Here is a 229,179-nt window from a genome sequence, read left to right on the forward strand (position 1 = left end):
CATCAAGGGCCTGGCGGTCAGCCGCCAGGGCGGTCAGACGCAGGGTAAAACCGTTAGCCGAATGGGCACCGCGCTGCAGCTTACGCTGGTGACGCACCTGCTTGAGTACGCGCAGGGTGTCGTCTTCGGCACGGGACAGGTCCGGGTCGGCCTTGCCCGGCAGGTGCAGGCTGAACCACTGGCGGGTCAGGGCCTGGCGGTCCTTGAGGCCGGCATAGCTGATGGCGCGCACCGGTACACCGGCGGCGCGGGCCAGGCGGCGGGCAGCTTCTTCGGTGTTGAGGTCGCGCTTCTCGACCCACAGCCACAGGTGCTCGCCCTGGCCGGACAACGGGATATCCAGCACCTCGTCGACCTGGAAATCTTCAGCCACGGCCTTGAGTACTGCGCTACCCAACGATTCGCCCGACGCGCGCGGGCCCAGCAGGTCCAGTTCGGTCATGCTGACAGCAGCAGGGCAACCGCATGCACGGCAATGCCCTCCTCGCGGCCGGTGAAACCGAGCTTCTCGGTGGTGGTGGCCTTGACGTTGACCTGGTCGAGTTCGACCTGCAGGTCTTCGGCAATCAGCTGGCGCATGGTTTCGATGTGCGGGGCCATTTTCGGGGCCTGGGCGACAATGGTGGCGTCGACATTGCCGACCTGCCAGCCCTTGGCCTTGACGATAGCGACCACGTGACGCAGCAGCACGCGGCTGTCGGCGCCCTTGAACTGCGGGTCGGTGTCGGGGAAATGCTTGCCGATGTCGCCCAACGCGGCAGCGCCAAGCAAGGCATCGCTCAGGGCGTGCAGCAGCACGTCACCGTCGGAGTGGGCCAGGAGGCCGTATTTGTGGGGGATACGCACCCCACCCAGGGTAATGAAATCACCGTCGCAGAAACGGTGCACATCGTAGCCGTGGCCAATACGCATAGAAAAACGCCCTGATTGAGTCAGGGCGTGATTCTACCTGCTTTAGCCGCTATTGGGGCTGCCACGTAGGAGCGGCCTTGCCGGGGCGCCGGACCGGTCGGAAAGGGCTGCGCAGCAGCCCTGGCGACAGAGGCGATGGCGCCGAAATCCTGGAGCCGCTCCTACAGGCGCCCCAGTGCCTTCGCATGATGCCGCAGGTGCTCGTCGATGAAGCTGGCGATGAAGTAGTAGCTGTGGTCATAGCCGGGCTGCAAGCGCAGGGTCAGTTCATGCCCGCCTTTGCGTGCGGCCTGCTCCAGCGCTTCAGGCTTGAGTTGCTTCTCGAGGAAGTCATCACGGTCGCCCTGGTCCACCAGTAGCGGCGGGCACTCGCCTGCAGGCGCTTCCGCCAGCAGCACACTGGCATCCCATTCACGCCAGCGCGCACGGTCTTCACCCAGGTAGCGGCTGAAGGCTTTCTCACCCCACGGGCAATCCATAGGGTTGCTGATCGGCGAGAACGCCGACACCGAACGATAGCGCCCCGGGTTGCGCAAGGCGCACACCAGCGCGCCATGGCCCCCCATGGAATGGCCGCTGATGCTGCGCTGCTCGGACGCCGGGAAGTGCGCCTCGATCAGGGCCGGCAGTTCCTGCACCACATAGTCGTGCATGCGATAGTGCTGGGCCCAGGGCTGCTGGGTGGCGTTGAGGTAGAACCCGGCGCCGAGGCCAAAGTCCCAGGCGCCGTCAGGGTCGCCCGCCACCTGCTCGCCACGCGGGCTGGTGTCGGGGGCGACGATGATCAAGCCGAGCTCTGCTGCCAGGCGCTGGGCACCCGCCTTCTGCATGAAGTTCTCGTCGGTGCAGGTGAGGCCGCTGAGCCAGTACAGCACTGGCAGCTTCTCACCCTGCTCTGCCTGTGGCGGCAGGTAGACGGCGAACACCATGTCGCAACCCAGCACCTTGGAGTGATGCCGGTAACGCTTGTGCCAGCCGCCGAAGCTCTTCTGGCAGGAGATGTTATCCAGGCTCATGGCTGACCTCAGAAGTGGATCACGCTGCGGATGCTCTTGCCTTCGTGCATCAGGTCGAAGGCCTTGTTGATGTCCTCAAGGCCCATGGTGTGGGTGATGAAGGTATCCAGCGGGATCTCGCCCTTCTCGGCCATGTCCACGTAGCTTGGCAGCTCGCTGCGGCCACGTACGCCGCCGAATGCCGAACCACGCCAGACGCGGCCGGTCACCAGCTGGAACGGACGGGTGGCGATTTCCTGGCCAGCACCGGCGACACCGATGATCACCGACTCGCCCCAGCCCTTGTGGCAGCACTCCAGGGCCGCGCGCATCAGCTGCACGTTGCCGATGCACTCGAAGGAGAAGTCCACGCCACCGTCGGTGAGGTCGACGATCACTTCCTGGATCGGGCGGTCGTAGTCTTTCGGGTTGATGCAGTCGGTAGCGCCCAGCTGGCGGGCGATTTCGAACTTGGCCGGGTTGATGTCGATGGCGATGATGCGCGAGGCCTTGGCCTTGACCGCACCAATCACTGCCGACAGGCCGATGCCGCCGAGGCCGAAGATGGCCACGGTATCACCCGGCTTGACCTTGGCGGTGTTGAGCACCGCGCCGATACCGGTGGTGACGCCGCAACCCAGCAGGCAGACCTTCTCCAGAGGTGCTTCTTTCTGGATCTTGGCCACGGAAATTTCCGGCAGCACGGTGTACTCGGAGAAGGTCGAGGTGCCCATGTAATGGAACAGCTGCTGGCCCTTGTACGAGAAGCGGGTGGTGCCGTCCGGCATCAGGCCCTTGCCCTGGGTGGCGCGGATGGCCTGGCACAGGTTGGTCTTGCCCGAGAGGCAGAACTTGCACTTGCCGCATTCCGGGGTGTACAGCGGGATCACATGATCGCCCACCGCCACCGAGGTAACGCCCTCGCCCACGGCTTCGACGATCGCACCGCCTTCATGGCCGAGGATCGACGGGAAGATGCCTTCCGGGTCGGCGCCGGACAGGGTGTAGGCGTCGGTGTGGCAGACACCGCTGGCGACCACGCGCAGCAGCACCTCGCCGGCCTTGGGCATGGCCACGTCGACTTCGACGATTTCCAGGGGTTTCTTGGCCTCGAAGGCAACGGCAGCACGGGACTTGATCATCACAGGGTCTCCAGACAATGGATCGATTCAGTCCAGCAGTGTAATCCACGCGCTTTTGATGAATAATCCAGGCAAAGCCAAAACATTATTGCCACACAGGGATAATCCATGAGCAGCCGCTGGGAAGGCATCGACGAATTCGTCGCCGTGGCCGAGTCGGGTCAGTTCACGGCTGCAGCCGAGCGCCTGGGCGTGTCGTCATCCCACATCAGCCGGCAGATCGCCCGCCTTGAAGAACGCCTGCAAACCCGTTTGCTGTACCGCAGTACCCGCCGGGTGGCCTTGAGTGAAGCCGGGCAGACCTTTCTGCAGCACTGTCAGCGCCTTCAGGACGGTCGCGAGGAAGCGCTGCGCGCCATGGGTGACCTGGCCAGCGAGCCCAAGGGCCTGCTGCGCATGACCTGTGCGGTGGCCTATGGTGAGCGCTTCATCGTGCCGCTGGTAACGCGGTTCATGGCGCTGTATCCGCAATTGCGGGTCGAAGTGGAGCTGAGCAACCGCACTCTCGACCTGCTGCACGAAGGCATGGACCTGGCGATCCGCCTGGGCCGGCTGGCCGACTCGCGGCTGGTGGCCACGCGCCTTGCGCCGCGGCGCATGTACCTGTGTGCCTCGCCGGCGTACCTGGAGCGCTACGGGCGACCGCACAGCCTGTCAGAACTGGCTCGGCACAATTGCCTGATCGGCAGTTCCGACCTGTGGGCGCTGCTGCAGGATGGCCGCGAGATCAGCCAGCGGGTGCAGGGCAACTGGCGCTGCAACAGTGGCCAGGCCGTGCTGGATGCGGCGCTGCTGGGGATGGGGTTGTGCCAGCTGCCGGACTATTACGTGCTCGAGCACTTGAACAGTGGCGCACTGGTTTCGTTGCTGGAGGGGCATCAGCCGCCGAATACGGCGGTTTGGGCGCTGTATCCGCAGCAAAGGCACTTATCGCCGAAGGTAAGGCGGTTGGTGGATTATCTGAAGGAAGGGTTGGCGGAGTTGCCAGAGTATCGGGTGACCTGATCGAATGCCGGGACCGCTGCGCGGTCCTTTCGCGACACAAGGCCGCTCCTACAGGGAAATGCGATCTCCTGTAGGAGCGGCCTTGTGTCGCGGAAGGGCCGCAAAGCGGCCCCTGCAATCTCAGCGCCTGCCCGCCCAGCGCTGGCGCAACCACTCCAGATCTTCCGGCCGGGTGACCTTGATGTTGTCGCTGCGCCCTTCGACCAGCCGCGGCGCCTGCCCCGACCACTCGATAGCCGACGCCTCGTCGGTCACCACCACATCGGAAACCAGACTCTCGGCCAAAGCCCGATGCAGCGCGCCCAGGCGGAACATCTGCGGTGTATAGGCCTGCCAGATGGTGCTGCGGTCCACCGTAGCGGCCACCCGCCCATTGGCATCGGCGCGCTTGAGGGTATCGCGCGCCGGCACCGCCAGCAGCCCGCCTACCGGGTCATCGGCCAACTCCGACAACAGCTTGTCCAGGTCACTACGCGCCAGGTTCGGCCGCGCCGCATCGTGCACCAGCACCCAGTCGTTGTCCGACGCCCCCTGGGCATGCAGCAGCAACAAGGCATTGAGCACCGAGTCGGCACGTTCGTCACCACCCGCTGCACGCTGGATGCGCGGGTCGCTGGCACAACGCAGGCCAGGCCAGTACGGGTCATCTTCGGCAATGCTGACCACCACGCCCTTGAGCGAGGGGTGGCCAAGAAAACAGTCGAGGCTGTGCTCGAGGATGGTCTGCCCGGCCAACTCCAGGTATTGCTTGGGGCGGTCGGCAGCCATGCGGGCACCGACGCCCGCAGCAGGAATTACGGCCCAGAAGGCCGGCAAAGATTCATTCATTTTTGCGGCAGCTGGAAGAGGGTTTCGCCCTCTTTGACCATTCCCAGTTCATGACGAGCCCGTTCTTCGACGGTCTCCATACCCTTCTTCAACTCCAGCACCTCGGCATCGAGCACGCGGTTACGCTCCAGCAGCCGCTCGTTCTCGGCGTGCTGTTCGTCGATCTGCTGCTTGAGCTCGGCCACTTGCGCCAGGCTGCCGTTACCCACCCAAAGGCGGTACTGCAGGCCACCGAGCAGCAGGAGCAGGACAAGGAACAACCAATAGGGACTGCGCATCAAGGTATCCAGGTTAAAGACCGCCGCACACGGGCGTCATATAGCACGAAGCCTGGCCGAGGCCAGGCTTCGTTGACAGAAACCCGCATGAAGCGTCAGAAATTTCAGATCGAAAGTTCCGACAGCCTCGGCTGCTGTCTTTTTACCATCTCTTGCTTAGCCGCGAAACTCGGCACGACCACGGTAAACCGCTTTGGCGCCCAGTTGCTCTTCGATGCGCAGCAGCTGGTTGTACTTCGAGACGCGGTCGGAGCGGCACAGCGAGCCAGTCTTGATCTGGCCGGCAGCGGTACCCACAGCCAGGTCGGCGATGGTCGAGTCTTCGGTTTCACCGGAACGGTGCGAGATCACCGCAGTGTAGCCGGCAGCCTTGGCCATCTGGATGGCTTCCAGGGTTTCGGTCAGCGAGCCGATCTGGTTGAACTTGATCAGGATCGAGTTACCGATGCCCTTCTCGATGCCTTCCTTGAGGATCTTGGTGTTGGTCACGAACAGGTCGTCGCCGACCAGCTGCACCTTTTCACCGATCTTGTCGGTCAGGATCTTCCAGCCAGCCCAGTCGGACTCGTCCAGGCCGTCTTCGATCGAGATGATCGGGAAACGCTCGGTCAGGCCTTTCAGGTACTCGGCGAAGCCTTCGGCGTCGAACGACTTGCCTTCACCGGACAGGTTGTACTTGCCGTCTTCGTAGAACTCGGAAGCCGCGCAGTCCAGGGCCAGGGTCACGTCGGTGCCCAGCTTGTAGCCGGCTTTTTCCACGGCTTCGGCGATGGCGCCCAGGGCGTCTTCGTTGGAAGCCAGGTTCGGGGCGAAACCACCCTCGTCACCCACGGCGGTGTTCAGGCCACGGGCCTTCAGCACAGCTTTGAGGTGGTGGAAGATTTCGGTGCCCATGCGCAGGCCATCGGAGAAGGTCTTGGCGCCAACCGGCTGAACCATGAACTCCTGGATGTCGACGTTGTTGTCGGCGTGCTCGCCACCGTTGATGATGTTCATCATCGGAACCGGCATCGAGTACTGGCCCGGGGTGCCGTTCAGGTTGGCGATGTGCGCGTACAGCGGCAGGTCCTGATCCTGTGCAGCAGCCTTGGCGGCAGCCAGGGACACAGCCAGGATGGCGTTGGCGCCCAGCTTGGCCTTGTTCTCGGTACCGTCCAGTTCGATCATGGCGCGGTCCAGAGCCTTCTGGTCGGAAGGATCCTTGCCCAGCAGCAGCTCACGGATCGGGCCGTTGATGTTGGCGACGGCCTTCAGCACGCCCTTGCCCAGGTAACGGCTCTTGTCGCCATCACGCAGCTCCAGCGCTTCGCGCGAGCCGGTGGAAGCACCGGACGGCGCGCAAGCGCTGCCGATGATGCCGTTGTCGAGCAGTACATCGGCTTCCACAGTGGGGTTGCCACGCGAATCGAGAACTTCACGACCTTTGATGTCGACGATTTTTGCCATTGTTGTAAGCACTCCAGAATTGACGAAAACAACGCAGCTTAGGGAATTCTTGCCTTGCACCAGGCGGGGACGCAGCAGGCAGGCCTGGCAGAAGCAACCCCTGACCGAGCGGTCAGGGGTAGATCGGGGCGTACTTTACCCGAGAAATGAGCCTTGCGCGGCTTTAACCGTCGGAAAACTCATCAAAGACCTGAAAAAATCAGGCCTTGTTCTTCTGGGCCAGGGCCGCCTTGACGAAGCCGCTGAACAGCGGGTGACCGTCACGCGGGGTGGAGGTGAACTCCGGGTGGAACTGGCAGGCAACGAACCACGGGTGATCCTTGGCCTCGACCACTTCGACCAGCGCGCCGTCTTCGGAACGACCGGAAACCACCAGGCCGCCATCGACCAGTTGTGGCAGCAGGTTGTTGTTGACTTCGTAACGGTGGCGGTGACGCTCGGTGATGATGTCCTTGCCGTAGCAGTCGTGCACCTTGGAACCGGCAGCCAGTTGGCAGTCCTGTGCGCCCAGGCGCATGGTGCCGCCCAGGTCGGAAGCTTCGGTACGGGTCTCGACGGCACCGGTGGCATCGGCCCACTCGGTGATCAGGCCGACCACCGGGTGGCCGCTGTTGCGGTCGAACTCGGTGGAGTTGGCGTCTTTCCAGCCCATCACGTTACGGGCGAACTCGATCACGGCCACCTGCATGCCCAGGCAGATGCCCAGGTACGGGACCTTGTTCTCACGGGCGTACTGCACCGCAGTGATCTTGCCTTCCACGCCACGCAGGCCGAAACCGCCCGGAACCAGAATGGCGTCGGCACCTTCGAGCAGGCTGGTGCCCTGGTTCTCGATGTCTTCGGAATCGATGTAACGCAGGTTGACCTTGGTACGGTTGGTGATGCCGGCGTGGCTCATCGCTTCGATCAGCGACTTGTACGCATCCAGCAGTTCCATGTACTTGCCGACCATGGCGATGGTCACTTCCTGCTCAGGGTTGAGCTTGGCATCGACCACCTTGTCCCACTCGGACAGGTCGGCGCTGTTGCACTGCAGGCCGAAGCGCTCGACGACGAAGTCGTCCAGGCCCTGGGCGTGCAGAACACCTGGGATCTTGTAGATGGTGTCGACGTCTTCCAGCGAAATCACCGCACGCTCTTCAACGTTGGTGAACAGCGCGATCTTGCGGCGCGACGAGGCGTCGACCGGGTGGTCGGAACGGCAGATCAGCACGTCAGGCTGCAGGCCGATGGAGCGCAGCTCCTTGACCGAGTGCTGGGTCGGCTTGGTCTTGGTCTCACCGGCGGTGGCGATGTACGGGACCAGGGTCAGGTGCATCAGCATGGCGCGCTTGGAGCCCACTTCGACACGCAGCTGGCGGATCGCTTCGAGGAACGGCTGCGACTCGATGTCACCCACGGTACCGCCGATTTCCACCAGGGCCACGTCGGCATCGCCGGCACCCTTGATGATGCGACGCTTGATCTCGTCGGTGATGTGCGGGATGACCTGGATGGTCGCGCCCAGGTAGTCACCACGACGCTCTTTACGCAGCACGTGCTCGTAGATGCGGCCGGTGGTGAAGTTGTTGTTCTGGGTCATGGTGGTGCGGATGAACCGCTCGTAGTGGCCCAGGTCGAGGTCGGTCTCGGCGCCATCGTGGGTGACGAACACTTCACCATGCTGGAACGGGCTCATGGTGCCCGGATCGACGTTGATGTACGGATCCAGCTTGAGCATGGTGACCTTCAGGCCCCGCGCTTCCAGGATGGCCGCCAGGGAAGCCGAGGCAATGCCTTTCCCCAATGAAGAAACAACACCGCCCGTGACGAATATGTAGCGCGTCATGAAAAACCCTAGAAGTCTGCGTTAAGGCGGCCAGCGCCGCCGGAGAAAGCGAAGGAAGGCCGAAGCCCCCGATCACCCGCGTCAATCACAGTGCATCTCGAAAAACTGCCGCGTCTGTACAGACCAGGGGTATCCCCGGCATGGAGCTCGCTCGTCATTTCCAGAATCAGCCCAGCAAAAAACTGCTTGGTAATCGGCAACTGCTGTGTTTCCGGGGAAGCCACAGAAGTTGTATCAAGAAGGGAGGGTAGTCTACCGGAATGTACCCTTCAGCTCAAACCTTGCGCGTTCGTCGGCGGCTGCCAGTGAAGCTGGCAATCGGCCTGCGCCAGCGAAGGCAGATTGGCCACCGCCAGCAGGCGCTCGCCGCAATATAGCAGTGGCAGGCGCGGACGCACGAAGTGCGGGACCTGCAGCTCGTTGAGCAGGCGCTTGAGGTCGCGTCGGCCGCGGCCGGGGATATCCAGCACCTCGCCGCCCTGGCGATAGGCGATACGCAGTTCGCCCGGCGGCTGGGCGACATCAAGACGCACACTGCCGTTGCTCGGCAGCGCCAGCGCCTCGCCAGGATCGCGCCAGGGCACCTCGCCCACCGGCAGCTTCAACCAGTCACCACTCAGCCACCAGATGCGACCGTGACTGCGTACTAACCGACCATCGGCAAGCCGCCAGATCGGTTGTGCATCTGCCGCCGCATCGCGCAGGTCCACCCAGCCTGCCCAATGACGGGTATCGGGCAGGCGGGTTCGCTGGCTCAGCCAGTGCTGCAGGGCATTGCGCTGCCGTGCAGGTGACAAACGGGTGAGCACCGCCAGATCGAGCGACTGCAAGGCAGCCCAGGCCGGCGCGGCGCCCTCCCCGGCCTTGGCCAGATCGCCCAGTGCCAGTTCATCGAGCAAGCCCAGGGCCTCGCCCAGGTGCTCGGCACAACGGGCGAAGTTCTGGCTGGCCTGCGGCCAACGCTGTTGCAAGTGCGGGAACACCTGCGCGCGCAGATAGTTGCGGTCGAAGGCGCAATCTGCGTTCGTCGGATCTTCGATCCACACCAGCCCTTGGGCCTGGGCGTAGTCATGCAGCTGCTGGCGCGAGGTGGCCAGCAACGGCCGGACCAGGCTGCCCTGCCCAAGGGGGCGCTGTTCGGGCATCGCCGCAAGGCCACGCAGGCCGGCACCTCGCAGCAGGCGAAAAAGCATGGTTTCGGCCTGGTCGTCGCGGTGCTGGGCAGTGAACAGGATGTCTCCGGGACCGAGCACGCTCATGAAGGCAGCATAGCGAGCGTCGCGTGCAGCCTGTTCGAGGCTAGCGCCGGGGGGGACCTGGACGTGGATGACCTGGAGTTCGATACCGAGCTTGTCGCAGATGGCTTGACAGTGAGCGGGCCAGGCGTCGGCAGCAGGTTGTAGGCCGTGATGGATATGGAGGGCGCGTAGCGGCGGGGTTACGGGGATGCGGGCGTGCCCGGCCAGCAGGTGCAGGAGGACAGTGGAGTCGAGGCCGCCGGAGAAGGCGATGTACCAGGTGGGGGCATTGAGCCAGGGGGTGAGGTTGATCATGTGCGCCTCACTCGGCTTGATAACCAAATCCCCGTGGGAGCGAGTTTACCCGCGAACACCGGCGAAGCCGGTGCCGTGCACCGCGTCGCCTTCTTCGCGGGTAAACCCGCTCCCACAGGGGCCGCGAAGCGGCCCGGGATCTATCAGAGGCCGTAGCTCATCAGGCGATCGTAACGACGGGCCAGCAGCGCGTCGTTATCGAGCTTGCCGAGCATGTCCAGTTGCTGCACCAGATCGGCACGGATGCTTTCGGACATCTTGGCCGGGTCACGGTGGGCGCCGCCCAGCGGCTCCTGGATGACCTTGTCGACGATGTTCAGGCTCTTCAGGCGCTCGGCGGTGATACCCATGGCTTCGGCGGCGTCGGCAGCCTTGTCGGCCGTCTTCCACAGAATCGAGGCGCAGCCTTCTGGCGAGATCACCGAGTAGGTGGAGTACTGCAGCATGTTCAGTTGGTCGCACACACCGATGGCCAGCGCACCCCCGGAACCGCCCTCACCGATCACGGTGGCGATGATCGGGGTCTTCAGACGGGCCATGACGCGCAGGTTCCAGGCGATCGCCTCGCTCTGGTTGCGCTCTTCGGCGTCGATGCCCGGGTAAGCGCCCGGGGTGTCGATGAAGGTCAGGATCGGCATCTTGAAGCGCTCGGCCATTTCCATCAGGCGGCAAGCCTTGCGGTAGCCTTCAGGGCGCGGCATGCCGAAGTTGCGGCGAACCTTCTCACGGACTTCGCGGCCCTTCTGGTGGCCGATGACCATCACTGGCTTGCCGTCCAGACGTGCGGTACCACCGACGATGGCAGCATCATCGGAGAAGTGGCGGTCGCCGTGCAGTTCTTCGAACTCGGTGAAGATGTGCTCCAGGTAGTCCAAGGTGTACGGACGACGTGGGTGACGGGCCAGGCGAGCGATCTGCCAGCTGGTCAGGTTGCCGAAGATGCTTTCGGTCAGGGTGTTGCTCTTGTCTTGCAGACGGGCAATTTCATCGCTGATGTTCAGCGAGTTGTCGTTACCCACCAGGCGCAGGCCTTCGATCTTGGCTTGCAGGTCGGCAATCGGCTGTTCGAAATCGAGAAAATTCGGGTTCATAGTCATCCGTCTTGGGTCTACGGCCAGGCGGCCGGCCGGTTGATCCGTTTGGCGCCCTACCTTAAGGGATCAGGCGCATATAGGTCGAGATTAAATTTCGTCGATTCAACGATATTGCAGGAAGACGTTCTCACGCCCGAACTGGTCACGCAGAGCCTGAATCAGGCCATCGGCCGGGTCGATCGACCATTGCTCGCCAAACTGCAACATGGCCTTGGCATCGCTGCCGGTGTACTCCAGCGTGATCGGGCAAGCACCACGGTGGCGGGTGATCAATTCGCCCAGCCACTTCAGGCGGTCGCCCTTGAGCGCCTCGTGTGCCACCTTCAGGCGCAGGCTCTCGGCCAGCTTGGTGCGCGCGTCTTCCATGGTCATCACCTGCTTCACCCGCAGGCGCAACCCACCGGAGAAGTCATCGTTGCTGACCTCGCCTTCAACCACCACCATCGCGTCGGTCTGCAGCAAGGACTGTGCCGCCATGAAGGCATCGGCAAACAGCGACGCCTCGATGCGCCCGGAGCGGTCATCCAGGGTGACGAAGCCCATCTTGTCGCCCTTCTTGTTCTTCATTACCCGCAGGGCAATGATCATCCCGGCAATGGTCTGGGTCTCGCGCGACGGTTTGAGGTCGACGATGCGCTGGCGAGCGAAACGGCGAATCTCGGTCTCGTATTCATCGATCGGGTGACCGGTGAGGTACAGGCCCAAGGTGTCCTTCTCGCCTTTCAAACGCTCCTTGAGGGTCAGCTCGCGCACCTTGCGGTGGTTGGCGTAGACGTCGACATCGACCTCGTCGAACATGCCGCCGAACAGGTCGACGTGACCACTGTCAGCGGTATGAGCCGCCTGCTCGGCTGCCTTGATGGCTTCGCCCAGGGCCGAGAGCAAGGTCGCACGGTTGAGGTCGATGTTGGCGTGGTAGGCCTTGATCTCGTCATGGAAGTGCGGGCCCAGACGGTCCAGCGCACCGCTGCGCACCAGCGCATCGAGGGTACGTTTGTTGACTCGCTTGAGGTCGATGCGCTCGCAGAAGTCGAACAGGTCCTTGAACGGGCCACCTTGGGCTCGCGCCTCGACGATGGCTTCCACCGGGCCTTCGCCGACACCTTTGATCGCACCCAGGCCATAGACGATACGGCCGTCGTTGTTCACGGTGAACTTGAAATCGGAGAAGTTCACGTCCGGCGCATCGAGGCGCAGCTTCATGCTGCGCACTTCCTCGACCAGCACCACCACCTTGTCGGTGTTGTGCATGTCCGCCGAGAGTACTGCGGCCATGAACGGTGCCGGGTGGTGGGTCTTGAGCCAGGCAGTCTGGTACGACACCAGGCCATAGGCGGCGGAGTGGGACTTGTTGAAGCCGTAGCCGGCGAACTTTTCTACCAGGTCGAAGATGTTACCTGCGAGATCCGCATCGATATTGTTGGCAACACAACCTTCGATGAAACCGCCGCGCTGCTTGGCCATTTCTTCAGGCTTTTTCTTACCCATCGCCCGGCGCAGCATGTCGGCGCCGCCGAGGGTATAACCCGCCATTACCTGGGCAATCTGCATCACCTGTTCCTGATACAGGATGATGCCGTAGGTCGGGGCCAGCACGGGTTTGAGGCCTTCGTACTGGTAGTCCGAGTGCGGGTAGGCCAGCTCGGCGCGGCCGTGCTTGCGGTTGATGAAGTCGTCCACCATGCCCGACTGCAACGGGCCCGGGCGGAACAGTGCCACCAGTGCGATGAGGTCTTCCAGGCAGTCAGGCTTGAGCTTCTTGATCAGCTCCTTCATGCCTCGGGATTCGAGCTGGAACACTGCCGTGGTCTCGGCTTTTTGCAGCAGCTCGTAGGTCTTGCGGTCGTCCAGCGGGATGAAGTCGATGTTGAGATCGGGCAGGTTCTGCTTGGCCTGCTCGCGGTTGATGATCTCCATCGCCCACTTGATGATGGTCAGGGTGCGCAGGCCGAGGAAGTCGAACTTCACCAGGCCCGCTGCCTCGACGTCATCCTTGTCGAACTGGGTCACCAGGCCGCCGCCCTCTTCGTCACAGGCGATCGGCGAAAAGTCGGTGAGCTTGGTCGGGGCGATCACCACGCCACCGGCGTGCTTGCCGGTACCACGGGTGACACCTTCGAGCTTGAGCGCCATGTCCCAGATTTCGCGGGCATCCTCGTCACCCTTGAGGAAGTCGCGCAGGATCTCTTCCTGCTCGTAGGCTTTCTCCAGGGTCATGCCCACTTCGAACGGGATCATCTTCGACAGGCGGTCGGCCAGGCCGTAGGACTTGCCCTGCACCCGCGCCACGTCGCGCACCACCGCCTTGGCGGCCATGGTGCCGAAGGTGATGATCTGGCTCACGGCGTTGCGGCCATAGGCTTCGGCCACGTAATCGATCACCCGGTCACGGCCATCCATGCAGAAGTCGACGTCGAAGTCGGGCATGGAAATACGTTCAGGGTTGAGGAAGCGCTCGAACAGCAGGTCGTAGGCCAACGGGTCGAGGTCGGTGATCTTCAGCACGTAGGCCACCAGCGAACCGGCACCCGACCCCCGGCCTGGGCCAACCGGCACGTCGTTGTTCTTGGCCCACTTGATGAAGTCCATAACGATCAGGAAGTAACCGGGGAAGCCCATCTGGATGATGATGTCCAGTTCGAACTTCAGGCGGTCCAGGTAGACCTGGCGCTTCTCTTCGTAATTGGGCGTGGTCTCCTTCGGCCAAAGCACTGCCAGGCGTTCTTCCAGGCCCTCATGGGACACATGGCGCAGGTAGTCGTCGATGCCCATGCCGTTGGGCGTCGGGAAATCGGGCAGGAAGTACTTGCCCAACTGCACCTGGATGTTGCAACGCTTGGCGATCTCGACGGTGTTGGCAATGGCATCGGGCAGGTCGCTGAACAGCTCGGCCATTTCCTCGGCCGACTTCAGGTACTGCTGGTCGCTGTAGCCACGCGGGCGGCGAGGATCATCGAGGGTCCAGCCTTCGCCGATACAGACGCGGGTTTCGTGGGCATCGAAGTCGGATTGCTTGATGAAACGGACATCGTTAGTAGCTACCAGCGGCGCGCCAAGCTGGTCGGCCAGGGCCACGGCGGCGTGCACGTACTCTTCGTCGCCGGCGCGGTTGGTGCGCTGCACTTCGACGTAGAAGCGCTCCGGGAACATGCCCATCCAGTCGCGCAGCAGGGCCTGGGCTTCATCCTGGCGGCCATTCATCAGGGCCATGCCGATATCGCCTTCCTTGCCCGCGGACAGGGCAATCAGCCCTTCGCTGGCGGGGGCGATCCACTCACGCTGAAGGATCACCAGGCCGTTGCGCTGGCCGTCGGTCCAGCCGCGCGAAATCAGCTCGGTGAGGTTGCGGTAGCCTTTTGGGTCCATGGCCAGGAAGCAGATGCGCGACAGCGGCGCCTCCGGATCGGCTCCGGCCAGCCACAGGTCGGCACCGCAGATCGGCTTGATCCCGGCGCCCATGGCAGTCTTGTAGAACTTGACCAGCGAGCACATGTTGCTCTGGTCGGTGATCGCCACCGCCGGCATGTTCATCCCCGCCAGTGCCTTGGCCAGCGGCTTGATCCGCACCAGGCCGTCTACCAGCGAGAATTCGGAATGGACGCGCAGGTGAACGAAGGGAACCGACATGGAAAGTCCTGTAGCAATGCTTAACGACAAGGGCGGGATTGTAGCGTAATTGAGTGGTGGAATTGGGGCTGCTTCGCAGCCCTTCGCGGGCAAGCCCGCTCCCACAGGGACCCCACAGGATTCAGACCTTGTGCTGAACCTGTGGGAGCGGGCTCGCCCGCGAAGGGCCGCAAAGCGGCCCCATACGTCAGATCAGGGAATCGGTGATGCCTTCGCGGGCTTCCCAGGCTGCCCGCACCGGGGCGAAGGAGCGCCGATGAATGGGGGTAGGCCCAAGGCGCGCCAGGGCTTCGAGGTGCACCGGCGTAGGGTAGCCCTTGTGCCCTCCTATCCCATACCCCGGATAGATCAGCTCGAACGCGCTCATCTCCCGGTCGCGGGTAACCTTGGCCAGGATCGATGCTGCGGCAATTGCCGGCACCTGGCTATCACCCTTGACCACCGGCGCAGCCGGCACCGACAGTTTCGGGCAACGGTTGCCGTCGATCAGTGCCAGCTTCGGGGTAACGTGCAGCCCTTCCACCGCTCGCTGCATGGCCAGCATGGTGGCCTGCAGGATGTTCAGCCGGTCGATTTCCTCGACTTCGGCGCGGGCGATGCAGAAGCTCAGGGCTTTTTCGCAGATCTCGTCGAACAGCGCCTCGCGCTTGGCTTCAGTGAGTTTCTTCGAATCGTTCAAGCCCAGAATCGGCCGCGCCGGGTCGAGAATCACCGCAGCCGTGACCACCGCACCGCACAGGGGGCCGCGGCCTACTTCGTCTACGCCGGCAACCAGGTCTTCGACCAGGTTGAAGTCCAGTCCAATCTGCATGTCAGCGGTCCTTGAGCAGGGCCAGCACCGCGTCGGCCGCCTGGTTGGAGGCGTCGCGGCGCAGGGTACGGTGAATCTCGTCGAAGCGTTCGGTCTGCTGAGCGCCGTCGGTGACCAGCGGCGCCAAGGTCTGTGCCAAGGCTTCGCTGGTCGCGGCTTCCTGCAGCAGCTCAGGCACCAGCTCGCGCTGGGCGAGCAGGTTGGGCAGCGATACGTAAGGGCTTTTCACCAGACGCTTGAGAATCCAGTAGGTCAGCGGGGCCAGGCGATAGGCCACGACCATCGGGCGCTTGTACAGCAGCGCCTCCAGCGTGGCGGTGCCAGAGGCGATCAGCACCGCGTCACAGGCAGCCAACGCTCGGTGCGACTGGCCATCGAGCAAGGTCAACGGCAGATCGCGGCCTTCGAGCATCTGCTCGACCTGGGCACGACGCGCCGCGTTGGCACACGGCAACACAAAACGCACGCCAGGCACCAGCTCGCGCAGGCGCTGGGCGGCGTCGAGGAACAGTGCCCCCAGGCGCCCGACCTCACCACCACGGCTACCCGGCATCAACGCGACCACCGGCCCATCAGCCAGGCCCAACTCGCTACGCGCTGCCTGACGGTCTGCCGCCAACGGAATGGTATCGGCCAGCGGGTGGCCGACGAACCGCACCGGTACGCCCTGCTCCTCATAGAAGCGTGCTTCGAACGGCAGCAGCGTGAGCATCAGGTCGCAACCTTCGCGAATCTTCAGCACGCGCTTCTGCCGCCACGCCCAGACCGACGGGCTGACGTAATGGACGGTCTTGATCCCCGCCTGGCGCAGTTTCAGTTCGATATTGAGGGTGAAATCGGGGGCGTCGATACCAATGAACACATCGGGCTTTTCGCCGATCAGGGTCTGGATCAATGCCTTGCGGCGCTTTAGCAGCTCACGCAGGCGCCCCAGCACCTCGACCAGCCCCATGACCGCGAGGCGCTCCATGGGGAAGTATGACTGAAGACCTTCGGCCTCCATCAACGGGCCACCCACACCGATAAAACGGACGTCGGGATGGCGCGCCTTGAGGGCGCGCATCAGCCCGGAACCAAGAATATCGCCGCTGGCCTCACCTGCGACCAGGGCTACGCAAAGCTGCGCCATGTCAGCGGGTAATGCCGCGGGCGGAGTTCACGATCGACTGGCGGAACAGCTCGACCTGCTCGTACTTGGCAGCCAGCTCGTCCAGTTCCTTGATTGCCTCTTCCACGGTCAAGCCCTGGCGATAGACGATCTTGTAGGACCGGCGCAGGGCATGGATGACCTCATCGCTGAAGCCACGGCGGCGCATGCCTTCGAAGTTCATGCTGCGGGCCTCGGCAGGGCTGCCGAACACCGTGACGAAAGCAGGTACATCCTTGCCAATCGCCGTGCCCATCCCGGAGAACGCATGGGCGCCAATATGGCAGTACTGGTGCACCAGGGTGAAACCGGACAGGATCGCCCAATCGCCCACGTGCACATGCCCGGCCAGCGCCGTGTTGTTGACCAGGATGCAGTGGTTGCCAATGACGCTGTCGTGACCAATGTGGGCATAGGCCATGATCAGGTTGTGATCACCCAGGGTGGTTTCCGCACGATCCTGGACCGTACCACGGTGAATGGTCACGCCTTCTCGGATCACGTTGTGGTCGCCGATCACCAGACGCGTCGGCTCACCCTTGTACTTGAGGTCAGGGGTGTCTTCGCCAATCGAGGAAAACTGGTAGATGCGGTTGTGCTTGCCAATCCGGGTCGGCCCTTTGAGCACCACGTGCGGGCCAATGACCGTACCCTCGCCGATTTCGACATCCGGGCCGACGATCGACCACGGGCCAACCTCGACGCCGTCGGCCAACTTGGCCGACGGATCGATGATCGCCCGCGGATCAATCGAACTCATAGGGAGCGTTCCGCACAGGTGATCTCGGCCGAGCATACCGGCTTGCCGTCGACCAGGGCACGGCACTCGAACTTCCAGATCATGCTTTTGCGGCTGAGGAACTTGGCTTCCAGTACCAACTGGTCACCTGGCAGAACCGGTTGGCGGAAACGCAGCTTGTCGGAACCGACGAAGTAGTACAGGGTGCCATCGGCCGGCTTGGCATCGAGCATCTTGAAACCAAGGATGCCGGCCGCCTGGGCCATGGCTTCGATGATCAGGACGCCCGGCATGATCGGGTGCGCCGGGAAATGGCCATTGAAGAACGGCTCGTTGATGCTGACATTCTTGTAGGCACGAATGCTCTGGGCCTCGAAGTCCAGATCCGTCACGCGATCTACCAGCAGAAACGGGTAGCGGTGAGGCAGGTATTCGCGAATCTCGTTGATGTCCATCATTTCGGGGGGAAGCCTGTAATAAGAATAGGGAGCGCAGGTGCTGACCACACGCTCCTTTTGCAGTCCAAAGAGGAGCCAGCTAGCGACTGTTCACTCTTGCTCAGGAAATGGTATCAGCCTTCTGATGTCGGCTGGCCACCTGAGGTCACGGTATCGACACGTTTTTCCAGCTGCTGGAGACGCTTGGCCATGTCGTCGAGCTGGCGGATACGCGCCGCGCTCTTGCGCCAGTCAGCCAAAGGCTGCATGGCCGTGCCGGATGAATAGGAGCCTGGTTCGGTGATCGAACGGGTCACCATGGTCATCCCGGAGATAAATACGTTATCGCAGATATCGATATGCCCCACCAGGCCAACGCCACCGGCCAGCATGCAATGCTTGCCGATGCGCGTGCTGCCGGAGATACCGACACAAGCGGCCATCGCTGTGTGATCACCGATCTGCACGTTGTGGGCAATCTGGATCTGGTTGTCGAGTTTGACCCCGTCGCCAATCCGAGTGTCGGACAGCGCGCCACGGTCAACCGCTGTATTGACACCAATTTCCACGTCATCACCAATGGTGACGCCGCCGATCTGAGCAATCTTGCGCCAGATACCCTTCTCATTGGCAAAGCCGAAGCCCTCGCCACCGATCACGGCACCCGACTGAATGACCACACGCTTGCCGATGGTCACGTCGTGATACAGCGTGACCCGCGGGGCCAGCCAGCCGCCTTCGCCAACCACGCAACGGGCACCAATGAAGCAATGTGCGCCGATGCTGACATTGGCGCCGATGCGCGCACCGCTTTCGATGACCGCAAACGGCCCGACACTGGCACTGGCATCCACCTGGGCATCATCCGCCACCACGGCGCTGGGATGTATACCCGCCACAGCCTTGGGTTTGGGGTCGAACAGGTGGGAAATGCGCGCATACGCCAGATACGGGTCGGCCACGATCAGGGCGTTGCCGGCAAAGCCTTCGGCGTCCCCAGCCTTGAGCAGCACCGCAGCGGCCTGGCAGTTGTCCAGATATTTGCGGTACTGCGGGTTGGCGAGAAAGCTCAATTGACCGGGGCCGGCCTCCTGCAAGGTGGCCAGCCCGGTAATCTGCAGCGCCTCAGGGCCTTTGAGTGTGGCCCCGAGGGCCTCGGCCAGCTGGCCGAGCGTCATGGTCACGGTCATATCAACGCGCTTGGTTCATGCGCTCGATGACTTGGCGGGTGATGTCGTACTGAGGTTTGACATCAATGACCGCGCCGCGCTCGAGAACCAGGTCGTAACCGCCCTTCTTGATCACTTCCTCGACAGCACCGTCCAGCTTAGGCTTAAGCTGCTTGAGCATGTCGCGGTCGGCAACGGCCTTGGCCTCGTTCAGTTCCTTGGACTGGAACTGGAAGTCACGGGCTTTCTGCTTGAATTCGAGCTCCAGGCGCTCGCGCTCCTGCTGCTGCATCTTGTCGCCGCCCTTGATCAGACGGTCCTGAATGCCCTTGGCGCTGCTTTCCAGGCTTTTCAGCTTGGTCAGTTGCGGGCCGAACTTCTTCTCGGCATCGACCGCGTACTTCTTGGCGGCATCGGATTCGAGCAGGGCCATCTGATAGTTCAGCACGGCGACTTTCATTTCAGCGAAAGCCGGGGTGGCGACCAGCGCCGCGGCCACTACGGCCAGTTGAGCCAATTTACGCACGATGCACTCCTGGAAAAACCGTTGTCGTTAAGCGAGGGCCGACCTTAGAAGGTCTGGCCCAGAGAGAATTGGAACACCTGGGTATCAGCATCGCTCGGCTTCTTCACCGGCATTGCCAGGCTGAAGCTCAACGGGCCCAGAGCAGTAATCCAGGTCACACCCAGACCGACCGAACTGGCCATGCCCGAGAAACCGACCTTTTCGCAATCCGGTTTGCTGCCGCAATTGGTGTCGAACACGTTACCCACATCCCAGAACACGGAGGTGCGCAGGGAACGCTGGTCCTTGACGAACGGCAGCGGGAACAGCAGCTCGACACCACCTTGCACCAGCACGTTACCACCGAACGGCAGCGGATCCTGATCCGGGTCGGCAATGGTGCCTGGGTTCTTGCCGGTACTAGGCGTACTGCGTGGGCCCAGGCTGCTGTCCTTGAAGCCGCGAACGGAGTTGAAACCACCCGCGTAGTAGTTCTCGTAGAACGGCAGGCCCGAAGTGCTACCGAAACCATCACCATAGCCCAGTTCGGTGTGCAGGCGCAGGGTGTAGTCGTTGGTGATCGGCTTGAACAGCTGGCCGCGGTAGTCGAGCTTGTAGAACGACAGGTCGCTGCCCGGGATGGTGCTCTCGAGCGTCAGGCTCTGGGAGTGACCGCGGGTCGCCAGCACACCTTTGTTCAGGGTCGACTCGGACCAGCCGATCGAAGCCTTGAAGTTGGTGAAGCTGTCACCTTCCTGCTTGAGGAAGTCGAAGATCTCGTCAACGGTGTATTTACCGGTCTTGATCTTGTCCTGCTGAACGCTCAGGCCATAGGTCAGACGCGAGGTTTCGCTGATCGGGTAGCCAAGGCTCACACCGGCACCCAGGCTGTCTACGGCATAGCTGGCCACGTCGACATCAAGGTCGCTGTAGTCGGTGCTGCGGTAGAAGGCGTTGTAACCCAGGCTCACGCCGTCGGCAGTGAAGTAGGGGTCAACGAAACCGAAGTTGTAGCGGGTCTGGTATTCCGAACGGGTCAGGCCGATGGACACCTTGTTACCGGTACCGAGGAAGTTGGTCTGGCTGATCGAACCACCCAGGATCAGGCCGGCGCTCTGGGCGAAGCCGACGCTGGCGGTGATCGAGCCGGAGGCCTGCTCTTCGACGCTGTAGTTGACGTCGACCTGGTCGTCGGTGCCTGGCACCGCCGGGGTCTCGACGTTGACTTCCTTGAAGAAGCCCAGGCGCTCGAGGCGGGTCTTGGACTGGTCGATCAGGTAGGTCGAAGCCCAGCCGCCTTCCATCTGGCGCATTTCGCGGCGCAGCACTTCGTCTTCGGTCTTGGTGTTGCCGCGGTAGTTGATGCGGTTGACGTAGGCACGCTTGCCCGGGTCGACCACGAACATGATGTCGACGGTGTGGTCCTGGTCATTCGGCTGTGGCACGCCGTTGACGTTGGCGAAGGTGTAGCCCTCGTTGCCCAGGCGGCGGGTGATCAGCTCGGAGGTGGTAGTCATCACCTTGCGCGAGAACACCTGGCCCGGCTGCACCAGCAGCAGCGACTTGACCTGGTCTTCCGGCACCTTCAGGTCACCCGACAGCTTGACGTCGCGAACCGTGTACTTCTCGCCTTCGTTGACGTTGACGGTGATGTAGACGTGCTTCTTGTCCGGGGTGATCGACACCTGGGTGGAGGCGATGTCCATGTTGATGTAGCCGCGGTCCAGGTAGTAGGAACGCAGACGCTCCAGGTCACCGGAGAGTTTTTCGCGGGCGTACTTGTCGTCGTTCTTGAAGAACGACAGCCAGTTGGTGGTCTTCAGCTCGAACAGCTGCTGCAGCTCGTCATCGCTGAACACGGTGTTGCCAACGATGTTGATGTGCTGGATGGCAGCGACGGTGCCTTCGTTGATCTTGATCTTCAAGGCCACACGGTTGCGCGGCTGCGGCACCACCTCGGCGTCGACCTCGGCCGAGTAGCGGCCCTGGGCTACGTACTGGCGCTGCAGCTCGTTGCGCACGCCTTCGAGGGTGGCACGCTGGAAGATCTCGCCTTCGGCCAGGCCCGACTGCTTCAGGCCTTTCATCAGGTCTTCGGTGCTGATCGCCTTGTTGCCCTCGATCTCGATGCTCGACACCGATGGGCGCTCGACCACGTTGATGATCAGGACGTTGCCATCGCGGTTGAGCTGGATGTCCTGGAAGAAGCCGGTCTTGAACAGCGAACGGGTGGAGTCGACCAGGCGGCGGTCGTCAGCCTGGTCGCCGACGTTGAGCGGCAAGGCGCCGAACACGCTGCCAGCGGATACCCGCTGCAGGCCGTTGACACGAATATCGGAGATGGTGAAGGACTCGGCGTGAACTTCAGCGATCATCAGTGCGGACATGACCGCAGTTAGCAGCAGACGTTTCATGAAGTCCTTTTATTCCAACTGGCAATAAACAACCCGCCGCATGGAGGCGGCAGGTTCGCAATTGAGCGAATCTTTTAAAGTCGACCCAGATCGTTGATCAGGGCGAGCAACATCACCCCTACGACCAAACTGATACCGATCTGGACCCCCCAACCTTGCACCCGTTCCGACAGCGGACGACCGCGCGCCCACTCGACGAGGTAAAACAGCAAATGCCCCCCATCCAGTACCGGAATGGGCAGCAGGTTAAGAACCCCCAGGCTTATGCTCAGGTAGGCCAGGAAATTCAGGAAATCCCCCACGCCGGACTGGGCTGAAGCGCCCGCCACTTTAGCAATGGTTATCGGTCCGCTCAAGTTTTTTACCGAGAGCTCCCCGAACAGCATTTTCTTCAGCGACTCGAGGGTCAGAACGCTCATGTTCCAAGTACGCGAGAGGCCCTCACCAACGGCATCCAGCGGCCCATAGCTGACTTCGCGAAGCATGCTCGCGGGCCATTCGGCGCCCTTCACACCCGCCCCGAGATAGCCACCGGCAGCCTTGCCTTCGCCTTTATGAGCCAGCGTGACCGGCACATCCAGGGCCGCGCCATCGCGCTCGACGCGCAGCACCACCGGGGCGTCCGGGCGGGCGCGAACACTGTCCACCACCTGCTGCCAATCACTCAATGCCGCGCCGTCGAGCGCAAGCAACTTGTCGCCAGCCTTCAGACCAGCGGCAGCGGCCGGGCCTTTCGGATCGATCTCGGCCAGTACCGGCGCAACCGCCGGCCGCCATGGGCGCAGGCCCAGGGACTGGATTGGGTCCGGCTCGTCGGCCCCCTTGAGCCAATGGTCCAGTTTCACCTGCAGCTGGCGCTCGGCACTGGCGCCTTCGTCGCGCACCCCTACCTGCAGCGTGCCACTCTCACCCAGGCGTCGAACCAGCTGCAGATTGACGGCCGACCAACCATTGGTCGCCTTGCCATCAATAGATACAATTTCCTGACCAGCGGCCAGGCCTGCCGACGCAGCCAGGCTCCCGGATTCGACCGCGCCGATTACCGGGCGGATCTGCTGGGTGCCGAGCATGGCCAACAGCCAGAAGAAGACGATGGCCAGGAGGAAGTTGGCAATGGGGCCTGCAGCCACGATCGCGATGCGCTGACGCACTGACTTGCGATTGAAAGACTGGTGGGCGAGCGCAGGCGGAACATCGCCTTCACGCTCGTCGAGCATCTTGACGTAGCCGCCCAGCGGGATCGCCGCCACCACGAACTCGGTGCCTTGGCGGTCATGCCAGCGCAGCAGCGGCGTGCCGAAGCCGACGGAGAAGCGCAGCACCTTGACTCCGCAACGCCGGGCAACCCAGAAGTGGCCGAATTCGTGGAACGTGACCAACACACCCAGGGCCACCAGGGTGCCGACAATCATGTAGAGCGCAGTCATATCTATCTCCGAATGACGTTCAGCAGAACCCTGGAAGAGCGACCAGCCTCAACGGCCGTGACGCCTCAGCCACTCACGAGCCAGCTCGCGAGCGCGCTGGTCGGCAGCGAACACGGCTTCCAGCGACAGCAGCGGCACCACAGGTTCCTGATCAAGCACCTGTTCGATCATACCCGCGATCTCCGGGAAGCGGATACGCCGCTGGAGAAATGCCTCGACCGCGACCTCGTTGGCCGCATTGAGCACCGCAGGTGCACTGTTCCCGGCCTCGGCCGCCGCGCGCGCAAGGCGCAGGCAGGGGAAGCGCTGTTCGTCTGGCGCCTGGAAGTCCAGGCGTGCGATGGCGAACAGGTCCAGCGGGGCAACCCCGGAATCGATGCGCTCTGGCCAGGCCAGGGCGTTGGCGATCGGAGTGCGCATGTCCGGGTTGCCCAGCTGGGCCAACACCGAACCATCGACGTAGTCGACCAACGAATGGATCACGCTTTGCGGATGCACCACCACTTCGACCTTGGCCGGTGCTGCGTCGAACAGCCAGCAGGCCTCGATCAGCTCCAGGCCCTTGTTCATCATGCTGGCCGAGTCCACCGAAATCTTCCGGCCCATGGACCAGTTGGGGTGAGCACAAGCCTGTTCCGGCGTGACATCGACCAAGGCTGCCTGGGGCGTTTCGCGGAACGGCCCACCCGAGGCAGTCAGCAGGATGCGGCGCACGCCAACCTGGCTCAGACCACGGGCATAATCGCCAGGCAGGCACTGGAAGATCGCATTATGCTCGCTGTCGATCGGCAGCAGCACGGCGCCACTGCGACGCACAGCTTCCATGAACAGCGCGCCGGACATCACCAGCGCTTCCTTGTTGGCCAACAATACTTTCTTGCCCGCCTCGACCGCAGCCAAGGTAGGGCGCAGACCGGCAGCGCCGACAATGGCCGCCATCACCGCATCCACTTCAGGGGCTGCCGCCACCTCACAGAGGCCCGCCTCCCCTTCCAGTACCTGGGTAGCGCAGCCAGCGCCAGCCAGGCCATCACGCAGGCGCGCAGCGGCTTCAGCATTGGGCACCACGGCATAGACCGGGCTGTGCTTAACGCACAGGGCCAACAGCTCGTCGATGCGCGAATAGCCGCTCAGGGCGAAAACCTGGTAGCGCTCAGGGTGTCGTGCAATCACATCAAGGGTGCTAAGGCCGATCGAGCCAGTAGCACCCAGGACGGTAATGCGCTGCACAATGCTCACATCGCACCCCATTCTGCAGCCCACAGCAGCACGGCAAAGATCGGGATCGCTGCCGTCAGGCTGTCGATGCGGTCAAGCACACCACCATGGCCAGGCAGCAGATTGCTGCTGTCCTTGATGCCGGCACGTCGCTTGAACATGCTTTCGGTCAGATCACCGATCACCGACGACATGACCACCAACGCGGCGCCCATCAGCCCCAGCAGAAGCTGACCGAACCCCCAGTCACGGCTAATGCCGACCACCAGGGTGATCACCAGGCTGACCGCCAGGCCGCCGTACACGCCTTCCCAACTCTTGCCCGGGCTTACCTGCGGCGCCAGCTTGCGCTTGCCAAAGGCACGACCGGAGAAATAAGCACCGATATCGGCCGCCCAGACCAGCACCATGACCGACAGGATCAGCCAGTTACCCAGCTGCCAGTGCTTGAGCAGTATCAGCCCCTGCCAGGCCGGCAACAGGATCAGCAGGCCGATTAGCAGTTTGCAGGCTGCGCTGGCCCACAGCTCGCTGCTGCGTGGATAGGTCAGCACCAGCCAGGTGGCCAGCCCCCACCAGATGACCGAAGCCCCGAGCACCCAGGGTGCCAAGTCCGGCATGAGGTGGAGCAGCATCAGCGCCCCGGCGACTACAGCGGCGTAGGCGATGCGCAGAGGCTGGGCCACAAGCCCGGCCAGACGCGCCCACTCCCAGGCACCGAGGGTCACCACGAAGCCGATGAACAGGGCGAAGTCCCCGCCGTTGAGCAGGAAAAAACCACCCAGCGCGACCGGCAACAGGATCAGCGCAGTAATGATGCGTTGTTTAAGCATTAAGCACGAGCTCCAGCCTCGACCTGCTCGCTGGTCTTACCGAAGCGGCGCTGGCGCGAAGCGAAATCGGCCAGGGCTTTGCGCATGGCCTCGTGTTTGAAATCCGGCCAGTAGAGGTCGGAGAAGTACAGTTCGGCGTAGGCCAGCTGCCACAGCAGGAAGTTGCTGATGCGATGCTCGCCACCGGTGCGGATACACAGGTCGGGCAACGGCAGCTCGCCTGTGGCCAGACAGGTCTGCAACAAGCCTGGGGTGATGTCGTCCGGACGCAGATGGCCGGCCTGCACCTCACGCGCCAGACGCTGGGCAGCCTGGGCGATATCCCACTGGCCACCATAGTTGGCGGCGATCTGCAGGATAAAGCGATTGCTGCCCGCGGTCAGCGCTTCGGCCTCGCGCATGGCAGCCTGCAGCTCTGGGTGGAAACGCGAACGGTCACCGATGATGCGCAGGCTGATGTTGTTCTCGTTGAGACGCCGAGCCTCACGGCGCAAGGCCGAGAAGAACAACTCCATCAACGCACCGACCTCTTCGGCCGGGCGCTGCCAGTTCTCGCTGGAGAACGCGAACAGGGTCAGCACTTCGACCCCGGACTCGGCACACACCTCAATGACTGCGCGCACCGCATCGACGCCAGCCTTGTGCCCGGCGACGCCGGGCAACAAGCGCTTCTTCGCCCAGCGGTTGTTGCCATCCATGATGATCGCGACATGACGCGGCACCGAGGACGGTGCCGCCAACTTGGACTTTTCCATTAAAAAACCTCGGCCTTAAACGGCCATCAGGTCCTTTTCCTTGGCTTTGAAAGCAGCATCGACTTCAGCAATGTACTTGTCGGTCAGCTTCTGGATTTCATCAGCGGCGCGACGTTCTTCGTCTTCGCTGATTTCCTTGTCCTTGGTCAGCTTCTTCAGGTCACCCAGGGCATCACGGCGCACGTTGCGCACGGCCACCTTGGCATCCTCGGCAACGCTGCTGGCCTGCTTGGTGTAGCCCTTGCGGGTCTCTTCGGTCAGGGCAGGCATCGGTACACGGATGGTGGTACCGGCGCTGGACGGGTTCAGGCCCAGGTCGGAGGTCAGGATGGCCTTCTCGATGGCAGCGCTGAGGTTCTTGTCGTGAGCGACGATCTTCAGGGTACGGGCATCTTCGACGGTGATCGCGGCCACCTGGTTCAGCGGCATCTCGCTGCCCCAGGCAGTGACCTTGACGGTATCCAGGATACTAGGGTGAGCGCGACCGGTGCGGATGGCAGCCAGGTTGCGACCCAGCGCCTCGATGGACTTGCCCATGCGATCCTGGGCGTCTTTCTTGATGTCGTTGATCATTTTTGAACTTCCTCGATCAGGGTTCCTTCCGCGCCGCCATGCACGATGTTCAGCAGGGCGCCGGGCTTGTTCATGTTGAAGACGCGCAGCGGCATCTTGTGGTCGCGGCACAGACAGATTGCCGTCAGGTCCATCACACCCAGCTTGCGATCCAGCACTTCATCGTAGGTCAGATGATCGAACTTCTCGGCATGCGGGTCCTTGAATGGATCTGCAGTGTATACACCATCGACCTTGGTTGCCTTCAATACCACGTCGGCATCGATTTCGATGGCGCGCAGGCAGGCGGCGGAGTCGGTGGTGAAGAACGGGTTGCCGGTACCGGCAGCGAAAATTACAACTTCCTTGGCGTTCAGGTGGCGCATGGCCTTGCGGCGATCATAGTGATCGGTCACGCCAACCATGGAAATAGCCGACATGACAATGGCGGTGATGTTCGCCCGCTCCAGCGCGTCGCGCATGGCCAGGCCGTTCATTACGGTCGCCAGCATGCCCATGTGGTCGCCGGTGACGCGGTCCATGCCGGCTGCACTGAGCGCCGCACCACGGAACAGGTTGCCACCACCGATCACCAGACCTACCTGAACACCAATGCCGACCAGTTGGCCGACTTCCAGCGCCATGCGATCCAGGACCTTGGGGTCGATCCCGAACTCTTCCGAGCCCATCAGGGCCTCGCCGCTAAGTTTGAGTAGAATGCGTTTATAGCGAGCCTGATGACCACTGCCCTGCTGAGCCATTGCGAATCTCTCCTGCGGCGTTTGTAAAAAATTCTGGCGGGCTTCTTGAGCCTGCATGTAACTCTAACGTGACGCAGCGACTGCGTCAGCGAGCAACGGTCTCGTAAACCGCTCCCGCTTTGACAAAGAGGCTGCGCGCGTGAGCGGGCAGCCTCTTTGGGGCGACAGACGGGGCTGTCTTACTGCTTGGCAGCTGCTACCTGAGCGGCAACTTCAGCAGCGAAGTCGTCGACCGGCTTCTCGATGCCTTCGCCAACCTTGAAGTAGGTGAAGGAAACGATTTCAGCGCCAGCTTTCTTGGCCAGCTCGCCAACTTTGACTTCCGGGTTCATGACGAAAGCTTGCTCTTTCAGCGAGGCTTCGGCTTTGAACTTGGTGATACGACCGTTGATCATGTTCTCAACGATGTTTTCCGGCTTGCCGGCGATCTTGTCAGCGTTCAGCTGCAGGAAGACGTTCTTCTCGCGCTCGATGGCCTCGGCGGAGATTTCCGACGAATCCAGGAACTCTGGGTTCGAAGCTGCAACGTGCATGGCGATGTTCTTGGCCAGCTCGATGTCGCCGCCCTTCAGGACAACGGCAGCGCCGATCTTGTTGCCGTGCAGGTAGGCGCCGACAACGTCACCTTCAACGCGCACCAGGCGACGGATGTTGACGTTTTCGCCGCACTTGGCAACCAGGGCTTCACGAGCAGCTTCACGCGAGGCGATCAGCGGAGCTGCGTCGGTCAGCTTCTGGGCGAAGGCTTCTTCCAGGCTTTCAGCCACGAAGTTCTTGAAGTCGTCTTGCAGGGCCAGGAAGTCGGTCTGCGAGTTCACTTCCAGCAGGACGGCGGCTTTGCCGTCGGTCTTGACGGCGATGGCGCCTTCAGCAGCCACGTTGCCAGCCTTTTTGGCGGCCTTGATGGCGCCCGAGGCACGCATGTCGTCAATGGCTTTTTCGATGTCGCCGTCGGCCTTTTCCAGGGCCTTCTTGCAATCCATCATGCCTTCGCCGGTACGCTCGCGCAGTTCTTTGACCAGCGCCGCAGTAATTGCTGCCATTTCAAAATCCTCTTGGAAAGTTTTTCAACCATTCCACCCGCTTTTCACGGGCGTTAAATTCTGCAAATCGCTGCCTTTATATCAGCACGCCCATCATGCGGGGCCGTTGCTGACAGCAGGATTTCAAGGTGGCAAAAAGGGGGCAGAGCCCCCTTTTCGCGTGCCAAGTAGACGCTAGCGCCTATTACTCAGCAGCAGGTGCAGCCGCTTCTTCAGCGTAGACTTCGGTGCCGCCGGCAACGTTGTTGCGGCCGCGGATGACGGCGTCAGCCATCGAAGTCATGTACAGCTCGATAGCGCGGATGGCGTCATCGTTACCTGGGATAACGAAGTCAACGCCTTCTGGGCTGCTGTTGGTATCGACAACGCCGATAACCGGGATGCCCAGCTTGTTGGCTTCAGTGATAGCAATGCGCTCGTGGTCAACGTCGATCACGAACAGGGCATCAGGCAGGCCGCCCATGTCCTTGATACCACCCAGGCTGCGGTCCAGCTTTTCCAGATCGCGCGAACGCATCAGGGCTTCTTTCTTGGTCAGCTTGGCGAAGGTGCCATCTTCGGCCTGGGTTTCCAGGTCGCGCAGACGCTTGATCGAAGCACGGATGGTCTTGTAGTTGGTCAGCATGCCGCCCAACCAACGGTGGTCAACGTATGGCGAACCTGCACGAGCAGCTTGCTCGGCAACGATCTTGCCGGCGGAACGCTTGGTGCCGACGAACAGGATCTTGTTCTTGCCCTGGGCCAGGCGCTCTACGAACGACAGAGCGTCGTTGAACATCGGCAGGGTTTTTTCCAGGTTGATGATGTGGATCTTGTTACGCGCGCCGAAAATGTACTTGCCCATTTTCGGGTTCCAGTAACGGGTCTGGTGGCCGAAGTGCACACCGGCCTTCAGCATATCGCGCATGTTGACTTGGGACATGATAGTTCCTTGATAAGTCGGGTTGGGCCTCCACGTATCCCAATGACCAACCCGCGAATCATTCGATCCGGGGCACCCAGGTCATCGTGTCGACACGTGTGTGGGTTTGGAGCTGACGGGGTCGACCCCGAAAGCGGCGCATTTTATACCACAGACCGCGAGCGAACGGAACCCGGTTCAAGTTGCGTCCGTCAGCAGTTTTTGCAGCACCCTGGCAAACAGGCCAGAATGCCTTCTATAGACCGCAGCATGGCCGCCTTTATCCCGACAGAAGGCCGCCCTGCTCTGCTAGAATCCGGCCTTTCCCGTTTGTTCGCGCCGCCTGCGGCGCCGTAGAGAGCCTGTAATGACCGTCACCATCAAGACTGCAGAAGACATCGAGAAGATGCGCATCGCCGGCCGCCTGGCCGCCGAGGTGCTGGAAATGATCGAAGAACACGTCAAGCCCGGTGTCACCACCGAAGAGCTCGACCGCCTGTGCCACGACTACATCGTCAACGTCCAGCAGGCCATCCCGGCGCCCCTCAACTACAAGGGCTACCCGAAGTCGATCTGCACCTCGATCAACCATGTGGTCTGCCACGGCATCCCCAACGACAAGCCGCTCAAGGACGGTGACACGCTCAACATCGATGTCACCGTGATCAAGGACGGCTACCACGGCGATACCAGCCGCATGTTCCACGTCGGTACCGTACCGGTCTGGGCCGAGCGCCTGTCCAAGGTCACCCAGGAATGCATGTACAAGGCCATTGAACTGGTCAAGCCGGGCTGCCGCCTGGGCGATATCGGTGAAGTGATCCAGAAGCACGCCGAGAAGAACGGTTTCTCGGTGGTGCGCGAGTTCTGTGGCCATGGCATCGGCAAGGTGTTCCATGAAGAGCCGCAGATCCTCCACTACGGCCGCGCCGGCACCGGCATGGAACTCAAAGAGGGCATGACCTTCACCATCGAGCCGATGATCAACCAGGGCAAGGCCGACACCAAGGTGCTGGGCGATGGCTGGACCGCCATCACCAAGGATCGCAAGCTCTCGGCCCAGTGGGAACACACCCTGGTGGTCACGGCCACCGGTTACGAGATCTTCACCCTGCGCAAGGACGACACCATCCCGCGCACCTCGGCCTGATTGCACCCAAGGCAACCCTCCAGACAGGAACGCGACGCGATGCCACAGGTGGATCCCGAGCTGTTCGACCGCGGCCAGTTCCAGGCGGAACTGGCCCTCAAGGCGAGCCCCATTGCCGCCTTCAAGAAAGCCATCCGCCAGGCCGGCGAAGTGCTCGACAAGCGTTTTCGCACGGGTGGCGAAATCCGCCCGCTGATCGAAGCCCGCGCCTGGCTCGTCGACAATATCCTGCAACAGGCCTGGAACCAGTTCGACTGGGGCGACTCCAGTGGTATCGCCCTGGTCGCGGTTGGCGGCTATGGCCGCGGTGAGCTGCACCCGCATTCGGACATCGACCTGCTGATCCTGCTCGGCGCCGCCGAGCACGAGCAGTACCGCGAGGCCATCGAGCGCTTCCTCACCCTGCTCTGGGACATCGGTCTGGAAGTCGGCCAAAGCGTGCGTACCGTCGGCGAATGCGCCGAACAGGCCCGCGCCGACCTGACGGTGATCACCAACCTGATGGAAAGCCGCACCATTGCCGGCCCCGAAGACCTGCGCCAGCGCATGCTCGAGGTGACCAGCACCACTTACATGTGGCCGAGCAAGGAGTTCTTCCTGGCCAAGCGCGCCGAACTCAAGGCCCGCCACCACAAGTACAACGACACCGAGTACAACCTCGAGCCCAACGTCAAAGGCTCACCGGGTGGCCTGCGCGACATCCAGACGGTGCTCTGGGTGGCCCGCCGCCAGTACGGCACCCTGAACCTGCACGCCCTGGCTGGCGAAGGCTTTTTGCTGGAAAGCGAGAACGAACTGCTGGCCTCGTCCCAGGACTTCCTGTGGAAGGTGCGCTACGCCCTGCACATGCTCGCCGGCCGCGCCGAGGACCGCCTGCTGTTCGACCACCAGCGCAGCATCGCCGCGCTGCTTGGTTACAGCGACGACAACCCCAAGCGCGCCATCGAACAGTTCATGCAGCAGTACTACCGGGTGGTGATGAGCATCAGCCAGTTGTGCGACCTGATCATCCAGCACTTCGAAGAAGTCATCCTCGCCGATGACGACAGCGGCACCACCCAACCGCTTAACGCACGCTTCCGCCTGCACGACGGATATATCGAAGCGGTCAACCCGAACGTGTTCAAGCGCACCCCGTTCGCCATGCTGGAGATCTTCGTGCTGATGGCCCAGCACCCGGAGATCAAGGGCGTGCGCGCCGACACCGTGCGCCTGCTGCGCGAGCACCGGCACCTGATCGACGACACCTTCCGCAACGATATCCGCAACACCAGCCTGTTCATCGAACTGTTCAAATGCGAGATCGGCATCCACCGCAACCTGCGGCGGATGAACCGGTACGGCATCCTTGGCCGCTATCTGCCGGAGTTCGGCCTGATCGTCGGGCAGATGCAGCACGACCTGTTCCACATCTACACGGTCGATGCGCACACCCTCAACCTCATCAAGCACCTGCGCAAGCTGCAGTACACGCCGGTGTCCGAAAAATTCCCGCTGGCCAGCAAACTCATGGGCCGCCTGCCCAAGCCCGAGCTGATCTACCTGGCCGGCCTGTACCACGATATCGGCAAGGGCCGCCAGGGCGACCACTCCGAGATCGGCGCGGTGGATGCGCAGAAGTTCTGCGAACGCCACCAGCTTCCCGCCTGGGACAGCCGGCTGATCGTCTGGCTGGTGCAGAACCACCTGGTGATGTCGACCACGGCGCAGCGCAAGGACCTGTCCGACCCGCAGGTGATCAACGATTTCGCCCTGCACGTGGGCGACGAGACACGCCTGGACTACCTCTACGTGCTGACCGTGGCCGACATCAACGCCACCAACCCCAGCCTGTGGAACTCCTGGCGCGCCAGCCTGCTGCGCCAGCTCTACACCGAGACCAAGCGCGCCCTGCGCCGCGGCCTGGAAAACCCGCTGGACCGTGAGGAGCAGATCCGCCAGACCCAATCGGCCGCACTGGACATCCTCGTGCGCGAGGGCACCGACCCGGACGATGTCGAGCAGTTGTGGTCGCAATTGGGCGATGACTACTTCCTCAAGCACAACGCCGCCGACGTGGCCTGGCACAGTGACGCCATCCTCCAGCAACCGGCGGATGGCGGGCCGCTGGTGCTGATCAAGGAAACCACCCAACGCGAATTCGAAGGCGGCACGCAGATCTTCATCTACGCGCCCGACCAGCACGATTTCTTCGCCGTGACCGTGGCCGCCATGTCGCAGTTGAACCTGAACATCCATGATGCGCGGATCATCACTTCGAGCAGCCAGTTCACCCTCGACACCTATATCGTGCTCGACAACGACGGCGGCTCGATCGGCGACAACCCGCAGCGGGTCAAGCAGATCCGCGACGGCCTGACCGAAGCGCTGCGCAACCCCGAGGATTACCCGACCATCATCCAGCGCCGGGTGCCGCGCCAGCTCAAGCACTTCAACTTCCCGCCGCAGGTGACCATCCTCAACGACGCCCAGCGCCCGGTGACCATCCTCGAGATCACCGCACCAGACCGCCCCGGCCTGCTGGCGCGGATCGGGCGGATCTTCCTGGAGTTCGACCTGTCGCTGCAGAACGCCAAGATCGCCACCCTCGGCGAGCGGGTGGAGGACGTGTTCTTCATCACCGATGCCGACAACCAGCCGCTGTCCGACCCGCAGCTGTGCAGCCGCCTGCAGGAAGCCATCGTGCAGCAGCTGCAGGCCGGCCAGGCCAGCGATGCCAGCCCGACCCGCGTGACTTTTTAACGATTAGACGATTGACGAGACCTTGCGCCGATGAACCATGCCTTGACCCAGCTCCAGCCCTACCCGTTCGAGAAACTGCGCGCCCTGCTGGGCACCGTGAAGCCAGCGGCGGACAAACGTGCCATCGCCCTGTCGATCGGTGAGCCAAAGCACGAATCGCCGGCGTTCGTCGCCCAGGCCATGGCCGACAACCTCGACAAGCTGGCGGTGTACCCGAGCACCATCGGCCTGCCAGCCCTGCGCCAGGCTATCGGCCAGTGGTGCGAGCGCCGCTTCGGTGTGCCAGCTGGCTGGCTGGATGCCGACCGCCACATCCTGCCGGTCAATGGTACCCGTGAGGCGCTGTTTGCCTTCACCCAGGCCGTAGTCAACCGCGCCGATGACGGCCTGGTGGTCAGCCCCAACCCGTTCTACCAGATCTACGAAGGCGCAGCCCTGCTGGCCGGTGCCACCCCGCACTACCTGCCATGCCTGGAAGACAACGGCTTCAACCCGGACTTCGATGCCGTGCCAGCGGAAATCTGGAAGCGTTGCCAGATCCTGTTCCTGTGTTCGCCAGGCAACCCGACCGGTGCGCTGGTGCCGATGGACACCCTGAAGAAGCTGATTGCCCTGGCTGACGAGCACGACTTCGTGATCGCCGCCGACGAGTGCTACAGCGAGCTGTACTTCGACGAAGACGCACCACCACCGGGCCTGCTGAGCGCCTGCGCCGAACTGGGCCGCAGCGATTTCAAACGGTGCGTGGTGTTCCACAGCCTGTCCAAGCGCTCCAACCTGCCAGGCCTGCGTTCGGGCTTCGTCGCCGGTGATGCATCGATCATCAAGCCATTCCTGCTGTACCGCACCTATCACGGCTGCGCCATGCCGGTGCAAACCCAGCTGGCCAGCATCGCTGCCTGGCAGGACGAAGCACACGTGCGCGAAAACCGTGACCAGTACCGCGCCAAGTACGATGCCGTGCTGGATATCCTGCAGCCAGTGATGGACGTACAGCGGCCGGATGGCAGCTTCTACCTGTGGGCCAAGGTGCCAGGCTGCGATGCCGAATTCACCCGCGACCTGTTCGAGGCCCAGCATGTGACCGTGGTGCCAGGGTCGTACCTGTCGCGTGAAGTCGACGGCGTCAACCCGGGGGCCGGCCGGGTGCGCATGGCGCTGGTTGCACCGCTGGCCGAGTGCATCGAAGCCGCCGAGCGGATTCGCGCCTTCCTGCAGAGTCGCTGATTGAATCTGGGGGCGCTTTGCGCCCCTTTCGCGACACAAGGCCGCTCCTACAGATGATCGCAGTTTCCTGTAGGAGCGGCCCGAAAGGGCTGCAAAGCAGCCCCTGCGGTCTATCTGACCTGCCCCAGGTTGGCTTCACTCATATCCAGCTCACCTAATACCTGCCTGACCACCTCATCCCCGACCAGGTGCTGGCGATGCAGGTTATACAGCTCCAGCCGCTGCGCCCGCAGTGCACGCAAGCGCAAGCGCCGCTCCAGCAAGTCCATCTGTTCGGCCAGGGCCCGTGCCTCGGCCGTATCGTTGTAGCTGTCCAGCTCATCCCGATATTCGGCCATCAACCGCGCCTTGAGCTCCGTGGCCAAGGTGGCCTGGGCCGCATCCTGAGGCGCGCTGGCGTCGATCACTTCTTCAGCCTCAAGCGCGTGGATCGCCGCCTCGGCCGTACGTCGCCATGCTTCCTGCACTTCCTGATGCAGCCGTTCGTCCGGGCTCTTGGTGACCCCGCGCAGCAACAGCGGCAAGGCAATACAGGCACTGATCAACGACAGCAGGATCACCCCGGCCGCGATGAAAATCAGCAGGTCACGCTCGGGGAAGGCCTTGCCCGCACCCATCAGCAGCGGTATCGACATCACACCCGCCAGGGTCACCGCCCCACGCACGCCTCCCAGCGTCATCAGCCAGCAAGAGCGCGCGGTGGGCATCAGCACCAGCGCCGGCTTGCCGCGCCAGCGGCGCACCACGCCGATCGCACGCCAGATACTCTGCACCCAGACAAAGCGCAGCAGAATCAACGCAGCGAAAATCGCCAGCACATCCAGACAGCGCCAGGCCAGGGTCGGCCACACAGTGGCCTCATGGCTGACCACGGCCTTGATGATGTCTGGCAGCTGCAAGCCCAATAGCAGGAAGATCAGACCGTTGAAAGCGAACTCCAGCAGCGACCAGACACTGCGGTTGAGCAGACGGGTGCTGGTCTGGCGCGGCAACAGGTCCAGCCAGCTCTGCATCATGCCGGCGGCTACCGCCGAGAGAATGCCCGACACACCAAGACGCTCAGCCAGCACATAAGCGGCAAACGGCAACAGCAGCATGAAAACCACGTGGGTGGCCGGGTCATCCCAGCCACGGGCGATCATCCAGGCGCGCAAGCGGCCAATCAGCCAGCTCAGTGCAACGCCCACAGCCAAGCCGCCGAGGGCGACCAGGACGAAACTGAAGCTGGCATCGGCCAGCGAAAACGCCCCGGTAATGGCCGCAGCCAGTGCAAACTTGAACGTCACCAGGCCGGAGGCATCGTTCATCAGCGCCTCGCCTTGCAGCATGTGCATCAGCGGGGTCGGCAAGCGATCCTGGCTGATGGCCGATACCGCCACGGCGTCGGTGGGCGACAGCACGGCGGCCAGTGCGAAGGCCACCGGCAGCGGGATGCTCGGCAGCAGCCAGTGGATGAAGTAACCCGCGCCGACCACGGTGAACAGCACCAGCCCCACGGCCAGCGCCACCACGGGCCCACGGATGCGCCACAGCTCGCGCTTGGGAATGCGCCAGCCGTCGGCGAACAGCAGCGGCGGCAGGAACAGGAACAGGAACAATTCGGGGTCCAGGGCCACATGCAGGCCCAGGGTCGGCCAGGCCAGCAGTGCACCAGCGGCGATCTGCACCAATGGCAGCGGCAACGGGATCAAGCGCCCGACCAGTTTCGACAGGCTTACCAGCGTCAGCAGGATGAGGACGGTGTAGGCGGACTGCATCCGTGAAGGCTTCCTTTGTGAACCAAAAACTACAGCGGGGGGCGAGAGATCGCCATTGAAACAATATGTTAGCGAGGTATGGCGAAACGAGGCCGCTGCACGATAGTCGCAGGTGGTGGATGAATATGTAACACGATGATACTTGGAGGGGTTACCGGGTTTGAGCTTGTAGAAGCTGAAGGGGCATGCCTGGGAGATTGTTGACGTGCTGAGATCAAGCGCCGCCCGCGCGGCGCATCGCGGATGAATCCGCTCCTACATCTGTTGCAACGTGGCCATGCCTGTGAGGCCATGGTTGTCAGCCCTGCTCGTAGGGCTCAAGACATGCGCCAGGGCTGGCAACCATGGCGTGACAGGTTCGGCACGTTGCAACAGATGTAGGAGCGGATTCATCCGCGATGCGCCGCGCGGGCGGCGCACGGATTCACAGGCACCAAAAGTCGCAAGACATGCACACCCCGTGGCGCTCACCCAATCGTTCCCGCATAATCCCGCGACTGACATTCGGAAATGGAGAGATTGGGGCAGCCTGTGGCCTCAATGTACACAATGACCTATACGCTCTACGGCATCAAAGCCTGTGACACCATGAAAAAAGCGCGTACCTGGCTCGAAGAAAAAGCCATCGCCTACGAATTCCACGACTACAAGGCCCAAGGCATCGACCGCGACAGCCTCAACCGCTGGTGCGACGAACACGGCTGGGAAGTCATCCTCAACCGTGCCGGCACCACCTTCCGCAAGCTCGACGACGCCAGCAAGGCCGACCTCGACCAGGCCAAGGCCGTCGAACTGATGCACGCCCAGCCGTCGATGATCAAGCGCCCGGTGCTCGACCTGGGCGGTCGCACCCTGGTCGGCTTCAAGCCCGACCTGTACGCCGCCGCGCTGGCCTGAGCGCCCACCCTATTTCGCACGAGGTAATCACATGTCCAATACCCTGTTCAGCCTGGCCTTCGGTGTCGGCTCCCAGAACCGCCAGGGCACCTGGCTGGAAGTGTTCTATGCACAACCCCTGCTCAACCCGAGCGCCGAGCTGGTTGCCGCGGTAGCGCCGATCCTCGGCTACGAAGGTGGCAACCAGGCCATCGCCTTCAGCAACGCCCAGGCCGCCCAGCTGGCCGAAGCCTTGAAAGGCGTCGATGCCGCTCAGGCTGCCCTGCTGACCCGCCTGGCTGAAAGCCACAAGCCGCTGGTCGCCACCCTGCTGGCCGAAGACGCCGCGCTCGCCTCGACCCCAGAGGCCTACCTCAAGCTGCACCTGCTGTCGCACCGTTTGGTCAAGCCGCACGGCCTGAGCCTGGCCGGCATCTTCCCGCTGCTGCCGAACGTGGCCTGGACCAACCAGGGTGCCGTGGACCTCAGCGAACTGGCCGAACTGCAACTGGAAGCGCGCCTGAAGGGCGAACTGCTGGAAGTGTTCTCGGTGGACAAGTTCCCGAAGATGACCGACTACGTGGTCCCGGCCGGCGTGCGCATCGCCGACACCGCCCGTGTCCGCCTGGGTGCCTACATCGGCGAAGGCACCACCATCATGCACGAAGGCTTCGTCAACTTTAACGCTGGCACCGAAGGCCCGGGCATGATCGAAGGCCGCGTGTCCGCTGGCGTATTCGTCGGCAAGGGCTCGGACCTGGGTGGCGGCTGCTCCACCATGGGCACCCTGTCCGGTGGCGGCAACATCGTCATCAAGGTCGGCGAAGGCTGCCTGATCGGCGCCAACGCCGGTATCGGCATTCCGCTGGGCGACCGCAACACCGTCGAAGCCGGCCTGTACATCACCGCTGGCACCAAGGTGAACCTGCTGGACGAGAACAACGAGCTGGTAAAAGTGGTCAAGGCTCGTGACCTGGCCGGCCAGACCGACCTGCTGTTCCGCCGCAACTCGCTGAACGGCGCCGTGGAATGCAAGACCCACAAATCGGCCATCGAGCTGAACGAGGCGCTGCACGCCCACAACTGAGAACCTTCCAAGGTTTGAAGTGTTAAGATCGGGTCTGGCGTGCATGCGCCAGACCCGATTTTCATTCCAGGCCCCGCGAACATGTTCCAGCCCTCCCCCTGGCGCGCCGATTTCCCCGCTATCGCCGCCCTGCAACGGCAGCACCAGACCTACCTGGACAGCGCCGCCACCACCCAGAAGCCCCAGGCGTTGCTCGATGCCCTGAGCCATTACTACGGCCACGGCGCCGCCAACGTGCATCGCGCTCAGCACCTGCCCGGCGCACTCGCGACCCAGGCCTTCGAGACCAGCCGCGAAAAGGTGGCCGCCTGGCTCAATGCCGCAGACTCACGGCAGATCATCTTCACCCATGGCGCAACATCGGCGCTCAACCTGCTGGCCTATGGCCTGGAACACCGTTTCGAAGCGGGCGACGAAATTGCCATCAGCGCGCTGGAGCACCACGCCAACCTGTTGCCCTGGCAGCAACTGGCCCGGCGCCGCGACATGCGCCTGGTGATACTGCCGCTGGACGAACATGGCCGCATCGACCTGGAGCAGGCGCTGCAGCTGATCGGGCCGCGCACCCGCGTGCTCGCCGTCAGCCAGCTGTCCAACGTACTCGGCACCTGGCAGCCGCTGCCTGCACTGCTGGCCCATGCCCACGCACAAGGCGCACTGACCGTGGTCGATGGCGCCCAGGGCGTGGTCCATGGCCGCCATGATGTACAGGCGTTGGGCTGCGACTTCTACGTGTTCTCGAGCCACAAGTTGTATGGGCCGGAAGGCGTCGGGGTGCTGTACGGGCGCAGCCAGGCCCTGCAGCTGCTGCGCCACTGGCAGTTTGGCGGTGAAATGGTGCAAATGGCCGATTACCAGAGCGCCAGCTTCCGCCCCGCACCTTTGGGCTTCGAAGCTGGCACCCCGCCGATTGCGGGGGTGATCGGGCTGGGCGCAACGCTGGATTACCTGGCCAGCCTCGATAGCCATGCTGTCGAGGCCCACGAAGCCAGCCTGCATCAGCACCTGCTGCGTGGCCTGGCCGACCGCGAGGGTGTGCGCGTCCTCGGCACACCTCAGACGGCCCTGGCCAGCTTCGTCATCGACGGCGTACACAACGCCGACATCGCCCATATGCTGACCGAGCAAGGCATTGCCGTACGTGCCGGGCATCACTGCGCCATGCCGCTGCTGAAGGGACTGGGGCTGGAAGGGGCGATTCGGGTGTCGCTGGGGTTGTACAACGACAGTGACGACCTGCAACGATTCTTTGAGGCGCTTGATCAGGGCCTGGAGTTGTTGCGATGAGCTTGCCGGTTCAGGCCCAGGAGGCATTGGCCAGCTTCGAGCTGGCTCGCGGCTGGGAGCAGCGGGCGCGGCTGTTGATGCAATGGGGCGATCGGCTGGAACCACTGAGCGAGGCCGAGAAAGTCGAAGCTAATCGCGTGCATGGCTGCGAAAGCCTGGTGTGGCTGGTGGCTGAACAAGTCGAAGGCCAGTGGCGATTCAAGGCGGGCAGTGATGCGCGCTTGTTGCGGGGGTTGCTGGCACTCCTGCTGGCCCGGGTACAAGGGCTTGGCAGTGCGGAATTGGCCGGGCTGGCCCTGCGCGACTGGTTTACCCAGCTTGGTCTGGAGCGGCAATTGTCGCCATCGCGCAGCAATGGGCTGCATGCGGTATTGCTGCGGATGGCGGAGCTGGCCTCCAACCGCTAAATCCAAGACTTACACTGCTCCCTGTAGGAGCGGCCTTGTGTCGCGATGGGGCGCGCAGCGGCCCCACATTTTCAGCTACGCCGCGAAAATTGCCGGGGCCGCTGCGCGCCCCATCGCGACACAAGGCCGCTCCTACAAGGACCGAGTAGGCCTGAGAATGCTTACTCAGGTTTGACCCGCTCCGAAGGCCGTCGCGCCCCGGCCACCAGTTTCTCGATCGCCTTGCTCGCCGCCACCATGCCAAAGGTCGCAGTCACCATCATCACCGCACCAAAGCCCCCCGCGCAGTCCAGGCGCACGCCTTCGCCGACGAAACTCTTCTGCAGGCAGACACTGCCATCGCCCTTGGGATAGCGCAGCTGCTCGCTGGAAAACACGCACGGCACGCCATAATTGCGGCTGGTATTGCGCGAGAAGTTGTAGTCCCGGCGCAGGGTCGAGCGCACCCGCGAGGCCAGCGGGTCGTTGAAGGTCTTGTTGAGGTCACCGACCTGGATCTGTGTCGGGTCGATCTGCCCGCCCGCACCACCGGTGGTGACGATGGCGATCTTGCGGCGCCGGCACCAGGCAATCAGCGCGGCCTTGGCCATCACACTGTCGATGCAGTCGATCACCGCATCCATCTGCTCGGTGATGTACTCGGCCATGGTCTCACGGGTGACGAAATCCGCCACCGCGTGCACAGTGATCGCCGGATTGATCGCCCGCAGGCGCTCGGCCATGACCTCAACTTTGGGCCTTCCCACCTGGCCTTCCAGGGCATGGGCCTGGCGGTTGGTGTTGCTGACGCAAACATCGTCCAGGTCGAACAGGGTGATTTCACCCACACCACTGCGCGCCAGGGCTTCGGCCGCCCACGAGCCGACCCCGCCGATGCCGACGACCGCCACATGGGCGTTGCTCAGACGCTGCAGGCCCTCGTCGCCGTACAACCGGGCAACGCCGGCAAAGCGTGGATCTTCTGTGCTCATGTCGATACCCCTGGGCTCTGACGCAAAAAACGGCGCGCATTATAGGCCAGTGCCCACTTTGACCTCCATCGTTAGAAAAGACCCTGCCATTACTGCTTTAATATCCCACGACTCAGACAGAAGCGGACCACAATGTCATCACGCAAATTCGGCCTCAACCTGGTGGTGGTCCTGGCCATCGCCGCGCTGTTCACCGGGTTCTGGGCCCTGATCAATCGCCCGGTCTCCGCACCTGCCTGGCCGGAACAGATCTCCGGCTTCTCGTACTCGCCATTCCGCCTCGGGGAGAGCCCGCAAAAGGGCCAATACCCCAGCGATGACGAGATACGTCAGGACCTGGAGCAGATGAACAAGCTCACCGACAACATTCGTATCTACACCGTCGAGGGCACCCAAGCAGAGATCCCGCGGCTGGCTGAAGAATTCGGCCTGCGGGTGACCTTGGGCATCTGGATCAGCAAAGACCTGGAGCGCAACGAGCGCGAAATCGAAAAAGGCATCGAGCTGGCCAACCATTCACGCAGCGTGGTGCGGGTGGTGGTCGGCAACGAAGCGCTGTTCCGCGAAGAAGTCACGCCTGAAGAGCTGATCGCCTACCTCGATCGCGTCCGTGCCGCGGTCAAGGTGCCGGTCACCACCAGTGAGCAGTGGCATATCTGGAAGGAACACCCGGAACTGGCCAAGCACGTCGACCTGATCGCCGCGCACATCCTGCCTTACTGGGAGTTCGTGCCGATGAAAGACTCGGTGCAGTTCGTCCTCGACCGCGCCCGCGAACTGCGCCACCAGTTCTCGCACAAGCCGCTGCTGCTGTCGGAAGTCGGCTGGCCAAGCAACGGCCGCATGCGCGGCGGCGCTGACGCCACCCAGGCTGACCAGGCCATCTACCTGCGCACCCTGGTCAACACCCTCAACCGCCGTGGCTACAACTACTTTGTCATCGAGGCCTACGACCAGCCCTGGAAGGCCAACGACGAAGGCTCGGTGGGCGCCTATTGGGGCGTCTACAACGCCGAGCGCCAGCAGAAGTTCAACTTCGAGGGGCCGGTGGTGGCCATCCCGCAGTGGCGGGCCCTGGCGGTCGCCTCGGTGGTCCTGGCGATGATCGCCCTGGCCGTGCTGCTGATCGACGGCTCGGCCCTGCGCCAGCGCGGCCGCACCTTCCTCACTTTCATCACCTTCCTGTGCGGGTCGGTGCTGGTGTGGATTGCCTATGACTACAGCCAGCAATACAGCACCTGGTTCAGCCTCACGGTCGGCGTGCTGCTGGCGCTCGGCGCGCTGGGCGTGTTCATCGTGCTGATGACCGAAGCCCACGAACTGGCCGAAGCGGTGTGGACCCTCAAACGCCGACGCGAATTCCTGCCGGTGCAGGGCGACAGTGCCTACCGGCCCAAGGTGTCGGTGCATGTGCCGTGCTACAACGAGCCACCAGAGATGGTCAAACAGACCCTCGACGCCCTCGCTGCGCTGGATTACCCGGACTATGAAGTACTGGTGATCGACAACAACACCAAGGACCCTGCCGTGTGGGAGCCGCTCAAGGCCCACTGCGAAAAGCTCGGCGAGCGCTTCAGATTCTTCCACGTCGCGCCCCTGGCCGGCTTCAAGGGCGGCGCGCTGAACTACCTGATCCCGCACACCGCCAAGGACGCCGAAGTGATCGCGGTGATCGACTCGGACTACTGCGTCGACCGCAACTGGCTCAAGCACATGGTGCCGCACTTCGCCGACCCGAAGATTGCCGTGGTGCAGTCGCCACAGGACTACCGCGACCAGAACGAAAGTGCCTTCAAGAAGCTCTGCTACAGCGAGTACAAGGGCTTCTTCCACATCGGCATGGTCACCCGCAACGACCGTGATGCGATCATCCAGCACGGCACCATGACCATGACCCGGCGCAGCGTGCTGGAAGAGCTGGGCTGGGCCGAGTGGTGCATCTGCGAAGACGCCGAGCTGGGCCTGCGGGTGTTCGAGAAAGGCCTGTCGGCCGCCTATTCGCACAACAGCTATGGCAAGGGCCTGATGCCCGACACCTTCATCGACTTCAAGAAGCAGCGCTTCCGCTGGGCCTATGGCGCCATCCAGATCATCAAGCACCACGCCAGTGCCCTGCTGCGCGGCAAGAACAGCGAGCTGACCCGTGGCCAGCGCTATCACTTCCTGGCCGGCTGGCTGCCATGGATCGCCGATGGCATGAACATCTTCTTCACTGTCGGCGCCCTGTTGTGGTCGGCCGCGATGATCATCGTGCCGCACCGGGTCGACCCGCCGCTGATGATCTTCGCCATCCCGCCGCTGGCGCTGTTCTTCTTCAAGGTCGGCAAGATCATCTTCCTGTACCGCCGCGCGGTGGGGGTGAACCTCAAGGATGCCTTTGCCGCGGCACTGGCGGGGCTTGCGTTGTCGCATACCATCGCCAAGGCGGTGCTGTACGGGTTCTTCACCAGTAGCATGCCGTTCTTCCGCACACCGAAGAATGCCGACAGCCATGGTCTGCTGGTGGCGCTTTCCGAAGCGAGGGAAGAGCTGTTCATCATGTTGCTGTTGTGGGGCGCAGCGGCCGGGATCTGCCTGGTGCAGGGGCTGCCGAGTTCGGACATGCGTTTCTGGGTGGCGATGTTGCTGGTGCAGTCGCTGCCTTATGTGGCGGCGTTGGTGATGGCGTTTCTGTCGTCACTGCCCAAGCCCGCTGAAAAGGCTGCCGAAGCGCAACAGGCTTGAGAACGCCGGGGGCGCTTTGCGCCCCTTTCGCGACACAAGGTGAACTGGCCTAATGATTTTGGACACCTTCATCGGGCGCTATGATGGCGCCCAATTGGAGGCAAAATCAGTGCGCAAGTCTTATTCGAAAGAACACAAAATCCAAGCTGCCGAAATGGTCCTGGACGGTGGCCAGTCAGTTCCTGAGGTATGCGAAATCCTCGGGATTGGCCGTACAGCCCTTCGCCGTTGGGTTGAGCAGGTACGCCAGGAGAGAGAGGGTAAGGTTCCGACTGGAGCCAAAGCCATCACTCCGGAGCAGCAACGTATCGAAGAGCTGGAAGCATTGGTTCGTCAAAAGGATCGGGATATCGAAATCCTAAAAAAGGCCAGTGCTCTCCTGCTTCGGGACTCCAAAGATCGTTCTCGCTGATCAACGAGCTGAGTGAGCAATACGGTGTTGTCGACTGCTGTCGTGTGCTTGGGGTCAAACGCAGTAGTTTCTATGCATGGCGCAAACGCCAAGGGCGTGAGAATCCCGGCAGGGATGCTCTACGCTCGCGTGTAATCAATCACTTCATGGCGTCACGAAGCTCCGCGGGTTCACGCACGTTGATGCAAGAACTGCGGCGTGAAGGCCATGTGGTTGGGCGTTACAAAGTGCGTGCGCTTATGCGTGAAGCTGGCCTGAAATGCCGGCAGCGTAGGCCACACCGGTATCGGTCATCAGGCACGGAAGCACTGATTGCGGAAAACCAACTGAAGCGAAACTTCAAGGTTTCAACGATCAACGAGGTCTGGTGTGGCGATGTGACTTACATTCAGGTTGGCAGACGTTGGCTGTACTTGGCCGCAGTAATCGACTTGTACGCACGCCGAGTTGTGGGCTGGGCGTTTTCAATGACTGCTGATGCCAAGTTGGCCTGTGACGCGCTGCGCATGGCGTCTGAGTCCAGAGGCAAGCCTACGGGCGTGATGTTTCATTCAGATCAAGGTTGTCAGTACACCAGCCATAAATTCAGGGCTGTACTTGAAGAGTGCAGCTTGAAACAGAGCATGAGCCACCGTGGCCAATGCTGGGACAATGCGGCCATGGAGCGATTCTTCGGGGCATTGAAATCAGAATGGGTGCCAGCAGGAGGCTATGAATCCGAAGCTGAAGCTAAAGCCGACATCATGGCTTATTTGGTGCGCTACAACCTAAAGCGTCTCCACAGCTACAACGGCTACGAGACCCCGGTAGCTATGGAGGAAAAGCTCAGGGCAGCGGCATGAACCTTAACCGGTGTCCAAAATTACTTGACCAGATCAAGGCCGCTCCTACAGGGAAATCCGCAGCCCAACAGGCCTGTGCAATTGCTGTGGGAGCGGCCTTGTGTCGCGAAAGGGCCGCACAGCGGCCCCAATGGTAATGCTGTTTGATATAAGATAACGCCCCTCAGATTTCCCCGCCTTGCCTTGCCCCGGAGTTCCCCATGACGGCCCCAGCCGAGCTCTCGCCTACCCTTCAACTGGCCTGCGACCTGATCCGCCGCCCCTCGGTCACCCCCGTCGATGCCGACTGCCAGGCACAGATGATGAACCGCCTGGGCGCCGTGGGCTTCCAGCTGGAGCCGATGCGCATTGAAGACGTCGACAACTTCTGGGCCACCCACGGTACCCAGGACGGCCCGGTACTGTGCTTCGCTGGCCACACCGACGTGGTCCCCACTGGCCCGGTGCAACAATGGCAGCACGAACCATTCGAAGCGCTGATCGACGCCGACGGCATGCTCTGCGGCCGCGGCGCCGCCGACATGAAAGGCAGCCTGGCCTCGATGGTGATCGCCAGTGAACGCTTCGTGAAGGATTACCCGGGCCACCGCGGCAAGGTGGCTTTCCTCATCACCAGCGACGAGGAAGGCCCGGCCCACCACGGCACCAAGGCCGTGGTCGAGCGCCTGAAAGCGCGCAACGAGCGCCTGGACTGGTGCATCGTCGGCGAGCCATCGAGCACCACCCTGCTCGGTGATGTGGTAAAAAACGGCCGTCGCGGCTCGCTCGGCGCCAAGCTGACCGTGCGCGGCAAGCAAGGCCACGTAGCCTACCCGCACCTGGCGCGCAACCCGATCCACCTGGCCGCCCCGGCCCTGGCGGAACTGGCTGCCGAGCACTGGGACGAAGGTAACGCGTTCTTCCCGCCGACCAGCTTCCAGATCTCCAACCTCAATTCCGGCACCGGCGCCACCAACGTGGTCCCGGGCGAGCTGACCGCGCTGTTCAACTTCCGCTTCTCTACCGAGTCGACCGTCGAGGGCCTGCAGGCGCGGGTCTCGGCGATCCTCGACAAGCACGAGCTGGACTGGTCGGTCGACTGGGCGCTGTCGGGCCTGCCGTTCCTCACCGAGCCGGGCGAACTGCTCGACGCGGTGGCGGCCAGCATCAAGGGCGTCACCGGTCGCGACACCCAGCCGTCGACCAGCGGCGGCACCTCCGATGGCCGCTTCATTGCCACCATGGGCACTCAGGTGGTCGAACTCGGCCCGGTCAACGCCACCATCCACCAGGTCGACGAACGGATCCTGGCCAGCGACCTCGACCTGCTGACCGAAATCTACTACCAGACCCTGGTTCGGTTGCTCGCCTGATGCTCGCCTGCCCTCTCTGCCAGGCGGCCCTGTCGCGGCTCGACAATGGCGTGGTGTGCCCGGCTGGCCACCGCTTCGACCGTGCCCGTCAGGGGTACCTGAACCTGCTGCCGGTGCAGCACAAGAACAGCCGTGATCCGGGCGACAACCAGGCCATGGTCGAAGCCCGCCGCGATTTCCTCGATGCCGGCCACTACGCCCCGGTAGCCCAGCGCCTGGCCGAGCTTGCCGCCGAGCGCCAACCAGGCGCCTGGCTGGACATCGGTTGCGGCGAGGGTTACTACACCGCGCAGATCGCCCAGGCCCTGCCGGCCGCCGATGGCTATGCGCTGGACATCTCCCGCGAGGCGGTCAAGCGCGCCTGCCGCCGTGCGCCCGAGGTCACCTGGATGGTCGCCAGCATGGCCCGCGTGCCGCTGGCCGATGCCAGCTGCCAGTTCATAGCCAGCGTGTTCAGCCCACTGGACTGGGACGAGGCCAAGCGCCTGCTCAGCCCGGGCGGCGGCCTGATGCGCGTGGGCCCGACCAGCGGCCACCTGATGGAACTGCGCGAAGTGCTCTACGATGAAGTGCGCCCCTATGCCGACGACAAGCACTTGGCCCTGGTGCCGCAAGGCATGGCCCACGCTCACAGCGAAACCCTTGAGTTCCGCCTGAGCCTGGCCGAACCCAAGGCCCGTGCCGACCTGCTGGCGATGACCCCGCACGGCTGGCGCGCCAGCGCCGAGAAGCGCGCCCGGGTAATCGACCAGCCCGAGCCGTTCGCGGTCACGGTTTCCATGCGTTATGACTATTTCGTGCGCCAGCACTGAGCACACCCGGAGCCCTTATGCGCCAACCCGATATCGAGATTTACCTGAAGGACGCCGACGTCGATCACAAGCAGATTGCCGAATGGCTCAGCCAGGCGATCGGCCCGTGCAGCGAATGGAAGCAGAAAGGACAGACCTTCAAATGCCAGGCCGGTAACATCCCGGTCACCTGGTTACCCAAAGCTGTAGGGAAATGGAACAGCCTGTACCTGGAAAGCGACCAGACCCCATGGCCCGATGATGTCGCCTGCGCCCGCGCGGCGTTCGCCGCACTTAACGTCGAAGTGCGTTGTGCGCCGGGTGGCTGGGTCGAGGAAGACGGTGAAGAAGATGCCGATCGCTGGGTCCGCATCAGTGCCGACGGTGAAGAGGAAATCACCTGGCGTACTAGCTGAAACCGGTTGCTTCAGGCTGCAAGTTACACGGTCAACTTGCAGCTTGAGGCTTACCACTTGAGGCTCAGAGCCCGACTACGTCCTCGGCTTGCAGGCCTTTCTGGCCCTGCACGCAGGCGTATTCCACCCGCTGCCCTTCGACCAGGGTACGATGCCCCTCACCGCGGATCGCCCGATAGTGGACGAACACATCCGCCCCACCTTCGCGCTGAATGAAGCCATAACCTTTGGCATCGTTGAACCACTTAACATTCCCAGTCTCACGAGACGACATCTGAACTACTCCGGATTTTTATTGTGAAGATCGCCTTGTAGACACAGGGTGTCCTCCCTATGTCGACGCCGCTTGCCGAAATATCCTGCAAGTGGCAGGCCGAGTATATGACACAGAACAAAAAAATTTCATGACCGTCGCGCTATTTACCGAATTTTGCTGAACTTGCGCCGATACGGCAGACTAAATGGCTGTCTATTCTCAGAAATTCATTCCCAGGGCACTCACCCCATGACCCGTTCCCCCCTGCGCCGCCTGATCTTCGGCGCCCTGCGTCGCCTGATGTACCTGTGGGTGCGCTCCGAGACCATCAACCAATCGTCCCTGACGCTCCAGCTCGACCGCAGCCGCCCGGTGTTCTACGCCCTGCCCTCGCCGTCGCTCACCGACCTGGCGGTGCTCGACCATGAATGCACCAAGGCGGGGCTTCCACGCCCGGTCTTGCCGGTTGCGGTCGGCCCGCTGCATGAACCTGCTGCGTTCTTCTACCTGACGCCGGACCCGGACTGGCTCGGTCGCCAGGACAAACGCGGCGCCCCGCCGACCCTGGAACGCCTGGTCGCCGCCATCAGCCAGCACGCCGAGGAAGACGCGCAGATCATTCCGGTCAGTGTGTTCTGGGGGCAGACCCCGGCCAGTGAAAACAGCCCATGGAAACTGCTGTTTGCCGACAGCTGGGCCGTGACCGGGCGCCTGCGCCGGCTGCTGACCGTGCTGATTCTGGGGCGCAAGACCCGCGTACAGTTCTCTGCACCGATCCACCTGCGCGAACTGGTGCAGCACAACAAGGGCCACGAGCGCACCGTGCGCATGGCCCAGCGCCTGATGCGCGTGCACTTTCGCAACCTCAAGAGCGCAGTGATCGGCCCGGACATCTCGCACCGGCGCAACCTGGTCAAGGGCCTGGTGCATGCGCCACTGGTCCGCCAGGCCATCGCCGACGAAGCCCTGCGCGAGAACATGCCGATGGCCAAGGCCGAAGCCCAGGCGCTGCGCTATGGCAACGAAATCGCCTCGGACTACACCTACACCGCGATCCGCTTCCTCGAAGTGGTACTGAGCTGGTTCTGGAACAAGATCTACGACGGCATCAAGGTCAACCACATCGAGCAGGTGCAGGGCATTGCACCGGGCCACGAAGTGATCTATGTGCCCTGCCACCGCAGCCACATCGACTACCTGCTGCTGTCCTACCTGCTGTTCCGCAACGGCCTGACGCCACCGCACATCGCCGCCGGCATCAACCTCAACATGCCGGTGATTGGCGGCCTGCTGCGCCGTGGCGGTGCCTTCTTCATGCGCCGCACGTTCAAGGGCAATCCGCTGTACACCGCAGTGTTCAATGAATACCTGCACACCTTGTTCACCAAGGGCTTCCCGGTCGAATACTTCGTCGAAGGCGGGCGCTCGCGCACCGGGCGCATGCTGCAGCCGCGTACCGGGATGCTGGCGATCACCCTGCGCAGCTTCCTGCGCTCGTCGCGCACACCGATCGTGTTCGTGCCGGTGTACATCGGCTACGAGCGGGTGCTGGAAGGGCGAACCTACCTGGGCGAACTGCGCGGGGCGAGCAAGAAGAAGGAGTCGATCTTCGACATCTTCAAGGTCATCGGTGCTTTGAAGCAGCGCTTCGGCCAGGTGTACGTCAACTTCGGCGAGCCCATCCGCCTGGCCGGCTTCCTCGACGCGCAGCAACCCGGCTGGCGCGAGCAGGAACTGGGCCCGCAGTTCCGCCCGGCCTGGTTGAACGAAGCCACCACCCGCCTGGGCGAAACCGTGGCCCGTCACCTCAACGAGGCAGCAGCGGTCAACCCGGTCAACCTGGTGGCCCTGGCACTGCTGTCCACCAGCCGCCTGGCGCTGGACGAGCGCGCCCTGACCCGCGTGCTCGACCTGTACCTGGCCTTGCTGCGCCGGGTGCCGTACTCCGAGCACACCACCTTGCCCGAAGGTGACGGCCAGGCACTGATCGAGCATGTCCGCGGCATGGACCTGCTGGCCGAGCAGAAGGACGCCCTGGGCCGCATCCTCTATCTGGATGAAGCCAACGCGGTACTGATGACCTATTACCGCAACAACGTGCTGCACATCTTCGCCCTGCCCGCCCTGCTGGCGAGTTTCTTCCACAGCAGCTCGCGGATGAGCCGCGAACTGCTCGGCCAGTATGTCCACGCACTTTATCCGTACCTGCAGGCCGAACTGTTCCTGCGCTGGGCACCGGAGCAACTGGACGAGGTCATCGACCAGTGGCTTGCGGCACTGGTCGAACAGGGCCTGCTGCGCCAGGAGAACGACGTGTACTTGCGCCCGGCGCCGAGCTCACGGCAGTTCGTCCTGCTGACCCTGCTTGCGCGCACCATCACCCAGACCTTGCAGCGCTTCTACATGGCCACTTCGCTGCTGCTCAACAGCGGGCAAAACAGCCTCAGCGCCGAAGAGCTGGAAGACCTGTGCGTGATGATGGCCCAGCGCCTGTCAATCCTGCATGGCCTGAATGCCCCGGAGTTCTTCGACAAGACGCTGTTCCGCCACTTCATTCAGACCCTGATCGAACAAGGCGTGCTGCGCCCGGACGGCAACGGCAAGCTGGGTTACCACGACAAGCTTGGCGAGTTGGCCGAAGGTGTGGCCAAGCGGGTGCTTTCTGCCGAGCTACGCCTGTCGATCCGCCAGGTTGCGCTGCACCGTGAGGACTCGCTGGCCACCGCTGCCATCTGAACCCCCATCTGCCTGGAAAATCCGCTAAAGTCCCTGGGGTTGGCCACAAGCCAACTCCAAGGACACACCGGAGATTCCATGAAAAAGCTCTTTATGCTGTGTTGCGCATCCCTGCTCGCAGCCTGTTCCAGCCACACCCCGTCCAACCAGGCCAGCCTGGATGGCGAAGTCTTTTACCTGCAGCGCATCGCCCTTCCACCTGCCGCCACCTTGAGCGTCGAGTTGCAGGACGTGTCGCTGATGGACGCCCCCGCCGTAACCCTGGCCCGCCAGGCCGGCCCGGTCAAAGGCAACGTGCCACTGCCGTTCCACCTCACCTACGACCCGGCCCAGGTCAAGCCCGGCCACCGCTACGCGGTCAGCGCGCGGATCGAACTGGGCGGCAAACTGCTGTTCATCAACACCGAACACCACGGCGTCGCCCTCGACGGCAGCGACCAGCAGCCGGTACGGGTCAAAGTCGACCCGGTGCGCTGAGCACGCCCCACTTCATCGATAAGGAAATACCCATGATTCGCGCCTCCCTGCGCTTCACTACCCTGTGCGCCGGCCTGCTGCTGTCGGCCAGTGCCCTGGCCCTGTCGCTCGGCGACCTGAGCCAGTCCGACGCCACCGGTGGCCTGAAGGACGCCCTCACCCAGGGCGCGCAGATTGCCGTCAAGCAGTTGAGCACGCCAGGTGGCTTCAGCAACAACCCCGATGTGCGCATCGAGCTGCCGGGTAACCTCGGCAAAGCCGCCAAGGCCATGAAGATGTTTGGCAAGGGTGATCAGGTCGAAGCTCTGGAAACCAGCATGAACAAGGCTGCCGAGGCCGCCGTGCCGCAGGCCCAGGCGATTCTGGTAGATGCCGTGAAGAAGATGACCGTGACCGACGCCAAGGGCATCCTCAGCGGCGGCCAGGATTCGGCTACCCAGTACCTGAACAAGAGCAGCCGCGAGCAGATCCGCGCCAAGTTCCTGCCGATCGTCAAGCAGGCCACCGACAAGGTCGGTGTCGCCCAGCAGTACAACGCCTTTGCCGGCCAGGCCAAAGGCCTGGGGCTGATCAAGGATGACGCGAACATCGAGAACTACGTGACCGAGAAAGCGCTGGACGGCCTGTTCGAGATGATTGCCAAGCAGGAAGAGAGTATTCGCCAGAACCCGGCACAGGCAGCAACCAGCCTGGCCAAGAAGGTGTTCGGCGCCCTTTGAGGCCCCTGGGGCTGCTACGCAGCCCTTTCGCGACACAAGGCCGCTCCTACAGGCGATCGCGTTTCCCTGTAGGAGCGGCCTTGTGTCGCGAAAGGAGGGCAAAGCCCTCCGCCGCGATCTTCAGCCTTTCTTGACCCTGAACCATGCCGCATACAAAGCCGGCAAGAACAACAGTGTCAACGCCGTGGCCACGATCAAACCACCCATGATCGCCACCGCCATCGGCCCATAAAACACACTTCTGGACAACGGAATCATTGCCAGCACCGCCGCCAACGCGGTCAGCACGATCGGCCGGAAGCGCCGCACCGTGGCCTCGATGATCGCCTGCCAGCGGTCCAGCCCCGAGGCGATATCCTGCTCGATCTGGTCCACCAGGATCACCGAGTTGCGCATGATCATCCCCGCCAGGGCAATGGTGCCGAGCATGGCAACGAAGCCGAACGGCTGGCGGAACACCAGCAGGAACAGGGTCACGCCAATCAGCCCCAACGGCGCGGTGAGGAACACCATCACCGTGCGCGAGAAGCTACGCAGCTGGATCATCAGCAGGCTCAGCACCACCACGATGAACAGCGGCATGCCGGCATTCACCGACTTCTGCCCGCGCTCCGAGTCTTCCACCGTGCCGCCCACTTCCAGCAGGTAGCCATCCGGCAGCTTGGCCTTGATTTCCTGCAAGGTCGGCAGGATCTGCTTCACCAGGGTGGCCGGCTGCTCCTTGTCATAAATGTCGGCACGCACGGTCACCGTCGGCAGGCGGTTGCGGTGCCAGATGATGCCTTCCTCGAAGCCATATTCCAGCGTTGCCACCTGCGACAGCGCCACGCTCTGGCCATTGTTGGTAGGCAACGCCAGGCTGCCGAGGTTGCCCAGTTCGCCACGCTCCTGCGGGGTGCCACGCAGGAGGATCTCGATCAGTTCGTTGTCCTCGCGGTACTGGCTGACCGTGGTGCCGGTCAGCGAGCTCTGCAAGAAGCTCGACAGCTGTGCGGTACTCACGCCCAGGGCGCGGGCGCGGTCCTGATCGATCTCGAGGAATACCGCCTTGCTCGGCTCTTCCCAATCCAGGTGCACGTTGACCACATGCGGGTTCTCACGCACCTTGTCCGCCACTTCGCGGGCCAGGGCACGGGCCTTCTCGATATGCTCGCCGGTAACCCGGAACTGCACCGGGTAGCCCACGGGCGGGCCGTTCTCCAGGCGTGTGACACGAGCGCGCAGGTCGGGGAACTGCTGGTCGACGGTGTCGATCAGCCAGCTGCGCAGGCGCTCGCGGTCTTCCATCGACTTGGCCAGTACCACGAACTGGGCAAAGCTGGCCGCCGGCAGTTGCTGGTCCAGCGGCAGGTAGAAGCGAGGTGAACCAGTGCCCACGTAGGCCACGTAGTTGTCGATGCCGTCCTGCTGCTTGAGCAATGCTTCGAGCTGTTTGACCCGCTCGGCGGTATTGGCCAGCGAGGCGCCTTCGGCGAGCTTCAGGTCGACCATCAGCTCCGGGCGCCCGGAAGCAGGGAAAAACTGCTGGGGCACGAAGCGGAACAGCAGGATGCTGCCAACAAAGGCGGCAATGGTCAGCAGGATCACCGTCTTGCGCCGCCGCACGCACCACTCCACCACACGCCGCACGCGCTGGTAGAACGGCGTGCCGTACGGGTCGGGGGCATGCCCGTCCTTGCCATGGCGGGCGGCATGCAGCTTGGCCAGGTCCGGCAGCAGCCGTTCACCCAGGTAAGGCACGAAGACCACGGCCGCGACCCACGAGGTCAGCAACGCGATGGTCACCACCTGGAAGATCGAGCGGGTGTACTCGCCGGTGCTTGATGCCGCCGTGGCGATCGGCAGGAAGCCCGCCGCCGTGATCAGCGTGCCGGTAAGCATCGGGAAGGCGGTGCTGGTCCAGGCGTAGCTCGCCGCTTTGAGGCGGTCGAAGCCCTGCTCCATCTTGATCGCCATCATCTCCACGGCAATGATCGCGTCATCCACCAGCAGCCCCAATGCCAGCACCAGCGCGCCCAGCGAGATCTTGTGCAGGCCGATGCCGAAGTAGTGCATGGCGGCGAACGTCATGGCCAGTACCAGGGGGATGGCCAGGGCCACCACCAGGCCAGTGCGCAGGCCGAGGGAGAAGAAACTCACCAGCAGCACGATCACCAGCGCCTCGACCAGCACCTGGACGAACTCGCCGACACCGGCCTTGACCGCTGCAGGCTGGTCCGACACCTTGCGCAGCTCCATGCCAGCCGGCAGGTTGCGCGCCAGGCGCTCGAACTCACCCTCCAACGCCTTGCCCAGCACCAGAATGTCGCCGCCATCCTTCATCGACACTGCAAGGCCAATGGCGTCCTCGCCCATGAAGCGCATGCGTGGCGCAGGCGGGTCGTTGAAGCCACGGTGCACGTCGGCCACATCGCCGATGCGGAAGGTGCGATCGCCCACCCGGATGGGGAACTGGCGGATCTCATCAACGCTGTCGAAGCGCCCGCTCACACGCAGTTGCAAGCGCTCACTGGGAGTCTCGAAGAAACCGGCGGTGCTTACCGCATTCTGCTCGCGCAGCGCCTGCTGCACCGCCTCCAGTGGCACACCCAGGGTGGCCAGCTTGAGGTTGGACAGCTCGATCCAGATCTTCTCGTCTTGCAGGCCTATCAGCTCGACCTTGCCCACGTCCTTGACCCGCTGCAGCTGGATCTGGATACGATCGGCATAGTCCTTGAGCACCGCGTAATCGAAACCGGCGCCGGTCAGCGCATAGATATTGCCGAAGGTGGTGCCGAATTCGTCGTTGAAGAACGGCCCCTGAATCTCTGGTGGCAAAGTGTGGCGAACATCCGCGACCTTCTTGCGGATCTGGTACCACAGCTCGGGGATGTCTTTGGAGTGCAGCGAATCGCGGGCCATGAAGGTCACCTGCGACTCACCCGGGCGCGAGAACGAGACGATCTTCTCGTACTCGCCGGTCTCCATCAGCTTCTTCTCGATGCGTTCGGTGACCTGGCGCGAGACTTCCTCGGCCGTGGCGCCGGGCCACAGGGTACGGATGACCATGGCTTTGAAGGTGAATGGCGGATCTTCGCTCTGCCCCAGCTTGGTGTAGGACATCGCGCCAATGGCAGCCAGCAGAATCATCAGGAACAGGACGATCTGGCGATTGCGCAGCGCCCAGGCGGAAAGGTTGAAACCCATCGGGACTTACTCCTTGACCGTCAGGTTCACCACACGGTTGGTGCGGTCCACCGGCCGCACCTCTTGCCCCTCGCGCAGCACATGGCCGCCGGCGGCGACCACCCAGTCGCCTGGGGCAAGGCCTTCGAGCACCGGCACGGTTTCACTGCCATAAGGGCCAAGGCGCACCATGGCCCGCTCCAGGCGGCTGTCCTTGTTGACGCGCCAGACATAGGCCTGGCCGTTTTCGGCGGTGACTGCCGACAACGGCACTGCCAGTGGAATCACCCCGTCATGGGCAATGAACACGCGCGCACTCTGGCCCAGTTCGGCTGGCACCTTGGCCGAGCTGAAGGCAATCCGTGCGGCGAAGGTGCGTGAACGCGGGTCGGCCGCAGGTGACAGCTCGCGAATACGCCCCGGGAAGCGCTGGTTGGGGTGCGACCACAATTCGATGCTGACATCCTGGCCCACGACAAAGCGGGCGAACTGCTGTTCCGGCAGACCAATGGCCACTTCACGCTCACCATCGGCGGCGAGTGTGAACACGGTTTGCCCGGCTGCAACCACCTGGCCGACTTCAACCTGACGCTTGGCGATCAGGCCTGCCTGCGGCGCACGCAACACCGCGTAATCAGCCTGGTTGCCGGCCACGTCGTATTCAGCTTTGGCCTGCTTCAGGCGGGCCAGGCCAGCGCGGTAGAGGTTTTCTGCGTTGTCATACTGGGAATGGCTGACCATCTGCCGATCCAGCAGCTTCTGGTAGCGGTCGCGTTCGGTGCGCACCAGCGACAGGTTGGCTTCGGCTGCCGTCAGCTGGGCGCGGTTGGCCTCCAGTTGCAGGCGCACGTCCTGTGGGTCGAGCTCGGCCAGCGGCTGCTCGGCCCTGACTCGCTGCCCCTCCTCCACCAGGCGCTTGCTGACCTTGCCGCCAATGCGGAAGGCCAGCTCCGGCTCGAAGCGCGCGCGCACTTCGCCGGGGTAACTGTCGGCAGCGGCTTCGGCCGGCTGCGGCTGGACCACCAGGGCCGGGCGCGGCGCGGCAGGCGCGGCGGCTTCCTGGCCGCAGGCTGCCAGCAACAGCGCGGCAGTAGCGGGCAGGGCGAGGGACAAGGCATGGCGCAACATGATGAATCCTTTCGCGAAGTGCACATCGAATATTTATACTGGCGAGTATATTAAGTCAGGGAACCGAGGCCGGGAAGCCGGCGTCGGAAAGAAAATCAACATTAACGATGGTCGCGACCTGCAGCCGGGAGCCGTGCGAGCCGGTAAGATGGGCGCCCCTTCAACCAGATGCGGATTCCAATGTCCAACGACGCACCCAACGGCCCGGGGCGGCCCAAGGACCTGGCCAAGCGCGAGGCCATCCTCGAAGCCGCCAAGGCCCTGTTCCTCAGCCTTGGCTATGCCAACACCAGCATGGATGCGGTCGCTGCGGCGGCAGGTGTTTCAAAGCTCACGGTCTACAGCCACTTCACCGACAAGCAGACGCTGTTCGGCTCGGCGGTCATGGCGACCTGCCAGAATCAGTTACCCGACCTGATGTTCGAGTACCCGGAAGGTGCGCCGGTGGAGGAAGTGCTGCTGAATATCGGCCGTAGCTTCCAGGCGCTGATCAGCAGCGACGAGGCGGTCAAGCTCAGCCGCCTGATCATGGCATTGGGCAGCCAGGACCCCAGGTTTGGCGAGTACTTCTACGAAGCCGGGCCCAAGCGCGTACTGGCGGGGATGGAAGCGCTGTTGCGCGGGATCGACGAGCGCGGGCTGCTACGGATTGCAAATCCGTTGAGTGCGGCGGAGCACTTCTTCTGCCTGGTCAAGGGCGCGCCGGATTACCGCTTGCTACTGGGCTGTGCAGAGCCTCTGGAAGGGGATGACGCCGAGGCACATGTGCGCGAAGTGGTCGGGGTGTTCATCCGGGCGTTCAAGGCCTGAGTCAGCCTGTGACGGCCCCTTCGCGGCTAAAGCCGCTCCTACAGGGACCGCGCAGTACCTGTAGGAGCGTGCAGTGATCAGGCCTTCAGGGCCTTCTTTGGATAAATGTCATACCGGCTCGACTTGCCTTCCAGGCTATGGCTCGGCTTCGGCCCGTCGATGATCGGTGCCTTGCGTGGCCGCTTCACCACCACCCGGTGGCTGGCCAGCGCCAAGGCTGCTTCGAGCAGGGCCGGTGCATCCATGTCATCACCGACCAGAGGCCTGAACACCCGCATTTCTTTCTTCACCAATGCGCTCTTGTCGCGATGCGGGAACATCGGGTCGAGGTAGATCACCTGCGGCGACTCGCCCTCCCATGCACGCATGCGTTCAATGGCGTTACCGGTAAGCAGGCGCATGCGACCGACGATCGGCCCTACTTCATCATCGGCCCTGGCCCGCGCCAAGCCATCCTCGAGCAGCGCCGCAATCAGCGGCTGGCGCTCGATCAGGGTCATCTGGCAACCCAGGCTGGCCAGCACGAACGCGTCCTTGCCCAAGCCTGCCGTAGCATCCAGCACTTGGGGGCGCACGCCCTGGGCGATACCGACCGCCTTGGCAATCATCTGCCCGTTGCCACCGCCGAACTGGCGACGATGTGCCGCTTGGCCCTCTACAAAGTCCACGCGCACCGGCCCCGGCGCCTGCGGCCCGAGTTGCTGGATCTGTAAGCCGTCAGCGCCGACCTGCACGGCAAACCCGGCCGCGTCATCCACCAGTGGAAGCCCCAGGCGCTCGGCCCATGCGTTGGCCTGCGCGGCATATTCCGGTGCTAACGCCTCGACCCTCAGACCTGTGCCCTGTTCCTGCTCTTGCATCGCAACCCGTACCCGAAAAAATTGAAGAAGCCCTTAATGAATCATCGGCCACGGCCGATACAGGCAATATCCCGCTATTCTGCCAGAGCACAGCGCGCACGACTGCCATGTCAGAAACTCTTCCCATCGGTTTGACCTACCTGTCGCCTGTCGGCAACTACGGTCGGCAAAATACCCAGGCACTCGGGGGCGTCAGCCACCTGTGGCAGGATTTCTTTGCCCGCGCGATGGCCGAACAGCAAGCGGAAGAACCCGACAGCGTCAGCCAGGCATTGGTCCAGTACGACCAGGCCAGCGGCGAGCCGATCGGCGGGGCCAAGGCCCTGGCCATGATCGAAACCCAACGCGCCTGCCCGGTGCAGGACACCATCGTCGCGCCGCCCGAGCCACTGTTCCTGCCCAAGGCCGAGCTCGAGGCCAATTTGCTTGAGCCGGCGCCGGAGCCGTTCAGCGTTGCCGAAATGATCCAGCAACAGCGCCAGCTCGACATCAGCAACAACTGGCTGCGCCCCGTTGTCATGAGCCAGGGCCACCCGCTCGCAGAACCCGGCCCGGCCCCCTCCCCCCGTCCGCTGCACCTGCCGATAGCCGAATTCGAGATGGACCTGCTCGCCCCTGCGCCGGAGCCGTACGACGAGGCGACCATGGCCAAGCAGCAGAATGAGCTGGAATTCGACATGCACTGGGCACGCCCGGTGGTGCTGAACAACGTACGCGTGCACGCCTGAGATCAGCGGCAAACCTGCCAGCGCCCCATGTCCAGATGAAAGTGATTGTGGTGAGCGGCGTTGTAGTCCGGCCCCAGCACGGTACTGAAACTGTCGCAGGCCGCCTGCCGCACCTGCCTTAGAAAGTCACCCTTCTGCCCGCCCGCCTGCCAGTCCCGCGCCAGCACGATGCGCTGACCGTCCTGCAGGCGAAAGCCGCTGATATCCAGCGCGTTGGCCGTGGCGTGCTGGCTCAGGCGCCCCTGCTTGCGGTTGTAGACATTGCGGCAGGCAAAGCTGCCCAGGTGATCCACCTGAGCAACAGGCTGGCCGAATACCCGCTGCGCAGCCGCTTGCAGCCCATGCTGCTCGAACAGTGCATACGCTACAGCCAATGGGCAACTGGCGAGAAAACTGCTGCTTAGCCGGGCTTGGCCTTGCTCGATACGCCATACGTTCTGCAATGGGCAACTGGCCGATGCCGGGCTGTCGGCTTGCGCACGGTAGCGCAGGCCAGAGCTTTCCAGCGTCTGGCGGCACAGACTTGGGTCGTTGCGCAGCCGCGACAGCTTGTAGCGTGTCAGCCAGTTCGGCGGCTGGCTTACATCCAGGGTCGCCCAAGGGTTCCAGGCATCCGGCAGGCGCCAGCCGAGTTGCCAGGCCAGGGCCGCCGTTACCAACAGCACCCCGCACAGCAGCATCACTGCGCGCATCATGCCTCAGCGGCGGAACAGGTCGTTGAGCTGGGAGAATGGCAAAGCCTGTTCGCCGTAGCTGAAGGTGCCCTGATCACGGATTTCCAGTGCCGCGCGCTGGAGCGCGCCCAGCGCCGCACGGGCCAGCGACGAGCCAACGCTGATGCGGCGCACACCCAGGTCCTGCAACTGATTGACGCTCAGCGGCACACCGGCCAGCCCCATCAGCACGTTGACCGGTTTCGGCGCCACGGCCTGTACCACCGCGCGCACCTCATCGACACTGCGCAGCCCGGGGGCATAGAGCACGTCGGCACCCGCTTCGGCGAAGGCCTGCAGGCGCAGGATGGTGTCGTCCAGGTCCATGCGCCCGTGCAGCAGGTTTTCCGCACGGGCACACAAGGTGAACGGGAATGGCAAGCTGCGGGCGGCTTGCACAGCAGCCCGTACCCGTGCCACGGCCAGTTCGAAGTCATAGATCGGAGCGTCGGCCCGGCCACTGGCATCTTCGATCGAACCGCCGACCAGCCCCGTTTCGGCGGCACGCAGGATGGTCTGTGCGCAGTCCTCGGGCAGATCACCGAAGCCGTTTTCCAGGTCGGCGGCCACCGGCAAAGGTGTGGCATCGACGATCACCCCGGCATTTTCCAAGGTTTCGTCAAGGCTCAAGGCGCCTTCGGCATCCGGCCGCCCGAGGCTGAAGGCCAGGCCCGCACTGGTGGTGGCCAACGCTTCGAAGCCGAGGCTGGCCAGCAGCTTGGCAGAGCCTGCATCCCAGGGGTTGGGGATGACGAAAGCGCCATCGCGCTCGTGCAGTGCCTTGAAGGCTTCGGCTCGCAGGGTCTGTACATCCATGGTCACAACCTCCGGGGGCAGGGAATGGTCAGAGTAGCCCCAGTTGTTCGACCTCGGGGGCGCGCGGCAATTCAGGCAAAGGTGCCAGGCCAGGCAAACGGGCCATCAGCCGCTGGTGGAAGCGCTGAGCCAGTGCGGCGGCCAGGCGGTTGTCGGAGGTGTGCAGGAACACATAAGGGCTGCGCCCTTCCTCGATCCAGGCGGCTACCTTGTCCACCCATGGAGTGAGGAAGGTTTCGTTGGCCGAAAGCTCCGGATGACCGATGAAGCGTACCTGCGGGTGCTGGCTGAAGGCAGCGGGGCGCGGTGGCACCTTGGGCTTTTTCGACTGCGCGTGCAGCACGGCGGGGTCACGAGAGGTGCAACTGAACAGGGCGCGGGGGTCGAGGCAGATGCGCTCCACGCCACGCTCGTGCAACAGGCGGTTGAGCAACCGCTCTTCCTCGCCCTTGGCGAAGAACGCCGGGTTGCGCACCTCCACGGCCACCGGCACGCCGATTTCATCAAGGAAGTGGCACAACTCGCCGAGCCGTGCGGGGCTGAACCTGGCCGGCAACTGCAGCCAGTACGGCGATACACGCTGGCCCAGAGGCGCCATCAGACGGGTGAAATCAAAGGCAGGTTCCAGCTGGTCACGCAGGTCCCCCTCGTGGCTGATGTCCCCGGGAAACTTGGCAGTGAAGCGGAAGTGCGCAGGCATGACCTGCGCCCAGCGCGCAATAGTGCCGGGTGAAGGGCGGGCGTAGAAGGTGGTGTTGCCCTCGACGGCGTTGAACACCTGGCTGTAATAGCCAAGCATTTCATTACTGGTGGCGTCGGCGGGATACAGGTAATCGCGCCAGGCGTTTTCGCTCCAGGACGGACAACCCACAAAATAAGGCAGGGGTGACGGATTCATCCCTCAAATGTACAGGTCGAGCCCCAGTACTTCCATGTCCCAATCGGTAAAACCGGCCGTGCTGAGGTAGCTGGCCAACGCAGTGGCGGTGCGCCGGTCACGGGCGCGGGGGAACACCATGTCCTGCTGGCGCGCCGGCAGGCCTGCCGGACGACGAAGAGCAGCTGCCTCCTGGGTGACTTCGCTTTCCTCGATCAGCTCGGCATCGTCGACACTCTCGTCGCGCACCGCTGCCTTGCGCGGCGTGCGCTTGACCGGGTAGGACTGCGATGAGAAACCGTCGATACGCATGGTGTGAGCACTCAGGACCAATGATGGCAATTTAGCAGCATCAGAGTTCCGTCGCTAATGCTCGAGTGATAACTGGACCACAGTTTGCGCCGAAGGTTTTATCGTCAACCGCGATAACCGACGAACAGCACTCAGCGCGCCTTGGGTGTGGCTACATTATCGCGCAAGTAAACCGGTTGCGCCTGTTCGGCGACGATTGCCTCGCCACGCGCCCAGGCGAAGCTGGCCAGGCTGAGGATGTCCAGCGCATTGGGCAGTGCCGCAGGGTTGCTGGCACTGGCCTGCACCGCCAGGCGCTCGGCATAGCCCCAGCCGGTGCCGGCACCGAACCAGTCGCCGCTGCTACTTTCAGGCAGGGCCACGCGCTCGGGCGGCAGGACTGCTTCCTGGCCCTGCAGGCGCATCTCGCCGGCTTCGGCCTTGTAGCAACCCCAATACACCTCATCCATGCGCGCATCGATGGCTGCTGCCACCTGTTGCACACCGTGTTCGCGCAGCGCGCCCTGGGCCAGCGCGGCCAGGTTGGACACCGGCAGCACCGGGCGCTCCAGCGCAAACGCCAGGCCTTGCACCACACCGATGGCGATGCGCACACCAGTGAAGGCGCCCGGGCCACGGCCGAAGGCGATGGCATCCAGTGCATTCAGCGCAACGCCGGAGTCCGCCAGCAGCTGCTTGATCATCGGCAGCAGCTTCTGCGCATGCATGCGCGGGATCACCTCGTAATGGCTGGTTACCTTGCCGTCATGCAGCAGCGCGACGGAACAGGCTTCGGTGGCGGTATCCAGGGCCAGCAGGGTGGTCATCGAACGGGTATCCAGGTGCTAGGGAAAAAGAGCGGCATTATAGAGCAGCTGCGGCTCCTGTGGGAGCGGCCTTGTCGGAACGCAGCACCGGTCGGAAAGGGCCGCAAGGCGGCCCCAGGATGTCAGCGACACGGCAAAAATCGAGGGGGCTGCTTTGCAGCCCTTTCGCGACGCAAGGCCGCTCCCACACAAAGCGGTCCGTGCGTCAGTGATGGATCAGCTCAGCGCTGCCAGCACCTTGGCGGTGATCGACTCGACCGAGCCGACGCCTTCGATGTGGCTGTACTTCGGCTTGCCGGCGTTGGCGGCCGACAGCTTCTGGTAGAAGTCCACCAGCGGCTTGGTCTGGCTGTGGTAGACCGACAGGCGGTGACGCACGGTTTCTTCCTTGTCGTCGTCGCGCTGGATCAGGTCTTCGCCGGTGACGTCGTCCTTGCCTTCCACTTTCGGCGGGTTGTACTGAATGTGGTAGGTGCGGCCCGAGGCCAGGTGTACGCGGCGGCCAGCCATGCGGCCAACGATTTCTTCGTCGTCGACGGCGATTTCGACCACGGCGTCGATGTCCACGCCTGCAGCAACCATGGCTTCAGCCTGCGGAATGGTGCGCGGGAAGCCGTCGAACAGGCAGCCATTGGCGCAATCCGGCTGGGCGATGCGCTCCTTGACCAGGCTGATGATCAGCTCGTCGGAAACCAGCTGGCCGGCATCCATGACTTTCTTCAGTTCCAGGCCCAGTGGGGTACCGGCCTTGACGGCGGCACGCAGCATGTCACCGGTGGAGATCTGTGGAATACCGAACTTCTCGGTGATGAACTTTGCCTGAGTACCTTTACCGGCCCCGGGAGCTCCCAGCAGAATTACGCGCATCTCGTGCTCCTCAAATTTTTTTATGAAATTCAATGGATTCGGCAATCGAGGCCAAGTCCGGAAAATCGGGTATGACCATAAATCGGTCAGAAGGCTGCTCAAGATACACAGCGCCCGGCAGCCAGACAAGCGTCCCAAAGTTGCAGCATTGCGTCATTTCCCGGCAGAGCTGCAGGTGGTTGCGCCCGGCGCAACCACCCTCATCGTCTTGCTCAGGCCCCTTCCCTGCCGACGGCGAAGGGCCGCACCCGCTGGCCTCAACCGGTGTTGCGCAGGCCTGCGGCAATACCTGCCACGGTCACCAGCAAGGCCTGCTCCAACGGGCTGTCCAGAGCGGCTTCGCGGCTGCGCGAACGGGCCAGCAACTCGGCCTGCAGGCGGTGCAGCGGGTCCAGATAGGTATTGCGCAGGCTGATGAATTCCAGGGTCTCAGGGCTGTGCGCCAGTAGCACCGGCTGCCCGGTCAGGCCCAATACCACCTGGCACGACTGCGACAATAGGTCGCGCAGGTGCGCACCTAAAGGAAGCAACCCTGGTTGCACTAGACGTTCGTCGTAGGCCTTGGCAATCTCCGCGTCGGCCTTGGCCAGGACCATTTCCAGCATGTCGATGCGGGTGCGGAAGAACGGCCACTGCTCGCGCATCTGCGCCAGCAACGCGCCCTGGCCACGCGCCAAGGCATTGCTCAGGGCGGTTTCCCACCCCAGCCAGGCCGGCAGCATCAGGCGTGTCTGGGTCCAGCCGAAGATCCACGGGATCGCCCGCAGGCTTTCGATGCCACCGGCACGGCGCTTGGCCGGGCGGCTGCCCAACGGCAGGCGGCCCAGCTCCTGCTCGGGGGTCGACTGGCGGAAGTATTCGACGAAATCAGGGTTTTCCCGCACCACGCCGCGGTATGCCTTGAGGCCATCGGCCGCGAGCTGGTCCATCAGTGCGCGCCAGGCCGGTTCTGGTGGCGGCGGCGGCAGCAAGGTGGCTTCGAGCACGGCGGCCAGGTAGAGGTTGAGGTTCTGCTCGGCGATGCCCGGCAAGCCGAACTTGAAGCGGATCATCTCACCCTGCTCGGTGGTGCGGAAGCGCCCTGCCACAGAGCCTGGCGGCTGCGACAGAATCGCCGCGTGGGCCGGGCCGCCGCCACGGCCAACGGTGCCACCGCGACCGTGGAACAGCAGCAGCTCGACCTGATGCTCGCGGCAGATGCGCACCAGGTTTTCCTGGGCACGGTACTGGGCCCAGGCAGCCGCCGTGGTGCCGGCGTCCTTGGCCGAGTCGGAATAACCGATCATCACTTCCTGCGGCCCGCGCAGGCTGGCGCGGTAGCCCGGCAGGCCAAGCAGGCGCTGCATCACAGGGCCCGCGTTGTCCAGGTCGGCCAGGGTTTCGAACAGCGGCACCACGCGCATCGGCCGAGTCAGGCCGGCTTCCTTGAGCAGTAACTGCACGGCCAGCACATCGGAGGCTGCGCCCGCCATCGAGATCACGTAGGAACCCAGCGAGGCGCCCGGTGCAGCGGCGATCTCACGGCAAGTGGCAAGCACTTCAGCAGTTTCTGCCTGGGGTTTGAAGTGCGCAGGCAGCAAAGGCCTGCGGTTCTTCAGCTCCGCCTGGAGGAATTCGATACGGCGCTCTTCGTCCCAGTCGGCATAACTGCCCAACCCCAGGTAATCCGTGATTTCAGCCAGTGCATCACAGTGCCGGGCGGCGTCCTGACGCACATCCAGGCGGCCGAGGAACAGGCCGAAGGTCACCGCCCGGCGCAGGCTGTCGAGCAGCGGGCCATCAGCGATCACGCCCATGCCGCACTCATGCAATGACTGATAGCACAGCTCCAGCGGGGCGATCAGGTCGCGGTTGTCCACCAGCACCTCGGCGCTGGCCGGCTGGTTGCTGGTCAGTGCAGTATGGGCCCAGGCGCGGGTGGCCCGCAGGCGGTCACGCAACTGTTTGAGCACGGCCCGGTACGGCTCGGCACTGTCGCCCACACGCTCACGCAGTGCCTGGCTGGCCTGCTGCATGGACAGCTCGGCGGCCAGCGCATCGACATCACGCAGGAACAGGTCAGCCGCCATCCAACGGGCCAGCAGCAGCACCTCACGGGTCACAGCAGCCGTGACATTGGGGTTGCCGTCACGGTCACCGCCCATCCACGAAGCAAAGCGGATGGGTGCGGCTTCCAGCGGCAGGCGCAGCCCTGTGGCTTCGAACAGTGCCTTGTCGACCTTGCGCAAGTGGTTGGGAATGGCCTGCCACAGCGAGTGCTCGATCACCGCGAAGCCCCATTTGGCCTCGTCCACCGGGGTTGGCCGGGTGCGGCGGATTTCTTCGGTGTGCCAGGCCTCGGCGATCAGCCGGCGCAGGCGTTCACGTACCTGCTGGCGCTCGGCGGGGGTCAGGTCGCGGTGGTCCTGCACGGCCAGCTGGCCGGCGATGGCATCGTATTTCTGGATCAACGTGCGCCGCGCCACTTCGGTCGGGTGTGCGGTGAGCACCAGCTGGATATCGAGCTTGGCCAATTGCCGGGCCAAGGCATCATCCTTGTGCCCGGCCTGCTTCAGCCGCGCCAGCAGTTCGGGCAATACCCGCGCTTCGAACGGTTCTGGCTGGCCTGCATCGCGGCGGCGGATCAGCTGATACTGCTCGGCCATGTTGGCCAGGTTGAGGAACTGGTTGAAAGCCCGTGCCACCGGCAGCAGGTCCTCTTCGGCGAGGTCGGCGAGGGTCGAGCTCAACTGCTCGCCAGCTCCGCGGCGGTCGGCCTTGGCACTGTGGCGGATGTCCTCGATCTTCTGCAGGAACGCATCACCGTGCTGCTGGCGAATGGTCTCGCCAAGCAACTCCCCCAACACATGGACATCTTCACGCAAGCGCACATCGATATCAGTCATTGGCCCTCTCTTCGGCGCGGCTCGCCCGCGCACTGCTCAGGAAACAGCACTGGCCCAAGAGTGCCCACTGCCGGGGCGCAATGGCAAGCCGCGATCGCCAAAGCAAACTAAAGTTAAGGCACAGCAGTCCGATGCGATGCAGCCTTTTCTGGCGTTGACAGAGGTCATCATGAAAATCCGCGAACTCGCCCAGCACTGGGAACAGAATGCCGCCGGCACCCTGAGCCCCACCGGCCACGCCTTGCACCTGGACCTGGAGTCCGAAGCTCGGCTGGCGGCCTTGATCGACATGTACCCCAAGCGCACTGCCGAGGAACTGCTCGGCGAGCTGGTCGCCGCCGCGCTGGAGGAGCTGGAAGCCAGCTTCCCTTACGTGCAGGGCCACAAGGTCATCGCCACGGACGAAGAAGGTGACCCCTTGTTTGAAGACATCGGCCCGACTCCGCGTTTTCTGGCCCTTTCGCGACGGCATCTGCACGACCTCAGCAACACCGGCGACGACAGCGGCAACTGACCTGCCAGCATCTTGTTCCGGGCCTGCAACAGGCCTGGAATACCCCTCCGAGCACTGAAAGTTCCGGGCAAATCCTGCTGACCAATTAGTCAGAAATAGATACGTAGCCTTGGCAACTTTTTTCTGAACTATTCAAAAAACGGTCAAGTCCCAGCCAATAGCCATCACGCTAAAACCCTGCACACCTGCCGTGGTGCATCGTGAAGCGCAAGCGCAGGCAATGTCAGGGATTGAGCGATGGACTGCTACGGACATCGTCGTTATCAGGAGTGATCCAATGGAGCTGACCACCATGAAGACCCGCACTGCAAAACCCTCATCCACCCACGTGCGCGGGCTCAAGCTGGCCGCGCTGGCCCTCGGCAGTAGCCTGGTCCTGGCCGGCTGTGCGGGCAACCCGCCCACCGAGCAGTACGCCGTTACCCAGTCCGCCGTGAACTCCGCCGTCAGCGCGGGGGGCACCGAGTTCGCCGCAGTGGAGATGAAAGCGGCCCAGGACAAGTTCAAGCAGGCTGAAATCGCCATGCACGACAAGAAGTACGACGAAGCCAAGCTGCTGGCCGAGCAGGCCGAATGGGATGCCCGCGTCGCCGAACGCAAGGCCCAGGCAGCCAAGGCCCAGAAGGCCCTGCAGGATGCCCGCCAGGGCGTCCAGGACGTACGTCAGGAAGGCCTGCGCAGCGCTGAATGAGCGCCGCCATGCCAACCCGAGCCTTCGCAACTGATCAAAGGATGAACACTATGCGCAACTACGTCATGATTCCCGCCCTGCTGGCCCTCAGTGTCGGCCTCGCCGCCTGCTCCCACGACCCGAACCCCAACCTGGAGTCGGCCCGCAGCAACTTCTCGGCGCTGCAGAGCGACCCGCAGTCGAGCAAGGTTGCCGCGCTGGAGACCAAGGATGCCCAGGACTGGCTGAACAAGTCCGACAAGGCCTTCATGGACCGTGAAAACAGCAAGAAGGTCGACCAGCTGGCCTACCTGACCAACCAGCGCATCGAGGTGGCGAAAGAAACCATCGCCCTGCGCACCGCCGAAAACGAGCTGAAGAATGCCTCGGCCCAGCGTGCCCAGGCCAAGCTCGATGCCCGCGACGCGCAGATCGCCAAGCTGCAGGACAGCCTGAACGCCAAACAGACCGACCGCGGCACCCTGGTGACCTTCGGTGATGTGCTGTTCGACTTCAACAAGGCCAACCTCAAGAGCAACGCCTACCCGAACATCACCAAACTGGCGCAGTTCCTTCAGGAAAACCCAGAGCGCAAGGTAAGCGTCGAGGGCTATACCGACAGCGTCGGCTCGGCCAACTATAATCAGGGCCTGTCCGAACGCCGCGCCACCAGCGTGCGCATGGCGCTGGTACGCGCAGGCGTCGACCCGGCACGCATCGTTGCCCAGGGTTACGGCAAGGAATACCCGGTAGCGGACAACGGCAGCAACTCGGGCCGTGCGCAGAACCGTCGGGTGGAGGTGACCATCTCCAACGACAACCAACCGGTGGCACCGCGTTCGGTAAGCCAAGTCAGCCAGTAAGTCCGGTTAGCGGAAGTGACAAGCCCCGCGATCAAGGCGGGGCTTTTCTTTGGGCGCCTGGGCTCATGTCTTGAGAGGGGTAGCGGCTGTGAGATCGAGCGCCGCCCGCGCGGCGCATCGCGGATAAATCCGCTCCTACATTCGTTGCAACGTGCCGAACCTGTCAGGCCCTGGTTGCCGGCCTTAGCGCATGTCTTGAGCCATGCAAACCTGCTGACAACTATGGCCTCACAGGCATGGCCACGTTGCAACGAATGTAGGAGCGGATTTATCCGCGATGCGCCGCGCGGGCGGCGCTCGATCTCACAGGCGCCAAAAACCGCACGTAGACCGCTCACTGCACCTGCCGCGGCGTCTCCTCGCCCATGCAACGCACCGCACGCTTGCGGCTGTCCACCAACACGCCGGTCAGGCCCTTCTGCTCGGTATCGAACAGCACCAGCACGCCGTCCACGCACTGGGCCACCTGCGGTGCCGGGTCCAGCGAGACCTTGTAGTCTTCGCCCGGGATGGTCTTGAGCATGGTGAAGTCCTGCAGCAGCAGCGCATCCTCAGGTTTGGCGAAATGCAGGTAGCCGTAGTACCAGAGGGCTCCCACCGTCACGATGATGCTGCCGACACCGGTCAGGATCAGCGGGATGGCGTTGCGTTCTTCACTCATTGCTTGTTCTTCTCGTCAGGGTAATTGGGCACTTCGGCAAGCCGCCGCAGGCCGTTGAAATGGCTGGGGTCATCGAGGAAGCGCAGCATCACCTGGCGCCACACCGGGTCGGCGAAGGTCTGCACGTGGCCGCCACGAGTCAGCTGCAGCACCCGCGGGGCCGGCGCGTTCTGGTACAGGCGGATACCGTTGTCCATCGGCACCAGGGCGTCGTCGATACTGTGGAAAAACAGCTTCGGCGGGCTGCTCAGTTGCCCGATCGATCGGATCGCACTGTCGCCGTCCGGCACCAGCCAGGACAGCGGCACCTGCAGCGGCCAGGTCATCCACGAAGTACTCAGGGCATAGCGGCCGACCCCACGGTAACTGGCCGGCACGCCGTCGAACACCAGGGCACTGAAGCGCTGGCGCTGCTCGGGGTGTTGCGCCAGGTAGTGGATCGCCATCGCCCCACCGAGGCTCTGGCCAAGCAGCACCAGGGGCTTGCCCTTGACCTCAGGGGCCTGGTCCAGCCACGCCATCGCCGCAGCGATGTCCTGGTAGACCTCGGGCAAGCTCGGCGAGCCCTCCGACAGGCCATAGCCACGGTAATCGATCATCAGCACCTGGTAACCCTGCTCCGGCAGCCAGTAGCTGCCGCCCAGGTGGCCCGGCAGGTTGCCGCCATTGCCGTGCAGGTGCAGCACCGTCCCTTTCACCTCCACCCCAGCCTTGGCCGGCAGCCACCAGCCATGCAGGCGCAGGCCATCGGCGGTGGTGAGTGTGATGTCGCGGTACTCCAGCTTGGCCCGCTGCGGAGTGAACGGCTCGCCAGGTTCCGGGTAGAACAGCAGGCTACTGCAACCGCCCAGCCCGAGCATGAACAGGCCCAGGACGAGCAGGCGGCAGCGTTCAGAGAATGTTCGCGTAGTCGGCTTCAATGCGATCCAGGCTCAAGTGGTTGAGGAAGTTGGAGAAGCACATCCAGGCCGACAGCGCGTTGAGGTCACGGAACTGCTCCGGCAGGTACTTGGGTGGCTCCACCAGCCCCTCCTCGACCAGTTGGCGCAGCGTGCGCATGTCTTCCAGAGTGGTCTTGCCGCAGAACAGCAGCGGAATCTGCTCGAGCTTGCCCTTCTTCACGGCCAACTGAATGTAGTTGTAAACCATGATGAAGCCCTTGAGGTAGGACAAGTCCTTGGTAAATGGCAGGCCATTGGGCACCGAGCCGCGGAACACCCGGCTGGCGTTGCTGTAGCTCTGCGTCATCTCGAAGCCTTGCTCACGGAAGAAGTCGAACACCTGCAGGAAATCGGCGCCCTCCTCGACCATGTGGATGGCGCGGGTGCGGTTGGTCAGCTTGCGCAGGCGGCTGGGGTAGGATGCGAAGGCGATCACTTCCATGAGGATGGCCAGGCCTTCCTGGGTCACCGTCGACGAGGGCGGGCCCTTGGCCAGGAAGGTGCAGATCGGCTGGCTCAGGCCATTGAGCGTGGTGCCCACGTGCACCAGGCCTTCATGCACCTCCAATGCACGTACGTCGCGGTTGTTGAACATGGCATCGGCACGCACCTTGATGTAGTCGGCGCCGGCCGCAGCATCGGCGACGATACCATCCGACTCGAATACGCGGATGGTTTCTTCGGCTTCGCCGAACACTTTGTTCAGGCGGCGCTGGAGGATGTCCACGGCCTCCTTGGCGGTGAGGTTCTTCGGCTCGTCCTTGAGGTCGCCACGCCCGTCGATGTTGTTCAGGTAGTCCGAGAGCATCAGCCCCAGGTCGGCCAGGGTCGGGTCACCGGCATGGAAGGCGTCGGAGGCCGCGCCGTACAGTTCCTGGGAGATCAGCCCGAAGTCCTCGGTACCGCGGGCTTCGAGCATGCGCACGACCATGCGGTACTCGCGGCACATGCGCTTCATGATCTGCCCGACCGGGTTGAACTGGCCGAGCTGGCGAATGATGTCACGCTCGATGGCCTGGAACTCGGCCTTCACTGCGCTGGAGTCGAACGCCAGCGGGCGGGCCAGGTAGTACTCGCGGTCAACGGCGGGCGGCTCCTTGCCCTTGGCCTTGAGGAAGCCCTGGCGAATGTTGTCGTCCCATTTCACCGCGTCCAGAACCCGGATGGGGGTCTGCGCCGCGACGATGCGGTCAGAGAGGGCGCGGATGGTTTGCTGGTATTCGTCCACCGGGGACTCCTTTCTAGAACAAGATACCTGTGCCGGCCCCTTCGCGGCTAAAGCCGCCCCTACAGGATTATCACTCGCCTCAAGCCTGGCGCTGAACCTGTGGGAGCGGCTTCAGCCGCGAAGAGGCCAGCTCGGTCATTTGCCGGAGCGCTGGAACCGCGCCACCTCAACGAACAGGTCGGAGTTGGCCGGATCATCCAGGTAGGCCAGCACGCGCGGCGACGGGCTGTCGATCAGCACGCCCTGTTCGTTTTCTTCCGCCACCTCAGTGCTGCGCCCGCTCAATTCCTTCTTCTCGACAGCCTGCTGCACCTGCTCGACGTCAAGGTTGTAGACCACCAGTTCCTTGCCATCGACGATGTCGAATCCACCGATCAGGAAGTTGCCGCCCAGGCGCTTGGGCACGCCAGCCGACAGGTACCAGCGGTTGCCATGCCGTGAGACGGTGAATGTGTATTCCTCGGGCGCCTTGCCCTTGGCCGTGGCCACTGCCTTGTAGGCATCGCCACCGCTGCGGCTGATGGTCAGCTTCAGCGGCTCGCCCCAGGCGTCCTTGCTGCTCCATTTGCCGAGCAAGGCCTTGGGCGCCGCCTGGTTGCTCGGCAGCGGCTCATGAAAGGTCACCAGACAACCGCCCAGCAGGAGGAATGACAACGTCAACAACACCACACGCCAGGCTTTCATCAGGTTCTCCTTGAAAGTTCGGTCTCAGCTCAGGCCGATGCCAACACCAGGTGCAGGTAACGGGTAAGCATAGCGAGCATCTGCCCATCGGCTTGCGCATCGGCGTCCTTGAGCAGGCCCTGATATTCCATCTGCTCGATAATCGCCGTCAACATTTGGGCGTCCTGTTCCGGTTGCTGCGAGCCTACCACCTGCAGCAGCTGGCGTGCGCCATGCAGCAGAATCTGCTCGTGCGCGCACACCAGCTCGGCCAAACGCGGGCAAAGAAGGGCCTCCTGACGGAAGGCCTGCTCGGCCATCATGAAATCGCGGCGGTTGAGCAACTGGCGCTGGACGTAGTCGGCAGTCATGCGCGCGATTTCGTCGGCCAGCCGCGCCCGCGACTGCACGCTGCCATCGCCCTGGGCCAGCAGCTGGCGCAGTACCACTTCGGTGTTGGCCCAGAGCTTGGCCATGTAGTCGGCACTGCGCTCGACGTACTGGGCGAAGGTATCGGTGAGCAGGTCCTCGATGTCCTTGAAGTAATAGGTGGTGGCCGACAGCGGCACACCCGCCTCGGCGGCCACCGCACGGTGGCGCACGCCACGCACGCCATCGCGCACGACGATGCGCATGGCGGCGTCGAGGATCAGCTGGCGGCGTTGTTCGCTGCCTTGACGGGCGGTCTTGCGACCCTGGTACTGCACGCTTTCGGCGACGGCGGTGGCGATGCCGGCGGCGCCTTGTTGGGCCATTGCGGGTGTCACGGGGGTACCTCACAAACAGTGGTTTGTCAGTGCCGGCCTCTTCGCGGGTAAACCCGCTCCCACAGGGTTCGCCAAAGCCCACAGGAGCTGAGCAAAAAACCTGTGGGAGCGGGCTTGCCCGCGAAGAGGCCGATACAGCCAATACAAGTGTACAGGCAAGAAAAAGCCGCCCCGAAAGGCGGCTTGTTCAGTTCACTCAGGCCTGTGGGCGCATGTGCGGGAACAGGATCACGTCGCGAATCGACGGCGAGTTGGTCAGCAGCATCACCAGGCGGTCGATGCCGATGCCTTCACCGGCGGTCGGCGGCATGCCGTACTCCAGGGCGCGAACGAAGTCGGCGTCGTAGTGCATGGCTTCGTCGTCACCCGCATCCTTCTCGGCCACCTGGGCCAGGAAGCGCTCGGCCTGGTCTTCGGCATCGTTGAGCTCGGAATAGGCGTTGGCAATCTCGCGGCCACCGATGAACAGCTCGAAGCGGTCGGTCACGGCCGGGTTGTCGTCGTTGCGACGGGCCAGCGGCGAGACTTCGAACGGGTACTCGGTGATGAAGTGCGGCTGCTCCAGCTTGTGCTCGACCAGCTCTTCGAAAATCATCACCTGCAGCTTGCCCAGGCCTTCGTGGCCCAGCACCTTGGCACCGGCCTTCTTGGCGATCTCGCGGGCACGGTCGACGTCTTGCAGGTCGGCTGCGGTCAGCTCCGGGTTGTACTTGAGGATCGAGTCGAACACCGACAGGCGCACGAACGGCTCGCCGAAGTGGAACACCTTGTCGCCGTACGGTACGTCGGTGGTACCCAGCACCAGCTGCGCCAGCTCGCGGAACAGTTCCTCGGTGAGGTCCATGTTGTCGCGGTAGTCGGCGTAGGCCTGGTAGAACTCAAGCATGGTGAATTCAGGGTTGTGACGAGTCGAAACGCCTTCGTTACGGAAGTTGCGGTTGATCTCGAACACTTTTTCAAAGCCACCGACTACCAGGCGCTTGAGGTACAGCTCCGGCGCGATGCGCAGGAACATGGCCATGTCCAGGGCGTTGTGGTGGGTTTCGAACGGTTTGGCCGCGGCACCGCCAGGGATGGTCTGCAGCATCGGCGTTTCGACTTCGAGGAAGTCGCGCTCGATGAGGAACTTGCGGATGTGCGAGATCACCTGCGAACGCACACGGAAGGTGTGGCGGGTTTCTTCGTTGACCATCAGGTCGACGTAGCGCTGGCGGTAGCGCTGCTCGGTGTCGGTCAGGCCGTGGTGCTTGTCTGGCAGCGGACGCAGCGACTTGGTCAGCAGGCGCACGTTGGTCATCTCGACGTACAGGTCGCCCTTGCCGGAGCGGGCCAGGGTGCCTTCGGCGCTGATGATGTCGCCCAGGTCCCAAGTCTTGACCGCAGCCAGAGTCTCTTCCGGCAGGGTCTTGCGGTTGACGTAGACCTGGATACGGCCGGTCATGTCCTGGATAACCATGAACGAGCCACGGTTGAGCATGATACGGCCGGCAACCTTGACCGGGATCGCGGCTGCTTCCAGCTCTTCCTTGGTCTTGTCCGCGTACTGCTTCTGCAGGTCGTTGCAGTAGCTGTCGCGACGGAAGTCGTTGGGGAAGGCATTGCCCTTGGCACGCTCGGCGGCAAGTTTTTCCTTGCGCAGGGCGATCAGGGCGTTTTCTTCCTGTTGCAGGTCTTGCGATTCGGTCTTGAGGTCGCTCATGTCGTCATTCTTTCCATCAGGTATTCGTTGCCCTTTTCGGGCAGGGCACGCGCTACCGGCGGCTGGCCGGGTAGCGCGGCAGTGGTGTACGGCTTACAGCCCCTGCTTGAGGCTCGCTTCCAGGTACTGGTCGAGGTCGCCGTCCAGAACCTTCTGGCAGTCGCTGCGCTCGACGCCGGTACGCAGGTCCTTGATGCGCGAGTCATCCAGCACGTAGGAACGGATCTGGTGGCCCCAGCCGATGTCCGACTTGCTGTCTTCCAGTGCCTGCGAGGCGGCATTGCGCTTCTGCATCTCCAGCTCGTACAACTTGGCCCGCAGCATTTTCATGGCGGTGTCCTTGTTGGCGTGCTGGGAGCGCTCGTTCTGGCAGGCCACCACGGTGTTGGTCGGAACGTGGGTGATACGCACCGCCGAGTCGGTGGTGTTGACGTGCTGACCACCGGCACCGGAGGAGCGGTAGGTGTCGATGCGCAGGTCGGACGGGTTGATCTCGATCTCGACCTTGTCGTCGATCTCGGGGGACACGAACACCGCCGAGAACGAAGTGTGGCGACGTGCGCCAGAGTCGAACGGGCTCTTGCGCACCAGGCGGTGCACGCCGATCTCGGTGCGCAGCCAGCCGAAGGCGTACTCGCCCTTGATGTGCACGGTGGCGCCCTTGATGCCGGCGACTTCACCCTCGGACAGTTCGATGATGGTGGCGTCGAAACCACGCTTGTCGGCCCAGCGCAGGTACATGCGCAGCAGGATGTTGGCCCAGTCCTGCGCCTCGGTACCGCCGGAACCGGCCTGGATGTCCAGGTAGGCGTTGTTCATGTCCATCTCGCCGCTGAACATGCGACGGAACTCAAGCTGGGCCAGGGATTCTTCCAGGGCCTGCAGCTCGGTCTCGACATCGCTGACAGCGCCTTCGTCACCTTCCTCGACGGCCATGTCGAGCAGGTCCTTGCAGTCGGCCAGGCCGTTGGACATCTTGTCCAGGGTCTCGACCACCTGCGCCAGCATGGCGCGCTCGCGGCCCAGGGCCTGGGCGTACTCGGGCTTGTTCCAGACGGCTGCGTCTTCCAGCTCGCGGTTGACTTCGATCAGGCGGTCATGCTTGTGATCGTAGTCAAAGATACCCCCGAATGGACAGGGAACGCTCGGTGAGGTCCTTGATGGTGTTCAGGATCGGTTGGATTTCCATGGCGGGCTACTCGTGCGAATTCGGTGAAAAGCCCGCGAGTATAACCGATCCGGGCAACTGCGGCAGCCCGTTGGGCAGCCGCATCAGCCTCAGGCGATGCCGACCTGGTTGCGCCCGTTGTTCTTGGCCAGATAAAGCCCCTTGTCTGCCGCCGAAATCAGCTGCCGGCAGTGGCTACCGATGGCTGGCGTCTGGGTCGCAAGGCCAATGCTGACGGTCAGGTGCGAGTCTGCGGTCGGCGCGCTGTGCGCAATGTTCAGGCCGATTACGGTCTGGCGCAGCTTTTCTGCGACCAGACGCGCGCCACCGGGCGAGGTGTTGGGCAGCACCAGGGCGAACTCCTCACCGCCGTAGCGCGCCGGCAGGTCGGTCGGCCGCGAGCAGGAGCCGCGAATGGCTTCGGCCACCTGGCGCAAGGCCTCGTCGCCGGCCAGGTGGCCGAAGCTGTCGTTGAAGACCTTGAAGTAGTCGACATCGATCATCAACAGCGACAATTGCTGCTGCTCACGCATGGCCCGGCGCCATTCCAGCTCCAGGTACTCGTCGAAGTGACGGCGGTTGGACAAGCCGGTGAGGCCGTCGGAATTCATCAGGCGCTGCAGCATCAGGTTGGTGTCGAGCAGCTGCTGCTGGCTCACGCGCAGGGCGCGGTAGGCCTCATCGCGCTGCAGCAGGGTCAGGTAGGAACGCGAGTGGTAGCGGATGCGCGCCACCAGCTCGATGGTGTCTGGCAGCTTGACCAGGTAATCGTTGGCCCCGGCGGCGAAGGCCGCGCTCTTGACCAGCGGGTCTTCCTTGGTCGACAGGACGATGATCGGGATGTCCTGGGTGGCCGGGTTGTTGCGGTACTCGCGCACCAGGGTCAGGCCGTCAAGGCCGGGCATGATCAGGTCCTGGAGGATGACCGTGGGCTTGATGCGCATCGCCTGGGCCACTGCCTGGTGCGGGTCGGCACAGAAGTGGAAGTCGATGTTCTCTTCGTGGGCCAGGCCACGACGCACTGCTTCGCCGATCATCGCCTGATCGTCCACCAGAAGGACCATCGCCGAATTTTCATTGGGGGTCGCGAAACCTTCGATCGGTAGATCAGTCATCCGTTTTCACCTGATCACTGCCGCTCAGGCGACGTGATTCAATACATGTGGTCATTTTGCGAAGATTTCCATCAAGCGCCCGGCGATTCGCTCAAGCGGGCGGATTTCCACCGCAGCATCGATAGCCGCAGCGGCCTTTGGCATGCCGTAGACCGCACTGCTTGCCTGGTCCTGGGCAATGGTCAGAAAACCCTGCTGGCGCATCAGCTTCAGGCCCTGGGCGCCATCACGGCCCATGCCGGTAAGCAGCACGCCCACCGCGTCGCCGTTCCAGTAGCGCGCCACGCTCTCGAAGAATACGTCGATCGAAGGCCGGTAGATCTCGTTGACCGGTTCGGCAGTGTAGGCCAACTGGCCACCCTGTAGCAGGCGTATATGGTGATTGGTGCCGGCCAGCAGCACCTGCCCGGGTTGTGGCGGCTCACCTTCGCGGGCCAGGCGCACCGGCAAGCCGCAGGCGCTGGCGAGCCACTCGGCCATGCCGGCGGCAAACACCTGGTCGACATGCTGGACCAGCACGATCGAGGCTGGAAAACCGCGCGGCAGGCCCTTTAGCAGCACTTCGAGCGCGGCAGGGCCGCCAGCGGACGAGCCGATGGCCACCAGGCCGCTGCGCTGGGAGGCCTCACGCAGAGGGGCAGCGACCGTCTTGCTCGCGCCGGGCCGCTGCTGGCCGATCAGCCAGCCGATATTGAGGATCTTGCGCAGCAGCGGCGCCGCTGCCTCACGTGCATCACCCGCGCCCACTGCGGGGGTGTCGACCACGTCCAGGGCACCATGGCCCATGGCCTCGAACACCCGGTGCACGTTCTGCTTGCGGTCGACGGTGACGATAACGATGGCGCAGGGTGTTTCGGCCATGATCCGCCGGGTCGCCTCGACGCCGTCCATTACCGGCATGATCAGGTCCATGAGAATCAGGTCGGGGGTATCCTCGGCGCACTTGCGCACGGCTTCGGCCCCATTGCCGGCCACCCAGATCACCTGGTGCGCCGGCTCGAAGGCCAGGGCCCGGCGCAACGCCTCTACCGCCATGGGCATATCGTTGACGATGGCGACCTTCATCCCTGAGCACCTCCGATCAATTCCACCACGGCATCCAGCAACGCATCGTCATGGAAGCTGGCCTTTGCCAAATAGTAGTCGGCGCCAGCGTCCAGGCCACGTCGGCGATCTTCTTCGCGGTCCTTGTACGACACCACCATCACCGGCAACGACTGCAACCGCTGGTCGCGGCGCACCAGGGTGACCAGCTCGATGCCATCCATGCGCGGCATGTCGATATCGGTGATCAACAGGTCGAAGTCCTCGCTGCGCAGGGCGTTCCAGCCGTCCATACCGTCCACCGCCACTGCGACGTCGTAGCCACGGTTACTGAGCAGCTTGCGTTGCAGCTCGCGCACGGTGAGCGAGTCGTCGACCACCAGGATGCGCTTGCGGCTCACGCCTCGCGCGCCTTGCGCACCGCGCTCGATGCGTTCCAGGCGGCCAGTGCTGAGCAGTTTTTCCACCGAACGCAGCAAGTCTTCGACATCGATGATCAGCACCACCGAGCCATCGTCCAGCAACGCACCTGCAGAGATGTCCTGGACCTTGCCCAGGCGCGGGTCGAGCGGCATCACCACCAGCACCCGCTCGCCGATCAGGCGCTCCACGGCCACGCCGTAAAGCTGCTCACGCTCACGGATCACCACCACCCGCAAGCTGTTTGCCTCACCCTGACCAGCCGGCCGGTTGAGCAACTGGCTGGCAGCCACCAGGCCGATATGTCGGCCCTCGTGCCAGAAGTGCTGACGGCCCTCGATCTGCACGATCTCGTCGGCCGCCACCTCCAGGGTGCGCTCGATATGCGCCAGCGGAAACGCATAAGCCTCATCCCCCACCTCCACCACCAGGCTGCGCACCACCGACAGGGTCAGCGGCACCTCAAGCTGGAAACGGCAGCCCTGGCCAGGCACCTGGGTCAGTTCGATAGAACCGCGCAGGTCGCGGACCATGTGTTGCACCGCATCCAGGCCAACACCACGGCCAGAAACCTCGGTGACCTTGTCGCGCAGGCTGAAGCCCGGCAGGAACAGGAAGGTCAGCAGCTCGGCTTCGCTCATTTGCGCCACGGTATCGGCGGGCGACATGCCGCGCTCGACGATGTTGCGTTTCAGGCGCTCAAGGTCGATGCCAGCGCCATCATCGCTCAGTTCGAGCATCAGCAGGCCGGCCTGGTGCGAGGCGCGCAAGCGGATCGTGCCTTCCGCTGGCTTGCCCGCCAGCAAGCGCCGCTCGGGCTGCTCGATACCATGGTCGACGGCATTGCGCAGCAAGTGAGTCAGCGGCGCTTCGAGCTTTTCCAGCACGTCGCGATCGACCTGGGTCTTTTCACCTTCGATCTGCAGCTGCACCTGCTTGCCGAGCGAACGCCCCAGGTCGCGGACCATGCGGCTCTGGCCGGTGAGCACGTCGGCAAACGGGCGCATGCGGCAGGCCAATGCCGTGTCGTACAGCAACTGCGCACGCTGGCTGGCCTGCCAACCGAACTCGTCGAGGTCGGCGGCCTGCTGCTGCAGAATCTGCTGGGTTTCCGCCAGCAGTCGCTGGGTCTGGGCCAGGGCGTCGAGCACCTCAATGCTCTGGCCGCTGTCTTCGAGCTGCGTTTTCAGGCCGTCGAGGGCCCGCATGCCTTGGCCATGCATGCGTTTGAGGCGCTGCAAGGTGGCCAGGTAGGGCTTGAGGCGCTGGGTCTCGACCAACGACTTGCTCGACAGGTCGAGCAGGCTGTTCAGGCGGTCGGCGGTCACCCGCAACACCCGCTCACCGCCCTCCCCCGCGCGCTTGCCGGCCTTGCGCGGCGCGGCTGGCTCGACGTCTGTTTCCAAGGCCGGCACCACTGGCTCCGGCTGGGCTGGCGGGGCCACGGGCGACGGTGGCTCAATTGCAACCACTGCGGGCAGTGGCGCGGCGCCGGGGTCGAGCAAGCTGGCCATCTGCAGCAGGAACGCCGGCACCAGCGCCTCGCCATGCGGGTCGCCAGGGGTGGCGATGTGCATCAGCAAGTCGGTGCCACGCAGCAGCGCATCGATGTGTTCGGCGCGCAGCAGCAGCCGGCCTTCCTGGGCCGCTACCAGGCAATCTTCCATGACGTGGGCGACGCTGACCCCGGCATCGATACCGACGATGCGCGCCGCGCCTTTCAATGAGTGCGCCGCACGCATGCAAGCTTCCAGCTGGTCGGCCTGGGTCGGGTTGCGTTCCAGTGCCATCAGCCCTGTACTGAGCACCTGGGTCTGCGCCTCGGCCTCCAGGCTGAACAGTTCGAGCAGCGATGCGTCGCGCATTTGCTCTGGGGTCATGACAGGCTCCGCTGCACGGCAGACAGTAATTGTTGATCGTCCAGCACACGCACGCTGCGCCCGCGCCACTGCAATACCGCAGCGGTGAACGGCGCGGCATCTTGGCTGGCGTCCAGCAGTGTGGCGTCGAGGCGGTGAATGCCGTCGATCTCGTCCACAGCCATCACCACCGGCCCGCCCGACGCTGCCAGGATCAGCATGCGCGGCATCGCCCGGCCGCCACGCGCCGGCTCGGACATACGCTCCACGCCCAGCAGGTCGCCCAATGACAGGCAAGGCACCAGCGCACCGCGCACGTTGGCCACCCCTTGCAGCACGCGCGAGCGCTGATGCGGCAACGAATGCACAGGTTGCAAGGGGGCGATCTCTGCCAGGCAGGCAGTGGCCAGGGCCAGCCACTCCTCGCCCAGGCGGAACAGCAGCTGCGAACGCCCGACGCTGGTTTCGGCAGGGACGTCCGCATGCACCAGGTCCGCTTCGATCAGCGCATAGCGGTCGAGCAGGCGCGTGGCCGCCGCCGCGTAGACTTCGCAGTTGCGGCAATGGATATGCCGCTCCAGCAGCGGGCATTGCTTGTTGCCGTGTACGCCAATGCGGTTCCAGCAGTCGTCGATGCGCTCATCGTCCTGGGCCAGCAGCTCGATCCCGTGTTCGGCTCTCATCGTTCAGACTCCCGGCCAACCCGTGCCGCACGTTCCTGCAGGCGGCGGGCACCGACTTCGTCGCCTTGGGCGGCCAGCAGCGTGGCCAGGTGCAGCAATGCCTCAGGGTGCTGAGGTTCCAGGTACAGCGCCTTGCGGTAATGGGTCAGCGCCTGCTGTGCATCGCCTTCGGTATCACTCAGCAGCCCCAGCCAGTAGTAGACCTGGGCCTTCGGTGCGAACTGGTGCAAATAGCGCTGGCAACTGGCGCGGGCCTGGGTGCTGTCGCCGGCATTGGCCTGGCGAGCGATGCTGGCCAGCAACTCGCTTTCGCTCTCGCGCGGTGGCGCTGCCAAAGGGGCGGGCGCAACCGCCCGCAGCGGCCGTGCAGGCGGCGCAGGCACGGGCCGTGGGCGGTTTGGGGCAACAGGCTGGGCCACGCGGCTTAGTGGCAGGGCCGGCATGGCGGGGACATCCGCCGGTTGCCGCACATACGCGAACGACTGGGCAATCCCCAATGGCCGCATCCCCAACCGCGCCAGCAAACTTCCCTCGGCCGGGCCGATGAACAGCACGCCCTGTGGCTGTGCAAGGCGCTTGAGCACTTCGAACACACGTTGCTGGGTCGGTACATCAAAATAGATCAGCAGGTTGCGACAGAACACGAAATCGTACTGGCCATTGCGGCTGGCGAGCGCCGGATCGAGCACATTGCCCACTTCCAGGTTCACCTGCCGGCGTACCCGCTCTTCCAGCTGATGGCCGTCATCGCATTCACGGAAATGGCGCTCGCGAAACGACAGTTCGCTGCCGCGGAACGAGTTGCGCCCATACAAGCCCTGTATGCCCCTGGCGACCGAGCTTGGGCTGATATCGATCCCGTCGATGCGGAAATCTAGCGGGCTCATGCCCGCGTCGAGCAAGGCCATGGCGAGCGAGTACGGCTCCTCGCCGGTGGAGCACGGCAGGCTGAGCAGGCGCAACGGCCGCTCGCCGGCCAGTTCGGCCAGGCGTTTCTGGGCCAGGCCGACCAGTGCGGTGAACGATTCCGGGTAGCGGAAGAACCAGGTCTCCGGGACGATCACGGCCTCGATCAGGGCCAGTTGCTCGTCTGCCGATTGCTGCAGGCGGACCCAGTAATCATCCAGGTCGCTGGCATGCAGTGCGACACAGCGCTGGCGCAGGGCCCGCTCGACCATCGGCACGCCAACAGACTCGACATCCAGGCCGATACGCTCTTGCAGGAAGCGGAAAAACCGTTGCTCGCTCATGGTGCCTCCTGCCCTGCCGCGAGCGGGAACAACAGCTCGCGCACGCTATCGGTCAGCAGGTCATCCACCACGATCCGTTGCAACAGGCCCTGGGCGTCCTGGCGAACCGGGCCCAGGTAGCGCGCTTCGCCGTTATCCAGGCCATAAGGCTGGAACTCATCCGGCATGCAGCGCAGGGTTTCGGTGGCTTGTTCGAGGATCAGCCCCAGCACCTGGTCGTGCCGGTAATGCACCAGCACCAGGCGCGTACTGGCGCGCTCGGCGGCCGGCTGGGCGAAGCTCAGCGCACTCAGGTCGACCACTGGCACCAGCACGCCGCGATGGGCCAGGATACCGGCCACCCAGGCCGGCGCCTGGGCAATCGGCTTGAGCGGGCGGCGCGGCAGCACCTCGATCACTTCGCGCACGTCCAGGGCAAAGCGCTGCTGGTTGAGGCGAAACTGCAAGTACAGCGTGCCCTTGGCGCTGGCCGCCGCTGCCGGGTTGGAATGCAGGTTGGTCATGGTGATCAGACTTTGAAGCGCGATACACCACCGCGCAGGCCGGCGGCCACCTGGCTCAGCTCATCGATGGCGAAGCTGGCCTGGCGCAGCGATTCCACCGTCTGGGTGCTGGCATCGCTGAGCTGAGCCAGGGCCTGGTTGATCTGCTCGGCACCGGTGGCCTGGGCCTGCATGCCCTCATTGACCATCAGCACACGCGGCGCCAGGGCCTGGACCTGATGAATGATCTGGCTCAGTTGCTCGCCCACCTGCTGCACTTCGAACATGCCGCGGCGCACTTCTTCAGAGAACTTGTCCATGCCCATCACCCCGGCCGACACCGCCGACTGGATTTCCCGCACCATCTGCTCGATGTCGTAGGTGGCCACGGCTGTCTGGTCGGCCAGGCGCCGCACCTCGGTGGCGACCACGGCAAAACCGCGGCCATATTCACCGGCCTTTTCCGCCTCGATGGCGGCATTGAGCGAAAGCAGGTTGGTCTGGTCGGCCACCTTGACGATGGTCACCACCATCTGCGTGATGTTGCTGGCCTTCTCGTTGAGGATCCCCAGCTTGGCGTTGACCAGGTCGGCGGCGCCCATCACCTGGTGCATGGTCTCTTCCATGCGCGCCAGGCCCTGCTGGCCGGAGCCCGCCAGGCTCGACGCCTGGTCGGCAGCGCTGGTGACCTCGGTCATGGTGCGCACCAGGTCGCGCGAGGTGGCGGCGATTTCACGCGAGGTGGCGCCGATCTCGGTGGTGGTGGCGGCCGTCTCGGTAGCGGTGGCCTGCTGCTGCTTGGAGGTGGCGGCAATCTCGGTGACCGAGGTGGTTACCTGCACAGACGAGCGCTGCGCCTGGGCCACCAGGTTGGCCAGGGCTTCGGCCATTTCGTTGAAGCCGCTCTCGATGGCGCCGAACTCGTCCTTGCGGTCCAGGCTCAGGCGCATGCTCAGGTCGCCCGAGCGCAGTTTGTCGAGGGCATGCACCACACGCTGCACGGGCGCGGTGATGGCGCGCATCAACAGCAAGCCACAGATACCGGCGGCTACGATCGCCAGCAGCAGCGAGACCATCATGCTGCCCTTGGCGGTGCTCACGGCACTCACAATTTCATGGGTGGCAGCGTCTGCCGACTCGCGGTTGTGCTCGATCACCGTGTTGAGGTGCTTGCGCCCTTCCACCCAGGCCGGGGTAAGCGCCTCGCTGATCAGCCGCTCGGCTTCGGTGTAATTGTGCTGCCGGTAGGCATCAAGCACCTGGCCGACGAGCTTGAGGTAGTTTTCCTCAAGCTGGACGAAGGTGTCGAAGCGCTTCTGGTCGCCGCTGTCCTGGATGGTGCCCTGGTAGCTGGCCATGTACTGCTTGAGGCGATCATCGAAGCTCTTGAACAGCTCCATGTCGGCCGGGGTGATTTCGCGGCGATTGGACAGGCCCACCAGTTGCTGGCTGGTGACGTAGCTGTCAACCCAGGCGCTGCGGATCATCGAGCTGTAGTAGACACCTGGAATGCTGTCTGTACCCACCGCTTCCTCGGCGCTTTCGATCGTCACCAACCGCGAGTAGGCGGCTACGATCATCAGCAGCATGATAGCGATGATCACGGCGAAACTTGCCAGGATCCGTTGGCGCAAGGTCCAGTTCTTCACATTCAGCCCTCAGGAATTCACAACGAGCGGGAAAAATCGCCGAAGTATAGCCCAGGCGTCCTACGCTTTTGCGGCTGAAATGCGAGGTATTCAGGCCTCTATCCCTGGCGGACAGGCCATTTTCCAGTTCATTGACCTGCGGCAAGCCGTACCTGGCTCTCCAGTTCCTGGCGCAGGGCCGGGTCGAGGCGCAGCTGGCGGGCCAGTTCGTCGAGGTAGGCGCGCTCCATGAAGTTCTCCTGATCGACCATCATCACGCTGGCCAGATACATCTCTGCAGCCATCTCCGGGGTTTGCGCGGCGCGAGCGACTTCGGCCGGGTCCAGCGGCTTGTTCAACTCATCGTGCAACCAGTGCTGCAGATCGCGGTCGTTGTCCAGGCGGGTGAATTCGCCTTCGATCAGGGCCCGTTCGCGCTCGTCGATATGGCCATCGGACTTGGCCGCCGCCACCAGCGCGCGCAGTACCGCCTGGCTGTGCTGCTCAGCCTGGGCCGGCGGCAGTCGGTCGAGGGTCTGCGGCTCGGCGCCCTGCCCTGTGCCCTGGCGCGCCTGCCAGTTGCCATAGGCCTTGTAAGCGAGCACGCCAAGTGCGGCCAGGCCACCGTAGGTGAGCGCCTTGCCGCCATACTTGCGAGCCTTCTTGCTGCCCAGCAGCAGACCCAGCGCGCCCGCCCCCAAGGCGCCTGCGCCGGCCCCGGAGAGCAGGCCCCCCAAACCACCGGCGCCGGCTGACGGCTTGCCCGCGCCAGGCTGCTTGTTGAGCAACTCCTGGCCAGATTTGAGCAGTTGATCGAGCAGGCCACGGGTGTTCATGTGCACGTCTCCACGATACGGAAAGGAAAGAGCAGAGTAAGGCCTGCCGCGTGAGCGGCCACTCGAGGATTTGCTTCCGGATGTTGCATTAGCTGGCAAAAAGCCAACTAGACTCGTCATCGCCAACAACCTGCACAGGCGACTATGCTTATAACCATTGCTTCACTGCTTTCTTGATGACTGCCCCGACCAAGATCTCCAAGAAGAGGGAACACCATGTCAGTGCACAAGACCGCATTGCTCGGCGCCATGATCGGCGCGCTGCTGGCCAGCGCCGGCCTGCAGGCCGCCGAGATGCCCAAGGCCCTGGGCGCCGGCGAAGGCCGGCTGGATATCGTCGCCTGGCCCGGCTACATCGAGCGCGGTGAAAGCGACAAGGCCTATGACTGGGTCACCGGTTTCGAGAAGGAAACCGGCTGCAAGGTCAGCGTCAAGACCGCGGCCACTTCCGATGAAATGGTCAGCCTGATGACCAAGGGCGGCTACGACCTGGTCACCGCTTCCGGCGACGCCTCGCTGCGCCTGATCGTCGGCAAGCGCGTACAGCCCATCAACACAGCGCTGATACCCAACTGGAAGAACATCGACCCACGCCTGCAGAACGGTGGCTGGTACGTGGTCGACAAACAGGTATATGGCACGCCCTACCAATGGGGCCCGAACGTGCTGCTGTACAACACCAATACCTTCAAGCAGGCACCCACCAGCTGGAACGTGGTGTTCGAGCCACAGGACCTGCCCGATGGCAAGCCGAACAAGGGCCGCGTGCAGGCTTACGACGGGCCGATCTACATCGCCGACGCCGCGCTGTACCTGAAATCGGCCAAGCCCGAACTGGGCATCAAGGACCCGTACGAGCTCAATGAAGCCCAGTACAAGGCCGTGCTCGAACTACTGCGCCAGCAGCAACCGCTGATCCACCGTTACTGGCACGACGCCACGGTACAGATGAGCGACGTGAAGAACGAGGGCGTGGTCGCCTCCAGCTCATGGGGTTACATGGTCAATGGCCTGAAGGCCGAGAACCAGCCAGTGGCCTCGACCATTCCGAAGGAAGGCGCCACCGGCTGGGCCGACACCACCATGCTGCACAGCGAGGCCAAGCACCCCAATTGCGCCTACAAGTGGATGGACTGGTCGCTGCAACCCAAGGTGCAGGGCGATGTGGCGGCCTGGTTCGGCTCGTTGCCCGCAGTGCCGGCAGCCTGCACCGGCAGCGAGCTGCTGGGGGCTGAAGGGTGCAAGACCAACGGCTTCGACAACTTCGACAAGATCGCCTTCTGGAAAACCCCACAGACCCAGGGCGGCAAGTTCGTGCCGTATAGCCGCTGGACCCAGGATTACATTGCGATCATGGGCGGGCGCTAGCACAGGCTTGCTACAGGTATGCCGCTTGATCTGGGGCTGCTGCGCAGCCCTTTCGCGACACAAGGCCGCTCCTACAAGAGACCGCGATCCCCTGTAGGAGCGGCCTTGTGTCGCGAAAGGGGCGCAAGGCGCCCCCCGAGCTTTACCTTGGAGTTACCCATGCCCCTAGCCGTCCAGTTCACCCAGGTTTCCCGCACCTTTGGCGAGGTCAAGGCCGTCGACCAGGTCAGCATCGACATCGATGACGGCGAATTCTTCTCCATGCTCGGCCCTTCCGGCTCGGGCAAGACCACCTGCCTGCGCCTGATCGCAGGCTTCGAGCAACCCAATAGCGGTTCGATCCGCATCCATGGTGTCGAGGCCGCTGGCGTACCGCCCTACCAGCGCGACGTCAACACGGTGTTCCAGGACTACGCCCTGTTCCCGCACATGAACGTGCGCGACAACATCGCCTACGGCCTCAAGGTCAAGGGCGTGGCCAAGGCCGAACGCCAGGCACGCGCCGAAGAAGCGCTGGCCATGGTCGCCCTGGCCGGCTACGGCGAACGCAAACCGGCACAGCTTTCCGGCGGCCAGCGCCAGCGCGTGGCCCTGGCCCGCGCGCTGGTCAACAGGCCACGGGTGTTGCTGCTCGACGAGCCGCTGGGCGCACTCGACCTCAAGCTGCGCGAACAAATGCAGGGCGAATTGAAGAAGCTGCAGCGCCAGTTGGGCATCACTTTCATCTTCGTCACCCACGACCAGACCGAAGCGCTGTCGATGTCGGACCGGGTGGCGGTCTTCAACCGTGGGCGCATCGAGCAGGTCGACACGCCACGCAACCTCTACATGAAGCCAGCGACCACCTTCGTCGCCGAGTTCGTCGGCACCTCCAACGTCATCCGCGGCGACCTCGCCGAACAACTCAGCGGCAGCCGCGCACCGTTTTCCATTCGCCCGGAGCATATCCGCCTGGTGGATCAGCCAGGCCAGGCGCAAGACGTTCAGCTCGGCGGCCTGCTGCGCGACGTCCAGTACCAGGGCAGTGCCACCCGCTATGAGGTGCAACTGGACAGCGGCCAGCTGCTGGCGGTGAGCCACGCCAACGACCAATGGCAGGCACAAGCGCAGCCCTGGCAGGCCGGCCAGCAAGTGCAGGTACGCTGGCCACGCGAGGCGATGACCGCGCTGCAGGAAACCGTCCTGGCCGAGGGCCGTTGAGATGCGCCGCCTGTCCGATCTGCTGTACCGGCGCCCCAACCTCTACCTGGCGCTGTTGCTGATCCCCCCACTGACCTGGTTCGGCGCCATCTACCTGGGCTCGTTGCTCAGCCTGCTGTGGCAGGGCTTCTACACCTTCGACGACTTCACCATGGCGGTAACCCCGGAGCTGACCCTGGGCAACTTCGCGGCACTGTTCAACCCGTCCAACTTCGACATCATCCTGCGCACCCTGACCATGGCCGTGGCGGTATCGCTGGCCAGTGCGGTGCTGGCCTTCCCGATTGCCTACTACATGGCGCGCTACACCAGCGGCAAGACCAAGGCATTCTTCTACATCGCGGTGATGATGCCGATGTGGGCCAGCTACATCGTCAAGACCTACGCCTGGACCCTCTTGCTGGCCAAGGGCGGTGTGGCCCAGTGGTTCGTCCAGCAGCTGCACCTGGACGCCCTGCTGCAGGCCGTGCTGACCGTGCCCGGGGTCGGCGGCAGCACGTTGTCGACCTCGCACCTGGGGCGCTTCATGGTGTTCGTGTACATCTGGCTACCGTTCATGATCCTGCCGATCCAGGCCTCGCTCGAACGCCTGCCACCGTCATTGCTGCAGGCGTCGGCAGACCTGGGTGCCAGGCCGCGGCAAACGTTCCTGCAGGTGATCCTGCCGCTGTCGATCCCCGGCATTGCCGCCGGCTCGATCTTCACCTTCTCGCTGACCTTGGGCGACTTCATCGTGCCGCAACTGGTCGGCCCGCCAGGTTACTTCATCGGCAGCATGGTCTATGCCCAACAAGGGGCGATCGGCAACATGCCGATGGCGGCAGCCTTCACGCTGGTGCCAATCGTGCTGATCGCGGTGTACCTGGCCATCGTCAAGCGCCTGGGGGCCTTCGATGCACTCTGAAAAAGCGTCTGTCGGCCTGCGCCTGGCGGCCTGGGGCGGGTTGGTGTTTCTGCACTTCCCGATCCTGATCATCTTCCTGTACGCCTTCAATACCGAAGACGCGGCGTTCAGCTTCCCGCCCAAGGGCTTCACCCTCAACTGGTTCACCGTGGCCTTCGCCCGCCCCGACGTGCTCGAAGCGATCAAGCTGTCGCTGCAGGTGGCGTGCCTGGCCACGCTGATCGCGCTGGTGCTCGGCACCCTGGCCTCGGCGGCGCTGTACCGGCGCAGCTTCTTCGGCAAGGAGAGCATCTCGCTGATGCTGATCCTGCCGATCGCCCTGCCCGGCATCATCACCGGCATCGCCCTGCTCTCGGCGTTCAAAAGCCTGGGGATAGAGCCCGGCGTGTTCACCATTGTGGTCGGTCACGCCACGTTCTGCGTGGTGATCGTCTACAACAACGTGATCGCCCGCCTGCGGCGTACCTCGCAGAGCCTGATCGAGGCGTCCATGGACCTCGGTGCCGACGGCTGGCAGACCTTCCGTTACATCATCCTGCCCAACCTCGGCTCGGCACTGCTGGCCGGCGGCATGCTGGCCTTTGCCCTGTCGTTCGACGAAATCATCGTCACCACCTTCACCGCCGGCCACGAGCGCACCCTGCCGATCTGGCTGCTCAACCAGCTCAGCCGCCCGCGCGATGTGCCGGTGACCAACGTGGTCGCCATGCTGGTGATGCTGGTGACCATGCTGCCGATTCTCGGCGCCTATTACCTGACCCGTGGCGGCGAAAGCGTTGCGGGCAGTGGCAAATGACCTACAAGGAGCCCCCCATGCAAAGCAAAATGCTGATCAACGGCAAGCTGGTCGCAGGCGAAGGCCCGGCCTGGACCGTGCTCAACCCCGCCGAGGGCAGCGCCCTGGCGCAGATCAACGAAGCCACCGAGGCCCAGGTCGATACCGCCGTGCGCGCTGCCGACCTGGCCTTCGACAGCTGGTCTCAGACCAGCCCCAAGGAGCGCTCAATGGTGCTGCTGGCCCTGGCCGACACCATCGAAGCCCATGGCGATGAGCTGGCCCGCCTGGAATCGCAGAACTGCGGCAAGCCGTTTGCCGCCGCCCTGAATGACGAAATCCCGGCCATCGCCGACGTGTTCCGTTACTTTGCCGGCGCCGCCCGCTGCCTCGGCGGCTCCGCGGCGGGTGAATACCTGCCGGGCCACACCTCGATGATCCGCCGCGACCCGCTGGGCGTGGTTGCCTCGATCGCGCCGTGGAACTACCCGTTGATGATGCTGGCATGGAAGATCGCCCCCGCCCTGGCGGCCGGCAACACCGTGGTCATCAAACCCTCCGAACTGACCCCGCTGACCGCCCTGCGCCTGGGCGAGCTGGCAAAAGGCCTGCTGCCGCCCGGTGTGCTCAACATCCTGTTCGGCCGCGGGCAAACGGTCGGCAACCCACTGGTCACCCACCCCAAGGTGCGCATGGTGTCGCTGACCGGCTCCATTCCAACGGGGGCACATATCATTGGCGCCACCGCCAACAGCGTGAAGCGCATGCACATGGAACTGGGCGGCAAGGCGCCGGTGCTGGTGTTCGACGACGCCGATATCGACGCGGCCATCGACGGCATTCGCACGTTCGGCTTCTACAACGCTGGCCAGGACTGCACCGCCGCCTGTCGCCTGTATGTGCAGGCAGGCATCTATGAACGCTTCGTCGAACGCCTGGGCAAGGCCGTTTCCAGCCTCAAGGCCGGCCTGCAGGATGCCGAGGACACCGAACTGGGCCCATTGATCAGTGCCCAGCACCGCGACAAGGTGGCCGGCCTGGTCCAGCGCGCCATCGCCCAGCCGCATATCCGCCTGGTGACGGGCGGCAAGGTGATTGCCGGGGATGGCTTCTTCTTCGAGCCGACCGTGCTGGCCGACGCCTTGCAGGATGACGAGATCGTGCGCAATGAGGTGTTTGGCCCGGTAGTGTCGGTGACCCGCTTCAATACCGAAGAGCAGGCGCTGGAATGGGCCAACGATTCCGAGTACGGCCTGGCATCATCGGTGTGGACCCGCGACACCGGCCGCGCCCACCGGCTGGCAGCGCGGTTGCAGTATGGCTGCACCTGGGTCAACACCCACTTCATGCTGGTCAGCGAGATGCCCCACGGTGGGCAGAAGCATTCGGGGTATGGGAAGGATATGTCGATGTATGGGCTTGAAGACTACACCTGCGTGCGGCATGTGATGATCAAGCATTGAGGTGAGGCGGGTGGCGTATGCCTGTAGTTGTTTAGCGCCTGCGAGATCGAGCGCCGCCCGCGCGGCGCATCGCGGATAAATCCGCTCCTACATTTGTTGCAACGTGCCGAACCTGGCAGGCCATGGCCGCCAGCCTTGGCGCATGCCTTGAACTTCGCAAACGAGGCTGACAACCATGGCCTGACAGGCATGGCCACGTTGCAAAAAATGTAGGAGCGGATTTATCCGCGACGCGCCGCGCGGGCGGCGCTCGATCTCATCCACCGCGCATAGCTGCGGCCGAGCCCCCTAATCTCGCAGATCCGACTCGTGAATAGGGTTGGCCCGGCTGGTCGCCCTTTGATACTGCGCCGGCCAAGTGGCTTTGTTGCCACCCAAGTCATCATCAGCATGCAACGGCCAGTAAGGATCGCGCAGCAGTTCCCGCGCCAGGAAGATCACGTCGGCCTGCCCGGTGCGCAGAATGTGCTCGGCCTGGGCCGGTTCGGTGATCATGCCGACGGTGCCAGTGGCGATCTCCGCCTCTTTGCGCACGCGCTCTGCAAAGCGGGTCTGGTAGCCAGGGCCTGTTGGGATTTCGGCATTCACCGAGGTACCACCGGAGGACACATCGATCAGGTCGACACCCAGCACCCGCAGGCGGCGCGCCAGCTCGACGGTTTCATCCGGGTTCCAACCATCCTCAACCCAGTCCGTCGCCGATACACGCACGAACAGCGGCAGTTCTGCAGGCCAGACCTTGCGCACCGCCTCGACCACCTGCAGGGTCAGGCGGATGCGGTTTTCGAAGCAACTGCCGTACTCGTCGCGGCGCTGATTACTCAGTGGTGAGAGGAACTGGTGCAGCAGATAACCATGGGCGGCATGGATTTCGACGACCTTGAAGCCCGCTTTTAGCGCCCGCTCGGTAGAGGCAACGAAGGCATCGATCACCCCCTGAATCTCGTCCTGGCTCAATTCGCGCGGCGGTGTGTGCTGCGGGTCAAAAGCGATTTTCGACGGCCCCACCGGCTGCCAGCCGCCGTCTTCAATCTTCACACTGCCCTGCTTGCCCAGCCAGGGCCGATAGGTACTGGCCTTGCGCCCGGCGTGGGCCAACTGGATGCCCGGCACGGCGCCCTGGGCGGTGATGAAGCGGGTAATGCGCTGCAACGGCGCAATCTGATCGTCGTTCCACAGGCCGAGGTCTTCGGCGGTGATGCGACCATCGGCGGTCACGGCGACGGCTTCGCTGATGACCAGGCCGGCGCCACCCACGGCGCGGCTGCCCAGATGGACGAGATGCCAGTCGTTGGCCAGGCCATCGACGGAAGAATACTGGCACATCGGCGAGACCGCGATGCGGTTGGGCAGCGTCAGCTGACGCAGGGTGTAAGGCTCGAGCAGCAGGCTCATGAGGGCACCTCCCAAGGACTCCAATGGTGATCCGGCCCGGACACTCAAGTGCACATCCCTGGCCCGGTGCCGGTCATTAATCAGACTAGACCAGATTGGTGGGGGGGATGGTTCCGTGGGATGGCGAGGTGTTCGCCGGAAGGTTTGCAGCGCCTGTGAGACCGAGCGCCGCCCGCGCGGCGCATCGCGGATAAATCCGCTCCTACGATTTGTTTCGGGCCCGTCATTCCTGTGAGGTCACCGCTGTTCGCCTTGTTTGTTCTCTTCGATATTGAGGTGGGCACCACTGCTTTTCATCGATGTTCAGTCATGCACCAAGGCGGTTCCTGTTGGCGGCAAAGGAGTGACTGGCCCGAAACAAACTGTAGGAGCGGATTTATCCGCGATGCGCCGCGCGGGCGGCGCTCGATTTCCGCACCCCTGCAAGAACCAAGGCGGGCACCGTCTCTAAGCGCCGCTCACTGGGATTGCTGACTGGTCCGACGCATGTATCAGACGCTTCCTACGCATATGAACTGGCGATGTTTAGCTAAGGAAAATATCCTACAAATCCTGTCGACTCGCGTCTGATTGTTCCTGGAAACACCGCCCTTTAGGCTTTTTCGTGTCGCTGATGTTTAGCGTCCGGGAGTGGAATCCTGGTCAATTACTGAGTTGCTGTCGTCATGGCAGTTGTGCGCGGGAGGCCGAAAAGCCTACCGGGTTTACTCGTAGCCTGGATTCCACACCGCGTACAACTGCCACCCATCCGTGTGGAATCGGAAAGGTCGGTCAATCAGTAACCTTACGAGTCGTTCCATATGAAGAAAATCGTCCCCGACCCACCCCATCATTTCGACCTTCCCTCTGACAAGACCCTCACCAACGCCGTCAGCGAGGGCATCGTGCCCATCGATCATGTGGTGATGAACGTCACCCACTACCTGATGCTTGCCTACAACCATTGCCACCGGACCCTCGATGCCATCGAAGATGACAGCACCCGGGAATCGCTGGTGAATGGGCTGCGTGCCATGCAGATCGCCTGGGGCCAGGCGGATGCACTGTCGCTGGCTTTGGAGCGGAGTAGCAGCCTGCATTGAGGCTGGTTTTGCTGACCTCTTTGCGGGTGAACCCGCTCCCACTGGGTCATCACAGGCTCCAAGGCTTGCGCCCAACCTGTGGGAGCGGGTTCACCCGCGAAGAGGCCAGTACAGGCAATCAAGAAATCTCAGGAGAGGAACCGATGAGCACAGACGACACCCAATTCACTGTCGGCAAAACCACGTTCTTTCAAGGCGAACACCAGACCCATCCCCTGTTTCGCATCGAGCCAGGCATTCCCTGTCGGGATGCCCGCGAGCAGGCCTCGGAGTTGATGGGCTATGTAAGAGAACTGACCATCATCGGCCTGATGGATGAAAAGCCGATGATGATCTGGGCATCCCATTACCTGAGTGCCATGGCCAAGGCACTGATGGATGATGCCGAGCTAGGCATGAGTAACTGAGGATCGTGCCGGCCTGTGAAGTCAGCGTGGCTCCATGTGAGCAATCATCAACTGCACACTTTCATTACCGCGAAACTCGTTCACATCCAGCTTGTACGCCAGCTCCACCCACCGCACCGTCGGGTTTGGCCACACGTCACGGTCGATGCCAAAGGCAATGCCATCCAGCCGCACCGAGCCGCATTCGCTCTTGAGCACCACCTTCAAGTGCCGCTCACCGACCACACGCTGCTCGACCAACTGGAATACGCCATGGAACAGCGGCTCGGGGAAGTGCTGCCCCCAAGGCCCGGCATTGCGCAGGGCCTTGGCCAGGTCGAGGTGGAATTCCTCCACCGCCAGGCTACCGTCCGACAACAGACGACCGGTCAGGTCTTCCTCACGCAACTGGCGCCGGACCTCTTCATCGAACGCCTCGGCAAAGGCCGGGAAGTTGCTTTCGGGCAGTGACAACCCTGCCGCCATGGCATGGCCGCCGAACTTGCTGATCAGCTGCGGCTGACGTGCTGCCACCGCATCCAGCGCATCGCGGATATGGAAGCCCGGCACCGAACGCGCCGAGCCTTTGAGCATGCCATCGCCAGCATCGGCGAAGGCAATGGTCGGCCGGTGGTAGCGCTCTTTCAGGCGCGAAGCGAGGATCCCGATCACGCCCTGGTGCCAATCGGCATCGAACAGGCACAGGCCATAAGGCATGGACTCGACCGGCAGGTCCTTTAGCTGGGCCAGTGCCTCACGCTGCATGCCTTGCTCGATCGACTTGCGGTCCTGGTTCAGCTCGTCCAGCTGCTGGGCCATGTCCTGGGCCAGGGCTTCGTCATCGCACAGCAGGCATTCGATGCCCAGGCTCATGTCGTCCAGCCGCCCGGCGGCGTTGAGCCGTGGGCCGAGGATGAAGCCCAGGTCAGTGGAGCTGATGCGCCGGTGATCGCGGCGGGCCACTTCAAGGATCGCCTTCAAGCCCGGCCGCGCCCGGCCGGCGCGGATGCGCTCAAGCCCTTGGTGCACGAGGATGCGGTTGTTGGCATCCAGCGGCACCACGTCGGCGACGCTGCCCAGGGCGACCAGGTCGAGCAGCTCGCCGATGTTCGGCTGCGGCTGCGTTTCGTAGCGCCCCAGGCTGCGCAGGCGTGCGCGCAAGGCCATGAGCACGTAGAAAATAACCCCGACCCCAGCCAGCGACTTGCTCGGGAAGCCGCACCCAGGCTGGTTCGGGTTGACGGTGGCGTCGGCATCCGGCAACTGCTGACCCGGCAGGTGGTGGTCGGTGACCAGCACCTTGAGCCCGGCCGCCTTGGCGGCGGCGACACCTTCGACGCTGGAGATACCGTTATCGACGGTAACCAGCAGGTCTGGCTGGCGCTCGAGCGCCACCTGGACGATCTCCGGGGTCAGGCCGTAGCCATACTCGAAGCGGTTGGGCACCAGGTAATCGACATGGGCCGCGCCCAGCAGGCGCAGCCCGAGCACACCCACAGTGCTGGCGGTGGCGCCATCGGCGTCGAAGTCGCCAACGATGAGGATGCGCTGGCGCTGGTCGAGGGCGTCGACCAGCAGGTCCACCGCAGCCTCGATACCCTTGAGCTGCTGATACGGCAACAGCCGCGCCAGGCTCTTGTCCAGTTCGGCCTCGGACTGCACGCCGCGGGCAGCGTACAGGCGGGTCAGCAACGGTGGCAGGTTACCCAGGAAAGGCAGGGTCGATGGCAACGGGCGGGGTTCGATACGCATGGGATCTTCGGCAGTCAGGTGTCAGTCGGTTCAGCCACGCTCACCGAGCAGCCATTGCAGTTGCACTTCGTGCTGGCCACGGTCGTCGGTGACGAACACCGTGCCTTCGCTGATCATCACATCCCACTTGATGGTACGTGGCATGTCGGTGGCCAGTACCTCCAGCACCTCCTGCGGCACCGCTGCAATGTTCAGGTTCTTCAGCCCTTTGACCGCGCCCACCACTTTACCTTCCCACACGCGCAGGCTGCCGTAGGCCAGCAGGCTGGTGCGTTCGGTGCGGCGCGAGCACCAGGTCAGGCGCTCGGCGTCCGGCTGGCCGACTTCGATCCAGTGCAGGATGCGGTCGTCCAGGCTTTTTTCCCACAGCGCCGCTTCGTCGACATCGGACAGGCCACGGCCGAACGACAGGTTCTCGTTGTACCACAGGGCATAGGCCAGCAGGCGCACAGCCATGCGCTCTTCGGTTTCCGAAGGGTGGCGGGCGATAGTCTGCCGGACGTTTTCATACACGCCGCGATCGAGATCGGTCAGGTTCAGTTCGAATTTGTAGGTGGTGGACGGCTGGGCCATGGTCGACTGGGCTTCGTGCGTAGAGAAAAGTCACCTAGTCTAACCGATCCTGCTTCCGCTTGCGCCGGAGCAGTATCGGACGCTCCGGACCTATGCTAAAACCACGGCTCTGACCAGCAGCCACGGATGCCTCATGTCTACGCCCAGCAAACCCCTCGCCGGCCTGAAAGTCATCGAGCTCGGCACCCTGATCGCCGGGCCGTTCGCCTCGCGGATCTGCGCCGAATTCGGCGCCGAAGTGATCAAGGTCGAGTCGCCGGACGGCGGCGACCCGCTGCGCAAGTGGCGCAAGCTGTACGAGGGGACATCACTGTGGTGGTTCGTGCAGGCACGCAACAAGCAGTCGCTGACGCTTAACCTCAAGCACCCCGAAGGCCGTGAAGTGCTCAAACGCCTGCTCGGCGAGGCCGACATCCTTATCGAGAACTTCCGCCCCGGTGTGCTGGAAAAGCTCGGCCTGGGCTGGGACGTGCTGCATGCGCTCAACCCGCGCCTGGTGATGGTGCGCCTGTCCGGCTTCGGCCAGACCGGCCCGATGAAGGACCAGCCGGGCTTCGGTGCGGTCGGTGAATCGATGGGCGGGCTGCGTTACATCACCGGTTTCGACGACCGCCCGCCTGTGCGCACCGGCATCTCCATCGGCGACTCGATCGCCGCGCTATGGGGGGTGATTGGCGCGCTGATGGCCCTGCGTCATCGCGAAGTCAATGGCGGCCAGGGCCAGGTGGTGGATGTGGCGCTGTACGAGGCCATTTTCGCCATGATGGAAAGCATGGTCCCGGAGTTCGACGTGTTCGGTTTTATCCGCGAGCGCACCGGCAACATCATGCCGGGCATCACGCCCTCCTCCATCCACACCAGCGCCGACGGCAGGCATGTGCAGATTGGCGCCAACGGTGACGCCATCTTCAAGCGCTTCATGCAGGCCATCGGCCGCACCGACCTGGCTGACGACCCAAGCCTGGCCAGCAATGATGGCCGCGACGCCCGGCGCGACGAGCTGTACGGCGTGATCGATCGCTGGGCCAACAGCCTGCCGCTGGACCAGCTGATGCAGGTGCTCACCGACGCCGAAGTCCCGGCCAGCCGTATCTACTCGGCCGAGGACATGTTCAGCGACCCACAGTACCTGGCCCGCGAGATGTTCCTGCAAGCGCGCCTGCCGGACGGCAAGCCGTTCAAGATGCCGGGCATCGTGCCAAAGCTCTCGGACACCCCGGGCTCTGCCGAATGGGTTGGCCCGACGCTGGGTGAACACACCAATAGCGTTCTGGCTTCGCTGGGCTACGATCAGGCAGCGATCGCCAGCCTGCGCCAGGCGGGCACGGTCTGAGGCTGCTTCAGATGCGCTCGCTGGCCCTGTGCTGCGCGCTGCTGCTCGCGCTGCTGACGGCACCGGCGCAGGCCAAGGAACGCCTGCTGTGGCTGGTGCGCGACCTGCCGCCCTTCACCGTGTTCGAGGGCACGGAAAAGGGCCAGGGGGTCATCGACCAGATGCTGCCGCTGCTGATCGAGCAGATGCCCGAGTACGACCACAGCATCATCCGGGTCAACCGTGCACGCGGTATCCAGATGCTTCAGGATCCGACCAGTTTCACCTGCGACCCGACCCTGCTGTGGACCGCAGAGCGTGCGAAGTTCGTGTACTTCTCGCAACCTACGCTCGGCGTGCTGAGCAGCGGCGTGGTGGTGCGCAACACCGGCCATGCGTTACTGGCACCGTTCCTCGACGACCAGCAAGTCGACCTCAAAGGCTTGCTCGCCAACACTCGACTGAAGCTGGGCATCGTCGCCGAGCGCAGCTACAGCAGCCAGGTTGACGAGATCCTTCGCCAATTGCCCGACTCGGCGCTCAGCCGCCACTACGGCAACGATGCCACCGCCAACCTGCTACAGATGCAACAGCTCGGGCGCCTGCAACTGGTGCTGGGCTACTGGCCGGAGGTGCGCTACCTGATTCAGCAACATGGCGGCTCGCCGGCGGACTACCAGTTTCATCCCATCCAGGGCGTCAACCGCTACCAGTTCCTGCACGTGGGCTGCTCGGACACACCCCTGGGGCGTGCAGCCATCAGCCACATCGACCAGCTGCTACCGGCCCTGCGCCTGAATACGCTGCCCGCGCTGTATGCTCATTGGCTTGACCCCGAGCTGCGCGAAACCTACCTGGAAGAGAGCAAGCACTTCTTCGAAAACCGCTGAGCTGCAGTCAGTGGAAGGCGGGCAAAAAGAAACCCCGAACGCTGGGGAAGACGCCCGGGGCCAATCGAAAGTCCTCATGGACTTCCCGCGACAACCTGCCAGTACCGGAGCTGTGCACTGGCCGGCTGCCCTTACTGTTTCTGATGGGCCATTCAGGCAAAGGTTCCCTGTGGCTGCTGACGCTGTTGCAATGCCGCGATTACACAGGGCTGCAAGCGCCCTTCGACAATCTGCAGGTCACGGTGCAAGCCGTCTACCAGGTCGATCAGCAGGCTCTGCTCCTGCAACTGACGCAGGCTGACCGTACGTCGCAAGGCCGTGCCGCCGAGGCTGTCGTACACGGTCAATTGGCGATTGCCACTGGCATCGGTGACACCCAGTTTGGCCTGGTAAGGGGTAAGGGCGTCGTTGAGCAGTCTGCAGATTCTTTCCATCCGGATCACTCGCTTGTAATGGGACATGAAGGAACTGACCAGCAAGCGCGACGGAAAGTTCGTTGCGCCATGGCTGTTTTAGTGAGCATGCGTGGCTGACGTGACAGTTTGAATACGCTGCAGCGCTTGCTGCCAGCGCCCGAGTGGCAAGGGCCAGGGGAGATCGGCAACGACCCACAGGCCTTGGCGCCGGGCTTCCTTGGCGAGGTTCAGGCTGCCTGGGTTGGGGTGGCCGACGAACAGTACGCCACGGGTGGAACGGGCCCGTTCGAGCAGGGCCAGGCCATCGTTCACGGCGTGTTCGAGAATCAGCAGATCGGCGCGCGGCGTGCGGGCCAGACAGGTGTCGAGGTCGGCCAGGTCGTGGGTGATGCGCACATTGAACAGGCCTTGGGCATTGCAGGCCTGGTGGAGCAGGATCTGGTGGGATGGGCGTGCCGGGTGAATCAGCACGTAGGGCTGGCGCATGTGCCGCTCCTTGGGGGAAGGACCGGTCACTCTAGGCAAGGCTTGTGGCGCCCTAAATAGGACAATTCTGCAAATGGTTGAGGAAAACGCTGCAATCTGGGGCTGCTTTGCAGCCCCAGATGCCAGTTATCTTACAAAGGCTTCCCGCGGTTGCCATGCTGGCTAACGAACGCCTGAACAGCCTTCAGGTCGTTGGCCAACACGGTGCAACGCTCTTCACGGCTGAACAGATCGCTCAGGTGCGCCGGCAGCTCCAGTGCCTTGCCGACACCAGCCTTTTCCACCGCTTCCGGGAACTTGACCGGGTGCGCGGTGCCCAGCACCACCATCGGCGTGTCCAGGCTGCGGCGGCACTCGCGGGCGGCCTTGACGCCGATCGCGGTGTGCGGGTCGAGCACTTCGCCGGTGGCGGCGAACACCTCGGCAATGGTCTCGCAGGTCTGCTCGTCGCTGACGGCCAGCGAATCGAACAGCTTGCGCGCTTCGGTCCAGCGGTCCTGCTCGACGCTGAAGCCACCGCCCTGCTTGAAGGTCGCCATCAGCTCGGCCAGCGCTGCGCCGTTACGGCCGTGCAGGTCGAACAGCAGGCGCTCGAAGTTGGACGACACCATGATGTCCATCGACGGCGACAGGGTCGCGTGCAGGGTTTCCTTGACGTACTGATTGCCGCTCATGAAGCGGTGCAGGATGTCGTTGCGGTTGGTGGCAACGATCAGCTGGCTGACCGGCAGGCCCATGTTGCGCGCCAGGTAACCGGCGAAGATGTCGCCGAAGTTGCCGGTCGGTACCGAGAACGCCACCGAACGGGCTGGGCCGCCCAGCTGCAGCGCCGCGTGGAAGTAGTAGACGATCTGGGCCATGATCCGCGCCCAGTTGATCGAGTTGACCGCAACCAGGCGAGTGCCCTTGAGGAACGACTGGTCGGCAAAGCTGGCCTTGACCATTTCCTGGCAGTCATCGAAGTTGCCTTCGATGGCGATGTTGTGGACGTTGTCGCCAAACAGCGTGGTCATCTGGCGGCGCTGCACTTCCGACACACGCTGGTGCGGGTGCAGGATGAAGATGTCGACGTTTTCGCAGCTGCGGCAGCCTTCGATGGCAGCGGAACCGGTGTCACCGCTGGTGGCACCGATGATCACCACGCGCTCGTTGCGCTTGGCCAGCACGTGGTCGAGCAGGCGGCCGAGCAGTTGCAGGGCGAAGTCCTTGAACGCCAGGGTCGGGCCGTGGAACAGCTCCAGCACCCACTCGTTGCTGTTCAGCTGGCGCAGCGGGGCGACCGCAGCGTGGGCGAACTCGCCGTAGGTTTCTTCGAGGATCTTCTTGAAGTCGGCATCGGCGATGCTGCCTTCGACGAACGGGCGCATCACCCGGAAGGCCAGCTCGTGGTACGGCAGGCCTGCCCAGGAGGCGATTTCTTCCTGGGTGAAGCGTGGCAGGTTCTCAGGGACGTACAGGCCGCCGTCGCTGGCCAGGCCAGCCAGCAGCACGTCTTCGAAATTCAGGGCCGGAGCCTGGCCGCGGGTACTGATATAGCGCATGGGTGCAAACCTTCGATGCTAGGGCCGCGCAAGCGGCCCGATTGGCAAATTAATTCAGCTGTTCGACGCGGATGCGCACGACCTTGCCGACCACGTCCTGCAGGGCTTCCAGGGCGACGATGGCGTCGTTGATGCGCTGCTCGACCACACCGTGGGTCAGCAGGATCATCGGCACCAGGCCGTCCTGTTCCTCGGCTTCCTTCTGCATGATCGATTCGATGTTGATGCCGCGCTCCGACAGGATGCTTGCAACCTGGGCCAGCACGCCGGGGTGGTCCTTGGCCTGGATACGCAGGTAGTAGGCACTTTCGCAGGCCTCGATCGGCAGGATCGGGTGGGCCGACAGCGAATCTGGCTGGAAGGCCAGGTGCGGCACACGGTTTTCCGGGTCGGAGGTCATGGCACGGACCACATCGACCAAGTCACCGACCACCGACGAAGCGGTCGGCTCCATGCCGGCGCCTGCACCGTAGTACAGGGTGGAACCAGCGGCGTCGCCGTTGACCATGACCGCGTTCATCACGCCGTTGACGTTGGCGATCAGGCGGTCGGCCGGGATCAGCGTCGGGTGCACGCGCAGCTCGATGCCTTCGGCGGTTCGGCGGGCCACACCCAGGTGCTTGATGCGGTAGCCCAGCGCTTCGGCGTAGTTCACGTCAGCGGTGGTCAGCTGGGTGATGCCCTCGGTGTAGGCCTTGTCGAACTGCAGCGGGATACCAAAGGCGATGGACGCCAGGATGGTCAGCTTGTGCGCGGCATCGATGCCTTCGACGTCGAAGGTCGGGTCGGCTTCGGCATAGCCCAGTGCCTGGGCTTCGGCCAGCACGTCGGGGAAGGCGCGGCCCTTCTCACGCATTTCGGTGAGGATGAAGTTGCCAGTGCCGTTGATGATGCCGGCCAGCCAGTTGATGCGGTTGGCCGACAGGCCTTCGCGGATCGCCTTGATCACCGGGATGCCACCGGCCACTGCCGCCTCGAAGGCGACGATGACGCCCTTCTCGCGGGCCTTGGCAAAGATCTCGTTACCGTGCACGGCGATCAGCGCCTTGTTGGCGGTAACCACGTGCTTGCCGTTCTCGATCGCCTTGAGCACCAGGTCGCGAGCGATGGTATAGCCACCGATCAGCTCAATGACAATGTCGATTTCCGGGTTGCTCGCAACTTCGAACACGTCAGCGGTAATGGGGGTACCGGTAATCTGGCAGTTCGGGTTCTGCGAGCGCATGGCAATCTGTGCCACTTCAATACCGCGCCCGGCACGGCGGGCAATCTCCTCGGCGTTGCGCTGAAGTACATTGAAGGTTCCGCCACCGACGGTCCCCAACCCACAGATGCCTACTTTGACCGGTTTCACTGTGAACTCCCCATTGAACGGCCGGCGCCTTCACCGACCGTGAAACATGCCGTCACCCCATGACGACGGCGTATTGAATGAATTACTTGGCAGCCTGCTGCTCGCCAGCCAGGGCCAGTTTGGCCACTTGCGGTGCGGGCTGGTAGCCCGGAATCACATGGCCGTTCTCGAGCACGATGGCCGGCGTGCCGTTGACGCCGATCTGCTGGCCCAGCTGGAACTGCTTGCTGACCGGGTTGGCGCACTTGGCGGCCTTGATTTCCTTGCCTTCGACCATCTTGTCCATCGCCGCGCGGCGGTCGCTGGAGCACCACACAGCCTGCAGCTGCTCATCGCCCGGCGAACCGAGGCCCTGGCGCGGGAAGGCGACATAGCGCACTTCGATACCGCGGCGGTTGAGCTCGGGCACTTCGGCGTGCAGCTTGTGGCAGTACGGGCAGGTGGTGTCGGTGAATACGGTGATGTGCGACTTGGTCTCGCCCTTGGCAGGGTAAACCACGGTCTCGGCGGCTGGAATACCGTTGATGAGCTTGGCGACGCCTTGACGCTCGGTTTTTTCGGTCAGGTTGACCGGTTTGCCGTCCTGCAGCTGGTACAGGTAGCCCTGCATGACGTACTGGCCGTCAGCGCTGGCATACAGCACACGGCCGCCCTGCAGCTTGACTTCATAGAGGCCATTGAGCGGGCTGCTGCCGACGCTTTCAACCGGCACTTCGAGTTCGAGGTTCTGCAACGACTTGCGGATGGCCTGCTCGGCGCTGGCATTGCTGTCAGCCGCGGCAACGGCAAAGGTACTGGCCAGCGCCATCACGGCGGCGGCGAAAAACTGGGTCACGCGCATGGGGAACTCCTGGAGGCGGACAGGGGCCGGCGGACGTCACCTGCGGAAAAAACGCGGCAACCGTGCGGCCCTTGATGCAAACCGCCCAAGCCTACCACATCAAGGTGCAAATGAAGGGGCCTGCAAGGACCGGTCAGCGGAACATGAAAAACATTCATCCACGTGGATGGTGCTGGGCGTGCAGTTGCTGCAGGCGAGCCTTGGCCACATGGGTGTAGATCTGGGTGGTCGACAGGTCGCTGTGGCCCAGCAGCATCTGCACCACGCGCAGGTCGGCGCCGTGGTTGAGCAGGTGCGTGGCGAAGGCATGGCGCAGGGTATGCGGCGACAGCGGCTTGTCGATGCCGGCCACCCGCGCCTGGTGCTTGATGCGGTGCCAGAAGGTCTGGCGGGTCATCTGCTCGCCGCGCTGGCTGGGGAACAGCACGTCGCTGGGGCGGCCGCTGAGCAGGTCGGCGCGGCCGTCACGCAGGTAACGCTCCAGCCATACCACCGCCTCCTCGCCCATCGGCACCAGGCGCTCCTTGCTACCCTTGCCCATCACCCGCAGCACGCCCTGACGCAGGTTGACCTGGTCGAGGGTCAGGCTGACCAGTTCGGTCACGCGCAGGCCGCAGGCGTAAAGCACTTCGAGCATGGCACGGTCGCGCTGGCCGATGGCTTCGGCAAGGTCCGGCGCCTGCAGCAGGGCTTCGACGTCGGCTTCCGACAGCGACTTGGGCAAGGGCCTGCCGAGCTGCGGCATGTCGACCTGCAGAGTGGGGTCGACTGCGACCAGTTTTTCCCGCAGCAGATAGCGAAAGAAGCCGCGCAGGCCTGAGAGAAAGCGCGCCGTGGAGCGTGGTTTGTAGCCTTGGTCGAGGCGCCAGGCCAAATGGTCGAGGATCAGTTCGCGGCCGGCGTCGGGCAGGGTTACCGAATGTTCCTGGAGCCAGCCGTTGAACAGGGCCAGGTCGCTGCGATAGGAGACTCGAGTGTTGTCGGACAGGCCTTTTTCAAGCCACAGGGCGTCGAGGAACTGGTCGATCAAGGGGTGGTCGAGGGCAGACATGAAATCTCGATGGCAAACGACGAAATGACGCTTAGTCTTTCATAACAACGCCGGCATAGGGAGCCCGCATGAGCGAACAGCAGATCCTTCTGAGTGTGGGTGGCATCGGCGCGGCTGCGCTTGCCTGCCAATGGCTGGCCTGGCGCCTGAAACTGCCCGCCATCCTGTTCCTGCTGCTGTGCGGGATCATCGCCGGCCCGGTGCTGGGCTGGCTGTCCCCTGAAGCGCTGTTCGGCCCACTGCTGATGCCCCTGGTTTCGCTCGCTGTGGCACTGATCCTGTTCGAAGGCAGCCTGACCCTGCATATCTCGCAATGGCGGGAGATCGGCAGCGTGGTGCACCGCCTGGTAACGCTCGGCGCGCTGACCACCTGGCTGGTGATCGCCTTGACCACCCACTGGTTGCTGGCATTCGAATGGCCCCTGGCGATCCTGTTCGGCGCCTTGACCCTGGTGACCGGCCCCACGGTGATCGTGCCGATGCTGCGTGTGGTGCGGCCAAACGCGACGATCGCCAACATCCTGCGCTGGGAAGGCATCGTCATCGACCCGATCGGTGCCCTGCTGGCCGTGGTGGTCTACAGCTTCATCATCGCCAGCGGCGACGGCCTGAGCCAAAGCCTGATCACCTTCGCCGGGGTGATCCTGTGCGGCTGCGCATTGGGTGCAGCCGGTGGCTGGCTGCTGGGCCAGGTGATGCGTGAGCAATGGCTGCCGGAGTACCTGCACAACCTGGCCTCCCTGGCTGCTGTGCTGGGCATCTTCATTGCTGCCAACCAGATCGTCCACGAGTCCGGCCTGCTGGCGGTGACGGTGATGGGCATGTGGTTGGCCAACATGCGCGGGGTCGATGTACGGCAGATCCTGCACTTCAAGGAAAACCTCAGCGTCCTGCTGATTTCCGGCCTGTTCATCCTGCTCGCCGCCCGCCTTGACCTGCAGGCCCTGTTTTCCCTGGGCCCGGCGGTGCTCGCCTTGCTGTTGGTGATTCAGTTGCTGGCCAGGCCGCTGAATGTGCTGGTTTCCACCGCCGGATCCTCACTGAACTGGCGCGAACGCGCCCTGCTGGCCTGGATAGCACCGCGCGGCATCGTGGCTGCTGCGGTTTCGGCGGTGTTTGCCATCCGCCTGGACCAGGCTGGCCACCCCTCGGCCTTGCTGCTGGTGCCGCTGACCTTCGCCGTGATCATCGGTACGGTTGTACTGCAAAGCGCTACTGCCCGCCCACTGGCGCGGCTGCTCAAGGTTGCAGAGCCTGCCCCCAGCGGCTTTCTGCTGGTAGGCGCCAACCCGCCAGCGCGCACGCTGGCCAAAGCATTGCAACAGCTCGGTTGCCGCGTCCTGCTGACTGATTCGAGCTGGGAAAACATACGGGCCGCACGCATGGATGGCTTGCCGACCTACTTTGGCAACCCCGCCTCGCAACACGCCGACGCGCATCTGGACCTGGTCGGCCTCGGCCATCTGCTGGGGCTATCGCCTGCCGGCGAGCTCAACGCCCTGGCGTGCGCACGGTTTCGCCATGACTTTGGCCACAAGCGGCTGTTCGTACTGGCCAGCGGGCTGGAAAACCGGCGCAGTGACAAGCATCGCGCCAGCGAAGAACACCGTGGCCAGTTGTTGGGTTCCAGCCCCATGACCTACCTGCAACTGGCCAACCGCCTGCTTGAAGGGGGCGAACTGTTCAGCACCACGCTCACCGAAGCCTTCGGCTGGCAGCAGTACCTGGCCTTGCATGGCGAACGTGCGACGTTGCTGTTCGCCCGCGATGCCCACGGCTGGGTGCATGTCGCCTGCCCGGACGCCCCGCTCACCCCTCAGGCAGGCTGGACGCTGGTATCACTGATCGACCCGGAGCCGGCCGACGCGTGAAGGTCAGCTACCGGGCAGTACCGGTACCGGGCGCTTGTCCTCGTCGATGGCGACAAAGCTGAACACGCCATGGATCGCCCGCTCGCGCCCATCCAGGTACATGTTCTCTACGAACACATCCACCTGCACCTGCAAGCTGGTATTGCCCACCTTGACCACCGTGCCTACCAGTTCAACGATCGAGCCCGCCGGGATCGGGTGCTTGAAGTCGATGCGGTCGGTTGACACGGTCACCAGCGGCAGCCGGCAGAAGCGTGTGGCCGCGATGAACGACACTTCGTCCATCCACGCCAGCGCGGTGCCGCCGAACAGGGTGTTGTGGTGGTTGGTGGTGTTGGGGAACACCGCTTTGGTCACGCGGGTCACCGACAGCTCGGTGCGGCGCTGGATTTCCTGGTCTCGGCTGGTCATATCCGTCACTTTTCACAGGTTTCAGAATGCAAAAAAGCAGCCCGAAGGCTGCTTTTTTCTCGCAAGGGGCCTTAGGCCACCGGGCAAACTGTACTCAGGACAGTTTTTCCTTGATGCGAGCGGCTTTGCCGGACAGGTCGCGCAGGTAGTACAGCTTGGCTTTACGCACGTCACCACGACGTTTCACGGCCAGGCTGTCGATCTGCGGGCTGTAGGTCTGGAAGGTACGCTCAACGCCTACGCCGCTGGAGATCTTGCGCACGGTGAAGGCGCTGTTCAGACCGCGGTTACGCTTGGCGATGACAACGCCTTCGAAAGCCTGCAGACGGGAACGATCACCTTCCTTCACTTTAACCTGAACGACGATGGTGTCGCCTGGTGCGAAGGTTGGGATTTCCTTGCTCATCTGCTCGGCTTCGAGCTGCTGGATGATCTTGTTGGTCATGCTGTGCTCCTAAGATGGATACTTGATCCACCATCGATACGTTTAACTATCGTCCCGCTCGTGGAGATATTCCTCGAGCAGCTTCTTCTCTTCTCCAGAAAGCGAGCGACTTTCCAGAAGATCGGCGCGTCGTTCGAAGGTCCTACCAAGGGACTGCTTCATCCTCCAACGCCGGATATGTGCATGGTTGCCACTTAGCAACACGTCGGGAACACGCTGATCCGCATACACCTCAGGCCGGGTGTAGTGCGGGCAATCCAGCAGACCGTCAGTGAAGGAATCTTCCTCCGCCGAGTCCACATGCCCTAAAGCTCCGGGCAGCAGCCGTGTAACCGCATCGATCAGTACCATGGCCGGCAGCTCGCCACCGGAAAGCACATAGTCGCCAATCGACCACTCCTCATCGACATGAGCCTCGATAAAACGCTCGTCGATGCCTTCATAACGACCGGCGATCAGGATCAACGATTCCTGTTCGGCCAGGCCTTTGACCGCCTGCTGAGTCAGCTTGCGGCCTTGCGGCGAAAGGTAGATCACCTTTGCCGATGCTCCGGTCGCTTGCCTGGCGCTAACCAGGGCGTCTTCCAGAGGCTTGATTTTCATCACCATGCCCGGACCACCGCCAAACGGCCGATCATCCACGGTGTGGTGGCGATCTGTGGTGTAGTCCCGCGGGTTCCAGCAAGTCACCTGAAGCAACCCCTGTTTCACCGCGCGGCTGGTAATGCCGTACTCTGTGATGGCCGAGAACATCTCGGGGAACAGCGTGATGACGTCTACGCGAAGGTTACCCATCGTTTAGAAGTCCGCGTCCCATTCAACCCGCATCACGCCTGCTTCCAGGTCGACGTTGAGCACGCATTGCGCCGTATAGGGCAACAGACGCTCGCGATCATCCAGGCTGCCTGCGCAGGGCTTGACCACCATTACATCGTTCGCACCGGTCTCCAACAGGTGATCGACCTTGCCGAACAGCTGTTCGTCCTGGTTGATGACCTTCAGGCCCTGCAGCTGGTACCAGTAGTACTCGTCTGCGGCCAGGTTGGGCAAAAGGCTCCGCGCAATGCAGATTTCATGACCACTCAGAAGACGGGCTTCATCACGATCATCGAGGCCTTTCAGTTTCACGACCAGGCCCTTTTGGGAGCCACGACCGCTGACCAGCTCGACCTGCTTTACCTTGCCTTCGTGCCGAAGCGTCCAGCGCGGATAATCCAACAGGTTTTCAATCGGATCGGTAAAGGAGTACACCTTCACCTCGCCGCGAACGCCGTGAACCGAAAAAATCTTGCCAACGACGATGAGGTCGTCAGCCTTTTCTGGCGTCGCGTTCATACTGTTTAGGCGGCAGCCTTGGCAGCGTCCTTCAGCAGCTGAGCAACGCGCTCAGACGGCTGTGCGCCCTGGCTCAGCCAGTAGGAAACGCGCTCTTGGTTGACCGACAGCTTGACTTCGGCGCCCGATGCGATCGGGTTGAAGAAGCCTACGCGCTCAACGAAACGGCCGTCACGGGCGTTACGCGAGTTGGTCACGGTCAGGTGGTAGAATGGGCGCTTTTTCGAGCCGCCACGGGCAAGACGAATGGTTACCATGTGAACATTGTTCCTATAGTCGGTGCTGCAAATCTGAATGCCAAATAGGCACACGGGTGCCCAAAAGGCCGCATATTCTCGGGGAATACACGGACATTTGCAAATGCCTTTTTCGACAGAGCCCTGCCCTGCCGTCCAGATTTGCCGGTTAAGCCACGCAATTCGTGGCCGTTGCCCCGCCGGAGCGGGGGTTCCAGGCGCCCGCTCATCTAAAAGCAGGCACCCAAAATAGGGGTTACAGCTTCGGCATGCCGCCGCCCGGCAGCATCCCGCCCAGGCCACGCATCATCTTGGCCATGCCGCCCTTGGCGGAGAATTTCTTCATCATTTTCTGCATTTGCTTGTGCTGCTTGATCAGCCGGCCGATGTCCTGCACCTGGGTACCGGAACCGAGGGCGATACGGCGCTTGCGCGAACCGCTGATCAGGTCGGGGTCGCGACGCTCGGCCGGGGTCATCGAGTTGATGATCGCTTCCATCTGCTTGAACTGCTTCTCGGCCGCGCCCTGGGCGTTGCCCATCTGCGACAGGTTGACCCCGCCGATGCTCGGCAGCTTGTCCATCAGGCCGCCGAGGCCGCCCATGTTCTTCATCTGCTGCAGCTGGTCGCGGAAGTCTTCGAGGTCGAAGCCCTTGCCCTTCTTCAGCTTCTTGGCCAGCTTGTCGGCCTTGGCCTTGTCGATGGTCTGCTCGGCCTGTTCGATCAGGCTGAGCACGTCGCCCATGCCGAGGATGCGCGAGGCAACACGGTCCGGGTGGAATGGCTCGAGGGCTTCGGTTTTCTCGCCCATACCGATGAACTTGATCGGCTTGCCGGTAATGGCGCGCACCGACAGCGCGGCACCGCCACGGGCGTCACCGTCGACCTTGGTCAGCACCACACCGGTCAGCGGCAGGGCTTCACCAAACGCCTTGGCGGTGTTGGCGGCGTCCTGGCCGGTCATGGCGTCCACCACGAACAGGGTCTCGATCGGCTTGACCGCGGCGTGCAGCGCCTTGATCTCGGCCATCATGTCGGCGTCGATGTGCAGGCGGCCGGCGGTGTCGACGATGACCACATCGATGAACTTGAGCTTGGCCTCACGGATCGCCGCTTCGGCGATGGCCACCGGCTTCTGGCTGATGTCGGACGGGAAGAAGGTGACGCCGATGTCGTTGGCCAGGGTTTCCAGCTGCTTGATCGCCGCCGGGCGGTAGACGTCGGCGGAAACCACCATCACGCTCTTCTTCTTGCGCTCCTTGAGGAAGCGCGCCAGCTTGCCGGCGGTGGTGGTCTTGCCCGCACCCTGCAGGCCGGCCATCAGGACCACGGCCGGCGGCGCGGCGTTCAGCGCGAGGTCTTCGTTGGCCGCGCCCATCAGGCTTTCCAGCTCGGCCTGGACGATCTTCACGAACGCCTGGCCCGGAGTCAGGCTGCGCGATACCTCAGTGCCGACCGCACGCTCCTTGACGCTGTTGACGAAATCCTTGACCACCGGCAGGGCAACGTCGGCCTCGAGCAGGGCCATGCGCACTTCGCGCAACGTGTCCTTGATGTTGTCTTCAGTCAGCTTGGCCTTGCCGGTGACATGGCGCAGCGTCTGTGACAGGCGGTCGGTCAGGTTTTCGAACATGGTGATCCTTTCAGGCCCAGTAAAAGCCGAGGTTTGTCAGGCGCCCGAGGGGGAAATGCACACCCGCCAGGCACAGCAAGGCGGCGATTATAACGAAGTGCAGCGGCGGCGCACACCTCGCAGCCGATCGGTCTGGATGGCCGGTGCCGATCTATGCCAAACTCCGTCTCTTTCAGGGCTCTGCAACCAGGACTTATGGTCTCCTCACCCAGCCTCATCCCCAACCTGATCGCCGCCGGCTTATATATAGCTGCGGCCATCTACCAGGGCTCCTACCTGGCCCAGGGCCGCAAGGCCGACAAACGCCTGCTCGGCCTGCTCGGCACCCTCGCCGTGGTCGCCCAGGGTGGCGCGCTGTTCTTCCAGCTGATCACCCCACTGGGGCTGAGCCTGGACTTCTTCAGCGCCGCCAGCCTGATCGCCGTGGCGGTCATCGCCCTGACGCTGGTGGCCTGCCTGCGCATCCCGGTGGAAAACCTGCTGGTGCTGCTGTTCCCGCTCGGCGCCGTCACTGCCCTGTTGGCGCAGTTCGCCCCACCCGGCACGGTGCCGCTGATCGACGAAGAACCGGGCATCCTCGCGCACATCCTGTTGTCGATCCTGGCCTATGGCCTGTTCACCATCGCGGTGTTCCAGTCGCTGCTGTTGCTGCTGCAGGACCGCCAGTTGAAAAACAAGCACCCGTCCGGGCTGATCCGCAACTTCCCGCCACTGCAGACCATGGAAAGCCTGCTGTTCGGCTTCCTCTGGGCGGGCTGGTGCCTGCTCTCGCTGTCGCTGATTTCCGGTTGGCTGTTCTTTGAAAACCTGTTCGCACAGCATCTGGTGCACAAGACCTTGCTGGCCTGCGTCGCCTGGATCGTGTTCAGCGTGCTGCTGTGGGGCCGCACCCGCCTGGGCTGGCGCGGGCACAAGGCGATCCGCTGGACCCTGGCGGGTTTCTGCCTGCTGATGCTGGCCTACTTTGGCAGCAAGCTGGTTCGCGAATTCATCCTGCATATCTGACGGCCGCCCATGGACACCCTGCCGTACGCACCGCTTCTCGGCATTCTGGCACTGGCGCTACTGTGGTCGGCGTTGTTCACCGCCGTGGACGCCGCCCGCCTGCAACTCAATGGCTCGCTGCGCAATGGCGATGACGGCCAGCCGCTGTTGCCGGCTCAGGCCCTGGTGTTGTGTGCCAGCCTGGGCAAGCTGCTGGTGCTGGGCCTGGCTTGCCTGATTGGCCAGCGCCAGAACGGCGAACACGGCTTCTGGCTGGCAGGCCTGGCCGCCGTGGCAGCCCTGCTGGTGTTCGCCGAGTTTCTGCCGCGGCGCCTGGCCCGGCGCAACCCGCAGGCCTTCATCAGCCTTGGCCTGAGCCTGCGGCCATTTCCTCTGGCCCTGCTGCAACCCTTGGCCTGCCTGTTCGACGGTATCGCCAAGCTGATGCTGAGGCCGTTCCGCGTACAGCCCGCGGCGGTGGCCCTGCACCCGCAGGAAGATGACGACTTCGACGAAGACGACACGCACGACACGCCGCGCCACGGGCTGCTGGACGGCCTGCAATCGCTGGACAAGATCACCGTCAATGACATCCTCGTGCCACGCAACGAAGTCGACGGCATCAACCTTGACGACCCCATCGAGCTCATCATCGAGCAGCTGATCGTCAGCCGGCACACGCGCCTGCCGGTGTACCACAGCGACATCAACCAGGTCGAAGCGATCCTCAACACCAAGCTCATCAGCCACCTGTTGCCCAAGGCCGAGCTGAGCCTGGAGCAGCTGCTTGGCGCTTGCTACGAACCCTACTTCGTGCCGGAAAGCACACCCTTGCAGATGCAGTTGCTGAATTTCCACAAGCAACAGCGGCGCCTGGGCGTGGTGGTGGACGAGTATGGCGAGGTGCTGGGCATCGTCACACTGGAAGACATTCTCGAGGAGATCGTCGGCGAGTTCGAGGACGAACAGAGCCTGGACAACCCGCACGTGCATCCGCAGCCCGATGGCACCTTCGTGATCGAAGGCGCCGCCTCGCTGCGCGAAATCAACCGCTCCCTGGGCTGGCACCTGCCCTGCGACGGCGGCCCGAAAACCCTCAACGGGCTGGTCACCGAAGCCCTCGAGAGCATTCCGGAAAGCGCCGTTTGCCTGAAGATCGGCCGCTATCGCCTGGAAATCCTCGAAACAGAGGACAATTGCGCCAGCAAGGTACTGGTGTGGACCGTGACCCGATAGCTATACTCGGGTCACGCTTACCCAGCCCCGCCGTCCCGCCTGCTACCCGCACCCGGCGCCACACGGCCAGTCCGCTCCACTGACACCCCCCGCGGTCCTGCTTCAACACCCCGAACAGTGCCCGCTCCCGCCCCTACCCCCCTTGGGCTGGCGTCAGTTGCGCGAACACAACAACAAATACGCTCCGGCGTCCGCGACGCTGTGCCTGCCTTCGAACCATGCACACCGCGCAGACAACGCCCATGGAGCGGACCAGACTGTTAGGGACCTACTTAATGACCACCAGCACCTATGCCCAAGCGCCTGCCGCGCCGGTCAACTCGCCTGCGCGGGTTGCCACCGCCAGCTTCATCGGCACCGCCATCGAGTTCTACGATTTCTACGTCTATGCCACCGCTGCCGCGCTGGTGATCGGCCCCGTGTTCTTCCCGTCCGGGTCGGGCACCGCGCAAATGCTCGCGGCATTCATCACCTTCGGCATCGCCTTCCTTGCCCGCCCGCTGGGCTCGGCACTGTTCGGCCATTTCGGTGACCGCATCGGTCGCAAGTCGACACTGGTCGCCTCGCTGCTGCTGATGGGCTTGTCGACCACGCTGATCGGCGTGCTGCCAGGCTACGACAGCATCGGCGTGTGGGCACCGATCCTGCTTTGCCTGCTGCGCTTCGGCCAAGGCCTGGGCCTGGGTGGTGAATGGGGCGGCGCAGCACTGCTGGCCACCGAGAATGCACCAGAGGGAAAACGCGCCTGGTTCGGCATGTTCCCGCAACTTGGCCCTTCGATCGGTTTCCTCGCTGCCAATGGCCTGTTCCTGACCCTGGCCATGCTGCTCAGTGACGAACAGTTCCGCGACTGGGGCTGGCGCATTCCGTTCCTGCTCAGCGCCGCGCTGGTGCTGGTGGGGCTGTATGTACGCCTGAAGCTGGAAGAAAGCCCGGTGTTCGCCAAGGCAGTAGCCCGCCATGAGCGGGTGAAGCTGCCAGTGGTCGACCTGTTCGCCAAGTACTGGCTGCCGACCCTGCTGGGCGCAGCGGCGATGGTGGTGTGCTATGCGCTGTTCTACATCTCGACCGTGTTCTCGCTGAGCTACGGCGTGACCACCCTGGGCTACAGCCGCGAGACGTTCCTTGGCCTGCTGTGCTTCGCCGTGGTGTTCATGGCCCTGGCCACTCCGCTGTCAGCCTGGCTCAGCGACCGTTACGGGCGCAAACCGGTACTGATCGTTGGCGGCCTGCTGGCGGTGGCTTCGGGCTTTACCATGGAACCGCTGCTGACCTCGGGGTCGACCACGGGCGTGGCGCTGTTCCTGGCCATCGAGCTGTTCCTGATGGGCGTGACCTTCGCGCCGATGGGGGCACTGCTGCCTGAGCTGTTCCCGACCCACGTGCGTTATACCGGCGCTTCGGCGGCGTATAACCTGGGCGGCATTGTCGGCGCCTCGGCGGCGCCGTTCTTTGCCCAGAAGCTGGTGAGCATGGGCGGGCTGAGCTGGGTGGGTGGCTATGTGTCGGCGGCGGCGGTGATCAGCCTGATTGCTGTGCTGTGCCTTAAAGAAACCCGCAATACCGAGCTGTGAGCCATTGGGGCTGCTGTGCAGCCCTTTCGCGACACAAGGCCGCTCCTACAAGAAATTGCGATCACCTGTAGGAGCGGCCTTGTGTCGCGAAAGGGCCGCAACGCGGCCCCATGAGGTCTCGGATCAGAACTCGACCTTGACCGCCTGCGAAGCACGGGTCGCCTTGGCCCGCGCCGCTTCGACCGACTCATCACGCGCCAGGCACACGCCCATGCGACGGGTGCCGTTGATTTCCGGCTTGCCGAACAGGCGAATGGCCGTGTCCGGCTCGCTCAGGGCTGCCCCCAGGTTGGCAAAGCTGGTCTGCTGCGACTGGCCTTCCGGCAGGATCACCGCCGATGCCGACGGCCCGAACTGGCGTACCACCGGGATCGGCAGGCCGAGAATGGCGCGGGCATGCAGGGCGAACTGCGACAGGTCCTGAGAAATCAGGGTTACCAAGCCGGTGTCATGCGGGCGCGGCGAGACTTCGCTGAACCACACCTGGTCGCCTTTGACGAACAGCTCCACACCAAACAGGCCACGACCACCCAGTGCATCGGTGACCGCCTTGGCCACGCGCTGCGACTCGGCCAGGGCTTTCGCGCTCATGGCCTGTGGCTGCCAGGACTCCTGGTAATCGCCCTTCTCCTGACGATGGCCGACCGGCTCGAGGAAGGTAGTGCCACCAACATGGCGCACAGTCAGCAAGGTGATTTCGTATTCGAAATCGATGAAGCCCTCGATGATCACCCGGCCTTTGCCGGCGCGCCCGCCTTCCTGGGCGTAGTCCCACGACTTCTGCAGGTCGGCATCGCTGCGCAACAGGCTCTGGCCCTTGCCCGAGGAGCTCATCACCGGCTTGACCACGCACGGGTAACCGACGTCGGCCACTGCTTTGGCGTAGTCTTCGTAGGTGTCGGCGAAGTGGTACGGCGAGGTCGGCAGGTCCAGCTCTTCAGCGGCCAGGCGGCGGATGCCTTCACGGTTCATGGTCAGTTGGGTGGCGCGGGCGGTCGGCACCACGGTGAAGCCTTCGTTCTCCAGCTCGACCAGCGTGGCGGTGGCGATGGCTTCGATTTCCGGAACGATGTAGTGCGGTTTTTCCGCCTCGATGATCGCCCGCAGGGCAACGCCATCGAGCATGTTGACCACGTGGCTGCGGTGCGCCACCTGCATCGCCGGGGCATTGGCGTAGCGGTCGACGGCGATCACCTCGACGCCCAGGCGCTGCAGCTCGATCACCACTTCCTTGCCCAGCTCGCCACAGCCGCAGAGCAGTACACGGGTCGCGGTCGGCGACAATGGGGTTCCGATACGGGTCATTTCAGGTCCTCGAAGGCGTCCGGGGCCGCACCAGGCTTGGCACGGCCCGCTGAAAAAGGACCGGTATTCTACACCATCAACCTGCCACAGCGGCCCGCCGCGCACGAAATGCCATGGCCAGCCAGACGGCCGTGACACCGGCGAATTTCGAGACCATGGCGGTGCCGATCACAGCCGGCGTGAGGGCGCCGATCATGCCGAAGAAGATGAAGGTATCCACCGGAATGCTCAGCGCCGAGCTCAGCCACAGGCGGTCACGCAGCGGCCGGCGGGTGATGCTGAACACCAGCCAGTCGATCAGTTCGGAGACGAAGAACGCAGTGGCGCTGGCCAGGGCGATGGCCGGCTCCGAGGTGGCATACGACAGCACCAGGGCCAGCAGCATGGCAATCAGCGCGCCGTGGCCGAAGCGGGTCTGCACCATGTCGCGCAGGATGAACACCAGGCCGCCCCAGCAGGACCAGATGATGTCCAGGTGCGGGGCGCTGGAGAAGGCGTAGTTGATCAGCACTACGCTACTGATATAGGCAATGAGATAGAACATGGCGAGTGATCTGTGGGCAAGCCGCACAGATTACTTGATTTTGCGGTCAGTGCCCAATAATCAGCCCGGCTGCCAGCGCCCGTTCATGGCACAGCTTAAGCACCGCCCGGCGCTCGGTATTGTCCATCCGCCCCCAGCGGCCGATCTCGGCCACCGTGCGCTGGCAGCCGGTACAGATATCCTGCTCGTCCAGCGCGCAAATGCTCACGCATGGCGAAGCCACCGGCCGCTCGGCTGCCATTTCACTCATCGTCGACCACCAGCTCCCGCGCATAACGCTCGGCATTGTGCACATAGTGCGCGGCGCTGGCTTCGAGCATGCGCATCTGCTGCTCGGTCAGCTCGCGCACCACCTTGCCCGGCGAGCCCATCACCAGCGAACCATCGGGAATTTCCTTGCCTTCAGGGATCAGCGCGTTGGCGCCGATGATGCAATGCTTGCCGATGCGCGCGCCGTTGAGGATCACCGCATTGATGCCGACCAGGCTGTAGTCGCCGACCGTGCAGCCATGCAGCATGGCATTGTGGCCAACGGTCACGCCCTTGCCCAAGGTCAGCGGCGAGCCCATGTCGGTGTGCATCACGGTACCGTCCTGGACGTTGCTGCCCTCGCCGATGTCGATCAGTTCGTTGTCACCCCGCAGCACGGCACCGAACCACACGCTGGCACGGGCCTGCAGGCGTACCTTGCCAATCAGGGTGGCGGTGGGTGCGGCCCAGCTTGTGGCGTGGCATTCGACCCGATGGTCGCCCAGGCGGTATTTCATGTTCGCTCCTCAGAGGTTCACGCAGACGGCGGGGTGTGCCCCGCTCAGATTTCGATGTAGCGCTCAGGGGGTTGATGCAGGCTGATACCGGCGTCATACAGCAGGTTGACCAGCTCGACGATCATGATTGCCGACAGCCCCCAGATCTTGTACTCGCCATAGCGATAGCTGGGCACGTACCAGCTGCGGCCCTGGTAATCGATACGGTGGGTGTGGTCACGCGGGTCCTGGCGGAAGAATTCCAGCGGCACGCTGAAGACTGCCGCGATTTCGGCATCGTTGGCACGGTATTCGACGAAATCCGGGATCAAGCCGACGAACGGGGTCACTTTCAGGCCGTGCAAGGAAATCAGCGGGCTGAGCGGGCCGATCACCTCCACCAGGCCGGGTGGCAAGCCGATTTCTTCTTCGGCCTCGCGCAATGCGGTAAATACCAGGTCCGGGTCTTCCGGGTCGCGACGGCCACCGGGAAAGGCGACTTCTCCGCCGTGGGTCGAGAGCCCCTTGGCACGCAAGGTCAAGACAAGCTCGGGGGCTTCGCTGCGGGTAATGGGCAAAAGTACCGCCGCCTCGGGGAACCGTCGGTCGGTTTCCAGTGAAGCCGGTTGGTGGTTGCTCATTCGGCGAAGTAGCTCGTCCAGCATTGTGCACTCTCGTTTCCAAGGCCTGCCGTGCATGATGCACCAAAAGCCGCGAAGCACCCAAGCCCCACACGCTTGCGGCAGCCCCGCCTGGCGCGCCAAGATAACCCGGTCAATAGGGAAGAAAAGCATGAAATTCTGCAGCGCGTGCGGCCAGCCGGTCATTCAGCGGATACCCGAAGGCGACAGCCGCCTGCGGTTCGTCTGCGAACATTGCCAGACCATCCACTACCAGAACCCAAACATCGTCGCCGGGGTGCTGCCCAGCTGGGGCAGCCAGGTGCTACTGTGCCGCCGCGCCATCGAGCCGCGCCGCGGCTTCTGGACCCTACCGGCCGGCTTCATGGAAAACGGCGAGACCCTCGACCAGGCCGCCCGTCGCGAAACGGTCGAAGAAGCCTGCGCCCGGGTCGGGGACATGGCCCTGTACCAACTGTTCGACCTGCCGCACATCAACCAGGTGCATGTATTCTTCCGCGCCGAACTGGCCGACCTGGATTTCGCCGTCGGGGTCGAAAGCCTGGAAGTGCGGTTGTTCGAGGAACACGAAATACCGTGGGGCGAGCTGGCTTTCCGCACCGTCACTCGCACACTAGAATGCTATTATCGCGACCGCATCAGGCAGCACTACCCGATTGGCCATGAATACCTGCCGCCGATGAATGTATCGCCCACCACTTAAGCTCGCAGGTACTGCTTCATGCGTTGGTTGTTCGCCCTTTTCTGCCTTTGCGTTACCACGGTGTCCCAGGCGGCCTTCACCGAAGTCATCATTCGCAAGCCGCAACCGCCCGTGCCGGCCCAGTCACAGTCACAGGCGGCCATGCAGCCGCTGATCGACAAGGTGCTGGTGATCAAGTCCGAGAGGCGCCTGCAGCTGATCAGCCGCGGCGAGCCGCTGAAGACCTACCGCATCTCCCTGGGCAAACAGCCCAAGGGGCCCAAGGAACGCGAAGGCGACAAGAGAACCCCAGAAGGCCTGTACTGGCTGGACTGGCGCAAGGAAAGCGACCGCTTCAACCTGGCCATGCACATCACCTACCCGAACGTCAGCGACGCCGCCCGTGCTAACCGCGAAGGCTGGAGTGCCGGCAGCATGATCATGATCCATGGCACGCCGATCAACGATAACTACCCCGAGTGGTACTTCCACACCCTCGACTGGACCGACGGCTGCATCGCCATGCGTAACCGCGACATGCAGGAAGTGTGGGACCTGGTTCGTGATGGCACCTTGATCGAGATTCGCCCCTGATAGTCCTACATTCAGATTGAGCTTGTAGGACCTTTCATACTTCAAATGCACTCCCGCCCTACGCCCTGCGTAGACCAGGGACTGCATCCAAGCGAAGGCATTAATTCCTAGCATCCACGCAAACGAGTACGTGATCCGTACGCCACTTGCGGGGATGTTCAATGCCATGCCGATTCCGCCACATCGCCAGCAGGCTGCTTGCCCGGTGCCTGGCTGGCCTGCTGGTCACCTGTGCGGCTCTGGCTGACGACCCCGCCAGCCTGCAACTGCGCGACCAGCAGCAGTCGCTGCGCCAACTTGAACAGCAACAGCGGCTCGAGCGCTGGCAGCTACCTCCCTTGCCCGAAAGCGGCGAGCAGGTCCCCACCGACACGCACGACAGTCAGTGCTGGAACGTGTCCGGCCTGCGCATCATTGGCAACCACCAGCTTGCGGATCAGGCACTTGAGCCCGCGCTGCGCGAGCAGGTGCTGCCCTGCATGGGCATCGATGACATCAATAGCCTGCTCAGGGGCATCACCCAGTTATATGTCAGCGCGGGCTTCCCGACCAGCCGTCCGTACCTGCGCCAGCAGCCTCGGGATGACGCGCCACTGGATATCGTTATCGTCGAAGGCTTTGTCGAGTCCATCGAGCTCGCTGGCCCGGCGTTACCTGTGTCGCTGAGCGGCGCCTTCCCTGGCGTGTTGGGCCAGCCTTTGTATTTGCCCGACCTGGAGCAAGGGCTCGATCAACTCAACCGCATGCGAGCCTATGACCTGACCATGGACCTGCTGCCGGGCGAACTGCTGGGCGGCACTCGGGTGGTGGTGCGACCGCAGAAGGTTGGCTCGCGCTGGCACCTGGACAGCCGTCTGGACAACCGCGGCAGTGAGCTCACTGGCCGCCACCGCCTGAACCTGAGCCTTGGCCTGGACAGCCCGCTGGGGCTGAATGACGACCTGCGCGTTTCACTGCTGTCCAACGTCTTCCACGCCCCTGGCCAGACCCAAGGCATCACGCTGTATTACAGCGTTCCTTACGGTCCCTGGACCTTTGCCCTCAACGCCAGCCAACTGGCCTACGACGCCCCCCTGCCCCATAGCCGGCAAACCAGCGAAGGCAGTAGCAGCTACCAAGGCCTGAGCGTCGAGCGAGTGCTGTGGCGCAACCAGCAAGGCCTGCTCAGCGCCAGCACAAGGCTGGACCGCAAGCAGCTGATCAACCGCAGCGCTGGCGCCGTTGTCACTCAGCAAAGCCCGACGCTCACCAGCCTCGAAGCTGGCATCAACCTGCTGTGGCTAGAAGGTGGACTTTGGAACGGGTATGTGGGCGTTGCCCAAGGCCTGGACTGGTTCGCTGCCGATGAGTCGCCACTAGGCGTAGAGCGCCTGCGCCCAGACTTTCGCAAGTACCGCGCCAGCCTGCTGCACCTGCGCCAGGGGCCGGCGAACGCGCCTTGGCGCTGGCAAAGCGAACTGGCCCTGCAGTACAGCAGTGACGCACTGCCTGCCGTCGAACAACTGCTGGTCAGTGACGATTCGACCGTACGGGGCTTTCGCCTGCGTACCTACTCCGCTGCCAGCGGCGCAGCCTGGCGCAACACCTTCAGCCAACCCCTGCCAACAAAGTGGGCTCAGCCCCTGCAGATACGCCCTTATTTCGGGCTGGATGTGGGGTGGGCCCGGCCAGCCACTGGCAAGCCCTCGCAACGCCTGGCAGGCGCAGCCGCCGGCATCGAGCTGAGCCTGCCCGGCACTCGAATGCGCCTCGACTACCAACGAGCCCTCTACACCAGCGACCTGCCTCGCTCCCGGCTGGAGCCTGGCTTCTGGGTAATGGAATGCACCTTGAGCATCTGATTCACCCACAACAAAGAGAACGAGAACATGCATAAACTCTCGCCGTTACCGTCTACCCGCCCGGATACCTTGCGCTGGGCCATCTTCCTCGCCCTGCTCGGGCCCACCAGCGCTCTCGCGCAAGGGGGCCTGGAGGCCGCCAGCGGCCCCACGGGCACCCCTATCATCAACAACGATCATGGCGTACCGGTGATCGACATCGTCCCACCCAACGCCAGTGGCCTGTCGCATAACCAGTTCCTCGACTACAACGTCGCCCAACCCGCTGTGGTGCTGAACAACGCCCTGCAGGGCGGCCAGTCGCAACTGGCCGGCGCACTGGCCGCCAACCCGCAATTCCAGGGCCAGGCGGCGTCAACCATTCTCAACGAGGTGATCAGCCGCAATGCCTCGCTGATCGAAGGCCCGCAGGAAATCTTCGGCCGCCCCGCCGACTACATTCTCGCCAACCCCAACGGGATCACGCTCAATGGCGGCAGTTTCATCAACACCACCCGTGCAGGGTTCGTGGTCGGCACTCCTGAATTGCAGGATGAGCAGTTGCGCAACTTCAGCACGTTGAATGCCGGTGGCACTTTGCAGGTGCTGCAGGGCGGCCAGAGCAATGCCGAGGGTGCGCTTGAGCTCATTGCCCCCAAGGTGGACCAGCAAGGCTTGCTCATGGCCAAGGCTGACCTCAACGTGACCGTTGGCCGCAATCGCATCGCCCATGCCGATGGCCAGGTCCTCGAACACCTGCCAGGCACCCCGTCGAGCATCGACGCCAACCTGTTCGGCGCCATGCGCGCCGGGCGTATTCGAGTGGTCAGCACCGCCGAAGGTGCCGGGGTACGCATGGGGCCGGTAAAAGCAAAGGCTGACAACGGCATCGCCATCCACTCGGCCGGCTCATTGCACGTCAGTGGCGAAGCCGAGCAGCCTTCCGAACTGCACAGCGAGCGCGGCAGTTTGCAGCTTACAGCCGCCGATGACCTGACGCTGAGCGCCGTCGACGGCAAGGCCGAGCATATCGAAGCCAAGGCTGGCAAGCAGCTCACCCTGGACGCCAAGACCCGTGAAAAGATTGGCCACGACCGTGACAGCTGGAACAAGAAGTTCCTGTTCATCACCCGCGAAACCTACAGCCGCAACAGCACCACCACCGAACGCCAGCAACGCGGTGTGCAGTTGCAGGGCAGCGACAGCATCACACTGCAGTCCGGCGCCGACATGCGCCTGGTCGCCGCACAGGTGAAGGCAGGTGGTCACATGACCCTCGACAGCGGCGCCAACCTGGACATCGCCGCCGGTATCGACAGCACGCAATTCAAGGAGCAGGTGCGCCATCGCAAGGACCTCTGGCGCGGTGATAGCGACACCGACAAGTACACAGAGCGGGCACAGCCCAGCGCATTGAGCGCCCAACGCATGACGGTCAAAGCCAAAGACACACTAAGAGTCGAAGGCAGCAGCCTGCATAGCCGCGGCGACATGGACATCAACGCCAGGCAAGTCGAAGTCGGCACAACCGCCCTGCAGCAACGTAGCAGCGACGGCAACTACCGTGGCGACCTGGTCTCCGGGACCTTCTTCGGTGATCGCAAGGGCAACGACACCGAAGGCCGCAGCGTTGCCGGCAGCAGCATCACCGCTGGAGGCAAACTGAACATCCACGCCGACCAGGTCAGCATCAAAGGCAGCACCGTGCACGGCAAGGAGGATGCCGTGCTGTACAGCGAAAAAGGCGCACTGGCGATCGAAGCCGACCATGGCAGTACCCGCTCCACCAAACGCGCAAGCGACAGCAAGCTGTTCGGCCTGATCGGCAGCGACCAGGAAAACACCACACGGCAACAGCAGGTGCTGGTCAGCGATGTCAGCTCGTCCAGCAACCTGCGCCTGGCCAGTGCCGATGAGCTGCGCATCCAGGGCGCCAAGGTCGAAGCCAGTGCGCACCTGCAGGTCGAAGCCAAGGGCGATGTGCTGATCGGCAGCGCGCAAACGGTAAACGAAAGCGAAAACCGCGATCGGCAACGTGGCTTGACTGCCAGTGCCCGGCAAACCCAGAAAGCCGAAGACGGCAAGCCGGAGTCGCGCCAGTACGCAGCAGGCGTGGCCTATGAAGTGAGCACTCGCCACGAAAAGGTGCGCGACACCACGCAGGTTGCCAGCGAGCTGAAGGGCGCCACGGTTGGCCTGGCCAGCGAGGCACACCTGCAGGTCAACGGTTCCACAGTCCAGGCCAGTGCTGGCGACCTCGACGTGAAGGCCAGGCAATTGACACTGGGCGCCACCCGCAATGAGCGCGAATCGACCACCAGCACAAGCCAGAGCGGCGGTGGTTTGACCGTCACGGGCGGCATCGACCGCCTGGGTAGCCTGTTCGAAGGCCATCACAACAGCACCGTGGTCACCGAACGCGACAGCAAGGCCCAACGCAGCGAGCTGCAGGCCAGTGGCAACCTGAAGCTCGAAGCGGACGAACTGGTTACCGAAGCCGCACGGGTCACGGCCGGGGATACCCTCAAGGTCTCCGCCAAGCACATCGACAACCGTGCGGTCCAGGATACCCACGAGCGCGAAGAGCTTCGCAACGAGTGGTCCGGCAGCCTCGGCGCCAGTGTCGAATACCGTGACCTGACCCGGCCGATTGAACGGCTGGTGCTGGGCGAAGAAGCCGCACGCTTCCAGCAGGCATCGCCCGAGGACGCCATGGTGGCGCCCAGCGTCGGCGCCGACATGACCGTGGAGCATCTCAAGCGCCTGGAGAACCAGCGCCGAGGAATCGCCCAGGTCAGCGAGCTGTCTGGCGCGAAAGTCGAGGCCAAGGCCGACAGGATCGACGACCAAGGTACCGCTTGGCGTGCAGAGGCCGGCAAATTGCTGATCGATGCTCAGGAGCACACGGTGCGCGCAGCCGAAAACACAGAGGAGGACAGCGTGCAGCGCTTGGCCTATGGCGGTGACCTGCGCGTGGACACCAGCTCTGGAAGCGACGTGAACGTGCGCGCCGCAGGCAAGGGTGGCTCGCTGGGCAAGCAAGCAACGGCCAGTACCGCAGTGCCAGGCAGCCTGTATGGGCAACAGGGCATCCAGGTCCAGCTGGGTAGCGATGGCCGCTATGAAGGCACACGCATGAACGGTGGCGAAGGCGAAGTAGTCATCCACAGCGCTGGCAGCCTGTCGTTGACCCAGGCCAGCGACCACGCCGAGCAACTGACCCGCCAGCTTGACGGCAACGCCTGGGCCAAAGTCGGCAACCGCCCTGGCAGCACCGGCTTCGACGGCCGCGGCTATCTCGACAACGCGCAGCAGCTAGCAGAGCAAACCAAGGCTCGCGTGGCACAGATCGACGCCAAGGGTGAGGTACGCCTCAGCAGCGTGGGTGATCTGTCGCTCGAAGGCACCCGTATTGGCAATCGCGAGGCCAAGACCGGCGACATTCTGGTGCACAGTGACGGTCGCCTGCAGGTCAAGGCAGGCAACGACACCCAGCACGCTACAGGCGGCAAACTCGGCGGGGGCCTGGAGCTGGCAGGCAAGATGGGCGAGACCAAAGGCGGTGGCATCGGCGGCCATTTCACCCATGGCAAGCAGGATGAAAACGCCCGTCAGGCTGTCGATGCCCAATTCGCCAGTGCTGGCAAGCTGACCCTCAGCAGCCGCGCCCGCGAAGACATTGCCCTGCACCTGCAAGGCCTGCAGGCATCGGCTGAGCAGATCGAACTCGATGCGTCCCGCGGCGGCATGCTGATCGAGGCCTCTTCCAATCAGGAGCAGCGCAACAACCTCGACATCAGCGCCGGGGCCGGATTCAACATGACCGCAGGTACCACCGACACCCGAGGGCTGCATGGCCGCGCCAAGGTCGAGCTGGACAAGCGTGACAACCAGACCTGGAACGCCAGCAACTTACGCGCCGAAACCATCGACCTGCAAAGCCGAGGTGATACCCGCATCGAAGGTGCCAGCCTGGACGCCGGGCGCATCACCGGCGCGATCGATGGCGACCTGCGCATCGCCAGCCGCAAGGACAGCGTCGACAGCCTGACGGTGAAGGGCGATGCACGCCTGAGCCAGGAAAAGAACCCGCAGGGTTACGTCAACGCCGCCACCTCGCTGGCCGGCCCACTGGGTGGCAAGGTCAAGGAAAAAGCCGGCTCGGCCTTGAGCAAGGCCGACCCAGGTTTTTCGCCGACCTTCAGCCTTGAGGTGTCGCATGTGCAGCGCGACAGTGTGGCGCAACAGGCGGTTATCAAGGGCAGTGATGGTGTCGAGTTGAAGGTGGGGGGCGAGGCGCAGCTGGTTGGCGCACGCCTGCAGTCGGCCAAGGGTACGGTCGCGCTCGATGCTGGTTCGGTGAGCCGGGAAACCCTGAGTGGCAATGATTACCGTCGGGATGTGTCGATCGATGCGTCCAATTCGCCGGTTGACCTGGGCACGGCGATTGCCGAAATGGCCAAGGGTAAGGGTGCTGCGGATGGCGAGAATGCGCTGGACCTGGGGTTGTTGAGGACCAGCGGGCATAGCCGGAGTGAGCAGTGGGTTTCCAGTGTTCAGGGTAAGGCGGAATAAGGGAGGAGGCGCAGAGGTGCCTGCCTTGAGATGTTCAGCGCCTGTGAGATCGAGCGCCGCCCGCGCGGCGCATCGCAGATAAATCCGCTCCTGCATTTGTTGCAACGTGGCCATGCCTGTCAGGCCATGGTTGTCAGCCTTGTTTGCAAGGCTCAAGTCATGCGCCAAGGCTGGCAACCATGGCGTAACAGGTTCGGCACGTTGCAAAAGATGTAGGAGCGGATTTATCCGCGATGCGCCGCGCGGGCGGCGCTCGATCTCACAGGCACTAAACATCTCAAGGCAGGCACATGGTGGCCCTGCCCCAACCCCTCGCCCAACCTACCAACGCAGCTCGCGCCGCCCCACCAGGGCCTGCGGCCCCAGCCACTGCACACCTCGCAGCAACGGCGTCAGCGCCGCCTCACTCTGCAAATCGAACATCACCTGAGCCTTGCGCCCCGCAAGGTCGGCATCCAGCTTCAGCTCATGCTGCCCCTGCTGCGCCAGTTGCCCACGCAAACGCCAGCCAGCACGGCAATCCATCTCTACCCAGCCCTGCCCCAACCCCAGCGACCATGGCTCACTCAAGGCCAGATCGGTGACGCTCACCCGCCCTTCGCTACTGCGACACTGGCGCCCCGCCCCCTGCAAGCGCAGCTCCCCTTGCCACTGTCCGGCCAGGCGGTAATCCGTCAGCACTGTTGCCTGGGCAGCCAATGCCGCAGCTTCCAGCCGCCAGCGCCATGGCCAGCCTTCGGCGCGCAACCGCCAGGCCTGGCCCTGGAAACCGAGCTGTGCATCGGCCTGCATGCGCCATGGCCGCAATGCCCAGCGCAGCGGCCCGACCGGCCCCAACTGCTGGGCCTGGCCATGCCACAAGCTGCCGCTGACATCACGTGCCGGCAGGCCAACTGCGCGCACCACCCAAGCGGCCGGCAACTCCACCAGCAAGGTCAACGTGAACACCATCGCGCACCACAACAGCCCGCGACGGCTCATGGCTGCAGCACCAGGTCGAAGCGCAGGCCCTTGGCATCCTGCTCAAGCCCCCACTGCAAGGGCTGCACACCTTCGGCACGCAGGCTTTGCAACCAGCCCTGCAACACACGTTCATCTGCTACCTGACCCCGCAGCTGCCAGTTTTTGCCTTGCACATCGACGTCAGCCAGATCGATTCGCCGCGCCTGGGCTGACTGGCGCAGGCGCTCCAGGCTTACACCCGGGCCGCCCTGAATGCTTGCGGCTTGAACTGCCAGCTCGCGCCACAGGCTCAGTTCACGCCATTGTGCCAGGCCTTCGCGCACGGCCAACAAGCCCAGCAGGCAGGCAATCAGGGCCCATGCCAGCCGCAGACGGTGACGCTGTATCCATGCCCGATTCATGTTGCTGCTCCCAGGTCGAACACCACCTGCCCGTCCTGTACCTGCACAGCAGCGCCCACAGCGCTGGCCATCTCGGTCCACGGCGGCGCGGCGCCATCGCCGCCCAGGCGCAGGTGCCAGCGCTGACCATCGAAACGCACCGCTTGCAGACACCAGGAAGGGTGCTCATGCAGCCAGACTTGCAGACGTGCCTGCAGGTCTTCGAGCTGACGCTCGCGCAATTGCTGCTGCAATTCGCTTTCCCGCATACGCTTGAGGGCCAGCGCCGCGTGCCGGGCGCTGGCCTGCTCGCCGGTCACCGCCAGCACCTGCGCACGCCAGGTTTGCGCCTGCCGCCATTGCTGGCCCAGCCACAGGCCGCCCCACACAGTGGCCAGCACCAGGCAAGCGGCAAGCAAGCGCAGTTGATGCGGCGATACCCGTGATAGGGAACGCGCCCGGCGAGGCCGATCGAACAGGCTGGGCAATTTGTCGAGTGTCGCCAATGAGCTGGGCCAAGTGCTGGTCACCATGTGCTTGTGCAGGCCCGACCAAGGCTGCTGCGGCAGTTCGCCCAACGTTGCGGGCCAGGCTAGCCAATGTTCAACTCCGCCCTCACCCCGCCCTTTGCAAAGGGAAACGTCCGGGGTGCGCTGCCATTGCCATGCGCTGCCCGACTCGGGTATGGGCAGCAACTGGAACTCTGCCCAGCAACACTCGACCTGCAGCCCCCACTCGGCACATTGCTCGCGCCACGGCTCCAGCAACCGCCGCTCCACCGCCATCAGGTGCAATTGCCCCGCCTGTCGTGAAAGGCAGGCACATAGCACCTCGTCCGGGTTCTGCAGCAAGCGGTCTTCCAGCAACAACGGCCACTCGTCACGCTTGAGGCCCGGTGGCGCAGGCAGCTGAAACTGGCTGCAAGACTCACCAGGGACGATCAGTGCCACCCGTGCCTGCAGGTTCGCCGGTGGCTCGCCCTGCCCTTGACGATGGGGGGCACCCGCCTCAACCAGCAGCCAGTCCCAGACTTCGCCCGGGCGCAGCAGTAACCACGGTCGCGTTGGCGTAGCGCGGCGACATTCAAACTTCATGAACGCCCCCAAGGGAGAATGAAGGTGCAGACATAGGGCGCTCCGTCACGCTGCAATTCCAGGCGCACGCCACGGCCGGGGTGCGCGGGTTGGTCGGAGGGCCAGGGCAGCCAGCGGCCGCCCTGGTGGTAGAGAACGTTGATCGCGCTGACCCGCCGCAGTTGCTCACGCAGCACCCAACGCGGCTCGCTGGCCGCGTACAGGTCGGCCGAGCTTTCCAGCAGCAGGCGCTGATCACGCGCATCGAAGCGCAGGCGCTGGCGTTGCAGGCGCGAGCCGCCTTCGGCCTCGGGCAAGGCGGCGGCGGCCACCCACAGCAACTGCTGGCGATCGGCCTGCCAGTCGAGCCAGCGGCTGGCCAGGGGCAGGCGTTGTTCATACAGGCGGCGCAACACCGGGCTGTCGAAGCGCCGTTCCAGGGCCAGGCAGAACTCCAGCACGCTGGCTTCCTGCGTGTTTACCTGTAGCCGCTCGCGCACTTTGAGCCAGCCGTTGACCAAAGCCGCCAGCATGACCCCGAGCAGCGCGGTCAGGGCCATGGCCACCATCAGTTCGATTAGCGTCAGGCCCGCCTGACGCCGTTTCATGGGCAGGCACTGCCCCCCTGTGGGAGCGGGTTCACCCGCGAACACCGGCAAAGCCAGTGCCATGCACCGCGGTGCCTGCTTCGCGGGTAAACCCGCTCCCACAAGGTCCGCGCAAGCTTCACGACCTTTGCCAATCATGGCTGCTCCAGAAACAGGGTGTACTGCCCTAACGGCAAGCGCTGGTCGTGGTCGGCATACAACTGCAACTCGCCACGGCGCAGTTCGCGCACTCCGGTGCGGCGCAGCTGCATTTGCCAATGACAGGCCTGGCCGCCTTGACTGAGCAGGCCATCGACCTGGTTGCTGGCCGGCCAATACTGCTCGACGGCAAAGCGCGCCTGCAGCTCCCGAGCGCAGAGCACGCCCAGACGATGCTGCTGCACGCTGGCTTGCACCGCCAGGCGCTGGCGCAACACCTGGCTGGTGATGACCGCCAATACAGCGGCGATCGCCAGGGCCACGGTCACTTCCAGCAAGGTGAACCCGCGCTGCTTGCGTTTCATGGCGCCATCGCCACACGCAACTGACCGTCACGGCCCCACTCCCAACGTTGGCGGCCTTGCGCCCAGCGCCAGTGCACCGAGCCCGGCTGCGCCCAGCCCTGCGGCGTGAACAGCACACGTGGCTGCGCGCTGGCCGGCCAGTCCGGGCGCAGGCCCTTTGGCCAGTCAAGCGGGGCGCCTGCCTCGACCACCCAGCCGTCGCCTTCACGGCGCACGAACTCCGGCCGCTGACCGGTCCAGCGCAGCCCACGCAGTTGCCCGGCATGCCGGGCCAGCGCCGCCTGGCTGCGGGTTTCCACGGCCAGCCGTTGCAGCGCCTGGTCGACGCTGGCCTTGCCACTGTCGAGCCAGGCCACCGCCATGCCGGTCATGAGCCCGGCAATCGCCAGAACCACCAGCAACTCGAGCAGGCTGAAGCCACGCTGATCGGGCATCGGTCACAACGCCCAGTTACCAAGGTCGGCATCCTGGCCTTCACCACCGGGCACACCATCGGCACCCAGCGAATAAACATCGACCCGCCCATGCTCACCGGGCATGCGGTACTGATACGGAGTACCCCATGGGTCTTCCGGCAGGCGGCGCACATAGCCGTCGCTGCGCCAACTGCGTGGCAGGGGTTCCTGGGTCGGCTTTTTCACCAGCGCGGCCAGGCCCTGTTCGTTGCTGGGGAAGCGCAGGTTGTCCAGGCGGTACATGTCCAGCGCCTGCTCCAAGGTCGCCAGGTCGGCCATGACTTTCTGTTTCATGGCCTTGTCCTGGTTGCCCAGCACACTGGGCGCGACCACGGCGATCAGCAGGCCGATGATGAAGATCACCACCATGATTTCCATCAGGGTGAAGCCGCGCTGGTGGTTGCGTCGATGCTGCATGGAAGTACTCCTTGTTTTCACAGTTGCAGGCCCTGGTTGAGTTGCATGATCGGTAACAGCACCGCGAGCACGATGAACAGCACCACGGCGCCCATCACCAGGATCATCAGGGGTTCGAAAAGCGCCATGGCAGTGTCCACCTGGCGGGCGAAACCGCGCTCCTGGTCGTCGGCTACGCGTTCGAGCATGTCGGCCAGTGTGCCGCTGGCCTCGCCGCTGCCGACCATGTTCACCAGCAATGGCGGGAACTGCTGGCTTGCATCCAGGGCGCGGTGCAGGCTTGTGCCGCCCTGCACCTGCTGGCGTACTTGCTCCATGGCCAGCCGAATGCGCCGGTTGCCAACGGTTTCGGTGGCAACCTGCAAGGCTTCGAGCAGGGCCACGCCACTGCTGCAGAGGATCGCCAGGCTGCGTGCCAGGCGGGCGCTTTCCAGCACTTGCAGCAGTAGGCCGATGCGCGGCAGGCGCAGCAGCAGTTCATCGCGGCGCAGGCGCCAGTGCGGCTTGCGCAGCAGCCAACTGCCCAGCACACCGAAAACCAGCGCCAGCCCCAGTAGCCACGGGCCGGCATGCACCAAGCCCTGGCTCAGGCCGATCAGCAGCGAGGTGATCAACGGCAGGCTCTGCCCGGCGTGGGCGAACTGTTCGGTGAGCTTGGGCACGACGAAGGTCATCAGGCCGACCACCACCGCCAGCGACACACCCATCAGCACGCAGGGGTAGATCAGTGCGGTGCGCGCCTTGTGCTGCTGGCGCTGCACCTGCTCGAGGTGATCGGCCAGCCGGTTCAGCACCTGGGCCAGGCGCCCGGAGCGCTCGCCGGCCTCGACCAGCGCGCAGTACAAACCGCTAAAAGGCGCCCCTTGACGGGCAAGGCTGCAGGCCAACCCGAGGCCTTCGGCCAGCGAGCCGCGCAAGGCTACCAACACGCCATGCAAGGCAGGTTCGCGCAGTTGCCGTTCGAGCGTGGCCAGCGCATCGACCAGCGGGATGCCGGCACCGGTCAGGGTTGCCAGCTGGCGGGTCAGCTCGCACAGCTGGGCCCGGCTCAGGCGTTGGCGGCGTGGTTGGCGGCTGCCGGCTTCATGGCGTTGCAGCTGCCGCGGGAACAGGCCCTGCTCGCGCAGCAGCTGCCGTGCATGGCGTTCGCTGTCGGCCTGCAGGCTGGCTTTGTGGGTCTTGCCGGCGAGGTCGACGGCTTGATAGCGAAAGGTCGGCATCGGTCAGCCCTGCACCACGCGCAGCACTTCGGCCAGGCTGGTTTCGCCGCGGGCCAGGCAGTCGCTGGCCATCGCCACCAGGCTTTGCCGGCGCTCGGCCAGGTAATCCTGCATGGCCAGTTCGCTGGCGCCGTCGTACAGCAGGCCGACCAGGCCGGTATCCAGTTCGATGAATTCGTAAAGCCCCAGGCGGCCGACATAACCGCTGCCCTGGCACTGCTCGCAACCGACCGCGTGATAGCTGCTGTGCAGTGCCGCCAGTTCCGGCCACAGGGCGCGCTCGGCCGGCTGCAAGGGTTGCGCAACCGCACACTGGCACAGCCGCCTGACCAGGCGCTGGGCCAGCACCCCGCGCAGGCACGAGGCGATCAGGAACGGCTCGATGCCCATGTCGCGCAAGCGCGTGACTGCACCTACCGCGCTGTTGGTGTGCAGCGTCGACAACACCAGGTGACCGGTGAGGCTGGCCTGCACGGCAATCTGCGCGGTTTCCTGGTCGCGGATTTCACCCAGCATGATCACGTCCGGGTCCTGGCGCAGAATGGCGCGCAGGCCACTGGCGAACGTCAGGCCCGCACGCGGGTTGATGGCGGTCTGGCCGATGCCGGTGATGGCGTATTCCACTGGGTCCTCGACGGTGAGGATGTTGCGGCTGCCGTCATTGAGGCTGTTGAGGCTGGCGTATAGCGTGGTGGTCTTGCCCGAGCCGGTCGGGCCGGTGGACAGGACGATGCCGTTGGGCCGCGCCAGGCAACTGCGCAAGCCCTGCAGCACGGCAGCGGGCATGCCCAAATTGCCTAGCGCCAGCAGGCTGGCCTGCTTGTCGAGCACCCGCATCACCACGCGCTCACCGTGGATGCCTGGCAGCGTCGACACCCGCACGTCCACTTCCCGGCCGGCCGCGCGCAAGGTGATGCGGCCATCCTGAGGCTGGCGTTTCTCGGCAATGTCCAGCCGTGCCATGACTTTGATCCGCGACACCAGCATCGCCGACAGTGCCCGTGGTGGTCGTAGCACCTCGCGCAGGTGGCCATCGACGCGCAAGCGCACCACCAGGCTCTGCTCGAAGGTTTCGATGTGAATGTCCGAGGCACGCAGCCGCAGCGCCTGGCCGAACAGGCCGTTGATAAGGCGGATCACCGGGGCTTCGTCGTCACTTTCGAGCAAGTCCTCGATACGCGGCATTTCGCTCATCAGGCTGTCGAGGTCGACCTGTTCGCCGATACCTTCGATCAGCGCTTCGGTCGCGCCGGCGCCGGCTTCATAAAGCTGGCCAAGGCGCTTGTCGAACTCCGCAGGCTCAAGGTATTCCAGCGCCATGGGCCGGCCATGCACGCGCAGCAATTCCTGCAGCTGGTCGCTGTCGGCGTCGCTGCGCAGCCACAGGTGCCAGCCTTCTTCAGCCGCAGCCATGGCCAACCCGGCCTGCCGGGCCAGGCGATAGGGCAACATCACCAGTTACCACCTTCAAGGCGCGCGCGGCTGGCGGGAAACACCTGCAGCAACGGGGTGCCTTCGGCCAGGTCGGGCAACTGCAACGGCGTGGTCTGCTGCAAAGTGCGGTATTTGTCTTCGCTCAGGCCTGCCAGGCTCGGCCCATCGCGCAGGATGCGCGGGCGGATGAACACCATCAGGTTCTGCTTGGTGTTCTTGCTGGCGTCGGAACGGAACAGCCGGCCCAGGCCGGGAATGTCACCGAGAAACGGCACGCGCTGGTCGCTGGTGCTGAGTTCGTCACTGATCAGGCCGCCGAGGATGACCAGGCCATTGTCCTCGACCATGACCTTGGTCTTGATCTCGCGCTTGTTGGTGATCACGTCGCTGGCAGCCCTGGAATCGGCGATCGACGAAACCTCCTGGACGATGTCCAGGCGCACGCTGTTGTCGATGTTGATCTGCGGCTTGATGCGCAGTTTCACGCCGACTTCCTTGCGCTCGATGGTCTGGTAGGGGTTGGCGTTGTTCTGGGTGACCGAGCCGGTCACGAAAGGCACTTCCTGGCCGACCAGGATCGACGCCTCGGCGTTGTCCAGGGTCAGCAGGGTTGGTGTCGACAACAGGTTGAAGCCGCTCTTGCCCTTGAGGGCGTTGATCAGCATGGCGAAGTTGAAACCGCCGCCGATATGACCAAAGCCGGCCGTGGCACCGGTGGTGGACGACAGCAAATCGCCCAGTGCCTCGTTGTCGCCACTGGCGGCAGCGCCGGCGATGTTGGCAATGTTTACCCCGTTGCTGCCGAAGTTGACGATGCCGGCGCCAAACTTCTCGTCGGCGAACAACCACTGCACGCCCAGCTCCTGGGCGCGGCTGTCGGACACCTCGGCGATGATCGCCTCGACCACCACCTGGGCGCGGCGGATGTCCAGCTGTTCGACGATCGAACGGTAGGCCGCCAGTTCGCTGTCGGGGCCGACCATGACCACGGCATTGGTGCCTTCTTCGTATTCAAGACGGATGCCGGAGTCACTGGCGGCAGCCATCACCGGGCGCTCCTTGCCCTCGCCTTCGCCAGCCGCTTCGCCGGGCACTGCACCTTCCTGGCTGAGGCCGCGCAGCACCTTGACCACTTCAGCCGCATTGGCGTGGCGCAGGTACATGACCTGAGTATTGCTGTTGTGCTGGTTGTCGCTGGGGCGGTCGAGCTGGCCGAGCAATGCCCGCACCCGCTCGGTGCTGCCGCGTACCAGCAAGGCATTGCTGCGCGGGTCGGCGACCACTTGGGTGCTGTCGGCGCCCTGCTCGCGGGCCAGCAAGCGGGTGAGCAGCTGGGCGGTGTCGGCAGCACTGGCATGGCGCAGCGGCATTACCTGCAGCGGCTCGTCACTGACCTGGTCAAGCTGACGCAGCAGGCTGTCGATACGTTGCAGGTTGCTGCGCCAATCGGTGACCACCAGCAGGTTGGCCGCGGGGTACGGCGTGATCACGCCGACACGGGGGTCGATCAGCGGCTTGAGGATGCCGAGCATCTGTTCGCTGGCGGCATTGCGCACATTGAACACCCGGGTGGCCACACTATCGCTGCCCTCGCCTTGTTTGCCCGCTGGCTCGACCGGCACCGGCTCCAGGCGTGCGGCCTGGTCAGGGACGATCTTCACGCTGCCGTTGGGCAGGTCGACAGCGGCGTATCCCTGGGCGCGCAGCTGGGCGAGGAAGATGTCGTAGATGGCATCGGCATCGTGGCGGTCGACGGTGCGCACGGTGACCTTGCCTTTGACCCGCGGGTCGACGATGAAGGTGGTACCCGTGATGCGCGATACGCTATCGATGAATTCGCCCAGTTCGGTGTCGACGAAGTTCACCTCGTACAGCGGCGTGCCGTTGTCATCGAAGGTTTCCGGCTCTTCTGCCCAGGCGAGTGACAGGCTCAGGCTCAAGGCCGCGGCCACGCAGTATCTGGCAAACATCATTCATCCTTGGCGCTTGAAGCCGGTCACGGCGGGGCGTGGCGGCCAGGGCAGGCGTTCGCGCCGCCCCTGGTTGTCGAAAATCAGGCCATCGGCGTCGATGTCCTGCAATACGATGCCGGGTGCCAGGCGCTGCCCACGGCCGAGTGTGCGCACCTGCTGGCCATAGCGCAGCACTACCACACTGGCCGACAGCGGCTGGGCCTTGAGGCCGCCGAGGTACTGCAAAGGCAGGCGGGTGATGGCGATTGCGCCGTCATCTGCGGCGGGCTGCCAGTGGCCGATCAGCAGGCCTGGCAGCGGGGTAGCGGCGACCTGTGCCGGGCTGGCCGGTTGCGGCTGGCGCCCCAGCTGCAGCACGCATTGGGCGGCCAGCCAGCCGGCCAGGGTCAGCAGGCCGCCGGTCATCACGCGTGAAGCCAGGCTCACGAAACAGCCTGCCGCGGGTGCCAGCCTGGGTGGCCTTGCACGTAGCGCACCTCGGGCAGTTGCAGTGCTGCCAGCTGCCAGTCGGCCTTCTGCCGCGTCAGCCAGCCCTCGACCCGCTGCCACAGGGGTTCACCCGCCCGGGCTTCGAATTGCAGGCCAAAGGTGCGGCACTGGCCCTGCAGCGCGTCGATACCGGTGATGCGCTTGCCTTGCGGGCTGTAGCTGACGCGCCAGGCCTGGCCCTGCCAGCGCGGCAGGTCCTGGCTGTTGTCGAGCAGCAGCGGGTCACCAAACAGTTGCTCGGCGGCATTCTCCAGCACCTGCTCAACTTGCCGGGCCGGGGCCTCGACTACCGGTGCAGGGTAGCCACCGGTCAGGCTGATCAGGTGCTCGCGGGTAATGGCTTCGCCCGCCGCCAGCGGGTAGTCATAGCGCAGGCCTGGCAGTAGCACTGGCATGCTGCCGTCATCAGCCAAAGCCTGGTGCAGAAGGCGGTCCCAACTGCCGCCACGGGTGTCGCGCCGCCACAGGGCCTGCGGCGCGTGCGCCAGCGGCTGGTCGAGCCATGCCGCGTGGCCGGCACGTTGCTGGTGCAGTTCATCCCGCAACTGGCTGGCGCGCATCTGCGCGGCGGGGGCCAGGTAGCGCTCAAAAGCCGGGAAGAACTGCCCGTCGAACTGCCATTGCCCGGCGACCTGCTGGCAACGTAAACGGAATGCCCCGCTACCACGGCAGCCGGCGAACAGCACTGGCACCCGACGGCCAGTGGCCTGGGTGACCTGTACCGGTGCCGGCCACAGGTCCTGGCCACGGGCACAGAGCAGTACGTCGGCTTCAGTCAGTCGCTCGGCCAGCCACAGGCCCGGCCCGGTGCCGACATCGGCCATTGCCACAACCAGGTCAGCCTCGCGCCGCGCTTGCTCGAAGGCCGGCAGCAGTGACTGGTACCACTGTTTCAGGGAGGCCTTCTGGTCCTGGGCGTAAGGGTCTGTGACGCCGACCACAGCGATGCGCGCACCGCCGCGCTCGAAGACATGCAGGGCCTCAAGGTTCAGCGACTTGCGCTGATCGCCCGCGAGCCCGGCAGCGAGGGTGATGGCGGACGACTGGCGGTAAAGCGCCGCGCTGCGCTGGGGCCAGAGCACGCGTTCATCACTGCTGACCCGCGCTTCGCTGCCCAGCAGTTGGCTGCCTTGCACACCGCTTTCGCCTTGGGTGAGGTAGGCCAGGCCACTGCCATTCCAGCCTTGGCCGTTCTCCAGGGTCAGGCTGTTGCCCGCCCCGGCTTCGCCACGCAGTTGCTCCAGCAACGCTGCCAGCACGGCATAGCCACCCAGCTTGACGCCCGCCGTCTGGTTGGCATCGAGCAAAGGCGCCAACTGAGGGTAGGCCAGGCTGGCACTTGACCCCGTCATCCACGGTGCCCGGCCCAAGTGGCTGACCGGGCCCAAACGGGTGGCCGGCACTACCGGCAGACCCGGTTGCCGCGCATCGAGGGTGTCGGCGACGTACAGCAGATCTACACTGGCGCTGCCACCACCCTGGCCTGGCAACGCAGAGCAGGCGCCGAGCAGCGGTGCCAGCGCACCGACACCCATCCAGCTGATCAATTCGCGCCTGTTCACACTGCTTGCCATCGGGCCCGCCATCCTTATCCGAGTTCTCGTTGGGCCCCGGATGTTGCGGCGTTGGCATGACAGTTTAATGGCAGAAATCCGACAACATTCCAAATCGATCTGTCTGGATTTGTAATAAGAACTTACAGTTTTAAAAACCCGTTAATAATTCTGCCAATGAATCATCACAGTAGCGCCCTAAAGTCGCGGTTTCCTCCAACTCAGCCACTATAAGGACACCCTGATGAGTCGAGATACCGGCGATAACCTGGACCGCAACCAAAGCGGCAACCTGCCGATGGCCAGCGTCATGGACGCTTACCTGAGCCGTCGCAGCGTGATGCGCGGCAGCCTGGGCGCCGCCATTGCCATGATTGCCGGTACCGGCCTGACCGGCTGCTTCGACAGTAGTGGCGGTTCCGATGACGATCCGGTCACAACCGAGCCACCGGTGACCAAACCCGAAGAGCCGAAGCTGGCCCTGGGCTTCCAGTCCATCCCTGGCTCGCGCACCGACGCCTGCGTGGTTGCTGCCGGCTACAGCGCCTACGTGCTGGCCCCCTGGGGCACGCCGCTGAACAGCAACGGCAACCCGTGGAAATCGGACGGCAGCAACACCTCGACCGACCAGGCCAATGCCATGGGCATGCACCACGACGGCATGCACTTTTTCCCGATCAACGGCAGCTCCGAAGACGGCCTGCTGGCGATCAACTTCGAGTACATCGACACCGCTGCCCTGCACCCCAACGGCCCGACCACCGACGCCAGCGGCAAGCGCCCGGCCGAGGAAGTGCGCAAGGAAATCAACGCCCACGGCGCTGGCGTGGTGCGCCTGCAGAAGGTCAACGGCCGCTGGCAGGTGGTCGACAACGACCCGCTCAACCGCCGCTTCACTACCGCCTCACGCATGGAGCTTACCGGGCCGCTGCGCGGCACCGAGCACGTCAAGACCAAGTACTCGACCGATGGCACCCACTGCCGCGGCACCAACAACAACTGCGGCAACGGCTATACCCCGTGGGGCACCTACCTGACCTGCGAGGAGAACTGGCCGGGCATCTTCGTCAACAAGGGCACCCGCCCGGAAGACCAGCGTCGCATCGGCGTCGGCACCTCCAGTGGCCAGTACAAGTGGGAAAGCGCTGCCGGTGACAGTACCGAAGTCGCCGATGAATTCGCCCGTTTCGATGTGACCGTCAAAGGTGCTGCCGCCACCGACGACTACCGTAACGAAGCCAGCACCTATGGCTACATTGTCGAGATCGACCCGTACAACAGCAGCACCCTTGCCACCAAGCGCACGGCCCTGGGCCGCTTCCGCCACGAAGGCTGCTGCCCGGGCCTGCCGGTGGTCGGCAAGCCGCTGGTCTGGTACATGGGCGACGACTCGAACAACGAGTACCTGTACAAGTGGGTTTCCACAGCCGTGTGGGATGCCGCTGACGCCAACCCGGCCGACCGCCTGGCCACCGGTGCCAAGTACCTGGACCAGGGCAAGCTGTACGTCGCCCGCTTCAATGCCGACGGTACCGGCGTGTGGCTGCTGCTCGATGTGAACACCGCCACTACCGCTGGCAGCACCCTTGGTGCGTTGTACGGTGACCTGGCAGGCATCATCCTCAACACCCGGGGTGCCGGCGATGCCGTGGGCGCCACGCCGATGGACCGCCCGGAGTGGACCGCTGTCAACCCGCTCAACGGCGATGCCTACCTGACCCTGACCAACAACAGCGCGCGTACTGCGCAAAAGGTCGATGCCGCCAACCCGCGCGGCCCGAACCGCCACGGCCACATCATCCGCTGGCACGACAGCGACGACCAGCTGAGCTTCACCTGGGACATCTTCGTGTTCGGCGCCAACGCCGCCGGTACTGCCGACATCAACCGCTCGGGCCTGACCGAACTCAACCAGTTCGCAAGCCCCGACGGCATGAGCTTCGATAGCCGCGGCGTGCTGTGGTTCGAGACCGACAACGGCGAGACCACCCTCACCGACTACACCAACGACCAACTGCTGGCGGTGATCCCCACCGACCTGGTCGATGCCAGCGGCAAGCAGGTGCCGATCAATGCCCAGAACCAGACGGCCTTGCGCCGCTTCTTCGTCGGCCCGAACGGGTGCGAGGTGACCGGCATCAGCTTCACGCCGGACAACAAGACCTTGTTCATCAACATCCAGCACCCGGATAACTGGCCGTATACCGACAAGGCCACCGATGCTACTCCGGCCGGGACCAAGGTACGGCCGAGGGCTACAACGGTAGTGATTCAGCGTAATGATGGCGGGGAGATCGGGACCGCCTGATTGATCTGTGCACCGGGGGCCGCTTTGCGGCCCAATCGCGACGCAAGGCCGCTCCTACAGGATTTGTGCGATCCCCTGTAGGAGCGGCCTTGTGTCGCGATTGGGCTGCAGAGCAGCCCTGGCAATCTCCAGCCTTACCAGGCCATCGGCTCACGGCTGCGCACCCGCACCTGTTGCGCCGGCACCCGGGCATGCCACTGCACCACCCCTAAAGCCTCCACCTGAAACTCGCTGCGCATCACCCTGCCCTGCTCCTCGAACGACAGCTGCAACAGATAATGCCCACTGTTGAGCAGCAAGCCTTCGCTCAACCGCTCGAATGTCTCGTCATCCACTGCCCCCAGCGCCTGGCGCAATGCCGAGGCATCCTCATACCCCGACGCCGGCCGCCCGCTGACAATACGGGCAAGCAACGAACGCGGGTAACGCCCCTCATACAACGCATCGAGCAACGGCAAGTGCTCCAGTCCAAGGGCATTGGCATTCAAGCGCCAGCCCGTGGTCTGCGGCAAGGCGCACAGCATCGGGTAACGGCGCTGGCGTGCGGCATCAGGCTCCAGCAGCAGGTTCAGCTCGCTGGTATCGAGCATCGGCTGGTTGGCCGCCAGCCGCGGCGGTTGCTGGCGCAGGTAATGGGCGCTTTCGGCCCCCTGCAGGCGGGCATCGCTGTCACTGTCGAGCCAGTCGGCCAGCGCATCGACCAGGCGCTCCGCAGCCATGTCGTCCCCCAGCAGGTGCTTGAGCTGGCGCTCGGCACGCTCGCCATCAGCCCCCAGCAACGCATTCACATTGAAGCAGGTGTGCTGGTCACGCACCCGCAACTGCGCCTGCCCGGCACCGAAATCGTACTTCAACGGTTGCCCGCGCAAGGCTTGCCAGAACAATGGGCTGAGCCGCCAGGCAGGGTCACGCAGGGCCTGTTCGGCATAGGCCAGGCCGGCCTGCTCCATCGCTCGCACCTGCACCCGCTGACGCAGCAGCTGCACATCATCCACTTGCCGTCGGCCATCCTCCACCAACCAGGCCATGCCTGCGGCGAGCATGGCCAGCACCACCATCACCATCAGCAGTGCCGCGCCCTGCTGCCGCTTGCCGCTCATCCCGCGCCCCTCTTCAATCAATGAAAGGCGCCAGTCAACACGCGGGTTGTTGCAGCCAGGTTGCAATGGCCTTGCAGTCATGTTGGCGTCATCTGCAAGCGGCAGGATTGGCCTTCATTTTCATGACCTTACAGGAGTGGTCGAAATGGGTGGCATCGGAATCTGGCAACTGGTGATCGTACTGCTGATCGTGTTCCTGCTGTTTGGCACCAAGCGCCTGAAGGGCCTGGGCAGTGATGTCGGCGAAGCGATCCAGGGCTTTCGCAAATCCATGGGCGGCGATCATGACGCCAGCGCACCAGGTGCCGCTCACGTGCAGCAGCAGCCACCGGTAACCGCCCAGGCGGCACAGCAGCCGCAAGCGGATCGCCAAGCCTGATGTTCGAGATCGGTTTCAGCGAGCTCTTGCTGGTAGGCGTTGTCGCGCTGCTGGTGCTGGGCCCGGAGCGCCTGCCGGTCGCGGCACGCACCTTGGGCCGGGGCCTTGGCCAAGCGCGCCGGGCGATGAACGGGTTACGCGCACAGATGGAACGCGAGATTGACATGCCGAACCTGGACAGCGCGCCCTTGCAGCGCCTGGAGCAGGAAATTCGCCAGGGCATCAGCCTCAAGGTGGAACCGGCCGGTGACGCCATACCCAGCAGCATCGCTCGGGAGAGCAGCCCATGAGCATTGCCCTGGACCCGGCAGCACGCATGCCTTTGACCGACCACCTGCGTGACCTGCGCAAGCGCCTGGTGCGCTGCCTGTTGTTGCTGGCGCTGGTATTCGCCGGGCTGTTTCCCTTTGCCCAGCAGCTCTACACCCTGATCTCGGAACCCCTGCGCCGCTTCCTGCCGGAAGGTGCCAGTATGATCGCCACCAGCGTCACTTCGCCGTTCCTCACCCCATTCAAGCTGACGGCGATGTGCGCGCTGTTCGTGGCCATGCCACTGTTGCTGCACCAGGCCTGGGGCTTTCTCGCGCCGGGGTTGTACCGCCGCGAGCGGCGCATCGCCCTGCCGTTGCTGGTGTCGAGCATACTGCTGTTCTATGCCGGCATGGCCTTTGCGTTCTACCTGGTATTCCCGATGATGTTCGGCTTCTTTGCCAGCGTGACACCAGACGGTGTGGCGATGATGACCGACATCAGCCAGTACCTGGACTTCATCATGGCGCTGTTCCTGGCGTTCGGGTTGGCCTTCGAGATTCCGGTGGCGACCTTCATCGTGGTCTGGGTCGGGCTGGCCGACGTGGCTACATTGCGCAGCAGCAGGCCTTACGTGATCGTCGGCTGCTTCGTGGTCGGGATGATTCTGACACCTCCAGACGTGTTTTCTCAGACTATGCTCGCGGTCCCCATGTGGATGCTGTTCGAAGTGGGGTTAGTTGCCTGCAGCTTGCTCAGAAAACCTGAAAGCAACAATTGACGCGTGAAGATGGCGGCCGTGTGGGCAATTAAAGCTGGAAGACATACCTGATGCCTGAAAAGTACAGAGCGGAACATGCTGGACGCCCTCTGATCAATGAAGGCAATAGATTATGCCCACCTCTGTTAAAGTTCCGACTCTGGCTTCCTTTGAAAGTACTCATGCTCTCGACCAATTGATGGGCATTGCGAAGACCACAAGCCAGCACACCTTTGAACTGACCTTGATGTCGATATACGGCTATGGGGTTCCCGTTGAGGCCATTACCAAACTACACGGTGACCTTCGGGCAAGCGCGGTAATCAATCCTGCTTATCGAATGGCAGAGGACAGTCCAAAGACAGCCCGCTACGACCGCGCTAGCCAAACCATCGAAGTTGGCCTTGCTGCGGTAGAACGAGCCCTGGAGCAACCGCAAACGACTCCATTGCTGCTGATGGCCATACTCAGGGCATTTGCTGATCACGTCGGGCATCTCATCGGCGCCGATGCTGCTGACAGCTCAACAAAAGAAGCAGCTGAACAGTATCTCGCCACCCTGGCCCTCCTCGATCGTTCAACCGGTAACGGAACAGTTATTGCAAAAATAGAAGGGGAAGATTTTTCCGAAACGATACTGCTCAATTTGAGCCTCCCCACGGAGGGCGACCAGGTCGATGGCGGGAGGACCAAGGAGAAGATCTTCCCGACACTCAGATTTGAAGCTGGCACAGGGAGCGGTTCAGACCAGTCTTTCGGCCATGAATCCATCGAAAAGGCTCTGGCAACTGCAGGTTTTACTCCTAAGCAGCGCAAAGCAATCTACTTCGGCAATTGGCTGCGCGATTACTCGCAATTGGTCGACCCCAAGCTCGTTCGTGCAGAACATGAACCGAAGGACTTTCCGCGCAAACTCTCAAGAGCCACCCTGACCAATCTTGTGGACTTCCTGGCGCTGAAGGAGTTTCACAGCCTCCACACTCCCCCTGAAGACCGCGAAAACTACAAGGTAACTACGCAAATGCTGGGTGTGTATCGGCCTTCCGAACATATCGACAACCCGCTTACCTTAGATGAAGCTACCGACCCTCAATCAATCGATCCAGACTTCGAACCTTTGCGGCAATCGGACCATGAATCCATGCAACTGGATCACGACCGGTCCATGTACCGTTATTTCGAGCCTGCCCAAGCCTACATGTACCAGAAGCTCATAGACGCTTCGATCGCGGGCCCAACGCCAGAAGGCATGCGCTTTTTCGGTGAAGCGCTGCATGTACTGGAAGACCTCTTCGCTCACTCGAACTTCGTCGAACTGAGCCTTCGCAAGGTCGGTCACACCGATGTACTTGCTTGGACAACACCAAAACAGTGCCGGCATGAACGGCCCTTGGTAACCGGCCTGTTCAGTGGGACTGATGTCCTTGCCAGTGTGCTCGAACCGGTAGCCAAGGTGCTGTTCCCCGCCAAGGGTCTCGACTACGTGCCTACCCTTCCGGGTGAACGTAGTGATAAAGAGCAAATGCTGTTGATCTTGCTCCGAGAACACGAAGACCCACAGTGGCTGCAGAAGTTGGAGGGCTACCTGGCCGTGCGCGACAAAGCGGCTGACCAGCCATGGTACAACTGGCTGGGGCGTGCGAACCATGTGGTGAAGTTACCGCTGAAGGCTATCAGCTATTTGATCGACCTGGTCTTCCAGAACTTGCTGAAATGGGCTGGCGACAACATCGATGATCTTCAACTGTTGCTGGGTAAGGATCCGAATATCGACGACGATACCCATCCGACCCATTCGCAGCTGGCAAAGGATCACGACACCCACCCATTTCATGCCCTGTCGTCGCTACTGGCGCAGTATGCGGTAGAGGAAGTGGGCCGTGCGATGTATCAGTATTGGCAGGGTGATACAGGAAGGGACCCGGCATCGTTGGCGAAGAGCTACTTCACACATCCTTATGTCAGTGACTGGCAGGACGATATCGTCCAGGCTTGGGCACTCAGGAATCAGGACAACATTAACGATGGATGTTCGAGCGGAAGTTTGAGCGAACGCCGAGCAGCGTATCAGCAGCAAGCTAGAGAAAGACTGAGAAACCTTGAAAATCTCAATCAGCATTCAACGATCAAAGATCTGGAAATACTTAACAACCTGTTACCATCCGGCTGAAGCGCCTTCTCAGCCTAAGCGGCAGCAACACCGTACCGGATTCAGATATCCAGCAGGCGCCAGACCTCATAGGCTGGCGTCTCGTACGGGTGGCTCTGCTTGAGCGCAGCGACGACCTGAACGATCAGGTCGTCGGCTACCACCAGCTCCACCTTCCACTCCTCGACCACCTCGACCTGGCCGGTTTGCCCGAGGAACGGCTGGCTGCCGTCCAACGGGCGAAACTGGCCTTGGCCCAAGGCCTGCCAGGCGCAGTGGTCATAGTCGCCGATACGCCCACCACCTGCGGCGAACACGGCGGCCTTGACCCCTTCAACATGGCTGGCCGGGACGAAGAAGGCGAGCTTGTACACGCCTTAGTTCACCCACACGCGGGCGTTGCGGAACATACGCATCAGCGCGGCGTCTTCCTGCCACTCATCCGGGCGCCAGGAGTTCTGCACGGCGCGGAACATACGCTCCGGGTGCGGCATCATGATGGTCACGCGGCCATCGCGGCTGGTCAGGCCGGTGATACCACGCGGCGAGCCGTTCGGGTTGGCCGGGTAGGCTTCGGTCACCTTGCCGTGGTTGTCGACATAGCGCAGGGCCACGCAACCGGACAGGTCAGCTGCCAGCAGTGCCTCTTCGCTGGCGAACTCGGCATGGCCTTCGCCGTGGGCGATGGCGATCGGCATGCGCGAACCGGCCATGCCCTGCAGGAAGATCGAGTTGGACTTCTGCACCTCGACCATGGCCACGCGCGCCTCGAACTGCTCCGAACGGTTGCGCACGAAGTGCGGCCAGTGCTCGGTGCCCGGAATCAGCTCGTGCAGGTTGGACATCATCTGGCAACCGTTGCACACGCCCAGGGCGAAGCTGTCGGTACGCTCGAAGAAGGCCTGGAAGGCATCGCGGGCGCGGCTGTTGAACAGCGCCGACTTGGCCCAGCCTTCACCGGCGCCCAGCACGTCACCGTAGGAGAAACCACCGCAGGCAACCAGGCCCTTGAAGGCTTCGAAGTCAACGCGGCCGGCGAGGATGTCGCTCATGTGCACGTCGATGGCAGCGAAACCTGCACGGTCGAAGGCGGCAGCCATTTCAACCTGGCCGTTGACGCCCTGCTCGCGCAGGATCGCCACTTGCGGGCGCACGCCCTTCTTGATGTACGGTGCGGCGATGTCATCGTTGACGTCGTAGCCCAGCTTGACCGACAGGCCCGGGTTTTCTTCCTCGAGCAGCAGGTCGAATTCCTGGTCGGCGCAGTCGGCGTTGTCGCGCAGGCGCTGGATCTGGTAGCTGGTTTCGGCCCACTGGCGCTGCAGCATGCGACGGTCGTCGTCGAACAGCACTTCGCCGTTGAGGCTGATGGAGACTTCACCGTTGTTGATCGGTTTACCGATCACCGCGACGCACTCTTCGCCCAGGCCGGCAGCGCTGAACTGTGCCAGTACGTCCGGGGTGGCATCCTGGCGTACCTGGATGACCGCACCCAGCTCTTCGTTAAAGAGGATGGCTGCCACGTCGGCCTTGCTGTCGGTCAGCGGGTCGAGTTGCAGGTCGAGGCCGCAATGGCCGGCGAAGGCCATTTCCAGCACGGTGGTCAGCAGGCCGCCGTCGGAGCGGTCGTGGTAGGCCAGCAGGTGACCGTCGGCGTTCAGGCCCTGGATCACGGCGAAGAAGGCCTTGAGGTCTTCGGCGTCGTCGACGTCCGGTGCCTGGGCCGCGATCTTGCCGTAGGTCTGGGCCAGGATCGAGGCGCCCATGCGGTTTTTGCCGCGGCCCAGGTCGATCAGGATCAGGTCGGTCTCGCCCTTGTCCATGCGCAGTTGCGGGGTCAGGGTCTGGCGGATGTCAGTGACCGGGGCGAAGCCGGTGATGATCAGCGACATCGGCGAGGTGACGCTCTTCTCGGCGCCCTCTTCGCTCCACTTGGTCTTCATCGACATCGAGTCTTTGCCGACCGGAATGGTGATGCCCAGCTCCGGGCACAGCTCCATGCCCACAGCCTTGACAGTGTCGTACAGGCGCGCGTCTTCACCCGGGTGGCCGGCAGCAGACATCCAGTTGGCCGACAGTTTGATGTCGGACAGTTTCTCGATGCGCGAGGCGGCCAGGTTGGTGATGGTCTCGCCGATCGCCATGCGCCCGGAAGCCGGGGCATCCAGCAGGGCCAGCGGGGTACGCTCGCCCATGGCCATGGCTTCACCGGTGTAGACGTCGAAGCTGGTAGCGGTGACGGCGCAGTCGGCCACCGGAACCTGCCACGGGCCGACCATCTGGTCGCGGGCAACCAGGCCGGTGATGGTGCGGTCGCCGATGGTGATCAGGAAGCTCTTGCTGGCCACGGCCGGGTGGTTCAGCACGCGCTGGACAGCCTGGTCCAGGTCCAGCTTGCTTGGGTCGAAGTCATCGCCCAGCTCGGCTTCGCGGGTGACCGAACGGTGCATGCGCGGCGGCTTGCCCAGCAGCACGTCAAGCGGCATGTCCACTGGCGTGTTGTCGAAGTGGCTGTCGGTGACGGTCAGGTGCGGCTCTTCGGTCGCTTCACCGACCACGGCAAACGGGCAACGCTCGCGTTCGCAAATGGCCTGGAAACGCTCGAAGTCGACGGCGCTGACGGCCAGCACGTAACGCTCTTGCGACTCGTTGCTCCAGATTTCGTGCGGGGCCATGCCCGGCTCGTCGTTGGGCACGTTGCGCAGCTCGAAGCGGCCACCGCGGCCACCGTCGTTGACCAGCTCAGGGAAGGCGTTGGAGATACCGCCGGCGCCGACGTCGTGGATGAAGGCGATCGGGTTCTTGTCACCCAGCTGCCAGCAGCGGTCGATGACCTCCTGGCAACGGCGCTCCATTTCCGGGTTTTCGCGCTGTACCGAAGCGAAGTCCAGGTCAGCCGAGCTGGCACCGGTCGCCACCGACGAGGCGGCGCCGCCGCCCAGGCCGATGAGCATGGCCGGGCCGCCGAGCACGATCAGCTTGGCGCCAACGGTGATCTCGCCCTTCTGCACGTGGTCTTCACGGATGTTGCCCATGCCGCCGGCGAGCATGATCGGCTTGTGGTAGCCGCGCACTTCTTCGCCATGCGGGGTATTGATGGCCTGCTCGAAGGTACGGAAGTAGCCGGTCAGGGCCGGGCGACCGAATTCGTTGTTGAACGCAGCGCCGCCCAGCGGGCCTTCGATCATGATGTCGAGGGCGTCGACGATACGCTCTGGCTTGCCGTAGGCCTGTTCCCATGGCTGTTCGAAGCCGGGGATGCGCAGGTTGGATACGGTGAAGCCGGTCAGGCCGGCTTTTGGCTTGGCGCCACGGCCGGTCGCGCCTTCGTCGCGGATTTCGCCGCCGGAGCCGGTGGAAGCACCGGAGAACGGGGCGATGGCGGTCGGGTGGTTGTGCGTCTCGACCTTCATCAGGATGTGCACCGGCTCCTGCACCGCGCCGTACTGGCGGGTTTCAGGGTTCGGGAAGAAGCGCCCGGCGACGTTGCCGACGATCACCGAGGCGTTGTCCTTGTAAGCCGACAGCACGCCTTCGTTGTGCATCTGGTAGGTGTTCTTGATCATGCCGAACAGGCTCTTTTCCTGAGCCTGGCCGTCGATGTCCCAACTGGCGTTGAAGATCTTGTGGCGGCAATGCTCGGAGTTGGCCTGGGCGAACATCATCAGTTCGATGTCGTTCGGGTTGCGCTTGAGCCCCTGGAAGGCGTTGACCAGGTAGTCGATCTCGTCTTCGGCCAGGGCCAGGCCCAGGTCGATGTTGGCCTTGGCCAGCGCGTCGCGGCCACCGGCCAGGATGTCGACCGAGGTCATCGGCTTGGGCTGGGCGTGGCTGAACAGGTCCGAAGCCTGCTCCAGCTGGGCCAGCACGCGCTGGGTCATGCGGTCGTGCAGCTCGGCGGCGACAGCTGCGGCATCGGCATCGCTCAGATCACCGGCGACGTAGTAGGCGATGCCGCGCTCCAGGCGCTGGATCGACTGCAGGCCGCAGTTGTGGGCGATGTCGCTGGCCTTGCTGGCCCATGGCGAGATGGTACCCAGGCGCGGCACGACCAGGAACAGGCGGCCGGTCGGCTCCTGTACCGGCACGCTCGGGCCGTATTTGAGCAGACGGCCCAGCACCTGCTGCTGGTCGGCGGTCAGCTCGCCGTCAACGTCGGCGAAGTGGGCAAATTCGGCATACAAACCAGTAACAGCGGGGACTTTCTGGCTCAGTTGCTCGAGTAATTTACCGTGGCGAAAGGCAGAAAGGGCAGGAGCGCCGCGCAGGATCAACATCGTCGGGACAGCCTCAGGAAGGGGTGTGCTTAGAGGCCGTGCATTCTAGCCTAATTCGACGGCTTTCGGCACCCGCTCTAAGCCATGGCTGCCGGGCGGCGGAACCGGACTTCGGGGTCAGATTTCCGAGGGGTTCGCCTTGGGTTTTTCAGCGCCCAGGAGATCGAGCGCCGCCCGCGCGGCGCATCGCGGATGAATCCGCTCCTACATCTGTTTCGGGCCAATCACGCTTGTGAGGTCACCGCTGCCCGCTTTTGCTTGCTCCCTTCGATACCGAGGTGTACGCAAGGCGGGCAGCGCACCTATCACAGGACGGACTGGCCCTTAACAGATGTAGGAGCGGATTCATCCGCGATGCGCCGCGCGGGCGGCGCTCGATCTAACGGGTACCGACTCTCTATAGGCATGCCCCACCACACAACCCGCTACCAGACAAGCTATCTGTTGTCGAGATATGGCTGGGCCGGTCCTTTGCGTATACTGCAACCTATGTTCGCCCACACTGCTTTGCGCCAACGTTGCGCCAGATGGCTAATCGCAACCGGACTCTTTCTACTGCTCGGTGCCTGCGTTGAAAAACCCAGCACCCTCGAGCGCGTGAAGGAGGACGGCGTGCTGCGCGTCATCACCCGCAACAGCCCGGCCACCTACTTCCAGGACCGCAACGGCGAAACCGGCTTCGAGTACGAGCTGGTCCAGCATTTCGCCGACGATCTCGGCGTGAAGCTGCAGATCGAGACCGCCGACAACCTCGACGAACTGTACGACTCGCTCGGCAAACCGTCCGGCCCGGTGCTGGCAGCTGCCGGTCTGGTCAGCAGCGACCGGCGCAAGGCGCAGGTCAGGTACTCGCACCCCTACCTGGAAGTGACCCCGCAGGTCATCTACCGCAACGGCCGCCCCCGCCCCACCGATGCCAAGGGCCTGGTCGGCAAGAAGATCATGGTACTCAAGGGCAGCAGCCACGCCGACCAGTTGGCTGAGCTGAAGAAGCAGTACCCTGGCCTGCAATACGAAGAGTCCGACGCCGTCGAGGTGGTCGACCTGTTGCGCATGGTCGATGAAGGTCAGATCGACCTGACTTTGGTCGACTCCAACGAGCTGGCGATGAACCAGGTGTACTTCCCTAACGTGCGGGTTGCCTTCGACTTGGGCGATACCCGCGACCAGCGCTGGGCAGTGGCTGCGGGGGATGACAACAGCCTGCTCAACGAGATCAACGAATTTCTCGACAAAGCGCAGAAGAACGGCACCTTGCAGCGCCTGAAAGACCGGTACTACGGCCATGTCGACGTACTGGGTTACGTGGGTGCCTACACCTTCGCTCAGCACCTGCAACAGCGCCTGCCCAAGTACGAAAAGCACTTCAAGAGCTACGCCAAGGTCGAACAGGTCGACTGGCGCCTGCTGGCAGCCATCGGCTACCAGGAGTCGATGTGGCAGCCGGAAGTCACTTCCAAGACTGGCGTGCGCGGCCTGATGATGCTGACCCAGCGCACCGCCCAGGCAATGGGCGTGTCCAACCGCCTGGACCCGAAGCAGAGCATTCAGGGCGGTGCCAAGTACTTCATGAAGATCAAGGAAGAGCTCGACGACAGCATCCAGGAGCCTGACCGCACCTGGTTCGCCCTGGCCGCCTACAACGTCGGCACCGGCCACCTGGAAGACGCCCGCACCTTGGCCAAGCGCGAAAAGCTCAACCCGAACAAGTGGCTGGACGTGAAGAAGATGCTGCCCCGGCTGGCCCAGAAGCAGTGGTACCGGCAGACCAAATACGGCTATGCCCGTGGTGGCGAACCGGTGCACTTCGTGGCCAACATCCGCCGTTACTACGACATCCTCACCTGGGTGACCCAGCCGCAGCTCGAAGGCCAGGTGGCCGAGGGCAACCTGCATGTGCCTGGGGTGAACAAGGACAAGCCAGCGGATCAGTCGCCGCCGATGTGAGCCTGTAGCGGCCTTTTCGCGGGCAAACCCGCTCCTACAGGGACTGCACAGGTTTTGAGAGCCGTGCTATCTCTGTGGGAGCGGGTTCACCCGCGAAAGGGCCGCTACAGGTTAATTCCTGGCTCGTCGAGCCTTGAAGAAGTCACTCAGGATCTGCCCGCACTCCTCCGCCAGCACCCCGCCCTCCACCATCACCCGATGGTTGAGAAAGCCCTGCCCGAAGAACTGCCCCTGGCTCTGCACGATCCCCGCCTTGGGCTCCAGCGCCCCGAACACCACCCGCGCCACCCGCGAATGCACGATCAGCCCTGCGCACATGCTGCACGGCTCCAGGGTCACGTATAGGGTGCTACCCGGCAGCCGGTAGTTGCTGGCGGCCTGGGCCGCCGCGCGGATGGCCACCATTTCGGCATGGGCGCTGGGGTCGCTGTCGACGATCGGCCGGTTGAACCCCTGACCGATCACCTGGCCATGCTGCACCAGCACCGCCCCCACCGGCACCTCGCCCATGGCTGCACCCTCGGCGGCCAGGCCCAGGGCCAGGCGCATGAATTCCTGATCGCGGCTACGGTCGATGATCTGCGGTCGCATCAGACCACCGCGATCGCGGCCATCAGGCCGGTTTCCATGTGGTCGATGACGTGGCAGTGGAACATCCAGGTACCGGGGTTATCCGCTACCAGCGCCACCTGGGCGCGCTCGTTCTTGCCCAGCAGGTAGGTGTCGGTGAAGTAAGGCTCGGGGATCTGCCGGCGATTGGAGCCGATCACCTTGAAGCTCATGCCATGCAGGTGAACCGGGTGCTGGTACTGGGTCATGTTCTTCAGCTCGAAGATGTAGCTCTTGCCCTTCTTCAGCGTGGCGATCGGCCGGTCGGCGCAGGTCTTGTCGGTGATGTCCCACGCCTGACCGTTGATCTGCCACATGCTCGATGGTTTTTCAGGATCGGCGTCGACCGAGACGCTCGCTGCCCATTCGAAATTGAAGTTGAGCTTCTCGGCATTCTCCAGGTCCGGCTCGGCGATCGGGTTTGCCGGCAGGGCCTTGGGCCAGTCGCCCGGTGCTTCGTTACTGGCTACTGAACGCAAGGTGCCCAGGCGCACGAAGCCGTCGCGCAGCGAGACTTCCTCACCCACCTCAGGAATGCGGATGGCCAGGCAGATGCGCATGCCAGGGCCCAGCCAGTATTCATCATCCAGTGGCCGTGGGGTCACGGGGTTGCCGTCGAGGGCATAGATTTTCGCCTCGCAGTTGCCTTTGAGGTTGAGGCGGTAAGTCCAGGTGTTGTCCAGGTTCAGCAGGCGCACGCGCACCACCTGCCCAGCCGGCAGTTCGGTGACGGAGTCGGCCTGGCCATTGATGGTGATCAGTCGCCCGGCGGTGCCGTTACGCGCAGCTTCGCGGGGGATGCTGAACGGCAGCCAGGCGCCCTGCTCGTCCACGTGCCAGTTCTTCAGGCTCAGGGTGCGCTCGTGCTTGAACCCGGTCGGTTCGCGCTCCTCGACGATCAGCGGGCCGACCAGCCCACGCCCAAGCTCCTCGGAGCTGCTGACATGGGGGTGATACCAATAGCTGCCTGCATCCGGCACGCGGAACTTGTAGTCGAAGTACTCGCCCGGCTTGACCGGCAACTGCGAGACGTAAGGCACGCCGTCCATTTCCAGCGGCAGGCGAATGCCATGCCAGTGGATGGTGGTTTCCACCGGCAGGTGGTTGATAAAGCGCACCCGCAGCCAGGTGCCCTGGCGTACCCGCAGCTCGGTGCCCGGCGCGGAGGGGCCGAAGGCCCAGGCCTCGGTTTTGAAGCCAGGCACCAGCTCCACGTCCAGGGGCGCGGCGATCAGCTCGTAGTCGTGCCCGGCGTTCTCGTCCTCCACCTTGCCCAGCCAGTAGCGCGCAGCGCCCCCGGCGCCCAGGCCTACCACAGCAAGGCCGGTCAGGCCCTTGAGCATTTGTCGACGGGTAAAGGACATCGGTGCAGGTACCTCGTTTCGGCGCAATCAAGCTGCCAACATGGCTGGCGGTGAAGGGCGAATACGATACACCTGCAAATGGGAAAGTTTAAGTGAAGTGTTAACGGGTTAGCATTTAGCCCTCATGGCTTAAGAACAAAACCGTATATCACTGGAAAACAATATCAATATAACATCATCCCCCTTCCTCCCGACGCAACAGTCAAGGATGAGTCAAATGGGGTTATTGGACGCTATCTGGACCGGGATCGACGATGCCGTCTGCGGCTGGGCCGAACTCTTCACCCACAGCCGTCAGGAAAAGGTCGAGGCAGCCCATCGTCGCTTCAGCTTTCTGATCGAAGACATCAAGTCGCTGGAAGCCGTACTCAAAACCGTTTGCGACACCCACCAGGACGCGATAGGCGCCCTCGCCGCACAGGCCAGCAACCTCAACCCGCATCTGGGCTACGACCCAAGCGCTTCGCAAAGCAATGCCGAGCACGTCATTCATACCGTGTCATCGGTGAGCAGCGGCGCCGGGCAACTGGCCGCAACGGTATGGCTTGGGTCGACAGCCTTGCGGGTGGCAAGCGTGGCCATGATCGCCGGCAAGGTGTTCGTGGTCACCGCCGTCATCACCACCGTGCTGCAGACCGTGCTGCAAGGCATGGAAGTAGCACACCTGCGCGAGCAGGCCCGCATACTGGATGAGGAAACGGCCAAGCTCAAACAGCTGTTGTCGGACCTGGCCATCGAGGTGGAAGCCGTCATCCAGGACCTGCAGTCGACCTACGACCCTCTCATGCCACTCCAAGCTGGCCGGCATGTCGTGGTTGACTCTCTCGATGGGCTCAAACGACTGGAGCTCGAAAGCTTCTACGAGCGTATACGCAAGCTTCTGCTATTGGCGCGCGAGCAGGATTCGGAAAACCGCAGCGCTTTCATCGCCATGCGTGAACAGGTCGAGCAGGATAATCGATTCGTCCATGCCAACCTGATCGTCGCCATCAAACAGCACACCATTGACCAAAGCGTCGCCGCCACCCATTTGCTCAAAGCGGTCAACGCCTTGCGCAGCGGCATGCCGCTCGAACAGCTGCAGGACATCTTCGATCTCTCGTCAGATGCACTGGAAAACGTGATCGATTTCGTCAAGGCCAACCCGCTGCAACAACCTCGATTCGAATGCGGCCGCGACGGCAGCATCAAGATCCTTGCAGCCTGAGTGTTTTAACACCGCATCACCATCAACGTTCAACAGGAGTGATCGCGCAATGAGTGAAGTAGCAATCGAGACAGGTATCGGCGACAGCATCATGATCGGCTTGAACGATGCAGTGGCCGGCTGGCATGAGCTGTTTACCAGCGAGCGCAAAAAGCGCCTCGAGCAGACGTGCCAGCAGCTGAGGTTCATGCAGCAGGACATTCGCGACGTACAGATTCTGTATGGGCTTCTGACCGCCGGTTACAACGAAGTCATCCAGCATCTGCTGCTGCAGGCGCAACAGTTCAAGAACATTTTCCATGTCGAACCCACCGGCGCCTTCGCTGAAGGCGTGGACATCGGCAAGCGCATCTCGCTGTTCACCTCGGGAATCACCAGCGTCGTGGCCACCGGCTCGTACCTCGCCATTGGCACCTCCCGTTTGTGGTCGCTGATGGGGCGGGTGTCCTCGACACCGGTCAACGCAGTCGCCTCGGGGGCCGAGGTTGAAATGGTGCTGATTCAAGGCATCGCGCGGCTGAACGCCGGGGCCAACGTGGCCACGGTAGCCAGCGAAGTCACCGAAACTGCCAGCACCGCACTGCGGGTCACCAACATGGTCGGCAAGGTCGCCTTCTATGCAGGGTTGGTGGCGGCGGCGCTGCAAACGGTGCTGCAAGGCATCGAAGTGGCTAACATCCGCAACGCGCAGAAAGAAGTGGAAAGCAACATTCAGGAACTGGACACGCTGCTCAAGCAGATCAAGGTCGAGCTGCTGGCGCTGTGCGGGGCATTGCGGGCCACCTACGAAGGCGTCACCAAGGTGGAAAACGGCAAGCATGTCGTACGCCTGCCTGGCGCGCCCGAGCGGGATTTTCTGCTCGAAGACTTCCTTGCCGACATCGAAAGCCTCACCGAACTCATCACCCAGCAAAATGCCACCGATGACAAGGCATTCCAGGATGTGCGGCTTCGCCTGGTGCAAAACCAAGCGACACTCAAGGCCGTGTTGGTGCCTGCCCTCACCCAGAGCATGACAGTGCTGGCAACGCTTCAGGACCAGGTGCGCATGGCGTTCAAGATGCTACGCCGCAAACGGCCGCTGGAGGAGGTCGCTGACACGGTCGAGCTGGAGCCTGGCCTGCTCGATCAATTGGCTGCCTATGTGGAGCAACATCCGCAAGCAGTAACAGCCCCCAATCTGTTCATGAACAAACAGGGTAACCTCGAGCTGATCGACGCTTGATCCCAGGTACGCCTCGCGCTCGCTGCGCGCGCGAGGCGTTGCGCGCCTTCGCTTTCTGCCGCCCCTACAAGGAACAAGCATCATGACCCTATTCAACGACATCACCCAAGGCGTGAGCTACGTCATCCAGAGCTTTCACGAAAAGGCCTCCGGGCAGCGCACCCAAGCCCTCAAACTGGCGTCCTTGCGCCTCAAATGCCTTGAGCAGAGCCTTGGCGATTGCCAAGCGTTCGGCCAGGCGGCCAGCAGCTACCTGCAGGACGTGGCGGAGCAGCTAGGCCGGGAAATCAAGACCATGAATCGCGTCGCCCCGCCCGACCAACCGAGCCTCAAGCTCCCGGTCGATAGCTGGCGCACACTCTACTCAGCGGGTGGCGGCACCAAGAAAGCGCTGTCCTTCAGCCTCAATGCGCTACGCACCACCCTGTTCATCGGCGAGCTTCGTCGGCTGTCGTTCAGCCAGATGCTTTCATCTGCGCCACTGACACAGCCTGGCATCGAGATGACCGTGATCGGGGCCGCCAATCGCCCGGTAACCACCGTGGCGGGCACCGCCGAACTCTCGAGCGCTGCGCAATGGGTAAACCGGCTCGCCGCCACGGCGCGCTATTTCGGCATGTTCATGACCGCATTCGAGCTGTTCATGAGCTCGCGCTCCATTGCGCAAATGCAAGCGCTGCAGGATCAGCTCGAGCAATATGCCCGCGAAGCCGACAAGTACCTGCAAAGCGTTCACGAGACATTCGAACAGATGGTCGCGCAAATGCGCGAACTGTATGTGCCGCTCTCGCAGCAAGGCCCTGACGGGCAAGACCAGTTGATCGATACGCAGGGCAATACGCTCGTGCTGCAAACGCATTTTGCCCAGATCGCGGGGCTGGCCGAACGCCTTGGCGAACAGGTCCATGGTGGCAGTACCGCCCAGGCGGTGAGTGAGCAGCGCCAGCGCATGCAAGCGATTTTCCCTGAACTGCTAAGGCAGGCGAGCCTGGCCAAGGCGGTTCTCATCGACCAGAGCCAATCGAGGATGCGTGACATTGCCATCCGCGAGAGGCAGGTTCAAACGGCGATGCGCGCACTCAGAGGCGGCATCGACAACGAACAGGTCAGTGAGATCGTGGGCCTGCCTCAGCGCTTGATCGAGCAGTTGAGCGCTTTCGCCCAAGCCACGGCGGCAACCCCATCCAGGGTGCCGCAACTGGAAACGACGGCCGAAGGCGACTGGGTTGTGCGTTCGCCAGACGCGCCCGCCGCCGAGGCGGCATCAGCCATTTAACCTCAACGCCGTGCACAAACGCCAAGGGCCCGCACGAGTGCGGGCCCTTGGCGTTTTCAGCAAGCGCTTGCCGGTCAGTACCGGCTAACGATCACTCCCACTCGATGGTGGCTGGCGGCTTGCTCGACACGTCGTAGGTGACGCGGGAGATGCCGTCGATTTCGTTGATGATACGGCCGCTGACGGTCTCCAGCAGCTCGTACGGCAGGTGTGCCCAGCGCGCGGTCATGAAGTCCACGGTCTCGACGGCACGCAGGGCCACGACCCAGGCGTAGCGACGGCCATCGCCAACGACGCCAACCGACTTGACCGGCTGGAACACCACGAATGCCTGGCTGGTCTTGTGGTACCAGTCGGCCTTGCGCAGCTCTTCGATGAAGATGTGGTCGGCGCGACGCAGGATGTCGGCGTATTCCTTCTTCACTTCACCCAGGATGCGCACGCCCAGGCCCGGGCCCGGGAACGGGTGGCGGTAGACCATGTCGTACGGCAGGCCCAGCTCCAGGCCGATCTTGCGCACTTCGTCCTTGAACAGTTCACGCAGCGGCTCGACCAGCTTGAGGTTCATTTCCTCTGGCAGGCCACCGACGTTGTGGTGCGACTTGATCACGTGGGCCTTGCCGCTCTTGGCGCCAGCCGACTCGATCACGTCCGGGTAGATGGTGCCCTGGGCGAGGAACTGGATGTTGTCCAGCTTGCTGGCCTCGGCATCGAAGATGTCGATGAAGGTGCGGCCGATGATCTTGCGCTTCTTCTCCGGGTCGGCTTCGCCTTCCAGGTTGTCGAGGAACTGCTTTTCAGCGTCGGCGCGGATCACCTTGACGCCCATGTTCTCCTTGAACATGGCCATCACCTGGTCGCCTTCGTGCAGGCGCAGCAGGCCATTGTCGACGAATACGCAGGTCAGCTGGTCGCCGATGGCGCGGTGCAGCAGTGCGGCAACCACGGAGCTGTCAACACCGCCGGACAGGCCCAGCAGGACGTTGGCCGAACCTACTTGCTCACGCACCTGGGCGATGGCGTCTTCGACGATGTTGGATGGGGTCCACAGGGCTTCGCAGCCGCAAATGTCCTGAACGAAGCGGGACAGGATACGACCGCCCTGCTTGGTATGGGTCACTTCCGGGTGGAACTGCACGCCGTAGTAGCCGCGCGAGTCGTCGAACATGCCGGCGATCGGGCAGCTCGGGGTGCTGGCCAGCACGTGGAAGTTGCCCGGCATCTGGGTGACCTTGTCGCCGTGGCTCATCCACACGTCCAGGCCCAGCACGCCGTCATCGTCCACGTGGTCTTCGATGCCGTCGAGCAGGCGGCTCTTGCCGACCACGTCAACGCGGGCATAACCGAACTCACGCAGGTCGGAACCTTCGACCTTGCCGCCCATCTGCTCGGCCATGGTCTGCATGCCGTAGCAGATGCCCAGGACCGGCACGTTCAGGTCGAACACCGCCTGTGGGGCGCGTGGGCTGTTGGCTTCGTGGACCGACTCGGGGCCGCCAGCGAGGATGATGCCGCGCGGGTTGAATTCGCGGATCGCTTCATCGTCCATGTCGAACGGGTGCAGTTCGCAGTACACGCCGATTTCGCGCACGCGGCGGGCGATCAGCTGGGTGTACTGGGAACCGAAATCGAGGATCAGGATGCGGTGAGCGTGAATGTCGAGGGCCATGACTCAATCTCGTCAGTGGAAATCGGAAACGACGCGGGGCTGTCATGACAGCCCCGCTTGCTAATGTTGCTGGAAGCCTCAGCCTACGCGGTAGTTAGGGGCTTCTTTGGTGATTTGCACATCATGCACGTGGGACTCGGCCATGCCGGCACCGGTGATGCGTACAAATTCCGGCTTGGTGCGCATCTCTTCGATGGTTGCGCTGCCGGTGTAGCCCATGGACGAACGCAGGCCGCCCATCAGCTGGTGGATGATCGCGGCCAGGGCGCCTTTGTAAGGAACGCGGCCTTCGATGCCTTCCGGTACCAGCTTCTCGGCGCCGGCCGAGGAGTCCTGGAAGTAACGGTCGGACGAGCCTTGCGCCTGTGCCATGGCACCCAGCGAGCCCATGCCGCGGTAGGCCTTGTAGGAACGGCCCTGGAACAGCTCGACTTCGCCCGGTGCTTCTTCGGTACCGGCGAACATCGAACCCATCATCACGCAGGAGGCGCCGGCAACGATGGCCTTGGACAGGTCACCCGAGAAACGGATGCCGCCGTCGGCGATCAGTGGCACGCCAGTGCCTTCCAGTGCAGCGGCGACGTTGGCGATGGCGCTGATCTGTGGCACGCCGACACCTGCAACGATACGGGTGGTGCAGATCGAGCCTGGGCCGATACCGACCTTGACGGCGTCGGCGCCGGCTTCAGCCAGGGCCTTGGCCGCGGCGCCAGTAGCGATGTTGCCACCGATCACCTGCACTTGCGGGTAGGTTTCTTTCACCCAGCGAACGCGGTCGATAACACCTTTGGAGTGACCGTGAGCGGTGTCGACCACAACCACGTCAACGCCGGCAGCAACCAGTGCGGCAACGCGCTCGCCAGTGTCCTTGCCGGTGCCGACCGCAGCGCCGACGCGCAGGCGACCCTGGTCGTCCTTGCTGGCCAGCGGGTAGGCCTTGGCCTTTTCGATGTCCTTGACGGTCATCATGCCCTTGAGGTTGAACTTGTCGTCGACGATCAGGACTTTTTCCAGACGGTGCTTGTGCAGCAGCTCGCGGACTTCGTTCTTGTCGGCGCCTTCACGGACGGTGACCAGACGCTCTTTCGGCGTCATCACGTCGCGGACCTTGGCGTCCAGACGGGTTTCGAAGCGTACGTCACGGGAAGTGACGATGCCGACCAGGTCGCCGTTCGCCAGTACCGGAACGCCAGAGATGTTGTTCAGGCGGGTCAGGTCGAACAGGTCACGCACGGTGGCGTCAGCCTCGATGGTGATCGGGTCCTTGACCACGCCAGCCTCGAACTTCTTGACCTTGCGTACTTCGCCGGCCTGCTGTTCGATGGTCATGTTCTTGTGGATGATGCCGATGCCGCCTTCCTGGGCCATGGCGATGGCCAGGCGCGCTTCGGTCACGGTATCCATGGCAGCGGAAACCAGCGGAATGTTCAGCTCGATGCCACGAGTCAAACGGGTCTTGAGACTGACTTCATTGGGCAGTACCTCGGAGTAGCCAGGTACAAGGAGGATATCGTCGAAGGTCAGGGCTTCTTGGCTGATACGCAGCATCGCGGGGGCTCCCGGGCGGGAAAAATGGAAGCGCGCCATTATACTCATCCACGGCGCGCCGCTCAATGCAAAATAAGGGCCTTCGGTCAGCCTTGTGGCAGTTTTACCTGCACCACTGCCACTGGCTGGTCGAGCCAGTCGGCGAAGCTGTCGAGAAAGGCCTGGGTAAACCCGGCCTCGCCCCAGTTGTTGAAGATGAACCCCAGGTTGGAAAAGGCACATGGCTGCAGATAAATGAAGCCATTGATGTCGTCTTCATGGCCGCACAGCGGGCAGGTGAAGTTGTCGCTCACCGCCGGCATCCACTCTTCCAGGCTTTCGAACAGCGGCTCGCCCACCTCGCGCCGGCACTCCGGGCAACCGGCTTCCTCGAGGAAGCCCTCGGTCGGGGTATAGATGCAGCGCTTGAGCATCACTTCCAGGCCATTGGCCTGTTCGCCAAACGGCAGCTTATCCGGGTGCAGGGCGACCTTGCGCGCCCCCTCGGCCAGGGCATGGCCCATGCGGTTGCCGGTGCGCCCGCAGGTGGTCAGTTGTTCTTCGACGATCTTCTCGCGCACCAGCCAGCGCAGGATGGCCCGCGAACGGGCCTCATGCGAGGGCACGGTGGACAGCTTGGGGACGATGATGCTCTGGGTGTTCATGAACGAAGCGGCCTGCGGACTGCGGTAATCCTGCAATTCTACCGCTCAGCCGCTCAGGTAGCGACCGATCAGCGCCAGGCCGCTGGCCAACACCAGCCAGGTGACCAGGCGCACGAAGGCTTCGCGGGACAGTTTCAGGGTCAGCCGGCGACCGGCCCAGAGGCCAATGAACATCACCGGCAACAGACAGACAGCGAGCAGCATCAGGCTGGTGTCGGCATATACGCCAGCAATCAGGAACAACGACAGGCGCACGAGGGTGCTGCAGCTGATCAACGCGCTCTGGGTCGCACGCACCTGTTCCTTCACGTCGAGGCGTGCGCTCAGGTAGATGGCATAAAGGAAACCGCCGCTGCCAAACAAAGCGCCAAACAGCCCGCCAATCGTCCCCATCGGCACCGCCCAGAGGCCCGACAACCGGGCCGGCCGCACCTTCACCGCCAGGCCATAGATCGCATAGGCGGTGACGAATAGGCCCATTAGCAGCAACAGCAGGTCGGACTTCAGGTGCAGCAGGAACACCACGCCCAGGGTGCAACCCACGGCCATGCACGGCAACAGGCGCAGCAGCTCGCCGCGCACCACGTCGCGACGTGACGGCAGCAGGTTGCCGAAGGCGGCGACGAAGTCCAGCAGCACCAGCAGCGGGATGATGCGTGACAGGGGCATGAAGTGGATCAGTATCGGGCCGGCCACCAGTGCGGTGCCGAAGCCGGCAATGCCGAAGACGATGTAGGCAGCGCCGACACCGAGCAGGACGGGCAGCCAGTCAAGGCCGGAAAACGACAGCTGGGCGAGCATGGCAACAGTTCCTGGGAAGACAGGCAAAGGTTAGCCAGCCGTAAGCCATGCCGACTAATATGCCTTTAGCACCACACCCATCTCGAAAAGGCATGACATGACGTCGATCCGGCAGTTGCGTTACTTCGTGGAAATCGCCGAATGCGGCAGCTTCAGCGGTGCCGCCGAGCGGCTGTACATCGCCCAGTCGGCGCTGAGCCGACAGATCAAGGAGCTGGAGCAGCAACTGGGCACTCCACTGTTCGAGCGCACCGCGCGCCTGCCGCGCCTGACGCCGGCCGGCCAGACCTTCCTGGAACGTGCACGGCGCTTGCTGGCCGACCTGACGCAGGCTGAGCAGGTGACCCGCGACATTGGCGAAGGGCTGCAAGGCAGCCTGCGCCTGAACCACTCCAGCACGGTACCGCTGACCGGACCATTGCTGGCTCGGTTGGGCGATTACCTGCGGGGCAACCCAGGGATTGCACTGGAGATTGCCCAGCAATCGTCAGAGGCGCAGCTGGAGGATATCGCCGCAGGGCGGCTGGATATCGGCCTGTTGCGCTTGCCGGTGTTGCGCCAGCATGAAGGCGTGGTGCTGCATCAATTGTTCAGCGAGCCATTGTTGCTGGCGGTTGCCGCTGGCCATCCACTGGCTGACGCTGCTCAGGTGAAGCTTGAGCAGTTGCGTGAAGAGCGCTTTATTTCGATTCCGCACCGGGACCGTGGCGGGCTGAGCTACCTGTCGGCCTCGTTGTGCATGGCGGCGGGCTTTTTCCCTGGGGCGGCGCAGGTGCTGTCGCGCAAGACCACGCAGTTGCAGTTGATCCAGGCCGGGTTCGGGGTGGCGCTGTTGCCGGCGTGCATGAGGGACATTGCCCCGGCGTCGATCAGCTTCGTGGCATTGGAAGGGGCATGCGAAAGTACCGTGGCGCTGGCCTGCCGGCGCGATGCGGGGCAGATGGTGCATCAGTTCGTGGCGGCGATGCAGGGTTGATGGACCTCATCGACGGCAAGCCAACCCACAGTTACTGCGCTGAGCTGAGCCTATGCGAGGTCATTTGTGGGAGCGGCCTTGTGGGAGCGGCCTTGCGTCGCGAAAGGACCGCAGAGCGGTCCCAGGGTTTCAGCTCCGCCACATAAATTGTCGGGGCCGCTTTGCGGCCCTTTCGCGACACAAGGCCGCTCCCACAAGGTCCGCGACAAGTCTGACTACTGGGCCGGGACAGACAACCGGGGCCGATGTCCTTTATGATGCCCGCCATGATCAGAGACCCCTTCGAACGACTCGGCCTGGACCGCGAGGTCCTCACCGTCAGCCAGCTCAACGGCCGCGCCCGCGTGCTGCTGGAAGACGTGTTCCGCAGCGTCTGGGTGGAAGGCGAGATATCCAACCTCGCCCGCCCGGCCTCCGGCCACATGTACTTCACCCTCAAGGACAGCGGCGCCCAGGTGCGCTGCGCGCTGTTCCGCCAAAACGCCACGCGGGTCCGCCAGGCCCTGCGTGATGGCCTCGCGGTGCGTGTGCGTGGCAAGGTCTCGCTGTTCGAGGGGCGTGGCGACTATCAGCTGATTCTCGACACGGTCGAGCCCGCCGGTGATGGCGCACTGCGCCTGGCCTTCGAGGCACTGAAGGAAAAGCTTGGCGCCGAAGGGCTGTTCAGCGCCGAGCGCAAGAAGCCGCTACCGGCCCATCCGCAACGCATCGGCATCATCACCTCCCCCACCGGCGCAGTGATTCGCGACATCATCAGCGTGTTCGGCCGCCGCGCCCCGCAGGTAGAGCTGAACCTGATTCCCACTGCCGTGCAGGGCCGCGAGGCGATCAACCAGATTGTGCGCGCCTTGCAGCAGGCCGACCGGCTGGGCTTCGACGCGCTGATCCTGGCCCGCGGTGGTGGCTCGCTGGAAGACCTCTGGTGCTTCAACGAAGAAGCCGTTGCGCGTGCCGTGGCCGCCTGCGTGACGCCGATCGTCAGCGCAGTGGGCCACGAGACCGATGTATCGATCAGCGACTTCGTCGCCGACGTGCGCGCCCCTACGCCGTCGGCCGCCGCCGAACTGCTGGCCCCTGACAACAGCGGCCTGCAGCAGCGCCTCGACGGCCTGCAACGGCGCCTGCTGCTGCGCATGCAGAACCGCCTGACCCACGACCGCCTGCGCCTGGAGTCGCTGACCCGGCGCCTGCGCCACCCCGGCGAGCGCCTGCGCCAGCAGGCGCAACGCCTGGACGACCTGGACATGCGCCTGCGCCGCGCGTTCATGCTCAACCTCAATCAGCGCCGCGAGCGCCTCGCTCGGCTGGATACACGCTTGGCGGCGCAGCACCCGGGGCGCACGCTGAAACTGCTGGAGCAGCGCCTGGACAGCCTCGCCGAGCGCCTGCCACGGGCCATGCGTGAAGTGCTCAAAGACCGCCGCCAGCGCTTCCAGGCGCAACTTCAGACACTGCAAGTGGTCAGCCCGCTGGCGACCCTGGCTCGTGGCTACAGCATCCTCCTCGACGAGCATGGCCAGGCCATTCGCAGCGCCGAGCAGACCCGCAATGGCCAGCGCCTGACTGCCCGCCTGAACCAAGGCGAGCTGCAGGTACGCGTGGAAGACAATCACCTGACCCCGGTCACCCTCTCTTTACTGGACTGACACATGCCCCGCCTGCTCGCGCACCTGCTCGCCCTCTCCCTCATGCTGCTGGCCGCAGGCGCCCAGGCCAGCTACATCACCCGCACCCTGAACAAACCTGTACCGGGTGGTGTGGCGGTGGTCGACCTCGGCCCGGCAGCAACGGCGCCGAGCGCGCGCTTCGATGGCAAGCCGGTGCTGGTGGTCAAGGAGCAGGACAGCTGGCTGGCCATCGTCGGCATCCCGCTGACCCAGAAGCCTGGCACCGCCATGCTGACCCAGGGCGGCCGCACCCTGCCCTTCAGTGTCGGCAGCAAGAAGTACCCCGAACAGCACATCACCTTGAAGAACACCCGCCAGGTCAACCCGAACCCGGACGACCTCAAGCGCATTGACCGCGAGCTGGCCGAGCAGATCAAGGCGTATCGCAGCTTCAGCCCGGTATTGCCAAGCAACCTGATCCTCGACAAACCCGTCAACGGGCCGCTGTCGAGCAAATTCGGCGTGCGCCGCTTCTTCAATGGCGAGGAGCGCAACCCGCACGCCGGGCTGGACTTCGCCGTGCCGGCCGGCACGCCGATCAAGACCCCGGCCAACGGCAAGGTGATCCTGGTGGGTGATTACTTCTTCAACGGCCGCACGGTGTTCGTCGACCATGGCCAGGGCTTCATCAGCATGTTCTGCCACATGTCGAAGATCGACGTGCAGGTTGGCCAGCAACTGCGCCGCGGTGATGTGGTCGGGCGCGTGGGCTCGACCGGGCGGGCGACCGGGCCACACATGCACTGGAACGTCAGCCTGAACGATGCACGGGTCGATCCAGCTATCTTCATCGGCGCATTCCAGCCTTGAGACCGTGGCGCCTGCTTCGCGGGTAAACCCGCTCCCACAAGGGCCAGTGCTGCCTTCAGGCCTGCACAAATCCCTGTGGGAGCGGGCTTGCCCGCGAAGAGGCCGGCACAGCCGACACCACTTCCCCTCTGTTGCGCCATCGAAAAATACCGCGCAAGAATTCAAAGACCTGAAATAGTTTTCAGCGATAAAATCTCGCCATCGAGCTTTTTTTAAGCATTCCTCTCAATTTTTTCCGAACACTTGCCATCCCCCACCTCACTGGTTAGGGTTGAGGGCATGAAAACCTTCAGCACCCTCATCCTGCTCCGACAACATCGCAGCCTCTGCCTGGTCAGCGCCCGACTACCAGGCTGATTCGCGTCGCCTCGCCTCTTCATCTCGTTATTGCTCGGCAGGCCCGATCTCGGCCGCACACAAAAGGATTGCTTCCATGACCATGCTCAAAGACCCATCGAAGAAATACCGCGCTTTCCCGACCATCGACCTGCCTGACCGTACCTGGCCGTCGAAAACCATCACCGCCGCGCCGATCTGGTGCAGTTCCGACCTGCGTGATGGCAACCAGTCGCTGATCGAGCCGATGGATTCGGAGAAGAAGCTGCGTTTCTGGAAGACCTTGGTGCAGGTTGGCGTGAAGGAAATCGAAGCCTCGTTCCCATCGGCCTCGCAGACCGACTTCGACTTCGTGCGCACCCTGATCGAAGACGGCCACATCCCGGATGACACCACCATCCAGGTGCTCACCCAGGCCCGTGAAGACCTGATCGCCCGTACCTTCGAGTCGCTGCGCGGCGCGAAGAAGGCCATCGTTCACCTGTACAACGCCACCAGCCCGTCGTTCCGTCGCATCGTCTTCAATCAGGACAAGCAAGGCGTGAAGGACATCGCGGTGAACGCGGCCAAGCTGTTCGTCAAATATGCCGCCCAGCAGCCGGAAACCCAGTGGACCTTCCAGTACTCGCCAGAAACCTTCAGCGCCACCGAAATGGAATTCGCCAAGGAAGTCTGTGACGCGGTCATCGAGGTGTGGAACCCGACCCCCGAGCACAAGGTCATCCTCAACCTGCCGGCCACCGTGGAAGTGTCCACGCCGAACATCTACGCCGACCAGATCGAGTGGTTCTGCCGCAACGTCAGCCGTCGCGACAGCGTGATCATCAGCCTGCACTGCCACAACGACCGTGGCACCGGCATCGCGGCCACCGAACTGGGCCTGATGGCTGGCGCCGACCGTGCCGAAGGCTGCCTGTTCGGCAACGGCGAGCGCACCGGCAACGTCGACCTGGTGACCCTGGCCTTGAACCTCTACACCCAAGGCATCGACCCGCTGCTGGACTTCTCCGACATCGACGGCGTGCGCAAGGTGGTCGAAGAGTGCAACCAGTTGCCTGTGCACCCACGTCACCCGTACGTCGGCGACCTGGTCCACACCGCTTTCTCTGGCTCGCACCAGGACGCCATCCGCAAAGGCTTCGCCAAGCAGCAGGAAGGCGAGCTGTGGGAAGTGCCGTACCTGCCGATCGACCCGGCCGACATCGGCCGCAGCTACGAGGCGGTAATCCGCGTCAACAGCCAGTCGGGCAAAGGCGGCATCACCTACCTGCTCGAGCAGGAATACGGCATCAGCCTGCCACGCCGCATGCAGATCGAATTCAGCCAGGTGGTACAGGGTGAAACCGACCGCCTGGGCCTGGAAATGACCGCCCAGCAGATCTACAGCCTGCTGCACAAGGAATACCTCCAGGCCAACGCCCCGTATGCGCTGGTCAGCCACCGCCTGCAGGAAGAAAACGGCCACAGCGCCGTGGAAGTGGAAGTCGCCGGTGAAGGCGAAACCACCCTGCACTGGCGCGGCAAGGGCAACGGCGCCCTGGAAGCCCTGGTAGCCGGCCTGCCGGTATCGGTCGAGATCATGGACTACAACGAGCACGCCATCGGTGCCGGCACCAATGCAAAAGCTGCAGCCTACATCGAGCTGCGTGTGGCCGGCGGCCGCCCGGTGCACGGCGTGGGTATCGACGAGAACATCACCACGGCCAGCTTCAAGGCACTGTTCAGCGCGCTGAACCGCTCGCTGAGCCAGCAGGAAGCCAAGGCGGCTTAAGCGCTAAGCGATGAATGAAAGCCCGCATTACTTGATGCGGGCTTTTTTTTGCCTGTACTGGCCTCTTCGCGGGCAAGCCCGCTCCCACAGGTACTGCACAGTACTCAAAAGCTGTGTGGTCCCTGTGGGAGCGGGTTTACCCGCGAAAGGGCCGGCACAGCCAATGTACAAATTTCAGGCAAAAAAAAGGGGCGCCGACCAAGCACCCCATAAGCCGTAAAGCACACAACAGATTCAGTTGGCGTCCAGCAGCGCTATCGCCTCGGCACTGCACGCCTCGATCCGCGCCCAGTCGCCGTTCTTGATCCAGCTGCTGTCGAGCATCCAGGTGCCGCCCACGCACATCACGTTGGGCAGCGCCATGTAGTTGCGCACGTTGGCCGGGTTCACACCGCCAGTCGGGCAGAAGCGGATATCGCCGAAGGGGCCGGCAAAGGCCTTGATCGCTGCCACGCCGCCGCTGATTTCCGCCGGGAACAGCTTGAAGCGGCGATAGCCCAAGGCGTAGCCCATCATGATTTCGGACGGCGTGCTGATGCCTGGCAGCAGCGGGATCTCGCTGTCCACGCCCGCTTCGAGGATGTCCTGGGTGATGCCCGGCGTGACGACGAACTGTGCGCCAGCGGCTTCTACCGCAGCGAACATGCTGCGATCGAGCACCGTGCCGGCACCGACGCACAACTCTGGACGCTGCTCACGCAATACCTGGATGGCCTTCAGGCCATGCTGCGAGCGCAAGGTCACTTCCAGGGTGCGGATTCCGCCAGCAGCCAGGGCATCGGCCAGCGGCAGAATGTCTTGCTCACGGGCGATGGTGATTACCGGCAGGATGCGCGCCTTTTCGCAGATGGCATCGATCCGGGCGGCTTTATCCGCCATCGAAAGCTTTGGCTGTGGGCGTTCAAGGGTGGTCATGACAGTGGATCCTTGGCTCATGGGCACCAGTAGATGTCCAGGGGGTCGTGAAGAAAGGCGCGAATCGGCATTTCGGAAAGATCGTTGCCCGCCAGCGCGGCGCGCAGGGTAGCGAGTTTGCCCGGGCCTTGCACGGACAGCGCGATGAATGCCGCGCTGGCCAGCAGTGGGCGAGTCATCGACAGGCGCTGGTGCGGCACGCTCGGGGCCAGCATCGGCAGGCAGCGGCGCTTGCTGCTCGGGTCCAGGCCTTCGGTGAGGTTGGGGCTGTTGGGGAACAGCGAGGCGGTATGGCCATCGTCGCCCATGCCCAGCACCAGCACGTCGATTGGCGGTAGCTCTGCCAAAGCCTGATCGGCGCTGGCTGCAGCCGCGTCGAGGTTTTCGGCCTGCTGATAGAGCCCGACGAAACGCGCCTTGGCTGCAGCCCCCTTGAGCAGGTGGCGAGCCAGCAAGCCGGCGTTGCTGTCGGCGTGTTCCACCGGTACCCAGCGCTCGTCGGCCAGGCTGACGGTAACCTTGGCCCAGTCCAGTTGCTCATTGGCCAGCTGTTCGAGAAACGGCACCGGGCTGCGACCGCCGGACAGCACCACGCAGGCCTGGCCCTTGCTGGCAATGGCTGCGCGCAGGCGCTCGGCCACGTCGTGGGCCAAGGTTGCGGCCAGTGCCCGGGCATCTGCCAGATCGTGCACCTGCACGGTTGCTGGCAGCTTCAGTTCAGATATCGCCATACCACGCCCTCCCATCACGGGTGATCAATGCAATCGAGCTCATCGGCCCCCAGGAGCCCGCCGCGTAAGGCTTGGGTGCATCACCCGCGTTACGCCAACCAGCAATCAACTGGTCACACCACTTCCAGGCGTACTCGATCTCGTCCTTGCGCACGAACAGGTTCTGGTTGCCGCGCATCACTTCCAGCAGCAAGCGCTCGTAGGCATCCGGAATCCGCGTACTGCGCCAAGTGTCGGAAAAATTCAGCTGCAATGGGCCACTGCGCAGTTGCATGCCCTTGTCCAGGCCCTGCTCCTTGGTCATCACCCGCAAGGATATGCCTTCGTCCGGTTGCAGGCGGATGATCAGCTTGTTACCGACCTGCAAACGCTGCTCCGGGGCGAAGATGTAGTGCGGCGTTTCCTTGAAGTGGATGACGATCTGCGACAGCTTCTGCGGCATGCGTTTACCGGTGCGCAGGTAGAACGGCACGCCCGACCAGCGCCAGTTGCGAATGTCGGCGCGCAGGGCAACGAAGGTTTCGGTGTCGCTCTGGGCGTTGGAATTGTCTTCTTCCAGGTAGCCAGGCACTGGCTTGCCGTCGCTGTAACCGGCGATGTACTGACCACGCACCACACTGGTGCTCAAAGCCTCGCCGGTGATCGGTGCCAGTGCCTTGAGCACCTTGACCTTCTCGTCACGGATGCTGTCGGCCGACAACTCGCTGGGCGGGTCCATGGCGATCAGGCAAAGCAGTTGCAGCAGGTGGTTCTGAATCATGTCGCGCAGCTGGCCGGCCTTGTCGAAATAGCCCCAGCGGCCCTCGATACCGACCTTCTCTGCCACGGTGATTTCCACGTGGGAGATGGAATTCTGGTTCCACTGGGTTTCGAACAGGCTGTTGGCAAAACGCAGGGCGATCAGGTTTTGCACCGTTTCCTTGCCCAGGTAGTGGTCGATGCGATAAACCCGGCTCTCCGGGAAGAAGCGCGCCACGGCATCGTTGACCCGCCGCGACGACTCCAGGTCATGGCCGATGGGTTTTTCCAGCACCACCCGGGTGCGCGCCGCCAGGCCAGCCTTGTCGAGGTTTTCGCAGATGGCACCGTAAACGGCCGCCGCCGTGGCAAAGTAGGCGATCAGCGGCTGCTCACCCGTCAGCTGCCCGGCCAGAGCCACATAGCCCTCGGGCTGCAGGAAGTCCAAGTGCTGGTAGCGCAGGCGACCAAGAAAACGCCCCAGCGCGGCAGGCTCGATATCGGCCTCGGCCACATGCCGGCGCAAGTGCGCTTCGATGGTGTTCAGGTGATCCTCGGCGCTGCCGGCCTCGCGGGCCAACGCCAGCAGGCGGGTGTCCGCGTGCAGGAGGTTGGCACGGTCGAGCTGGTAGAGCGCAGGAAACAGCTTGCGCAATGCCAGGTCGCCAAGGGCGCCAAACAGGGCAAATGTGCAAGGTTCGACACTGATCGCAGCCATGATGTTGGTTCTTTCCTAAAGTTGGTCTAGGAATACCGCTTTCACACACGGTTTTCAAGGGATAATGTAGTAAAAACCACAACATTACACACAAGCGTTACAGACAAGTGGTACGCCAATCGCACCGACAGTACGATAGACGACCGTGCAAAAAGCCTGCTGCTCCCACAGCCGGCTGTCTTCCCGACCCAAGGACACACCCATGGACCGCGTGCGAAACCTCCTGGAACAGATCCAGAGCCGCCTCGACGAGCTGAACAAGGCCGAACGCAAAGTCGCCGAAGTCATCCTGCTCAACCCGCAACAAGCCACCCGCTTCAGCATCGCCGCGCTGGCCCAGGCGGCCAAGGTCAGTGAACCGACCGTCAACCGCTTCTGCCGCTCGTTCGGCGTCAGCGGTTACCCAGAGCTCAAGCTGCAACTTGCGCAGAGCCTGGCCAGCGGCGCGGCTTACGTGAGCCGTGCGGTGGAAGCCGACGACGACCCGGCAGCCTACACCCAGAAGATCTTCGGCAGCGCCATCGCCTCACTCGACAGCGCCTGCCAGCAACTGGACCCGCAGCAGGTCAGCCGCGCCGTGGACATGATGATCCAGGCCCGGCAGATCCACTTCTTCGGCCTCGGCGCCTCGGCCCCGGTAGCCCTCGATGCCCAGCACAAGTTCTTCCGCTTCAACCTCGCGGTATCGGCCCATGCCGACGTGCTGATGCAGCGCATGCTGGCCTCGGTGGCACACACCGGCGACCTGTTCGTGATCATCTCCTACACCGGGCGCACCCGCGAACTGGTCGAGGTGGCGCGCCTGGCCCGGGAAAACGGCGCCTCGGTACTCGGCCTGACCGCCGCCGGTTCGCCGTTGGCCCAGGCTTGCAGCCTGAGCCTGCATATCCCGCTGCCGGAGGACACCGACATCTACATGCCGATGACTTCGCGGATCATCCAGTTGACCGTGCTCGACGTGCTGGCCACCGGCATGACCCTGCGCCGCGGCGTGGACTTTCAGCCGCACCTGCGCAAGATCAAGGAAAGCCTGAACGCCAGCCGCTACCCGATCGAGGACGACGAACTCAACTGAGCCGGTGTGCCTGCAACCGCAGGTGCGCACGCTGCCCCGGCGCCAGGCTCAGGCCTTCGCCACTGCCGCTGGCTGCCTCGACACAGACAAAGCCCTGGCATTCACGGCCGCTGACACCCATCAGCGGCCGATTGCCCGGGTGCCAGACCACGGTGTCGTCACTGTCGCCGGTGTCGATGCACAGTTCCCGCTCCCAGGCCGGGTCCTGTAACTGCACGCGCGGCGTGCCCGGGTAGACTTTCTGGCAGCCACCCTTGAACTTGAGTGCGCCCTCCTCACGGCAGGCCTGGCGGCTCAGGCGATCATAACCTTCGATGTCCTCGAGCCCAGACAGCGCTATCTCGGACACGTCACTGATACGCCAGTAGGCCAGCAGCGCATGGCTCAGCTGGCACGGCTCGCTGTCCTGGTGCTCGGTGCTCAGGCTCAGTTCCATGCGGTTGCCAAGCCTTGCGTGCAGGTCTACCTGCCAGTCGCACAGGTCCAGCCGCCACTTCAGGCTTACGCCCTCCTCGTCTTCACGGCTATCCACCAGCTTCCAGTCCAGCAAACGTGCCCAGCCATGGGCCGGCCACAGGTCTTCGCTAGGGTGGCGCCCATACCAGGGCCAGCAAACCGGTACACCACCGCGAATGGCGCCCACTTGCGGCCATTGCTCGGCGCACCATAGCCACGGCCGCTCACCGGCCGGCTGGAAGTGCAGCAGTTGTGCACCCTGACGGCTGAACACCGCCTGGCAACGGGGATGATCGATGATCAGCACATCGCGCTGCTGGTAACGCTCCCACTCGAATGTCGGCCGGGGCCGCTGCGAGGAAAAGAAGCGATGTAGCGGATGTTCGGGCATGGTTCCAAGCTCTTGTTGTTTGAGATAGCGCTATCTCGGCCTGTCCCCGACAACCACTGCAAGCCAGTGGGTGCCGGGAGCCGAATTTGGATTGGCGTAAATTTACAACAAGTAGGCTTAGAAAGACGACTGAATCTTCAAACCTGCGACCAGCGCGTTGTCCACTTCGTCCACTGCGCCCGGGCTCTTGATGTACTGCAGGTTGGGCCGCACGGTCAGCCAGTTGGTGACGTGGAAGCCGTAGTAGAGCTCGGCGTTGTACTCGGTGCGCTGCAGCGGCACGAAGCCCGGGTTGTCGTAGTCATCGATACCACTCTGGGCATTGAGCAGCTCGGCACGCTTCTTCACGTCGTCATTCACATGAATACGCGCCACGCCAAAGCCGATGTCATCCTTGGGCCGGGCGTCGAAGGCGCCTTTGTAGACCAGGCCGACCTGTTGGTAGTTGTCGACCACGTTGGTGGCCTTGTCGTGCACGGTGAAGTTGGCGAACAGGCTCAGGCCGCGATTGATGTCGCCGCCGCGGGCAGTCACCTGCTGCTGCGCCACTACCCACCAGCCGTGCTTGCTCGAGTGTGACTTGAAGTCCTGCCCGGTGACCGCTTGCGGGTTGCCGTTGACGTCTTCGAACACGTCATCGGCCTTGGCTGTGCTGTAGTAGTAACCCAGGCGGTATTCACCCGGCAAGTCATTGACCTTGGGCGACCAGACCATCTCCACCGGCAGGATCGCGCCCTTGGTGCCGCTGCCGCTGAGCTTGAAGCCGTTGCCGGTATCCAGGTTCGACGGGTTCTGCTCGAAGGCACCGACCTGGACGAAGAATTCCGGGGTGATGTTGTACTTGACCCGCAGCGCCCACTGGCTGACCGGCCAGTTGTACCAGATGCCGCCGACCCAGTTACCCACCTGCGAGCCGCAGAAGGCCAGGTTCTGGAAGTCGCAGGGGAAGCTGTTGAAGTCCTCACCCTCACCGAAGCGGCCGACTTTCACGTCAAGCGCGCCGTCGAAGTACTTCTGCTTGACCCACATCTGCGTCAGGCGCCAGGTCTGGCCGCGGCCCCACACTTCCTGCACCGAACTGAACTGCCCGGCGCGCGGGTCACTGATGCGGTCATTGGACAGGTTGCGGCCACTGCGCTCGGTGATCGCCAGCTTGAACTCGGCATCGTGCCAGCCAAGGATCTTCTGCAGGTCCAGGTGCGCGCCGAGGGCGAACTGGTCACTGTAGCGCGCGGTCTTGTCGTCGTTGTAGCCGCCATGCAGGTTGCCGGCCACCTCGCCAACGTAGTCGAGGGTGAGGTCGTAGCCCTTGTCCAGCAGCTCGGTGCGGGTACCGCCCCAATCACCGGTCATCCATTTCGACTCGCTGGAAAATGCCTCGGCAGCCTGAACGCCACTGCTGCCGACCACGGCGAGCAGGGCCAGTGAACCCAAGGTCCTGATGCGATTGCGCTGTTCCATCCCTTTGCGTCCTCTTTTTTCTTATTGATGGTGTAGACGAGTTAGCGGCCTTTGAAGTGAGCCACGTTGTCCTTTACGGCGGTATTGCTGCTGGCCAGGTGCAAACGTTCACCGCTGTCGGCGTCGAACAGCAGCACCCGGGCCGGGTCGAACTGCAGGTTCAGGCTGTCACCCTCCCGGCAGGCGATGTCCGGCGCCAGGCGACAGCAGACCTTGGTCTGGTTGAGAGTGACGAATACCAGCAGGTCTGGCCCGGTGGGCTCGGTCACCTGCACTTCGGCGCGGATACCCGGCAGGCCGTTACCCTCGCTTGCACCCAAGGCGATCTGCTCGGGGCGGATGCCGAGGATGATCTGGCGACCGTCGAGGTCATCGCTGGCCGGCCCCAAAGGCAGTTCACAGCGCGCCTGGCCACTGTCGAGCACCGCCAGCAGGCGCCCTTCCTGCTTGCTCAGGCGCACCGGAATGAAATTCATCGGCGGCGAACCGATGAAGCTGGCGACGAACTGGTTGGCCGGGTCGTTGTAGATCTGCTGCGGCGTGCCGAACTGCTGGATGATGCCGTCCTTCATCACCGCCACCTTGTCGCCCAGGGTCATGGCCTCGATCTGATCGTGGGTGACATACACCGTGGTGGTCTTCAGGCGCTGGTGCATCAGTTTCATTTCAGTGCGCATCTCGACCCGCAGCTTGGCGTCGAGATTGGACAGCGGCTCGTCGAACAGGTAGATCTTCGGCCGCCGCGCCAGCGCCCGGCCCATGGCCACACGCTGTTGCTGGCCACCGGAGAGCTGCGCCGGCTTGCGCGCGAGCAGGTGCTCGATCTGCAGCAGCTTGGCCACCCGCGCCACCTCTTCGTCGATGGCTGCCTGGGGCATCTTGCGGATCTTCAGGCCAAATTCGATGTTCTCGCGCACGCTCATGGTCGGGTACAGCGCATAGGACTGGAACACCATGGCGATGTCGCGATCCTTGGGGCTCATGCCGCTGACGTCCTGATCATCGATGAGGATCGCGCCGCCAGTGATGTGCTCAAGGCCGGCGATGCAGTTCATCAGGGTCGACTTGCCGCAGCCCGAAGGGCCGACCAGGATCAGGAACTCGCCGTCCTTGATCGACAGCTGGATATCCTTGAGGGTGTCCGGCAAGCCGCTGCCGTAGGTCTTGTTCACATTGCGAAGTTCGAGCGTTGCCATGACTTACCCCTTGACCGCGCCAGCTGTGAGCCCGCGGACGAAATATTTGCCTGCCACCACGTAGACCAGCAGGGTTGGCAGGCCGGCGATCATCGCCGCTGCCATGTCGACGTTGTATTCCTTGGCCCCGGTGCTGGTGTTGACCAGGTTGTTCAAGGCCACGGTGATCGGTTGCGAGTCGCCGCTGGAGAACACCACGCCAAACAGGAAGTCGTTCCAGATTTGGGTGAACTGCCAGATCAGGCAGACCATGATGATCGGCGTCGACATCGGCAGGATGATGCGGCGGAAGATGGTGAAGAAACCGGCGCCATCCAGGCGCGCGGCCTTCACCAGGGCATCGGGAATGCTCACGTAGAAATTGCGGAAGAACAGCGTGGTGAAGGCCAGGCCGTAGACCACGTGCACCAGCACCAGGCCGGTGGTGGTGCTGGCCAGCCCCAGCTTGCCGAGGGTGAACGACGCCGGCAGCAACACTGTCTGGAACGGCAGGAAGCAACCGAACAGCAGCAGGCCGAAGAACAGCTGCGAGCCGCGGAAGCGCCACATCGACAGCACATAGCCGTTCAGTGCGCCGATGGTGGTTGAGATCAGCACCGCCGGCACGGTGATCATGATCGAGTTCCAGAAGTAACCACTGACCGTGCCCCAGGCCTTGACCCAGCCAATGCCGGTGACCACGGTGGGCCAGCTGAGCAGGTTGCCGGTGCTGATGTCTTCCGGGGACTTGAAGCTGGTCAGCAGCATCACCACCAGCGGCACCAGGTACAGCAGCACGGCAAGCAGCAACACGGCATGGATGGCGATGCGGCTCAGGGTCAGCGCCGGCCTGTCGGCAGGAGCATGTGATGAACTATGCATGGCGCTTGCTCCGCAGTTCCGAGTACAGGTACGGCACGAGGATCGCCAGGATCGCCCCGAGCATGAGGATGGCGCTGGCCGAGCCCATGCCCATCTGGCCACGGCTGAAGGTGAAGGAGTACATGAACATGGCTGGCAGGTCGGACGAATAACCAGGCCCACCGGCCGTCATCGCCGCCACCAGGTCGAAACTCTTGATGGCGATGTGCGCCAGGATCATCAGCGAACTGAAGAACACCGGGCGCAGGCTGGGCAGCACCACGGTCCAGTAGATGCGCGGCAGGCTGGCGCCGTCGATCTGTGCGGCGCGGATGATCGACTGGTCGACCCCGCGCAGGCCCGCGAGGAACATCGCCATGATGAAGCCCGATGCCTGCCACACGGCGGCGATCACCAGGCAGTACACAACCCGGTCAGGGTCGATCAGCCAGTCCAGGCGAAAGCCCTCCCAACCCCAGTCGCGCAGCAGCTTGTCCAGGCCCATGCCGGGGTTGAGCAGCCATTTCCAGGCGGTACCGGTGACGATCATCGACAGCGCCATGGGGTACAGGTAGATGGTGCGGATAAAGCCTTCGCGGCGGATGCGCTGGTCCAGCAGCACGGCCAGCAGCACACCGATGACCAGGCTGATGGCGATGAACAGGCCGCCGAACAGCATCAGGTTCTTGCTCGCCACCCACCAGCGATCGTTGTCGAACAGCCGGGCGTATTGCGCCAGGCCCGCCCACTTGTAGGTCGGCAGGAAGGTCGAGGTGGTGAAGGACAGGACGAACGTCCACAGGATGTAACCGTAGAAGCCCACCAGGACGATGAACATGCTCGGCGCCAGTACCAGTTTCGGTAGCCAGCGCTGCAGCGCGTCCAGGGGGGAGGCCCGCAGTTGGGCGGTTGCTGTTGTCATGGGTCACCTTTCAGGCGCTGCAACACTCTGTAGGGGCGGCCTTGCCGGGGCGCCGGACCGGTCGGAAAGGGCTGCGCAGCAGCCCCAGGGCCGGATGAACGAAGCTGTTCCGAAAGGACTGCGCTGCCTGCTATGGGGACCGCTTCGCGGTCCTATCGCGACGCAAGGCCGCTCCCACAATCAGGCCGCGCAAGCCTGAGACTCGCTTACTTGGCAGCCTTGATCGCCGCCGCCAGCTTCTTCGCCGCGTCGGCCGGGTCGGCCTTTGGGTCGTTGATGTAGTTGGTCACCACATCGAAGAATGCGCCCTGCACGGCCAGCGTGGTGGCCATGTTGTGCGCCATGCTCGGCTGCAGGCCGCCGGTCTTGGCGTCGGCGAGGAAGTCCTTGGCGGAGGTCTGGGCGCAGGCGTCGAAGCCGTACTTGCTCATGTCGGCGAGCATGTCGTTACGCACTGGGATCGAGCCCTTGTTGATGCTGAAGACCTTCTGGAAGTCCTGGCCCAGCACCTTGCGGGCGATGTCCTGCTGGCCGGCAGCAGTGCCCTTGTCTTTCTGCTTGAACACCACCAGCGAGTCGATGTTGTAGAGGAACGCTTTTTCGGTGCCAGGGAACGGCACACACTGGTAATCCTTGCCGGCGGTCTTCTTGGCCAGGGTCCATTCGCTCTTGGCCCAGTCGCCCATGATCTGCATGCCAGCCTTGCCGTTGATGACCTTGGCCGCCTCCAGGTTCCAGTCCTGGCCCTTGCCATCAGGGTCCATGTAGGTGGCGACCTTCTTCAGCTCGCTGAGCGACTTGACCATCTCGGGGCCGGTCAGCGCCGTTTCGTCCAGATCGACCATGGCTTTCTTGTAGCCCTCTGGCCCCATCACGGCCAGCACCACGCTTTCGAACACGGTGCTGTCCTGCCAAGGCTGGCCGCCATGGGCGAGCGGGATGAAACCGGCAGCCTTGAGCTTGTCGGCGGCGGCATAGAATTCGTCGAGGGTGGTCGGCGCCTTGTCGATGCCGGCCTTCTTGAATACCTCAGGGTTGATCCACAGCCAGTTGATGCGGTGGATGTTGACCGGCACAGCGACATAGTCGCCGTCATACTTCACGGTGTCGGCGACCTTCTTGTCGAGCAGCGCGTCCCACTGTTCTTCCTTGGCGACGCCCTTGAGCACGTCGGCATCGAGCAGGCCGGTGGCAGCCCAGTCCTGGATGTCTGGCCCCTTGATCTGCGCGACGCCAGGCGGATTGCCGGCTACTGCGCGGCTCTTGAGCACAGTCATGGCCGTGGCACCACCGCCACCTGCAACCGCGCCGTCCTTCCAGGTGAAGCCATCTTTCTCGACCTGGGCCTTGAGTACATCCACAGCGGCTTTTTCACCACCGGAAGTCCACCAGTGCACCACTTCGACGCTGCCTTTGGATTCGGCGGCGGAGGCGCTGAGCGGCAGGAGTGAGGCGAGGGAGATCGCGGCGGCGAGGCGGAGGGTCGATTTCATCGGAATACCTTTCTTGTTGTTATGCGGGGCAAGTCGGTCGCTTGCATTGCATGAAGTCTAATCAGCGCGCCCGCCTCGTCAGGTAACGAAGCGATGCGCGAATGTCATCGTTTGGTTACATAACGCGAAATGGCCGTCGCCAGGCTGGGCGCCAATGGCAGGCCCGGCAGCAGTACCGCCTGATAAGCGTGATACAGGTCCGGCTTGCCCGGCCAGATGGTGCCGGCAGGGTGGTTGTGCGTATCGAGCTCGTGGTGCCAGCTGCCGCCGGCACGGTCAATGAAATGGTTGTCGATGAACCCCCAGAAACATTGATACCACTGCTCGTAACGGGCTTCACCGGTTCTGCGCAACAGCGCGGCGGCCGCGGCGCACGCCTCGGCATGCACCCAATGCAGGCGCTGCCTGACGACCGGGCGGTTGTCCCAGTCCAACGTGTAGACGAAGCCAGGCTCACCATCGACGCCCCAGGCGTGGCGACAGGCGCTGTCGAACAAGCCATGGGCGCAGGCTAGCAACCATTCGGGTGCGGGCAGCCCGGCAAGGTGGAGGCTGGCCTCCAGGTGCAGCAGCAGACGCGCCCATTCCAGCGCGTGCCCGGGCGTTGTGCCATAAGGGCGGAAGTGGTCGGCGGGATGCTCCAGGTTGTAGTGCGGCACTGGCTGCCAGAATGCGTCGAAATGCTCGATGACCCGATAGCCGTTGGTGGCGGCATGGGTGTGGATGATGCGCTCGGCAATGCGCAACGCTCGCTGTAGCCAAAGCGTATTGCCAGTGGCATCGGCAAGCGCCAGGAACGCCTCGGTGGCGTGCATGTTGCTGTTGGCGCCACGGTAGGCTACAGGCTGCTGCCAGGCGCGGGAGAAAGTTTCACACAGGGCACCCTCCTGCTCGCACCAGAAGTGCCCTTCGATGACCGGCACAACCTCCGCCAGCAACTGCGCAGCACCGGCCGTGCCGGCCACCGTTGCGGAACTGGCAGCCAGCGCGACGAAGGCATGCAGGTAAGCAGACTTGCCACTGTCATGGATACCGTCGGGGTGCGCGAACCAGCCCTCGTAGGTGGCATCGTGCAGCCCCCCAAGCAGGGCTGTGACGCCATGCTCGGCGTAGGCCAGGCAGCCTGGCACACCCTGGATGTGCGCGAGGGCGAAACAATGGGTCATGCGCGCGGTGTTCATGGTTTCGGCGACAGCATCAGACGCCAGGCCGCCCGTTGCATCGAGGTTGCCGAAGCCTTCTGGCAACTTCGCGGTCTTGGCGAAGGCCAGCAGGCGCCGCCCTTCGGCCATAAGCCAGGCAGCATGGACAGGCGAGTCCAGCCAACTGCCAAAGGGGAGGTCGTTATGCTTCATGGGCCAGCGCGTTCCTTGCCAGTCGTCTGCGAAGTCTAGCCAGCCGTCCTGGCCGGCATGTCACGAAGAACAGCTGTTGTGTCACCAGTCTGTGACACGGCTCAATCCATGCCTCTGGGCAGGCACAGCGTCACCCGCAAACCGCCTTCGCGCAGGTTGAGCAGACTCACCTCGCCGCCATGGCTATGGGCAATGTTGCGCGCGATACCCAGGCCCAGACCGTAGCCCTGCTGCTTCCCGGCCAGGCGAAAATGCGGCTCGAATACCTGCTCCATCTGCTGCTGCGGCACACCTGGCCCCTGGTCATCCACCTGCAAGACGAAGCCCTCGGCACTGTCGATGATGCGCAGGCGCGCCCGCTCGCCATACTTGATGGCATTGTCGATCAGGTTGCCGATACAGCGGCGCAGGGCCAGCGGTTTGCCCGGGTACGGCGCCATGGCGCGCCCGTCTACGGTGATACGGCCGTCACCCAGATACGGCTCTGCGAGAATTTCCAGCACCTGATTGAGGTCGATTGGCTCGATGTTCTCGTGGATGTCGGTGTCCTTCACGCACTGCAGCGCCCCCTTGACCAGCAGCTCCAGCTCGTCGAGGTCGTGGCTGAACTTTGCCTGCAGGCGTTCGTCCTCGAGCAGCTCCACGCGCAGGCGCAAGCGCGTGATCGGTGTGCGCAGGTCGTGGGAAATGGCGCTGAACAACTGGGAACGCTCGGTCAGGTAACGGCTGATGCGCTCGCGCATGCTGTTGAACGCCCGCCCCACTTCCACCACCTCGCTGCCGCCGCCTTCGGCCACCGGCGCTACATCGGCGCCCAGTGACAGTTCGCGCGCGGCACGCGCCAGCCGCTTGAGCGGCCAGCTTTGCCAGTGCACCAGCAAGCCGATGAACAGCAGCAGCAAGGCGGTGGTCAGCGCGATGAAACCGATCTGCTGGCGCGGCAGGCGTTCGGCTTCAAGGCTGGTATAGGGCTCGGGCAGCAAGGAAGCGATGTACAGCCATTCGCCCTGGTCAAGACGAATCTGGGTCACCAGCACTGGCGGGTTGAGCGGCTCCAGGGTCAGCGAGTAATGCGCCCACGAGCGCGGCAGCTCATCGAGCTTCAGGCCACTGTTGAAGATGCGCAGGTCATCGGGGGCGACGAACTCGACGGAGATCTCCATCTGCTCGCCCAGGCGCTCGTGCAGTACCTGCTGGAACACATCGATCACTGCCTGCTTGCGCGGGGTAATGGGTAACACCGGCATGTCCAGCGGCTTGTCGTTGAGCGACACGAAGAAGCGCGTCCCACCCATGCTGCGCAACTGGTCGAGCACCATCGGCCGATAGGCCACCGGCAGCGAGCGGAAGTAGCTGACGCTGGCGCTCATGGAATGGGCCAGGCTCCCGGCACTGGCACGCAGGCCCTGCAACTGGCTGGCGCGCAACTGGGAGACCCAGATCAGGCTCGACAGGCCCTGGGCCAGCAGCACCACCAGCAAGGTCAGCAGCAGCATGCGCCCCAGCAGCGAGCGCGGCAGCAGGCGCCAGCGCCGCTCAGGAAGCGCAGCAGACATGGGCAGCCAGCAGGTAACCACTGCCACGCACGGTGCGGATCAGCCGCGGCGGCTTGTCGGTGTCGCGCAGGCGCTGGCGCAGGCGGCTGACCGCCATGTCGACGATACGGTCCAGCGGCATCGGCTCGCGGCCTCGGGTGGCATTGCCGATGGTGTCGCGGTCGAGAATCTGCTGCGGGTGATCGAGAAACAGTTTCAGCAGGGCAAAGTCGGCACCGGACAGAATCACTTCTTCGCCATCGCGGTGGAACAGGCGGTGGCTGATGGTATCCAAGCGCCAGTCATCGAAGGCCAGCACGGCACTGGCTGGCGCGGCCTGGCCGAACTCGCTGCGGCGCAACAGGGCCTTGATGCGCGCCTGTAATTCACGCGGGCTGAATGGCTTGCCCAAGTAGTCGTCGGCGCCCAGCTCCAGGCCGATGACGCGGTCGGCTTCGTCGGAGCTGGCCGTCAGCATGATGATCGGTACCCGCGCCTGGCGCGGATGCTGGCGCACCCAGCGGCACAGGCTGAAACCGTCTTCGTCGGGCAGCATGACGTCGAGGATCACCAGGTCGCAGGGGGTGCTTTCCAGGGCGCGGCGAAAGCCCTGACCATCGGCCTCGGCACGGACCTGGAAGCCGGCGCGGCTCAGGTAGGTTTGCAGCAACTCACGAATTTCCTGATCGTCATCGACCATCAGGATTGATTTTCCGGCAGTGCTCAAGGTATCCCGCCCTCTTGTTTATCACAGGTCTTCGCCTGCTCTCGGGTATTGCATTCAGGGGCCGCTTCGCAGCCCTTTCGCGACACAAGGCCGCTCCTACAGGGGATCGCGCCATTCTGTAGGAGCGGCCTTGTGTCGCGAAAGGGCCGCAGAGCGGCCCCCGTCAGTGATCCAATGATTGCTGTAATGCCACTCCGGCCCCCAGCAGTCCAGAGAATTCCGCTGTCACCAGCCACACCGGTACCCCGGCGAAGTAGCCACTCATGCAGCCCTTGTCGGCAAAACTCTGGGCAAAGCCACTGCGCAGGAACAGTTCGGCAAAGCGCGGGATCACCCCGCCGACAATATAAACCCCGCCGCGCGCGCCCAAGGTAAGCACATTGTTACCAGCCACGCGCCCGAGGAATCGGCAGAACTGCTCGACCACCGCCAGCGCCCGTGGCTCGCCACCGAGCGCCGCATCGGTGACCTGCGCCGGGGATGTGTGTCGCGGCGTGTCGCCATCCAGCGCGCACATGGCCTGATACAGGCGCACGAGGCCGCCACCGCTGAGTACCGTCTCGGCACTGACGTGGCCGATCTGGCTGTGCATCTGCTGATGGATCGCTGCTTCGCGGGCATTACCCACTGGCAGGTCGACATGCCCGCCTTCACCTGGCAGCGCCTGCCAGTGCTGCTCGCCCAGGCGCAGCAGGCTACCGACGCCCAGGCCGGTGCCCGGGCCGATCACCAGCGCAGGCCGCGCAGGGTCCGCCTTGCCTGGGCAGACCTCGCGGTACTCACCAGGTTGCAGGCGGGTCATGCCCAGGGCCTGGGCAGAAAAGTCGTTGATCAGCAGCAGCCGCTCGACCTGCAAGGTCTGGCAAAACGCCTTGTGGCTGAGCCGCCAGTGGTTGTTGGTGAAGCGGAATTCATCACCATCGACCGGCCCCGCCACTGCCAGGCATACCGCCGCCAAGCCACCACGGGCAATACCGTGACCCTGCAGGTAGGCCTCGATGGCTTGCTCCGGGCTGGTGTAGTCCGCCGTGGCGAAAACCTTCACCTGATACAGCTGGTTGTCACGCCACAACGCAAAACGGGCATTGGTGCCACCGATGTCGCCAACCAGCAGGTCCTTCATTTGAGGTTCTCCAGGGCCGAGGTGAAGGCGCTCGCACCCTGCTCTGCCGGGCTGAACGCCATGCGCATGAAGCCGAACAGCTCACGGCCGCAGCCCAGGTCGTTGCCCTGGGGCGCGGGCGGCAGGTCACGGCTGGCCAGCTCTTCTGCCGACACCATCACCCGCAGCGTGCCTTCGACGCCATCGACCCGCACGATATCACCATCACGCACGCGTGCCAGCGGGCCACCGTCAAACGCTTCGGGGCACACATGAATGGCCGCCGGGATCTTGCCCGAGGCACCCGACATGCGCCCGTCGGTCACCAGCGCGACCTTGTAGCCACGGTCCTGCAACACACCGAGGAACGGCGTCAGCTTGTGCAGTTCGGGCATGCCGTTGCAGCGCGGGCCCTGGAAGCGCACCACGGCAACGAAATCGCGCTCCAGCTCACCGGCGTTGAAGGCATCGGCCAGCGACTTCTGGTCATGGAACACCCGTGCCGGCGCCTCGACCACCTGGTGCTCAGGGGCTACCGCGGAGACTTTCATCACGCCGCGGCCCAGGTTGCCTTCCATCACCCGCAGGCCGCCTTCGGCCGAGAACGGCCGCGCCACCGGGCGCAGGATGCTCTCGTCCAGGCTCTGCGCAGGGCCTTCGCGCCATACCAGCTTGCCGTCGTCGAGGAACGGCTCCTGGGTGTAGCGACGCAGCCCGTGCCCGGCCACGGTGTTGACGTCCTCGTGCAGCAGGCCGGCATCGAGCAGTTCACGGATGAGGAAGGCCATGCCGCCAGCGGCCTGGAAGTGGTTGATGTCGGCCTTGCCGTTGGGGTAGACGTGGGACAGGGTCGGCACCACCTCGGACAGGTCGGCCATGTCCTGCCAGGTCAGCTGGATGCCGGCTGCCTGGGCGATCGCCGGGATGTGCAGGGTGTGGTTGGTCGAGCCGCCGGTGGCATGCAGGGCCACGATGGAGTTGACCAGCGCCTTCTCGTCGACGATCTCGCCCAGCGGCATGAAGCTGCCGCTGGCCTTGGTCATGCGCGTGACCTGCTGCGCCGCCTCGGCGGTAAGGGCATCGCGCAGCGGGGTGTACGGATTGACGAACGAGGCGCCGGGCAGGTGCAGGCCCATGACTTCCATCACCAGCTGGTTGGTGTTGGCAGTGCCGTAGAAGGTACAGGTGCCGGGGCTGTGGTAGGAGTTCATTTCCGACTCAAGCAGTTCCTCGCGCGTGGCCTTGCCCTCGGCATAGCGCTGGCGCACGTCGGCTTTCTGCTTGTTGGAAATGCCGGAAACCATCGGCCCGCCCGGGACGAAAATGGTCGGCAGGTGGCCGAAGCGCAGCGCGCCCATCATCAGGCCGGGGACGATCTTGTCGCAGATGCCGAGCATCAACGCGGCGTCGAACATGTTGTGCGACAGCGCAACCGCAGTGGACATGGCGATCACTTCGCGGCTGGCGATGGCCAGTTCCATGCCCGGCTCGCCCTGGGTCACGCCATCGCACATGGCTGGCACACCCCCGGCGAACTGGCCGACCGAACCGACCTCACGCAGGGCATGCTTGATCTGATCAGGGAAATGCAGATACGGCTGGTGCGCCGAGAGCATGTCGTTGTAGGCCGAAACGATGGCGACGTTGGCCGCGTTCATCAGCCGCAGGGTCTGCTTGTCCTCGGCGCCACAACCGGCCACACCGTGGGCGAAGTTGGCGCATTGCAGGCTGGCACGCATGGGGCCGTCACTGGCCGCGCCACGAATCAGCTGCAGGTAGCGCTCGCGGGTGGCACGGCTACGTTCGATCAGCCGCTGGGTGACCTCAAGGATGCGCGGGTGCATGTACTGGACTCCAGGCTAATTGTAAGGGCGGTTTACCGGGCATTTCCCCTCCAAACGATTGCGGCCTAGGCTCAAGGTAGAGGGGCTCGCAACATCGGGGAGGCACTGCGCCCAACCACTCGTTGTATGTTTAAACAAAATACTGCCATCAAAAAGGCTTGTTTTCTATCGGCCAGTGAATAATCTTGTAATTCCAACAACAAAACCGTTTCAGTGAAGCGTCTTTGTGCCACAGCTTTCACTCGGACCGCCAGAGGTACTGCCATGACCCTACGTATCGCCATCAATGGATTCGGCCGCATCGGGCGCAATGTCCTGCGCGCACTGTATACCCAAGGCTACCGCCAGGACCTGCAGGTCGTCGCCATCAACGATCTGGGTGACAGCGCGATGAACGCCCACCTGCTCAAATATGACAGCGTGCACGGTACCTTCGATGCCGTGGTCGAGGCCGACCATGAAAGCCTGACGGTCAATGGTGACCGTATCGCGGTCAGCGCCATCCGCAACCCGGCCGAGCTGCCCTGGAAGGCCGAAGCGATCGATGTGGTGTTCGAATGCACCGGGCTGTTCACCGACCGCGCCAAGGCCGCCGCGCACCTGGCTGCCGGGGCCTCCAAGGTGATCGTCTCGGCGCCGGGCAAGGGTGTCGATGCCACCGTGGTGTACGGGGTCAACCACGATATTTTGCGGGCTTCGCACCAGGTCATTTCCAACGCTTCGTGCACCACCAACTGCCTGGCGCCGATCGCCCAGGTGCTGCACCGCGAGTTCGGCATCGAACAGGGGCTGATGACCACGATCCACGCCTACACCAACGACCAGGTGCTGACCGATGTCTACCACAGCGACCCGTACCGTGCCCGCTCGGCCACCCAGTCGATGATTCCAAGCAAGACCGGCGCCGCCGAGGCCGTGGGCCTGGTGCTGCCGGAGCTGGCCGGCAAGCTCACCGGCATGGCCGTGCGGGTACCGGTAATCAACGTGTCGCTGGTCGACCTTACCGTCAACCTCAAGCGCGAGGCCAGCGCCGAGCAGGTCAACCAGCTGTTCCTCGAAGCCAGCCGGCACTCCAAGGTGCTCGGCTACAACGCCCTGCCGCTGGTGTCGTGCGACTTCAACCACAACCCGTTGTCGTCGATCTTCGATGCCAACCATACCCGCGCCAACGGGCGGATGCTCAAGGTGCTGGCCTGGTATGACAACGAGTGGGGGTTCTCCAACCGCATGCTGGACAACTGCCTGGCATTGGCCAGCGCTCGCTGAACCTGGCTGGCTCATGCGGCCTTTGTAGGAGCGGCCTTGCGTCGCGAAAGGGCCGCAAAGCGGCCCCTGATCTTGGCATGAGTGCAAATTTTTGGGGCTGCTTTGCAGCCCTTTCGCGACGCAAGGCCGCTCCTACACGGGACCGTACAAGGCTGAAGAACTCACAATCTTTACCTTTTCCTAACAATTCCAGGCTTGACCTGACGGCAAGATGATAAGCATTATCATTCACCTTTCGTCGGCCAGGTCCCCCCGTGAGTCAGTCCCGGTTCAACTCCGTCTTCCTCGTCCAGCGTCTTTCCCTGCTGCGCACCCTGCAACGCATGGTGGGCAACCCCAGCACGGCCGAGGACCTGTTGCAGGAAACCTACCTGCGGGTGTCCCGCGCGTTGGGCGAACGGCCCATCGAACACCTCGAACCCTTCGTGTTCCAGACCGCCCGCAACCTCGCCCTGGACCACCTGCGTACACGGCGGGTGCAGGCGCGCATGCTGGTCGACGATGTACCCGACGAGGTGCTGCACAACGTCGCCTCCCCGCTCGGCAGCAGCGAGGACGCCGCCCACGCCGAGCAACTGCTCAAGCACCTGAGCGTCAGCCTCAATCAGTTGACCGAGCGTCAGCAGCGCATTTTCATCCTCAGCCGCCTGCACGGCGCCAGCTACCTGGAAATTGCCGAGCAACTGCAGGTCTCGGCCAGCACCGTACAGAAGGAACTGAAACTGATCATGGCGATCTGCATGGGCGTGGCCGAGCGCCTCAAATGAGCCGACCGCCGGCGTGCCGAATGCGCCGTGGCCCTTGCCATGCTTTGCCCGAGCCTTGATCATTCGCAAAAATACCTGCAAGGACCCACTGTGACCGACAGCCCCGTCACTCGCCCGCCAGCCACCGGGCCCGACGCCCGCGCCCGTGCGCTGGACGAGGCGTTGGACTGGCTCGTGCGCCTGCAGTGCGCCAGCGAGGCAGACACCCTCGCCTTCGAGCAATGGCTCAGCGCAGCCCCTGAAAACGCCGAGGCCTACGTCGAGGCCGAAGCCTTGTGGAACGGCACCCCGCTACGCCAGGCCGCCATGCACATGCACCAGCATCAGCGCCGCTCGCTGCGCGGCCGCCTGCGTGCGCACTGGAAGCCACTGGCAACCGCCGCCGTGCTGCTGGTCGGGCTATTCACCTTCGGCAACCTGCCGGTGCGCCTGCAGGCAGACCACCTGACCGTGGTCGGTGAGCGCCAGCGCCTGGAGCTGGATGGCGGCGCCAAGATCCTGCTCAACACCAATTCCGCCTTCGCCAGCGACCTGCAAGGCGGCCGCCAGGTTGCGCGCCTGCTGCAAGGCGAGGCGTATTTCCAGGTATCCGGAGGCGCCCAGCTGCCGCTGGAGGTGCAGGCCGGGCCAGTGCGCGCGCAGGTACGCGACACCGATTTCGCCGTACGCTACCTCGACGGCGAGGCACAGGTGCGCGTACAGCGGGGCGACGTCGACCTGCAGGGGGCCCGCGACCAGCGCATTCGCCTCAGTGCCGGCGACAGCATCAGTGTCGGCCCGCAGGGCTTTGGCCAGCGCCAGCGCCCGGACATGCACAAGGACCTGGCCTGGGTCGACGGCCGCCTGGTGTTCGAGAACTGCCCGTTGAGCCAGGTACTGGCAGAAGTGCGGCGCTATTACCCCGGCTGGATCATCAACCGTAACGGCCACCTCGACGACATGGCAGTGACCGGCAACTACCGACTGGATCAGCCGCTGGAAACCTTGCGCGCCCTGGCCCACATCACCTCGGCGCAGCTGCACGAGTTCCCTGCCGTGGTGATCATCAACTGACCTGAAATTTTTTTTACGCGATCGCGCAACCCCGCCCGTCTCGTTATAGCCAATGCAACTGATTCTTGTTTGAAAACAAGAACGGTCATCACCTATAACAGTTCGCGCGTCTGGGAGCGCTTTCGATGTCCACAGGTCCAACTCGCTCGTCCACCCTTCCCCGCCGTACCGGTCAGCTGTCCCTGCTGACGCTGGCCCTGCTCGCCAGCGGTGCCTGCAGCCTGCCGGCGCTGGCTGCCGAACCAGCCCAGGCCAGCAGCCCGCGCATGGGCGACTACCGCTTCAGCATCGCCCAGCAGCCTCTGGTCGAGGCAATCAATGCCTTCAGCAAGGTTACCGGCTGGCAGGTCGGCTTCAGCGCCGAACTGGCCGACGGCGTGGCATCGCCTGGCGTGCAGGGTTCGCTGCCACCTGAAGCCGCGCTCAAGCGCCTGCTCCAGGGCACCGGCCTGGGCTTTCGCAAGATCAGCAACGGCAACGTGGTGCTCGAACGCCAGTCGGCGGGTAACGCCATCGCCCTGCAGCAGATGACCGTCAGCGCTACCCGTAGCGCCCAGGACGTGAGCCAGGTACCGAGCACCGTGACCGTGCAGACCCGCGAGCAGCTGGACCGACAGAACGTCAACAATATCCAGGAGCTGGTCCGTTACGAACCAGGTGTGTCGGTGGGTGGCACCGGCCAGCGCAGTGGCCTGAACGGCTACAACATCCGCGGCATCGACGGCGAGCGCGTCCTTACCCAGGTCGATGGTGTGTCGATCCCCGACAGCTTCTTCTATGGCCCCTACGCCCAGACCCAGCGCAACTACGTCGACCCTGAAATCGTCAAGCGCGTGGAGATCCTCCGCGGCCCGGCTTCGGTGCTGTACGGCAGCAACGCCATCGGCGGTGCAGTGAGCTACTTCACCTTGGACCCGGACGACATCATCAAGCCCGGCAAAGACGCCGGTGCGCGCCTGAAGACCGGCTACAGCTCGGCCGATGACAGCTGGCTGACCTCAGCTACCGTGGCTGGCCGCACGGGCGATTTCGACGGCCTGCTGCACCTGAGCCAGCGCAACGGCCATGAGACCGAATCCTACGGCAGCCATGGCGGCACCGGCCTGGCGCGCACCGAGGCCAACCCGGAGGACGTGCGTACCACCAACGTGCTGGCCAAACTGGGCTGGAACTACGCCGACGATGCTCGCCTGGGTTTCACCTACGAGCGCTACAAGGATGACCGCGACCAGGACATCCTCAGCGCTGTCGGCGGGCCGTTCACCAACGGCGCCGGCCTGGGCATGTACAAGAGCCGCAATGGCAATGACACCATCACCCGCGAGCGTTTTGGCATCAACCACGAGTTCGGCCTCGATTCGCTGGTAGCCGACCACGTCAAATGGAGCCTGAACTACCAGATCGCCAAGACCGACCAGCACACCGAGGAAGTCTACTTCCCGTTCAGCCGAACCGTGCTGCGCACCCGCGATACCACTTACAAAGACCGCCAGTGGGTGTTCGATGCCCAGCTGGACAAGGCCTTCAGCATCGGCGCCACCGATCACCTGCTGACCTACGGCACCACCCTCAAGCACGAGAAGGTCACCGGTTCGCGCAGCGGCACCGGCACCTGCCTGGCGGTCGGTGGCACCTGCCGCAGCATCGGCCAGGTCAGCACCAGCGATGCCCAGGCGCTGGTCAGCGACTTCCCGGACCCGACCGTGAATACCTACAGCCTGTTCGTGCAGGATGAGATCCGCTGGAACAACTGGACCTTCATGCCCGGCGCCCGCTATGACTACACGCGCATGGAGCCGAAGTTCACCGAGGAGTTCCTGCGCGGCATCCAGGGTTCGGGGACCGCACCTAGCAGCCTCGACGACTCGGACAAGAAGTGGCACCGCGTGTCGCCCAAGTTCGGCCTGACCTACGCCTTCAACGACAACTACACCTGGTACGGCCAGTACGCCGAGGGCTTCCGCACGCCGACGGCCAAATCGATGTACGGGCGCTTTGACAACCCGACCCTGGGTTACAGCGTGCAGGGCAACCCCGGGCTCGAACCGGAAAAGAGCAAGAGCTACGAAACTGGCCTGCGCGGCAACTTCGACGCCGGCAACTTCGACGTGGCGGTGTTCTACAACAAGTACCGCGACTTCATCGACGAAGACGCCGTGCAGTCGGCCAACCTGGAAACCACGTTCCAGGCCAACAACATCAAGCACGCCACCATCAAGGGCGCCGAGGTCAAGGGCCGCCTGAACCTGGACCACTTCGGTGCGCCGCAGGGCCTGTACACCCAGGGTTCGATCGCCTACGCCTATGGTCGCAATGACGACAACGGCCAGCCGCTGAACAGCGTCAACCCGCTGACCGGCGTATTCGGCCTGGGTTATGAGCAGCCGAACTATGGCGGCCTGCTGAGCTGGACCCTGGTCAAGCGCAAGACCCGCGTCGACGACACCACCTTCTTCGCACCGGACGGCCAGAGCTCGCAGTTCCGCACACCTGGCTATGGCGTGCTGGACCTGAGCGGCTTCTACAAAGTGACCGACGACGTCACCGTCAACGCCGGGCTGTACAACCTGACCGACAAGAAATACTGGCAGTGGGACTCGGTGCGCGGCTACGACGGCCAGGGTGAAGCTGGCGTGACCCAACCAGCCAACCTCGACCGCCTGACCATGCCGGGGCGCAACTTCGCCATCAATGTGGTGTGGGATATCTGATGTAGGGCTTGAGAGGTTTAGCGCCCATGAGATCGAGCGCCGCCCACGCGGCGCATCGCGGATGAATCCGCTCCTACATTTGTTGCAACGTGGCCATGCCTGTGAGGCCATGATTGTCAGCTTTGCTTGTAAGGCTCAAGACATGCGCGAAGCAGGCGACCATGGCCTGTCAGGTTCGGCACGTTGCAACAAATGTAGGAGCGGATTCATCCGCGATGCGCCGCGCTGGCGGCGCTCGATCTCTCGCGCGCTGCAAAAACATCGAAGAACCCAGTTTTTTTACTGTCCCCGCACCGCTGCTTCGTCTTGTCACTAGACGCCCTCATTTTCCAAGGACACCCCCATGACCGATCGCCCAGCCCTGCGCTCGCAACGCCTGAACCAGGTTACCCACGCTCCGCACAGCGAGCTCGATGCCCTGGTCAAATCCCACGCGCCATTCGACAGCCGCGAAAGTTTCGCCCGCTTCGTCGTCGCCCAGTACCTGTTCCAGGCCGAACTGCAGGCCCTGTACAACGACCCGCAATTGATCGCCATCGTCCCCGACCTGGCCGAGCGCTGCCGCGCCGCACAGGCCCGCTTGGACCTCGCCGACCTCGGCACTGAAGTACCGGCTGCCGTGCCTGGCGCGCTGCAGAACCCGAGCCTGGGTGAGGCAATGGGCTGGATCTTCGTCTCGGAAGGCTCCAAACTTGGCGCTGCGTTTCTGATCAAGCGTGCCGTGGCCCTGGAATTGTCCGACAGTTTCGGTGCCCGTCATCTCGGCGAGCCGGCCGGTGGCCGTGCCGAAGGCTGGAAGCAGTTCACCCGCATCCTCGATGGCCTGGCGCTGTCGCCCGAGGAAGACGCCGCCGCCGAGCGCGGTGCGGTTGCCGCCTTCGAGCGCTTCACCGAACTGCTCAAGCATGCCTACGCCGCGGATGCCGCGCTGGCCTGATACGCATCAACCGGCCACCTTTCCGGTGGCCGGACGTTTTTTTGCAGTGAGACCATGACCCGACCCGCCCGCTCGAAACTGTCCCGCCTGCTGTATGGCATCCTGGCTTACGTGAGCCTGGGGATAGGCCTGGTCGCCATCGTCATCCCTGGCCTGCCGACCACCGAGTTCATCCTGCTGGCCGCCTGGGCCGCCACGCGCAGCTCACCGCGCCTGTCCGCCTGGCTGGAAAACCATCGCTTGTTCGGGCCGATTCTGTACAACTGGCGCAACGGCAAGGTGATCCAGCGCCGCGCCAAGGTCAGCGCCACCATCAGCATGCTGCTGTGCGCCGCCCTGATGCTGATTTTCCTCGAACACCACTGGCCAGTGTTCCTGGCGATTGCCGGCATGACCCTGGGCAACCTGTGGATCTGGTCGCGCCCGGAACAGCCCTGCCCCGCTGCCTCACAGGCTCAGCAACCCTGAATACAGCAGGTAGGCAGCCAGTGCCGCGCCAGCCAGCACTGCCGCGAAAATCAGCTTCTCCCAGGTGGTGAACAGCGTCTGCCCTTGTTCGTGCTTGGCCCGTGCGAACAGGATGACCCCAGGGGCATAGAGCAATGCCGACAGCAGCAGGTACTTCAAGCCACCTGCGTACAACAGCCACACCGCATACACCAGCGCCAGTGCCGCCACCAGCAGGTCCTTGCGCCGCAGCCCCGGCTGCCCTTGGTAACTCTCCCCGCGCCACGCCAGCAGCACCGCATAAGCCGCCGACCACAGGTACGGCACCAGAATCATCGACGATGCCAGGTAGATCAGGCTGGTATAGGTGCCTGCCGAAACCAACGTGATCAGCAGGAAGCCCTGGATCATGCAGTTGGTCAGCCACAAGGCATTGGCCGGCACGTGGTTGGCGTTTTCCTTGGCCAAAAAGCGCGGCATGGTCTTGTCACGTGCCGTGGCGAAAAGAATTTCTGCACACAGCAGTGCCCAAGACAGCAAGGCTCCAAGCAGCGACACCGCCAGGCCGATGCTGATCAGCAAGGCGCCCCAAGGACCGACGATATGCTCCAGCACCGAGGCCAGTGACGGGTTCTGCAACCCGGCCAACTCGGGCTGGGTCATCACCCCCAGCGACAGCACGTTGACCAGCACCAACAAAGCCAGCACGCCAAGAAAGCCGATCACCGTGGCCTTGCCCACATCGGAACGGCGCTGCGCCCGCCCGGAGTACACACTGGCGCCCTCGATACCGATGAACACGAACACCGTGACCAGCATCATGTTGCGCACCTGGTCCAGCACATTGCCGAACTGCGGGTTGCTCAGGCCCCAGATATCGCGAGTGAAGATATCGGCGCGAAAGGCAAAGGCGGCGATGACGACGAAGATCAGCAGCGGCACCACCTTGGCAACAGTGGTCACCTGGTTGATGAACGCCGCTTCCTTGATGCCACGCAGTACCAGAAAGTGCACCGCCCACAGCAGCAACGAGGCGCAGCCGATGGCAATCGGCGTGTTGCCTTCGCCAAACACCGGGAAGTAGAAGCCGAGGGTACTGAACAGCAGCACGAAGTAGCCGACGTTGCCCAGCCACGCACTGATCCAGTAGCCCCAGGCCGAAGAGAAGCCCATATAGTCGCCGAAGCCGGCCTTGGCGTAGGCGTATACCCCCGAATCCAGTTCAGGCTTGCGGTTGGCCAGGGTTTGGAACACGAAGGCCAATGCCAACATGCCCACTGCGGTGATCGCCCAACCGATCAGTACCGCGCCAACGTCAGCACGGGCGGCCATGTTCTGTGGCAGCGAGAAAATCCCGCCACCAATCATCGAACCGACCACCAGCGCGATCAGTGCACCCAGACGCAGCTTTTGTCCCGGTTCGCTCATGGGGCTCCCTTTTTTCAGTGCTGTCATGCGTTTGAAACAGCCATGGGCGCCATATAAATGCTGTTACTTATATGGCTAAACCTATTAAACCTATAGCATTAATAACCACATTGTCTATCGCCATGCCTCTGTAAAAACTAGCAGCTGCCAAGCAACTAGAAAAGAATCTGATAAAACTCGAAATTCTTGTGAAAAATTTGCGAAAGCGGCAAAAACGGCTAGTTTCAGACATCGCAGGCCAAACGGAGCGTTTGCTCTAGAAGGACATGGAGATGCCAGTGCACAGGGCCTGCAGCTGAGCAGTCGGCACTCTCCGGGAGTCGCGCGTAGGAAATTTCCTACCTTCGCGTTGCCATGAACTGATCCAAGTCAGGTCATGGTTCAGGCGTCGGATTTATTCTGTCGTCAACTTTCTCCTGGCAGGAGTTGTTAAATGTCTGATTCATCCGGAAAACTAAAACTCGGCGCGTTAGTTGCACTTGTGGTCGGCTCGATGATTGGTGGCGGGATTTTCTCGCTGCCGCAAAACATGGCCGCCAGTGCCGGCGTTGGCGCGGTACTGATTGGCTGGGCGATCACGGCGGTGGGCATGTTGACCCTGGCCTTCGTGTTCCAAACCCTGGCCAACCGCAAGCCTGACCTGGATGGCGGTGTATACGCCTATGCCAAGGCGGGCTTCGGCGACTACATGGGCTTCTCTTCGGCCTGGGGCTACTGGATCAGTGCCTGGCTGGGCAACGTCGGCTACTTCGTGCTGCTGTTCAGCACACTCGGCTACTTCTTCCCGATCTTCGGCGAGGGCAACACCCCCGCAGCGATCATCGGTGCCTCGATTCTGCTCTGGGCGGTGCACTTCCTGGTGCTGCGTGGCATCAAGGAAGCGGCGTTCATCAACCTGGTCACCACCGTGGCCAAGGTCGTACCGCTGGTGCTGTTCGCACTGATCTGCCTGTTCGCCTTCAAGCTCGACATCTTCACCGCCGACATCTGGGCGGTGGGCACACCTGACCTGGGCAGCGTGATGAACCAGGTGCGCAACATGATGCTGGTCACCGTATGGGTGTTCATCGGTATCGAAGGCGCGAGCATCTTCTCGTCACGGGCGGAAAAGCGCTCCGACGTGGGCAAGGCCACGGTCATCGGCTTCGTCACCGTGCTGCTGTTCCTGGTACTGGTCAACGTGCTGTCGCTGGGCATCATGACCCAACCGGAACTGGCCAAGCTGCAGAACCCGTCGATGGCTGCCGTGCTCGAGCACGTGGTCGGCCACTGGGGTGCGGTGCTGATCAGCGTCGGCCTGATCATCTCGCTGCTCGGCGCCCTGCTGTCGTGGGTGCTGCTGTGCGCCGAGATCATGTTCGCCGCCGCCAAGGACCACACCATGCCGGAGTTCCTGCGCCGCGAGAACGCCAACCAGGTGCCGGCCAACGCCCTGTGGCTGACCAACGCCATGGTGCAGATCTTCCTGGTCATCACCCTGTTCTCCAGCAGTACCTACCTGTCGCTGATCTACCTCGCCACCTCGATGATCCTGGTGCCCTACCTGTGGTCGGCGGCTTATGCCTTCCTGCTGGCACTGCGCAGCGAAACCTACGAACAGGCCCTGGCCGAGCGTAAGAAAGACCTGTTCATCGGTGCCATCGCGCTGATCTACGCCATCTGGCTGCTGTATGCCGGCGGCGTGAAATACCTGCTGCTCTCGGCCCTGCTCTATGCCCCTGGCGCGATCCTGTTCGCCAAGGCCAAGCGCGAGGTGGGCCAACCTATCTTCACCAACGTGGAAAAACTGATCTTCGCAGCCGTGGTCATCGGCGCCCTGGTGGCAGCCTTTGGCCTGTATGACGGCTTCCTGACCCTTTGACCCACGTCTTCGTTCAATTGGAGGAATGAAACCATGTCCGCTGAAAAACAGAAGTACGGTGTCCACTCCGAAGCCGGCAAACTGCGCAAGGTAATGGTTTGCGCACCCGGGCTGGCGCACAAGCGGCTGACGCCAAGCAACTGTGACGAACTGCTGTTCGACGATGTGATCTGGGTCGACCAGGCCAAGCGCGACCATTTCGACTTCGTCACCAAGATGCGCGAGCGTGGCGTGGATGTGCTGGAGATGCACAACCTGCTGACCGACATCGTGCAGAACAAGGAAGCACTGAAGTGGATCCTCGACCGCAAGATCACCCCTGACACCGTCGGTGTCGGCCTGACCAACGAAGTGCGCAGCTGGCTCGAAGGCCTCGAGCCTCGCCACCTGGCCGAGTTCCTGATCGGCGGTGTAGCCGGCCAGGACCTGCCGCAGAGCGAAGGCGCCGATGTGGTCAAGATGTACAACGACTACCTGGGCCACTCCAGCTTCATCCTGCCGCCGCTGCCTAACACCCAGTTCACTCGTGACACCACCTGCTGGATCTACGGCGGCGTGACCCTGAACCCGATGTACTGGCCAGCACGTCGTCAGGAAACCCTGCTGACCACTGCCATCTACAAGTTCCACAAAGAGTTCACCGGTGCCGACTTCCAGGTCTGGTACGGCGACCCGGACAAGGACCACGGCAGCGCCACCCTCGAAGGCGGTGACGTGATGCCGATCGGCAACGGTATCGTGCTGATCGGCATGGGTGAGCGCACCTCGCGCCAGGCCATCGGCCAGCTGGCGCAAAACCTGTTCGCCAAGGGCGCAGTGAAGGAAGTCATCGTTGCCGGCCTGCCAAAATCCCGCGCTGCCATGCACCTGGACACCGTGTTCAGCTTCTGCGACCGCGACCTGGTCACGGTCTTCCCGGAAGTGGTCAACGAGATCGTGCCGTTCATCATCCGCCCGGACGAGAAAAAACCATACGGCATGGACGTACGCCGTATCAACAAGTCGTTCATCGAGGTGGTCGGCGAGCAACTGGGCGTCAAGCTGCGCGTGGTCGAAACCGGCGGCAACAGCTTCGCCGCCGAACGCGAACAGTGGGATGACGGCAACAACGTGGTGGCCATCGAGCCAGGCGTGGTCATCGGCTACGACCGCAATACCTACACCAACACCCTGCTGCGCAAGGCCGGCATCGAGGTCATCACCATCAGCGCCGGCGAGCTGGGCCGGGGCCGTGGCGGCGGCCACTGCATGACCTGCCCTATCGTGCGCGACCCAATCGACTACTAACGACCATACACCCGGCCGCGCCCACAAAGCAGCGGCCGGGACCCTCACCGAATTCAAGGAGATACAGTCATGGCGTTCAACATTCACAACCGCAACCTGCTCAGCCTCGAACACCACACCACCCGCGAGCTGAGGTATCTGCTCGACCTTTCGCGCGACCTCAAGCGCGCCAAGTACACCGGCACCGAGCAGCAGCACCTGAAGGGCAACAACATCGCCCTGATCTTCGAAAAGACCTCGACCCGCACCCGCTGCGCCTTCGAAGTCGCCGCCTATGACCAGGGCGCCAACGTCACCTACATCGACCCCAACTCCTCGCAGATCGGCCACAAGGAGAGCATGAAGGACACCGCCCGCGTGCTCGGGCGCATGTACGACGCCATCGAGTACCGCGGCTTCAAGCAGGAAATCGTCGAAGAACTGGCCAAGTTCGCCGGCGTGCCCGTGTTCAACGGCCTGACCGATGAATACCACCCGACCCAGATGATCGCCGACGTGCTGACCATGCGTGAGCACAGCGACAAGCCGCTGCACGACATCAGCTACGCCTACCTGGGCGACGCCCGCAACAACATGGGCAACTCGCTGCTGCTGATCGGCGCCAAGCTTGGCATGGACGTGCGCATCGCTGCGCCCAAGGCGCTGTGGCCACATGATGATTTGGTCGAGCGTTGCCACAAGTACGCCGAAGAAAGCGGTGCGCGCATCACCCTGACCGAAGACCCCAAGGCTGCGGTCAAGGGCGTCGACTTCATCCACACCGACGTCTGGGTCTCGATGGGCGAGCCGATCGAGGCCTGGGGCGAGCGCATCAAGCAGCTCAAGCCTTACCAGGTGAACAAGGAGCTGATGAAAGCCAGCGGCAACCCACGCACCAAGTTCATGCACTGCCTGCCGGCCTTCCACAACTCCGAAACCAAGGTCGGCAAGCAGATTGCCGAGCAGTATCCGGACCTGGCCAACGGCATCGAAGTGACCGATGACGTGTTCGAGTCGCCAGCGTGCATCGCCTTCGAGCAGGCAGAAAACCGCATGCACACCATCAAGGCGATCCTGGTTTCGACCCTGGCTGATCTGTAAGCCGGCCGCGCCGCTCCTGACCATGGGGGCGGCGCCCTTCCTTCTTAGTTAAAGGACATTCCCCATGCGTATCGTTGTTGCATTGGGCGGCAACGCCCTGCTGCGCCGTGGCGAGCCCATGACCGCTGACAACCAGCGCGCCAATATCCGCACGGCCACCGAACAGATCGCCAAGATTCATCCCGGCAACGAACTGGTCATCGCCCACGGCAACGGCCCGCAAGTTGGCCTGCTGGCCCTGCAAGGGCTGTCGTACAAGCCCGACGAGGCTTACCCCCTGGACGTGCTCGGCGCCGAAACCGAAGGCATGATCGGCTACATGATCGAACAGGAGCTGGGCAACCTGCTGGACTTCGAAGTGCCGTTCGCCACCCTGCTCACTCAGGTAGAAGTGGACGCCAACGACCCTGCCTTCAAGGACCCGAGCAAGTTCATCGGCCCGGTCTACAGCAAGGAAGAGGCAGAGCGCCTGGCCAAGGAAAAAGGCTGGGTGGTCAAGGCCGACGGCGACAAGTACCGGCGTGTGGTCGCCAGCCCGAAACCCAAGCGCATCTTTGAAATCCGCCCGATCACATGGCTGCTGGAAAAGAAAAGCATCGTGATCTGCGCCGGCGGTGGTGGCATCCCCACCATGTACGATGAAAACCGCAAGCTCAAAGGCATCGAGGCGGTAATCGACAAGGACCTGTGCTCGGCGCTGCTGGCCGAACAGCTCAAAGCCGACCTTCTGGTAATCGCCACCGACGTCGATGGGGCCTACATTGACTGGGGCAAGCCAACGCAGAAAGCCATTGCCCAGGCCCACCCCGATGAGCTCGAACGCCTCGGCTTCGCGGCCGGTTCCATGGGGCCCAAGGTACAAGCAGCCTGCGACTTTGCCCGGCACACAGGCAAAGTGGCGGTGATCAGCTCGCTGGAGAACATCGAGGGCATTGTCAAAGGCATCGCCGGTACCCGCGTGAGTACCGAAAAGCCTGGTATCAGCTACCGTTGATTGCAGTGGGCGGGCTTACGGGGCCCGCCATTTTTACCTTCCGGAGGAGTTTGCCATGGCCCAGTTCCACCCCGGTCATGTACATATCGAGCGCACTGCGCTGAACAAAAACGACCACAGTTACGACCTTAACATCGAGTACGAAGCGTTTTCAGACCCCAAGGAAGGCAGAGGCATCCAGTTCCGCATGCATGGCAGCATCGAGGGCAAGACCGTCGATGAAAATTTCTTCCTGGCCAAAGATCAGGTGCTGCCGAGTTTCCTCAGTGTGGCTTCGCGCAAAGCCCAATCCTATCTCGCGCCGCACCAGAAGTTCGAAACGCTGGGTTCGCCGCATAAGCTATACGACGCCATGTTCGAAGACATTCGCCAGAAGCTGGATGTGAAATCAGGCGACCCGATCAAGCCTGAACATCTGGAGTGATTCGAGAACCTGGGGCTGCTTCGCAGCCCTTTCGCGACACGAGGCCGCTCCTACAAACGATCGCGCTCCCCTGTAGGAGCGGCCTTGCCGGGGCGCCGGACCGGTCGGAAAGGGCCGCAGAGCGGCCCCGGGGATGTTGAGGCATACTACCGCCCTCCCAGGCCACCACTTTCACCGTCCCCCATGCGCATCCACGTCAGCTTCATCGACCGCGTCGGCATCACCCAGGAAGTCCTCGCCCTGCTCGGTGCCCGCAACCTCAACCTGGACGCCGTGGAAATGGTCCCGCCCAACGTCTACATCGATGCCCCGACCCTCAGCCCGGCGGTGCTTGAAGAACTCCACGACGCCCTGTTCGAAGTGCGTGGCGTGCAGTCGGTGGACGTGGTCGACATCCTCCCCGGCCAGCGCCGCCACCTGCAGCTCGACGCCCTGCTCGCCGCCATGAGCGACCCGGTGCTGGCAGTCGACAGCGCAGGCAAGGTGCTGCTGGCAAACCCGGCGCTGATCGCCCTGTGCGGCCGCGAATCCGCCGGGCGCACGGTGGGCGAACTGTTCAATGACCCCGACCTGCTGCAGGCTTTGCTTGACAACAACTTCCACCTGCCGATGCGCGAAATGCAACTCAACGGCCAGAGCCTGCTGCTGGACGCCTCGCCCATCACCAACGCCGGCGGCCTGTTGACGCTGTATGCGCCCAACCGCATGGGCGAGCGCCTGTCAGCCCTGCACCACGACCACGCTGAAGGCTTTGACGCATTGCTCGGCGAGTCGCCGGCAATTCGCACCCTCAAGGCCCGCGCCCTGCGCGTGGCGGCCCTCGATGCGCCGCTGCTGGTGCATGGCGAAACCGGCACCGGCAAGGAACTGGTGGCCCGCGCCTGCCATGCCATCAGCAGCCGCCATACCGCGCCGTTCCTCGCCCTCAACTGTGCCGCACTGCCCGAAAGCCTGGCCGAGAGCGAGCTGTTCGGCTACGCCCCCGGCGCCTTCACCGGTGCCCAGCGCGGCGGCAAGCCTGGGCTGATGGAGCTGGCCAACCAGGGCACGGTGTTTCTCGACGAGATCGGCGAAATGTCGCCATACCTGCAAGCCAAGCTGCTGCGTTTTCTCAGCGATGGCAGCTTCCGCCGCGTGGGGGGCGATCGCGAGGTGAAAGTGGATGTGCGTATCATCAGCGCCACCCACCGCGACCTGGAACGCATGGTCGCCGAAGGCACCTTCCGTGAAGACCTGTTCTACCGCCTCAACGTGCTCAACCTGCAAGTGCCGCCGCTGCGTGACCGCGGCCAGGACATCCTCATGCTGGCGCACTACTTCATGCAGCAGGCCTGCACGCAGATCCAGCGGCCACCCTGCAGGCTGACACCAGCTACCCACTCGGCGTTGCTTGCCAACCCTTGGCCGGGCAACGTGCGTCAGTTGCAAAACGTGATCTTCCGTGCGGCAGCCATCTGCGAGGGCAACCTTGTGGATATCGGTGACCTGGATATCGCCGGCACCTCCGTGGCCCGCGGGCAAGATGGCGAAGTGGCCAGCCTGGAACAAGCGGTAGGCGACTTTGAGCGCGAACTGCTGCAGCGCCTGTATGCCAGCTACCCCTCGACCCGGCAGCTGGCGGGGCGGCTGCAGACCTCGCATACGGCGATCGCACAACGCCTGCGCAAGTACGGCATACCGGGTAAAGTCTGACCTTTTCTCAGCTAGATACCCGACTTTTCCTACAAGTTCGGTCATTACTTCATCAGGCCGGTGAGTAAAATGGCGCTCTTCCTCGTTGACAAGAAGAATGCCTCCCATGCTGGAACTCGATTTCTATGGCACGCTGGTTGCCGCCTCCCTGGTCCTGCTGCTGGGGCATGGCCTGGTGAAACGCGTCGCCATCCTGCGTACCTACAACATTCCCGAGCCAGTGGCCGGCGGCCTGGTCGTTGCGCTGATTTTGCTAGGTTTGCGTAGTTTCGACCTGAAAGTTCAATTCGACAGTTCCCTGCAGGCGCCGTTGATGCTGGCCTTCTTCGCCACCATCGGCCTGAACGCGGACTTCGCCAGCCTGAAAAAAGGTGGCCGTGCGGTGGGCATCTTCCTGCTCGCAGTTACCGGGCTTTTGCTGCTGCAGAACGCCATGAGCATCGGCCTGGCCACGTCGCTGGGGCTGGACCCGCTGATGGGCCTGCTGACCGGCTCCATCACCTTGTCCGGTGGCCATGGCACCGGCGCGGCTTGGGGGGCCACCTTCAGCGAAAAGTACGGCCTTGCCTCAGCCTCGGAACTCGCCCTTGCCTCCGCCACCTTTGGCCTGGTGCTCGGGGGCCTGATCGGTGGGCCTGTCGCCCGCCTGCTGATCAAGCGCGTGCAGACGCCGGGTGCCGAACAGGCGATGTCGCGCCTGCCCAAGGGTTTCGAAGAACCGCAAAAGGAGCGCCTGATCACTCCGTTTTCATTCATCGAAACCCTGGCGCTGATCTCGGTCAGCCTGTTAGGTGGCACGCTGCTGAATGCCCAACTGCAAGGCACGGTGTTCGAACTGCCGACCTTCGTCTGCGTTCTGTTCGTGGGTGTGTTGCTACGCAACGGGCTTTCCGCGCTGGGCCTGTACCAGGTGTTCGAACGGGAGGTGTCGGTACTGGGCAATGTCAGCCTGTCTCTGTTCCTGGCGATCGCGCTGATGTCGCTCAAGCTGTGGGACCTCGCTGCACTGGCCCTGCCATTCCTGATCATCCTGGCCGCGCAGACATTGCTGATGGCGCTGTTCGCGATCTTCGTGACGTTCCGGGTCATGGGCAGCAATTATGACGCGGCGGTGCTGGCCGCAGGACACTGCGGGTTCGGCCTGGGCGCCACGCCGACTGCCATCGCCAACATGCAAGCGGTAACCCATCGCTTCGGGCCTTCGCAAATGGCGTTTCTGGTGGTACCGATGGTGGGCGCGTTCTTCATCGACATCATCAATGTGATCGTGATCAAGCTGTATCTGGCATTGCCCATTTTCACTGTGGGTTAAGCCCTCATCCTGCCATGTATTGATTTCAATACACCGTATCGAAATCAATACATGGCTTCACCACCCCTTCTGAGCAAGGGTTTGATCCCCAAACGCTTTTCCCGCCCTCATCATCTGTAGCGATTTCACTACAGCTAAACGACAAAATAGTTTAGGCAAATATACAAACCATTGTTTTATAAGGCTTTTTTACGTCTGGCCGCATTATTGCAAAGGGAATCCCAACCCAAGAGCGCGGACTCACCGTGCCCAACGCCCTGCTTCCCGAGGATTCCCCATGAGCGAGTTGCGTTTCACTGAAGATCACGAATGGCTGCGCGTCGAAGCCGATGGCAGCGTCACCGTGGGCATCACCGCCTACGCCCAGAACGCCCTTGGCGATGTGGTCTATGTGCAACTGCCCGAGCTGCAGCCGTATGACAAAGGCGCCGAAGCCTCTACCGTCGAGTCGGTGAAAGCCGCCAGCGGCGTGTACATGCCCCTGACCGGTGAAGTGATCGCAGTCAACGGTGGCCTCAACGACAGCCCCGAACTGGTCAACGAAGACCCGCTGGGCGAAGGCTGGTTCTTCCGTTTCATCCCTGCCGACATGAGCGAAGTCACCGCCCTGCTCGACCAGGACGCCTACGACCGCCTGATCAAAGCCAACGACGACGCCTGAGGAATTCGACCATGACCATCAACCTCGGCACCGCCAACGAATTCATTGCCCGTCACATCGGCCCTCGCGCCGCCGACGAGCAAGCCATGCTCGCCACCCTGGGCTTCGACTCGCTGGACGCCATGACCGCTGCGGTCATCCCTGACAGCATCAAAGGCACCAGTGTGCTCGGCTCGGAAGATGGCCAGAGCGAGGCCGATGCCCTCGCTGCACTCAAGGCCATCGCCAGCAAGAACGCTCTGTTCAAGAGTTTCATCGGCCAGGGCTACTACAACACCCACACTCCGGCACCGATCCTGCGCAACCTGCTGGAGAACCCGGCCTGGTACACCGCCTACACGCCGTACCAGCCAGAAATTTCCCAGGGTCGCCTGGAAGCGCTGCTGAACTTCCAGACCCTGATCAGCGACCTCACCGGCCTGCCGATCGCCAACGCATCCTTGCTCGACGAAGCCACTGCCGCTGCCGAAGCCATGACCTTCTGCAAGCGCCTGTCGAAGAACAAGGCCAGCCACGCCTTCTTCGCCTCCGTGCACTGCCACCCGCAGACCCTCGACGTGCTGCGCACCCGTGCCGAGCCCTTGGGCATCGAGATCGTGGTGGGCGATGAGCGTGAACTGGGCGATGTCAGCGCCTTCTTCGGCGCCCTGCTGCAGTACCCGGCCAGCAATGGCGAAGTGTTCGACTACCGCGAGGTCGTCGGGCGTTTCCACGCTGCCAACGCCCTGGTCGCCGTTGCCGCCGACCTGCTGGCCCTGACCCTGCTGACCCCGCCGGGCGAGTTCGACGCCGACGTGGCCATCGGCAGCGCCCAGCGCTTTGGCGTGCCGCTGGGCTTCGGTGGCCCGCACGCGGCCTATTTCGCTACCCGCGATGCCTTCAAGCGCGACATGCCGGGCCGCCTGGTCGGCGTATCGATCGACCGCTTCGGCAAGACCGCCCTGCGCCTGGCCATGCAGACCCGCGAACAGCACATCCGCCGCGAGAAGGCCACCAGCAACATCTGCACCGCCCAGGTGCTGCTGGCCAACATCGCCAGCATGTTCGCCGTGTACCACGGCCCGGCCGGCCTCAAGCGCATTGCCGAACGCACCCACGCGCTGACCGCGATTCTGGCTGCCGGCCTGAAAACCCTGGGGCTCGAAGTGGTTGGCGAAACCGCCTTCGACACCCTGACCCTGGCCACCGGCAGCGCTACTGCAAGCCTGCATGACAAGGCCCGCACCCTGCGCATCAACCTGCGCCAGATCGACGCCGCTCACTTGGGCATGTCGCTCGACGAGACCAGCACCCAGGCTGACGTCGAAGCCCTCTGGCAACTGCTTGGCGCTGGCCAGGCCCAGCCTGACTTCGCTGCCCTGGCCGCCAGCACCGGCTCGCGCCTGCCAGCCGCCCTGCTGCGCCAGTCGGCCATCCTCGAACACCCGGTGTTCAACCGCTACCACAGCGAAACCGAGCTGATGCGCTACCTGCGCCGCCTGGCCGACAAGGACCTGGCGCTAGACCGCAGCATGATCCCGCTGGGCTCGTGCACCATGAAGCTCAACGCTGCCAGCGAAATGATCCCGGTGACCTGGGCCGAGTTCGGCAACCTGCACCCGTTCGCTCCGGCCGAACAGAGCCAGGGCTACCTGCAGATGACCACCGAGCTGGAAGCCATGCTCTGCGCCGCCACCGGCTACGACGCCGTGTCGCTGCAACCCAACGCCGGCTCCCAGGGCGAATACGCAGGCCTCTTGGCCATCCGTGCCTACCACCGCAGCCGTGGCGAAGGCCACCGCGACATCTGCCTGATCCCGTCTTCGGCCCACGGCACCAACCCGGCAACCGCGCACATGGCCGGCATGCGCGTGGTGGTCACTGCCTGCGACGCCCGCGGCAACGTCGATGTCGAGGACCTGCGCGCCAAAGCCATCGAACACCGCGAGCGCCTGGCCGCGATCATGATCACCTACCCATCGACCCACGGCGTGTTCGAGGAAGCGATCGGCGAGATCTGCGCGATCATCCATGACAACGGTGGCCAGGTGTACATCGACGGCGCCAACATGAATGCCATGGTCGGCCTCTGCGCCCCGGGCAAGTTCGGTGGCGACGTGTCGCACCTTAACCTGCACAAGACCTTCTGCATCCCCCATGGCGGTGGTGGCCCGGGCGTCGGCCCAATCGGCGTCAAGTCGCACCTGGCGCCGTTCCTGCCGGGCCATGCTGCGCTTGAAAACACCGAGGGCGCGGTGTGCGCCGCACCGTTCGGCAGCGCCAGCATTCTGCCGATCACCTGGATGTACATTCGCATGATGGGTGGCGCCGGCCTCAAGCGTGCTTCGCAGATGGCAATCCTCAACGCCAACTACATCGCCCGCCGCCTGGAAGAGCACTATCCTGTCCTGTACACCGGTGGCAATGGCCTGGTCGCCCACGAATGCATCCTCGACCTGCGCCCGCTCAAGGACACCAGCGGCATCAGCGTCGATGACGTGGCCAAGCGCCTGATCGACTTCGGCTTCCATGCCCCGACCATGTCGTTCCCGGTGGCCGGCACGCTGATGATCGAACCGACCGAGAGCGAGTCCAAGGAAGAACTGGACCGCTTCTGCGACGCGATGATCCAGATCCGCGAAGAAATTCGCGCAGTGGAAAACGGCAGCCTGGACAAGGACGACAACCCGCTGAAGAACGCCCCGCACACTGCGGCCGAGCTGGTTGGCGAATGGGCCCATGGCTACAGCCGCGAGCAGGCGGTGTACCCGCTGCCGAGCCTGGTGGAAAGCAAGTACTGGCCGCCGGTCGGCCGGGTCGACAACGTGTTCGGCGACCGCAACCTGGTCTGCGCCTGCCCGTCGATCGAGAGCTATCAGGACGCCTGAGGCGGCCTGTAGAAAGCTGGGGGCTGCTGCGCAGCCCTTTCCGACCGGTCCGGCGCCCCGGCAAGGCCGCTCCTACAAGGACGGCATTGATTCCTGTAGGAGCGGCCTTGTGTCGCGAAAGGGCCGCAAAGCGGCCCCAGATGTTCAGGAGGTACCACCATGTCACTGAGCGTCTTCGACCTGTTCAAGATCGGCATCGGCCCCTCCAGCTCTCACACGGTAGGCCCGATGCGCGCCGCCGCGCGCTTCGCCGAAGGGCTGCGCCGCGATGGCCTGCTGGCCAGCACCGTTTGCGTCAAGGCCGAGCTGTACGGCTCGCTCGGCGCCACCGGCAAAGGCCACGGCAGCGACAAGGCGGTATTGCTCGGCCTGGAAGGCGAGCACCCTGATACCGTCGATACCGAATCCATTCCCGCCCGCCTGCAGGCCATCCGCACTAGCGGCCAGCTCAGCCTGCTCGGTGAGCAGACCATTGCCTTCAACGAAAAGCAGCACCTGGCGATGATCCGCAAGCCCCTGGCCTATCACCCCAACGGCATGATCTTTCGTGCGTTCGATGCAGCCGGATTGCAGATCCGCAGCAGGGAATACTACTCGGTGGGTGGCGGTTTCGTGGTGGACGAGGACGCCGCCGGCCAGGACCGCATCGTCGAGGACAGCACCGTACTGGCCTACCCATTCAAGACCGCCAAGGAACTGCTCGGCCACTGCACCGCGCAGCACCTGTCGGTCAGCCAGGTGATGCTGGCCAACGAGGCCGCCTGGCGCCCGGAAAGCGAAACACGCAGCGGGCTGTTGCACATCTGGCAGGTGATGCAGGACTGCGTCGAAGCCGGCTACCGCCACGAAGGCATCCTGCCCGGCGGGCTCAAGGTCAAGCGCCGCGCCCCGGCGCTGTACCGTCAACTCAGCCGCCATCCTGAGGCCAGCCTGCGCGACGCACTGTCGGTGCTCGACTGGGTCAACCTCTACGCCCTGGCAGTAAACGAGGAAAACGCCTACGGCGGGCGCGTGGTCACCGCGCCCACCAACGGCGCGGCGGGCATCGTTCCGGCGGTGTTGCACTACTACATGCGCTTCGTCCCGGGTGCCAGCGAAGACGGGGTGGTGCGCTTCCTGCTCACCGCTGCCGCCATCGGCATCCTGTACAAGGAAAACGCTTCGATTTCCGGGGCCGAAGTCGGCTGCCAGGGCGAGGTCGGCGTGGCCTGCTCGATGGCCGCGGGGGCGCTTTGCGAAGTGATGGGCGGCACCCCGCAGCAAGTGGAAAACGCCGCTGAGATCGGCATGGAACACAACCTCGGCCTGACCTGCGACCCGATCGGCGGCCTGGTTCAGGTGCCCTGCATCGAACGCAATGCCATGGGCTCGGTGAAAGCCATCAACGCCGTGCGCATGGCCCTGCGCGGTGACGGGCAGCACTACGTCTCGCTCGACAAGGTGATCCGCACCATGCGCCAGACCGGCGCCGACATGAAAAGCAAATACAAGGAGACCGCCCGCGGCGGTCTGGCCGTCAACATCATCGAATGTTGACCCGATAACAAACCAAGGAGTCATCGATGTCCGAAACACTGCAAAAGACCCCGCTGCACGCCCTGCACCTTGAACTGGGCGCGCGCATGGTGCCGTTCGCCGGCTTCGACATGCCGGTGCAATACCCGCTGGGCGTGCTCAAGGAGCACCTGCATACCCGCGAACAGGCTGGCCTGTTCGACGTCTCGCACATGGGCCAGATCGTCCTGCGTGGCGCCGATGCAGCCAAGGCCCTGGAGTCCCTGGTGCCGGTGGACATCATCGACCTGCCAATCGGCATGCAGCGTTACGCCATGTTCACCAACGATAAAGGCGGCATCCTCGACGACCTGATGGTCGCCAACCTCGGTGACGACACCCTGTTCCTGGTGGTCAACGCGGCCTGCAAGGACCAGGACCTGGCCCACCTGCAGGCACACATCGGCAGCCGTTGTGAAGTGCAGCCATTGTTCGAGGCACGTGCCCTGCTCGCCCTGCAAGGCCCGGCTGCCGTCAAGGTGCTGGAGCGCCTGGCACCAGAAGTGGCAAGCATGACTTTCATGCAGTTCCGCCCGGTCAAACTGCTGGGTGAAGACTGCTTCGTCAGCCGCTCGGGCTATACCGGCGAAGACGGCTATGAGATCTCGGTGCCGACTGGCGCTGCCGAAGCCCTGGCCCGTCGCCTGCTGGCCGAGCCTGAGGTGCAGCCTATCGGCCTGGGTGCACGCGACTCGTTACGCCTGGAGGCCGGCCTGTGCCTGTATGGCCACGACATGGACACCAACACCACGCCGATAGAAGCCAGCCTGCTCTGGGCAGTGTCCAAGGTCCGTCGCGCCGACGGTAGCCGCGCTGGTGGCTTCCCGGGCGCCGAGGCGGTATTCGCTCAGCAGCAACAAGGTGTAGCGCGCAAACGTGTGGGCTTGTTGCCGCAAGAACGTACCCCCGTGCGCGAAGGTGCGGATATTGTTGATGCGTTCGATAAAACTGTTGGCAAAGTGTGCAGTGGCGGTTTCGGCCCGACACTCGGCGCCCCTGTTGCAATGGGCTATGTCGATATCGAACACAGTGCACTCGACACAGCACTGTTTGCCCTGGTGCGCGGCAAGAAGGTTGCCTTGAAAGTCAGCAAAATGCCTTTCGTTGCACAGCGTTACTATCGTGGTTGAAGGTACGGTCTGAGGTTTGCGGGCAGGTTGCAGATATTCGATTTCGAACCTGCCCAATAACTTTTGAACATGGCGCCAGGCCAGGCACCATGCCGTTTCCGACAAATCTGTCGGTTCTCGGCAAAACGCCAATTTTCCATACGACCAAGGGCTTGTTTTTTTCTTGAGAGTTGGCGTAGAGTCACTGCACTGTGTTTGCATGGGTCGCAACAGTTCGTGACCTGGGCCAGTAGCCGAGATTTGCTACAACCCGTTCGACGTCTCTTACTTTCCTGCAACCCAGCCCAGTACTCTTTCACACTTATATAACGTGAAAGAAACTGTCATCAAAATTCAAGCTTCATAGGAAATAAGACAATGGCTGAGCGTCAGAACGGTACCGTCAAGTGGTTCAATGACGAAAAAGGTTACGGCTTCATCACCCCAGAAAGCGGTCCGGATCTGTTCGTACACTTCCGTGCCATCGAAGGTAACGGCTTCAAGAGCCTGAAAGAAGGCCAGAAGGTCACCTTCGAAGCAGTCCAAGGCCAAAAAGGCATGCAGGCTGACAAAGTCCAGCCTGTCTAAGCACAAGCCCGACTCCCCAAAGCCCCTGCCATGTGCAGGGGCTTTTTTTTGCACGTAGAATAGCGGCTTCGCCATTCGGAGCTGTTCTGCATGTCCAAGCCTCTGCTCTCCCCCCAGGGTGATTTTCCACCGGTCGGCCTGGGCCGACGCCTGGCGGCGATGTTCTACGACTTCCTGCTGTGTACGGCACTGCTGATCGTCACCGCCGGTGCCTACAAGATGATCCAGATGGCGATCATCGGCGAAGCCCGCATGCGGGAACTGACCGAGGCCGGCGCGCTGGATGGCGACCCGCTGCTCTCGACCATACTGCTGTTCGCCCTGTTCGGCTTCTTTGCCAAATTCTGGACCCATGGCGGCCAGACCCTTGGCATGCAAGTGTGGGGCGTGCGCGTACAGAACGCTGATGGCAGCGCAATCAGCCTGTGGCAGGCACTGTTGCGTTTCGTGGTGTCGATTGCCTCCTGGCTGTGCCTGGGGCTTGGGTTCTTCTGGTCGCTTATCGACAAACGCCAACGCGGCTGGCATGACATCTATTCGGAAACCCAGCTGGTGCGGGTGCCCAAGCAGAAAAAGTAGGCACAAAAAAGCCGACCCTGGGGTCGGCTTTTTCATTTGCGTCAGCTCATCAACCAGCCCGGCGCAACAACCACAGGCCGGCCACGGCACAGATTGCCGCCGGAATCACCACCGCCAGCAGCGGCGGGAAACCGAACACCTGGCTCGAAGGGCCCAGCAGGTCCTGGCCGATGCGGAACGCAAAGCCCACCAGCACACCGGTGAATACACGCTGGCCGAGGGTTACCGAACGCAGCGGGCCGAAGATGAACGAGATCGCCATCAGCACCAGGGCCGCGGTCACCATCGGCTGCAGCACCTTGGTCCAGAACGCCAGCCAGTAGCGCGCGTTGTTCAGGCCCTGGTCGGACAGGTAGTGGATGTAGTCCCACAGCCCGGTGATCGACAGCGACTCGGGGGCCATGATCACGGTATTGAGCAGTTGCGGTGTCAGCGAAACGTCCCAGAGCTCGCTCGGCGCCGTCACCACTTCGGTATGGTCACCGCGGAAGTGAGTGGTGCTGATATCGCTGAGTGTCCAGTGGTCATCGGTGTACTGGGCGCGACGGGCAAAGCTCGAAGTCTGGATCTTGCGCTCGTTGTCGAAGCGGTAGCGAGTCACGCCCAGCAGCAAGCCATTGGGCTGCACGGAGTTGATGTGCACGAACTCCTCGCCCTGGCGGTGCCACATGCCATGTCTGGAGCTTTGCGCTTCACCACCACCCTGAGCCAGCGAGCGGTCAGCCTGGGCCTTGTTCTCGGTCACCGGTGCGACGTATTCACCAATCAGCAGGCCGACCACCATCAGCACCAGCATCGGTTTCATCACCGCCCAGACGATGCGGCCGATGGAGACACCGGCTGCACGCATGATGGTCAGCTCACTGTTGCTGGCCAGGCTGCCGAGGCCGATCAGGCAGCCGATCAGCGCCGCCATCGGCAGCATTTCGTACAGGCGCCGAGGCGCAGTCAGCAGGACGAAATTACCCGCATCCAGCAAGGTGTAGGTGTCGCTCAGTTCGCCCATCTCGTCGATGAAGGCGAACAGCGAGGCCAGGCCGAGGATGATCCCCAGCACGGCGAGAATGGCCAGCAGCACGCTCTGGCCGATATAACGGTCGAGCTTAGCCATGGGCCACCTCCGCACGACGGGCAGCCATTTTCAGGCGCAGCGGTTCCCAGTACATCAGGGCCAGACCGATCAGCAGGAACAGGCCGTGCACCCACCAGATGCCCAGGCCAATCGGCAACTTGCCCTTCTCCAGGGCGCCGCGTACGGAAATCAGCATTGTCAGGTAAGCCATGTACAGAAGAATCGCCGGCAGTAGCTTGAGGAAGCGGCCCTGGCGTGGATTGACCCTGGCCAGCGGCACCGCCATCAAGGTCACGATGAACACCAGGATCGGCAGCGACAGGCGCCATTGCAATTCGGCACGCTCGCGCAGGTCGGTCTTGCCGAACAGCTCAAGGGTCGGAATCGCTTCGCGATCGGTCACTTCCTCGGCGACTTCCGGCTTTGGCAGCAATACGCCATAGGTGTCGTACTTGATGGCACGGTAGTCGGCCTGGCCCGGGTTACCGTCGTAGCGGTAGCCGTTCTCCAGCACCAGATAGCGATTGCCATCGGCCTGTATTTCCTGATGGCCTTTCTCGGCGACCAGTACCGAAGGTGCACGGTCCTTGGTCTTGTCCTGATTGAAGCGCTTCTCGGAAATGAACACCCCGGCCAGCTTGACGCGGTCGTCGGACAGCTGCTCGGTGTAGGTGACCCGTGTACCGTCGCGCAAAGTCTGGAAGCGGCCCGGCACCAAGGTGTCGAACTCCGTCATGGCATCCTGTTGGGCAATGATCTTCTGCACCTGAGCGACGCCCAAGGGTGACAGGCTCAGGCTCAGCCAGGCGACCAGCAATGCGACCAGCGCAGCCGGTGCCATGGTCAGGCCCAGCAGACGCTGCTGGCTCATGCCGGTCGCCGAAAGGACGGTCATTTCGCTTTCCAGGTACAGCCGGCCATATGCCAGGAGAATCCCGAGGAACAGGCCTAGCGGCAGAATCAGCTGCAGGAAACCTGGCATGCGGAAACCCATGATCAGGAACAGCACGCCCGGATCGAGGATGCCCTGGGCCGCCTGGGCCAGGTACTTGATGAAACGCCCGCTCATGATGATTACCAACAGCACGGCGCTGACGGCGCTCAAGGTCACAAGGACCTCGCGGGACAGATAACGAAAGACGATCAAACCAGACACTCCTGGGTTGTCAGGGGCGGACTGCCAAACATTGGCCTGTGACAGCCAGGACCAAAGCTGGTTCGCCAAAGGCGAACCTCCATATAAAGTGCGCGCATTATCCTGTGATTGGCGGCGCCTGTCACTTGGCTGCGCATGAAGGCCCACATCGGGCTTGTCAGCACGCTTGCCAGAGGCTCAAACTGGCAGCTTTTCCACTGGTGCGCGACAACGCGGCCAGGCCCGTCCAGAGCGCGAAAACGCATAGCGCCAACTGCATAGATCATTCGGGGACCCTGACATGGAACTGGTTGTAAAAAGCGTAGCTGCTGCATCCGTAAAAACCGCCACCCTGGTCGTTGCGGTCGGTGAAGGGCGCAAGCTCGGTACCGTCGCCAAGGCCATCGACCAAGCCTGCGAAGGCGCCATCAGTGCAGTGCTCAAGCGCGGCGACCTGGCCGGCAAGCCAGGCCAGACCCTGTTGCTGCAGAGCCTGCCGGGCCTGAAGGCCGAGCGCGTGCTGCTGGTCGGCAGCGGCAAGGACGAAGCCCTCGGTGACCGCGCATGGCGCAAACTGGTCGCCAGCGTGGCCGGCGTGCTCAAGGGCCTGAACGGCAGCGATGCCGTGCTGGCGCTGGACGACATCGCCATCAGCAACCGCGACGCTCATTACGGCAAGTACCGCCTGCTGGCCGAGACCCTGCTCGACGGCGAATACGTGTTCGACCGCTTCAAGAGCCAGAAGGCCGAGCCGCGCGCCCTGAAGAAAGTCACCCTGCTGGCCGACAAGGCCGGCCTGGCCGAGGTCGAGCGCGCCGTCAAGCACGCCAGCGCCATCGCCACCGGCATGGCCTTCACCCGCGACCTCGGCAACCTGCCGCCCAACCTGTGCCACCCGAGCTACCTGGCCGAGCAGGCCAAGGACATGGGCAAGGCCCACAAGGGCCTGAAGGTCGAAGTCCTGGATGAGAAGAAGATCAAGGACCTGGGCATGGGCGCGTTCTATGCCGTGGGCCAGGGCAGCGACCAGCCCCCGCGCCTGATCGTGCTCAACTACCAGGGCGGCAAGAAGGCCGACAAGCCCTTCGTACTGGTGGGCAAGGGCATCACCTTCGATACCGGCGGCATCAGCCTCAAGCCAGGCGCCGGCATGGATGAAATGAAATACGACATGTGCGGCGCCGCCAGCGTGTTCGGCACCCTGCGTGCGGTCCTCGAACTGCAACTGCCGATCAACCTGGTATGCCTGCTGGCCTGCGCCGAGAACATGCCGAGCGGCGGTGCCACGCGCCCAGGCGACATCGTCACCACCATGAGTGGCCAGACCGTCGAAATCCTCAACACCGACGCCGAAGGCCGCCTGGTGCTGTGCGACACCCTGACCTACGCCGAGCGCTTCAAGCCGCAGGCGGTGATCGACATCGCCACCCTGACCGGTGCCTGCATCGTCGCCCTGGGCAGCCACACTTCGGGCCTGATGGGCAACAATGACGAGCTGGTCGGCCAACTGCTCGACGCCGGCAAGCGTGCCGACGACCGCGCCTGGCAACTGCCGCTGTTCGACGAGTACCAGGAGCAACTGGACAGCCCGTTCGCCGACATGGGCAACATCGGCGGGCCGAAAGCCGGCACCATCACCGCAGGCTGCTTCCTGTCGCGTTTCGCCAAGGCTTACAACTGGGCGCACATGGACATCGCCGGCACGGCCTGGATCAGCGGCGGCAAGGACAAGGGCGCCACCGGTCGCCCGGTCCCGCTGCTGACCCAGTACCTGCTGGACCGCGCTGGCGCCTGATGCCGTGAGGCCTGTGGCGCCTCGGGCGCCGCAGGCTGGCAGAGCACACCATGAGCAAAGTCGATTTCTATATCCTGCCCACCGACTCGCTGTCAGCGCGGCTGGATTTCGCCTGCAAGCTGTGCGAGAAGGCCTGGCGCCTCGGTCACCGGGTCTACCTGCACTGCCAGGACGCCGAGCAGCGCAACGAGCTGGATCAACACCTGTGGCGCTTCAAGGGCGAAGCCTTCGTGCCCCATGACCTGGCAGAAGTGCACGCGAGTGCCTCAGTGGCCCTGGGCCTGGCGGACGATGCCGGCGAGCACCGTGACCTGCTGATCAACCTGGGTGCCGATGTACCGGGCTTCGTTGGCCAGTTCGAGCGGGTTGCCGAGATCGTTGTCGAGGAGCCCGGCATTCGCCAATCGGCCCGCGAGCGGTTCCGTTTCTACCGCGAACAGGGCTATGCTCTGCAAGACCACCGCTTACAGCGACTTTAACGACGATGGACAAGCCTTCCGCCCTACCCGATTCCTCCCATCTGCTGGACGATCTGGAGTCGATTCGCCAGTTGCTTGGCGATGCCGACCTGCAGCCGCCGCTGCTGACCGAAACGGTCGAGCAGATTCCGCTGTTGCTCGACGTGCCTGCAGGTAACGCGGCCCCGGCGCCTGAAGCCGAGCCCGCAACAGTTGAGCCCGAGGATGATCCGCAGACCCGCCGCCAGGACACCCTGCTGCACCTGGAAAGCGAGTTGCGCGCCGCAGCGCAGATGATCATGCAAGACGTGATCAACGACTTTACCCCGCATATCGAGAACGAAATCAAGCGCCGCCTGGATGCGCGGATCGAGCGCTTGATCAAACGTTCCGAGTGAACCTCGAGGGCGCTTTGCGCCCTTTTCGCGACACAAGGCCGCTCCCACAGTTGAATGCACTTCTCCTGTGGGAGCGGCCTTGTGTCGCGAAAGGGCTGCAAAGCAGCCCCCGGCCTGTCGCCTAAACCCTGTGCCTTCGTTATACTTTTCGGCTTTCCCGAATAAATGCACAGGGTCCCGCCGCGCATGGATAAGACCTACCAGCCGCACGCCATCGAAACTTCCTGGTACAACACCTGGGAGTCCGAGAACTATTTCGCTCCACAAGGTGCAGGTGAGTCCTACACCATCATGATCCCGCCACCGAACGTGACGGGCAGCCTGCACATGGGCCACGGCTTCAACAACGCGATCATGGACGCCCTGATCCGTTTCCGCCGCATGCAAGGCCGCGACACCCTGTGGCAGCCAGGTACCGACCACGCCGGTATCGCCACGCAGATGCTGGTCGAGCGCCAGCTCGAGGCCAAAGGCCAGAACCGTCACGACCTGGGCCGTGAAGCGTTCCTGGAAAAGGTCTGGGAATGGAAGGATCAATCCGGTGGCAACATCAGCCGCCAGATCCGTCGCCTGGGCTCGTCGGTAGACTGGAGCCGCGAGCGCTTCACCATGGACGACGGCCTGTCCGAGGCGGTCAAGGAAGCCTTCGTGCGCCTGCACGAGGATGGCCTGATCTACCGCGGCAAGCGCCTGGTCAACTGGGACACCAAACTGCACACGGCCATCTCCGACCTCGAAGTGGAAAACCACGACGAGAAGGGCCACCTGTGGAACCTGCGCTACCCGCTGGCCGACGGCGCCAAGACCGCCGAGGGCAAGGGCTACCTGGTGGTTGCTACTACCCGTCCGGAAACCCTGCTGGGTGACGCCGCCGTTGCCGTCAACCCGACCGACGAGCGCTACCAGGCACTGATCGGCAAGTTCGTCGAACTGCCGCTGGTCGGCCGCCGCATCCCGATCATCGCCGACGACTACTGCGATCCGGAATTCGGCACCGGCTGCGTGAAGATCACCCCGGCCCACGATTTCAACGACTACGAAGTCGGCAAGCGCCACAACCTGCCACTGCTGAACATCTTCGACAAGAACGCCCTGGTGCTGCCCGCCGCCCAGGCCTTCAACCTCGACGGCAGCGTCAACGAGCAGTTCGACACCAGCCTGCCCGCCCAGTACGCCGGCCTCGACCGCTTTGTCGCGCGCAAGCAGATCGTCACCGACCTGGACGCCCAGGGCCTGCTGGTCAGCATCGACGACCACGCCCTGAAGGTGCCGAAGGGCGACCGTTCGGGCACCGTCATCGAGCCGTGGCTGACCGACCAGTGGTACGTTTCCACCAAGCCGTTGGCAGAACCTGCCATCGAAGCCGTGGAAGATGGCCGCATCCAGTTCGTGCCCAAGCAGTACGAGAACATGTACTTCTCCTGGATGCGTGACATCCAGGACTGGTGCATCAGCCGCCAGCTGTGGTGGGGCCACCGTATCCCGGCCTGGTACGACGAGGCTGGCCAGGTCTATGTCGGCCGCAATGAAGAAGAAGTGCGCGCCAAGCACAACCTCGGCAGCGATGTGAACCTGCGCCAGGACGACGACGTGCTCGACACATGGTTCAGCTCGGGCCTGTGGACCTTCTCCACCCTGGGCTGGCCGGAGCAGACCGAGTTCCTCAAGAAGTTCCACTCCACCGACGTGCTGGTGACCGGCTTCGACATCATCTTCTTCTGGGTTGCGCGCATGATCATGCTGACCATGCACCTGATCAAGAACGAAGACGGCACTCCGCAGGTACCGTTCAAGACCGTTTACGTGCACGGCCTCGTGCGCGATGGCCAGGGCCAGAAGATGTCCAAGTCCAAGGGCAACGTCCTGGACCCGCTGGACATCGTCGACGGCATCACCCTCGACGCCCTGCTGGAAAAACGCACCAGCGGCATGATGCAGCCCAAGCTTGCCGAGAAAATCGCCAAGCAGACCAAGGCCGAGTTCCCTGAAGGTATCGCCAGCTACGGCACCGACGCCCTGCGCTTCACCTTCTGCTCGCTGGCCTCCACCGGCCGCGACATCAAGTTCGACATGGGCCGCGTCGAAGGCTACCGCAACTTCTGCAACAAGATCTGGAACGCCGCCCGCTACGTGCTGGACAAGGGCGAGGACTGCGGCCAGAACGGCGAAGCCTACGAGCTGTCGCTGGCTGACCGCTGGATCATCTCGCAACTGCAGCGCACCGAAGCCGAAGTGACCCGCCAGCTCGAGCAGTTCCGCTTCGACCTGGCCAGCCAGGCGCTGTACGAGTTCATTTGGAACCAGTACTGCGACTGGTACCTGGAGCTGTCCAAGCCTGTGCTGTGGGACGAGAACGCCCCGGTCGAGCGCGCCCGTGGCACCCGTCGCACCCTGGTGCGCGTGCTGGAAGTGGCGCTGCGCCTGGCACACCCGTTCATGCCGTTCATCACCGAAGAAATCTGGCAGCGCATCGCGCCGCTGGCCGGCATCGAAGGCAAGACCATCATGCTGCAGCCATGGCCAGTGGCCAATGAAAGCCGCATCGATGCCGCCGCCGAAGGTGATATCGAGTGGCTGAAAGAGCTGATGGTCGGCCTTCGCAACATCCGCGCCGAGATGAACATCGGCCCGGGCAAGCCGCTGCCGCTGTTCCTGAAGAACGCCAACGCCGACGACCAGCGTCGCCTGCAGGAAAACGAAGCCCTGCTGAAGAAGCTGGCCAAGGTCGAATCGTTCACGGTGCTCGGCGACGCCGACGAGGCACCGCTGTCGGCTACCGCCCTGGTCGGCGACTTGCAGGTGCTGGTGCCAATGGCCGGCCTGATCGACAAGGACGCCGAGCTGGCTCGCCTGAACAAGGAAATCCAGCGTCTGCAGGGTGAAGTCCAGCGCGTGGGTGGCAAACTGTCCAATGCTGCCTTCGTCGACAAGGCACCGCCTGCGGTGATCGAGAAGGAGCGCGCCAAGCTGGCCGAGTCCGAGCAGGCCCTGGCCAACTTCACCGAGCAGCATGCGCGGATTGCAGCGCTGTAATTTCTAGAGAGACCGATGGGGCCGCTGTGCGGCCCTTTCGCGACACAAGGCCGCTCCTACAGGGACGGTGCCGGTTTTAGAGGCGCCGCTATCCTGTAGGAGCGGCCTTGTGTCGCGAAAGGGCTGCAAAGCAGCCCCACGGCTGCAACACCGGATCCGACCATGACCGACAAACCCACCCTGCACCCGCGCAACCGCCACCAGGGCCGCTACGACTTCCCCAGCCTGATCAAGGCCCACCCTGACCTGGCCCGTTTCACCATCACCAACCCCCACGGCAAACCCAGCATCGACTTCGCCAACCCAGAAGCCGTGCGGGTGTTCAACCGCGCGTTGCTCAAGGCGCAATACGGCATCCAGCACTGGGATATCCCTGCCGATTACCTGTGCCCGCCGATCCCAGGTCGCGCCGACTACATCCACGTGGCCGCCGACCTGTTGGCAGAGGACAATGCCGGCGAGGTGCCCAGGGGCGCCCAGGTTCGCGCGCTGGACATTGGCGTAGGCGCCAACTGCATCTATCCGCTGCTCGGCCACAGCGATTACCGGTGGCGCTTCCTCGGCTCGGACATCGACCCGGTTGCACTGGCCTCGGCCAAGGCCATCGTCCAGGCCAACGGTTTGAGCAAGGGCATCAGCCTGCGCCAGCAAGCCAACCCCAAGCACATCCTCAGCGGCCTGCTGCAAGACGATGAACGCTTCGACCTGACCCTGTGCAACCCGCCCTTCCATGCCTCACGCGAGGAAGCCACCCGTGGCAGCCAGCGCAAGTGGAAGAACCTCGGCAAGCAAGACCCCAAGCGCAAGCTGCCAGTGCTCAACTTCGGTGGCCAGAATAACGAGCTGTGGTGCGAGGGCGGCGAGATCCGCTTCGTCACCCAGCTGGTCAACGAAAGTGCGCAATACGCGCAGCAAGTGCTGTGGTTCACCAGCCTGGTGTCCAAGGCCAGCAACCTGCCCGGCATCGAGGCAGCGCTGAAGAAGGCCGGCGCCAAGGCCGTGCGCATCGCCGAGATGGGCCAGGGCCAGAAGCAGAGCCGCATGGTCGCCTGGAGCTTCCAGGACACCACCGCTCGCCAGGCCTGGCACGCCCTGCGTAAATCGCAGGCATGAAAAAACCGCGCCCGGGCAAGCCGGGCGCGGTTTCGTCAATGCGTCAACGGATTACTTGTTGACTGCGTCGGTCAGGCCTTTGGCCGGAACGAACTTGACGACTTTCTTGGCAGCGATTTCGATGGCAGCGCCAGTCGAAGGGTTGCGGCCGGTACGGGCAGGACGCTCGGAGACTTTCAGCTTGCCGATGCCTGGCAGGGTGATTTCAGCGCCGTTTTCCAGTTGGTCGGCAACGATCTGGCCCAGTTGCTCCAGCGCGTTGCGAGCGGTGGTTTTTGGCGCGTCGATGGCTTCAGCGATGTCGGCAATCAGTTGGTCTTTGGTCAATGCCATGGTGGTGTTCCTTCCCTATCTAATTCAGTGGTTATGCAGCGTTCTACGACGTTATCGGGCCAGCCCCTGAGAACTGGAGGGCCGCGCCAATCGCGCATGTAGATGCGTAAATCGGCGTTTGGTTCGACACGGCATGAACACGCTGCCAGCAATGCGCCACACAGGGTGCGCAAGACCGCGCAAAGCTACCACAGGAATGGATAAATATCCGCTACCCGCTTCGATTTAGTGCAGGTTTTTCGGGGGTTCTAGCCGAAAACCCACAAATTTGAACAAAAAACGAACAACCGGCATTTCTGCCAACATCCGGCCACTGCAGCGCCTGTTGTCTGGGGTAAACTGGACAACTTTTGCAGCGCGGCTTGCGGCCGCCCCGGACTCACCGAGAATTCCATGCCAATCCGTCATTGCATCGTTCACCTGATCGACAAGAAGCCCGATGGCAGCCCCGCCGTGCTCCATGCACGGGATACCGAGCTGGGCGCATCGGACGCCATCGAAAACCTCCTGGCCGACCTCAACGACAGCTACAACGCCAAACAAGGCAAGGCCTGGGGCTTCTTCCACGGCGAGTCCGGTGCCTACCCGCTCAGTGGCTGGCTGAAGCAATACCTGGAAGACGAGAAAGACTTCGCCGGGTTCAGCCGGGTGGCGGTCGAGCACCTGCAAAAGCTGATGGAAGAGTCCAACCTCTCGACCGGCGGCCACATCTTGTTCGCCCACTACCAGCAAGGCATGACCGACTACCTGGCCATCGCCCTGCTGCACCACAGCGAAGGCGTGGCTGTGAACGCCGAGCTGGACGTGACGCCGTCACGCCACCTCGACCTCGGCCAATTGCACCTGGCGGCGCGCATCAACCTGTCGGAGTGGAAGAACAACCAGAACTCCAAGCAGTACATCTCGTTCATCAAGGGCAAGAACGGCAAGAAGGTGTCGGATTACTTCCGCGACTTCATCGGCTGCCAGGAAGGCGTCGACGGCCCGGGCGAGACACGCACCCTGCTCAAGGCCTTCAGTGACTTCGTCGAAAGCGAGGACCTGCCGGAAGAAGCCGCCCGCGAGAAGACCCAGACCCTGGTCGAGTACGCCACCACTCAGACCAAGCTCGGTGAACCGGTAACCCTGGAAGAGCTTTCGAGCCTGATCGACGAGGACCGCCCGAAGGCCTTCTACGACCACATCCGTAACAAGGACTACGGGCTGTCGCCGGAAATCCCTGCGGACAAACGCACCCTCAACCAGTTCCGCCGCTTCACCGGGCGTGCCGAAGGCCTGTCGATCAGCTTCGAGGCGCACCTGCTGGGTGACAAAGTGGAATATGACGAGGCCGCCGGCACCCTGATCATCAAAGGCCTGCCGACCACGCTGGTGGATCAGCTCAAGCGCCGCAAGGACTGATCAGACGGCCACATAGGAGGCGACCAGCGCCTCCTTGGCCGATTTGCGCAATTTCTTCACAAGCCGTTCCTGGCGCAGCGCTTCGCCCTTGTCCGGCCACTGCTCCACATAGACCAGCGCCTGTGCCGGGCTGGTCTTGAAATAGCGGGCGCCCTGGCCTTTCTGATGGGCAGCGAAACGCCGCTGCGGGTCATCGCTGATACCGCAGTACAGCGAGCCATTGGCTGCCCTTACCAGATACACGTACCACGGTTTGCACAGCGGGGTTTCGGCGACTTCGTTGACGATGCTCATGGCCGACAGCTTAACCGCTCAGCTCGCTTGCTGGAACGCTCGCAGCCCTTTGAAAGCCTGCTGGCGCACCTTGCTCTGCAGCATAGGCGACCAGCCCAGCAACAGCCCTGGCGTTCCCAGTGCCTGACGTGACCAGCGCCACAGGTCGAAGCTGTCGTCATGCTGGCAGATCAGCCCGTCGCGAATGACGAAGCGCGCCTGGATATCGTTGACCACGGTGCGGCCGGTCTGGCTGAACAGGTAGGTGGCAACCCAGTGGGCACAGCCGCTGCGCTGGTCGGCTTGGACCTGGTCGAACGTCAGCGAAAAATCCTTGGCACGAGTGGTGAGCATGCGCCACATGTCACCGGCATCGCGGCCGCGCAGGGTGCCGAATACCGGGTCGCTGAAGACAATGTCGTCGCTGTAGCAGGCCACCATGGCCTCGGCGTCCAGGCGCTGAAAGGCCTGATAGAAGCGGGTGATCAGGTCTCGGTTGGCGTCGCTCATGGGGGGCTTGTCCGTCCTGGGAATGGGAAGTTGCACGATAATCTGCCCCGCCTGCATACGCCAGTACCGGCCTCTTCGCGGGCAAGACCGCTCCCACGGTCGTCGCGATCCCTGTGGGAGCGGGCTTGCCCGCGAAGAGGCCTGTAAGGCCACCCTCAATGTCAGAGCTTTTCGCTGGTCACCTGCACATGCATAGCCCGCCCAGCACCAAGCCCAAACACGATCGCCCCGACGCCAAGCACAGCGAAAATCCAGCCCACCGCCGCCCAGCCGCCAGTCATGTCATGCACCAGGCCGACCGCAAACGGGCCCATGGACGCCAGGGTATAACCCACGCCCTGAGCCATGCTCGACAGGTTCGCCGCTACATGGGCATCCTTCGAACGCAGCACGATCAGTGTCAACGCCAGGGCAAAGGTACCGCCCTGCCCCAGCCCCAACAGCACCGCCCAGCCCCACAGCCCGTCGACAGGTGCATACAGGCAACCGAACAGCCCCGCCAACGTCACCAGCATAACGATCACGATAGCCAGGCGCTGGTCCTTGCCGCGGGTCGCCAGCCAAGGGGCACTCAGCGAACTGACCAGCTGCACGATCACCGATCCGGACAGCACCAGGCCGGCCTCGGTCGGGCTCAGGCCACGACCGATGAGAATCGACGGCAACCAGCCAAAGACGATGTACGCCAGTGACGACTGCAGCCCCATGTACAGCGTTACCTGCCACGCCAGCGGGTCACGCCACAGCCCGCGCACCCGGTAGGCGACCTTGTGCATGCCATGGCCCTGGCGCGCTTGCGGCAACCAGATGAGCATGGCCAGCAGCGCCGGTATCATCCAGAAGCCCAGGCCAAGGGCCCAGTTGCCATCGAAGTGCTGGGTCAGCGGCACGGTGGCCCCGGCCGCCATGGCCGCCCCCAGGCACAGGGCCATGGTGTAGACGCCGGTCAGGGTACCCGCATGCTGCGGGAAGTCGCGCTTGACGATACCCGGCAACAGCACGCCGATGATGCCGATGCTGGCCCCGGCCATCACGCTGCCGATGAATACGCCGGCAGCCCCCAGGGCGCTGCGCACCACGATACCCAACGCCAGGGTGAGCAGGATGCCAAGGATCACCCGCTCGCTGCCAAAGCGGCGCGCCAGGACCGGCGCCAGCGGTGCGAACAGCCCCAGGCAGAGCACCGGCAAGGTGGTCAGCAAGCCAGCCTCGGAGGCATTCAGGCCGAGCCCCGCAGCGACCTGGCCAAGCACAGGCGCCATGCTCGACAACGCCGGGCGCAGGTTCAACGCCACCAGCACAAGGCCCAGCAGCAACAGCCAAGGCCGCCGCAGAGCCGGCGGTTGTTGTTGCACCTGGGCATCGTCGGCTTCGGCGTCGATCAGCAGTTCTTCCAGGTCTCGCTCGCGGGCAGGCGCGTCTCGGGTCATTGGTTCAGCCATGGCCTTCTCGTCTTCAGGATTCGATGAGGGTCCGGCTCAGGGCCTTGGCCCGCTCCGGATCGCGTTGTTCGATGGCGTCGAGGATCTGCCCGTGCAGGTCGAAAGTCGCCTGGCTGCGCGGCACAGTCGCCATGTTGTGTTGCAGCGCGGCGGCAACCACACCGGAAAAGTAACGGTACAACTCGCTCAGAGCTGGGTTGTGCGCGGCGTCGATCAGCCGCTGGTGGAAAACCAGGTCGCAGCTGACATAGGCATCGACATCACCGTGAAAGTGCCCGGCACTGCCGGTCAGTGCTGCACGCAAGCCGCGCAGGTCTTCGTCGGTACGGCGCAATGCCGCCAGGCCGATCGCCTCGGTTTCGAGGATGTGCCGAGTCTCGCGAGCCTGCTCCAGGGTGCAGCGCGACATGGCCTGCACGGCCTGCAGCGGGTCCTGGCATGTACGCAGGTAACTGCCGTCACCCTGGCGGATTTCCACCAGGCCACTGAATGCGAGCACGCGCATGGCCTCGCGCACAGTGTTGCGGCTGATGCCCAACTCCAGTGCCAGCACCGGCTCGGTCGGTAGCCGCTGCCCGACTTGCCAGTCGCCTTGCACAATACGCTCACGCATGCGCTCTACGGCCAGTTCGACCAATGAACGCTTGGTCAATTCACTGCTCATCTTACTCAACCAATCATCCGATGAATTTACCGAGCATACTGGAACGCCATCCGGACATCAATTCAACTGGCATTTCTACCAGTTGCCAGTTGAATGCCTTGTTGCAACGCTTGGCTCGACTCCATCAAGGCCCCATTCATGCCCACTTCCAAAATACTGCGGCTGGCTGTACTGGTTGCAGCCATACTGCTGCTCGGCCTGTTCTTCAAAGGCTGCGACCAGAGACAACCCCCAACGCAACCCAAGACACTCATCATCGGCATGGACGGCGTCCAGTTGCAGCACTATGAAAAACTGGGCGGCGATACCAACCTGCAGAAGCGCCTGTTTTACGGCAAAGCCTATGCGGGCGGTATTACCGGCCGGGCCAGCGAGCAGGCCACCGTGAGTGGCCCAGGGTGGATCACCCTGCTCACAGGTGTATGGGCCAACAAACACGGGGTCGTTTCCAATGTGGAGTCCTTGCGAGTCGACCCCAAGTTCCCCAGCCTGTTCAAACGACTTCGTGATGCACTACCGAATGCGTACATCTCCAGCATCGTCAACTGGTCGCCGATCAACACCGCGTACCTGCTGGTAGACGGGCAAGGTAACAATGTGCGCGAAAGCGGCCTGAGCGATGAGCAGGTCACGACGCGAACACTGGAAATTCTGGAAAATACACCCGCCGACTTCACCTTCATCCAGCTCGACGAACCCGACGAAGCTGGCCACGCCAGCGGCTTCGGGCCCGCCTACCAGTTTGCCCTGCACGAAGCTGACAACAGGCTGGGGCGTCTGCTGGATAAAGTCGAGGAGCGAGCCTACAAGCACCCGCAGGAGGACTGGCTGGTACTCGTTTGCACCGACCACGGACGTGATTACTGGGGCTCAGGCCACGGTGGTGTGACCGAGCAGGAGAAGACGGTCTTCATTGCCAGCAACAAGCCTTTGAACGAAGAGCTGAGCCAACCGAGCATTCCACAGGACAACCCGGGGCCCAACAACTTGTATGGCTACGCAGCGCAAACGTCGGTGGCCCCGACTGTGCTCAGGCACATGAAGCTCGACCTGCTGCCGGAGTGGAAACTCGATGGCACACCGCTGCTGGGCACCACCGGCGTACGCAAGGCGCGGGCCATTGAAGGCGACGCAAAGCTGCTGTGGAACAGCGATTCACAAGGCACGGTGATCATTCACAAAAATGACCAGGTTGTCGCGAACGTGCCGGCCTACCTGCAGCAATGGACTGATCCACAGGGCATGCGCCAGGCCAGCGACTATGTGCTTGAGCTCGATGATACACCGATAGCTGTGCGGACCCGACCGGTCAGCAAGCCATTCATCATTGAGGAAAGTAGCGACTGATATATGCGGCATCGTTTGCAGGAGCGAGCTCGCCCGCCCCTGCGGCACGCCATGCTCAGTTCAGTGCATCGATCAACGCCTGGTTCATCGCCGGCGTGCCGATGGTGATACGCAGGAACTGGGCAATCCGCTCCTGCTTGAAGTGACGCACGATCACCCCTTGTTCACGCAGACGCGCCGCCAGCTGCGCGGCATCCTGCTGCGGATGGCGGGCGAAGATGAAGTTGGCCGCCGATGGCAGCACCTCGAAGCCCTTCGCTACCAGTTGTTCGACCAGCGCTTCACGGCTGTCGATTACCTTGCGGCAAGTTTCCTCGAAGTAGGCCTGATCTTCGAACGCCGCCGCCGCACCCACGATGGCCATACGGTCCAACGGATAGGAGTTGAAGCTGTTCTTGATCCGTTCCAGCGCTTCGATCAGGTCCGGATGGCCGACAGCCAGACCAACCCGCAGCCCGGCCAGCGAGCGCGATTTCGACAGGGTCTGAGTCACCAGCAGGTTGTCGTAGCGGTCCACCAGGCTGATAGCCGTCTCACCACCGAAGTCGATGTAGGCTTCATCCACCACCACGACCGAATCACGGTTGGCCTGCAGCAACTGCTCTATCGCTTGCAGCGGCAGCAGGCAGCCGGTCGGTGCGTTGGGGTTGGGGAAGATGATCCCGGCGTTGGCCCTGGCGTAGTCGGCGATGCGGATCTGGAACTGCTCGTCCAGCGCCACCTGCTCGAATGGAATGCCGTACAGGCCGCAGTAGACCGGATAGAAGCTGTAGCTGACATCCGGGAACAGCAGCGGACCACGGTCGTGCTGGAACAAGCCGTGGAATATGTGTGCCAGCACCTCGTCCGAGCCATTGCCGACGAATACCTGAGCCGGGGTGACACCGTAGTACTCGGCCACCGCCTGCTTGAGCCGGTCACTGTTCGGGTCCGGATAAAGGCGCAGGTTATCGTTCAGTTCCGCGCGCATGGCGTCCAGCGCCTTGGGCGACGGGCCATACGGGTTCTCGTTGGTGTTCAGCTTCACCAGGCGGGCCATTTTGGGCTGCTCGCCCGGCACGTAAGGTACCAACGCCTTGACGAAGGGGCTCCAGAATCGACTCATGCTCAGTTCCCCTTGTCTTGGGTCAGGATACGGTATTCAGCGCTACGGGCGTGGGCGGTCAGCGACTCGCCACGGGCCAGGACCGAGGCAGTGTGGCCGAGCTCGGACGCACCCTGCTCGGAGCAGAAGATGATCGACGAGCGCTTCTGGAAGTCATACACCCCCAGCGGCGACGAGAAACGCGCGGTACCGGAAGTCGGCAGCACGTGGTTGGGGCCGGCGCAGTAGTCGCCCAGCGCTTCGCTGGTGTGACGGCCCATGAAGATCGCACCGGCGTGGCGGATCTGCGGCAACCAGGCTTGCGGGTCGGCGACCGAGAGTTCCAGATGCTCAGGGGCAATGCGGTTGGCCACCTCAATGGCCTGCTGCATGTCGCACACTTGAATCAGCGCACCACGGCCGTTGATCGACTTCTCGATGATCTCGGCACGTTCCATGGTCGGCAGCAGCTTGTCGATGCTCGCGGCCACGCGGTCGAGGAACGCGGCATCCGGGCTGACCAGGATGGCTTGGGCGTCTTCATCGTGCTCGGCCTGGGAGAACAGGTCCATGGCGATCCAGTCCGGGTCGGTCTGGCCGTCGCACACCACGAGGATTTCCGAAGGGCCAGCGATCATGTCGATGCCGACTTGGCCGAACACGTGGCGTTTGGCGGTGGCCACGTAGATATTGCCCGGGCCGACGATCTTGTCCACCTGCGGCACGCTTTCGGTGCCATAAGCCAAGGCAGCAACGGCCTGGGCACCGCCGACGGTGAACACCCGGTCGACACCGGCAATGCAGGCGGCGGCCAGCACCAGTTCGTTGACCTCACCACGCGGGGTCGGCACCACCATCACCACTTCGGTAACGCCGGCGACCTTGGCCGGAATGGCGTTCATCAGCACCGAAGACGGGTATGACGCCTTGCCACCCGGCACGTACAGGCCGGCACGGTCCAGCGGGGTGACCTTCTGGCCGAGTACGGTGCCATCAGCTTCGGTGTACTGCCAGGAGTCCTGCTTCTGCCGCTCGTGGTACAGGCGCACGCGATTGGCCGCTTTCTCCAGGGCTTCACGCTGGCCGTCGGTGATGCGGGTCAGGGCCAGTTCCAGGCGCTCGCGGCCGAGGATCAAGTCATCGATGGACGTGGCGTCAACGCCATCGAAACGCTGGGTGAATTCCACCAGCGCGGCGTCACCGCGCTCGCGCACGGCCTTGATGATGTCGAGCACGCGCTGGTTGACCGCGTCATCGGACACACTTTCCCAGCTCAGCAGTTGATCCAGATGTCGGGCGAAATCCGGATCAGCAGCGTTGAGACGGGCAATTGCAGTGGACACGGTCATGGCGAGGGCCTCGATTATTAGCGAATGCTCAGGCGCCCTAGGCTACCAGTCCATCCGCGCGGGCACCCGAGAAAAGTGGCTATGACGCGGATAGACGGGCGCGACAGCGGAGGTCGCGCGCAGAAGTCAACCGCGGTGTCGCGACTCGACCGCTTGGCGCAGCGTGTCGATCAGGCTTTGGATGCGGGCGTGCTGCATCTTCATGGAGGCCTTGTTGACCACCAGGCGCGAGCTGATCGTGGCGATCAGTTCCTGGGGCTCCAGGCCGTTGGCACGCAGGGTGTTACCGGTGTCGACCACGTCGATGATCTTGTCGGCGAGGTTGATCAGCGGCGCCAGCTCCATCGAGCCGTACAGCTTGATGATGTCGACCTGGCGGCCTTGTTCGGCGTAATAACGCTTGGCCACGTTGACGAACTTGGTGGCCACGCGCAGGCGGCCCTTGGGCTCGGGCGCACCAACCACACCGGCGGTCATCAGCTTGCAGCGGGCAATCTGCAGGTCCAGTGGTTCATACAGGCCCTGGCCGCCGTACTCCATCAGCACGTCCTTGCCAGCCACACCGAGGTCGGCGGCACCATGCTCGACATAGGTCGGCACGTCGGTGGCACGCACGATCAGCAGGCGCACGTCGTCCTGCGTGGTGGGGATGATCAGCTTGCGGCTCTTGTCCGGGTTCTCGGTCGGCACGATGCCGGCCTCGGCCAGCAATGGCAGGGTATCGTCGAGAATACGGCCTTTGGAAAGCGCGATGGTCAACATTGGAACGTCGGTCCTTAAGCGGCTACTGCCGGCCGGGCTACTATCGCCCGACCGCATTCAATTCGAATGGCACATCCCTGTGCCAGCGGGCGACTAGCCCGGTACGCGGCGGATTTTCGCGCCGAGCATCTGCAGTTTTTCCTCGATGCACTCGTAACCACGGTCGATGTGGTAGATGCGGTCGATCAGGGTATCGCCATCGGCGACCAGCGCCGACAGCACCAGGCTGGCGGATGCACGCAGGTCGGTGGCCATTACCGGAGCCCCTTTGAGGGCCGGTACGCCAGTGACGATCGCGGTGTTGCCTTCGACCTGGATCTGCGCGCCCATGCGGTGCATTTCGTACACGTGCATGAAGCGGTTTTCGAAGATCGTCTCGATGACTGCGCCAGTGCCTTCGGCGATGGCGTTCAGCGAGATGAACTGCGCCTGCATGTCGGTCGGGAACGCTGGGTACGGGGCAGTGCGCAGGTTGACGGCTTTCGGCCGCTTGCCGTGCATGTCCAGTTCGATCCAGTCCTCACCGGTAGTGAGGTCGGCGCCCGCTTCCTTCAGTTTTTCCAGTACCGCCTCGAGGATGGTCGGATCGGTATCCTTGACCTTGACGCGGCCGCCGGTTACGGCAGCGGCGACCAGGTAGGTGCCAGTCTCGATACGGTCGGGCATGACGCGGTAGTGGGCCGAGCCCAGGCGCTCGACGCCATCGATGGTGATGGTATCGGTACCGGCGCCCTGGACCTTGCCGCCCATGGCGTTGATGAAGTTGGCCAGGTCGACCACTTCAGGCTCGCGTGCAGCGTTCTGCAGCACGCTGCGGCCTTTGGCCAGGGCAGCGGCCATCATGATGTTCTCGGTACCGGTCACGCTGACGGTGTCGAAGAAGAAGTGCGCGCCGCGCAGGCCGCCTTCAGGCGCCTTGGCCTTGATGTAGCCGCCTTCGACTTCGATATTCGCCCCCATGGCCTCGAGGCCACGGATGTGCAGGTCGACCGGGCGCGAACCGATTGCGCAGCCACCTGGCAGTGCCACTTCGGCTTCACCGAAGCGCGCGACCATAGGACCGAGCACCAGGATCGAGGCGCGCATGGTCTTGACCAGCTCGTAAGGGGCTACCAGGGTCTTGATGGTGCGCGGATCGATTTCCACCGCCAGCTTTTCGTCGATCACAGGCTCGATGCCCATGCGCCCGAACAGCTCGATCATGGTGGTGATGTCGTGCAGGTGCGGCAGGTTGCCCACGGTGACCGGGCCATCGGCCAGCAAGGTCGCCGCCAGGATCGGCAGAGCCGCGTTCTTCGCGCCGGAAATGCGGATCTCGCCGTCAAGACGAGCGCCGCCAGTAATAATCAGTTTGTCCATTGGTGTCTCGCCGCCAAGTTGGCTCAGGTGCGCTCAGCCCAGGCTGCGCTGCTGAAAAATTTCATGGTTACCGCATGGATGCTGCCATTGGCAATCCACGGATTCAGGTGAGCATAGATCGCCTGCTGACGTTTGACCGGGCTCAGGCCAGCCAACTCGTCGCTGATCACGTTCAACTGGAAGTTGCAGCCTTCGCCTTCAACTTCGACCCGGGATCCCGGCAATTTCTCTTCAAGGAAGCTCTTAACTTCTACGGCCTGCATGCTCAACCTCAATCGGCGCCCGATGCGCACGGGTCGGCCATCATACAAAAAAGCCCCTCGCCTGCGAAGCCCAACGAAGGGGCTCGCGACCGAGGGGCCTCTCATCACTGCCAAGCCATCAGCTTGCCAGCACCTCGTCGAGGTCATAAACCCCGGCAATCTCCCGCATGTCGTCGGGCATGCCGCGCACCTCGAAAGCCTTGCCGGCTGCCTGGGCATCACGGATGAACGCCAGCAGCAGCGACAGGCCGACACTGGTGGAACGCCCCACGGCCGAGCAGTCCAGCACCAGGCGCGCTTCACGGCAAGCGCCGATCAGCGCCTTGCCCTGCTTGCGCAGGGCCGGCCCGCTACGGTAATCCAGTTCGCCGGCCAGGCACAGTACGCCCGGCTCGGCCATGGTTACAGCGGCTTCGCTCATTTGACGGTCTTCTCTGGCGAGTTGTCGGCAGCTTCCTTGGCCTTGGCCACTTCGCCTGCCCAGCCGTCAATGGTCTTGTCCAGGTCGTTGCCGTTGCGCTGCATGGCGTCGGCGAACTGGTCTCGGAACAGCTTGCCAACGTTGATGCCGTTGACGATGACGTTACGCACCTTCCACTCGCCACCCAGGTTTTCCAGGGTGTACTGCACAGGGTACACGGCACCGTTGTTGCCGGTGACCTTCATGCCGACACTGGCGCGCTTGCCGTCATCAGCCTTGGCCGGGTCGACGGTGATGCCCTGGTTGTTGTACTCGAGCAGCGCATTGCCATAGAACTGCATCAGGCTGCGCTTGAAGTTTTCCTGGAAGCGCTGCATCTGCGCAGGAGTCGCCTTGCGCGAATACTTGACGGTCATGATGCTCTTGGAAATACCGTCTGCGTCCACTACCGGGCCAAGAATGCGGTTAAGCGCATCGTAGAAGGCGTTGGGGTTGGCCTTGTACTGCTCTTTGTTGGCCTTGAGGTCGCTAAGCAGTTCGGTGGTGGTGCTCTGAACCACGTCATGCGGCGACTGCGCGGCCAGGGCCATCAGGGGGAAGGCCGCCAGCAGCACCAGCAGGCCACGTCGCAAGATCGAAATCATGGAAACTCCTTAATTAGCCGGTTGCGCTTCTTTTGGTTCCTTGCCAACGGAGTTGAGCAGGAACTTGCCAATCAGATCTTCCAGCACCAGCGCCGACTGCGTGTCGTGGATGGTGGCACCATCCTTGAGCACATCTTCTTCGCCGCCGACGCTGATACCGATGTACTTCTCGCCAAGCAAACCGGCGGTCAGGATCGAAGCAGTGGAGTCGGTCGGCAGGTTGTTGACCGACTTGTCCAGCTGCAGCGTCACCCGACCAGTGTAGGAATCACGGTCCAGATCGATGGCGGTGACCTTGCCGATCGTTACACCGGCCATGGTCACTTTAGCTCTGACCGTCAAACCGGCGATATTGTCGAAGTACGCATAAACTTTGTAGGTATCGCTGCTCGGGCTGGCGGATAGCCCGCTGACACGCAGGGCCAGCAGCAGCAGCGCCAGGATCCCGGCCAGGAGGAACAGGCCGACACCGATTTCCAGGGTGCGGTTTTGCATCAGAAATCTCCAAACATCAAGGCGGTCAGAATAAAGTCCAGACCCAGTACTGCCAACGAGGCATAGACCACGGTCTTGGTGGTGGCACGGCTGATCCCCTCTGAGGTGGGTTCGCAGTCGTACCCCTGGAATACGGCAATCCAGGTCGTGACGAAGGCGAACACCAGGCTCTTGATCAGCCCGTTGAGCACGTCGTCGGTAAAGGAAACGCTGTTCTGCATGTTGGCCCAGAACGAGCCTTCGTACACGCCCAGCCAGTCAACCGCGACCCACGATCCACCCCAGATGCCGACCACGCTGAAGATCAGCGCCAACAGCGGCAGCGAGATGAAACCGGCCCACAGGCGTGGCGCGACGATGTACTTGAGCGGGTCGACGCCGATCATTTCCAGGCTCGACAGCTGCTCGGTGGACTTCATGTTGCCGATCTCGGCGGTAAGCGCAGAACCGGCGCGGCCGGCAAACAGCAGCGCGGTAACCACCGGACCGAGCTCACGCAGCAGGGTCAGGGCGACCATCTGCCCGACCGCCTGCTCGGAGCCGTACTTGGTCAGGATGCTGTAACCCTGCAGGGCCAGCACCATGCCGATGAAAACGCCGGAAACGACGATGATCGCCAGCGACAGCACGCCCACCGAGTACAACTGCTTGGTCAGCAGCTGGAAGCCGCCGCCGATGCCGCCACGGCCGATCAGGGCATGGAACAGGAACAGGCACGAACGCCCGAGCACCGCCAGCACGTCGATCGCCGAGCGCCCGAGCAGGCGGATACGTTCGAGTAAGGATTTTCTGCGCATCACCGCGCCCCCAGCAGATCGGCGCGGTAGTCAGGCGCGGGAAAGTGGAATGGCACCGGGCCGTCCGGGTCGCCTTTCATGAACTGGCGAATGCGCGGGTTGTCCGAGCCCATCAGCTCGTCGGGCGTACCCTGGCCCAGCACCTGGCCGTCACCGACCACATAGAGGTAGTCGGCGATACTGGCAGTTTCAGCCAGGTCGTGGGAAACCACGATGCTGGTGATGCCCAACGCATCGTTGAGCAGGCGGATCAGCCGCACGAGCACACCCATGGCAATCGGGTCCTGGCCGACGAACGGTTCATCGTACATCAGGATCTGCGGGTCCAGGGCAATTGCCCGGGCCAGCGCCACCCGGCGCTTCATGCCACCGGACAGCTCGTCCGGCATCAGGTCGATGGCACCGCGCAGGCCGACGGCCTGCAGTTTCATCAAAACGATGTCGCGGATCATTTCGTCCGAAAGCTGGGTATGCACGCGCAAAGGAAATGCGACGTTCTCGAACACGTCGAGATCGGTAAACAGCGCACCGCTCTGGAACAGCACGCCCATCTGCTTGCGTGCGTCGAACAGGTCGCTGCGCGAAAGGCTCGGCAGGTTCTGCCCCGCCACCCACACTTCACCGCTCGACGGCCGTAGCTGCGCGCCCATCAGGCGTAGCAGCGTAGTCTTGCCGCAACCCGACGGCCCCATGATCCCGGTGACCTTGCCGCGCGGGATACGGATGTCGACATTGCTGAAAATGCTGCGCGAACCGCGCTTGAAGGTGACTCCCTTCAACTCGACCGCGTAGGCGCTATCCACACTCATCTAGACTCCTTGCTAGTGCAGCCTCGCTCTTATGGACGCCGGCCTTCATCGTGAAGGCACACGCACCCTTGGCAGGCCGAATAGCGGCGAACTATAGCACCGCTGACCGTGCGCCCCCAAGGGTATGGAAGAGGTCGTTCAGGGCAACGACAGGGTTTCATGACAATTGTTCAGGCAAACCAATGGATGAGGCTTTCCTCCATTGCAGCTATAATCGCCGCCTTTTAATCAGGCATTGCTTTTCGACATGAGCCAATCCAGCGAGCTTATCCAATCCGCCCAACGCACCTTGCGCCTTGAGCTGGAGGCCGTACAGGGCCTGACAGCCAGCATCGACGCGAACTTCGTCAAGGCCTGCGAGATGATCCTCGCCAGCACGGGGCGAGTGGTGGTGGTCGGCATGGGCAAGTCTGGGCATATCGGCAACAAGATCGCCGC

Annotated in this window: 206 protein-coding genes and 1 pseudogene (2 of these 207 running past the window's edge); 80 read left to right on the forward strand and 127 right to left on the reverse strand. The window is 63.3% G+C overall.

Annotated features, from left to right (window positions below; genetic code table 11):
- The 4 genes from truD to BUQ73_RS20495 all read right to left on the reverse strand — a co-directional run.
- Positions 1-442 carry the beginning of a tRNA pseudouridine(13) synthase TruD gene (gene truD, locus BUQ73_RS20480; protein WP_079229445.1) on the reverse strand. It extends 617 nt beyond the left edge of the window, so the window shows 442 of its 1,059 coding nt (coding positions 1-442); it begins with the start codon at positions 440-442; its stop codon lies off the left edge, out of view.
- On the reverse strand, positions 439-912 hold the full coding sequence (gene ispF / locus BUQ73_RS20485; protein WP_079229446.1) for a 2-C-methyl-D-erythritol 2,4-cyclodiphosphate synthase: 474 nt from the start codon (positions 910-912) through the stop codon (positions 439-441). Before ispF ends, truD begins: the two co-directional genes overlap by 4 nt.
- Before the next feature lie 161 nt (positions 913-1,073).
- Positions 1,074-1,928, reverse strand: a complete 855-nt coding sequence (gene fghA, locus BUQ73_RS20490; RefSeq protein WP_079229447.1) for an S-formylglutathione hydrolase — start codon at positions 1,926-1,928, stop codon at positions 1,074-1,076.
- Positions 1,929-1,936: 8 nt separating this feature from the next.
- Positions 1,937-3,049, reverse strand: a complete 1,113-nt coding sequence (locus BUQ73_RS20495) for an S-(hydroxymethyl)glutathione dehydrogenase/class III alcohol dehydrogenase (RefSeq protein ID WP_079229448.1) — start codon at positions 3,047-3,049, stop codon at positions 1,937-1,939.
- Positions 3,050-3,157: 108 nt separating this feature from the next.
- Here BUQ73_RS20495 and BUQ73_RS20500 point away from each other — a divergent pair, with 108 nt between their 5' ends.
- Complete coding sequence (locus BUQ73_RS20500; protein WP_079229449.1) at positions 3,158-4,054, forward strand: LysR substrate-binding domain-containing protein; 897 nt, start codon at positions 3,158-3,160, stop codon at positions 4,052-4,054.
- A 120-nt stretch (positions 4,055-4,174) separates the two neighbouring features.
- On the opposite strand, the gene ispD is transcribed toward BUQ73_RS20500, so the two are convergent.
- The 22 genes from ispD to rpsB form a co-directional block, all read right to left on the reverse strand.
- Positions 4,175-4,882 (reverse strand): 2-C-methyl-D-erythritol 4-phosphate cytidylyltransferase, encoded by a 708-nt coding sequence (gene ispD / locus BUQ73_RS20505; protein WP_079229450.1) that lies wholly within the window; start codon positions 4,880-4,882, stop codon positions 4,175-4,177.
- Positions 4,879-5,160: a cell division protein FtsB gene (gene ftsB, locus BUQ73_RS20510; RefSeq protein WP_023534037.1), complete on the reverse strand. Its 282-nt coding sequence runs from the start codon at positions 5,158-5,160 to the stop codon at positions 4,879-4,881. The genes ispD and ftsB overlap by 4 nt, the downstream gene beginning before the upstream one ends.
- A gap of 156 nt (positions 5,161-5,316) precedes the next feature.
- Entirely contained in the window at positions 5,317-6,606 is a 1,290-nt protein-coding gene (gene eno / locus BUQ73_RS20515) for a phosphopyruvate hydratase (RefSeq protein ID WP_012270853.1), read from the reverse strand.
- A 199-nt stretch (positions 6,607-6,805) separates the two neighbouring features.
- Complete coding sequence (locus BUQ73_RS20520) at positions 6,806-8,434, reverse strand: CTP synthase (RefSeq protein WP_079229451.1); 1,629 nt, start codon at positions 8,432-8,434, stop codon at positions 6,806-6,808.
- A 269-nt stretch (positions 8,435-8,703) separates the two neighbouring features.
- On the reverse strand, positions 8,704-9,987 hold the full coding sequence (gene tilS / locus BUQ73_RS20525; protein WP_079229452.1) for a tRNA lysidine(34) synthetase TilS: 1,284 nt from the start codon (positions 9,985-9,987) through the stop codon (positions 8,704-8,706).
- A 143-nt stretch (positions 9,988-10,130) separates the two neighbouring features.
- Complete coding sequence (gene accA, locus BUQ73_RS20535; RefSeq protein WP_027920023.1) at positions 10,131-11,078, reverse strand: acetyl-CoA carboxylase carboxyl transferase subunit alpha; 948 nt, start codon at positions 11,076-11,078, stop codon at positions 10,131-10,133.
- Between the two features lie 105 nt (positions 11,079-11,183).
- Entirely contained in the window at positions 11,184-14,708 is a 3,525-nt protein-coding gene (dnaE, locus tag BUQ73_RS20540) for a DNA polymerase III subunit alpha (protein WP_079229453.1), read from the reverse strand.
- A gap of 187 nt (positions 14,709-14,895) precedes the next feature.
- Entirely contained in the window at positions 14,896-15,519 is a 624-nt protein-coding gene (rnhB, locus tag BUQ73_RS20545; RefSeq protein ID WP_079229454.1) for a ribonuclease HII, read from the reverse strand.
- Position 15,520: 1 nt separating this feature from the next.
- Complete coding sequence (lpxB, locus tag BUQ73_RS20550; RefSeq protein ID WP_079229455.1) at positions 15,521-16,648, reverse strand: lipid-A-disaccharide synthase; 1,128 nt, start codon at positions 16,646-16,648, stop codon at positions 15,521-15,523.
- Between the two features lies 1 nt (position 16,649).
- Positions 16,650-17,426 (reverse strand): acyl-ACP--UDP-N-acetylglucosamine O-acyltransferase, encoded by a 777-nt coding sequence (gene lpxA, locus BUQ73_RS20555; protein WP_027920027.1) that lies wholly within the window; start codon positions 17,424-17,426, stop codon positions 16,650-16,652.
- Positions 17,423-17,863, reverse strand: coding sequence for a 3-hydroxyacyl-ACP dehydratase FabZ (gene fabZ / locus BUQ73_RS20560; RefSeq protein WP_003252314.1), 441 nt, complete (start codon positions 17,861-17,863; stop codon positions 17,423-17,425). Before fabZ ends, lpxA begins: the two co-directional genes overlap by 4 nt.
- A gap of 113 nt (positions 17,864-17,976) precedes the next feature.
- A complete protein-coding gene (gene lpxD, locus BUQ73_RS20565; RefSeq protein ID WP_079229456.1) occupies positions 17,977-19,032 on the reverse strand; it encodes a UDP-3-O-(3-hydroxymyristoyl)glucosamine N-acyltransferase in 1,056 nt (351 codons plus the stop codon).
- A 1-nt stretch (position 19,033) separates the two neighbouring features.
- Complete coding sequence (locus tag BUQ73_RS20570) at positions 19,034-19,537, reverse strand: OmpH family outer membrane protein (RefSeq protein WP_003252311.1); 504 nt, start codon at positions 19,535-19,537, stop codon at positions 19,034-19,036.
- 44 nt (positions 19,538-19,581) lie between these two features.
- Positions 19,582-21,930 (reverse strand): outer membrane protein assembly factor BamA, encoded by a 2,349-nt coding sequence (bamA, locus tag BUQ73_RS20575; protein WP_079229457.1) that lies wholly within the window; start codon positions 21,928-21,930, stop codon positions 19,582-19,584.
- Between the two features lie 74 nt (positions 21,931-22,004).
- Positions 22,005-23,357 carry a sigma E protease regulator RseP gene (gene rseP / locus BUQ73_RS20580; protein ID WP_079229458.1) on the reverse strand — a complete coding sequence of 451 codons (1,353 nt, stop codon included), beginning with the start codon at positions 23,355-23,357 and terminating at the stop codon, positions 22,005-22,007.
- 48 nt (positions 23,358-23,405) lie between these two features.
- Entirely contained in the window at positions 23,406-24,596 is a 1,191-nt protein-coding gene (gene ispC, locus BUQ73_RS20585; RefSeq protein ID WP_079229459.1) for a 1-deoxy-D-xylulose-5-phosphate reductoisomerase, read from the reverse strand.
- Positions 24,593-25,408, reverse strand: coding sequence for a phosphatidate cytidylyltransferase (locus BUQ73_RS20590; protein ID WP_079229460.1), 816 nt, complete (start codon positions 25,406-25,408; stop codon positions 24,593-24,595). The genes ispC and BUQ73_RS20590 overlap by 4 nt, the downstream gene beginning before the upstream one ends.
- The gene (gene uppS / locus BUQ73_RS20595) at positions 25,408-26,163 is read right to left on the reverse strand and encodes a polyprenyl diphosphate synthase (RefSeq protein WP_027920033.1); all 756 of its coding nucleotides are present in this window, start codon (positions 26,161-26,163) and stop codon (positions 25,408-25,410) included. The genes BUQ73_RS20590 and uppS overlap by 1 nt, the downstream gene beginning before the upstream one ends.
- Before the next feature lie 15 nt (positions 26,164-26,178).
- A complete protein-coding gene (gene frr / locus BUQ73_RS20600; protein WP_079229461.1) occupies positions 26,179-26,736 on the reverse strand; it encodes a ribosome recycling factor in 558 nt (185 codons plus the stop codon).
- Positions 26,733-27,476: a UMP kinase gene (gene pyrH / locus BUQ73_RS20605; RefSeq protein WP_027920035.1), complete on the reverse strand. Its 744-nt coding sequence runs from the start codon at positions 27,474-27,476 to the stop codon at positions 26,733-26,735. The genes frr and pyrH overlap by 4 nt, the downstream gene beginning before the upstream one ends.
- A 179-nt stretch (positions 27,477-27,655) precedes the next feature.
- Positions 27,656-28,519, reverse strand: a complete 864-nt coding sequence (gene tsf, locus BUQ73_RS20610) for a translation elongation factor Ts (protein WP_027920036.1) — start codon at positions 28,517-28,519, stop codon at positions 27,656-27,658.
- Between the two features lie 184 nt (positions 28,520-28,703).
- The gene (rpsB, locus tag BUQ73_RS20615; protein WP_027920037.1) at positions 28,704-29,441 is read right to left on the reverse strand and encodes a 30S ribosomal protein S2; all 738 of its coding nucleotides are present in this window, start codon (positions 29,439-29,441) and stop codon (positions 28,704-28,706) included.
- A gap of 346 nt (positions 29,442-29,787) precedes the next feature.
- Here rpsB and map point away from each other — a divergent pair, with 346 nt between their 5' ends.
- The 3 genes from map to dapC are packed head-to-tail and all read left to right on the forward strand — an operon-like array spanning position 29,788 to position 34,539.
- Positions 29,788-30,570, forward strand: a complete 783-nt coding sequence (gene map, locus BUQ73_RS20620) for a type I methionyl aminopeptidase (protein ID WP_004375406.1) — start codon at positions 29,788-29,790, stop codon at positions 30,568-30,570.
- A 39-nt stretch (positions 30,571-30,609) separates the two neighbouring features.
- Entirely contained in the window at positions 30,610-33,312 is a 2,703-nt protein-coding gene (locus BUQ73_RS20625) for a [protein-PII] uridylyltransferase (RefSeq protein WP_079229462.1), read from the forward strand.
- 30 nt (positions 33,313-33,342) lie between these two features.
- Positions 33,343-34,539 carry a succinyldiaminopimelate transaminase gene (gene dapC / locus BUQ73_RS20630; protein WP_079229463.1) on the forward strand — a complete coding sequence of 399 codons (1,197 nt, stop codon included), beginning with the start codon at positions 33,343-33,345 and terminating at the stop codon, positions 34,537-34,539.
- A 110-nt stretch (positions 34,540-34,649) separates the two neighbouring features.
- Here the strand turns inward: dapC and BUQ73_RS20635 are convergent, their stop codons facing one another.
- The gene (locus BUQ73_RS20635; RefSeq protein WP_079229464.1) at positions 34,650-36,296 is read right to left on the reverse strand and encodes a Na+/H+ antiporter; all 1,647 of its coding nucleotides are present in this window, start codon (positions 36,294-36,296) and stop codon (positions 34,650-34,652) included.
- 549 nt (positions 36,297-36,845) lie between these two features.
- On the opposite strand from BUQ73_RS20635, the gene BUQ73_RS20640 reads away from it, so the two are divergent.
- From BUQ73_RS20640 to BUQ73_RS20655, 4 genes are all read left to right on the forward strand, one after another.
- Positions 36,846-37,193, forward strand: coding sequence for an ArsC family reductase (locus BUQ73_RS20640; protein ID WP_192858670.1), 348 nt, complete (start codon positions 36,846-36,848; stop codon positions 37,191-37,193).
- Positions 37,194-37,224: 31 nt separating this feature from the next.
- Positions 37,225-38,259 (forward strand): 2,3,4,5-tetrahydropyridine-2,6-dicarboxylate N-succinyltransferase, encoded by a 1,035-nt coding sequence (gene dapD / locus BUQ73_RS20645; RefSeq protein ID WP_027920042.1) that lies wholly within the window; start codon positions 37,225-37,227, stop codon positions 38,257-38,259.
- Between the two features lie 81 nt (positions 38,260-38,340).
- Positions 38,341-39,546 (forward strand): cysteine desulfurase, encoded by a 1,206-nt coding sequence (locus BUQ73_RS20650; protein WP_079229466.1) that lies wholly within the window; start codon positions 38,341-38,343, stop codon positions 39,544-39,546.
- Entirely contained in the window at positions 39,543-39,953 is a 411-nt protein-coding gene (locus BUQ73_RS20655; RefSeq protein WP_079229467.1) for a SufE family protein, read from the forward strand. Before BUQ73_RS20650 ends, BUQ73_RS20655 begins: the two co-directional genes overlap by 4 nt.
- Positions 39,954-40,114: 161 nt before the next feature.
- Here BUQ73_RS20655 and tcdA read toward each other — a convergent pair whose 3' ends face one another.
- The gene (gene tcdA, locus BUQ73_RS20660) at positions 40,115-40,924 is read right to left on the reverse strand and encodes a tRNA cyclic N6-threonylcarbamoyladenosine(37) synthase TcdA (protein WP_060512629.1); all 810 of its coding nucleotides are present in this window, start codon (positions 40,922-40,924) and stop codon (positions 40,115-40,117) included.
- A gap of 132 nt (positions 40,925-41,056) precedes the next feature.
- On the opposite strand from tcdA, the gene BUQ73_RS20665 reads away from it, so the two are divergent.
- The 6 genes from BUQ73_RS20665 to BUQ73_RS20685 all read left to right on the forward strand — a co-directional run bounded on the left by BUQ73_RS20665 (position 41,057) and on the right by BUQ73_RS20685 (position 47,461).
- Positions 41,057-43,648: a glycosyltransferase gene (locus BUQ73_RS20665; protein ID WP_079229468.1), complete on the forward strand. Its 2,592-nt coding sequence runs from the start codon at positions 41,057-41,059 to the stop codon at positions 43,646-43,648.
- Between the two features lie 52 nt (positions 43,649-43,700).
- The gene (locus tag BUQ73_RS28765) at positions 43,701-44,060 is read left to right on the forward strand and encodes a transposase (RefSeq protein ID WP_237772709.1); all 360 of its coding nucleotides are present in this window, start codon (positions 43,701-43,703) and stop codon (positions 44,058-44,060) included.
- An 8-nt stretch (positions 44,061-44,068) separates the two neighbouring features.
- Positions 44,069-44,902 (forward strand): IS3 family transposase, encoded by an 834-nt coding sequence (locus tag BUQ73_RS20670; protein WP_237772777.1) that lies wholly within the window; start codon positions 44,069-44,071, stop codon positions 44,900-44,902.
- A gap of 200 nt (positions 44,903-45,102) precedes the next feature.
- Positions 45,103-46,254 (forward strand): succinyl-diaminopimelate desuccinylase, encoded by a 1,152-nt coding sequence (gene dapE, locus BUQ73_RS20675; RefSeq protein ID WP_060484497.1) that lies wholly within the window; start codon positions 45,103-45,105, stop codon positions 46,252-46,254.
- On the forward strand, positions 46,254-47,066 hold the full coding sequence (locus BUQ73_RS20680) for a putative RNA methyltransferase (RefSeq protein ID WP_027920048.1): 813 nt from the start codon (positions 46,254-46,256) through the stop codon (positions 47,064-47,066). Before dapE ends, BUQ73_RS20680 begins: the two co-directional genes overlap by 1 nt.
- 17 nt (positions 47,067-47,083) lie before the next feature.
- A complete protein-coding gene (locus BUQ73_RS20685) occupies positions 47,084-47,461 on the forward strand; it encodes a hypothetical protein (protein ID WP_027920049.1) in 378 nt (125 codons plus the stop codon).
- Between the two features lie 64 nt (positions 47,462-47,525).
- Here BUQ73_RS20685 and BUQ73_RS20690 read toward each other — a convergent pair whose 3' ends face one another.
- Complete coding sequence (locus BUQ73_RS20690) at positions 47,526-47,735, reverse strand: cold-shock protein (protein ID WP_003252255.1); 210 nt, start codon at positions 47,733-47,735, stop codon at positions 47,526-47,528.
- A 231-nt stretch (positions 47,736-47,966) separates the two neighbouring features.
- Between BUQ73_RS20690 and plsB the strand changes: the two genes are divergently transcribed.
- The 3 genes from plsB (at position 47,967) to BUQ73_RS20705 (ending at position 51,649) form a co-directional block, all read left to right on the forward strand.
- On the forward strand, positions 47,967-50,453 hold the full coding sequence (gene plsB / locus BUQ73_RS20695) for a glycerol-3-phosphate 1-O-acyltransferase PlsB (RefSeq protein ID WP_079229469.1): 2,487 nt from the start codon (positions 47,967-47,969) through the stop codon (positions 50,451-50,453).
- Between the two features lie 78 nt (positions 50,454-50,531).
- Entirely contained in the window at positions 50,532-50,930 is a 399-nt protein-coding gene (locus tag BUQ73_RS20700) for a YbaY family lipoprotein (RefSeq protein WP_079229470.1), read from the forward strand.
- 32 nt (positions 50,931-50,962) lie between these two features.
- Positions 50,963-51,649 (forward strand): DUF4197 domain-containing protein, encoded by a 687-nt coding sequence (locus BUQ73_RS20705; RefSeq protein ID WP_027920052.1) that lies wholly within the window; start codon positions 50,963-50,965, stop codon positions 51,647-51,649.
- A gap of 120 nt (positions 51,650-51,769) precedes the next feature.
- Here BUQ73_RS20705 and BUQ73_RS20710 read toward each other — a convergent pair whose 3' ends face one another.
- Both BUQ73_RS20710 and BUQ73_RS20715 read right to left on the reverse strand, forming a co-directional pair.
- The gene (locus BUQ73_RS20710) at positions 51,770-54,835 is read right to left on the reverse strand and encodes an efflux RND transporter permease subunit (RefSeq protein WP_079229471.1); all 3,066 of its coding nucleotides are present in this window, start codon (positions 54,833-54,835) and stop codon (positions 51,770-51,772) included.
- Positions 54,836-54,841: 6 nt separating this feature from the next.
- On the reverse strand, positions 54,842-55,942 hold the full coding sequence (locus BUQ73_RS20715) for an efflux RND transporter periplasmic adaptor subunit (protein ID WP_079229472.1): 1,101 nt from the start codon (positions 55,940-55,942) through the stop codon (positions 54,842-54,844).
- A gap of 168 nt (positions 55,943-56,110) precedes the next feature.
- Here BUQ73_RS20715 and BUQ73_RS20720 point away from each other — a divergent pair, with 168 nt between their 5' ends.
- Positions 56,111-56,752 (forward strand): TetR/AcrR family transcriptional regulator, encoded by a 642-nt coding sequence (locus tag BUQ73_RS20720; RefSeq protein WP_079229473.1) that lies wholly within the window; start codon positions 56,111-56,113, stop codon positions 56,750-56,752.
- Between the two features lie 77 nt (positions 56,753-56,829).
- On the opposite strand, the gene BUQ73_RS20725 is transcribed toward BUQ73_RS20720, so the two are convergent.
- Positions 56,830-57,612: a class I SAM-dependent methyltransferase gene (locus BUQ73_RS20725; protein WP_079229474.1), complete on the reverse strand. Its 783-nt coding sequence runs from the start codon at positions 57,610-57,612 to the stop codon at positions 56,830-56,832.
- Positions 57,613-57,719: 107 nt separating this feature from the next.
- Between BUQ73_RS20725 and BUQ73_RS20730 the strand changes: the two genes are divergently transcribed.
- On the forward strand, positions 57,720-58,340 hold the full coding sequence (locus BUQ73_RS20730; RefSeq protein WP_079229475.1) for an energy transducer TonB: 621 nt from the start codon (positions 57,720-57,722) through the stop codon (positions 58,338-58,340).
- 2 nt (positions 58,341-58,342) lie between these two features.
- Here BUQ73_RS20730 and BUQ73_RS20735 read toward each other — a convergent pair whose 3' ends face one another.
- The 7 genes from BUQ73_RS20735 to ppc all read right to left on the reverse strand — a co-directional run bounded on the left by BUQ73_RS20735 (position 58,343) and on the right by ppc (position 65,616).
- The gene (locus tag BUQ73_RS20735) at positions 58,343-59,032 is read right to left on the reverse strand and encodes an extensin family protein (RefSeq protein WP_079229476.1); all 690 of its coding nucleotides are present in this window, start codon (positions 59,030-59,032) and stop codon (positions 58,343-58,345) included.
- Positions 59,033-59,038: 6 nt separating this feature from the next.
- Positions 59,039-59,869, reverse strand: coding sequence for an isocitrate lyase/PEP mutase family protein (locus tag BUQ73_RS20740; RefSeq protein WP_079229477.1), 831 nt, complete (start codon positions 59,867-59,869; stop codon positions 59,039-59,041).
- Between the two features lie 28 nt (positions 59,870-59,897).
- Positions 59,898-60,767, reverse strand: a complete 870-nt coding sequence (locus BUQ73_RS20745; protein WP_079229478.1) for a DUF72 domain-containing protein — start codon at positions 60,765-60,767, stop codon at positions 59,898-59,900.
- A gap of 3 nt (positions 60,768-60,770) precedes the next feature.
- Positions 60,771-61,058 carry a hypothetical protein gene (locus BUQ73_RS20750; protein ID WP_079229479.1) on the reverse strand — a complete coding sequence of 96 codons (288 nt, stop codon included), beginning with the start codon at positions 61,056-61,058 and terminating at the stop codon, positions 60,771-60,773.
- A gap of 131 nt (positions 61,059-61,189) precedes the next feature.
- Positions 61,190-61,864, reverse strand: a complete 675-nt coding sequence (tsaB, locus tag BUQ73_RS20755) for a tRNA (adenosine(37)-N6)-threonylcarbamoyltransferase complex dimerization subunit type 1 TsaB (RefSeq protein ID WP_079229480.1) — start codon at positions 61,862-61,864, stop codon at positions 61,190-61,192.
- Positions 61,865-62,080: 216 nt separating this feature from the next.
- Entirely contained in the window at positions 62,081-62,731 is a 651-nt protein-coding gene (gene adk, locus BUQ73_RS20760) for an adenylate kinase (RefSeq protein WP_028691565.1), read from the reverse strand.
- A 257-nt stretch (positions 62,732-62,988) separates the two neighbouring features.
- Complete coding sequence (gene ppc / locus BUQ73_RS20765) at positions 62,989-65,616, reverse strand: phosphoenolpyruvate carboxylase (RefSeq protein ID WP_079229481.1); 2,628 nt, start codon at positions 65,614-65,616, stop codon at positions 62,989-62,991.
- A 169-nt stretch (positions 65,617-65,785) separates the two neighbouring features.
- Here ppc and BUQ73_RS20770 point away from each other — a divergent pair, with 169 nt between their 5' ends.
- From BUQ73_RS20770 to BUQ73_RS20780, 3 genes are all read left to right on the forward strand, one after another.
- Positions 65,786-66,130: a pilin assembly protein gene (locus tag BUQ73_RS20770; protein WP_079230603.1), complete on the forward strand. Its 345-nt coding sequence runs from the start codon at positions 65,786-65,788 to the stop codon at positions 66,128-66,130.
- A 277-nt stretch (positions 66,131-66,407) separates the two neighbouring features.
- Positions 66,408-66,821: a DUF4398 domain-containing protein gene (locus tag BUQ73_RS20775; protein ID WP_079229482.1), complete on the forward strand. Its 414-nt coding sequence runs from the start codon at positions 66,408-66,410 to the stop codon at positions 66,819-66,821.
- Between the two features lie 50 nt (positions 66,822-66,871).
- Positions 66,872-67,663: an OmpA family protein gene (locus tag BUQ73_RS20780; protein ID WP_079229483.1), complete on the forward strand. Its 792-nt coding sequence runs from the start codon at positions 66,872-66,874 to the stop codon at positions 67,661-67,663.
- Between the two features lie 334 nt (positions 67,664-67,997).
- On the opposite strand, the gene BUQ73_RS20785 is transcribed toward BUQ73_RS20780, so the two are convergent.
- The 15 genes from BUQ73_RS20785 to BUQ73_RS20850 all read right to left on the reverse strand — a co-directional run bounded on the left by BUQ73_RS20785 (position 67,998) and on the right by BUQ73_RS20850 (position 84,107).
- Positions 67,998-68,324, reverse strand: a complete 327-nt coding sequence (locus tag BUQ73_RS20785; protein WP_079229484.1) for a hypothetical protein — start codon at positions 68,322-68,324, stop codon at positions 67,998-68,000.
- Positions 68,321-69,244, reverse strand: a complete 924-nt coding sequence (locus BUQ73_RS20790; protein WP_079229485.1) for an alpha/beta hydrolase — start codon at positions 69,242-69,244, stop codon at positions 68,321-68,323. The genes BUQ73_RS20785 and BUQ73_RS20790 overlap by 4 nt, the downstream gene beginning before the upstream one ends.
- A complete protein-coding gene (locus BUQ73_RS20795) occupies positions 69,216-70,493 on the reverse strand; it encodes a flavohemoglobin expression-modulating QEGLA motif protein (RefSeq protein ID WP_079229486.1) in 1,278 nt (425 codons plus the stop codon). Before BUQ73_RS20795 ends, BUQ73_RS20790 begins: the two co-directional genes overlap by 29 nt.
- 135 nt (positions 70,494-70,628) lie before the next feature.
- Positions 70,629-71,177: a hypothetical protein gene (locus BUQ73_RS20800; protein ID WP_079229487.1), complete on the reverse strand. Its 549-nt coding sequence runs from the start codon at positions 71,175-71,177 to the stop codon at positions 70,629-70,631.
- Between the two features lie 29 nt (positions 71,178-71,206).
- Positions 71,207-71,911 (reverse strand): TetR/AcrR family transcriptional regulator, encoded by a 705-nt coding sequence (locus tag BUQ73_RS20805; protein ID WP_027920072.1) that lies wholly within the window; start codon positions 71,909-71,911, stop codon positions 71,207-71,209.
- A 208-nt stretch (positions 71,912-72,119) separates the two neighbouring features.
- Positions 72,120-73,622: a lysine--tRNA ligase gene (gene lysS / locus BUQ73_RS20810; RefSeq protein ID WP_079229488.1), complete on the reverse strand. Its 1,503-nt coding sequence runs from the start codon at positions 73,620-73,622 to the stop codon at positions 72,120-72,122.
- Positions 73,623-73,715: 93 nt separating this feature from the next.
- Positions 73,716-74,811, reverse strand: a protein-coding gene (gene prfB, locus BUQ73_RS28240) for a peptide chain release factor 2 (RefSeq protein WP_112312756.1) whose coding sequence is annotated in 2 segments (ribosomal slippage) — positions 73,716-74,738 and positions 74,740-74,811 — 1,095 coding nt in all. Because the reading frame shifts where the segments join, the coding sequence is not laid out codon by codon here.
- Between the two features lie 89 nt (positions 74,812-74,900).
- Positions 74,901-75,905: a Wsp signal transduction system regulator diguanylate cyclase WspR gene (gene wspR / locus BUQ73_RS20815; protein WP_079229489.1), complete on the reverse strand. Its 1,005-nt coding sequence runs from the start codon at positions 75,903-75,905 to the stop codon at positions 74,901-74,903.
- Positions 75,906-75,956: 51 nt separating this feature from the next.
- Complete coding sequence (locus tag BUQ73_RS20820) at positions 75,957-76,970, reverse strand: chemotaxis response regulator protein-glutamate methylesterase (protein WP_079229490.1); 1,014 nt, start codon at positions 76,968-76,970, stop codon at positions 75,957-75,959.
- Complete coding sequence (locus BUQ73_RS20825; protein WP_079229491.1) at positions 76,967-79,249, reverse strand: hybrid sensor histidine kinase/response regulator; 2,283 nt, start codon at positions 79,247-79,249, stop codon at positions 76,967-76,969. Before BUQ73_RS20825 ends, BUQ73_RS20820 begins: the two co-directional genes overlap by 4 nt.
- On the reverse strand, positions 79,246-79,911 hold the full coding sequence (locus tag BUQ73_RS20830) for a chemotaxis protein CheW (RefSeq protein ID WP_079229492.1): 666 nt from the start codon (positions 79,909-79,911) through the stop codon (positions 79,246-79,248). The genes BUQ73_RS20825 and BUQ73_RS20830 overlap by 4 nt, the downstream gene beginning before the upstream one ends.
- Positions 79,908-81,161, reverse strand: a complete 1,254-nt coding sequence (locus tag BUQ73_RS20835; protein ID WP_079229493.1) for a CheR family methyltransferase — start codon at positions 81,159-81,161, stop codon at positions 79,908-79,910. The genes BUQ73_RS20830 and BUQ73_RS20835 overlap by 4 nt, the downstream gene beginning before the upstream one ends.
- Positions 81,158-81,664: a chemotaxis protein CheW gene (locus BUQ73_RS20840; RefSeq protein ID WP_079229494.1), complete on the reverse strand. Its 507-nt coding sequence runs from the start codon at positions 81,662-81,664 to the stop codon at positions 81,158-81,160. The genes BUQ73_RS20835 and BUQ73_RS20840 overlap by 4 nt, the downstream gene beginning before the upstream one ends.
- Positions 81,665-81,669: 5 nt before the next feature.
- The gene (locus BUQ73_RS20845) at positions 81,670-83,292 is read right to left on the reverse strand and encodes a methyl-accepting chemotaxis protein (protein WP_079229495.1); all 1,623 of its coding nucleotides are present in this window, start codon (positions 83,290-83,292) and stop codon (positions 81,670-81,672) included.
- A 128-nt stretch (positions 83,293-83,420) separates the two neighbouring features.
- A complete protein-coding gene (locus BUQ73_RS20850; RefSeq protein WP_079229496.1) occupies positions 83,421-84,107 on the reverse strand; it encodes a tellurite resistance TerB family protein in 687 nt (228 codons plus the stop codon).
- Between the two features lie 216 nt (positions 84,108-84,323).
- Between BUQ73_RS20850 and ydcS the strand changes: the two genes are divergently transcribed.
- From ydcS to BUQ73_RS20875, 5 genes are all read left to right on the forward strand, one after another.
- Positions 84,324-85,475, forward strand: a complete 1,152-nt coding sequence (ydcS, locus tag BUQ73_RS20855; protein ID WP_079229497.1) for a putative ABC transporter substrate-binding protein YdcS — start codon at positions 84,324-84,326, stop codon at positions 85,473-85,475.
- Positions 85,476-85,634: 159 nt separating this feature from the next.
- Positions 85,635-86,675, forward strand: coding sequence for an ABC transporter ATP-binding protein (locus BUQ73_RS20860; RefSeq protein WP_079229498.1), 1,041 nt, complete (start codon positions 85,635-85,637; stop codon positions 86,673-86,675).
- A gap of 1 nt (position 86,676) precedes the next feature.
- Positions 86,677-87,579, forward strand: a complete 903-nt coding sequence (locus BUQ73_RS20865; protein ID WP_079229499.1) for an ABC transporter permease — start codon at positions 86,677-86,679, stop codon at positions 87,577-87,579.
- Complete coding sequence (locus BUQ73_RS20870) at positions 87,569-88,375, forward strand: ABC transporter permease (RefSeq protein ID WP_079229500.1); 807 nt, start codon at positions 87,569-87,571, stop codon at positions 88,373-88,375. Before BUQ73_RS20865 ends, BUQ73_RS20870 begins: the two co-directional genes overlap by 11 nt.
- Positions 88,376-88,392: 17 nt before the next feature.
- Positions 88,393-89,817: a gamma-aminobutyraldehyde dehydrogenase gene (locus BUQ73_RS20875; protein ID WP_079229501.1), complete on the forward strand. Its 1,425-nt coding sequence runs from the start codon at positions 88,393-88,395 to the stop codon at positions 89,815-89,817.
- Positions 89,818-90,105: 288 nt separating this feature from the next.
- Here BUQ73_RS20875 and BUQ73_RS20880 read toward each other — a convergent pair whose 3' ends face one another.
- Positions 90,106-91,212 (reverse strand): NADH:flavin oxidoreductase/NADH oxidase, encoded by a 1,107-nt coding sequence (locus BUQ73_RS20880; protein ID WP_027920088.1) that lies wholly within the window; start codon positions 91,210-91,212, stop codon positions 90,106-90,108.
- 800 nt (positions 91,213-92,012) lie between these two features.
- Here BUQ73_RS20880 and BUQ73_RS20885 point away from each other — a divergent pair.
- Both BUQ73_RS20885 and BUQ73_RS20890 read left to right on the forward strand, forming a co-directional pair.
- Entirely contained in the window at positions 92,013-92,294 is a 282-nt protein-coding gene (locus BUQ73_RS20885; protein WP_079229502.1) for a hypothetical protein, read from the forward strand.
- A gap of 143 nt (positions 92,295-92,437) precedes the next feature.
- On the forward strand, positions 92,438-92,701 hold the full coding sequence (locus BUQ73_RS20890) for a DUF3077 domain-containing protein (protein ID WP_079229503.1): 264 nt from the start codon (positions 92,438-92,440) through the stop codon (positions 92,699-92,701).
- Between the two features lie 21 nt (positions 92,702-92,722).
- Here the strand turns inward: BUQ73_RS20890 and recJ are convergent, their stop codons facing one another.
- Together recJ and BUQ73_RS20900 are read right to left on the reverse strand one after the other, a co-directional pair.
- Positions 92,723-94,432: a single-stranded-DNA-specific exonuclease RecJ gene (recJ, locus tag BUQ73_RS20895; RefSeq protein WP_079229504.1), complete on the reverse strand. Its 1,710-nt coding sequence runs from the start codon at positions 94,430-94,432 to the stop codon at positions 92,723-92,725.
- A gap of 30 nt (positions 94,433-94,462) precedes the next feature.
- Complete coding sequence (locus BUQ73_RS20900) at positions 94,463-95,005, reverse strand: YaeQ family protein (RefSeq protein ID WP_027920093.1); 543 nt, start codon at positions 95,003-95,005, stop codon at positions 94,463-94,465.
- A gap of 133 nt (positions 95,006-95,138) precedes the next feature.
- Between BUQ73_RS20900 and BUQ73_RS20905 the strand changes: the two genes are divergently transcribed.
- Both BUQ73_RS20905 and BUQ73_RS20910 read left to right on the forward strand, forming a co-directional pair.
- Positions 95,139-96,338, forward strand: coding sequence for a CaiB/BaiF CoA transferase family protein (locus BUQ73_RS20905; protein ID WP_079229505.1), 1,200 nt, complete (start codon positions 95,139-95,141; stop codon positions 96,336-96,338).
- 11 nt (positions 96,339-96,349) lie between these two features.
- Positions 96,350-97,207 (forward strand): TIGR02285 family protein, encoded by an 858-nt coding sequence (locus BUQ73_RS20910; protein ID WP_079229506.1) that lies wholly within the window; start codon positions 96,350-96,352, stop codon positions 97,205-97,207.
- A 152-nt stretch (positions 97,208-97,359) separates the two neighbouring features.
- Here BUQ73_RS20910 and BUQ73_RS20915 read toward each other — a convergent pair whose 3' ends face one another.
- The 6 genes from BUQ73_RS20915 to xerD form a co-directional block, all read right to left on the reverse strand.
- Positions 97,360-97,641 (reverse strand): DUF3509 domain-containing protein, encoded by a 282-nt coding sequence (locus tag BUQ73_RS20915; protein WP_079229507.1) that lies wholly within the window; start codon positions 97,639-97,641, stop codon positions 97,360-97,362.
- Between the two features lie 78 nt (positions 97,642-97,719).
- Positions 97,720-98,109 (reverse strand): histidine kinase, encoded by a 390-nt coding sequence (locus BUQ73_RS20920; RefSeq protein ID WP_079229508.1) that lies wholly within the window; start codon positions 98,107-98,109, stop codon positions 97,720-97,722.
- A gap of 131 nt (positions 98,110-98,240) precedes the next feature.
- Positions 98,241-99,650, reverse strand: a complete 1,410-nt coding sequence (thrC, locus tag BUQ73_RS20925) for a threonine synthase (protein ID WP_027920098.1) — start codon at positions 99,648-99,650, stop codon at positions 98,241-98,243.
- A gap of 49 nt (positions 99,651-99,699) precedes the next feature.
- Positions 99,700-101,004, reverse strand: coding sequence for a homoserine dehydrogenase (locus BUQ73_RS20930; protein ID WP_060485691.1), 1,305 nt, complete (start codon positions 101,002-101,004; stop codon positions 99,700-99,702).
- 82 nt (positions 101,005-101,086) lie between these two features.
- The gene (locus tag BUQ73_RS20935) at positions 101,087-101,845 is read right to left on the reverse strand and encodes a thioredoxin fold domain-containing protein (RefSeq protein ID WP_079229509.1); all 759 of its coding nucleotides are present in this window, start codon (positions 101,843-101,845) and stop codon (positions 101,087-101,089) included.
- Between the two features lie 154 nt (positions 101,846-101,999).
- Entirely contained in the window at positions 102,000-102,896 is an 897-nt protein-coding gene (gene xerD, locus BUQ73_RS20940) for a site-specific tyrosine recombinase XerD (protein WP_079229510.1), read from the reverse strand.
- 68 nt (positions 102,897-102,964) lie between these two features.
- On the opposite strand from xerD, the gene BUQ73_RS20945 reads away from it, so the two are divergent.
- Positions 102,965-104,767, forward strand: coding sequence for a cation:proton antiporter (locus BUQ73_RS20945; protein WP_079229511.1), 1,803 nt, complete (start codon positions 102,965-102,967; stop codon positions 104,765-104,767).
- A 3-nt stretch (positions 104,768-104,770) separates the two neighbouring features.
- Here BUQ73_RS20945 and BUQ73_RS20950 read toward each other — a convergent pair whose 3' ends face one another.
- From BUQ73_RS20950 to ffh, 6 genes are all read right to left on the reverse strand, one after another.
- Complete coding sequence (locus BUQ73_RS20950) at positions 104,771-105,178, reverse strand: acyl-CoA thioesterase (protein ID WP_027920103.1); 408 nt, start codon at positions 105,176-105,178, stop codon at positions 104,771-104,773.
- 94 nt (positions 105,179-105,272) lie between these two features.
- Entirely contained in the window at positions 105,273-105,623 is a 351-nt protein-coding gene (gene rplS / locus BUQ73_RS20955; protein WP_023629812.1) for a 50S ribosomal protein L19, read from the reverse strand.
- Between the two features lie 42 nt (positions 105,624-105,665).
- Positions 105,666-106,418, reverse strand: a complete 753-nt coding sequence (trmD, locus tag BUQ73_RS20960) for a tRNA (guanosine(37)-N1)-methyltransferase TrmD (RefSeq protein ID WP_027920104.1) — start codon at positions 106,416-106,418, stop codon at positions 105,666-105,668.
- Between the two features lie 3 nt (positions 106,419-106,421).
- Positions 106,422-106,958: a ribosome maturation factor RimM gene (rimM, locus tag BUQ73_RS20965; RefSeq protein WP_027920105.1), complete on the reverse strand. Its 537-nt coding sequence runs from the start codon at positions 106,956-106,958 to the stop codon at positions 106,422-106,424.
- 5 nt (positions 106,959-106,963) lie between these two features.
- Positions 106,964-107,215, reverse strand: coding sequence for a 30S ribosomal protein S16 (rpsP, locus tag BUQ73_RS20970; protein WP_027920106.1), 252 nt, complete (start codon positions 107,213-107,215; stop codon positions 106,964-106,966).
- A 235-nt stretch (positions 107,216-107,450) separates the two neighbouring features.
- Positions 107,451-108,827 carry a signal recognition particle protein gene (gene ffh, locus BUQ73_RS20975; protein ID WP_008094479.1) on the reverse strand — a complete coding sequence of 459 codons (1,377 nt, stop codon included), beginning with the start codon at positions 108,825-108,827 and terminating at the stop codon, positions 107,451-107,453.
- Between the two features lie 195 nt (positions 108,828-109,022).
- Here ffh and BUQ73_RS20980 point away from each other — a divergent pair, with 195 nt between their 5' ends.
- The 3 genes from BUQ73_RS20980 to BUQ73_RS20990 all read left to right on the forward strand — a co-directional run bounded on the left by BUQ73_RS20980 (position 109,023) and on the right by BUQ73_RS20990 (position 112,621).
- On the forward strand, positions 109,023-109,832 hold the full coding sequence (locus BUQ73_RS20980) for a cytochrome C assembly family protein (RefSeq protein WP_079229512.1): 810 nt from the start codon (positions 109,023-109,025) through the stop codon (positions 109,830-109,832).
- A gap of 9 nt (positions 109,833-109,841) precedes the next feature.
- Positions 109,842-111,047 (forward strand): transporter associated domain-containing protein, encoded by a 1,206-nt coding sequence (locus BUQ73_RS20985; RefSeq protein ID WP_079229513.1) that lies wholly within the window; start codon positions 109,842-109,844, stop codon positions 111,045-111,047.
- 275 nt (positions 111,048-111,322) lie between these two features.
- A complete protein-coding gene (locus tag BUQ73_RS20990; protein WP_079229514.1) occupies positions 111,323-112,621 on the forward strand; it encodes an MFS transporter in 1,299 nt (432 codons plus the stop codon).
- 123 nt (positions 112,622-112,744) lie between these two features.
- Here BUQ73_RS20990 and purT read toward each other — a convergent pair whose 3' ends face one another.
- The 5 genes from purT to BUQ73_RS21015 form a co-directional block, all read right to left on the reverse strand.
- Positions 112,745-113,926: a formate-dependent phosphoribosylglycinamide formyltransferase gene (purT, locus tag BUQ73_RS20995; protein ID WP_060512570.1), complete on the reverse strand. Its 1,182-nt coding sequence runs from the start codon at positions 113,924-113,926 to the stop codon at positions 112,745-112,747.
- 76 nt (positions 113,927-114,002) lie between these two features.
- The gene (locus BUQ73_RS21000) at positions 114,003-114,470 is read right to left on the reverse strand and encodes a VUT family protein (RefSeq protein ID WP_079229515.1); all 468 of its coding nucleotides are present in this window, start codon (positions 114,468-114,470) and stop codon (positions 114,003-114,005) included.
- A 46-nt stretch (positions 114,471-114,516) separates the two neighbouring features.
- The gene (locus BUQ73_RS21005; protein ID WP_079229516.1) at positions 114,517-114,720 is read right to left on the reverse strand and encodes a DUF1289 domain-containing protein; all 204 of its coding nucleotides are present in this window, start codon (positions 114,718-114,720) and stop codon (positions 114,517-114,519) included.
- Positions 114,713-115,237 (reverse strand): gamma carbonic anhydrase family protein, encoded by a 525-nt coding sequence (locus BUQ73_RS21010; protein ID WP_079229517.1) that lies wholly within the window; start codon positions 115,235-115,237, stop codon positions 114,713-114,715. The genes BUQ73_RS21005 and BUQ73_RS21010 overlap by 8 nt, the downstream gene beginning before the upstream one ends.
- A gap of 44 nt (positions 115,238-115,281) precedes the next feature.
- Positions 115,282-115,881 carry a CoA pyrophosphatase gene (locus BUQ73_RS21015; protein WP_027920115.1) on the reverse strand — a complete coding sequence of 200 codons (600 nt, stop codon included), beginning with the start codon at positions 115,879-115,881 and terminating at the stop codon, positions 115,282-115,284.
- A 127-nt stretch (positions 115,882-116,008) separates the two neighbouring features.
- Between BUQ73_RS21015 and BUQ73_RS21020 the strand changes: the two genes are divergently transcribed.
- From BUQ73_RS21020 to BUQ73_RS21035, 4 genes and pseudogenes are all read left to right on the forward strand, one after another.
- Positions 116,009-116,560, forward strand: a complete 552-nt coding sequence (locus tag BUQ73_RS21020) for an NUDIX hydrolase (RefSeq protein ID WP_027920116.1) — start codon at positions 116,009-116,011, stop codon at positions 116,558-116,560.
- 153 nt (positions 116,561-116,713) lie between these two features.
- Positions 116,714-117,133 (forward strand): annotated as a pseudogene (locus BUQ73_RS21025) (L,D-transpeptidase family protein); the annotation flags it as partial.
- A 161-nt stretch (positions 117,134-117,294) separates the two neighbouring features.
- On the forward strand, positions 117,295-118,974 hold the full coding sequence (locus BUQ73_RS21030) for a ShlB/FhaC/HecB family hemolysin secretion/activation protein (RefSeq protein WP_079229519.1): 1,680 nt from the start codon (positions 117,295-117,297) through the stop codon (positions 118,972-118,974).
- 27 nt (positions 118,975-119,001) lie between these two features.
- Positions 119,002-123,528 carry a hemagglutinin repeat-containing protein gene (locus tag BUQ73_RS21035; protein WP_079229520.1) on the forward strand — a complete coding sequence of 1,509 codons (4,527 nt, stop codon included), beginning with the start codon at positions 119,002-119,004 and terminating at the stop codon, positions 123,526-123,528.
- Between the two features lie 321 nt (positions 123,529-123,849).
- On the opposite strand, the gene BUQ73_RS21045 is transcribed toward BUQ73_RS21035, so the two are convergent.
- From BUQ73_RS21045 to BUQ73_RS21105, 12 genes are all read right to left on the reverse strand, one after another.
- Positions 123,850-124,509: a type II secretion system protein N gene (locus tag BUQ73_RS21045; RefSeq protein WP_079229522.1), complete on the reverse strand. Its 660-nt coding sequence runs from the start codon at positions 124,507-124,509 to the stop codon at positions 123,850-123,852.
- Positions 124,506-124,892 (reverse strand): type II secretion system protein GspM, encoded by a 387-nt coding sequence (gspM, locus tag BUQ73_RS21050; protein ID WP_079229523.1) that lies wholly within the window; start codon positions 124,890-124,892, stop codon positions 124,506-124,508. The genes BUQ73_RS21045 and gspM overlap by 4 nt, the downstream gene beginning before the upstream one ends.
- The gene (locus tag BUQ73_RS21055; protein WP_079229524.1) at positions 124,889-125,965 is read right to left on the reverse strand and encodes a type II secretion system protein GspL; all 1,077 of its coding nucleotides are present in this window, start codon (positions 125,963-125,965) and stop codon (positions 124,889-124,891) included. Before BUQ73_RS21055 ends, gspM begins: the two co-directional genes overlap by 4 nt.
- On the reverse strand, positions 125,962-126,552 hold the full coding sequence (locus tag BUQ73_RS21060; protein ID WP_079229525.1) for a PulJ/GspJ family protein: 591 nt from the start codon (positions 126,550-126,552) through the stop codon (positions 125,962-125,964). Before BUQ73_RS21060 ends, BUQ73_RS21055 begins: the two co-directional genes overlap by 4 nt.
- Before the next feature lie 134 nt (positions 126,553-126,686).
- Positions 126,687-127,055, reverse strand: a complete 369-nt coding sequence (locus BUQ73_RS21070; RefSeq protein WP_079229526.1) for a type II secretion system protein GspI — start codon at positions 127,053-127,055, stop codon at positions 126,687-126,689.
- Entirely contained in the window at positions 127,052-127,489 is a 438-nt protein-coding gene (gspH, locus tag BUQ73_RS21075; RefSeq protein WP_079229527.1) for a type II secretion system minor pseudopilin GspH, read from the reverse strand. The genes BUQ73_RS21070 and gspH overlap by 4 nt, the downstream gene beginning before the upstream one ends.
- Positions 127,490-127,492: 3 nt before the next feature.
- On the reverse strand, positions 127,493-127,927 hold the full coding sequence (gene gspG / locus BUQ73_RS21080; protein WP_079229528.1) for a type II secretion system major pseudopilin GspG: 435 nt from the start codon (positions 127,925-127,927) through the stop codon (positions 127,493-127,495).
- Between the two features lie 17 nt (positions 127,928-127,944).
- Positions 127,945-129,147 (reverse strand): type II secretion system inner membrane protein GspF, encoded by a 1,203-nt coding sequence (gene gspF, locus BUQ73_RS21085; protein ID WP_079229529.1) that lies wholly within the window; start codon positions 129,145-129,147, stop codon positions 127,945-127,947.
- Between the two features lie 3 nt (positions 129,148-129,150).
- Positions 129,151-130,599, reverse strand: coding sequence for a GspE/PulE family protein (locus tag BUQ73_RS21090; protein ID WP_079229530.1), 1,449 nt, complete (start codon positions 130,597-130,599; stop codon positions 129,151-129,153).
- Positions 130,599-132,533, reverse strand: coding sequence for a type II secretion system secretin GspD (gene gspD / locus BUQ73_RS21095; RefSeq protein WP_416171832.1), 1,935 nt, complete (start codon positions 132,531-132,533; stop codon positions 130,599-130,601). Before gspD ends, BUQ73_RS21090 begins: the two co-directional genes overlap by 1 nt.
- A gap of 21 nt (positions 132,534-132,554) precedes the next feature.
- Positions 132,555-132,980, reverse strand: a complete 426-nt coding sequence (locus BUQ73_RS21100; protein ID WP_079229531.1) for a pilus assembly protein PilZ — start codon at positions 132,978-132,980, stop codon at positions 132,555-132,557.
- The gene (locus tag BUQ73_RS21105) at positions 132,977-134,617 is read right to left on the reverse strand and encodes a lipoprotein UxpA (protein WP_079229532.1); all 1,641 of its coding nucleotides are present in this window, start codon (positions 134,615-134,617) and stop codon (positions 132,977-132,979) included. Before BUQ73_RS21105 ends, BUQ73_RS21100 begins: the two co-directional genes overlap by 4 nt.
- A gap of 223 nt (positions 134,618-134,840) precedes the next feature.
- On the opposite strand from BUQ73_RS21105, the gene BUQ73_RS21110 reads away from it, so the two are divergent.
- Positions 134,841-136,904 (forward strand): PhoX family protein, encoded by a 2,064-nt coding sequence (locus tag BUQ73_RS21110; protein ID WP_079229533.1) that lies wholly within the window; start codon positions 134,841-134,843, stop codon positions 136,902-136,904.
- Positions 136,905-137,038: 134 nt separating this feature from the next.
- On the opposite strand, the gene gspK is transcribed toward BUQ73_RS21110, so the two are convergent.
- Complete coding sequence (gene gspK, locus BUQ73_RS21115) at positions 137,039-138,004, reverse strand: type II secretion system minor pseudopilin GspK (RefSeq protein WP_079229534.1); 966 nt, start codon at positions 138,002-138,004, stop codon at positions 137,039-137,041.
- A 145-nt stretch (positions 138,005-138,149) separates the two neighbouring features.
- On the opposite strand from gspK, the gene tatA reads away from it, so the two are divergent.
- From tatA to BUQ73_RS21135, 4 genes are all read left to right on the forward strand, one after another.
- Complete coding sequence (tatA, locus tag BUQ73_RS21120) at positions 138,150-138,383, forward strand: twin-arginine translocase TatA/TatE family subunit (protein ID WP_079229535.1); 234 nt, start codon at positions 138,150-138,152, stop codon at positions 138,381-138,383.
- A complete protein-coding gene (gene tatB, locus BUQ73_RS21125; protein ID WP_079229536.1) occupies positions 138,383-138,673 on the forward strand; it encodes a Sec-independent protein translocase protein TatB in 291 nt (96 codons plus the stop codon). The genes tatA and tatB overlap by 1 nt, the downstream gene beginning before the upstream one ends.
- Positions 138,670-139,413 (forward strand): twin-arginine translocase subunit TatC, encoded by a 744-nt coding sequence (gene tatC, locus BUQ73_RS21130; protein WP_079229537.1) that lies wholly within the window; start codon positions 138,670-138,672, stop codon positions 139,411-139,413. The genes tatB and tatC overlap by 4 nt, the downstream gene beginning before the upstream one ends.
- 112 nt (positions 139,414-139,525) lie before the next feature.
- A complete protein-coding gene (locus BUQ73_RS21135) occupies positions 139,526-141,562 on the forward strand; it encodes an HET-C-related protein (RefSeq protein ID WP_079229538.1) in 2,037 nt (678 codons plus the stop codon).
- 41 nt (positions 141,563-141,603) lie between these two features.
- Here BUQ73_RS21135 and BUQ73_RS21140 read toward each other — a convergent pair whose 3' ends face one another.
- Both BUQ73_RS21140 and purL read right to left on the reverse strand, forming a co-directional pair.
- A complete protein-coding gene (locus tag BUQ73_RS21140) occupies positions 141,604-141,915 on the reverse strand; it encodes an NGG1p interacting factor NIF3 (RefSeq protein WP_079229539.1) in 312 nt (103 codons plus the stop codon).
- A gap of 3 nt (positions 141,916-141,918) precedes the next feature.
- Entirely contained in the window at positions 141,919-145,818 is a 3,900-nt protein-coding gene (gene purL / locus BUQ73_RS21145; protein WP_079229540.1) for a phosphoribosylformylglycinamidine synthase, read from the reverse strand.
- A gap of 489 nt (positions 145,819-146,307) precedes the next feature.
- Here purL and mltF point away from each other — a divergent pair, with 489 nt between their 5' ends.
- Complete coding sequence (gene mltF, locus BUQ73_RS21150) at positions 146,308-147,765, forward strand: membrane-bound lytic murein transglycosylase MltF (protein ID WP_027920139.1); 1,458 nt, start codon at positions 146,308-146,310, stop codon at positions 147,763-147,765.
- A 111-nt stretch (positions 147,766-147,876) separates the two neighbouring features.
- Here mltF and tadA read toward each other — a convergent pair whose 3' ends face one another.
- Both tadA and BUQ73_RS21160 read right to left on the reverse strand, forming a co-directional pair.
- A complete protein-coding gene (gene tadA / locus BUQ73_RS21155) occupies positions 147,877-148,356 on the reverse strand; it encodes a tRNA adenosine(34) deaminase TadA (RefSeq protein ID WP_027920140.1) in 480 nt (159 codons plus the stop codon).
- The gene (locus BUQ73_RS21160; RefSeq protein ID WP_079229541.1) at positions 148,356-149,738 is read right to left on the reverse strand and encodes a multicopper oxidase family protein; all 1,383 of its coding nucleotides are present in this window, start codon (positions 149,736-149,738) and stop codon (positions 148,356-148,358) included. Before BUQ73_RS21160 ends, tadA begins: the two co-directional genes overlap by 1 nt.
- 217 nt (positions 149,739-149,955) lie before the next feature.
- Here BUQ73_RS21160 and BUQ73_RS21165 point away from each other — a divergent pair, with 217 nt between their 5' ends.
- The 3 genes from BUQ73_RS21165 to BUQ73_RS21175 all read left to right on the forward strand — a co-directional run bounded on the left by BUQ73_RS21165 (position 149,956) and on the right by BUQ73_RS21175 (position 153,446).
- Positions 149,956-150,945: a hypothetical protein gene (locus BUQ73_RS21165; RefSeq protein WP_079229542.1), complete on the forward strand. Its 990-nt coding sequence runs from the start codon at positions 149,956-149,958 to the stop codon at positions 150,943-150,945.
- A gap of 49 nt (positions 150,946-150,994) precedes the next feature.
- On the forward strand, positions 150,995-152,170 hold the full coding sequence (locus BUQ73_RS21170) for a hypothetical protein (protein WP_079229543.1): 1,176 nt from the start codon (positions 150,995-150,997) through the stop codon (positions 152,168-152,170).
- A 112-nt stretch (positions 152,171-152,282) separates the two neighbouring features.
- Positions 152,283-153,446: a hypothetical protein gene (locus BUQ73_RS21175; protein WP_152031592.1), complete on the forward strand. Its 1,164-nt coding sequence runs from the start codon at positions 152,283-152,285 to the stop codon at positions 153,444-153,446.
- A gap of 91 nt (positions 153,447-153,537) precedes the next feature.
- Here BUQ73_RS21175 and guaA read toward each other — a convergent pair whose 3' ends face one another.
- The 4 genes from guaA to BUQ73_RS21195 all read right to left on the reverse strand — a co-directional run bounded on the left by guaA (position 153,538) and on the right by BUQ73_RS21195 (position 158,108).
- The gene (guaA, locus tag BUQ73_RS21180; protein ID WP_079229545.1) at positions 153,538-155,115 is read right to left on the reverse strand and encodes a glutamine-hydrolyzing GMP synthase; all 1,578 of its coding nucleotides are present in this window, start codon (positions 155,113-155,115) and stop codon (positions 153,538-153,540) included.
- Between the two features lie 78 nt (positions 155,116-155,193).
- Positions 155,194-156,663, reverse strand: coding sequence for an IMP dehydrogenase (guaB, locus tag BUQ73_RS21185; protein WP_012270723.1), 1,470 nt, complete (start codon positions 156,661-156,663; stop codon positions 155,194-155,196).
- Positions 156,664-156,749: 86 nt separating this feature from the next.
- Complete coding sequence (locus BUQ73_RS21190) at positions 156,750-157,307, reverse strand: hypothetical protein (protein ID WP_060484620.1); 558 nt, start codon at positions 157,305-157,307, stop codon at positions 156,750-156,752.
- Positions 157,308-157,352: 45 nt separating this feature from the next.
- The gene (locus tag BUQ73_RS21195; RefSeq protein WP_079229546.1) at positions 157,353-158,108 is read right to left on the reverse strand and encodes a sulfite exporter TauE/SafE family protein; all 756 of its coding nucleotides are present in this window, start codon (positions 158,106-158,108) and stop codon (positions 157,353-157,355) included.
- A 97-nt stretch (positions 158,109-158,205) separates the two neighbouring features.
- Here BUQ73_RS21195 and BUQ73_RS21200 point away from each other — a divergent pair, with 97 nt between their 5' ends.
- The 4 genes from BUQ73_RS21200 to leuA all read left to right on the forward strand — a co-directional run bounded on the left by BUQ73_RS21200 (position 158,206) and on the right by leuA (position 163,668).
- Positions 158,206-159,084, forward strand: a complete 879-nt coding sequence (locus BUQ73_RS21200; protein ID WP_079229547.1) for a LysR family transcriptional regulator — start codon at positions 158,206-158,208, stop codon at positions 159,082-159,084.
- Positions 159,085-159,350: 266 nt separating this feature from the next.
- A complete protein-coding gene (gene xseA / locus BUQ73_RS21205; protein WP_079229548.1) occupies positions 159,351-160,730 on the forward strand; it encodes an exodeoxyribonuclease VII large subunit in 1,380 nt (459 codons plus the stop codon).
- Between the two features lie 3 nt (positions 160,731-160,733).
- Positions 160,734-161,561: a M23 family metallopeptidase gene (locus BUQ73_RS21210; protein ID WP_079229549.1), complete on the forward strand. Its 828-nt coding sequence runs from the start codon at positions 160,734-160,736 to the stop codon at positions 161,559-161,561.
- 433 nt (positions 161,562-161,994) lie between these two features.
- Positions 161,995-163,668 (forward strand): 2-isopropylmalate synthase, encoded by a 1,674-nt coding sequence (gene leuA / locus BUQ73_RS21215; RefSeq protein ID WP_079229550.1) that lies wholly within the window; start codon positions 161,995-161,997, stop codon positions 163,666-163,668.
- Positions 163,669-163,902: 234 nt separating this feature from the next.
- On the opposite strand, the gene BUQ73_RS21225 is transcribed toward leuA, so the two are convergent.
- From BUQ73_RS21225 to zwf, 3 genes are read right to left on the reverse strand one after another with little or no spacing between them, the layout of a single operon-like run.
- A complete protein-coding gene (locus BUQ73_RS21225; RefSeq protein WP_079229552.1) occupies positions 163,903-164,583 on the reverse strand; it encodes a bifunctional 4-hydroxy-2-oxoglutarate aldolase/2-dehydro-3-deoxy-phosphogluconate aldolase in 681 nt (226 codons plus the stop codon).
- Between the two features lie 17 nt (positions 164,584-164,600).
- A complete protein-coding gene (gene pgl, locus BUQ73_RS21230) occupies positions 164,601-165,314 on the reverse strand; it encodes a 6-phosphogluconolactonase (protein ID WP_079229553.1) in 714 nt (237 codons plus the stop codon).
- Positions 165,301-166,770 (reverse strand): glucose-6-phosphate dehydrogenase, encoded by a 1,470-nt coding sequence (zwf, locus tag BUQ73_RS21235; RefSeq protein WP_027920156.1) that lies wholly within the window; start codon positions 166,768-166,770, stop codon positions 165,301-165,303. Before zwf ends, pgl begins: the two co-directional genes overlap by 14 nt.
- Before the next feature lie 211 nt (positions 166,771-166,981).
- On the opposite strand from zwf, the gene hexR reads away from it, so the two are divergent.
- Entirely contained in the window at positions 166,982-167,845 is an 864-nt protein-coding gene (gene hexR / locus BUQ73_RS21240; RefSeq protein WP_192858729.1) for a DNA-binding transcriptional regulator HexR, read from the forward strand.
- On the opposite strand, the gene BUQ73_RS21245 is transcribed toward hexR, so the two are convergent.
- From BUQ73_RS21245 to edd, 11 genes are all read right to left on the reverse strand, one after another.
- Positions 167,838-168,692 (reverse strand): D-hexose-6-phosphate mutarotase, encoded by an 855-nt coding sequence (locus BUQ73_RS21245; protein ID WP_079229555.1) that lies wholly within the window; start codon positions 168,690-168,692, stop codon positions 167,838-167,840. The genes hexR and BUQ73_RS21245 overlap by 8 nt on opposite strands.
- A 117-nt stretch (positions 168,693-168,809) precedes the next feature.
- Positions 168,810-170,153: a carbohydrate porin gene (locus BUQ73_RS21250; protein ID WP_079229556.1), complete on the reverse strand. Its 1,344-nt coding sequence runs from the start codon at positions 170,151-170,153 to the stop codon at positions 168,810-168,812.
- 41 nt (positions 170,154-170,194) lie between these two features.
- On the reverse strand, positions 170,195-171,349 hold the full coding sequence (locus BUQ73_RS21255; protein WP_079229557.1) for an ABC transporter ATP-binding protein: 1,155 nt from the start codon (positions 171,347-171,349) through the stop codon (positions 170,195-170,197).
- A 3-nt stretch (positions 171,350-171,352) separates the two neighbouring features.
- Positions 171,353-172,210 (reverse strand): carbohydrate ABC transporter permease, encoded by an 858-nt coding sequence (locus BUQ73_RS21260; RefSeq protein WP_079229558.1) that lies wholly within the window; start codon positions 172,208-172,210, stop codon positions 171,353-171,355.
- Positions 172,203-173,111 (reverse strand): carbohydrate ABC transporter permease, encoded by a 909-nt coding sequence (locus tag BUQ73_RS21265; RefSeq protein ID WP_027920162.1) that lies wholly within the window; start codon positions 173,109-173,111, stop codon positions 172,203-172,205. The genes BUQ73_RS21260 and BUQ73_RS21265 overlap by 8 nt, the downstream gene beginning before the upstream one ends.
- Positions 173,112-173,317: 206 nt before the next feature.
- Positions 173,318-174,604 (reverse strand): ABC transporter substrate-binding protein, encoded by a 1,287-nt coding sequence (locus BUQ73_RS21270; protein WP_079229559.1) that lies wholly within the window; start codon positions 174,602-174,604, stop codon positions 173,318-173,320.
- Positions 174,605-174,708: 104 nt separating this feature from the next.
- Positions 174,709-175,959: an AGE family epimerase/isomerase gene (locus tag BUQ73_RS21275; protein ID WP_079229560.1), complete on the reverse strand. Its 1,251-nt coding sequence runs from the start codon at positions 175,957-175,959 to the stop codon at positions 174,709-174,711.
- A gap of 101 nt (positions 175,960-176,060) precedes the next feature.
- Positions 176,061-177,515: an ATP-binding protein gene (locus tag BUQ73_RS21280; RefSeq protein ID WP_079229561.1), complete on the reverse strand. Its 1,455-nt coding sequence runs from the start codon at positions 177,513-177,515 to the stop codon at positions 176,061-176,063.
- Positions 177,496-178,221, reverse strand: a complete 726-nt coding sequence (gene gltR / locus BUQ73_RS21285) for a two-component system response regulator GltR (RefSeq protein ID WP_079229562.1) — start codon at positions 178,219-178,221, stop codon at positions 177,496-177,498. Before gltR ends, BUQ73_RS21280 begins: the two co-directional genes overlap by 20 nt.
- 163 nt (positions 178,222-178,384) lie before the next feature.
- The gene (locus BUQ73_RS21290; RefSeq protein WP_079229563.1) at positions 178,385-179,344 is read right to left on the reverse strand and encodes a glucokinase; all 960 of its coding nucleotides are present in this window, start codon (positions 179,342-179,344) and stop codon (positions 178,385-178,387) included.
- Positions 179,341-181,167, reverse strand: a complete 1,827-nt coding sequence (gene edd / locus BUQ73_RS21295; protein WP_079229564.1) for a phosphogluconate dehydratase — start codon at positions 181,165-181,167, stop codon at positions 179,341-179,343. The genes BUQ73_RS21290 and edd overlap by 4 nt, the downstream gene beginning before the upstream one ends.
- Positions 181,168-181,431: 264 nt before the next feature.
- Here edd and gap point away from each other — a divergent pair, with 264 nt between their 5' ends.
- From gap to BUQ73_RS21325, 6 genes are all read left to right on the forward strand, one after another.
- Complete coding sequence (gene gap, locus BUQ73_RS21300; protein WP_027920169.1) at positions 181,432-182,433, forward strand: type I glyceraldehyde-3-phosphate dehydrogenase; 1,002 nt, start codon at positions 181,432-181,434, stop codon at positions 182,431-182,433.
- Between the two features lie 254 nt (positions 182,434-182,687).
- Positions 182,688-183,200, forward strand: coding sequence for an RNA polymerase sigma factor (locus tag BUQ73_RS21305; protein WP_079229565.1), 513 nt, complete (start codon positions 182,688-182,690; stop codon positions 183,198-183,200).
- A gap of 90 nt (positions 183,201-183,290) precedes the next feature.
- Positions 183,291-184,253 carry a FecR family protein gene (locus BUQ73_RS21310; RefSeq protein WP_079229566.1) on the forward strand — a complete coding sequence of 321 codons (963 nt, stop codon included), beginning with the start codon at positions 183,291-183,293 and terminating at the stop codon, positions 184,251-184,253.
- Positions 184,254-184,378: 125 nt separating this feature from the next.
- Positions 184,379-186,964, forward strand: coding sequence for a TonB-dependent receptor (locus BUQ73_RS21315; protein ID WP_079229567.1), 2,586 nt, complete (start codon positions 184,379-184,381; stop codon positions 186,962-186,964).
- A gap of 343 nt (positions 186,965-187,307) precedes the next feature.
- Positions 187,308-187,901, forward strand: a complete 594-nt coding sequence (locus BUQ73_RS21320) for a biliverdin-producing heme oxygenase (RefSeq protein WP_079229568.1) — start codon at positions 187,308-187,310, stop codon at positions 187,899-187,901.
- Between the two features lie 54 nt (positions 187,902-187,955).
- A complete protein-coding gene (locus BUQ73_RS21325) occupies positions 187,956-188,369 on the forward strand; it encodes a YbaN family protein (RefSeq protein WP_027920174.1) in 414 nt (137 codons plus the stop codon).
- On the opposite strand, the gene arcD (BUQ73_RS21330) is transcribed toward BUQ73_RS21325, so the two are convergent.
- Positions 188,349-189,776 carry an arginine-ornithine antiporter gene (gene arcD, locus BUQ73_RS21330; protein ID WP_079229569.1) on the reverse strand — a complete coding sequence of 476 codons (1,428 nt, stop codon included), beginning with the start codon at positions 189,774-189,776 and terminating at the stop codon, positions 188,349-188,351. The genes BUQ73_RS21325 and arcD (BUQ73_RS21330) overlap by 21 nt on opposite strands.
- A 433-nt stretch (positions 189,777-190,209) precedes the next feature.
- On the opposite strand from arcD (BUQ73_RS21330), the gene arcD (BUQ73_RS21340) reads away from it, so the two are divergent.
- The 13 genes from arcD (BUQ73_RS21340) (at position 190,210) to BUQ73_RS21400 (ending at position 205,784) form a co-directional block, all read left to right on the forward strand.
- Positions 190,210-191,637: an arginine-ornithine antiporter gene (gene arcD, locus BUQ73_RS21340; protein WP_027920176.1), complete on the forward strand. Its 1,428-nt coding sequence runs from the start codon at positions 190,210-190,212 to the stop codon at positions 191,635-191,637.
- 33 nt (positions 191,638-191,670) lie between these two features.
- On the forward strand, positions 191,671-192,924 hold the full coding sequence (gene arcA / locus BUQ73_RS21345) for an arginine deiminase (RefSeq protein WP_079229570.1): 1,254 nt from the start codon (positions 191,671-191,673) through the stop codon (positions 192,922-192,924).
- 69 nt (positions 192,925-192,993) lie between these two features.
- A complete protein-coding gene (locus tag BUQ73_RS21350) occupies positions 192,994-194,004 on the forward strand; it encodes an ornithine carbamoyltransferase (protein ID WP_079229571.1) in 1,011 nt (336 codons plus the stop codon).
- A 64-nt stretch (positions 194,005-194,068) separates the two neighbouring features.
- Entirely contained in the window at positions 194,069-194,998 is a 930-nt protein-coding gene (gene arcC / locus BUQ73_RS21355; protein ID WP_027920179.1) for a carbamate kinase, read from the forward strand.
- 55 nt (positions 194,999-195,053) lie between these two features.
- Positions 195,054-195,422 (forward strand): DUF5064 family protein, encoded by a 369-nt coding sequence (locus tag BUQ73_RS21360; protein ID WP_079229572.1) that lies wholly within the window; start codon positions 195,054-195,056, stop codon positions 195,420-195,422.
- Positions 195,423-195,605: 183 nt separating this feature from the next.
- Complete coding sequence (locus BUQ73_RS21365; protein ID WP_079229573.1) at positions 195,606-197,114, forward strand: sigma-54-dependent transcriptional regulator; 1,509 nt, start codon at positions 195,606-195,608, stop codon at positions 197,112-197,114.
- Between the two features lie 106 nt (positions 197,115-197,220).
- Positions 197,221-198,426, forward strand: a complete 1,206-nt coding sequence (gene gltS, locus BUQ73_RS21370; protein WP_079229574.1) for a sodium/glutamate symporter — start codon at positions 197,221-197,223, stop codon at positions 198,424-198,426.
- A 277-nt stretch (positions 198,427-198,703) separates the two neighbouring features.
- Positions 198,704-199,087 carry a glycine cleavage system protein GcvH gene (gene gcvH / locus BUQ73_RS21375; RefSeq protein WP_079229575.1) on the forward strand — a complete coding sequence of 128 codons (384 nt, stop codon included), beginning with the start codon at positions 198,704-198,706 and terminating at the stop codon, positions 199,085-199,087.
- Between the two features lie 11 nt (positions 199,088-199,098).
- Positions 199,099-201,954 (forward strand): aminomethyl-transferring glycine dehydrogenase, encoded by a 2,856-nt coding sequence (gene gcvP / locus BUQ73_RS21380; RefSeq protein WP_079229576.1) that lies wholly within the window; start codon positions 199,099-199,101, stop codon positions 201,952-201,954.
- Positions 201,955-202,113: 159 nt separating this feature from the next.
- Positions 202,114-203,490, forward strand: a complete 1,377-nt coding sequence (locus tag BUQ73_RS21385; RefSeq protein ID WP_079229577.1) for an L-serine ammonia-lyase — start codon at positions 202,114-202,116, stop codon at positions 203,488-203,490.
- Positions 203,491-203,516: 26 nt separating this feature from the next.
- A complete protein-coding gene (gene gcvT / locus BUQ73_RS21390) occupies positions 203,517-204,638 on the forward strand; it encodes a glycine cleavage system aminomethyltransferase GcvT (protein WP_079229578.1) in 1,122 nt (373 codons plus the stop codon).
- A gap of 357 nt (positions 204,639-204,995) precedes the next feature.
- Entirely contained in the window at positions 204,996-205,205 is a 210-nt protein-coding gene (locus BUQ73_RS21395; RefSeq protein WP_016392187.1) for a cold-shock protein, read from the forward strand.
- Between the two features lie 90 nt (positions 205,206-205,295).
- Positions 205,296-205,784 carry an RDD family protein gene (locus tag BUQ73_RS21400; protein WP_079229579.1) on the forward strand — a complete coding sequence of 163 codons (489 nt, stop codon included), beginning with the start codon at positions 205,296-205,298 and terminating at the stop codon, positions 205,782-205,784.
- A gap of 49 nt (positions 205,785-205,833) precedes the next feature.
- Here BUQ73_RS21400 and lptG read toward each other — a convergent pair whose 3' ends face one another.
- The gene (gene lptG / locus BUQ73_RS21405) at positions 205,834-206,895 is read right to left on the reverse strand and encodes an LPS export ABC transporter permease LptG (RefSeq protein WP_079229580.1); all 1,062 of its coding nucleotides are present in this window, start codon (positions 206,893-206,895) and stop codon (positions 205,834-205,836) included.
- Positions 206,888-208,003, reverse strand: coding sequence for an LPS export ABC transporter permease LptF (lptF, locus tag BUQ73_RS21410; protein WP_079229581.1), 1,116 nt, complete (start codon positions 208,001-208,003; stop codon positions 206,888-206,890). The genes lptG and lptF overlap by 8 nt, the downstream gene beginning before the upstream one ends.
- A 289-nt stretch (positions 208,004-208,292) precedes the next feature.
- Between lptF and BUQ73_RS21420 the strand changes: the two genes are divergently transcribed.
- The 5 genes from BUQ73_RS21420 (at position 208,293) to rlmF (ending at position 214,788) form a co-directional block, all read left to right on the forward strand.
- Complete coding sequence (locus tag BUQ73_RS21420) at positions 208,293-209,786, forward strand: leucyl aminopeptidase (protein WP_079229583.1); 1,494 nt, start codon at positions 208,293-208,295, stop codon at positions 209,784-209,786.
- A gap of 50 nt (positions 209,787-209,836) precedes the next feature.
- Positions 209,837-210,265, forward strand: coding sequence for a DNA polymerase III subunit chi (locus BUQ73_RS21425; RefSeq protein ID WP_079229584.1), 429 nt, complete (start codon positions 209,837-209,839; stop codon positions 210,263-210,265).
- Positions 210,266-210,270: 5 nt separating this feature from the next.
- Complete coding sequence (locus tag BUQ73_RS21430; protein WP_079229585.1) at positions 210,271-210,642, forward strand: DNA polymerase III subunit chi; 372 nt, start codon at positions 210,271-210,273, stop codon at positions 210,640-210,642.
- A 186-nt stretch (positions 210,643-210,828) separates the two neighbouring features.
- Complete coding sequence (locus BUQ73_RS21435) at positions 210,829-213,675, forward strand: valine--tRNA ligase (RefSeq protein WP_079229586.1); 2,847 nt, start codon at positions 210,829-210,831, stop codon at positions 213,673-213,675.
- Positions 213,676-213,837: 162 nt separating this feature from the next.
- Entirely contained in the window at positions 213,838-214,788 is a 951-nt protein-coding gene (gene rlmF / locus BUQ73_RS21440; protein WP_079229587.1) for a 23S rRNA (adenine(1618)-N(6))-methyltransferase RlmF, read from the forward strand.
- A gap of 51 nt (positions 214,789-214,839) precedes the next feature.
- Here the strand turns inward: rlmF and BUQ73_RS21445 are convergent, their stop codons facing one another.
- Positions 214,840-215,121 (reverse strand): HU family DNA-binding protein, encoded by a 282-nt coding sequence (locus BUQ73_RS21445; protein ID WP_027920195.1) that lies wholly within the window; start codon positions 215,119-215,121, stop codon positions 214,840-214,842.
- A 393-nt stretch (positions 215,122-215,514) separates the two neighbouring features.
- Here BUQ73_RS21445 and yejK point away from each other — a divergent pair, with 393 nt between their 5' ends.
- Positions 215,515-216,522 (forward strand): nucleoid-associated protein YejK, encoded by a 1,008-nt coding sequence (gene yejK / locus BUQ73_RS21450; protein ID WP_027920196.1) that lies wholly within the window; start codon positions 215,515-215,517, stop codon positions 216,520-216,522.
- On the opposite strand, the gene BUQ73_RS21455 is transcribed toward yejK, so the two are convergent.
- The 4 genes from BUQ73_RS21455 to BUQ73_RS21470 form a co-directional block, all read right to left on the reverse strand.
- Entirely contained in the window at positions 216,523-216,816 is a 294-nt protein-coding gene (locus tag BUQ73_RS21455) for a GIY-YIG nuclease family protein (RefSeq protein ID WP_079229588.1), read from the reverse strand. It lies immediately after the preceding gene.
- Positions 216,817-216,834: 18 nt separating this feature from the next.
- Positions 216,835-217,305 (reverse strand): nuclear transport factor 2 family protein, encoded by a 471-nt coding sequence (locus BUQ73_RS21460; protein ID WP_079229589.1) that lies wholly within the window; start codon positions 217,303-217,305, stop codon positions 216,835-216,837.
- Positions 217,306-217,466: 161 nt separating this feature from the next.
- Positions 217,467-218,747, reverse strand: coding sequence for a CynX/NimT family MFS transporter (locus BUQ73_RS21465; RefSeq protein ID WP_079229590.1), 1,281 nt, complete (start codon positions 218,745-218,747; stop codon positions 217,467-217,469).
- A gap of 13 nt (positions 218,748-218,760) precedes the next feature.
- Complete coding sequence (locus BUQ73_RS21470) at positions 218,761-219,411, reverse strand: FadR/GntR family transcriptional regulator (RefSeq protein WP_079229591.1); 651 nt, start codon at positions 219,409-219,411, stop codon at positions 218,761-218,763.
- A gap of 138 nt (positions 219,412-219,549) precedes the next feature.
- On the opposite strand from BUQ73_RS21470, the gene BUQ73_RS21475 reads away from it, so the two are divergent.
- Positions 219,550-220,758 carry an alkaline phosphatase family protein gene (locus BUQ73_RS21475; RefSeq protein WP_416171800.1) on the forward strand — a complete coding sequence of 403 codons (1,209 nt, stop codon included), beginning with the start codon at positions 219,550-219,552 and terminating at the stop codon, positions 220,756-220,758.
- A gap of 55 nt (positions 220,759-220,813) precedes the next feature.
- On the opposite strand, the gene hisC is transcribed toward BUQ73_RS21475, so the two are convergent.
- The 10 genes from hisC to BUQ73_RS21525 all read right to left on the reverse strand — a co-directional run bounded on the left by hisC (position 220,814) and on the right by BUQ73_RS21525 (position 228,741).
- On the reverse strand, positions 220,814-221,863 hold the full coding sequence (hisC, locus tag BUQ73_RS21480) for a histidinol-phosphate transaminase (RefSeq protein ID WP_079229592.1): 1,050 nt from the start codon (positions 221,861-221,863) through the stop codon (positions 220,814-220,816).
- A gap of 2 nt (positions 221,864-221,865) precedes the next feature.
- Positions 221,866-223,191, reverse strand: coding sequence for a histidinol dehydrogenase (gene hisD, locus BUQ73_RS21485; protein WP_079229593.1), 1,326 nt, complete (start codon positions 223,189-223,191; stop codon positions 221,866-221,868).
- Between the two features lie 126 nt (positions 223,192-223,317).
- Positions 223,318-223,953 carry an ATP phosphoribosyltransferase gene (gene hisG / locus BUQ73_RS21490; RefSeq protein ID WP_023382134.1) on the reverse strand — a complete coding sequence of 212 codons (636 nt, stop codon included), beginning with the start codon at positions 223,951-223,953 and terminating at the stop codon, positions 223,318-223,320.
- Between the two features lie 93 nt (positions 223,954-224,046).
- The gene (murA, locus tag BUQ73_RS21495) at positions 224,047-225,312 is read right to left on the reverse strand and encodes a UDP-N-acetylglucosamine 1-carboxyvinyltransferase (RefSeq protein WP_079229594.1); all 1,266 of its coding nucleotides are present in this window, start codon (positions 225,310-225,312) and stop codon (positions 224,047-224,049) included.
- A 23-nt stretch (positions 225,313-225,335) separates the two neighbouring features.
- A complete protein-coding gene (locus tag BUQ73_RS21500) occupies positions 225,336-225,575 on the reverse strand; it encodes a BolA family protein (RefSeq protein WP_003255121.1) in 240 nt (79 codons plus the stop codon).
- A gap of 118 nt (positions 225,576-225,693) precedes the next feature.
- Positions 225,694-225,996: an STAS domain-containing protein gene (locus BUQ73_RS21505; RefSeq protein ID WP_079229595.1), complete on the reverse strand. Its 303-nt coding sequence runs from the start codon at positions 225,994-225,996 to the stop codon at positions 225,694-225,696.
- Positions 225,993-226,640, reverse strand: coding sequence for an MlaC/ttg2D family ABC transporter substrate-binding protein (locus BUQ73_RS21510; RefSeq protein ID WP_079229596.1), 648 nt, complete (start codon positions 226,638-226,640; stop codon positions 225,993-225,995). Before BUQ73_RS21510 ends, BUQ73_RS21505 begins: the two co-directional genes overlap by 4 nt.
- A gap of 9 nt (positions 226,641-226,649) precedes the next feature.
- Complete coding sequence (gene mlaD / locus BUQ73_RS21515) at positions 226,650-227,135, reverse strand: outer membrane lipid asymmetry maintenance protein MlaD (protein ID WP_079229597.1); 486 nt, start codon at positions 227,133-227,135, stop codon at positions 226,650-226,652.
- Positions 227,135-227,932 carry a lipid asymmetry maintenance ABC transporter permease subunit MlaE gene (gene mlaE, locus BUQ73_RS21520; RefSeq protein ID WP_079229598.1) on the reverse strand — a complete coding sequence of 266 codons (798 nt, stop codon included), beginning with the start codon at positions 227,930-227,932 and terminating at the stop codon, positions 227,135-227,137. The genes mlaD and mlaE overlap by 1 nt, the downstream gene beginning before the upstream one ends.
- Positions 227,932-228,741 carry an ATP-binding cassette domain-containing protein gene (locus BUQ73_RS21525; protein WP_079229599.1) on the reverse strand — a complete coding sequence of 270 codons (810 nt, stop codon included), beginning with the start codon at positions 228,739-228,741 and terminating at the stop codon, positions 227,932-227,934. Before BUQ73_RS21525 ends, mlaE begins: the two co-directional genes overlap by 1 nt.
- A 247-nt stretch (positions 228,742-228,988) precedes the next feature.
- Here BUQ73_RS21525 and BUQ73_RS21530 point away from each other — a divergent pair, with 247 nt between their 5' ends.
- A protein-coding gene (locus BUQ73_RS21530; protein ID WP_079229600.1) for a KpsF/GutQ family sugar-phosphate isomerase crosses the window boundary here: on the forward strand, positions 228,989-229,179 show its start. Its footprint extends 784 nt past the window's final position; 191 of the gene's 975 nt are visible here — the first part of the coding sequence; it begins with the start codon at positions 228,989-228,991; its stop codon lies beyond the right edge, outside the window.

This window comes from Pseudomonas putida (assembly GCF_002025705.1).
Lineage (GTDB): Bacteria > Pseudomonadota > Gammaproteobacteria > Pseudomonadales > Pseudomonadaceae > Aquipseudomonas > Aquipseudomonas putida_J.

Excerpts from the sequence above, each read along its gene's own strand:
- ispF (WP_079229446.1), bottom strand. The coding sequence starts at position 912 with ATGCGTATTGGCCACGGCTACGATGTGCACCGTTTCTGCGACGGTGAT.
- fghA (WP_079229447.1), bottom strand. The coding sequence starts at position 1,928 with ATGAGCCTGGATAACATCTCCTGCCAGAAGAGCTTCGGCGGCTGGCAC.
- BUQ73_RS20495 (WP_079229448.1), bottom strand. The coding sequence starts at position 3,049 with ATGATCAAGTCCCGTGCTGCCGTTGCCTTCGAGGCCAAGAAACCCCTG.
- BUQ73_RS20500 (WP_079229449.1), top strand. The coding sequence starts at position 3,158 with ATGAGCAGCCGCTGGGAAGGCATCGACGAATTCGTCGCCGTGGCCGAG.
- ispD (WP_079229450.1), bottom strand. The coding sequence starts at position 4,882 with ATGAATGAATCTTTGCCGGCCTTCTGGGCCGTAATTCCTGCTGCGGGC.
- ftsB (WP_023534037.1), bottom strand. The coding sequence starts at position 5,160 with ATGCGCAGTCCCTATTGGTTGTTCCTTGTCCTGCTCCTGCTGCTCGGT.
- eno (WP_012270853.1), bottom strand. The coding sequence starts at position 6,606 with ATGGCAAAAATCGTCGACATCAAAGGTCGTGAAGTTCTCGATTCGCGT.
- BUQ73_RS20520 (WP_079229451.1), bottom strand. The coding sequence starts at position 8,434 with ATGACGCGCTACATATTCGTCACGGGCGGTGTTGTTTCTTCATTGGGG.
- tilS (WP_079229452.1), bottom strand. The coding sequence starts at position 9,987 with ATGATCAACCTCACCCCCTGGCTCAATGCCCCCACCTGGTACATCGCC.
- accA (WP_027920023.1), bottom strand. The coding sequence starts at position 11,078 with ATGAACCCGAATTTTCTCGATTTCGAACAGCCGATTGCCGACCTGCAA.
- dnaE (WP_079229453.1), bottom strand. The coding sequence starts at position 14,708 with ATGTCGGTTCCCTTCGTTCACCTGCGCGTCCATTCCGAATTCTCGCTG.
- rnhB (WP_079229454.1), bottom strand. The coding sequence starts at position 15,519 with ATGCAGATTGGACTGGACTTCAACCTGGTCGAAGACCTGGTTGCCGGC.
- lpxB (WP_079229455.1), bottom strand. The coding sequence starts at position 16,648 with ATGGCGCAGCTTTGCGTAGCCCTGGTCGCAGGTGAGGCCAGCGGCGAT.
- lpxA (WP_027920027.1), bottom strand. The coding sequence starts at position 17,426 with ATGAGTTCGATTGATCCGCGGGCGATCATCGATCCGTCGGCCAAGTTG.
- fabZ (WP_003252314.1), bottom strand. The coding sequence starts at position 17,863 with ATGATGGACATCAACGAGATTCGCGAATACCTGCCTCACCGCTACCCG.
- lpxD (WP_079229456.1), bottom strand. The coding sequence starts at position 19,032 with ATGACCGTGACCATGACGCTCGGCCAGCTGGCCGAGGCCCTCGGGGCC.
- bamA (WP_079229457.1), bottom strand. The coding sequence starts at position 21,930 with ATGAAACGTCTGCTGCTAACTGCGGTCATGTCCGCACTGATGATCGCT.
- rseP (WP_079229458.1), bottom strand. The coding sequence starts at position 23,357 with ATGACTGCGCTCTACATGATTGTCGGCACCCTGGTGGCCCTGGGTGTG.
- BUQ73_RS20590 (WP_079229460.1), bottom strand. The coding sequence starts at position 25,408 with ATGCTTAAACAACGCATCATTACTGCGCTGATCCTGTTGCCGGTCGCG.
- uppS (WP_027920033.1), bottom strand. The coding sequence starts at position 26,163 with ATGGAAAAGTCCAAGTTGGCGGCACCGTCCTCGGTGCCGCGTCATGTC.
- frr (WP_079229461.1), bottom strand. The coding sequence starts at position 26,736 with ATGATCAACGACATCAAGAAAGACGCCCAGGATCGCATGGGCAAGTCC.
- pyrH (WP_027920035.1), bottom strand. The coding sequence starts at position 27,476 with ATGGCTCAGCAGGGCAGTGGTCATCAGGCTCGCTATAAACGCATTCTA.
- tsf (WP_027920036.1), bottom strand. The coding sequence starts at position 28,519 with ATGGCAGCAATTACTGCGGCGCTGGTCAAAGAACTGCGCGAGCGTACC.
- rpsB (WP_027920037.1), bottom strand. The coding sequence starts at position 29,441 with ATGTCCCAAGTCAACATGCGCGATATGCTGAAGGCCGGTGTGCACTTC.
- map (WP_004375406.1), top strand. The coding sequence starts at position 29,788 with ATGACCGTCACCATCAAGACTGCAGAAGACATCGAGAAGATGCGCATC.
- BUQ73_RS20625 (WP_079229462.1), top strand. The coding sequence starts at position 30,610 with ATGCCACAGGTGGATCCCGAGCTGTTCGACCGCGGCCAGTTCCAGGCG.
- dapC (WP_079229463.1), top strand. The coding sequence starts at position 33,343 with ATGAACCATGCCTTGACCCAGCTCCAGCCCTACCCGTTCGAGAAACTG.
- BUQ73_RS20635 (WP_079229464.1), bottom strand. The coding sequence starts at position 36,296 with ATGCAGTCCGCCTACACCGTCCTCATCCTGCTGACGCTGGTAAGCCTG.
- BUQ73_RS20640 (WP_192858670.1), top strand. The coding sequence starts at position 36,846 with ATGACCTATACGCTCTACGGCATCAAAGCCTGTGACACCATGAAAAAA.
- dapD (WP_027920042.1), top strand. The coding sequence starts at position 37,225 with ATGTCCAATACCCTGTTCAGCCTGGCCTTCGGTGTCGGCTCCCAGAAC.
- BUQ73_RS20650 (WP_079229466.1), top strand. The coding sequence starts at position 38,341 with ATGTTCCAGCCCTCCCCCTGGCGCGCCGATTTCCCCGCTATCGCCGCC.
- BUQ73_RS20655 (WP_079229467.1), top strand. The coding sequence starts at position 39,543 with ATGAGCTTGCCGGTTCAGGCCCAGGAGGCATTGGCCAGCTTCGAGCTG.
- tcdA (WP_060512629.1), bottom strand. The coding sequence starts at position 40,924 with ATGAGCACAGAAGATCCACGCTTTGCCGGCGTTGCCCGGTTGTACGGC.
- BUQ73_RS20665 (WP_079229468.1), top strand. The coding sequence starts at position 41,057 with ATGTCATCACGCAAATTCGGCCTCAACCTGGTGGTGGTCCTGGCCATC.
- BUQ73_RS28765 (WP_237772709.1), top strand. The coding sequence starts at position 43,701 with ATGATTTTGGACACCTTCATCGGGCGCTATGATGGCGCCCAATTGGAG.
- dapE (WP_060484497.1), top strand. The coding sequence starts at position 45,103 with ATGACGGCCCCAGCCGAGCTCTCGCCTACCCTTCAACTGGCCTGCGAC.
- BUQ73_RS20680 (WP_027920048.1), top strand. The coding sequence starts at position 46,254 with ATGCTCGCCTGCCCTCTCTGCCAGGCGGCCCTGTCGCGGCTCGACAAT.
- BUQ73_RS20685 (WP_027920049.1), top strand. The coding sequence starts at position 47,084 with ATGCGCCAACCCGATATCGAGATTTACCTGAAGGACGCCGACGTCGAT.
- BUQ73_RS20690 (WP_003252255.1), bottom strand. The coding sequence starts at position 47,735 with ATGTCGTCTCGTGAGACTGGGAATGTTAAGTGGTTCAACGATGCCAAA.
- plsB (WP_079229469.1), top strand. The coding sequence starts at position 47,967 with ATGACCCGTTCCCCCCTGCGCCGCCTGATCTTCGGCGCCCTGCGTCGC.
- BUQ73_RS20700 (WP_079229470.1), top strand. The coding sequence starts at position 50,532 with ATGAAAAAGCTCTTTATGCTGTGTTGCGCATCCCTGCTCGCAGCCTGT.
- BUQ73_RS20705 (WP_027920052.1), top strand. The coding sequence starts at position 50,963 with ATGATTCGCGCCTCCCTGCGCTTCACTACCCTGTGCGCCGGCCTGCTG.
- BUQ73_RS20710 (WP_079229471.1), bottom strand. The coding sequence starts at position 54,835 with ATGGGTTTCAACCTTTCCGCCTGGGCGCTGCGCAATCGCCAGATCGTC.
- BUQ73_RS20715 (WP_079229472.1), bottom strand. The coding sequence starts at position 55,942 with ATGTTGCGCCATGCCTTGTCCCTCGCCCTGCCCGCTACTGCCGCGCTG.
- BUQ73_RS20720 (WP_079229473.1), top strand. The coding sequence starts at position 56,111 with ATGCGGATTCCAATGTCCAACGACGCACCCAACGGCCCGGGGCGGCCC.
- BUQ73_RS20725 (WP_079229474.1), bottom strand. The coding sequence starts at position 57,612 with ATGCAAGAGCAGGAACAGGGCACAGGTCTGAGGGTCGAGGCGTTAGCA.
- BUQ73_RS20730 (WP_079229475.1), top strand. The coding sequence starts at position 57,720 with ATGTCAGAAACTCTTCCCATCGGTTTGACCTACCTGTCGCCTGTCGGC.
- BUQ73_RS20735 (WP_079229476.1), bottom strand. The coding sequence starts at position 59,032 with ATGCGCGCAGTGATGCTGCTGTGCGGGGTGCTGTTGGTAACGGCGGCC.
- BUQ73_RS20740 (WP_079229477.1), bottom strand. The coding sequence starts at position 59,869 with ATGGATGTACAGACCCTGCGAGCCGAAGCCTTCAAGGCACTGCACGAG.
- BUQ73_RS20745 (WP_079229478.1), bottom strand. The coding sequence starts at position 60,767 with ATGAATCCGTCACCCCTGCCTTATTTTGTGGGTTGTCCGTCCTGGAGC.
- BUQ73_RS20750 (WP_079229479.1), bottom strand. The coding sequence starts at position 61,058 with ATGCGTATCGACGGTTTCTCATCGCAGTCCTACCCGGTCAAGCGCACG.
- tsaB (WP_079229480.1), bottom strand. The coding sequence starts at position 61,864 with ATGACCACCCTGCTGGCCCTGGATACCGCCACCGAAGCCTGTTCCGTC.
- adk (WP_028691565.1), bottom strand. The coding sequence starts at position 62,731 with ATGCGCGTAATTCTGCTGGGAGCTCCCGGGGCCGGTAAAGGTACTCAG.
- ppc (WP_079229481.1), bottom strand. The coding sequence starts at position 65,616 with ATGACTGATATCGATGTGCGCTTGCGTGAAGATGTCCATGTGTTGGGG.
- BUQ73_RS20770 (WP_079230603.1), top strand. The coding sequence starts at position 65,786 with ATGAAAATCCGCGAACTCGCCCAGCACTGGGAACAGAATGCCGCCGGC.
- BUQ73_RS20775 (WP_079229482.1), top strand. The coding sequence starts at position 66,408 with ATGGAGCTGACCACCATGAAGACCCGCACTGCAAAACCCTCATCCACC.
- BUQ73_RS20780 (WP_079229483.1), top strand. The coding sequence starts at position 66,872 with ATGCGCAACTACGTCATGATTCCCGCCCTGCTGGCCCTCAGTGTCGGC.
- BUQ73_RS20785 (WP_079229484.1), bottom strand. The coding sequence starts at position 68,324 with ATGAGTGAAGAACGCAACGCCATCCCGCTGATCCTGACCGGTGTCGGC.
- BUQ73_RS20800 (WP_079229487.1), bottom strand. The coding sequence starts at position 71,177 with ATGAAAGCCTGGCGTGTGGTGTTGTTGACGTTGTCATTCCTCCTGCTG.
- BUQ73_RS20805 (WP_027920072.1), bottom strand. The coding sequence starts at position 71,911 with ATGGCCCAACAAGGCGCCGCCGGCATCGCCACCGCCGTCGCCGAAAGC.
- lysS (WP_079229488.1), bottom strand. The coding sequence starts at position 73,622 with ATGAGCGACCTCAAGACCGAATCGCAAGACCTGCAACAGGAAGAAAAC.
- wspR (WP_079229489.1), bottom strand. The coding sequence starts at position 75,905 with ATGACTGATCTACCGATCGAAGGTTTCGCGACCCCCAATGAAAATTCG.
- BUQ73_RS20820 (WP_079229490.1), bottom strand. The coding sequence starts at position 76,970 with ATGAAGGTCGCCATCGTCAACGATATGCCCATGGCGGTAGAGGCGTTG.
- BUQ73_RS20825 (WP_079229491.1), bottom strand. The coding sequence starts at position 79,249 with ATGACCCCAGAGCAAATGCGCGACGCATCGCTGCTCGAACTGTTCAGC.
- BUQ73_RS20830 (WP_079229492.1), bottom strand. The coding sequence starts at position 79,911 with ATGAGAGCCGAACACGGGATCGAGCTGCTGGCCCAGGACGATGAGCGC.
- BUQ73_RS20835 (WP_079229493.1), bottom strand. The coding sequence starts at position 81,161 with ATGAGCGAGCAACGGTTTTTCCGCTTCCTGCAAGAGCGTATCGGCCTG.
- BUQ73_RS20840 (WP_079229494.1), bottom strand. The coding sequence starts at position 81,664 with ATGACCAACCTGCATTCCAACCCGGCAGCGGCGGCCAGCGCCAAGGGC.
- BUQ73_RS20850 (WP_079229496.1), bottom strand. The coding sequence starts at position 84,107 with ATGAACACCCGTGGCCTGCTCGATCAACTGCTCAAATCTGGCCAGGAG.
- ydcS (WP_079229497.1), top strand. The coding sequence starts at position 84,324 with ATGTCAGTGCACAAGACCGCATTGCTCGGCGCCATGATCGGCGCGCTG.
- BUQ73_RS20860 (WP_079229498.1), top strand. The coding sequence starts at position 85,635 with ATGCCCCTAGCCGTCCAGTTCACCCAGGTTTCCCGCACCTTTGGCGAG.
- BUQ73_RS20865 (WP_079229499.1), top strand. The coding sequence starts at position 86,677 with ATGCGCCGCCTGTCCGATCTGCTGTACCGGCGCCCCAACCTCTACCTG.
- BUQ73_RS20870 (WP_079229500.1), top strand. The coding sequence starts at position 87,569 with ATGCACTCTGAAAAAGCGTCTGTCGGCCTGCGCCTGGCGGCCTGGGGC.
- BUQ73_RS20875 (WP_079229501.1), top strand. The coding sequence starts at position 88,393 with ATGCAAAGCAAAATGCTGATCAACGGCAAGCTGGTCGCAGGCGAAGGC.
- BUQ73_RS20880 (WP_027920088.1), bottom strand. The coding sequence starts at position 91,212 with ATGAGCCTGCTGCTCGAGCCTTACACCCTGCGTCAGCTGACGCTGCCC.
- BUQ73_RS20885 (WP_079229502.1), top strand. The coding sequence starts at position 92,013 with ATGAAGAAAATCGTCCCCGACCCACCCCATCATTTCGACCTTCCCTCT.
- BUQ73_RS20890 (WP_079229503.1), top strand. The coding sequence starts at position 92,438 with ATGAGCACAGACGACACCCAATTCACTGTCGGCAAAACCACGTTCTTT.
- recJ (WP_079229504.1), bottom strand. The coding sequence starts at position 94,432 with ATGCGTATCGAACCCCGCCCGTTGCCATCGACCCTGCCTTTCCTGGGT.
- BUQ73_RS20900 (WP_027920093.1), bottom strand. The coding sequence starts at position 95,005 with ATGGCCCAGCCGTCCACCACCTACAAATTCGAACTGAACCTGACCGAT.
- BUQ73_RS20905 (WP_079229505.1), top strand. The coding sequence starts at position 95,139 with ATGTCTACGCCCAGCAAACCCCTCGCCGGCCTGAAAGTCATCGAGCTC.
- BUQ73_RS20910 (WP_079229506.1), top strand. The coding sequence starts at position 96,350 with ATGCGCTCGCTGGCCCTGTGCTGCGCGCTGCTGCTCGCGCTGCTGACG.
- BUQ73_RS20915 (WP_079229507.1), bottom strand. The coding sequence starts at position 97,641 with ATGGAAAGAATCTGCAGACTGCTCAACGACGCCCTTACCCCTTACCAG.
- BUQ73_RS20920 (WP_079229508.1), bottom strand. The coding sequence starts at position 98,109 with ATGCGCCAGCCCTACGTGCTGATTCACCCGGCACGCCCATCCCACCAG.
- thrC (WP_027920098.1), bottom strand. The coding sequence starts at position 99,650 with ATGCGCTATATCAGTACCCGCGGCCAGGCTCCGGCCCTGAATTTCGAA.
- BUQ73_RS20935 (WP_079229509.1), bottom strand. The coding sequence starts at position 101,845 with ATGCGCGTGACCCAGTTTTTCGCCGCCGCCGTGATGGCGCTGGCCAGT.
- xerD (WP_079229510.1), bottom strand. The coding sequence starts at position 102,896 with ATGTCTGCCCTCGACCACCCCTTGATCGACCAGTTCCTCGACGCCCTG.
- BUQ73_RS20945 (WP_079229511.1), top strand. The coding sequence starts at position 102,965 with ATGAGCGAACAGCAGATCCTTCTGAGTGTGGGTGGCATCGGCGCGGCT.
- BUQ73_RS20950 (WP_027920103.1), bottom strand. The coding sequence starts at position 105,178 with ATGACCAGCCGAGACCAGGAAATCCAGCGCCGCACCGAGCTGTCGGTG.
- rplS (WP_023629812.1), bottom strand. The coding sequence starts at position 105,623 with ATGACCAACAAGATCATCCAGCAGCTCGAAGCCGAGCAGATGAGCAAG.
- trmD (WP_027920104.1), bottom strand. The coding sequence starts at position 106,418 with ATGGGTAACCTTCGCGTAGACGTCATCACGCTGTTCCCCGAGATGTTC.
- rimM (WP_027920105.1), bottom strand. The coding sequence starts at position 106,958 with ATGAACGCGACGCCAGAAAAGGCTGACGACCTCATCGTCGTTGGCAAG.
- rpsP (WP_027920106.1), bottom strand. The coding sequence starts at position 107,215 with ATGGTAACCATTCGTCTTGCCCGTGGCGGCTCGAAAAAGCGCCCATTC.
- ffh (WP_008094479.1), bottom strand. The coding sequence starts at position 108,827 with ATGTTCGAAAACCTGACCGACCGCCTGTCACAGACGCTGCGCCATGTC.
- BUQ73_RS20980 (WP_079229512.1), top strand. The coding sequence starts at position 109,023 with ATGGTCTCCTCACCCAGCCTCATCCCCAACCTGATCGCCGCCGGCTTA.
- BUQ73_RS20985 (WP_079229513.1), top strand. The coding sequence starts at position 109,842 with ATGGACACCCTGCCGTACGCACCGCTTCTCGGCATTCTGGCACTGGCG.
- BUQ73_RS20990 (WP_079229514.1), top strand. The coding sequence starts at position 111,323 with ATGACCACCAGCACCTATGCCCAAGCGCCTGCCGCGCCGGTCAACTCG.
- purT (WP_060512570.1), bottom strand. The coding sequence starts at position 113,926 with ATGACCCGTATCGGAACCCCATTGTCGCCGACCGCGACCCGTGTACTG.
- BUQ73_RS21000 (WP_079229515.1), bottom strand. The coding sequence starts at position 114,470 with ATGTTCTATCTCATTGCCTATATCAGTAGCGTAGTGCTGATCAACTAC.
- BUQ73_RS21005 (WP_079229516.1), bottom strand. The coding sequence starts at position 114,720 with ATGAGTGAAATGGCAGCCGAGCGGCCGGTGGCTTCGCCATGCGTGAGC.
- BUQ73_RS21010 (WP_079229517.1), bottom strand. The coding sequence starts at position 115,237 with ATGAAATACCGCCTGGGCGACCATCGGGTCGAATGCCACGCCACAAGC.
- BUQ73_RS21015 (WP_027920115.1), bottom strand. The coding sequence starts at position 115,881 with ATGCTGGACGAGCTACTTCGCCGAATGAGCAACCACCAACCGGCTTCA.
- BUQ73_RS21020 (WP_027920116.1), top strand. The coding sequence starts at position 116,009 with ATGAAATTCTGCAGCGCGTGCGGCCAGCCGGTCATTCAGCGGATACCC.
- BUQ73_RS21030 (WP_079229519.1), top strand. The coding sequence starts at position 117,295 with ATGCCATGCCGATTCCGCCACATCGCCAGCAGGCTGCTTGCCCGGTGC.
- BUQ73_RS21035 (WP_079229520.1), top strand. The coding sequence starts at position 119,002 with ATGCATAAACTCTCGCCGTTACCGTCTACCCGCCCGGATACCTTGCGC.
- BUQ73_RS21045 (WP_079229522.1), bottom strand. The coding sequence starts at position 124,509 with ATGAGCCGTCGCGGGCTGTTGTGGTGCGCGATGGTGTTCACGTTGACC.
- gspM (WP_079229523.1), bottom strand. The coding sequence starts at position 124,892 with ATGAATCGGGCATGGATACAGCGTCACCGTCTGCGGCTGGCATGGGCC.
- BUQ73_RS21055 (WP_079229524.1), bottom strand. The coding sequence starts at position 125,965 with ATGAAGTTTGAATGTCGCCGCGCTACGCCAACGCGACCGTGGTTACTG.
- BUQ73_RS21060 (WP_079229525.1), bottom strand. The coding sequence starts at position 126,552 with ATGAAACGGCGTCAGGCGGGCCTGACGCTAATCGAACTGATGGTGGCC.
- BUQ73_RS21070 (WP_079229526.1), bottom strand. The coding sequence starts at position 127,055 with ATGAAACGCAAGCAGCGCGGGTTCACCTTGCTGGAAGTGACCGTGGCC.
- gspH (WP_079229527.1), bottom strand. The coding sequence starts at position 127,489 with ATGCCCGATCAGCGTGGCTTCAGCCTGCTCGAGTTGCTGGTGGTTCTG.
- gspG (WP_079229528.1), bottom strand. The coding sequence starts at position 127,927 with ATGCAGCATCGACGCAACCACCAGCGCGGCTTCACCCTGATGGAAATC.
- gspF (WP_079229529.1), bottom strand. The coding sequence starts at position 129,147 with ATGCCGACCTTTCGCTATCAAGCCGTCGACCTCGCCGGCAAGACCCAC.
- BUQ73_RS21090 (WP_079229530.1), bottom strand. The coding sequence starts at position 130,599 with ATGTTGCCCTATCGCCTGGCCCGGCAGGCCGGGTTGGCCATGGCTGCG.
- BUQ73_RS21105 (WP_079229532.1), bottom strand. The coding sequence starts at position 134,617 with ATGGCAAGCAGTGTGAACAGGCGCGAATTGATCAGCTGGATGGGTGTC.
- BUQ73_RS21110 (WP_079229533.1), top strand. The coding sequence starts at position 134,841 with ATGAGTCGAGATACCGGCGATAACCTGGACCGCAACCAAAGCGGCAAC.
- gspK (WP_079229534.1), bottom strand. The coding sequence starts at position 138,004 with ATGAGCGGCAAGCGGCAGCAGGGCGCGGCACTGCTGATGGTGATGGTG.
- tatA (WP_079229535.1), top strand. The coding sequence starts at position 138,150 with ATGGGTGGCATCGGAATCTGGCAACTGGTGATCGTACTGCTGATCGTG.
- tatB (WP_079229536.1), top strand. The coding sequence starts at position 138,383 with ATGTTCGAGATCGGTTTCAGCGAGCTCTTGCTGGTAGGCGTTGTCGCG.
- tatC (WP_079229537.1), top strand. The coding sequence starts at position 138,670 with ATGAGCATTGCCCTGGACCCGGCAGCACGCATGCCTTTGACCGACCAC.
- BUQ73_RS21135 (WP_079229538.1), top strand. The coding sequence starts at position 139,526 with ATGCCCACCTCTGTTAAAGTTCCGACTCTGGCTTCCTTTGAAAGTACT.
- purL (WP_079229540.1), bottom strand. The coding sequence starts at position 145,818 with ATGTTGATCCTGCGCGGCGCTCCTGCCCTTTCTGCCTTTCGCCACGGT.
- mltF (WP_027920139.1), top strand. The coding sequence starts at position 146,308 with ATGTTCGCCCACACTGCTTTGCGCCAACGTTGCGCCAGATGGCTAATC.
- tadA (WP_027920140.1), bottom strand. The coding sequence starts at position 148,356 with ATGCGACCGCAGATCATCGACCGTAGCCGCGATCAGGAATTCATGCGC.
- BUQ73_RS21160 (WP_079229541.1), bottom strand. The coding sequence starts at position 149,738 with ATGTCCTTTACCCGTCGACAAATGCTCAAGGGCCTGACCGGCCTTGCT.
- BUQ73_RS21165 (WP_079229542.1), top strand. The coding sequence starts at position 149,956 with ATGGGGTTATTGGACGCTATCTGGACCGGGATCGACGATGCCGTCTGC.
- BUQ73_RS21170 (WP_079229543.1), top strand. The coding sequence starts at position 150,995 with ATGAGTGAAGTAGCAATCGAGACAGGTATCGGCGACAGCATCATGATC.
- guaA (WP_079229545.1), bottom strand. The coding sequence starts at position 155,115 with ATGGCCCTCGACATTCACGCTCACCGCATCCTGATCCTCGATTTCGGT.
- guaB (WP_012270723.1), bottom strand. The coding sequence starts at position 156,663 with ATGCTGCGTATCAGCCAAGAAGCCCTGACCTTCGACGATATCCTCCTT.
- BUQ73_RS21190 (WP_060484620.1), bottom strand. The coding sequence starts at position 157,307 with ATGAACACCCAGAGCATCATCGTCCCCAAGCTGTCCACCGTGCCCTCG.
- BUQ73_RS21195 (WP_079229546.1), bottom strand. The coding sequence starts at position 158,108 with ATGCTCGCCCAGCTGTCGTTTTCCGGCCTTGACTGGCTGCCCGTCCTG.
- BUQ73_RS21200 (WP_079229547.1), top strand. The coding sequence starts at position 158,206 with ATGACGTCGATCCGGCAGTTGCGTTACTTCGTGGAAATCGCCGAATGC.
- xseA (WP_079229548.1), top strand. The coding sequence starts at position 159,351 with ATGATCAGAGACCCCTTCGAACGACTCGGCCTGGACCGCGAGGTCCTC.
- BUQ73_RS21210 (WP_079229549.1), top strand. The coding sequence starts at position 160,734 with ATGCCCCGCCTGCTCGCGCACCTGCTCGCCCTCTCCCTCATGCTGCTG.
- leuA (WP_079229550.1), top strand. The coding sequence starts at position 161,995 with ATGACCATGCTCAAAGACCCATCGAAGAAATACCGCGCTTTCCCGACC.
- BUQ73_RS21225 (WP_079229552.1), bottom strand. The coding sequence starts at position 164,583 with ATGACCACCCTTGAACGCCCACAGCCAAAGCTTTCGATGGCGGATAAA.
- pgl (WP_079229553.1), bottom strand. The coding sequence starts at position 165,314 with ATGGCGATATCTGAACTGAAGCTGCCAGCAACCGTGCAGGTGCACGAT.
- zwf (WP_027920156.1), bottom strand. The coding sequence starts at position 166,770 with ATGGCTGCGATCAGTGTCGAACCTTGCACATTTGCCCTGTTTGGCGCC.
- BUQ73_RS21245 (WP_079229555.1), bottom strand. The coding sequence starts at position 168,692 with ATGCCCGAACATCCGCTACATCGCTTCTTTTCCTCGCAGCGGCCCCGG.
- BUQ73_RS21250 (WP_079229556.1), bottom strand. The coding sequence starts at position 170,153 with ATGGAACAGCGCAATCGCATCAGGACCTTGGGTTCACTGGCCCTGCTC.
- BUQ73_RS21255 (WP_079229557.1), bottom strand. The coding sequence starts at position 171,349 with ATGGCAACGCTCGAACTTCGCAATGTGAACAAGACCTACGGCAGCGGC.
- BUQ73_RS21260 (WP_079229558.1), bottom strand. The coding sequence starts at position 172,210 with ATGCATAGTTCATCACATGCTCCTGCCGACAGGCCGGCGCTGACCCTG.
- BUQ73_RS21265 (WP_027920162.1), bottom strand. The coding sequence starts at position 173,111 with ATGACAACAGCAACCGCCCAACTGCGGGCCTCCCCCCTGGACGCGCTG.
- BUQ73_RS21270 (WP_079229559.1), bottom strand. The coding sequence starts at position 174,604 with ATGAAATCGACCCTCCGCCTCGCCGCCGCGATCTCCCTCGCCTCACTC.
- BUQ73_RS21275 (WP_079229560.1), bottom strand. The coding sequence starts at position 175,959 with ATGAAGCATAACGACCTCCCCTTTGGCAGTTGGCTGGACTCGCCTGTC.
- BUQ73_RS21280 (WP_079229561.1), bottom strand. The coding sequence starts at position 177,515 with ATGTCTGCTGCGCTTCCTGAGCGGCGCTGGCGCCTGCTGCCGCGCTCG.
- BUQ73_RS21290 (WP_079229563.1), bottom strand. The coding sequence starts at position 179,344 with ATGAAGGACCTGCTGGTTGGCGACATCGGTGGCACCAATGCCCGTTTT.
- edd (WP_079229564.1), bottom strand. The coding sequence starts at position 181,167 with ATGCACCCGCGCATCCTTGAGGTCACCCAGCGGCTGATCGAACGTAGC.
- gap (WP_027920169.1), top strand. The coding sequence starts at position 181,432 with ATGACCCTACGTATCGCCATCAATGGATTCGGCCGCATCGGGCGCAAT.
- BUQ73_RS21315 (WP_079229567.1), top strand. The coding sequence starts at position 184,379 with ATGTCCACAGGTCCAACTCGCTCGTCCACCCTTCCCCGCCGTACCGGT.
- BUQ73_RS21320 (WP_079229568.1), top strand. The coding sequence starts at position 187,308 with ATGACCGATCGCCCAGCCCTGCGCTCGCAACGCCTGAACCAGGTTACC.
- BUQ73_RS21325 (WP_027920174.1), top strand. The coding sequence starts at position 187,956 with ATGACCCGACCCGCCCGCTCGAAACTGTCCCGCCTGCTGTATGGCATC.
- arcD (WP_079229569.1), bottom strand. The coding sequence starts at position 189,776 with ATGAGCGAACCGGGACAAAAGCTGCGTCTGGGTGCACTGATCGCGCTG.
- arcD (WP_027920176.1), top strand. The coding sequence starts at position 190,210 with ATGTCTGATTCATCCGGAAAACTAAAACTCGGCGCGTTAGTTGCACTT.
- arcA (WP_079229570.1), top strand. The coding sequence starts at position 191,671 with ATGTCCGCTGAAAAACAGAAGTACGGTGTCCACTCCGAAGCCGGCAAA.
- BUQ73_RS21350 (WP_079229571.1), top strand. The coding sequence starts at position 192,994 with ATGGCGTTCAACATTCACAACCGCAACCTGCTCAGCCTCGAACACCAC.
- arcC (WP_027920179.1), top strand. The coding sequence starts at position 194,069 with ATGCGTATCGTTGTTGCATTGGGCGGCAACGCCCTGCTGCGCCGTGGC.
- BUQ73_RS21360 (WP_079229572.1), top strand. The coding sequence starts at position 195,054 with ATGGCCCAGTTCCACCCCGGTCATGTACATATCGAGCGCACTGCGCTG.
- BUQ73_RS21365 (WP_079229573.1), top strand. The coding sequence starts at position 195,606 with ATGCGCATCCACGTCAGCTTCATCGACCGCGTCGGCATCACCCAGGAA.
- gltS (WP_079229574.1), top strand. The coding sequence starts at position 197,221 with ATGCTGGAACTCGATTTCTATGGCACGCTGGTTGCCGCCTCCCTGGTC.
- gcvH (WP_079229575.1), top strand. The coding sequence starts at position 198,704 with ATGAGCGAGTTGCGTTTCACTGAAGATCACGAATGGCTGCGCGTCGAA.
- gcvP (WP_079229576.1), top strand. The coding sequence starts at position 199,099 with ATGACCATCAACCTCGGCACCGCCAACGAATTCATTGCCCGTCACATC.
- BUQ73_RS21385 (WP_079229577.1), top strand. The coding sequence starts at position 202,114 with ATGTCACTGAGCGTCTTCGACCTGTTCAAGATCGGCATCGGCCCCTCC.
- gcvT (WP_079229578.1), top strand. The coding sequence starts at position 203,517 with ATGTCCGAAACACTGCAAAAGACCCCGCTGCACGCCCTGCACCTTGAA.
- BUQ73_RS21395 (WP_016392187.1), top strand. The coding sequence starts at position 204,996 with ATGGCTGAGCGTCAGAACGGTACCGTCAAGTGGTTCAATGACGAAAAA.
- BUQ73_RS21400 (WP_079229579.1), top strand. The coding sequence starts at position 205,296 with ATGTCCAAGCCTCTGCTCTCCCCCCAGGGTGATTTTCCACCGGTCGGC.
- lptG (WP_079229580.1), bottom strand. The coding sequence starts at position 206,895 with ATGGCTAAGCTCGACCGTTATATCGGCCAGAGCGTGCTGCTGGCCATT.
- BUQ73_RS21420 (WP_079229583.1), top strand. The coding sequence starts at position 208,293 with ATGGAACTGGTTGTAAAAAGCGTAGCTGCTGCATCCGTAAAAACCGCC.
- BUQ73_RS21425 (WP_079229584.1), top strand. The coding sequence starts at position 209,837 with ATGAGCAAAGTCGATTTCTATATCCTGCCCACCGACTCGCTGTCAGCG.
- BUQ73_RS21430 (WP_079229585.1), top strand. The coding sequence starts at position 210,271 with ATGGACAAGCCTTCCGCCCTACCCGATTCCTCCCATCTGCTGGACGAT.
- BUQ73_RS21435 (WP_079229586.1), top strand. The coding sequence starts at position 210,829 with ATGGATAAGACCTACCAGCCGCACGCCATCGAAACTTCCTGGTACAAC.
- rlmF (WP_079229587.1), top strand. The coding sequence starts at position 213,838 with ATGACCGACAAACCCACCCTGCACCCGCGCAACCGCCACCAGGGCCGC.
- BUQ73_RS21445 (WP_027920195.1), bottom strand. The coding sequence starts at position 215,121 with ATGGCATTGACCAAAGACCAACTGATTGCCGACATCGCTGAAGCCATC.
- yejK (WP_027920196.1), top strand. The coding sequence starts at position 215,515 with ATGCCAATCCGTCATTGCATCGTTCACCTGATCGACAAGAAGCCCGAT.
- BUQ73_RS21455 (WP_079229588.1), bottom strand. The coding sequence starts at position 216,816 with ATGAGCATCGTCAACGAAGTCGCCGAAACCCCGCTGTGCAAACCGTGG.
- BUQ73_RS21460 (WP_079229589.1), bottom strand. The coding sequence starts at position 217,305 with ATGAGCGACGCCAACCGAGACCTGATCACCCGCTTCTATCAGGCCTTT.
- BUQ73_RS21465 (WP_079229590.1), bottom strand. The coding sequence starts at position 218,747 with ATGGCTGAACCAATGACCCGAGACGCGCCTGCCCGCGAGCGAGACCTG.
- BUQ73_RS21470 (WP_079229591.1), bottom strand. The coding sequence starts at position 219,411 with ATGAGCAGTGAATTGACCAAGCGTTCATTGGTCGAACTGGCCGTAGAG.
- BUQ73_RS21475 (WP_416171800.1), top strand. The coding sequence starts at position 219,550 with ATGCCCACTTCCAAAATACTGCGGCTGGCTGTACTGGTTGCAGCCATA.
- hisC (WP_079229592.1), bottom strand. The coding sequence starts at position 221,863 with ATGAGTCGATTCTGGAGCCCCTTCGTCAAGGCGTTGGTACCTTACGTG.
- hisD (WP_079229593.1), bottom strand. The coding sequence starts at position 223,191 with ATGACCGTGTCCACTGCAATTGCCCGTCTCAACGCTGCTGATCCGGAT.
- hisG (WP_023382134.1), bottom strand. The coding sequence starts at position 223,953 with ATGTTGACCATCGCGCTTTCCAAAGGCCGTATTCTCGACGATACCCTG.
- murA (WP_079229594.1), bottom strand. The coding sequence starts at position 225,312 with ATGGACAAACTGATTATTACTGGCGGCGCTCGTCTTGACGGCGAGATC.
- BUQ73_RS21500 (WP_003255121.1), bottom strand. The coding sequence starts at position 225,575 with ATGCAGGCCGTAGAAGTTAAGAGCTTCCTTGAAGAGAAATTGCCGGGA.
- BUQ73_RS21505 (WP_079229595.1), bottom strand. The coding sequence starts at position 225,996 with ATGAGCGAAGCCGCTGTAACCATGGCCGAGCCGGGCGTACTGTGCCTG.
- BUQ73_RS21510 (WP_079229596.1), bottom strand. The coding sequence starts at position 226,640 with ATGATTTCGATCTTGCGACGTGGCCTGCTGGTGCTGCTGGCGGCCTTC.
- mlaD (WP_079229597.1), bottom strand. The coding sequence starts at position 227,135 with ATGCAAAACCGCACCCTGGAAATCGGTGTCGGCCTGTTCCTCCTGGCC.
- mlaE (WP_079229598.1), bottom strand. The coding sequence starts at position 227,932 with ATGCGCAGAAAATCCTTACTCGAACGTATCCGCCTGCTCGGGCGCTCG.
- BUQ73_RS21525 (WP_079229599.1), bottom strand. The coding sequence starts at position 228,741 with ATGAGTGTGGATAGCGCCTACGCGGTCGAGTTGAAGGGAGTCACCTTC.